Origin of the sequence: Nostoc sp. JL23 (genome assembly GCF_017115065.1) — a bacterium.
GTDB lineage: Bacteria > Cyanobacteriota > Cyanobacteriia > Cyanobacteriales > Nostocaceae > Nostoc > Nostoc punctiforme_A.
The window spans coordinates 1-230,686 of the sequence record NZ_JABXKN010000153.1 but is presented as its reverse complement, the minus strand read 5'-3'; the positions used below and the strand labels follow the sequence as shown (position 1 = coordinate 230,686).

Sequence of the window (230,686 nt, the reverse complement as noted above, 5' to 3'; positions counted from 1 at the left end):
GTTACATCAGGATTGCAACAGCTTTTAGAATATGGCTTCTTCCATGCTGACCCTCATCCCGGCAATTTGTTTGCTGTGCCCGATGGTCGTATGGCTTATATTGACTTCGGCATGATGGATCAGTTGGAAGAAAGCACCAAAGAAACACTGGTCGATGCGCTAGTGCATTTGGTGAATAAAGACTACACCGACTTAGCCGAAGACTTTGTAAAATTAGGGTTTCTGACTCCAGATACGAATATTTGCCCGATAGTGCCAGCATTAGAAGCGGTGCTAGGAAACGCTATTGGCAAAAATGTCAAAGATTTTAACTTCAAAACTATTACCGATGAATTTTCGGAACTGATGTATGAATATCCTTTCCGAGTTCCGGCAAAGTTTGCTTTGATTATTCGTTCTCTAGTTACCCAAGAAGGTATTGCCCTTAGCCTTAACCCCGATTTCAAAATTGTGGAAGTGGGTTATCCCTATATAGCGCGGCGGTTGCTGACAGGGGAATCGCCGGAATTACGGCGACGATTATTGAATGTGTTGTTCAAAGATGGTAAATTTCAGTGGCAACGGTTAGAGAATTTGATTGCTATCGCTCGTACTGATAACAACTTTGATGTATTGCCCACAGCTCAGATGGGGTTCCAATACTTAATGTCGGAAGAAGGCAAGTTTCTCCGGCGACAGTTAGTGCTTGCTCTTACCGAAGATGACCGCCTGCACACCGAAGATGTCCAACGCCTGTGGAACCTGGTTAAAGATGACTTAAAACCGGATCGTTTATTAAATGTAGCGATCGGTATTTTAACAGAGTTATCCAGAGAAGGGGCAGCCGCTATCTTGCCAAAAGCGACATTACTTGGGTCTTTTGCTGAGAACCAGTCAACAAATAAAAAGTAAAAAATCTTTAATATAAATTAGGAGTTTTCATGTATTATTTTCCTGAGCAACCGCCTTACTTTCTCCTACTTGTTGGCTTTTTGATAGCATTAACATCTGGTTTAGCATTATCTGGCACTTTGAAAGTAATTGTGCAGAAATGGCCAAGCGAACGAACAGAAAATACTCAGCCACGTTCTTCACTGAAACAATTACTTGTACCATTTATCGGCATAACAGGCGGTACTTGTCTATTTATGTCTTCAGGTTTAGAGATATTTGGCTTTCCCTCATCCTTGGCTTTAGGAGTCGGTCTACCAATTAGTCTTTTTACTTGTTTGCTAGTTTGGTTGCAGTTGGGAAGTATGATGACTTTTATAGAACGTGAAGGTATGCAATCTTTAGATTTAGATTCTTTTTCTTAGAAAAGAGTAGGAAATTAATAATTTAAAATTAAAGAGAGTTTCAGACTCTCTTTAATGTTTATTGAGCAATTCTATGCTTGAAGTTGCGATACTTTAGCTTAATATTGTTTATTCTTTGCTGAATAAAGCTACTAGTGGACTTTTGCAGAAGTGTTAGCTTGCTTGGGCGCTTAAAGCTTTGAGGACGTTTTTCAGGTGATTTTAAATAGCGATAATATAAGAAAACATCGCGGTAAGCAATATCAACATCTTCACCCCCACAAAGCCTCGTAAAAGCTGAAGAAGATACACTCATATAGTGTAAGTATGTCAATTTCTGCCCTTGATCGTAAAGAATATTATCTACAACATCAAATTTAGAAGTCCAATGGCAACCAGTCGCTTTACCGTGATAGGCGTAATTGTAGTAAGAAATTCCACTACGTAAAACTAAATAGTTGAGAACTGTTTGATCGGAATCTGCCCATGCTAGTGCATCAGCTTCACCTGCTTCTAAGTTTGCTAGTAAAGTTGCTAAATTAGCATCGTTAAAAACACCCTTTTTAGAAGCAAACCAACCAGAACAAAAAATTTGATTCCTAATATCTTCTATAGGAAAAATCTTTGCTAGCTTATCTTCTGTCCAGTTGAAAATATAATTCAAATCAGATCTATATTGAAAGTCATTCGTAATCCAATCATATTCATCCAACTTTTGATAAACATCATCGAGTGATTTCATCAATAATGTATCTCCATCAAAGAAGATAAACTTGTCAAATGGGCCATCTAGACAGCAGAGTTTTCGATGTCTTTCTATGCGATAATTCTCTGGCAAACCATACTCTCGCCATAGCTTTAACGCCCTTGGGTGAGCTTTCCAGATACGAGAGCCAAAGTCCTCCCAGTAGGCTATGGAATCAGAATTTTCAAATAAAGTAACATTATCTCTAGATGCAATTTCTGCCTTGACTTTCTCTAGCTGGTCATTATATGGAATTACACAAACAGGAATTTTTCTACCAGCATTAGCTTCTATGCTGTTGAGCAAAGCAACTAGTTGGTCATAGACAACATCATTCGCTAAGGTGTAAATACCATCAATCATTGGGATACTCCTAATATTAAGTACGCGCAGAAACAAAGGGAAATAAACGGCGAGTCAGTTTGGGAATGAAGGCAAATTTACCCTCATGGAGATAGCGATAGTGTTCCCACAATTGCCAATAGGGACTACCAGTTTTCATCCGCGTACCAGCCCAGTGGAGATATTTTAGTCGTTGTCCTCGGTCATAGAGGGCGTAATCTTGCTGTTGGAAATTTTGCGACCCTGCCCAACTACCAGGCCCTCCCCCAGGAATTTTGACGAGATTTCCACGTTTAGAAATTAGTTTGAGAACAAGATAATTTAAAATTGGTTGGTCTGTAACTCCTTCAGAAAAATCGAAATATTCACGATGTGCTGCACACTCGCGCAATGCTTGATCCATTTGTTGTTCGGTAATAACTCCTTTTCTCGAAGCCCAAAAACCGCTGTTGAAAACATCTTGAAGTTGGGTATCGGAAAAAATTTGCTGTTCTTTCACAAATGGGGAAAAAATATTTCGCAGCTTTTCATTAGCATGATGGTAATCACAGCAGAAGAAATCGACTTCTGAAAGTTTGTCCAAATTGTCGGCAATTTTTTCAAAAACGACAATATCCGTATCAATATAAATAAATTCATCTAAAGGCCCAAACCACGCCACCAATTTACGCATTTTGTTGGGTAAGGCGAGGAAATCTCGGTCAAAAATTTCTCCGATGCGTTTGGTAAAGGTATCAATAAGTTCTAAATCTGGGAAAATTTGGACGTTGTGTAAGGTAGCAAGCTGTTCTGCTACCTTGTGGTAATTGTCATTAAAAGGTATGAGATAAATAGTAACTTCTGGGTCATAGTAACGAATGCTATTCAGTAGAGCAATAGCATTATCGATAACGCGGTCATTGGCAACTATATAAATGCCCCTACTCATAAATTATCCTTGGTTAATTAACTTAAGTTTTTGCAAAGCTCTGGTAAGTAAATTTGGCGCTGGAGCGTCATTATAATTTTTCGGAGGATTGGTAAATACTGGACGCTTTTCTGATTCGTGTAAGTAACGATAATAGAGAAATAAATCTCGATAGGGAAACTGAATATTTTCTCCAGCACAGACTGCTTGATTGATATTAGGAGGAATCCCAATGTAATGGAGATAAGTTAGTCGATTACCGCGATCGTAAAGAAGATGTTCTCGTTCCTCGAAGTGTTTGGAGCTAGCAGAACATCCTGTTTTTTGATTATCTGGCAATTGGCGAGCAAAGTTATAAATAGAAAGATTAGACCTCATTACCATGTAGTTGATTAATGGTTGTTCGCCAGCACCACCATACAAAATTTCTGACTCACCATTTTGTAAATGTGATATTAGCCAATCTCTTTTTTCTGAGTCAAATAGCCCTTGTTTTGCGCCATAAAATCCTGAGCAAAATATTTCAGAATCAATGCGTTTTTGCTCAAAAACTTTTAATAATTTGGGAGAATTAACATTATATATTTTACTAACGTCTGTAAATTGGAAATCGTAGACAACAAAATCATAACTATCTAGCTTTTCAAACACTGCTGCAAGTGAGTTCATCACCAAGGTGTCTGCATCTAAATAGATAAACTTCTCGAATGGGCCATCAAAAGCGCAAAAACGACGGTGAGCGCCATAAAGACGGGATTTACTCCGATTCAATCGTTCTGGGGCTGCTGCCAGCATAAATTGATCCCAGCGGTTGATTGATTCTTGGTCATCGTAAAGAAATACATTAGGGCGTTTAGCTATTTCGTCAGCAATCCGTTGTGTCCGATCGTCGAAAGGATAGATACAAACAGGAGTTTCTGGCCCTAAGATAACATCAATACTGTTGAGCAAAGCCACCAGTTGATCGAAAACATAATCATTGCCAAGGGTACAAATACCATTCATAATTTATGAGTGTTGATCGACAAAGTTTGATAACCAGTTAAGCAAGTTTAATTTGTGTAAAATGATTTGACGTGCTTCTGCGATCGCATCTTTGGCAGCATACCAAGCATCAGGTGTAGCTGTCACTTCTTGGATGTAAGCAATGCCTTTTTCATCTAAACTGGGCAACCGCAAAAAACTACCTGGTGGCAATAATTTATCAGCAGCCGGGCCACCATAGTAAATTGGTAAACACCAAGCAAGTAAACTATCCCAAAGTTTCTCACTCACATACCAATTATTATCAGCATAGTTTTCAATTGCCAGATTGTAATAGTATGGTGCCATTCCATACCATTTGTTACCTAGTTCTCCCGAACTGTTCGCCCATTCTGGTAAGTTACGCCCATACAAATCAAATTTTATACCACTAGATTGCAAAGATTGTAAAAAATCTAAACGCTGGCGATGGTTGGCTGTGCGGCTAATTCCCGAAGTAATCCAACTACATGGAGCGACTTTTGGAGGCGGCGGCATTTCATTTAAATCTTGAAATGAATTTGAGTGATACCAAATAGCAGGCATATAGTCAGGAATGGGAGCAAAATCATCGGGACCAGAAACGTAGCCGCAATACTTTTGGGCTTCTTGATAATTATGATTAGTTATTTTTACAACCTCATCTAAAGGCGGTTCTCTGAGCAAATAAATAATCCGCTCTTTGTTAACACCACGCAGTAGAGATTCAACATTTACTACTGGTTTTTGCTGCTGTTTGCGAAAACTATCTAACCAAGATTTTTGCGGCGATGCTTGGGGAAAATCAAATTGATATAGCAACATAAAATCTGGCTTTTGTGCCATTTTCAACATTTGCATGTTCTTCCAAACACCAAAGTAGTGCGGAGTTTGTTGCCATAACCAATCTTTGTTTTTAGCAAGACCTGAATAGCTGCTAATCATGCCAACAGTTTTAATAGTCATAAATCGTATTTATTCGGTTATTTTTGTACCATTAACCCAGAATTGGTGGACGCTGATCTTCTTCTAGGTAGCTTAATATTTTGGTAATTCTATTCTCCCAAGAAAATTGCTGGGCAAAATCTATACTAGCTGCATAACCCTCTATTTTCCTGGGATAAGTTTCTAAAGTATGTTGAATAGATTGGGCAAGTTTATGCGGGTTATCTGGTGTACACCAACTGGCAATCAAAGGCGATGTTTTGAATTCCATTAAGGGTGGAATCTCAGTTGCAACTATAGGAGTGCCAGCAGCCATGTACTGAAAAAACTTAACTGGATTCGTGAAATCTGCTGATTTTCCAGCGCAGTGAGGATGAACCAAAATATCAGCTGCTTGAAATAAGCTGACTAATCGTTCTCGTGGAAGTATCCAGCCTAATAATTTAACGTTTTCGACATTTTTATCTCTGGCTATTTGTTGATATGCTTGTACTTGTGCTTCTGTTCCTCCTGTGATTACAAACTGAATTTCTGGCAATTCTTTAGCAGAATCAATTAAGAGATCGACTCCTTTGAAAGGGTACAAAGCACCTGAATAGACAACTAAATGCTTCCGTCCATTGATAAGTAATTCTTGCCGCCACCTTTCGGTTTCTTCGGGCTGTCTGATTAAAAATGATTGATTGAATCCGTTATGTAGCCAAACTACTTTTTCGGGTGGCATTCCATTTTCTATTAGGCTTTGCCGGATGGGTTCTGACTGAGTTATGGCTATTTTAAAATAGGGGCTGTGGATGATGTCCTGCTCAAATTTTCGGTCTTGAAAGTAGTGACGTTCATAGATTGTAGGAACTTTATTTTTGACTGCGGCTTTCACAAAGTTCCAATCTCGTGTATGGACAACTTTAGTATGAGGTAGGATATGAACTGGTAAATAATATTTGGTTACTACTGTACTGGAGTTAGTAAATTTACCACCTATTTGATCGATAGGCCAAGGCATTGGCAATGCCGCAATTTTGAGCTTTTCTTGAACATCGTAAAATTCGATAAATTCTCTGCCGGGTTTTTTGGGTTGATAAGGATAAATTAACGATAGTAAATTAACAGAAGAATTTTTTTTATCTTGATAAATTAAAATTGAGGAGTAGCCTAAGTTAGCTGCGGCATTGGCACAAAGAACATCATGAATTTCGTGTGCTGTGTCCGGCTTTAATGATAGCTCTCCTGTGTAAAAAATATATTGATTTTTCTTTGAAAAATTTATCATTTTTTTGGGGATGATAGGTTTTTAAAGATTGTGGTATAAGTACTTTTGTTCCTGACATTAACTAAAATTAAACTTTATTTTCAAAAACTTTTAATATATCTAATAGGTAAATAGCAGATTGATAAGATTCTGCAATTAATAGATTTTGTTTTTGGGGTTCGGATTCTAATTTATCGGCTAGCAAGCGCAGAGAGCTAATGAGAGGATAGAGACACGTGCGAAACTCATCCGAGATATGACTAAAGTTTTGATACTGGTTATGTTCATCCTGATTTTGGTCTATATCTGACGATAACTGCCAGTTAATTTTCAGGTTAACTACATCGCTGAAGAGATCGATGGCGTTGAGAACTCTTACAGATGAGTTGTATGATTGGTCAATTAATTCCTGCCGCTCTTGGGAATTGTCTACTAGATCGTCAACTAATAATCCCAGGAAACCAATCATTGAGTTAAGCCTTGTACGCAGTTCGTGAGAAATGCGGTTAAAGCTAGGATTAGTTTTGGTGGAAACTTCAGTCTGTCCGACAAATTGCATTGAGTAGAGGCGTGAGTAGTAGCCACCTTTTTGTAAAAGTGTTTCATGGGTTCCCACTTCTACCACCTGTCCTTGATCTAAAACGGCAATTTGATCGGCTTTTTGGACTGTGGAAAGGCGGTGAGCAATTACAAGGGTTGTGCGATCGCGACTTAGATCGTCGAGTGCAGCTTGTACTAAGCGTTCGGAAACGGTATCTAAAGCGCTGGTGGCTTCATCTAAAATCAAAATTTCTGGGTTTTGCAGGAGGGCGCGAGCGATCGCTAATCTTTGCCTTTGTCCACCAGACAACATGACGCCGCGATCGCCAATTTGGCTGTCTAACCCTTGAGGTAATTTATCAATAAATTCATAAGCATTGGCTCGTTTGGCTGCTGAGATAATTTCATCTTCTGTAGCTTCAGGTCTTCCATAAGCAATGTTATTTCGCACCGAGTCATTAAAGAGAAATGTATCTTGACTGACAATTCCCATCTGTGTTCTGAGAGATTTGATATCAAAATCACGCAGGTCTGTGCCATCGATAGAGATCCTGCCAGATGTCGGATCGTAAAATCTGGGTAAGAGGTCAGCCAAGGTTGACTTACCAGCACCAGAACCACCTACCAAAGCGAGAGTTGTAGCACGGGGTAAAAATAAATTTACATCTTTCAGTACTAACTTTTCATGACTAGGGTAGGCAAAGGAAAGTGAATTAAAACTTATTCCTTTTTTTAATTCTGTGTAGATAACATTACCGTTTTTCATAAACGGCTTGCGATCGCGACTTAAAAACTCAGTTACTATTTCTACGCTAGTAGCACTATTAGCAAAGCTACTACGAAGACTATTTAACTGAGATACCAAAGGCAGCAGTCGCAGTAATACTAATAAATATGTCAGTAGTACTGTAGAAATGAAAGAAACCTGGTTGGCAAAGAAAGCTTTACTCAAGAATACAATCATAAGTAAGGCTATAACTCCCATTACCTCACTTATCGGCCCGATCGCTTGTGAGTTTACTTGAGATTGAAAATCTGCTTTTTCGCGATCGCGGATTAATTTGGTAATCTTTTGATATTCTCTGTCTTCATTAGCAGTTGACTTTACCAAACGAATTCCATTCAATGTTTCTAAAACACTGATTGAATAAGAGGTAGACATTTCTGATAGTTGTTGACCAAATTGTTTCGCTCTACTAATTGTGTATTGATTGATTAATGTTATAAAACCCAACAAAATTGTTGCTGCGATTGTTAGCTGCCAAGAAATGGCTAATAATAAGGCAACGAAAACTAAAATTGTAATTATTAAAATAATTAAATTGATAATACTCCCGATAGCGCTAGAAGTGCGGGCAGTTTCCGAACCAAGCCGATTAATAATATCGCCTACTTTCGTTTTTGAATAATAGTCTATATCAATATCTAGCAATAACTCTAAACTAGCTTCGCGAATATCCGCATTTAATCTCCGAGTGAAAACACTCGATGTTAAAATACTAAAATAACTAGATAAGTTTTTTAATAAAATTATAAATATAATTGTTCCAGCCATTCCCAAATTACGATAATTTTCGGGAAGATTATCAAATGGGAACATCACAGCTTTGAGAATCGGAGGAAAACCAGTTAAATCTACTGGTTGTCCGACAATTCTCAAAATTACTGGCACAATCAAAGTCACACCGACACCATTAAATAAAGCACCAGAAAATCCCAACAGCATTGTTAGGATAATTAAACCTGGATAGGGTTTGGCGAATCTTAGTATTAGTTTTCTGGTAGACATTGGGTATTTTTATGCAAATTTAACTTAATTATTAATATTATTCACAACTGAGCAATTACTGACTTGAGCGTAGAAGCCATAGCCTCTATGCTATAGTGTTCGACACATCTTTCTCTTGCCTTGATAGCTTTCTGGTTTGCTGACTCTAAATTCTGAAAAATCAATTGAATTTGTTCAGCAATTTGCTCAGGACAACCAGGCTCCACTAAATAACCAGTATCACCTAAAATTTGGGGAATATCTCCAACACGCGTTGATAATACAGGTTTAGCCATTGCCATCCCATCTGTCAACTTCAAGGGAAATTGAGCGCGAGTTTCTGGAGTATCTCGCTGGGGAACAACTACAATGTGAGCAGCTGCTACCAAATCAGGCATAACGTCGGCTGGATACTTAGGTAATTTGATAATCCAACGTCCCCACTTTTGTTGAAGTTGTTTATCATAATCATCATAAGGACTACCACCTACAATTACTAGTCTCAAGTCTGGTTGATTAAGTTTATCGAGCGCGATGAGAACATCTTCTAAACCTTTATAAGGTCTTGGCGCACCGGGAAACATTAAAATGCGATATTCAGATAAACCATAACGATTCCTACTGGACTCAGCATCATATTGAGCCGGATCGAATAAGGAAACATCTTTGCCATTCGGAACCAATGTACCACCAAAACGCTGCTGCAAAAATTTAGTATGCACTGTCACAGCATCAGCGTGACTTACCAAACCTTCCATCCATTTCACATATAAAGTATGATGAGGATTTTTTAGTGCGCCCTGTGGTTTCAATAAGTCCCTAGCTAATTCTTTGGGTGTAGGATGATAATGCCAGTTATCACCGCCATGCCAGCTGAGTTCCCAATCATCTATGTCTAAAATTAATGGCTTTCTAGTGAATATTTTCCTTAATAGTCCAACTCCAAAACTTGCTATTTGTGGTTTGATAGCATAAATTATATCGCCATTTATTTTTGGTAAAATTTTTTGAATTTCTCCAAAAAAGTCTGGAAAGTCTTTGCCTGGTAAGTTATAAACGTTGAATTCGGATGGTAAATTTAAATAGAAGTTATTTCCAAATAAAAAACCCATAATTTCAACTTCATATCCTAACTGATTGAGAGCTTTTGCTATCAAGTATGCACGCAGAATCGCTGCACTTGATAAATCTGAAACCAACAAGGATATTTTAGAAAATTTTCTCACTATTTTTATACTGGTTATTATTTAATTTTTCAAGGATTTGTCAGCTGTTGCTAAATCTGCAAATATTAATTTAATTTGTTTTGTAGGAGCTGGAGCAACTAAATAAATTAGGTGTCAATCCATCAAGATACAAAGTTTTTCTGAGGGATTTTTAATATTTCATGGTAAAGTGTCAGCATCTCTGAAGCAACAGTATCCATTGTACGTACTGGCTGGATACCTTGACGTAATTTAGCTAGTAAATTGCCGTCTTTGGCTAAAGTTGCGATCGCTTCAGCCCATGCTTGGACATCCTTGGCTGGAACTAACCAACCATCGATCCCATGACGGACTAACTCAGCAATCCCTCCTAAATTTGAACCTAGTACGGGAATGCCCATAGCTTGCGCTTCTAAAGCAACTATGGGCCCAGTTTCTAACCACTGCGATGGTATTGCTAGTATATCGAAACCGGCTAATGCCTCTGGTACTGCTTCGCGTGAAAGTGGTTCAGCAATCCGAATCCGGCGATCGCGAGATGCGATCGCCATAACTTTTTCACGATTGGCAGCACCGTATTTTCCCGGATGAGTAGCATGAAGAATTAACTCTACAGGTACATCATTCGGTAGACTATGTACCGCTTCTACTAAAACTTGTACCCCCTTAGTTTCTTGCCAGCGGCCCAAAAAGCCGATTTTTAATGTAGAGTTTTGTAGTTTATTTGGTGTTACTTCACGTTTGAAAGTATTAGCAACACCTTGTCGAGAGACAGTAAGTTTTTCGGAAGGAACCTTGTTTGCAACAAAAGCATTGTATTGCCAATTACTCGTTACAACAATGCGATCGGCTAGTTTTGCTAGTTGCATCAAATTACGTCTATGTTGAGACACTAGGGTAGGAATACCAAGAGTTTTACCAAGTAGACGCAGCTTGAAATTTTTAGAGGTAAGTAATTTTGTTTCTGCTGCTATGCCAACATCCAAGGGAATTTGACCTAAAGCCTTGAGCATCCAAGGCGATACTTGTTTTGCTACTCCCAAACATTGACTACAATTAACAGAGTCAATCAACCCATTGCAAGGTTCTTCACCCCAGCGCATCATCGTACCACGCAGACATATAGGCTCAGGTATGTGGACGGTGACTATAGTAGCCATCCCTAATTGGCGGGCGAGAGCTAGATGATGTAAACCGCAGTCAAATCGCCATGAATGTTGATGGTAGACATCGGCTCGATTGTTTTCTAGCCAATTAGCAAAATTTTTAAAGCCGCCGTGGGGTAGCTGCTTGTGTACCTCTATCTTACTGGGGTTGGGAAAAACAGGATAACGATAAACTGAGATGCCATTGTATTCGTAGCTATCTTCTTCTGTACCTTGTTTAGGAGCAGCAACAATACTTTCTAGTCCATGTACTTGTAAGCCATGCAGTAGTGAATCTAAGTATACTTCAGCACCGGCTGATGTATCAGGAAAATACCAGCTAGTTGTATGGATTAGCTTCATTTATGAACCTGCAAAGAAAAAATTGGAAAGCTCATCTTTTTTTACCACGATTGATTGCTCTATTTAATCTTTATTAACATCTATCTTTTATAAATAACCCAAAGTGAATCTATAAAATTCCGTATTATCCGTATTAATAGTTAGTATGTACAAATAAAATTTTCGATGACTGATTTGGTGTTTTTGAGTAAAAAAGACAATTTAGGACAAAAAGAACAGAATAAATCTAACTTAGCTTTTACACTTCCTCCCAGAGAAATTTTACTGATATACCCAAATCATAATTTATAGTTACTTATCATATTTTTAAGTATTATTACGGTTGTGTACTATCATAGTATTTATGGACTTTCTCAACCTTTTCTCACTGAGATATTTAAGATTGCTGATAAATTCCAAAGTACTTATCTTGAAAGGGAGATATTAATGCAAGTAATCAGGCTTGAGGCACTCTCGGATAACTACATATTTTTGCTGGTGGATCGCCAGCAACAAATTGCTGCGGTTGTAGATCCAGCAGAGGCTGAACCAGTACTAAAGCAACTTGCACAGTTAAAAGTTGAGTTGGTAGCGATTTTCAACACACACCACCACAATGACCATGTAGGTGGCAATCAGCAATTAATAGAACACTTCCCGCAACTAACAGTCTACGGTGGCGTCGAAGATCGCGGGCGAATTCCCGGACAGCAGGTGTTTTTGCAACAAGGCGATCGCGTCCAGTTTGCAGATCGCATAGCTGAAGTTATTTTTGTCCCCGGACATACCCGCGCTCACATCGCTTACTACTTTCCCCCCGAAAAAGCTGGTGAGACAGGCGATTTATTCTGTGGTGATACCTTATTTTCTGGCGGTTGCGGTCGTTTGTTTGAAGGAACACCAACCCAAATGGTGGATTCTTTAACCAAACTGCGCTATCTACCAGATGATACGCGTATCTGGTGTGCCCACGAATACACTTTAGGAAATTTGCAATTTGCCCTAACTGTAGATGGCGACAATGCCGACTTACAAAAACGCTTCAATGAGGTGAAGGCTTACCGTAGTCGAGGAGAAGCTACTATACCCTCGCTGCTGGGAGTTGAGAAGCGAACCAATCCTTTTTTACGTTGGGATCAGCCATCCTTACAATCAACTGTTAAAGGTAGCGATGGAGTGCAAACCTTTGCGCGGATACGGGAAATGAAAAATAACTTTTAGGCATTGGGCATTGATTTTTCTCCCCTGCTCCCTCATCCCCCATTCCTCCAACTTTCTAGCGCTAATAGTTGCGATCGCACCCTTCCTTTCGCTAGGATCTGTAAGCTTTAAGGTATGGGCAAAGCTACTTGGGAAAATATACTCATTTCAGGAGTTCTAAGTTCTGAAAAAACACTAGTTATTCAGGACTCTTGACTCCGCACTGGCTCAACGCCCTGCTACCGCAACAGCACTGGCTCAAGGCCCCGCTACTGCTAACAGCATTGTTTTAGTGAGCTATGCTGCCCAAACCCACCCAAATTAATCAGATTTTACAGGAAAAACGAAAAACGATGGCGAAACGTGTGCAGTTAGTTTTAAATCAGGATATCAGCAAGCTAGGAAAATCTGGCGATTTAGTGGAAGTAGCTCCTGGCTACGCTCGTAACTATCTGATTCCCCAGAAATTGGCAACCAATGCCACTCCTGGTATTCTCAAGCAAGTAGAACGCCGTCGCGAGCAAGAGCGTCAACGGCAATTAGAACTCAGACAACAAGCTCTTGAGCAAAAAGAATCTTTAGAAAAAGTTGGCAGCTTGACAATTGCCAAGCCAGTTGGTGAAAACGAAGCAATTTTCGGTACTATCACCACCCAAGATGTTGTAGATGCAATTAAGGCAGCCACTGGTCAAGAAATCGATCGGCGTGGAATTACCATCCCCGATATTAACCACCTTGGTACTTATCAAGCCGAAATCAAGCTGCATTCGGAAGTAGCGGCGCAAGTCGATATTCAAGTCGTAGCTAGCTAGGAGACAGCAGTGGGAGCATAGAAAGCAGGGAAAATAGGGGTAAATACAAACTCCAAACTCCTGTACAGACGCGATTAATCGCGTCTCTCGCAAAATCTCAAAACTAAAATCGTTTATGGCTGAAGAATTGAGTTTTCAAGGCGATGGTAGCGATGCCTACGGCGGTAAACTAAGCCTCCCACCACAAAATATTGAGGCGGAAGAAGCGATTTTGGGGGGTATTTTGCTAGATCCAGAAGCGATTAGTCGAGTTAGCGATCGCCTTCTTCCCGAAGCTTTTTACATTAGCGCTCACAAAGATATTTATCAAGCTGCTGTGAGGCTCCATGCCCAAGGCAAAGCCACAGACTTGCTCTCAGTCACAAGTTGGCTGACCGATCATGATTTGCTTGCCCGAATTGGTGGGAGAAATAAATTAGCAACTCTGGTAGACCGCACAGTGTCAGCTGTGAACATCGATGCCTTAGCAGGGTTAGTCATGGACAAATACCTGCGGCGGCGCTTAATTAAAGCTGGCAATGAAATTGTACATCTTGGTTACGAGACAGAAACCGAGTTACCACAAGTTTTAGATCAGGCAGAACAGAAAGTTTTCGGTGTTACTCAAGAGCGTCCCCAATCGGGTTTAGTTCACATTTCTGATACTCTAATTAATAATTTCCAGGATATTGAAGATAGAAACCAAGGTATTGCCTTACCTGGAATTCCCTGCGGATTTTACGATTTAGATGCAATGACCAGCGGCTTTCAGCGTTCTGATTTGATTATTATCGCGGGCCGCCCATCAATGGGAAAAACAGCATTTTGCTTAAACCTTGCTCATAATATCGCGGCTTCTTATAAATTACCAGTTGCTTTTTTCAGCTTAGAAATGTCAAAAGAGCAACTGACGCAACGTTTATTAGCTAGCGAAGCGCAAATTGAAAGTAGTTATTTGCGAACTGGCCGCCTGAGTCAAACGCAGTGGGAACCTTTAAGCCGTGCTATTGGTATCCTTTCCGAGATGCCAATTTATATTGATGACACGCCGAATATTACAGTTACACAAATGCGTAGTCAATCAAGAAGACTGCAAGCTGAAATTGGAACTGAATTAGGATTAATTGTAATAGATTACTTGCAATTGATGGAAGGAGCAGGTGATAATCGCGTACAAGAATTATCAAAAATTACGCGACAACTCAAAGGTTTAGCGCGGGAATTATCTGTACCAGTTATTGCCTTATCTCAGTTAAGTCGAGGAGTGGAAGCGCGTACTAACAAGCGTCCCATGTTATCAGATTTAAGAGAATCCGGTTCGATCGAACAAGACGCGGATTTAGTAATCATGTTGTACCGCGATGAATATTACTCTCCCGATACTCCCGATCGCGGCATTGCAGAAGTAATTATAGCTAAACATCGCAACGGACCTACAGGAACTGCGAAACTTTTGTTTAATCCACAGTTTACAAAGTTTCAAAATTTAAAAATTTAGCCATTGAATTGGGGATTTGGGAGTGGGTACTGGGAAAAGCCAATGCCCCATGCCCCATGCCCAATGCCCCAATCTTTACTTAACTCCCAGCAATTCCACATCAAAAATTAGAGTTGCATTGGGTGGAATTACGCCACCAGCACCACGAGCGCCATAGCCTAACTCCGATGGGATGATTAACTGACGACGACCGCCTACTTTCATAGTGCTAAGTCCTTCATCCCAACCTTTGATTACCTGTCCAGCACCGATTTTAAAGCTGAAGGGTTGACCGCGATCGCGTGAACTATCAAACTGAGTACCATTTTCTAGAGTGCCGACATAGTGAACTTCAACCGTTTGTCCAGGTTTAGGAGTCGCCCCAGTCCCCTCTTTTAACTCCACATACTTTAATCCAGAGGGAGTGGTTACGGCATTAGCATCAGACATAGTATTACTCGCAATTAAGATATTGTTTTCAGTTACAGTTGTGGATACTGGCGGCGTTTGGGTTAACTCGGCAGCAATGGCAGTATTCTGTTTACTTCCTACTTGCCCCACAACCAAAAGCACAACACACACCAGCATGAACGCCACGCTGAGGAAAATTGGTTTCAAAATCAGTTCTCCTTACTTAGGTATCCTGGCAAAAAGATTACCAACAGGACACATTTAGTTTAAATCACAAAGGACATTCTAACGCCAAAGCTTATTTTCTAAATCGCGCAATTGCCGCTCTAAACGGTCAATTCTACCCCTCAACTCGTCCACTTCTGACTGGCGAGCCACCCCCAAATCCTGCATCATATTTCGCATTTGCCGTTGCATTTGCACATCGAAGTTCCCCTGTTCCGACTTTAACTGCTGGGCAATATCATCTATTACCGCCTTGGCTTGCTCAGGATTGAGTTTACCGTCTTTGACTAAATCATCGCTGACTTGCCGCAGTTTTTCTGCGACTATAGACGTTGTACCAAGGCCTACCATCATTAGCTGTTGCAACCAGTTGTTGTTATCCATATTCCCTTCCTTTTATCTTATTAACCAGCCGACTCTTGCTCCTGAGTTTAGGCAATCAAGCTTCTTAAAGCGTAGTTATTCTAGCCTACAGCTCTATTTTGGCAAATTGGCAAGCACAAGGATAAGGATCAAAGGGCGTGATTACACAACTCCTCAAGTTTAAGGTTGCCCAAATTTACCTATTTTGCGATGTCAGAGGCAATTCCCTATAAATTACAAAGCTCACACTCACCCCTGGCGGTGAATGTGAGTTGTTTATGGGAAGATTTTATCTAGAAGGAGGCACAAATTAGGATAATAGCGATCGCTGAATATCTAAGATTGATCGTTAAAGGAGAAGTTAAATTTGTGTACGCCATTTCTGAAAAGCGATCTCGTAATCCTCTGATTTACTCTGATAAACACTCCACCAATGAAAAAATAATCCTAACCCCCATCCTAATACTGGGAAAATAGCCCAAAAATAACTAGGACTAGTGATTAAATTTAAGAGAATGAGGAATAAATTCACTGCTAGGAAAGAAACAAAGTGTGTCCAAAAGGCTCTGCGTCGGAAAGTATTAAATTTGTGTCGTAAACGTTTCTCTTCTTGTTGAGCCAACCACTTTTGTTCAGTTGCTTCCAAAATATTAGAAGAAATACCTAACTCAGATGCCATTTCTAAAAGCTGTTCTCGTGAAAATTCACCTTTGTCTTTACGAGTGAGTGCTTTTTGCAGGATTTGTTCTACATCTTCTGAATCGTAAGTCATTTTAATTACCTTATAAGTTTGTGTGTAAATGCGCCTTTGATTTCCCGAAATTATCAATCCGCTTCGTTCAATTCAATTAGCAAATGCATCCACATTTTGCACCCAATACTTAGTGATATTCACAACACTATTATTTTCTCACAATTGATTTAGGGCTACTGTATTTGTCAATACCTCTATAATTGCTTTGATAAGAGCGATCGCTGTTACGGCATTAAGCCAAACATTGCCATTATGGAGTAAAGAAGGCTGTTAGCTGGATTCCAGGTAAAGAGATCCAACTACATATTGCTGCCTCAATCGAGTAAACATCGCTAAAATCACTCTTTTGAATTTCCGAAAATATTAAATTTAATGGAAGATTTAAAATATCAGCAGAGGTGTACGCTACCTAGTATTCTGTCAAGTTTGATTTGATAGGTTGTGCAATGTGCGACTTATTCTTGAAACCGCTCTCCAAACCTCTCCCCGTTGGCGTCAGCCTGCCGTTAGGCAAGCGGGGAGAGGGCTTTAAGTCTTGCTCTCCTTCCCTACAAGGGAAGGGGCGGGGGGTTAGGTTTGAGAGAAAGTTGCACACCGCGTTAGGTTCGTAGTTTGTGCTTTAACGCTAACTACAAACAATCCGCACCTCTCAATTATTTCTTGACAGACTAGTACATCACGGCGTAAATACACCACCCCTGACGCTCGATGACTCGCTAACGCTGCGCTAACGGGTGACGCTCTCTACGAGACGCTAAAAGCGAACGCAGGCTCGCTAACGTTGCGCTAACGGCAGTTCCTCATGGGGGGAACCCCCTTGGCGCTAGCCTCTCCCTTTGGGAGAAGACCGGACTGCCTCACCATTCCAAATCAACGAAACTCTTACGCTGTATTCATTTTGACTTTTGACCGTGCCAATTTTAGACTTTAGATTGAGAATTTTTTAATCCAAAATCCAAAATTTAAAATCCAAAATCAGTTGGCTTTTGACTTCCGCCTTGCGGTACTAGTGGGAATGCGTCAATAGAGGACTCAATCAATGGGATATGTAATTGCTACTGCCAATATGAAAGGTGGTGTTGGTAAAACCACCCTCACCGTCAACTTAGCTACCTGTTTAGCTAAAAATCATGGCAAGCGGGTGCTTGTACTTGATTTAGACAGCCAAATTAGTGCCACACTCAGCTTGATGTCGCCTTTAGATTTTGCCAAGCGTCGGAAACAAAGTAAGACATTTAGGTATCTGATAGACGAAGTTATCAATCCAGACCCACAAGCAAAACTTACAATTCAGGATATTATTCAATCCCAGGTTTGTAATCTTCCCGGACTAGATTTATTGCCAGGAGACATCGATTTATATGATGAATTTGTTGTTTCAGAAATGCTGCATCAGCAAGCAACTGCTTTGGGAGAACAGGACTTTGAAACGATTTGGAATCGCTTTGAAAGGGTCTTAATTAATAACATCTTAAAACCAGTACGTCAAGAATATGATTTTATCCTTCTCGATTGCGCCCCTGGCTATAATCTATTGACTCGTAGCGCTTTAGCCGCTAGTGATTTCTACATACTCCCTGCGAAACCAGAACCATTATCTGTAGTAGGTATTCAACTCCTAGAAAGACGGATTGCCCAATTAAAAGATAGTCACGGACATGAAACCAAGATAGATATAAAAATGTTGGGAATTGTATTTAGTATGTCTAGCGCTAACCTGCTCACTGGCAGATACTATAAACAAGTAATGCACCGCGTTGTAGAAGATTTTGGTGTCGAAAAAATTTGCAAAGTACAAATACCAGTTGATGTCAACGTTGCTAAGGCTGTTGATAGTTTTATGCCAGCTGTTTTAATTGCTCCTCAATCAGCAGGTTCAAAAGCTTTCTTGCAATTAACTCAGGAGTTGTTGCAAAAGCTATAGCCCTACTTAATCATTGATGAACAACATAATTTCTGATTTATTAAATTAGAGATATGAATTGTAAAGACGCAGCAATGCTACGTCTTTACAAGGGTTTCAGGCAATGAATAATTAATTTCTGGAGCTGTCTATTAAATTAAGTCGGAAATCTGAACCTTTCGATTTTCACAAAGGTCTAAAGAAAGAGAATTTATATTTACTCCGTGAGAAACAAGCTACGTGGAACAAATCTCAAATCCCAAAGTTAAAATTCTTTCTTGCAGAAAAAGGCTTTAGGTATGGGGTAAATCTAAAATCTAAAATCTAAAATTCACAATTCAGTGACAAATGAGTTATCCTTTTCTAAAGTTCAGCAGTTATACGGAAGCTATAATCGGTGAGATTCAGCTATTGAGTGAAAAGGTCAGTAAATCTCACTAAGAAACAATGGTTAGTAATGATTCTGCACGGGCGGAGAACAATCAACACTTGCTAATGCGCCTACCACGGACTCTAAGTTATCTCGAAACCTGGGGCTTCGGGTTAACTGGTCATGTTGGATGGATTGGTACTGCCCCCATCATTCATGCAGCGTTAGGCCCAAAAGCTATCTTAGTTTGGTTTTTTGGCACGATTATTTCCTTTTTGCTTAACTTGCAAGTACAAAGTCTAGGTAGACATTGGTTAGATGTTGCTGGAGGGACACCAAACTATACCACAAGGTTATTAAAGAAATTTCCTAGCTTAGGCCGTTACGTAGCATTAGGATACTTTTTTAGCTGGGCAGCAGCACCAGCACTGTATGCGATTATTCTCACTAACTTAATTAAAGTCAATTTTGAAACATTAGGTATTTATTGTCCAGAAACTTTCTTAAAAGTTTTATTTACAGCCATTCCATTCATTTTAGCGTTCAGTGGCACCCGTGCTTTGGCGCTCCTACATTTATTTTTTGTATTTCCAGCAATTTTATTACTGTTAGTGTTTTGTGTCCAAGGCGTATTATGGTTAACCTTCTCATCTGCTAATTTTAATTTTCTCCCAATTAGCACACATAACTTGAGCTTTCAAGAATGGGCAAAGTGGTTTTTTCTAGCTAGCTATTCAATTTATGCTTGTGAAACCACTTCTTCTTTTGTTGCTGATAGTCGCCACCCATATAAAACTTTAAAGTTTTTAACCGTAGCTGCTTGGTTAATTCCTCCGGTGTTTCTAGGTGGTTCTTGGGTATTAATGTGTTCTGCTCCCAATCCAACAATAGGTGACGATGTATTCTTAAATCTGGTAGCGGCTTCTAAACCTTTTTGGGGTGAATCTACCTCCTTTTTAGTAACACTTCTGATTACTATATCTTGCCTTCTAAGTTCTGCTACAGCAGTTTCTAATTCTCCTCGGATATTATATCAGCTTGCCTTAGATAGACAGCTTGCTCCTATATTTGCATTAGTTTCCCGTCAAGGTGTCCTTGTCCCTGCTATTTTAGTTACCTTTCTACTCAGTTTGCTTTGTCTAAATTTGGGAAATATATCTCAACTTGTCACAGTAGCAGGCACCTGTTATCTCATGTCTATTATGGGTCTACATCTGGGATTATGGATGTGCCGTGGTAAACCGCACGTTTTATGGCCTTGGTTGTCGCTTGGGTTTTTCTTGATAGAAGCAGTAGTTCTAATAGTGGGAGGTTTAGCTTGGAACTGGAGAGATTTCTTAGTGGGATTATTATTACCCATTATTTTGATGCTCGGAGATTTATTACTACGCCGCTTAAGATTTGCGCCATTACACCCAAATTGGTGGACACAGCGTTACGATACTAAGTCTAGTAGAAATAATCCAGATTTTGTAGTATTACAAGTGATTGTTTTAGTATCATTAATTTGTATTACTGCCACAATCAGTTGGGTTATTCGCGATTTTTTAGATAGACTTTCTAGTAATCCTCAACATTCTTTTTTAGCGATTTTATTAGTGACGCTTTCTTTTACAGGGGTTGCGATCGCTTGCTGGACAACTTTACCACAAATTATTGCTATTGATGAAGCACGCAAACAAGCAAGAAACCTATTTATCACTACTCTCGATACCGTTCCCGATACTGTTTTAGTATTAGATGAAGACGGGACAATTTCTCAGACAAATGCTGCTGCTGAAGAATTATTTCAGACAAGTGTTCAGCAGCTGCTTGGACAAAACTTGAGTCAACTTCTAATATGCTATCGCGGTAAACCTGAGCAATGGTCTACTCGGAGTGAGCAAAGCTTGAAAATTAACCAAGGTTTGCGAATTGTTGAATCGACGATTTCACAGCCATTTAATTCTCTGCTGCGAGAGTATATTGTGATTGTTCGTGATATCACTAAACGAAAGCTAGCAGAAGAAGAATTAGTCCAGTATCGTTATCAGCTTGAGCAGTTGGTGCTAGAACGCACTATTGAACTGATTAGAGTTAATCAACAACTTCAACAAGACATTGTTAAACGTCAAGAAGCACAAGAACAATTACTGCACAATAGTCTTCATGATGGGCTAACTGGATTACCTAATCAACGATTATTTATGGAGCGGGTGCAGCAGGCAATAGAACAGGGTAAACAGCAAAATAATTATTTATTTGCTGTACTCTTCTTAGACCTAGACCGCTTTAAAGTTGTTAATGACAGCCTTGGACATCTACTAGGAAATCAACTTTTGATTGCAATTTCTCATCGGCTAAAGTCAGTTCTGCGAGGCGGAGACATAGTTGCTCGTTTTGGCGGAGATGAGTTCACAATCTTAATTGACGAAATTGAGGATATTAACACCCCAATACAGGTGGCCGAGCGAATTAAAAAGGTGCTAGCTTTGCCATTTCAATTAAATGAGCATCGGGTGTTTACTAATGTTAGTATTGGCATTGCTTTAAGTAGAGCAGATTATGAGCAAGCAGCGCAAATTCTACGCGATGCTGATGTGGCAATGTATTGTGCCAAATCACTTGGTAAGGCACGTTATGAGGTTTTTGATCCAAAAATGCACGAGGGTGCAGCTTTACTCTTAGAGTTAGAAACTGCTCTGCGAAATGCGCTACTCAAGCAAGAAGAATTTCGCCTTGATTACCAACCAATTATTTCACTAGAAACTGGCAAAATTATTGGATTTGAGGCACTGATACGTTGGTATCATCCAGAACGAGGGCTTATTTCCCCTCAAGATTTTATTCCTTTGGCTGAGGAAACTGGCATGATTGTTAGTATCGGACAATGGGTGCTTTATGAAGCCTGTTACCAAATGCAGAAATGGCATAAACAATTTCCTACCTCACAACCTCTGACAATTAGCGTAAATTTTTCTGGTAAGCAAATCACACAACCTGATGTGTTTAAACAGGTTAAACATATTTTGCAGCAAACTGGACTTGAGCCATGCTATTTGAAATTGGAAATTACTGAAAGCTTGTTGATGGATAATTTTGAATTAGCTACCACCGTCCTTTCCCAGTTAACAGCGCTGAATGTCGAGATGCACATGGATGATTTTGGGACTGGCTATTCATCTTTGAGTTATCTACATCGCCTACCAATCAAAACCATTAAGATTGACCGCTCTTTTGTCACTAGTATAGGTAGTCGAGGAGAAAACTTAGAAATTATTCGCGCGATTGTGACATTAGCCCATAATTTAAATATGTCTGTAACAGCAGAAGGCATAGAAACTTTAGACCAATTAGCACAATTGAAGGCTTTACAATGTGATTATGGGCAAGGGTATTTCTTCTTACCACCTATGGAACAGGCAGAAGTAGAAATACTACTTGCTGCGAACTTGTGCGGAAAAAACTTTTTAAAAAGATAAAATCTTGGGAGCAAATTCTGTTTAGAGAAACACTTTTCAAACTGAGAAATAAATTTCACTTGCCAATCTATTTTTAGTGTAGCGCTGACTGTAGCTGGAAATTTTCTACGTTATCAACTAACCCTTCTTCTAACAAAAGCTCGTTAACAAAAGTATCAATTTTGTGCCGATCAATATTTTGCATGACTACGATGTGTACCCAATTTTCATAAATTGCTAACTGCCACTTTTTAATTAATTTTTGAGAAGGTTTTTGAAATACTACGGTATTGGAAAATTTATTGAGCATACATGGATATTCTCTGATTTTAAGTTGTTGGAAAAGATACTGGGCATTATCTATACAGGTTTTTGCTTCTTTGGCTAATCCATCGTAACCTCTTGTTTGTATTGCATACCAGAGAATCAGAGGGGTATGACCGTTTCTAGAACCCAGAATGGTTGTATCTGATGAACCAATATATTCAATTTCTGTTTCAACTTTTTCTACCCATTTTTTCTTGGTTAAAACTACACCGCAAGGTAAGGGTGAACCAATGAATTTAGCAGAAATCGCTATACTATCTATGGGTTTTTGAAAGTTAACTTGTGGAGCGCCATCTAGAAAGGGTAATATTAATCCTGAAAGTGCGGCATCACAATGAATGTAGTAATCTTTAATCTGATTACGTTCTAAGATTTCGATAACTTTGTCTAAGTTATCAATTGCACCTTTGACAGTAGTCCCAATATTCAAATTGACGATCGCAGGATAATTCCGATTTTCGCTAACAAGTTTTTCAAAATGTTCATAATTCATCTCTCCATTAATTTGTGAGTTAACAATATTATGTTTGATGCGGAATAGTTTTGCTGCTTTTGGTATGGAGTAATGAGAGTCTTGTGATGAGTAAAGAATGCCATCGGGATAGATTTCTCTTGCTAAGAATATTCCATATAAATTACCTTCAGTTCCGCCAGCAGTAACATAACCCCAAAACTGATTTTCTGGAATTTTATAGAGTTCGGCAAAAAAAGATAATACTTCTTGCTCAAATTTACGAGAATGGAGACCAAAATCTGGTTCAATATATGGATCTCCAGCATTATTTAACAGAAAATTGAAAAATTTGCCGATCGCACTATAATCACAACTTAAATTATATGGATAGCCTGCATGAAGCTGCGATCGCTGTTCTATTTGCATCAGAAAATCAGCCAATTCTTTAGCAACTTTATTTGACATATCTTTGTATCTGTTAAATTTTGATTGAGTTAATGGATGTTTTAAACTAAATTCTACGTATTAATCCATACCTTTAGATTTTCTTAACAATCTATTGGTTTGGCTCCTTAATTGAAAATAATACAGTGAAAATACTGACGAAGATTCAGTGATAATACCCAAATTTTTTATGTAAAAGTATATTACACTTAGAACTTCTACATAATACGAGATAACTATAATGCGTATTACATAAAATCTTTTTTCAGTCGCTGACTGCAACCTGATTTAATCACATATTTAACTTTGTGCAAGTTGCGTAATTTCTGGTAATGACTAGTACCGCAAGGAGGAAGTCAAAAGTCAAAAGTCAAAAGAATTGTATTCCGAGCTTCTTGCGCCATTTGAAATGGTATGTTTATTTAAGCCGTGCTGTACTAGTAGTCTGTCTCATTACATTTCAGGGATAAGAGAACGAACCGCATACTCCCACGGAGAAGCTACGCGTAGCGTCTCGCAGAGAAGGCGCGAAGTACACGAAGGAAGAAGGAAAGAAGAGAATTTGAAATTTGATTCACCCAACAAAATTAATGGGACAGAACACTAGGCTATACAAGCGAAGTCCGCATAAGCGGACTTCATCAAGCTAAAAAGATATTTCCAGAAATTAAATAGGCGTTATACAGAACCCTAATAGAGACTTAGCACTGCTCGTCTCTATATTCTTTTTCACTCCTACGTGGGATTTTTGCTTTTAGAATTCTCCAGCTAAGGCTGCAACGCATCGTTCGCAAATTAGGGGATGTTCTGCTGATTCTCCCACATGAATAGAGTAGTTCCAACAGCGATCGCACTTTTGCCCATCTGCTTTTACTACAGCAATTGTCCAGTCTTCTGTCTGTGCTGTATATTCTAATCCTTGCAAACCCTCAGCAGAATCTAATAATTCCACTTGGGAAGTCAGCAATAAATACCGCAGTTCGTCAATCCCGTTACCTTTAACCGGGTTAAAGGCTTTGATAGCATCGCCTAATTGTTTGTGAGGTATATGAATCAAAGCTTTGGCTTCCAAGGAAGAACCAATGAGTTTTTCTATCCTGGCTTGTTCTAACACCTTATTCACATCGGTGCGAAGTTGTCGCAGCGTTTCCCAAAATTCCGCTAACTCTGGATTACGCCATTTTTCTTCAACCTGTACCCAACCGGCTTCAAATACCGATTTGTAAGGTGTTTTGTAGGGGAAATATTGCCAGATATCTTCGGCAGTGTGAGATAACACTGGTGCGATCGCTCGTGCTAAATTTTCTAAAGCTATCTTCAGCACCGTTTGACAACTGCGACGGCGGAAAGCATCTTTTGCACTGATGTACAGCCTGTCTTTGGCAACATCTAAATAAAAGTTGGATAAATCCACCACGCAGAAATTCTGCACTGTTTGGAAAAAGCGGAAGAATTGGAAACTCTCAAAGGCTTCGGTTACTTCTTCAAATACTTCGGTGATGCGGTGCAGCATATAACGGTCAAGTTCTGGCAATTCTTCGAAGGGAACTGCATCTTTTTCCGGGTCAAAATCATCCAAGCTACCCAACAAAAACCGCGCCGTATTGCGAATTTTGCCTCTAACATCATTCATTTGCTTGATGATGTTTTTGCCAATGCGAACATCGCCGGAGTAGTCAACCGATGATACCCACAATCGCAATACATCTGCACCGTAAGGTGGTTCTACTTTTTGATTTTTTCCGCCTTCAATAATTGTATTTGGGTCAACCACATTTCCTTCTGACTTACTCATCTTTCGCCCTTGTTCATCCAAAGCGAAGCCGTGAGTTAGCACAGTTTTGTAAGGCGCAATGTCATTTACTGCTACGCTGGTGAGCAAACTGGATTGAAACCAACCGCGATGTTGGTCGGAACCTTCCAAATATATGTCAGCAGGGTAGCGTAACTCTGGACGCTGTTGAACGACAGCTGCCCAAGATGAGCCAGAATCAAACCATACATCCATTGTGTCTGTACCCCGGCGGTACGACTTACCATTATTACGATAAGATTCTGGTAATAATTCCTCAACCGAAAGTTCCCACCAAGCATCGGAACCTTTTTCAGCGATAATTGCTTGGACGTAGTTAATAGTTTCCTCATTCAGCAGTGGTTCTCCCGTGGCTTCATCGTAGAAAACGGGAATGGGTACACCCCAAGCGCGTTGACGAGAGATACACCAATCGGAACGTTCCGCCACCATTGGCGTGATGCGATTTTCACCTTGGGCTGGAATCCATTTTACCGTGGCGATCGCCTTTAATGCTTCTTCTCTAAATCCTTCCACCGAAGCAAACCATTGTTCCGTAGCGCGGAAAATCGTTGGCTTTTTCGTCCGCCAATCATAAGGATACTTGTGGGGGTATGGTTCTTCTTTCAACAAAGAACCAGCCGCATTTAATGCATCAATTACCGCTTGATTCCCATCACCCAGAACATTTAACCCCGCAAATTGTCCCGCTTCTTCGGTAAAATTGCCGTTGTCATCCACTGGTGCAAGGATGGGCAAACCGTAACGCTGACCTACGATGTAGTCTTCTTGACCATGACCGGGAGCAGTATGCACTAATCCCGTACCCGATTCAGTAGTAATGTAATCACCGCCGACGACAATCGGACTTTCGCGGTCATATAGAGGATGACGGTAAGTAGTATGTTCTAAATCATTCCCTTTGAACGTGGCTTTTACAGTTAACTCAACTCCCAAGGTTGAAGATAAACGTTCTACTAAATCAGCAGCAACGATTAGGTATTTGAAATTACTCTCCGCCTCCCCCTCTGGGCGGGAAACTTCCACCACTGCATAATTTAAATCTGCATTTACCGCCACAGCCAAATTCCCTGGAATTGTCCAAGGTGTAGTCGTCCAGATAGCCACGCCCAAATCTGACTGATATTCCGCCAACAGTGGTTTTACAGCTTCCGCCAAACTGGTAACTTGAAAAGCTGCATAGATACTGCGGGAAACGTGACCTTCTGGATATTCCAACTCAGCTTCAGCCAAAGCGGTTTTAGAACTGGGACTCCAGTGAACCGGCTTCAAACCGCGATAGATGTAGCCTTTTAAGAACATCTGACCAAACACGCCAATTTGAGCCGCTTCATATTCCGGCTTCAGAGTTAGATAAGGGTTTTCCCAATCCCCCCAAATACCGTAGCGTTTAAAATTTTGGCGCTGGTCGTTTACTGTAGCTAGACCAAATTCTTTTGCTTTCTGCCGCAGTTGTAAAGACGTTAAATTTTGCCGTTCTGCTGACTTCATGTTCTGCAAAACTTTTAACTCAATTGGCAATCCGTGACAATCCCAACCAGGAACGTAGCGAACTTTACGCCCTTGTAACATTTGGTAGCGGTTAATAATATCTTTGAGAATTTTATTTAAGGCATGACCAATATGGAGTGAGCCATTAGCGTAGGGAGGCCCATCGTGCAGTATAAATAATTCGCCGGGGTTATTTTCAAAGAGGCGATCGTAAATTTTATTTTCTTCCCAAAATTTTTGGATTTCAGGCTCGCGCTTGATGGCGTTTGCCCGCATATCAAAATTAGTCTTGGGTAGGTTTACAGTATCTTTGTAACTTCCTGATTCGGTCACAGTCTCATGCCTAGAATTAGGTGTGCAGGTTTTATTAATTATAGAAGATAGCCTGAAAACCAAAATTCACTATTTTAACCTGAGTTTGATAAGTATTATTTGACCTTCCCCCCAGCCCCTCTCCGCTTCGGCGTGTATACACAAGTCGAATTACCCCCCTTAATCCCCCCGATGCATTGGGGGGAAACAAGAAAATCTAGTTCCCTCCCCTTAGAAAGGGGAGGGTTAGGGTGGGGTAAAAGTGTCTCTCCGACGGGCGAGAGGGACGGTTTTGCATTGTAAAACCAGGGAGAGGTTTATAGACGATTAATCAGAAATTTTGCGGAGATTGAGAGTTAATCGACAGAAAGTAGTATACTTTTTTGGGTTCGCCTAAAGCTATCAACAAGTTTCGTCTAAAAACCAAAAATTTTGGGGTTGCTCTAATGCTAAGTCCTGTAATAACAGTCAGTATCTTTCAAAAACAACCCGATCCTAAAGTATTCTCAGCAGGTGAAGTCATCTTTGAAGAAGGACAGTCTGGTGATAATATGTACGGCATTCTGGAAGGAGAGGTAGATATAGTAGTCAATGGTAAGGTTGTAGAAACCATTGAAACAGGCGAAGTTTTTGGTGCTGGGATACTTGTAGGGCAAAAAAATAGAAATTACACAGCTATTGCTAAGGTGGATACTAAACTAGGTTTCCTTGATGAAGAGGGGTTTCTCTTTGCTGTTCAGGAAACACCTATGTTTGCGATACAGGTGATGAAAAGTTACTCAGAGCGTTTGAGTCGCTTGCAGCGTATGGTCTAAATCACCTCAGTCGGCATAAGTTCCAATAATCAGAATCTGCCACTAATTTTGCCTCCTTTTTTAGAAGGCCATAGATATAATTCTCTCGCTTGGGGAGTTAGAAGTCAGTATTCAAAGAATTCTAGATGCTGGCTTTTGACTCCTGATTTATATAAAGTCAAAGGTGCAAAATTTACCGGAGGTAGCTAATGGCGCGTAAACGATTGATTATTGAGATGGGGATGGGAATCGATCAGCATGGACAAGAACCAACAGTAGCAGCATCTAGGGCAGTACGAAATGCGATCGCTCACAATGCCTTACCTGGTGTTTGGGAAGTTGCAGGTTTAAGTCATCCCAATCAAATGATTATAGAAGTTCAGGTGGCAGTGCCATACCCAGAACAAGTTAGAGAAGAAGAAGTACTCGCTGTATTACCATTTGGGCGAAAAAGCCTCACCGTAGAATCTGGCGGGATGATCGTTCAGGGGCGGGCGATTCCCGAACTCAACGATAAAAATGACGAAATGTTGATTGCGATCGCTGCTGTTACAGTTCTAATCGAAGATGAGTAGCTGAGGCAATTCCTTCCTCTATAAACAAATCACTAATTGAAAGTTATAGAAAAGTTATTAAGTGATTTGAGCGTTTACTTTATTTGTACCGACGCTATTTTTAATCGTCAAGTATATTTGCTGATTACTTTATCAAAAAGCCTCATTTCTTTATAAAAATACCCGTTTACTTGCTAAAAATACTTAAATGCTTTCTCAAAATGACGTTTGACTTACTCAAAAGCTGTGTTTGCTTACTCATTTTGGTGTTTTCCGCAAGCAAAACGAACTTTGACTTATTCAAACCCCAGTTTGCTTACTCATTTTGGTGTTTTCCGCAAGCAAAACGAACTTTGACTTATTCAAACCCCAGTTTGCTTACTCATTTCAGTGTTTTCCGCAAGCAAAATGACCTTTGACTTGTTCAAAATGCTTGCCCATTAATAATTCGGCGAGAATAAATAAACTAGATTAATTAATGTAAAAGATATTGAGATTAGTTTGTAGTGTACCCCTTTGGGGAAGCAAGCTACGCGAAGCGTCTCGCAGAGAGGACTTTAGTCCTCATAATAGGGCTGAAGCTACAAACCTTGAATTATTTACACCGCTCTACTTTAGTGATTTTTTAATTTTTACCCTAGAAATGTTCTATCTATGGGACTAAAGATTTGCTAATCCAAAAGTATAAAATAATAGAAACCTGGAGAGAAATATGTCATCAGAAACAGAAACACTACAGGCGACACCACCAACTTCTACCTTTGAGAAACTAGAGGAAAAGCAAGAATTTAACTGGAGGGAATGCTGGTATCCTGTCACTTTTGTACAAGACTTACCTACCAATCGCCCTCATAGTTTTTCCCTGTACGATGAACCCTTGGTTTTGTTCAAAGACAAAGATGGACAATTGATTTGTTTAGCAGATCGTTGTCCTCACCGTACAGCCAAACTTTCTAAAGGACAAATTATTGATGGCAAAATTGAATGCTTATATCACGGCTGGCAATTTGGCAGTGATGGTCAATGTCTGCATATTCCCCAATTACCAACAGATGCAAAAATTCCAGTCAATGCTTGCGTACCATCCTTTAAAGTTGTGGAACGCCAAGGTATGATTTGGGTATGGGCTGGCGAAAAAGAAACTGCTGTTGATGAAATTATTCCAATTTTGCCAGATTTAGATAAGTCAGGATTTGTGTGTGCAGACTTTATATTGGATCTGCCTTATGACCAAACATATCTAGTCGAAAATGTTATCGATCCGGCTCATGTTGCTATTAGCCATAATGGCACTAGGGGTGGTGGTAATCGTAAAAATGCCCAACCGCTAGAAATGGAAGTGCTAGAGAATTCGGCTCAGGGGGTTAAAGGCAGGTGGCGGGGAGCTAACAAATCAAATGAAGCCTGGAAGTATGTTGATTTTGTTGCTCCAAGTCTTGTACTGAACACTGCTTATATTGAAAAAAAAGATTGGACATTTGGACTAGCTTTGTATTCAATTCCTTTAGGTAAAGGGCGATGCCGTCTTTTAGCTAGAGGTTATCGTAATTTCATGACTTGGGGAGTCAAGCTGAGGCCGCGCTGGCTCGATCACTTGAATACGAACAAAATATTGGAGCAGGATTTGCCTCTGATTGCGGGACAACAGGCAGAAATTGAGCGCTTGGGAAGAAGTCTCCAAGAATTATATTTGCCGCTGAAAACATCTGACACATTAGTGATTGAGTTCCGTAAGTGGCTAGATAAATTTGGGTCATCTTTGCCTTTTTATCAAGGTTATTCTACATGGAAAAATGTTGAGAATGACGAGTTGAATTCAAAGCCGATTTTGCTAGACAGATTTTCACGACACACACTTATTTGTAGTTCTTGCAATCGAGCTTATCAAGTGACAAATCGGGTCAAACAAGGTTGTATTGGGGTAGCGATCGCTCTAGCTGCTGTAGCGATACTTGCAGATGATTCTAGAATCAAAATCGCAGCAATATCGCTTTCCATAGCAGCAATTGTCATATCTGTTATGGCTCATACACTCAAAACTCGCTTTGAGCGTTCCTACACTCGCCACTAAAATAAGTGCTGAGAACATTTCTAGTAAGCACTTTAGTGCTTACTAGAAACTTTTCATTACTGGCTTAAACATTTTACTGATAGATGTGTGGTAAATTTGCTCACCTCAAACGATTCGCTCACACCCCAAGTCTTGTTAAGTCACGATCGAGTTAGTGGGTCTGCGCTAAAGTAAAAATATTGGGATAAAAATCTCTGGCAGTAAGTTCAACTGAATCACTAATCTTTACCACTGCGGCGATCATGTCTCAAGAGCATAACGAATTACTCCAACTTCAGGAAATCACCAAACTCAAACCGAAACACTTTGCTGATTTAGTCAGATCGGCACAATTGGTTTTCGACCCCACAGCCGGAGTTTCGGGAAGACATATAACAGTTGACTGGGAACAATTTGGAATTCCCCGTGATGTAGCGGACAATCTCAAATCACTTGGTCAGCAGTACCAGTATGCATCTCCTCACATCCCTGTTGAAGACATTTGGAGTAAATTAACTCCAGAAACTCGTGTTTGGTTCGTTGAAAATAAAGATCGGTTGTGGCAGCTTGAAGAAGCTTTCCCAGCCCTTGATGAAGATTGAAGAGGATATGAGGTAGTAGGTTTTCACCTTCTGCCTCTCTAGGCAAGGATAAGCAAAAACTGCGATGGCGTAACCGCCCGCTGGAAGCGATCGCAAGCAAATAACAAATATCGACACTTGCAAAGTCCTCGACTATGTAAATCAATGACTATCTAGCATTTGTCCAGGTTACGGTTATACTGCTATCATTGCTGACTCTACTGGTCAGCTAAATCTACTGAGTATTATTTTATTCAGATTAATAATGGTAGCAAATTAGTACAGATTAAATTGAGACATCCTTTAGCTGGAATGTTTCAAGGTATTTTATTGTTTTCTTTTTTCTTTCAGCAGTAGATATATTAATTACAACAGACTACGAGTAATATCAAGTCCGGGTAAAGGTATGGAAACATCAGGGAGAAACCAATCTCCAATAACTAATAACTAATATTTGAGGAGATTTAATGTGTCTAGTCGTAAATTATCTTTGTTACTAAAACTAATAATTATTACATTGGTTACTGGTGCTAGTAGTCTATGTATCAGCTTGCTTTTAACCACAAGCGGATTTGAGCATTTGTTTGGAATTATAAAACCAAAAAGCGAGAGTGCTAAAGCGAGTCATAACAAACTGATGAGTGCAGATGCACAGAATATCATTCCAGCAACAGACCAGATGAATGAAGTGCCAAAGGCATTTCAGGGAACAATCGTTTATCAAGGGAAACTAAAACCGAATGAAAAAGTTATTGCCCTAACTTTTGATGATGGCCCCGGCCCCAAAAATACGGCACAGATTTTAGAAATCTTGAAGAAAAATGATGTCAAAGCCACATTCTTCATGATCGGGCAAATGGTGAAATATTTTCCTCAAGTTGCCAAGCAAGTGGCTGCTGATGGTCACGTAATTGGTAATCACACATGGCATCATTGGTATCGTCACATGGACTTAGCTACTGCGGCCAGTGAAATCGATCGTACAGCAGAGATCATCTACAAGACTACCGGAAAGAAAACTAGTCTATTTCGTCCTCCTGGCGGTTTTCTGAATAATGGACTAGCCGAATATGCCAGAAACAAGAAGTACACTGTCATGATGTGGTCAGAACAATCGGGAGATGCTGAACGTCGTTCGCCTCCAGTTACGGGGCTGGTCAAAAATGTGCTGAAATATGCAAAACCTGGTGCAATTGTACTGTTGCACGATGGGGGCGGCAACCGTTCCAAATCTGTCAAAGCTTTACCAGAAATGATCGCAGGTTTAAAAGCCGAAGGCTATAGATTTGTGACGATTCCCCAACTACTGGAAATACAAGCCCAAGAAAAAAGTGTGGAGACAGAAGTATCACCTGTGGTAAAAAATCAAGAACATCCAAACCAACAACTTAATCATCAGTGATATCCCAATACGGTTCAGTTAAGGTTTTTTGATGAAAATTATTGCTCGTCAAAGACGCAATAAATCGCCGTCTCTACAAAGGACTGATTATTGTAGAGACGGCGATTCATCGCGTCTTGCCTTAACTGTCCAGGTAATTAGTTAGTTTATTGGCCAGCAATGCGATTGTGTTGGCTGACAATGCCAATGTAGCAATCTAAAATCGAGTTTCATACTCAACTTGAAGTTGATTGTCATCCCCCACATCAGTTGAGCCTCGCATCAGAATTTCGTCATTGACTCGATAGAGGACATTGAAACGGAAAGAGTCATCGCTAGAAAGAGCGCGTGATAAAGAGGCAGAGAAATTTTTATTAATATCAAACACACCTTCCGCTGATAAATTAAGAATTGAAGCTCTTGATGCTTTTGATTCTTCATTATTAATAGATGGAGTCGGAAATATCCGAAATTCACTGAAACCAACAGCCTGTCCGATCGCAGTGATAGTTCCTTGTAAACTACCTAAAATGGTAGAACTAGCGAAATTAGTCAGCCCTTGTCCTGCATCTGCTTGACCAAAAGAACCTAGAATTGAGCCACCCAGCAAAGCAACTATTTCTCCCTTACTACGGCTAGGTTCGCTCGTCAGTTCTAGATTGTCGCCCAATTTACTAGCTGGCCCGTTCACTCTAGCTTGAACGGTAACACTACGTAAAGTCCCAAAGTTATTGACAGAAACATCGCTGACTTCAGAAGACAAGGGTGATTCCAAAGTTTGAGTGTTCCTTGCTGATGCTTCCGGTACAATTGCGGTCAGTCGGACATCCAAAGTCGGGTCAAGTCCTTGACTTGGAGTAAACCGCGCAGTTTGTTCATAGCCCCGTGCCAAGGTAAACTCAGTGGAAAATAAACTCAGTCGTCCTCCTGTCAAACGAATGACTCCTTCAGGAAGTGGTTTGGCTAATGTACCATTAATAGTCAAGTCGCCTTTAGCGTCAAAGCTCAATAAAGGCTGACTTAATGCTGCTCCTCCTGGTACAAAGCTGAGTAGAGACTGAGTTGTAACCCGAATATCTTTGTCTAAAATCAACTTTAAATCTGCAAACTCTACAGGTAAATTGGGTGGAGTTGCGGCGCTAGTGCTTCCGTCTGCTGTCGCCACTGGCTTACTGCTTCCGTCTACTGTAGCTACTGGGTTAGCGCTATTCTCTGCTGTCGGTGTGACATTAGGGTTAACCTCTTGTCTATCTAAATTTATGACGTTAGTATTAGCCTCTGCTGTCGCTGCTGATTTTTTAGCAGTAGTAGTCGAGTTGCCAATAATTACCTGACCATCACTCAGTTTAATCTCTCCACCAATTACAGGTTTTAACGCTGTGCCGCGAATCACGACATCGCCACCAACACCGCCTTCATAAAGTCCTGCAAGCTTAAAATTGAGTTTATCTGCTATTGATACTGTCAGGGGATTGGCTGCGGCTTGTTGAGCATCAAAAATTGGCAAGATACCTGATGCAGTTACTTGCCCTTGATTGTAATTACCTTGGATATTTTCAACGCTTACCGTACTACCATTAAATTGCGCTGTTCCTGTGACATTGGTTAGAGGTTCAGATAAGGCTTCAGCGCGAAAGGTCGCATTATTAAGTGTGGCGTTGCCGTTGATAATTGGTTCGTTTAAAGTACCTCGAACATTTAAATCTACTTTTCCTTGACCGTCTACCCAAGCGACTTGATTGTTGGTCAACAGATTTAACAGTGCCAATCCTTCATTTTGCACATTGGCGTCGATGTTGATTTGATTGCTATCCGGCTGCACTTCGGCAAAAGGCAAAGGAGCAGGTACGCTACCTGTAATTGCGACTGGCTGTGTTCCTGTCACGAGTAAGGTACTATCAAAATTTAAGCGAGCTTTGTTGTAATCAAAGTTCACCTCTCCTGTTTGCACAGGTTGTTTGTTAAGAGTCGCATTTGCTAGCGTCACTTTGCCTTTCGCACTAGGGTCTTGCAAACTACCTGCTAAGGTGGCATCAGCATTTACATTACCAGTGATATCTACGGGGTATTTTTCGATAAAAGGCTCTAAAAGTGATAGAGGTAGACTGGCTACATTCAATTTTCCAGATAGTTGCTCAGTTCCTAACTGTCCCGAAAAGGCCACTAGTCCTTGATTAATCCCCACACTCAAGGGCGAAAGTGTGACGATACCATCGGCAAAAGTCCCTTGAGCAACGACTTGATTGATGGAATAATTACCCCATTGCCAATTAGCACCTTGAAAATTAAAGCCGACATTCAACCCAGATTTTAAGGAGCCATTGGCTGTAATTGCTCCGCTTAAAGCACCTGTTAATTCTGCAAGGCTGGGCAAAGATGGGGTTTGTTTTTTCTCTGCTTGCTGTTCTTTGGCTATCGCTGCTGTAATATTCGAGAAATATGCTAACTGTGTTTTCAAGTCTGCATTCGGCAAACTGATAGATTCAGTTGGCAGTGCTTCTGCACCAGCTAACGTCGGAGGCTGCAACCCGGTACTAAAGTCTTGAAAGTCGAAGATATTAAACGCTTGTAAAAGTCTTTGGATTTTGGCTTCGGCAAAATTAGCTTGGAATTGAAATTGCGGGTCATTCCCTGCTTGCACATTACCACTGAGAGCGATGTTGCTATCGCCAATCCGCAATAGACCATTAGCCAAGCTAGCAGTCCCATCAGCGTAATTGATGCTGCCACGAAATTCATCGGCTGCAATTCTGGCAACACGAGGCCCTGCGATCGCCACATCCCCCGCAATGGCATAATTATTCAGATTGACAACTAAATTACCCGATAATTGCCCCCCCAAAGGTTTCAATTGATTGTTAGGTAAAAAGCCGCCCACAAGTGCGATGGGAAACTGTTGGGCGTTGACAATCAAATTATCTCCCTCAGTTCTACCTGTGGTAACTGCCTCATCGCGTTTAACTAAAAATGAGGTGGGACGATAATCTGCACCTAAATTAAGGGCAATCCGATCTTGTTTCCCAGCTAATCGCAGACTTCCTCCTTGTCCGCCTTGAAAATTCACGTTTCCGGTTAAAAGTGGGTCAAACGCCAAGTTACTTACATTGAAATTCCGCAGTCGGATATTGCCATTAGCTTGCGGGACATCTGGAGTACCTGTAACTTTTCCATTAAAATCCAGTCGCCCTGCTATTGCTACATCCCCAGGAACTTTAAAGCCAGTATTTTGTAAGTTGAAATTCTGCGCCAGTACATTTAAATCAAATCCGGCAATTTGGGGTGCGCCAGTTGGGGGAGACTGAATAGCGATCGCACCATTAGCACTAAATCCTGCGGTACTTGCGTTTTCAACGATAATCTGCTGTCCATTCCACTTAAATTGTGCGGTGAGTGGTTTTGCCAGCTGCGCTACTCCTTGAGGAAGGCTGATTTGTCCGGCAGCGCGAATATCCGCAAGCTGGAAAGATTGTGTTGTGCCAGCTAGCTGAATATTGCTATTCAGCCGTCCTCGCAGTTGTGGTGAGAAACGGCTAAGTTGAATTTGAGAAGTTTTGACAACCCCTTGCCAGCGTTGTTGTGCAAGTTGACCTTGAGCGGTGATTGTCCCCCCTGCGACGTTCACAACCGCATCGGGAAAGACGATATTCTCTCCTTGTTTGGTAACAACAACTCGCCCGGTAGTAGGATAGGTGGCACTAGGCGCTTGCACCCGCGCTACTGTTTGCAGATTGCTCAGAGTGCCAGAAATATCGGCATTTGCCGAGACATTCCCAATGGTGATGGAGGGTGAGGAATTGTAGGCTTTGGCGATCGCATCCCCTGGTATATTTTTTGCTTGCACATTCAACGCCACTCGACCTTGAGGTGCAAGCTGAACTCGTCCGCTAGCTGTGACTTGCCCTCCCACATCTGGATTTGCTTGAACGCGAGAAACATTAACGTTTAACGGTGTACCCAGAGAACCAGAAATTTTCGCGTTCGCTGATATACCACCAATATTAATGGGAGTTGAAATGCCGTAACCTTGAGCGATCGCATTTCCTGGGATACCTTGAGCTTGAATATCTACGCCTACTTCACCTTGGGGAGCCAGTTGAATTTGACCATTAGCGGTGATTTTCCCTCCGGCTGGCGGCGTTACCTGAACATTAGAAACATCAAGCTTCAAGGGCTGTTTGCGAAGTGAGCCAGAAATTTGGGCTTTTGCTGAAACATTCCCCACTGCGATCGGTAGAGTAACGCCATAGCTGCGTGCTAGTATATCTCCTGATATCCCATAAGCTTGAGCATTAAATAATACCCCATCTTTGGCTCCTAGATTAGCTTGACCGCTGCCTGTAATTTGACCACCAGCTGCGGGGACTATTTTTAGATTGGAGACAGTAAGTTGAGATGCAGTTTGAGATGCATTCAAGCGGAAATCAGTATTGATGGTTTTAAATTGAACGCGGTCAACTTGAATTGGTTTGGTGTTACTTACCGTACCATTGATGACTGGTTGCCCAAGTGCGCCTAGTATTTTAATATTTGCTTGAATTTCGCCACTAGCTGGGACTGACGAATTTACTTTCAGGGTATCTAAGATATTTTTTGCAGTAACTGGTCTTATTTGAGCAGAAACATTAAAACCTGTTTGAGTATTAATTGTTCCATTTGCCAGAATGGGAACTTTGCCAAAGTTCGTACTCAGATTATCTAAAGTAACCGTCTGACCTTGAAATAGAAATTTCCCATTAAAATTAGAAATCGGCTGAGGAATATTTTGAATTTTAGCGGTGACTTGATTAGCTGTAGCTGTTCCCGTAATCGCGATATCTGAAAGTTTGGGTGGAATCTGCACCCCTAAGTCAGCATTTAAATACCCTGCTTGTAAAGCGATGGGTAACTGAATTAATCGAGTGATATCAGATGCTAGTAAATTTTGTGCTGAAAGCTGGAGGTTAGTTTGTTGAGCTTTGAGTTGGGTTTCGCCAACAATTTTAACAGCGCCTCCCCTAGTGAGTTGAGTATTGAAGTCATAACCAATCCTTTGATTTTGATCGGAAAATCGGGCAATACCACCAACTCGCTCTAATATTACTGAGCCATTGGGTTTAGTGAGTGCAGTGAATGGCATCAACTCTATATTGCCATCTTGGATTTGAAGTGACTGCAACTCAGTTTGAATAAAGCCTTGTCCCTCCCCAGCCTTAACTTGGGCTGTCACCCAACGACCATCTTTATCCTGTTGAACATAGACATTGGGTTGAACTAAGGTGACATTTAATGCCAGTTTTCGGCTAAGAAGGAGTTGCAACGGTGAGAACTGCACCTCCAAAGCTTTAGCTACCACCCGATCTTGATCGCTGGGAGTAACTGGTATCGATAGAGAGCTAAATCTCAGACTAGAAAGCGAAAAACGTTCAACGTTACCAACTTTTACTGGACGCCCCAGTAATTGCTCAAGATTTTGCTGTACTAACGGTGCCAAATCGTTGTATACATAGTTTCTAGCCCACCAAGCACCAACTATAATTCCAACTAGCAAAACCCCACCCAGAGCCAAACTGGTACGTCCTAAAAGCAGGAGCCACAGACGACGATTAGATGGTTCCTGATTGTTTTCTGAATTTGGCGATCGCTTCATGATTGTTACCAGTACCAGTACTTTTTTCTGGAGTGAGGCTAGAGACAAATTAGTTAGTTGTATCCGCAAGTTACAAAATATGGTTTCACAATATCAGGAATTACGCAAGAACTTTGCAGCAAGTTGCTTCTATTCATTAGACGAGACTGCACCAATAAGACGCATTTGCGGTGCGTCTATGTTATTTCATAATTTCGCGTAATTCCTGAATTTATTTCGATTAATAATTTATCACCAGACATTAGTTTTATTGGTCTTAAAATTTGGAAACTTCGCTGGTATTAGGAAGATTATTTAGAATTTTATCTGCGTCTTCAAAAGAATTGGTATGTATATTTCTTTCAGAAATTAGGTAACATTTTATGATTAAATTACTTTGCGATCGCACCTGTATATACGACTCTGGTTATAAAATTTAACTTTTGTAAAATCTAACTTAGTATAGATGACAAGAGTAAATAATCTTAAGTTAGAAGTAATGTAGAGTGGAAAGTCCCTTTCTAAAGCTGGATTTAGCGCCCCGAATAACACGATGCAAATACTAAATGAACGCACTTACAAAATATTCGTGAATAAAACTTAGGCTTACGTCAAGTTCTCAAAGAATTTTATTCAGTAATTCATCAACTAAAACTTGAGACTATGACTGTGCTATTAAATATCAACACGCTGGAAATATATCAAGAAGAATTAAATAACAAAATTCCCGACTTCTCTAAAAAGTTGGGAATCTGAGCTTTTCGATTCATCTTTTGCAAACCCAATCATTCATCAGTTGGATCGTCAATCATTTCCGGTACTAAAGCTGGGTTACTTTTACGTTCTTGTGGTGATTGCTCTCGAATAACATCGTCTATTCTGGCAGGGTGTTTAATTTTGTCCAATACCTCTGGACTTAATTTTGGCTCATCACCTTCTGGATTAGACTTTTCAGCCTGACTAGGAACTGTTTCCTTATTCATAATTATTTCCTTAAACCCTAAACTTATAGCCCAAGCTTAAGTTCTCCGATGGTCGGGTACACACTATCTTGGGACTTAATTTTACATAACGGTGGGAAGAAAGGCGATCCAACGAAACAGAATTTAGGAGTCAGTCGCCAGAATGGGCTAAACCTTAGCTATCCGCTAACAGAATGAATTTTGCAAGAAAGAGTGGATAGCGCAGCCTAAAGCCTTAAAGGGACTCATAGAGAGCATCTTGATTCTGACGCCTTGGCGGAGTGTCTCCGTCTCCCAATAATTGTGGTTTTTGGCTGACTCAGAGAGCAATGTCATGAAAGCTTGATATTGTTGCCATTGCTCAACACATAAACCAGCCCCAATGTTATGAAAGCATGACAATTAGATCCCAGAAGGGCTGATAAATTCGTGAAACAGCCAAAAAACCCACCTCTTACCCCTTGATCCCTAGATATGCTTAGTGGTTAATATTGACTTAACAAATAGAAATCCTCCGATCCCAAAGAAATGCTGATTTTGGCATCATAAGGAATTGAAAGGATATGCCTCAATTTAAAAACAGATTAAAAAACTTAAAAACTGGGCAAAACCAGGAGTCAGGATAAAAAATTCATCTGGAATGGATGAGATTTTACATAGCATTCTTTAACCAGGGGAAATCATTTACCGCTTAAACTACTGGAGGCCAAATTAATGGCAAAAGAACGCCCGCCACTAGAGGAGATGACCTTACGCCAACTACGCAAAGTTGCTAGCGAATATAGCATCTCTCGCTATAGCCGAATGCGTAAATCACAACTACTGGCATCAATACAAGAAGTTCAGCGTAGCAAAAACTTACTCAGTCCATCTCGTTCATTGGAGGCACAAGAAACCGTGGAAGCTGCAAAGTTTGAATTAGGTCAGGAAGATCGTACTGGTGGATCTTTAGCTGATGTTGATGAAGGACTGGCAGATTTGCCCTCTGGCTATGGTGAAAGCCGGATTGTACTCTTACCGCGCGATCCTCAATGGGCTTACACTTACTGGGATGTTCCCAATGAACACAAAGAGGAACTGCGTCGTCAAGGCGGACAACAACTGGCACTACGGATTTATGATGTCACCGACATCGATATCGAATACCAAAGCCCACATAGCATTCAAGAATATCCTGCTGATGAACTAGCTAGAGAATGGTATCTACCAGTTCCAGTTAGCGATCGCGATTATGTAATCGATATCGGCTATCGTGCTGCTGATGGTCGCTGGTTAGTACTAGCTCGTTCTACTAAAGTACATATTCCTCCCGTCTATCCTTCTGACTGGATTGAGGATGTCTTCATCACTGTAAATTTTGAAGAAGATTTACGTGGCAAAACTCAGTACGAACTAGTTCCCCCTGCCAAAAAGATTGCAGCTACTGCCAATGGCAATGTTGGTAATAATGCTGTGAATGGTAACCCCATCTACGACGAAATATTTGGTTTAGCAGAATCTGCCGAATCACTACGAGTTGCTGGTTCTATCTTCGGCTCCCAACAAGGTGCAGCGCGTCCTGAACAAGCCATTAGCTCCTACATTTTCCCATCGGGTGTGGGTCTGTGGGCAACTCCTACCGTGTCTGGCTTAACCGCTTCCGGTGCAGGTATGTCAGGTGTTGGCTTCTCGGCTTCCGCCGTACCAGTGCGTCCGCGCCAGTTCTGGTTAATTGCCGATGCTGAGTTGATAGTCTACGGTGCAACCGAACCCGATGCTACTGTAACCATTGGTGGCCGTCCAATTAAGCTAAATCCAGATGGAACATTCCGCTTCCAGATGTCCTTCCAGGATGGTTTAATTGACTACCCAATTTTGGCTGTAGCTGCTGACGGTGAGCAAACCCGCTCAATTCAGATGAAATTTAATCGTGAGACACCATCTCGGAATACTAACACCAAAGAAGAAGCTGTTGTAGAATGGTTCTCTTAAGTTTTGGCTCTGAGATTGACTCCAGACTGAAATTTTAAATTATTCCCCGCTATAGTGATTCTGTAGCGGTTTTTTTTGTATTATTATGTCCACAAAAAAATTATTTTTGTTATTTATCTTGATAATCAGTGCAAGCTTATTATCAGGTTGTCAAAAGATTGAAGCAAATTTAGTCCCAAAAGCATCTAAAAGTTGCCCTGGCAAAGATGCCAAGTTCAGTATTGATTTTTTTAAAACCAATAATCAAGGTAAAAAAAATCCTAAAGGTATTAACAATGTAATTATTTTTAATCCCAAATCAGCCGAATTAGATTTCAAAGTTAATGTTGGTCTATCTCATAAACTCTACGCCAAAGATAGTAGAGGTAAACTGCGTAAAGAATATGTAGCAAAACAGTTTCATGAACTCATCGCTGATGAGAATGCCAAGTTAAACGGACAGCTACCCATTGCCGCAATTAATGCCGACTATATAGATACTGAGGATAAACCCCAAGGCTTAAATATTTCTCGTGGCGTAGAGTATTCAGGAGCATTTAAAAATAAACGTTCTTCCTTTGGGATATCAGGAGGTACACCCCAGCAGCGACAGGCTACTATTCAAGCTGGTAGAAGAACGAACGATATTCTCAATTACAATTTAGTGGGCGGTAATGGCAGATTCTATCGTCAGGGTAAGTTTAAAGATATTTGTCAAGATTTGGGAGAATTTGCTTGTAAAAATGCAACTAATCGCTCTCTAGCAGCTATTACTAATCAAGGCTATGTAATCTTATTAGTTAATGACTTGAAAGCTAATTCCGAGATTGAATTATCTCAATTTAATCAAGAGTTACTACCAGATATGTTTGATAATGTCTTGGAAGGTATTGCTAGCAATAACTGTTTAGGTAAGATACAAGAAGGAATTTTATTTGATGGCGGCATGTCTCCAGGATTGTATTACAACCAGAAAACTTATGTAGAAAATCTTGGGCCGATTGGTTCAGTTTTTTTGATTTACAAAAAATAAAATAGTTATAATTCCCAGAGTTATTGCACCCCTCCCCGATGCTTTGACCTACGGTATACACACAAGTCAAATTACCCCCCTCAATCCCCCCTTGTAAAGGTGGGAAGCCGGAAATCTCTTCCCTCCCCTTTCCAAGGGGAGGGTTAGGGAGGGGTAAAACCGTGATTTCTCAGCTATTTCAGACTTGTGTATACACGGTAGGATGTTTTGGCAGGGTGGGGTGATTCGGGTTTAATAAGTCATTAAGCTGACTTGATATCATTCGTTATTTACAAATGACGAATAACTAATTCACTAGTTAATGCTTATTTACGACTTTGTGATTCATCTTGATTTTTAGTTTTTTGATGAGAAAAGCGAATTCCTACAAAGATGTCGTAAATAAACTCTAAAAAGTCTTTCTTTTGTAGCAACCCTGAAGTTTGATAACAGCCTTTTTCATCTAACAAAGGCTTCATCAGATAGTATGTAGACTGATATTTGTACCAAGGAATACAAGTCCATAAATGATGAATTAAATGGTAGTTCTGACCTAAAATTAGGATGTTAAGAATTGGGCTGGGGTATACACGAGCATTTTTCCAGCGATCGCGTTCAACAAAGGGACGATGGGGCAAATAATCAAAAAACAAGCCCACTATTAATCCCACGATACCAGAAGGTACAACCCAAAAATTGAGAACATACATTAAAAAATGATACTGAACTGAGATATAAACAATTGCAACAACAATTAAGCGGCTAATTAACCATTCCCATAGTTCATATTTGCGCCACAGTCGTCGTCGAAAGAAAAACACCTCGTGGGACAAGAATCGAAATGCAATCATCCACAGCGGGCCACCTGTAGAAACAAAATGATCTGGGTCATCTTTGGGATCGTTGACATGAGCATGATGCTGCAAATGTACTCGTGTAAACACTGGGAAAACGAACCCTAGCATCAGGGCGCTACCATGCCCTAGTATGGCATTAATTACTCGATTCCGGTGGGCAGATTGGTGACAAGCATCATGAATTACTGTTCCAGCACAATGCAAGGCAATAATGTTAGAAACAAAACACAGCCAGTCTGGCCATTGCCAAAGCCAGTAACCGCAATGAGATGACACCAGCACTGTCACAGATGCAAAAAACAGTAATAGTGTAGGATTGAAATCACCAGGAGGCGCTAACAATTCCTTCGGTGGAGCTTTCAGCAGTTTTTGTGCTTTTGAAGTTACCGTTCTTACTTCTGTATCTACTACGTCTTTAAAGATGACTTCCAAGTTGTTGCCATTTAGCTTTTTATAGTCATCAACGGCTGGGTCGATGATGATTAGGCTTTTGTCCGGGATGTCAAAAAAATTAGGATCTAAAGAGGCCATAATTTTCCTGGTCTTGATTCGTTGATAAAATGGGTTTGAAATCCCAAACTCAGCCAGCACAGAATAAATTTCTTGCCCCGATTAGAGAGATGAAAAGATTGGAAATTTAGCCAATACTCTTCTCTATTCAAATTAGGTATGGACTGTAAGAGATAGGGAATAGTAAAAATTTTGAATTCCTTGCTACACTACACACATAAACAAAATATTTGATTTTTCATTTCGGGAGTTGCTCCTGTTACTCATAATGCCAGCGACAACGGCATACATAGATTTTGGTTTGATATCGATATTTATCGATTTGCCCAGTCAATGTTTTTTGCGATGTGCTGAAATTGTGCTTTGTTATTGATTTTGTAAAAAACAATTTCCAACAATATAAAGAATACAGTTATTTGAACGATCAATGCAAGAGTTTTGTCAGAATTTGACGTATAATAAAAATATTTTCGACACAGATATCATACTTTTAACAAAAATGCATATTTTATTTGCTTAAATAAAAAAATCATCTTTTTTCCTAACTGATGCAATAAGTATATATACTTGCGATCGCTTATCTCCTTTCGATTCCATACAGTTGCTGTCTTCTTCTTTTAGCCAAAACTCCATCCCTGGAGTGTACTGGTAGCCAGAATGAAGCATGAGACTTGTTTGTGGAGCATACCACTTCCTACTCTGATTCTGAGTTCGAGGCTATCAAAAATATCAAATTTCTATACTTAACAACAAAAATTTTGCTATGCGTCAATTATTACTAGTTTTGTCAAGTATACTAACTCTCAGCAGTTTAAATCCCTCCGCCATGACAATAGCAGGCACAACGCCGGATTTATCTGAGATGCGCTTAGTTCAAAAGTTAAACTGCAATAATCCTCAAACGCAAGCTGGAATTAATGAATGTACCAAGTTGTCTTATCAGAATGCAGATAAAAAACTGAATCAGGTTTATCAACAATTGATATCTTCATTAGAAAGGCCTAGAAAACAAAAATTGATTGCTGCACAACTAGCATGGATCAAGTTTAGAGATACCAATTGTGAGTTTGAGAGAAGCAGATATGAGGGCGGAAGTATTGCCTCTACCATTTATTTTGGTTGTTTGGAAAATACCACAAAACTGCGTACCCAACAATTACAAGAATCTCTCAAAACCGATCCTTAAGCTGAAGCTGAAAGTCAATCTAGAAGAAGCTTTTAGAGATTAGACTTCTTGCATAGATCAAAAGCCCTCACCCTAAATTCCTCTCCCCAGCTTGGGAGAGGGACTTTGAAATTTTCATTTGTGCAAGAGGTATATTGAGTCATTCTTGAGTAAGCCACTCTCGAATTTGGCTCTAACTTTTAAATCCTTCAGGCTGATTTAGACGTTTGTGAAGTTGGTTCATCACTTGTCTCTTATAATTTAGTGCATCTTCATGGAGAATTGGTATCAGAGACTCAATAATCCATTCTCAGGCGGCAGCCTGGGAAGAAGGAAAGTTTTATTAAGCTAGGTTTTTATTAACTACTAGTTGTCACTGGGAACTAGACTAATTATCTTTTTCTGAGATTAACGTAAACCTAAAATTTCGGAAATCGCCGTTACAATATCCAAATAAAAGTTGCCTTTCACTGCCCGAAATAACTCAAATTTCGAGTCAGGGGCACCAAAAAACGGTCTGAGAAACCATCCTAACTGCATACCAACAAAAGCATAAAGCAATAACCAGGATCTTAAAATAGTGGTGCGGGTTTTTTTACCAACTTCATCTTGTTGAGAAAGTAATTGCATTCCTTCATACAGGAACTTCACGCCAAATACGCCTGTAATCCCAAAAATAAATACATTCAGCAGTTTAAAAAATTGATAAGAATCGGGTGTAGTGATTAGAAAAAATAGCGTAACTGGTGCCAAGCTAAATAAAAGTACACTAATTACTGATACAGATGTGAGTAATACAACGAAATGCTGTAGAATACTGCTCCGAGAACCAAACAAAACATTAAAAAAGAACAAAGTTGGGAAACAAATAATCAGTGTTAATAAATAAAATGCTGGAAGCTTAATAGCACCTGATAATGCTTGTCCCCAACTGTGGGATGCACCGATAATTGCTCCATAAAGGGCAAAGAAGATAGAACTAGATACGAATAGAGAACTGATTTTATTTTGTAACCGGACTCCCTGACGAATTTCTTCTAAGAATGACTGGCGATCGCGCAGTAAATTAACCAAAACCCCAAATTGTTGAATTCCGCGATTTTGCTTTTTCAGCATGATTTTATAGTTTGTATATTTTGTGGAATTGCTAATGACTAATTAACGGAATCCAAAGAGATAGCTAAGAGATTTAATGACGCTTAAATAGAAATTACCTTCTCTTTCGCGGAATAGTTCAAACACAGAACCAGGTGTGCCAAAAAACGGTCTGAGAGTCCATCCTAACTGACTGCCTACGAAAGCATAAAGAAATAGCCAAAATTGCAAAATTTTCTGGCGGGTTTTACTACCTTCATCATCTTGTTCTAAAACTAAACTCGTGGCTTGATACAAAGACGAAACACCAATAAATCCAGTCATGGCAAAGATAAAGACATTTAACAGAATTAAAAATTGGTAATTATTGGTGGTAATTAAGAAAAAGAGTGTGATTGGAGCAAAGCTAAATAAAAGTACGCTCGTGACTGAAACCGCAGTTAAGACTAATGCTAAATGCTGGGCAAAACTCCGTTTGGAACCAAAAATAATGTTCGCAAAGAACAACGTCGGTATACAAATCAAAAGTGTGATTAAATAAAGGGCTGGGAGTTTAATGGCGGAAGACAAAGCTTGCATCCAGCTATGGTATGCACCAATGATTCCGCCATAAGCAGCGATAAATAAGGAACTGCAAACCAGCAGCGAAATGATTTTATTTGGTAATCTCGTACCTTGGCGAATTTCCTCTAGAAAACCTTGGCGATCGCGCAGGAATCCAATCAGCACTGCAAAGTATTTGATTCCTGATGATTTCCGTTCCATCATGTTATCCTCACACCGATAAAATTCTAAGTTTCATCTGAGTAATCACCGCCAGAACCATACTTCCAAGCATCAATCAAACGATGCCAATAATATTGTTGTTCTTTTGGTTGATTCTTAATCCATGTTTCTAGCATTGGACTTAGCGAAAACAAGGCAGTGTATACACCTAAATTACTGTAATGTAACATCCAATCTAACAAACTTGCCAAACCTACTTGCGGAATTATCTTGGCAACTATCCCAGGATGATATAAACCAGTTTTTAACAGTGTTTGCGTCAGTGCCGAAAACTGCACGATATCTTGTAAAAATGGTTTTAGCACTGGTGTACCCAACTGTTGCATTTCCTGAAATACCGCTGAGAGTAATTGGTTAATTTGATCTGGGGCAATTTTCTGATTTACACCAACACTCATCGCCCTTTGAAATAACCAGGTAACAGTCAAACTCGGTTGATAAGGTTGCAGCAGTGTTAACGCATTTGCAGATAATTGTTCCGTTTCCAGCGCTTCGGAAATGCCATAAGTTAAACGCTTCAGGTGACGCACCATCGCTCCAAAACCACCAAAACTCAAGGGAGATTGATTACCACTGCTATCTCCGGCTGGTAGAATGCGATTCCAAGGAGTTTTTAGCGGACTTTGGCGATAGGTGGGAAAGAAACCAAATAGTGCCCGTTGAAATTTCAGGTTGCTCAACTCCACTCCCTGATATTCTGGAAGAAGACGCAGATATTCCTCAAACATAGCTTCTAAACTCAAACGTTGGGGTTCTGCATCCATGTAGGTAAACAAGTAAGTGGTTCTGCCATCCCTGGCTGGGAAGGCTTCCCAGAAGTACTGGCATTGATTCTGCAAAGATGTGAATGATAATAATAAGTCGCCTGAGTTATTTTCTGGAAAACCTTGAGCGCAACTTCCCACAACTAAGCACAGCGCATCTGGTTTTTTGCCTTGGCGTGCTTGTTGGCTGATGGGTGAAAAATGTCCCATAGCATCAATTAATAACCGAGTTTTAAATTGGTTATTTACCATCACCCCATCGGGATGAACCACTGCTTCGGTAAAAGGTGTGTTTTCTAATAACTTTCCATCGGCGGCGAGAAATCGGGTTTTCAAGGTAGCTAGTAGATAAACTGGATCTACGCCGATATTCAAGACATCCTCTACCCAAACTTCTGTACCGCCAGCAAAACTAACTCGCGCTGGGTTATATTGAGTGGCGATCGCACTTGCTAATTCTTCCTCAGTTAGCAAGTTCAATTCCACAAATACATCTAATTCTTTGCGAGAAATATTCCACTCTTGTTCCCTCCCCCGCAAAATTCCCCGTTCCAGCAACGCTACCCGCAACCCCTTCACCGCCAAGGCGCAACCGATTAAAATCCCTAAAGTGCCACCGCAGATAAGCACATCAAAGTCTACAACGCCTAAAGATTGTTGATTTTCTTTAACTAACTGTGGTGTGGGTGCAGTGTTTTCGCGCAGAGATGTGAGAATGCGATCGCCTTGGCGCAATCCTCCTAAAACATCGCCGGGTAATTGGGAAAGAATTTCTTCAGTTAAAGACATTTTGGAAAAATTTAACTCTACATTCCAAAACTACCTGAGAATGAAAAAAGTAGCTGAATCAAAAAACCTCTCTCTGGTTTTACTACCTAAAAACGTCCGTCTCCAAGTCGGCTTCGGTGTACAGACAAGTCTGAAGTAGTTTACGAATCTGGTTTTTACCCCACCCTAACCCTCCCCTTGTAAAGGGGAGGGAACTAGATTTCTTTTTTCCCCCCTTTCCAAGGGGGGATTAAGGGGGGTAATTCGACTTGTGTATACACCGTAGCCGAGTCGGAGAGAGAGAATTGAGCTTTAATTTAAGGCTGCGAGAGGTTTGTCTAACTCACGTTAAATTATCCCAAACCGAATAGTTTAGAAATCGCAGGCAATAATTTATTAGTCGCTTCCACCAGAGAAGCAACAGCAGGTAAGCCTGTAAATATCCCTTTCAACATGGTGATTGCAGTTTTTGCTGTCTTCTGCTTAGTGGATTCTTGAGGATTTTTACCCGCTTCTGCCAAAGTGTTTACCTGTTCTAGCGCTTCGGTTTTGTCTTCTTCTGATAAATATGTGGATTGGATGATTGCATCTTGCAACTGCGACAATAATTCTTTAATTCCTGGTTTCTCGGCATCGGTTGCATCAGGTAACTGATTGAGGGCAATACTCACATTACCGCTAATGGTTCCTAGATTAGCAATAGAATTATTGCCAGCGATACCGCTAACATTACTGCTACCTTCAATATTGATGCCGCTGATATCTGACATGTTGGTATTTCCTTGTGTATAAAATTTAGGCTGCTTGAGAGCAGTATCTACCATATTTTCTAAACTAATAATGCGCTGATCTTTTTCTACAAGTAATAATTGCTGACTCTGCGATAAAGCTTTGAGTTGATTATAATCATCAAAATATTCTGCACTGAGTTGAGATTTATCGATACCTGCGGCGGTTTTGGCTCTGAGCAAGATTTTATCATCGCCGCGTTTCTCCATTGCCACGATTTCTAACTCGGCTTCGGGATGGTTTTCGGCAAGATTTTTGAAAGCTATGGCAACAGCGCGGGGGTCAACGCCTTGATTATGGTAAAGGTCGAGGGTGTCAAAAATTGGCTTGATAAAGTTGGCAAAATCCCCGTCTGCAAATACCTCTTGTTTATTATCAGGTTTGCGGAGCGGGTCGGGGTCTTCTTTGGTGGGTAAGCGCATAAAGACATATTCACACCTTACCCCATGCAATTTAGTTGTATTTGTAATGCCCCAATCTTCGATGTACGCGCCGGTGAGGGTTGCACCTGTTAAATCGGTGCCGTCTAGTTGCGTTTGCTTTAGTTTTGCTCTTGACAAATTGGCATCTTGCAAATTGGCTTCACTGAGGTCAGCGCCAATAAAGCTGGCATCTGCTAAATTTGCTTTTTGTAAGTTGATACCCCGCAGGTTTTCACGGTAAAAATTCTTATCCTGTCCCTGTCCTGTAACCAGCAGTTGACGTACTTGTGAGTTTTGAAGATAAGTTGAGCCAGGACGAACACGGTCAAGCATTTTGGCTTGATACCAACGGCTACAGATAAGAATAGTGTTTCGGAAATCTGTACTTTTGAGTGTGGCTTGGGTGAAATCAGCATTGGTTAAATTAGCGCCACGAAAACTTGTACCTCCTGTTGCAGCAAAAGCGATCGCTATATTACGAACCAAAGACAAAGAGTGCTTTTGATCTCCTTTCATAGCTCGCCAACTGATGTAAATGCTAACTAATGTTCCGGCTACGGCTACGGCTGCGGCTCTAGCTCCGGTTCTGGCTGCGGCTACGGCTGCGGCTATGGCTGCGGCTATGGCTCCGGCTATGGCTATGGCTGCGGCTATAACTCCAGCTATGGCTGCGGCTCCGAGTATGACCCCGGTTACGGTTCCGGCTCCGGCTAGGGTTCCGGCTATGACTACGGCGAACACTACGGCGAGGGCTACGGCTAAGGCTCCTAAACCAGCTGCTACTCCTTGGCGAATTGTGATGAAGAAAAAGGCAATTAATACGATTAGGGCAGCCCAGCCGGCAATCTGAAACTCTAAGCCGGAAGTATCAAATATTCGTGATACCAAATAACCGTTGACAGCCCATAAAAATCCTGAAAGTCCCGACAACAGCCACGAGACAAGGACTAGGAGAATTGCCCAATGTAGTTGCAGTCCAGCTTTGGCATGGCTGAAGTTTGCACCTGTTAAATTAGCATTGGTGAAGTTTGCCCCTCGGATATCGGCATAGCTAAAGTTTGCACCCGCAAGGTCTTGTCTACCTTTGAAGTTGCGTCCTCGAAGATTTTGACCGGAGAAGTCTAAAGCCATGTTTCACTTTACGGAGGTGAGCAAATTTTACTACACGCTCACTCCTGTAAATTCAGGAATGGTTAGATATATTTGTTAGTTGAGGCTAAAAGGCGCAACTTCGAGGATAAAAGGTGCAACTTCGAGCCTCAGAAGGTCATCGTTGAGCCTCAGAAGGTCATCGTTGAGCCTCAGAAGGTCAACGTTGAGGTTAAAAGCCGCAACTTCGAGGATCAAAGGTGCAACTTCGAGGCTCAGAAGGTCAACGTCGAGCTTCAGAAGGTCAACGTCGAGCTTCAAAGGCTCATTTTTGCACTTACTTTTATATTAAAACTCGATGTGCGACTTAATATTTTGACCTCTCTCCAAACCTCTCTCCTAAAAGGAGAGAGGCTTTGATTTTTGCTCCCCTTCCCTACAAGGGAAGGGGTTGGGGGTTAGGTTTGCGTCTAAGTGGGCAGCTAGAGAACCGTGAGATACTGCGCCGATGAAATTTGCAAGGCGATCGCTGCTTTGGGTGTGTGGGTTAGATGCTGGTAATTTTTGGGTACGTGCAAGTTGTTGAACATACTGCAACACGTCTTTTAGGTGTTGCTCTGGCAGTTGTTCAATAGCGTCAAAGATAGCTTGTTTCGTTGTCATCGCAATAGCTCAATGTCGCTTTCAGGTTGTTAATATTTTATCTGCTAAACTGCGGTTCGCTCACGCCCAGAAGCTATAGCCGAGTCTATTATGTGGATATAGGCACTGCATAACAACTTGCATTACAGGAAATACTCATGGAACGTTCAAAATTAATTGCTATTCTTACAGGTGCGATTTCGATCATTTTAGCGATCGCTTACCTCATCGTAGTCCAACTCCTGGACTACCGAGACATGAAACCCGCCCCCATCAGCCAAGTTGACTCACCACCTGCCATTACTATCTCTCACTGGCAGGTTGACAAAATCACCCAAATATAAATTATCTTTAGTCGATTTGTAGAGACGCAATCAATCGCGTCTCTTGTCATTTATATGAATTGATAAAACTAATGATAACTATTGATTCATCCCTCATTCGATGCATAGATAAGAATAAATACCTATTATTCATTGTTGAAATAGTTGATTATATAAGAAATAATTAGAGTTATTATCCTAAATTTATTTAATTAACTAATTCCATTTTGACAGATATAACGGTAAGCTGTTTCTAACAAAATTAAATAAACATAAATTTGTATGTTCTGCGTAGGCGTCGTCCGTCGTAGACATCCCTGGGTTAACTGGGATCAACGCCAGTTGACTCAAAACCCATAATTTTTGATGACAAATTTAGAGGTAAGTTAATGGCTCAGTTTCTACTAGAGACTGTTTGGCTAGTTCCGTGCTATGCCTTAATAGGTGGTTTGTTAGCCGTCCCTTGGTCGCCAGGGATCATTCGGAAAACGGGGCCAAGACCGGCGGGTTATGTAAATTTGGTGATGACATTTTTGGCGTTTGTACATAGTGCGATCGCCTTACAAGCAACTTGGAATTATCCAGCCCAAGAAGTATTTATTCCGTGGTTATCTACGGCTGGTTTAGATTTAACCATTGCTTTGGATATATCCTCAGTCAGCGTCAGCGCTTTAGTTGTGATTACTGGCTTGAATTTGCTGGCGCAGATTTATGCGATCGGCTACATGGAAATGGATTGGGGTTGGGGACGCTTCTATTCTTTATTAGGATTATTTGAAGCGGGATTATGTGCCCTTGCTTTGTGTAATAACTTGTTCTTCAGCTATGTAATTTTGGAAGTCCTGACGCTGGGAACCTATCTACTAGTCGGCTTATGGTTTAGCCAGCCGTTGGTAGTTTCAGGTGCAAGAGATGCGTTTTTAACTAAACGGGTGGGAGACTTATTCTTGTTGATGGGCGTGTTGGCATTATGGCCTTTAGCTGGAACTTGGAATTATACAGAATTAGCTGAATGGGCGGCTACTGCTAACGTCAACCCGACAACTATGGCGCTGGTAAGTTTAGCTTTAATTGCTGGGCCGATGGGTAAATGTGCCCAATTTCCCCTGCATTTATGGCTAGATGAAGCGATGGAAGGCCCTGTTCCCAGTACGATTTTGCGGAACTCGGTAGTAGTAGCTAGTGGTGCATGGGTGCTGATTAAATTGCAACCTGTGTTAACCATCTCGCCTATCGCTTCCTCGGCGATGGTTGCGATTGGTGCGGTGACAGCCGTGGGTGCTTCGTTAATTGCGATCGCTCAAATCGATATGAAACGCTGTCAATCCTATTCTGTCAGCGCATACATGGGTTTAATATTCATCGCCGTGGGAGTGCGACAAGACGAAGCGGCGCTATTGTTAGTCCTCACCCACGCCATATCCGCAGCACTATTGGTGATGAGTACGGGCGGAATTATCTGGAATAGCATCACCCAAGACGTAACCCAAATGGGTGGACTGTGGAAGCGTCGCCCGATTTCTGCGATCGCCTTTATTGTCGGCAGTTTGGGGTTAATTGGTTTTCCACCACTGGGTAGCTTTTGGGCGCTGATGGAATTAGCAGATGGGTTGTGGGAAACTCAACCTTGGTTAGTGGGAGTAATAGTCGCGGTAAATGCTTTGACAGCCGTGAGTTTAACCAGAGAATTCGTTTTAGTTTTTGGCGGTAAAGCTACACAAATGACAGAGCGATCGCCTGAAGCTCACTGGCCGATGATTCTGCCGATGATGATTCTACTTGGCTTTAATCTACATCTTCCTTTCATCTTACAAAATTTATCACTTTTACCAGATTGGGCAAGCCTAAATAAAGATGTCGCACTACTTTTAAATTGGTCGAGTATTTTCGGTTGTAGCATCACTGGCATAATTTATTTAAGCAACATTCCTAAACCGATTCGCCTCCCTTGGAAAGGGTTACAAGACTTAATCGCATACGACTTTTATACCCCCAAACTCTATAAAATGACCATAATTTTTGGAGTTGCCAAAATTTCCCAACTTGCCGATATGATTGACCGCTTTGTAGTCGATGGCATCGTTAATTTCGTTGGTTTATTTTCGCTATTAGGTGGTGAAGGTCTCAAATACAGCAACTCTGGACAAACCCAGTTTTATGCACTCACTGTTCTTCTAGGAGTGAGTCTTTTAGGAATGTGGGTAACTTGGCCATTTTGGGGAATGCAATTTTTAAATATGGTTTTTCAAATCTCGACAATTGGATAGCAGTAACTATCCTACAAAAAGCTAACAGTTTAATATTGTGAGGAGAATTTCGTGAGCAGACAACATCCCCAAATCAATCTTTCCAGAAGAGGTTTATTGAAGTTTGGTGCAGGTGCGATCGGTACAGGTGTATTGACTGCCGGACTTACCTCAAACTTACTTGCAGCCGAAAAAAAAGCCCCAGCAGAAGATGAGATTACCCCCGACAAGGCATTGCAAGAATTATTAGATGGTAATGAAAGATTTGTTCAAGCAAAACGTCGCAATCCTAACCAAACTCATTCACGTTTAGTCGAAGTTGCCAAAGGTCAAAAGCCCTTTGCTTCTATTTTAGGCTGTGCAGATTCACGAGTACCTTCAGAGATTGTTTTTGACCAAGGACTTGGAGATTTATTTGTCTGCCGGATAGCTGGTAATATTGCCACAACACAGCAAATTGGTAGCTTAGAATTTGGCAGCTTAGTATTAGGTACTAAAGTCATCCTGGTAATGGGTCATGAAAGATGTGGTGCGGTAGAGGCCGCAATTAAAGGTGCTGAAGTGCCAGGGCGAATTGGAAGTTTACTTGAAGCAATTAAACCAAGTGTAGAAAGCTCAAAAGATAAAGAGGGAGATAAGTTAGAAAACGCTTGTAAAGCAAATATTTTAGCGCAAGTTAAAAAGTTGAAATCATCGACAGTTTTATCTGAATTAATCAAGGCAGAAAAACTGAAAATAGTCGGTGGTTATTACGATTTAGATACTGGAAAAATCAGTATAGTAAGTTAGCTTTTTTGTCCTTTGTGATTAGTCACTTGTACTGAGTTTCGACTGCGCTCAACTACCGCGCAGTCTTGGCGCAGCCTCTCAAAGAGTTGTATTGGTCATTGGCTAAGAATAAGTCATCAAGAACAAAAGACAAAAGACAAATAACAAAGAACAAAGGACAAAATTACTATGTTAAGTGTCTTGATTTGGCTCCCGATTTTTGCTGCTATTCTCGTAGCAATATTACCTGTAAGCATACCTAAGAATCGCATTCGTTTAATAGCATTAATCTTTTCAGGAATAGTTCTCTTCTGGAACCTGTTTATCCTGCTAAAATTTGATATCAGCAATCCAGGAATGCAATTTAAAGAGTATTTACCTTGGAATGAAACCCTTGGTTTGAGCTATCAAATAGGTGTTGATGGTCTTTCTATCTTGATGTTGGTGTTAAATAGCCTGCTCACCTGGATTGCTATTTACAGCAGTAGTAAAGAAACTGAACGTCCCCGGCTGTTCTACTCCATGATTTTATTAGTTAGTGGAGGAGTTGCAGGTGCTTTTCTAGCAGAGAATTTGCTGCTATTCTTCCTATTTTACGAACTAGAATTAATCCCCTTCTATTTGCTAATTTCCATTTGGGGAGGTGCAAAACGGGGTTATGCTGGAATGAAATTCCTGATTTATACTGCTGTTTCGGGAGCCTTAATTCTAGCGACATTCTTGGGTATGGTGTGGCTGAGTGGTTCTACCAATTTTGCTTTTGATGCCGTCTCTACAGAAAATCTGTCAACAGCAAAACAAATCCTTTTACTAGCAGGAATAGTTTTAGGTTTTGGCATTAAAATACCCTTAATTCCCTTCCATACTTGGCTACCCGATGCTTACGTTGAGGCTTCAGCACCAATCGCCATTCTTCTCGGTGGCGTGTTGGCAAAGCTGGGAACCTATGGACTGCTGCGATTTGGGTTAGGTATGTTTCCCCACGCTTGGAGCATTATTGCACCGACTTTAGCAATGTGGGGAGCAATCAGCGCCATCTATGGGGCAGTAATTGCGATCGCTCAAACAGATATCAAGCGCATGGTAGCATACAGTTCCGTTGGTCACATGGGCTATATCTTGCTAGCTGGTGCCGCTAGTACTCCCTTAGCACTCGTTGGTGCAGTCGCCCAAATGTTCAGCCACGGTATCATCCTGGCGATTCTCTTCCACTTGGTGGGAGTCGTGGAAGCCAAAGTCGGTACACGCGAGTTAGATAAACTCAATGGTTTAATGAGTCCTATACGCGGTATACCCTTAATTAGCGCTTTATTAGTTTTAAGTGGAATGGCTAGCGCAGGTATTCCCGGTTTAACAGGATTTATTGCCGAATTTCTCGTCTTTCAAGGTAGTTTCTCTGCCTTTCCCATCCCGACAATTTTGTGTGTAGTCGCTAGTGGATTAACCGCAGTTTATTTTGTCATCCTCCTCAACCGCACCTGTTTTGGCAGACTCGATAACTTCGCTTACTATCCCAAAGTTCTTTGGTCTGAGAAAATACCAGCTTTAATTTTGGCAGCTTTCATCATCTTTTTGGGAGTACAACCCACTTGGTTAGTGCGTTGGAGTGAATCCACAACTACAACAATGGTGGCTGCAATTCCCTCTTTAGAAAAAACCGTAATCTCTGAAGTAGCACTGAAATAGAAAATACATCAAAACACTTGTAGAGACGGCGATTTATCGCGTCTCAAAATCTATCCCCCCAAACGCGATAAATTGCGTTTCAAAACCTATCCCCCAGACGCGATAAATCGCGTCTCTACCAATTTACGATTACTATGACAGCAATTAAAACAGCAATTAAATTACCCCCTTCAAAACACGAATTTGCCGAAGTAATTCACCGCTTAGAAGCAGGCGGTGCAATGTTACCCGATACTCCAGAAAATTTGATGCAAATTATCGGTTTATATAAAGCTTATGCTGTACCGATGGATTTCTACTGGCGTGACCTACTTTATATTGCCGAACGCGAATTTTTAAACCCGCTTCCCTTCTTTAAATACTTCTTGCCCAAAGAGTATTTAGAACTGCATAATCATTACGCCGGCGATGATGCCGATTTACGAATTTGGCGTGGCGAAGCTACTGCACATCCAGAACTTTTGGCATTTATCGAAAAAGGTGAAACTTTCAAAATGCCGAAGTTATTGCATCACTTGTTCCACGATCGCATTAACATGGAATTTGCGGAAGCTTGTATGCGGGCGATGTTGTGGCACAGAGGGATGGGTGGACAATTTGACCCTTATCTAGATTCTGAAGAATACAAAGCCAACGCCGATAAGGCAATTAAAGCTTACTTCCAAGGGAACCCAGTCATGCTGGGACTTTACAAGCTGTTTCCCGATATGTTTTTGGAACAGTGCCGCCAGATGTCATACTACGCTAATCTGGGCTTATTCTGGGAAGTCATGGCCCCGGTATTCTTTGAAATGTCCGATCGCTATGACGAAGGTACCATTAGCAGCGTCCCAGAGGCAATGAGTTTTTTAGTTAATGGTATATTTGCGATCGCAGGTCGTCCCATTTACCATCACGTTTATATTCGTGGTGAATGCTACGAAATTGTGCCCAAATCCAAGGGTTTCATGTGGTTATATGAAGCTGCATTACCTTACGTAGAAGCAGTTTTCTACCGCACTGCACCCTTCCGAGGAACAAAATCTTATAATGCTCAAGCGCGTCAAGTACCAGAAGACCAGAAAGATTTTCACTATGGTATTCTTTACGCTGATGTGTTTCCAGTCGGTACTGCTGGCATTCCTCCCACATTATTAATGCAAGATATGTTGCATTTTTTGCCACCATATCTTATTGATTACTACAGCCAACATTGCCGGGGTGAAGAAGATATGTTGATTCAGTTGGGAGTTAGTTTTCAACGGTCAATGTATTGTGTTACTTCTGCGGTAATTCAAGCTTTACGAACTGCACTTTTATATCCTTTAGATGACCAAAATCCCAAGCATTTACAAGCTAATCGAGACTTTTTTGAAATGCAGCTAAATCGCTTTACTCGTGCTGACTACAATATTCGTGATGCTGCTCGTTTAGGAAGCATTCAAAGTCAAGATTATCGATAAGATATCTCCACCTAAAACCTTTGTAGAGACGTATCACTGCTACGTCTCTACATTTTTTTGCAAATGACTTGGAGATGCGATCGCTAATAAAGCAATACGGTTCAGTTAAGCCTAAAACTCTTTGTCAAAGTCAATTTTTTTTAACGAACCGCCAAGGACGCCAAGGACGCAAAGAGAAGAAAGAAATGCTTAACTGAACTGTATTGGCTAATAAAGAGATGCCAACACTTTATCAGCTGCTGCCCGGAATGCAGTTGCCGCACCAGCACTCATATCCCGTGGCGCACAGATGCGATTTCTCACATAGGCCAGTGTGATAGCACCAACCGCAGCCGCAGTGGGGTCGGCATTATCTTTACCACCCACACGTCCCCACGGTAATGCTGCACCATTGCCATTGATAAGATAGTCAGCCAGCAATCTGAGGTGAAAATCAACCGCTTCTTTAACGGCTGTTGTGTCGCCATTGACCGCCAATGCTTGCACCCCGGAGTTTTTCAGAATATCTCCTAAAGCAACTTCTCGGTTATCAGTCAACCTTTCAGCCGCTTCTGCCCGAAATTGGATTTCTTGGCTAATAGCCGGGTCAGGTGGCGAAGGATTGCCGATTGGTGTCACGCCCCACCGACGACGCAAAAGTAAATTGTTGGTGGTATCATCCGATTTGACGCGGTGATAAGCGGGACGCTGTTTGAGCGCTTCAAACCAAGCGTTAATCCGAGGATAGCGGGGATTTCCCTTGAGTTGATATCCCCGATAAACGGGTAAGTTAGCCGCCAATCTGTCTAAATGGGGACTATAGGTAATATCTACGACGCTAAATGTTGACAAAAAGTAGGGGCCAGGATACTTTCCGAGAAGTTGCTCTAGTTCGTCTAATTTCGCTTCAAAAGCTGCTTGTAAGCTTGCTAATTCATGCGGATCTTCTGGGGGTTGTCTGAGAAATTTGTAGGCGATATCTCTCACACCATTGGTTTCAGCATCCTCAAGCCACTGTCTTGCAACGGTGTTTTCCTCTGGGTCTTCAGGAAGCAAGGTTGGCCCAAATCTTTCTTCTAAGGCTAACAGAATATCTTTGGATTCATAAACTAACTTGTCTTCAATTTTTGCAGCAGGGACAAGGGTTGTAGGCACTAAATCGGTATACCATTTAGGCTTGTTAGTCAAGTCGATAAACTCTGTTGCAAAGGGAATTTCTTTTTCTTCGAGAGCAAACCAAACCCGTTCGCAAAATGGACACCAAGAGTTAGTATCGCGGTAGAGCAGTACTGGCGGTTCTGTGTCTGGTGGCAGTTTATGAAGACTGCTAGGAATGGGAGCGGTAGAAGGAGATTGCCCTGGTCTACGCACCCGTCGAGCCGGGGTATTTTTTTGGGCAATTTCTAACAGTTGTTCCCAATTAGATACTGTGTCTTGAATTGACATATTTCACCTTAATTTAAGTTAATTTTGTTTCCACAAATGAGTCAGAGTGATTTATAAAGTAAATATAAGTAGTGGCGTGGCAAGGCTAAATTGCTGCAAAAAAATTGTAGGTTGAGTTGAGGAACGAAACCCAATACTCCGATCAATGTTTGGTTGAGCAAAGCGAAACTCAACCTACATCTATTTTTAAATAGATAAAAAGCTAAATTTTTGAATTCCAATCATTAACTACTGTAAATAAGTGTATTTGCCGGAGTTAATAGTGATTATCACATGAAAATAGTTTGAAAGCAAGATTTAATATATCTGTTTTTTGACTTACTTAAGCCGTCAAAATCAGAAAAATCTCTATCAATTTGAGTCATAGACAGGATAGAAAGCTTAAATCAAAAAATACACTTATTCGTTTAAGTGTATAAAGTCAAGCTAATATCTGCTAGTAATCTAAAATACTTGCAATTTCATCGAGTGTAGCCCAAGAGTGAAGCACCCCATCCAATGAAAGCGCTACCAAAGACTAGCCATGCAGCATTGATGCGAAAGTGAATAGCTAAAATGGCTGAGACGATCGCGATCGCTAAACCGAGAAAATCTACAAATGGGGCTTGTGGTAATGTTAAAGTCGCTGTTCCCAGTTGCAGAGTAGTCACAACCATTAGGGCTACAGCACTAACATTCACAGCATCCAAAAATGCTCTAGTCCAAGAAGAGGCTCGTAAACGGGGGATTAGGGGATTTAGGGTAGCAACGAAAACAAAAGAAGGTAGAAAAATTCCAATGGTGGCAACAATTGCACCAGGTATGCCAGCAATGAGATAACCGATAAACGTAGCGGTGGAAAGTACTGGCCCAGGGGTAAATTGACCAATTGCGATCGCATCTAATAACTGCTGTTGTGTCAGCCAGCCGTATTCTTGAACTAATCCCCCTTGCAGAAAAGCCACCAACAGGTAGCCACCACCAAACAAGACACTACCAACTTTCAGAAAAAACCAACCCAACTGCCATAGAGAAACGTTGGCTACAGTCGATGCAGTAGCTACTGATGCCGCAAGTACAGCGGATGCTTTCAAGGTTGCACCTGTGCTGAGACTAGCAATCAGAAAGTTGGCTTTATCTCCTGGTTTGTCGTTTTTATCGCCAGAATGTAACCAAACCATACCCAGCAATCCCCCAATTAATAGGGCAATTACTTCATTTAATTTCAATAACAATGTTAGCAATGCCACAGCGAAAGCAATTACTAGTAATTGGCGAGTTTTCACAGCCTTTTTGGCCAAGCCCCACAGGGCATTGATGATGATTGCTAAAACAGCCGGTTTAATGCCATAAAGTAAGGGAGCAATTTGGGGTAGAGTACCGTAGGCAACATAAACCCAAGCAAACCCACCAGTAATTAGAACCGCAGGTAAGACGAAACAAACGCCTGACACAATCAGCCCCAGCCATCCTGCATAGATGTATCCTATGTGGATAGCCATTTCTGTGGAATTGGGCCCAGGAATTAGGTTAGTTGCGCCCAGCAAATCTAGAAAATGCTCCCTTGTCAACCATTGACGCCGCTTAACCACTTCATCTTCAATCATGGCAATATGGGCAACCGGGCCTCCAAAGCCGATGACACCCAATTTAAAAAACAAGTTGGCGAGTTCACCCAAACGACTTGGTGCTGAGTTAGTCATTTTTGCTTGGCAATATACTTTTCAAGTAGGAATTGCTTGAGGTGGGGTTGTTCTAAATTTAAACCAAGCTCTTGAGCTTTCTGACTAATTTCCTCATAAGTCAGACCTTCACTAATAGCATTGGCAATCAAGGCGATACCACCAGCCCTTGCTCCAGCAGCACAGTGAATTAAAATTGGTTTGGGTAAGTTCTCAATTTCCTGAATTGCTAAATCTGTTTGCTCTTGATTTGCTTCTGAAGGCTTTAATGGCACATTAGCATATTGCAGTCCAGCCGCTTGAGCTTGCTGCTGTTCGTCACTGAGAAAACCTGGTTCATCGGGAAAACGCAGGTTCAGCACTGACTTAAATCCCTCTTGGGCTGCCTGTTTTAACTCTTCAGAAGTTAGTTGTCCAGCAGCGCTCAAGTCGTCACTAACTTTTTTAGTGTTGCTCATAATCTTTAAAAACACTATTCCGATAGCTTTATAGTAGTTTATTCTGTAGACTATTTATTTATAGAGCAATTTTCGTAGGATGCTTTCGCCTAAAATGCAAATGCCTTGACCGAGGTAAAGAATACTGACGCAAAGCAGCTTCTATTTCTTGAATGACATGAAAATCACGGTTTTCTCGCAGCATCAATTTTCCCAGTCTTGCCATCAGTCTTTCAGCACTAGCACTACTGTATAAATAATTGATCGCTTCAACGAAATAATCAGACTCAAAAGGCTGCGATTGCTCGGCTTAAATTTAAAAAGCCCTGATAAAAGTTCAGGGCTTTGATTTATATGCGGTTTATTAAATGCCAGCCTAAAATTTTTGCTAGCGCTTTTCTATAGAATTAATCATCCCTGAATCGCTTGCAGAAAGATAGCGGAGAACTACCCCTTTTCTACCTGGGTATCTATTTAATAAAGTCTTTAGATTTGTATATATTTCTACTATGCGATGGCCTACCCGCCCGCCGTAGGCGATCGCTTCTTGGTAAAATTCCCCTATCCTTTGGTATTTGGTTACACCACGGTAAATATGAATAGGTTATTACCATGAAAATGATGCAATTTAAATGACGATTAGCTTACTGGACATTAGGGCTGAACTTCGCGCAGCCGACGCTCCAGAAAGCGGCGTTCGCTGTCATTTGTAACCAGCATGAGCGCGATCGCGTAGCTCTCTGCGGCTGACGCTGAGGCTCCGATGCGGCGCAGCATCTCGGCACGGGTGGCGTGAAATAGATGGTAGTCATTAAGTTGGGAAGCAAGCCTATCAATGAGTCCGAGAGCCGTCTGAGGACTCTCTATCATTGAGATCGCCACCGCCCGGTTCAGCGACACAATCGGCGAGGGCTGCAAGCGTTCGAGCAAATCATAGAGGCGGACAATTTGTAACCAGTCCGTTTCTTCTGCTTGTGCTGCTTGACAATGTAGTGCCGCGATCGCTGCTTGTACTCCAAACGGGCCAGTTCCACCCCGCAGTGACTCCTCAACAAGCGGTAGCGCCTCAGCAATCTGCTGTTGGTTCCAGCGACGACGATCCTGATCTTCAAGCAACACCAGATCGCCCACCTCATCCAAACGGGCATCGCGCCGGGAGTCGTGCAGCAACATCAGCGCCAAGAGTGCAGTCACTTCTGAGGGCGGTTGCGGTGCCATCAACGTCCTCACGAGGCGACCCAGCCGAATCGCCTCTGTGCAGAGGTCAGCCCTCACCATCGTCTCGCCCCTAGTCGTCGCGTAGCCCTCATTGAAAATCAGATAGATCGCCGTCAGCACTGCATCTACCCGCACAGACAGATCGGTTGTTTCCGGCACTTTATAGGGAATACCTGCATCCCGAATCTTGCGCTTGGCGCGTACCAACCGTTGCGCCATCGTTGCCGTGGGCACGAGAAACGCCCGCGCAATTTCATCTGTCTCAAGTCCGCCCAGCAGCCGCAGCGTTAAAGCAACCTGCGCCTCGATCGCCAGTGCTGGGTGGCAGCAAGTAAAGATCAGCCGCAGCCGATCGTCTGGAATTTCGTCTGTATCGTAAGTTGGCTCCTCACGGGTTGGGATTAACCCGGAGGCGGCGTACCATTCCAATTTTTCCGTTAGGCGTGTCCGCCGTCGGAGGCGATCAATGGCTTTGGATCGGGCTGTTTTGACGATCCACGCACGGGGAAGATCGGGCACGCCGCTGGACTGCCATTGATTCACGGCGGCTATAAAGGCTTCCTGTACCGCTTCTTCAGCCACATCGAAATCCCCCACCAACCGGATGAGGATGGCGACGATCCGCCCCCATTCAGCCCGGTAAAGGGAGGCGATCGCTTGTTTTACGTCTGTTTTTGCGTTTGGGATCATACCTGAATTGAAGGGGGCAGGGGGCAGGAGGCAATTTTTATCTTTTCCTCGATAAAAATTTTTGGCGAGGTGTCGAATTGAGGCAGCACCGTTCGACTTACGAAAGAAGGGAACAAGGGAGGTATACCCCGATCGTACTAAACGATAAAAATTTTTGGCGGAGTGTCGATTTGAGCCAGCACCGTTCGACTTACTGACAAAGGGAAGTAACAACGGGAAATAAAGGAGGCAACCCCATGAAATATTTGCTGCTGATTTACCTGGAGGAAAATGCCCTGAGCCAAACCGAACGGGAAGATTGTTATGTAGAATCCGCGCAACTGGCACAACAACTCAACTCGAAGGGGCAGTATCTCGCGACCGCCCCACTTCACTCTGTGGCCACTGCAACCAGCGTTCGGGTGCGCGACGGCAAACCGCTAGTAACTGACGGGCCGTTTGCAGAAACCCGCGAACAATTGGGCGGTTTTTTTCTGATTAATGCTCAGGATCTCGACGAAGCGATCGCGATCGCCGCGAGGATTCCAGGCGCGCGCGTTGGCACTGTTGAAATTCGACCTGTGATTGAAGTTGCAGGTTTGCCAGAGAATTCGTAACTGCACCAACATCAACCCAAAAGGAGAGATGACAATGACAACTAAAAGCACGATCGCAACTAACGAAGTTCAGATTCGCCAACTAATTGCCGAGCAACAATGTGCTATCTCCGCCAAGGATGTTGAGCAAATCATGTCCCACTACGCCACCGAGGTCATCGTCTTCGATGTTAAACCTCCTTTCCAAACCCAAGGAAAAGATGCTTGGGGTCAAGTGTGGAAAGAATGTTTGCCTTACTTCCCCGACACCTTTGAGATTGAAACACGAGACCTGAAGATTACCGTCAGTGAAGACTTAGCGGTTGCACATTGGCTATTTCGCTTCACAGGAACCCAAGACCATCCGGCAATGCAGACGTGGATGCGCGTCACCGCTGTCTGCCAGAAAAATCAAGGCGAATGGCAGATATTACACGAACACCTCTCGGTTCCATTTGATCCAGAGACCTCTCAAGCTGTATTCACGTTAAACCCATAGCCCAATCTACTGAGCCAAGGCAATGAAACTCAATCCTTATCTCATGTTCAACGGCAACTGTGAGGCAGCGTTCAAGTTCTATGAACACTGTCTTGGCGGCAAAATTGTCATGATGCTCACGCACGGAGATGCGCCCTCAGCCGAGCATATACCTGCCGGATGGCATGACAAAATCATGCACGTCTGCCTCGATCTGGGCGATCGCCTCTTGATGGGGTCTGACAGCCCGCCTGGGTATTTTGAAACACCCCAAGGCTTCTACGTGCAAATCAGCGTTGACGAGCCAGGGGAGGCAGAACGCATCTTTCATATCCTGGCAGAAAACGGAAAAGTGAAGATGCCGATCGATCAAACCTTTTGGTCTGTCCGCTTTGGGATGTTGGTCGATCAATTCGGCATTCCGTGGATGGTCAACTGCCAGAAAACTGCTTGATTTGTGGGGAGGCGCCCATAAGCGGCTCCCCTGTAAAACTTCAGCGCTTCGCCAATCCTTCACTGTGCAATAATTCAAAAGAAGAATCCATGAGTACTCAAATTTTTGTTAATCTGCCAGTTAAAAACCTCAATCAATCGATCGAATTCTTTACTCAACTCGGCTTTGAGTTTAATCCTCAATTCACTGACGAAACTGCCACCTGTATGATTGTGTCCGAAAACATTTTCGTCATGCTCTTGACGTATGAAAAGTTTAAGACGTTTACTCCCAAAGAAATTTGTGATGCCACAAAAAGCACAGAAGTGCTTGTGTGTTTATCTTCTGATAGCCGAGAACAAGTTGATGAAATAGTTCGCAAGGCTGTCGCCGCTGGTGGAACAACCTACAATGAACCGCAAGATCACGGTTTTATGTATGGACATGGATTTGCTGACTTAGATGGCCACATTTGGGAAATTATCTACATGGAGCCAAGTGCAATAAATCAAGGTTGATTGCAGACATTGAAATAATGCTGCAAAGCAAAATTCCAAATTACAGCTATTTACTTGAAAATAGCTGTAATACACAAATGCAAATACTCCTACCTGCTTCAAATCACTCTTTGCCGCAGATGTCGCCCACCAAAGCCTTGCTTAATCCAATTCAGACATTCATATTCAGATTTGAATAACTTTGGAGCTGCAATATTATTCAATAACTCTGGTGGGTAATGGTCATAAAAATATTTGTCTCCTTCTTGAAAGATGATAATCAAATTGTTTCGATAAACATAGCGAGACTTAAAACTATCCCCCCGATGAACAAACTCGGAATTTTGATCGATATGCTCTTTAGCAATATCAATAATGTTACTAACGTCACTTCCATAGATTTCTGCTGGATTTTCTGCTTTGTGAAATTTGCTTCTGTGCCCAATTTCAGATAGCATTTTATACGAATAAATTTCGTAATTATCCGCCTTGCCAAAAATAAATGGAATGATGAGATATCCTTTATATGAGACTGATTTTTCATAAAGAAGACGACTCATCTCAACCTCCTTTGGTGGAACTACTCTGAAAAATTTTTCTTTAACAGAAAAGTATTACAACACCAATTATCTACTAAATACGATCACCATAAACTGAGTTGATTAGGGGGATGCTCAAGGTTATTCCAAGGTAGGGGTGGAACTGGTGTACCACTCTGTTCCAATAGCTGTTGGAAGTGACGGGCTGTACTGGGCGATCGCGCTTCTATTGGACAATGGACAAAGAAATAAATTCGCACTCCCATCTGTAACCATTGCTGAATCTGCCTCACCCACTCTTCCATAAATGGCTGATTCACTGATAAATTCGGATGAGAAATAAACCGAATCAGAGTAAAAGGTGCTGTCACACTCAATTGCAGCGGCAATTTAGGTTTGCGCCGTTCCGATTGCAACTGGGGGTCATCATCTCCAGTGTAAATGGGACGTGAATCTAACAGTACCCGTCCGACACCTAACTTTTCTAAAAGCGCTGTCAAATTACTAGCATGGGGTTCCTTGAACCAGTCGGGATGCCGAACTTCCACTGCTAGAGATGTTTCTGTATGCGGCCAAGCTTCTAGAAAGTTGGTCAAATCATCAAGTAATGCAGGTGCATAACTAGGTGGTAACTGAGCAAAAATTGGGCCAAGATGCTTACCCAATGGGCGCATCCCCTCCAGAAATTTTAAAGCAGCTGGTATATAAGGTTTTAGCAACCCTTGATGGGTAATATCTCGCGGTAATTTTAGACAGAATTCAAACCCTGCTGGTGTTTCAGCAGCCCAACGGGTTACAGTTTCTTGGTTAGGCACGGCATAAAAGGTAGTGTTACCTTCTACAGTAGTGAAGCGACGACTGTAGAGATGGAGAAAATCAGCAGTGCGAGTACCTTGGGGATAGAGTTCGCCTACCCAACCTTTATATGCCCAAACAGCACAACCGATAAAAAAGTTCACAATGCCTAAAAGCCTTGATGTATCATATTCAATTGTACACGCAGGTTGTAGGGATGGATAAAGCTAGGTCAGATTCCCGACTTGTGAAAAAAAATCACAGATTTTTTATCAAAATGCTTGATTGCTTTCTCATTTCGGTAGATTCAGCAAGCAAAAAGGCATATTGCTTTCTGAAAATGCTTGATTGCTTTCGCATTTCGGTAGATTCAGCAAGCAAAAAGGCATATTGCTTTCTCTTTTCAGTAGATCACGTATTCATTTTAGTGTTTTAGGCAAGCAAACAGGCATATAGCAGTTTTCAATCGCATTGCATAGAAGTCATTTATGCACCAATACGTTTTACTTAAAGGTTATTGGTGTGGATATATTGGTCTTTTAAGACGCGATAAATCGCATCTTTACATGAGGCTTTTGGTGTTATGGCACAACTTAACTTATTGATAAATTGAACCATCAGGCATAATTGCCCCTGCTAAGTTAGTACCAACTAATTTAACCAGAAGCCGCTCACCAGAACGAATCCGCGCTCCCGTCAAGTCGGCTCCTCGCAAGTCGGCACCACTGAGATCCGCTCCAATCAAATTAGCAGCGCGTAAATTCGCCTCTCTAAGATCGGCTAAAAGTAGATTTGCCCGAAATAAATTTGCTTCAGATAAATTTGCACCTCTAAGGTTGACTTTGTGCATAAAGGTATCACTGAGATTAGCGCCGCTCAAATTGGCATAACTTAGATTTCTGCCAGATAAGTCTTTATTGCTCAAATTTGCCCGACTGTAGTCTTTGCCACTCAAGTCTGAGTTTTGCTTTGGTGGACGCTGGGTTGTTTGAGATGGTTTTTCCTGTTGAGGTGGCGGTGAGTTAAATGTGGCTTGAGGTTTGGTTTTTAAAGAGCGCAACTTTTCACGAGCTTCATTTATGGCTTTCAGCTTGTCTTGGGCTTTCTGCTGTAAACGGAGATTGTCTTTGGGAATGCGATCGGGATGCCAAACAAAGACTAAATCTTTGTAAGCCTGGTTCACTTCTTCAAGTGTTGCTCCAGGCTCTAATTCCAAAACTCTATAGTACCGCTCCAGATCGCTCATACGATATTTTGGTGGACAATCAACTTAATTATGAGGATGGAGTGATTTATACGCTGCATCATTTGTTATGGATTATGGGGCTTTGGGAAAGAGGAAGGCAGGGGCAGGGGGCAGGAGGCAGGGAGCAGGGGGCAGGGGGCAGAAGTTTTTTAATTTTTAATTTTTAATTTTTAATTGATTTCTCATCTACCCATCTCTCCATTTCTCCATCGAGCGATCGCTCGAAAATATGCTGCAACTGGAATTTGATAGACTTCAATATAAATCCAAACAATAATTGATAAATGTGATAAGAAGGTTAATATTGTCCAAATATATGGCATCCAGGTAATGGGTTCCTTCAGATTAGCAGGAAAATAGTAAGCTACTATGCCAATTAGAGTAGTGGGAAGAATTATAAAAACTGCTGCTGCTAATCCATAACCCCAACCTAATTCCACACCTTCTAACTGGCCTTCTGTCCAACTAAACCCATTCCAACGCCAAGTTAAAGGTGGTTGCCTAGAAGGCATCTTGATTTGCTGTTGTTCTAAGTTAACTGTAAAAATCTCTTGGCAAAAATCACAAGCCATAGCTTCCATCAATGGCATGTGATAAATCTTACCTATTCGACAGACTGGGCAGGGGTAAGCTCCATAATAGTCGAAAGATTGGGTTAAGATTTTGGAACTGGGCATAATGAGACTGATGATCCTAAAAAATTGATCTGGTCAATGAGGACTTGGGTAATAATGTATGGCGGTTGTCAATTCCCTGCAATAAGCTTTCGTAAGATGAAGTCACGAGAATTATATATTTTAACTTCTCAATCCTGGCTTTTTCTTCTGAGGTTATATAACTATTGTGATGTCTAATGACCAGCCGCTTTTTTCGTCTACGCAAATAAGCAACTAGTACAATCAGAACAGGGCGTGATTTTGAATTGTGCAAAGCGTTATTAGTCTTAATCCCCAGAGTTGTACTGAGTCTATCGCTTTTTTATAGTTTGTGCAGGTATTGACAAAGCATACTCTTGCTGCTAATGTTAATTTACACAGGTATATTTATTAAGCTTTCCAGCAAAAAACCCGCAAATGCTTAACACAAATTCCTACTTTTATTTTTGGTATAGGGTGGTTCACCGGGAGTGAATTAAGTTTCCTAATGGAAACCGCCCGGTGAACCGCAGAAGAAACTCTGCGGTTTTTGTTTTTTTAAGGAGAATTTCATTGTCATGACTTTTTTAATTAGCTGGTTTTATGGCTTTTATTTTTGGCCCAGAATAAATTCCGGGTAAATAGCGTCATGCCAATGAATCAGAACGCGCCCGGAACTTTTAAAGGTTTCGGGCTTTTTTGTTGTTATCGGAGACTGGGGGACTGGAAAACACTCTTATCCTAATACCCAATTCCCAATGCCCAATTCCCAATACTTAATTTTTCAGGAGAATAAAACCATGATTAATGCCAAACTTGCTGCACAAGCCCATCTCAACCACCAGACAATTGTTAAAATCTCGGAAGAAGTCGCTTTCGGTGGTGAAAAACTGGTAATTATCGGCGGACCTTGCACTGTTGAAAGCTTAGAACAAATGGAGATAGTCGCCCAAAAGCTATCTACTGCATCAGTACAGGGGTTGCGTGGCGGTGTCTACAAACCCCGCACATCTCCCTACGCTTTCCAGGGTATGGGAGAGTCAGGATTAGAGATTTTAGCCAGGGTGCGATCGCATTACAATATGCCAGTTGTTACGGAGGTAATGTCAATTTCTCAAATTGAAGTAGTTGCCGCCCACGCTGATATGCTGCAAGTTGGTAGCCGCAATATGCAAAACTTTGACTTGCTCAAAGCTTTAGGACAAGCTGGTAAACCAATACTGCTCAAACGTGGTTTAGCAGCAACTATTGAAGAATTTGTCATGGCTGCTGAATATATCCTTTGCCACGGGAATCCTGATGTGGTGTTATGCGAAAGAGGTATTCGCAGTTTCGATGATTACACTCGTAATGTCCTAGATTTAGGGGCAGTGGCAGCACTCAAGCAAATAACTCACTTGCCTGTAATTGTAGATCCTTCCCATGCTGTCGGGAAACGGGAGTTGGTAGCACCTGTGGCTAGGGCTGCGATCGCTTGCGGTGCAGATGGATTAATTATTGAATGTCACCCAGAACCAGAAAAGTCTGTTTCTGATGCCCGTCAAGCACTTTCTTTAGAAGATATGGTGCATTTAGTTAATAGTTTAAAGCCTGTAGCTACAGCCGTTGGGCGCAGTATATCAGATGTCGGGGCGGGTTTGAAACCTGCCCCGATTTTTTTGGCTGCTTAAATTTCACCAAAGGGCGATCGCTTCAATGTCTCAGCCAAAAGATTTATTTTGGGTTGGCGACAAACAGCGATCGCTTTCGTAAAATAAACTTGTTACTTCAGCTATTCCATTTGCTCTCAAACGTATTTTTGCAACACAATCTTCTATATATAAATTTAATTTATCGTTTTAACAAACAAGACTATTTGATTTTATTCTAAAAGTCGTTTTATCCTGACATTAGTTAGATATTTTAACTTTTACTCTATTGCCTAAAGAAGTTTTAGTAATACTGAACTTTTAACTTTGAGAACCCAAAGAAGGACAATAACTAAATGCTAGAGCAGCAGATTGATTCCCCCATCAGGCCTAAGACAAGTGCGATGATTATGAAACTTTTTCAAATCACTCTAGTGGTCTTAGTACTTTTGATCAACTTAGCAGTTGCTTTCCCCTCTTGGGCAGAAAGTACGCTTGCTTTAACTAGCAATCCTAACAACTTTCAAGTTGGGCAAAAAGTGATTTGGCTTTACAAGCCCCGCGCAGATTCTAGCGATGTCCAAAGAATTCCTGCCGAAATAGTCAAGTTAAGTTCCAAGCAAGTGCAAATCAAGGTGTACAAACATAACAACGAATTTGTCAATCGTTGGGTGAATCCAAACAAGCTTGAGAATTCGACAAAAATTAAATAGTCAGTAGTCATTTGTGATTACAAAGGACAAATGACTACTGACTAATGACAGCCAACAGAAAAATATTTCACAAATGATTTAGGACTGCTATAGTTAAAACTCACTTGTGTGGGTTTCGTTTTCATAATTAGGATCTTCAGTACCAAGCAGTTTGTCCCAGAACGTAAAATACAAACCGTAGTGTACTTTATACTTGCGATGATGTATGGAATGATGCATAGAACCAATAAGCCACCTTCCAATCCAGTAACTTTTAGATGAGGAAGGAAATAGCTCAAATCCGAGATGGGTAAACACTGCCCATACTGTCATAGTTATCAGTGCGGCAACTAAGGTGACGAAATGTAGCGGAACTATGAAGCTTACAACTACAAAGAAAAGTGCTTGTACCATCGCTTCTGGGAAGTCGAAGGCAGAGGAACTCCAGGGCGTTGGTTCACCTGAACGGTGATGTCCATAATGCATCCATCTAAAAATTAGAGGGTGGTGAAATATCCGATGGATAAAATAAAAGTAAGTATCCTGAAGAATTAGCACTGCAATAAAGCTAACTATTAAATACCACAGTCCGTATTTCCAGATGTCAGCGTATAGCAGGGTTGCTCCCAAGTTATACTCTGAGATCATAAACGCTCCAGAAATAGCAAAAACTACTGTGGAGATTACTGATAATTCAATATCCTTTTTAATGGAACAACTCATCAACGGTTTCAAACGCAAACTCTTGTTGGCGAGAGACTTCCCCAGAATTAAATAAAAGAGCAAGTATGCTCCACCAGCAATCAGAAAGTATCGGGCAAGAGTGATAGCGAAGAAGAAAAAGCAATAATACCAAAATGAGTGGTTCGTCAATTAGACCCATCCGTAATATTAATTCGGTGAAATGAAAATGCTGATTATGTCCAATTGTTTTGGTCTTCATTACCAAAAATAACCAAATTACGATTTAATTTGTTAATCGACAAAATCCACTGCTTATTTTACAACATCAAGTAGTTCAGCAAATATATATTAAATTTTATTAATAAAAGTTAGACTAATTCTATTGCATATATAAATATAAATTATTACTATTCATAAAAAAACATTATTGGTAAACTTAAATTGTAGTAAATAGCTAATTTTGCAACTAAGTTAAAATTTATTTAAGTCGTTCGTTTATATTATGTATTTCAACAACAATTGAATTGATTTTAACCCATTGTGTTCTTTAATACTTAAGAGGATGTCTGAAAAGTTTTTTTGTATACATCTAAACCTTGGAGATCCCCCTAAATCCCCCGATAAATTGGGGGACTTTAAGACTCTTGTTCCCCCTTTTTTAAGGCTACGGTGTATACACAAGTCTGAAATAGTTTACTCACCTGGTTTTTATCGTCAGTTTTACCCCACCCTAACCCTCCCCGATGCATTGGGGAGGGAACTAGATTTTCTTGTTTCCCCCCTTTGCAAGGGGGGATTAAGGGGGGTAATTTGACTTGTGTGTACACGGTAGCCTTATAAAGGGGAAGGGACTAGATTTCTTGTTTTCCCCCTTTCCAAGGGGGAAAATATCCGGTTCTCCCCCTTGGAAAGGGGGAGTTAGAGGGGGTGAAAATGACTTGTGTGTACACCGTAGCTTTTTTAAGGAGGTTAGGGGGAATCAAGAAATATTTGATACTTCTCAGACATCCTCTAAAAAAACCTTTAAATCATTTTTCTCTACGTCTACTTTTTATAAATTAATTTGCTATAGATTTTGTTCTACTTTTCTAAACTCCAGCCCAAGGCTACGGCTACTTCAGCAGCTAATTCTAGAGGATTGAATGGTTTAGCGATCGCACTAATCATTCCCATCTGATTATAGCGGCGGCGATCGGAAGCCTGGATTTTAGCAGTTAACAAAATTACTGGAATCGCTTTGGTTAATGGATTGGCTTGTAACTTTTCAAATGTAGTGATGCCATCCATCTCTGGCATCATTACATCTAGTAAAATTGCATCTGGTTGGTAAGTCTCAGCTTTAATTATGCCTTCTTGACCAGAACTCGCAGTCAGTACTTTCCAGCCTGCGACTGTTTCCAAGCAAATCTTGGCAACTTCTTGAATATATTGCTCGTTATCAACCACTAGAATTTGCTTTGTTGTCATCACTGCTATCCTCTTGTTGTTTCAGGGAAATTCCCTGAAGTAACTTCATCAACCGTTGTTCAAATTCCTTGGTAGTCACACGCCCTTTGCTCAACAATTCTGTATCTGGACTTAGTTGGCTATTTGTGGTTGGCTCATAAGTACTATGCATTAAGGAAATGTTGGAAGAGTCTTCTAAATCGGTATTTTGGAAAGCCCTAAATAATGGCAGAGTGACGTAAAAAGTGCTACCTTCACCCAATGCACTTTCAGCCCAGATGCGTCCGCCGTGTTGTTGCATAATACTCTTGCAAATTGCCAAACCTAAACCAGTCCCATCATGGTTGCGTGAATCTGAAGAGTCAACTTGTTGAAAGCGCTCAAAGATACTCTCAAGTTTGTCTGTTGGAATACCGCGTCCGGTATCTTTGACTGTCAACAAAACTTCATTCCCTTGTTGTTGCGCCTCCAACCAAACCGTAGATCCAGGAGAGGAGAATTTAATGGCGTTACTCACTAGATTAGTCAATGTTTGGACAATGCGATCGCAATCTGCCAATACTTGGCCAGATAGAGCAGAAACAGATACTTTCACACCTGCTTTGTCAGCCAGAGGCTGCATGACATTTACTGCTTGAACGATCAAATCAACGATATTGCAGATTTCTGGTTCCATCTTCGTCTTACCCGACTCAATCCGCTCAATGTCTAGGATGTCGTTGATTAAACGTACTAGGCGTTCGCTGCTATCAGTCGCAATTTGCAGTAGGCGTTTTCCCTGCTCTGAGTCTGTTGGTAACAAACCACTGGCTAACATTCCTAGAGAGCCGTGAATCGAAGTTAAAGGTGTGCGGAGTTCATGACTAACAACAGAGACAAATTCATCTTTCATGCGTTCAATTTGTTTCCGTTCTGTGATATCTCGTAAAATCACCGTATAAAATATTTCCTCAGACATCTCTATTTTGGAGATGGAAGCCTCCGCTGGAAATTCAGTACCATCCTTGCGGCGTCCATAGATTTCACGCCGTTCTCCCATCCGACGGGCAACATTGGGAGATTGGCCAAAGTCAACCACATGTTGACGATGCGCTTGAAAAAAGCGCTGCGGTAAGAGTAAATCAAGGCTATGTCCAATCACTTCCTGGGCAGAGTAGCCGAAAATTTTCTCTGCTCCTTGATTAAACAAAGTGATGCTTTGGAACCGGTTAATAGAAATAATTGCATCATCAGCAATATCTAAAATTCGTGCAAATCGGGCTTGAGAAAACCGTAATTCTCCCTGTGTCCGTTGACGTTCATCAAGTTGTGACTGCAATTGTTGATTCACCCGAATTAACTCAGCAGTACGCTCTGCTACTCTCAATTCCAGTTCGTTGATAGCTTGTAAATTGAGAGATAAGGGAGTCAAGGAAGAATTTACTTCCCTATCTCCCCCTGCTCCCCCTGCTTCCCCTGCCCCTCTGCTCCCCTGCGTCACACGCTGCCGCAATTTCATCCGTTCTAAGCGATTGACGATCCGGGTTACTAGTTCTGGCCCAACAATGGGCTTACTTACAAAATCATCAGCACCAACGCTAAAAACTCGATTTACCATTTCGGCATCGCTATGCACAGTGAGAAATAGAATGGGTAACTCACACCAGCGCGAATCGTTGCGTACTAATTGGCAAAGTTCTATACCATTTGTATAAGGTAATTCCACATCCAGAATCAGCATATCTGGCGTAACTACTTCCAAGGTTTCCCAGAACTGACGCGGATCTTCAAGAGCGATCGCTTTTAGTCCCCAAGGACTAAGTAAGGTTTGTAAAAATGCCTGAATTTGCGGATCGTCATCCACAACCAATATTTTAGTTTCTGTATGGAGGTCATTTTGCAGTGGTTGTGTGACTGTTTCTAAAACCTGTGGGGTTGGTGATGAAGATATTCCCACTGCTTCATTTCCGTCAATTTCCCGACGCAATAACTTTACCCAACTTTCGAGGTTGCTAATTTCAGATTGACTCAAGATTTGACCAGAACTCAGTAACAATTCGATGTTGCGTGCCAATTTTGAGCCAACAGGCAAGCCAAAAGTACCTAAATATCCCGCCAAGGTATGCGCCTCTTTGGCTGCAAGCGATCGCAAATCAAGATTTAAACTATTGTGATTTAAAGTTGCGATCGTCTCTTCCAGAAGCCTCACCTGCTCGTCTACTCGCCCTTGAAATCGTTGCCAAATTTCCGCAACTGCGATTAATGTTTGCTGCTGTGATTTAAGATTGGGAACCAAAGATTTTTCAGGCTCTAATTCCCCCCTGCCCCTCTGCTCCTCTGCCCCCCTGGCTTTCTCCTCCTCTGCCAATGGTTTCAGCCGATAGCCAATACCGTAAACTGTTTCAACCAAATCACTAGGCGCTCCTACAGCTTTGAGTTTGTGTCGTAACCCTTTGATATGGGTGCGAACAGCTTCTTCTTGTGGAGTGTCTTCATAACACCAAAGATGTTCTAAAATCATGCCGCAGCTAAACACCCGGCGAATATTTCGCAAGAATAGTTCTAACAGAGCATACTCTTTGGGAGTAAGTGGCAGCAGATTTCCAGCATAGATCGCTTCACAGCTACTAGGGTCTAGCCGCAACTTTCCATACTCCAGCACTGGTTGCGAGCTTACGCCTTTGCGACGCAACAGTGCCCTAACACGAGCAATTAACTCTTCTGCGTTAAAAGGTTTAACTACGTAGTCATCTGCACCTGCATCTAATCCGATCGCTTTCTCATGACTACTATCGCACCCTGTCAATAACAATATTGGCATTTGCAGACCACTAGACCGGATTTGACGACAAAGACTAATGCCATCCAGTTTGGGCAAGACTACATCTAGAAGGATTAAATCATAATCGTAAGTTTGAATAAAATTCCAAGCAGCATCTCCATCAGTGGCAACTTCAACCGCGTAGTTTTGATTAGTTAAAACGGTGGTAAGTGAGTATGCATTTAACTCATCATCTTCGACAACTAAAATTTTCATGTTAAAAGCTTTCCAAGTTAAAATGGATATCACAGATAACAAGCAATCAATTTAAATTATAAAATTGATATAATATCAATTCAATGCTGAGGTTTAAAGCTCCAAAAGGCTTATATTTGCGGTTCATACTCATTAATCAATATCAATATCGATTGATATTAATTGGATTTTTCTAGCTACCTTCTCAGGAGCAAATGCTATAGTGGAAAGAAACATTTTGCAGACGCTAGCTTTATACTACCTTACTTACAAGTTTTTCTAATACAGAGAGGCTCATCTCCCGAACTTTTTCAAGAAGCCGGGGATCTTTTTGTTCGTAACTCCTGTACTAATTGCTATAGTTTAACGCCATAACACGAAATCCCTGATCTTGTAGGGGTGTACAGCTGATTTATGTGTTGTAAAGATTTTTAGAAATGATGCTATGTATGTTGAGGTAGGAGCAGTGTTTTTCTCTTACGTTGCTCGTTCGTGCAACTTCCCATAAAAAAGGACTGATAAAACTCTCAATACGCTACAACAGAAAAAACCTTCTGCTAAATCTGTGAAAAAACGAGTAACACTCACCTTCCCGAAACGCGCCGTGCAAATGCCAGTCACTTACGTACTGGCTAAAGAGTTCAACGTCGCCGCCAATATTATCCGCGCCCAAGTTGCCCCAAATCAAATTGGCAAACTGGTAGTGGAATTATCGGGAGACATCGATCAATTAGATGCGGCGATCGAGTGGATGCGATCGCGTAATGTTAATGTTTCTTCGACATTAGGCGAAATTGCGATCGACGAGGATGTATGTGTACACTGTGGCTTGTGTACTGGGGTTTGTCCTACCGAAGCCCTCACCCTCCAGCCAGAGACGTACAAGTTGACATTCACGCGATCGCGCTGTATCGTCTGTGAACAGTGTATTCCCACCTGTCCCGTACAAGCAATCTCTACTAACATTTAACAATCTAAAATCCAAAATTGAAGTTAACCCAACTTAAACACATCCGCAAGTACACCACCATCACCCACCAGCCTACTTTTTGCTGGAGAGTCATAAACTACCAATAGCGAAGGTATACCAGCTACATCCTGAAACAGCGTCATTCCTTCAGCGTGTTCTTCCCGATTTCCATAAGGAATATCTTGGACAAAATCGGGATTGCTGAAGACGTTTTCTCGCAAATTTACACCATTTACCCAGCGATAAACTTGCACGGGTCCATCTAAATCCATCGTTGGCCCGGCTAAAATCAACAAATCCTTATCATCTACATACAAATCCCGAATTCCCAAACCATTCAACCAGATAAAATGCTTTTTATATAACTCCTGCAATTCTCCAATTTGCTTTAGTTTCATCAGTCCAGGGGTAGAATCTTCTAACTCTATTTCCAGCACCATAGCCCAACCCCGCAATACAGGCCCGCGCAAACCCAAAAAGACACGGTTTTGATAAATGCCTATTCCTTCAATATCAAAGCCATTATCCTTTCCGGGAATTGCTGCTTGAATAAATAAGCCTAAATGGTTGTCATTGGCTAAAGCTGTCATCAGCAAATTCCCCTGATTAGTCACCTCTAATTTAGCGGCATTCAATTGTACATCTGGCTTTTGGGGGTGTGGACAAGATGAGAACAGCTTCCCGTCTATTAGAGGAATCCGTCCTAAGACGTAACGGTTAGGTTCTGATTCAATTTTTCCGAGCCTTTTAAAGTTTTTGGCATCTGTATTTTCAGGTTTAAATTTTTTGCGTTTGTAGCTGTGAGAACCAACAAACCATAAGTAATGTTCACTGTAAGCCAGTCCTTCTATATCGATTTCTTTGTCTTCTGGTGCAGGTAAATCGATAAATTCTGCTACTCTAAATTGTTGATGCTCTGTAAAATTATCAGGATCAACCCAAGAGAGACGCTCAATAGTAGAGGTTTCATCTGACCCTAACCATAAATACTTCTGATGTGTTAGCAGCACTGCTCATAAGTCTTTTCTATGTTCTTTAAAAAAATCTATAAAAGTCAATAAAACTTGATTTAGCAAATGTAAACTTGTCATTTTAAATTATGTTTATATTTATAAAGATATTAGCTATCCTATCATAATATATGATTTTCTTATCGTAAAATCTTCATTTTAAAACTATCTATAGTTCATCTCAACTTGACGGATGAGATACTTATAAACCTTTGACAGATATAGCATATTTATAAAATAGGGTGCAACTATCAATAGTCATAAGCATACCTGACAATCTTGATGGCATAAAAAATATCAAAAGTATATGTAAATTTTTAAATAATATTGTTATTATGCAATAACCTCATGAGGTAATCATTCAGACCCATTATGAAATTAGCTACACAAACTACAGTAAAAACTCTCGGTGACTACGCCTACCAAGCGATTGAAAAACACTTTAAGAAAACCTTGAAGTGGGAAAAATCGGTGAAGAAAGATGAAGATCCAGAAGCGTTGCACCAAATGCGAGTGGGAATGCGCCGCCTACGCACAGCGGTAACTCGGTTTGGGCTAGCGGTGGATGTGCCGAAACCAGTCAGCGATAAAAATATTGGTAAAATAGCCCGTCGTCTTGGTAATCTGCGAGATTTAGACGTACTTAAAGAAAGTTTGGAAAACAATTACAAACCAAACTTACCCCGCAAAGAGCAGGAATCTCTGCAAACAGCTTTTACAGCTTTGGCGAAACAACGTGAAGATGTACAATCAAGTGTACAGAAAACATTAAACGATGAATCTTACAAGTCTTTAAAGGATGCATTAGATAAGTGGTTAGAGAAACCTAGTTATCAACCTTTGGCATCTGTTTCTATTCAGCAAGTGCTACCAGACTTACTTTTACCCGAAGTGAGTAACTTCTTATTGCATCCGGGTTGGCTCATTGGTACTGAGATTGTAGAATCAGAAGTGAAGATCCAGAAAAACTGGAAACCGAAAAAGATCGAAAAACAATTGACAACCGAAGGTGAAAGTCTTCATAGTTTGCGAAAAGAAGCTAAACGTATACGCTACCAGATGGAGTTGTTTACTGAGTTATATGGCGAATCTTACGCAGCTTATATTACAGAAGTGAAAAGTATCCAAGAAATTTTGGGTACGATGCAAGATAGTGCCGTTTTAACTGACTGGCTTGCAGATGTATACAAGTCAGAAATTCAGACAGAGTTGCCCACCTTTGCTAATTTGTTAACTGAAAATCGTTACCAGTCGTGGCAGCAATGGCAACCTTTGCAAGAACGGTATCTGAAAACTGAAATCAGACATAGTTTTCATTTAACAATACTGCACCCGCTTTCAGGAGTAATCAGTTAAAAGTTACTCTTGATTGAGAAAGGATTGGATTAACGAACAGATAAATAAAAAATAAACACTGCTCTGGGGACTTTGTACAATACAGGTCTTTTCGGCGGAACCCAAACCGGAAATTAGTCTAATAGTGCTTTCTAGTATTGCTCCCCGCTCAATTTGTCCGGGGAGCATCTTGGCTGAAAAAGCCCCACGTGCTTATAACCAATCCTGCTCTAACAGAGCCATAAAAAAACTGTAGGCAGATTTCCAGTACTTTATTCATCCTCCACTAAAAGCACTGACTCTGTATCGTATAAATGGAAATTAGCCGATTTTTGGCTCTTTTTGGGAATGTTTTGGTTTGAGGACAATACTAAAGTTGGATGCTGAAATCTCAAAACCCTTGTATTTGAGATTTTGCATTACAAAACTTTATAACGTGGGTATGCGTCAGATTTGCCGCTAGGATACGATTTAGGCAGAGAAATTTATAACCTTTTACCTAGTTATAAAAGTGGCACTTTAATTCGGATCGGTACAGAAGCTACTGTTTTTCTCAGAGGCGTATTGCTAGACGCAAACGGAGAACCTGTTGCATTGCAAGCGGCTGAAGTAAGGTCACTCTCCGATCCAAATTGGCAGCCGGTTACTTTGTTTACTAACAAAGTGGGTAAATTTGCCTTGCAAGGTTTTAAGCCTGGTAAGTACGAACTCCGCCTAAATAGCAATCAACAGAATGTCATCCACTTTGAGGTTCCTCCTAAACAAACTGGAATCTACGATATTGGCCCTCTTAAAATCCCTGTTCCTGTGAAATAGACTGATTTTTGATCATCTAACAAGAGAACATAGGGTATTGAATAAAGACTCTAATTTCATCAAATTTGTTCGCGTGTATTTTACGAGAACAAAAACAGCTAAAATTGATGGCAATGTCTTCGCCAGTTTTACCTCGTTTCCAGCCGGAGGCTGGGAATGCAGATTCGTGCAGGGTTACAATGAAAGAGCATTGTCAGTTCTACCCGGAAACAAGATTTAACAAGATTTTAAAATGATCCAAAGATAAAAAAGACGGGTTGCAGCCCGTCTAAATAGCTTGAAAGTGCAAATACACCTTGTATAGTATTGAAAATAACACGGTTAATTTTCTTAGAGTTGCCAATTTGCCAAGTCAGAAAAAGAACAGTAGGTGTTGGTGTAGCCTCTGCAAGAGTTGCCCGTCGTAGATATCGCACTCCTCACACTCATAAGCAATTTTCAGTTACTTTCTGATCTGAAAACAGTAATAATCGCCCTAACAAGATATTGCTTTGTCTAAATCAGTCATAGTAGAAGTTATAACTAGTGGATATAGAAGCTCCTCTAATGTGTCATCACGACTGGTTTAGTTTGACATGAATTCAATCAGCACCAACAATCAAGGTTTATAAACATCAAATATGAACGTTTTACTTCTATACCCCCGCTTTCCAAAAAGTTTTTGGTCTTTTGAAAAAACACTGGCTTTATTAGACCGTAAAGCAATGCTACCGCCTTTAGGCTTGGTAACTGTAGCAGCGATTTTACCGCAAGAATGGAATTTCAAGCTAGTAGATCGAAATGTTCGCGTCTGTACAGAAGCCGAATGGGCTTGGGCAGATTTGGTTATTATGTCGGCGATGATTGTGCAAAAAGAAGATTTGCTCTCTCAAATAATAGAAGCAAAACGGAGAGGTAAGCGGGTTGCTGTGGGTGGACCTTTCCCGACAGCGCTACCGAATGAAATGACATCTGCTGGAGCAGACTATTTGATATTAGACGAAGGGGAAATTACCCTACCCTTATTTGTAGCAGCGATCGCACGTGGCGATCGCACAGGCATTTTTCGTTCTGGTGGTGAAAAACCAGATGTCACCAACACTCCAACTCCTCGCTTTGACTTGCTAGAGTTTGAAGCTTATGCAGAGATGTCGGTGCAATTTTCCCGTGGATGCCCCTTTCAATGTGAATTTTGCGACATTATTGTGCTATACGGTCGCAAACCCCGCACCAAAAACCCAGAGCAACTTTTAGCAGAACTTGATTATCTCTACAAACTGGGTTGGCGACGCAGTATTTTTATGGTGGATGACAACTTCATCGGCAATAAGCGGAATGTCAAATTATTTCTGAAGTCCCTTCTCCCCTGGATGGTGGAACATAATTATCCCTTTTCCTTTGCCACAGAGGCTTCAGTTGATTTAGCCCAAGATCAAGAACTGATGGATTTGATGGTAGCGTGTAATTTCGGAGCCGTTTTTCTGGGAATTGAAACTCCAGACGAAGAAAGTCTTACTTTCACTCAGAAATACCAGAATACGCGAGACTCACTCAGTGACGCGGTGAATAAAATTACCCGCTCAGGGTTACGAGTCATGGCAGGGTTTATCATTGGGTTTGATGGCGAGAAAGTAGGAGCCGGCGCACGAATTGTCAAGTTTGTCGAGCAAACAGCAATTCCTACAGCCTTATTTAGTATGTTGCAAGCCCTGCCAGATACGGCCCTCTGGCATAGATTAGAAAAGGAAGGACGACTCCGTAATAAATCTGCCAACATCAATCAAACCACGTTGATGAACTTTGTCCCAACTCGACCTTTAGAAGACATCGCTCGTGAATATGTGCAGGCTTTCTGTGATTTGTATGAGCCAGAGCGATTTTTGGAGCGTACATACAAACACTTCCGGCTTTTGGGCGAAGCAACCTACCCGAAAAAGGGTAAAGCTGCCAAGAAACCATTGAACTGGAAAGTACTGCGAGCGTTTCTGATTATTTGCTGGCGGCAGGGTGTACGTCGTCAGACGCGCTGGCAATTCTGGCGCAACTTGTGGAGCATGTATCGGCATAATCCAGGTGGGGTAAGTAGCTATTTAGCTGTTTGTGCCCAAATTGAGCATTTCTTGGAATATCGCCAAATTGTCCGAGATGAAATTGAGGCGCAAGTGGCTGAATTTCTGGCAGCAGAAGCTAGGGTAAAATCGGAAGCACAAGTGATGGAAGTATTAACTCATAGTACTTAGAGCAAGGGTTTAAGACTTCCACTGAATGTCTCTTTCAGCCTTCCCAATCACACGAGGAGATAATCATTAGACATCTCCAGAAATTAAATATGCGTTAACCAGAACCCTTGTAGAGACGTAGCAGTGCTACGTCTCTACATTCTTTTTCGGAGATGTATATTATGTACATCCCAAATCAATACGGTTCAGTTAAGGCTAAAACTCTGTTATCCAAGTCAGTTTTTTAACGAACCGCTAAGGCGCAGAGGATGCAGAGAGAAGAAAGAGAAGGAAAAAATTGCTTAACTGAACTGTATTGCATCCCAAATGCTTTTCGAGAAGATGACATTGAAAAACTTGTTGCCTTCATGCGTGCAAACAGTTTTGCCACATTGGTGTCTATTCTCAATTGCCAGACTAAAAACCCGCAGTTTCTAGCCGTGGGGAGAGGTCAAGCGAACCTAGAGTATTGTCTAATCAGCTTTGGACATCATACATAACTATATACTTCGCAAACCAATAGTTTGCAATACTTAATATTAGTGAAGCTAATAATTAGTTTTTCATGAGATTGTGATTGCCAACACATCTTTTTTTGTAGCGATCGTGTAGGCTCATATCTGCTGGGTAAAATTACTAAATAAATTTATGGTAATTCGAGCGCCAAGCAGCAGCATCCTTAATTCTGCTGTGCTTTTAAACTTGCTTACAATTCGGTTATTTGATTTTTGAGCAATTATTAAATAACTGAACGATAAGCTTGGTTGCTAGAGAGCATTCCATGATTACATTCAGTGTGTAGCAAGGGGTGAATGCCTGAATGACTGACACGAATACCTCAAAGTTTTATGGGGAAAAGATTTTGTCGATATGCTATCCGAGTATTTTTGGGACTTATATCAGCGATTTAAACCCTAATGCTGTCATCTTGTCATCAGTCAATTGCCATGTAGGCATCTGGATTTGATCGAGATGTGTCAGGCATTTGAGCAATTAGGAATTAGCCAAACTATCGTAGCGGCAGTTAAATCATGACTGACGTAGCTATATACAAATCAGCGATACCAACCATAGAGCTACTGCTAAGGCAATTTTAAGAAAAGAAAAAAGCATGAGTACAACACGCAAAATTCGTTTAGGTGCATTCATTCAAGCTACCGGACACCATGTCTCTGCTTGGCGACATCCCGATACACAAGCAGATGCTGGACTGAATTTTGAGCATTATAAAGAAATTACCCAAACTGCTGAACGCGGCTTATTCGATGCAGTTTTCTTGGCAGATAGTCCAGGAGTCTGGGGCGGCGCTCCAGAAACTCAGCATCGCAATGGTAAAATTGCCCATTTTGAGCCTGTCACCCTCTTCTCGGCTTTATCCTCTGTAACCCAAAACATCGGCTTCATTTCCACCGCTTCGACCACTTATGAAGAACCCTACACCCTGGCACGTAAGTTTGCTTCCCTAGACTACTTGAGTAAAGGCCGGGCCGGGTGGAACGTAGTTACAACAGGCAATGAGAATGCTGCACTTAATTTCGGACTTGAGCATCACCCAGAACACAGCCAGCGTTATGAACGCGCTGAAGAGTTTGTGGAAGTGGTGAAAGGTCTATGGGATAGTTGGGAAGATGATGCTTTCATCCGTGACAAAGAATCTGGGATCTATTTCGACCCAGATAAAGTGCATACACTGAACCACAAGGGCAAATATTTCTCTGTAAAAGGCCCTTTAAACGTTGGTCGTCCGCCCCAAGGTTATCCGGTGATTGTTCAGGCTGGAGCCTCCGAATCAGGACGCGACTTGGCTGCACAGACTGCCGAAGTGATTTTCACCGCCAATCAAACCCTAGCTGATGCCCAAGAATTTTATGCTGATGTCAAAGGTAGGCTAGCACAATATGGGCGATCGCCAGACGATCTAAAAATTATGCCTGGTGCTTTCCCAATCATTGGCCGTACTGAATCAGAAGCTCAAGAGAAGTACGAATTCTTGCAATCGTTAATCCATCCCGATGTCGCTTGGGGGATTTTAAATAACTATTACAAGGGTGTGGATTTGTCGAAATATTCTTTAGATGATGTGGCTCCCGAACTACCCAGCGACACCAACACTAACAAAAGTCGTCTCAAACTAGTCAAAGATTTAGCGACTCGTGGCAGTCTTACGCTGCGTCAGTTGTATCTCTCTCTTGCTACTGCACGAGGTCATCGCACCATACTTGGTACTCCCGAAACCATTGCTGACCAACTAGAAGAATGGTTCAACAACGGTGCAGCAGATGGCTTTAATATCATGCCGCCAATCCTTCCCACAGGATTAGATGAATTCGTTAACCTAGTCGTTCCCGTCCTTCAAAAACGCGGACTGTTCCGTACTGAATACGAAGGCAGTACTTTGCGCGAAAACCTGGGATTGCGTCGTCCGATGAATCGTTTTGTCGCTAAACAACTAGATGAAAGATTGGTGTTGGCGTAAATGACTTTTCATATCTGCACTGTGTTTATAGTGCTGTAGGATAAATGAATTTTTCACGGATGCTTAAGCCATACCTTTTAAAGCGTACCTTCTGTAGATCGCCGCCTTACAGAAAATCGTAGGGAGACGCGATTGTGGAGAGACGCGATAAATCGCCGTCTCTACAAGAAATGTATTTGTCAATAGCAGCATTGGATGCTGAAAAACTCTGTAATTTTTGTGCCGTAGGTAAGGAAAAAAACATGACTGAATATAGCCGATTGAAGACCTCACGTTCTGCTGCAATCAGAGCAACCCTTGATTATCCAGTAATCGACACCGATGTTCATACCAATGATTTCACGCCAGCTTTTGAGGATTACATCGCTAAGTACGGCGGTGTGAAACTTGTAGATGAGTTACGTAAGACAGAAGCTTCCCGTCTCAACTCCAAGAGCAACGGTAAAGACTGGTATCAACAAACTCCTGAAGAACGTCAATATAACCGCACAATCCGATCGCCTTGGTGGGCTAGAGTTACTAAAAACACATTGGATCTCGCTACTTACACCCTTCCCGGATTGCTCTATGAGCGTCAGGCGGAACAAGGATCGGATTATTCGGTGCTGTTTCCCAACAATGTTTTAGCACCAGCTGGAGCGAGTGCAGAGAATCGTCAAGCACTGCAACGCGCGGTCAATCACTATCATGCTGATATCTACCGGAAATATAGCGATCGCCTGACACCGGTAGCTGGTATTCCCTTAACTACTCCCCAAGAAGGCATTGAGGAGCTAGAGTTTGCAGTAAAAACACTTGGTTTAAAAGTGATTAATATTACTGGCGGGGTGAAACGGCCGATTAAAGCGATCGCTGATAAATATCCAGCTGATAAATTCCCCGAAATCGCCAAGTATGCTTCTTATATCGACTTCTACGGACTAGATAGTGAATACGACTACGATCCCTTCTGGGCCAAAGTCGTGGAACTGGGCGTACCCGTCACCACCCATTACGGCAGTCAAGGCTGGACTGGACGCTCTTCCATCAGTAACTATATGAACAACCATATCGGTCACTTCGCCGATGGTTCGGAAGCATTTGCGAAAGCGCTGTTCTTCGGCGGTGTTACCAAACGTTTTCCACAGTTGCGCGTAGCGATGCTGGAAGGTGGTGCAGATTGGGGTGCGCGTGTCTACATCCATTTAGTAGATCGGTTCTCCAAGCGCAATATCAAGGCACTGGAAAACTACAATCCAGCGTTGACGAATTCTGATGAGTTGTTTGAAATATTTGAGCGCTACGGTGCAGAAGTTACTCAAGGGTATTCCCTCGATAAGGATGAATTGACCAAGACTGTACTGGGAGCTTCATTCAGCCGTCATAGCCGTGCGCCGATTGGTAGCGAATTGGACGATTTTGCAGCCGCAGGTATTGAAACAATTGAAGACATCCGCGATCGCTGGGTGAATAGTTTCTTCTTTGGTTCCGAGTCTGACGATCGCACGATCGCTACGGCATTCAATGACAAAGCCAATCCCTTGGGAGTCAAAATCAACGCCATCTATTCCTCAGATGTTGGTCACTGGGATGTGCCAGACTTAACTTCCCCCTTAGCTGAAAGCTGGGATCTCGTGCAAGAAGGCGTTATTTCCGAAGCCGACTTCAAATCCTATGTATTCGCTAATCCCTACAAGTTTTACACCCAAGCTAACCCCGATTTCTTCAAGGGTACAGCGATCGAATCCAAGGTAGGTAACACCGAATTTAAACAAGTGGACAAGAGTTTAGTGGTGGCGTAAAAGGCGAGGTGAATAAGCAAGGGAGGCAGGGAGCAGAAGGGGAAAGAGGTAAATTAATTACTCATTCTCCCCCTTGCACCCTGCCCCTCTGCCTCTTGTACCCAATCCCCAAATTATTATTAGGAGTCAATAATGCCTGTCGAACAACGCTCTCACGACACCAACAATGGTTCCTTGCCTTATCTTTTCTCGCCTGTTTCTGACAATGCCAACAAACCTGCACCCTTAATACTTTTTCTGCACGGAGGACGCGATCGCGGGACGGATTTGAATGTGCTACTGAAATGGGGTCTACCTCGTTTCGTGGATTTATCTGACTCGTTACCTTATGTCTTTGCTGCACCCCAAATTCCGGCTGAACAGACTTGGGCAGATCGAGCAGATGATGTGCTTACTTTGCTTCATGAACTGATTGTTTCTCAGCCTGTCGATCCAGCGCGAGTGATATTGGCTGGGTTCAGCTTAGGCTCGGCGGGTATCTGGCATATCGCTGCTTTACATCCTGATCGCTTCGCAGGTTTAGTACCTGTTTCTGGACGTGTACCAAAAACATTAGCAGAAAGCGAACTAGCTGCACTCAAAGACATTCCCGTTCAGATATTCCAAGGTGGACAGGACAAAAATCTGCCGATTGAGGATACAGAGAATTTTGTTGAGCGCTTACGCAAAGTCGGGGGGAAAGTTGATTTGACAGTGCTACCGGAAGGCGATCATTTTATTGCAGATGAAGTATACGGCGATCCGAAGTTACAACAATGGCTAATTTCCCAGAACCGTCGTGAAATTTCTGTAGTCGCTTGAAGTAAAATGTTCAAAAACTAACTTGCAATATTCTGTGAGGTAGGCAGCGTCCTGCCTGCCTAACATAACAATATATTAATATCTTCTAGAATCATGAACATAATGCTTCTTCTCAAGTCAAAACCGAACTTTTTCGGCAAAATTCAGTTGACTTATGTCAGATTCTCGCAAAGAAATCAGAATTTGTTTTATCGGTGAATCCTTTGTCAATGGCACAGGCGATCCAGAGTTTTTGGGTTGGACAGGTAGAGTGTGCCGCAATGCTGAGTTAAGAGGATACGCTATCACCCATTACAACTTGGGCGTGCGGGCAGAGACAAGTCGGTATCTCAAACAACGTTGGTACTCAGAAGTCTCCTATCGTCTCCCCAGAGAATCCGATGGTCGAGTAGTGTTTTCTTTTGGGGCAAACGATTCAGGATGGGCGGGTAAACAGCAAGGAATCGAACTTTCAGAGTCGATCGCAAATGCTCGCAGTATTTTAAGCCAAGCAAAGCAACTCTATCCGATCTTGATGGTTAGTCCGCCACCCTGTGGTGATGTTGATCAAGAAAAAAGAAATCAAATTCTTGCAAATCTCTCAGAGGAATTCGCGTTGGTTTGTAACGAACTAGATGTTCCGTATCTTGATGCGTTTTCCAGTTTGGTGAAGTCACCAATCTGGCTAGCAGAAGCAAAAGCTAATGATGGCGCTCACCCAAAAGCAGATGGTTATGCAGAATTTGCTGCGATCGTCCAAAACTGGGAAGGTTGGTTAAATTGGTTCACGCCTTAAAAATACCGACTATCCTATTGGCTAATTATGGCTTAGTCGATGTGTCAGGGTTTTAGTTTTGCGTTAGCGTACCCCTGCGGGGAAGCAAGCTACGCGTAGCGTCTCGTAGAGAAGCGGGGCGGAACACAGGTCGCATTCTATTTAAAAATTTCCACACTTTCTCAATCAACAACATTTTTATGACCTTATCAACTACTAATCTCGGTAAAACTGGATTGACCGTTTCGCGTCTTTGTCTCGGCACTATGACCTTTGGTTTGCAGACCGACGAAGAAACTTCCAGGCAGATCCTCGACACCGCCGCCGATGGTGGTATCAACTTTTTAGATACAGCCGACGTTTATCCCCTCGGTGGCGGGCTTGCTACTGCTGGACGCACTGAAGAAATCGTTGGGCGCTGGCTCAAAGGCAAACGCGAACATTTTATCTTAGCTACCAAGTGCGTTGGTCGAGTTGGTCCTGCACCTTGGGATCAAGGGGCTTCCCGGAAACATATTTTGGATGCGATCGATGCTTCTCTGCGGCGGCTGGGAACCGATTATATCGATCTGTACCAGTTGCACTCCGACGATGCTTCAACTCCCCTTGATGAAACTTTGGAAGCGCTCGATGCAGTGGTTCGTGCTGGCAAAGTGCGCTACATCGGGGTTTCCAACTTCTTAGCCTACCGACTCGCCCGTGCTTTGGGTCGTGCCGAGACGCGCAATTTAACCAAGTTCATCTCAATTCAGCCCCGCTACAACCTATTATTCCGCGAAATTGAGCGAGAACTATTGCCCCTGGCGAAAGAAGAAGGATTGGGTGTAATTTCCTACAATCCTTTGGCAGGTGGTCTACTTACAGGTAAACACAATTTTACTCAAGGCCCCACATCAGGTACGCGTTTTACGCTAGGTGCTGCTGCAGAACGTTATCAAGAACGCTACTGGCGCAATCGCGAGTTCAATACTGTCGAAGATTTACGCACAGTAGCGGATCTAGCTGGATTTTCTCTCACCACTCTAGCAGTGGCTTGGGTTTTGTCTAATCCCATTATCACTGCCCCCATCATTGGCGCTAGCCGTCCAGAACAACTTGCTGACAACCTCAAGGCGCTAGAACTAAAACTTGACGACAATTTGAAACAAAAGTTAGACGACCTAACCGCCGAATACCGGAGGGGAGATTCTCTTCGTTAGTTTCTATTGATAAAAAATGATTTTCATGATTATGAATTACGTTAGCGCAGCACTAGCGATGTAGGAGCATCATTACGAATTGGTATTAGAGGTTTGCAAACCGGAACTTTCATGACAAAAAAGACCAGACAATCCAAATCCTTTCAACGTGCTCCTGATGCACCAGATTTGCCATCAACTCCATTCAGGTTCATTTGCTATTTTGTTAACCAGTTTCGCTGGTGGTATGTGTTAATGGTGATCCTGGAGGTAATACACGCAACCTGTGGCATCATGCTGCCTTATGCTATTGGTGAGATCATTCGGGGCGTGACGCGATCGACGGGCGACAGTAAGCCCATTTTTGATGCCATGAAGCAACCCTTGATGTTGTTCATCGGCTTGAGTGTGGGTGAAGTGGTATTTGGGCGCTCGGCTGGACTCTTGCAGACAATCCTCCATCCAATCCACCGACAACATATTGTGCGATCGCTATATGCCTATTTACAACACCATTCACATCGCTACCTGAGCAGCAGTTTTTCCGGGGCATTGGCACATCGGATTAGCGAAACTTCTCTGGGTGTTACCCAGACGATGCAAATGATGATTACTGAATTTATGCCAGTAATTGTTGTGTATTCCGTCGCCACGACGATACTGTATCGCGCCTATCCTCCACTAGCTGCACTCGTGGGAATATGGGCAGTTCTCTTCATCAGTATTTCGTTCTGGCTGGCAACTCGCTGCCGATTTTACTCCCGGAAAGCCGCAGCCGCCAGAAGTGAGACAACTGGCATCATTGTAGATACAGTCACAAATCTCACTAGTAGCCGACTATTTGCTCGCTTTGGTTTTGAACGACGCTATTTGAATGAGCAATTAAGGCACGAACTCAAACATGTGAGAGAGTCCAACTGGTACTCGGAGCGCATTCGCTGGTTTCAGTTCATCTCAGCAGCTATTCTAAAAATTAGCACCCTGTATTACTCCCTCTCTCTCTGGAGTCAAGGAAAGATCGCTACTGCTGACTTTGTTGTAGCAACTAGCTTATCACTGTTGATTATTAGTGAAGCCCGGAATTTAAGCCGCCGCTTTCTGGAATTTTTTGAACATGTGGGGAATGTCGCCAATGGTGTTTTCACCATCGTTCAACCGCACGAGTTGGTTGATCGCGAGAAAGCGATCGCCCACTCAATCACTCAAGGTAAGATTGAGTTTCGGCGGGTGAATTTCAACTACACAGATGAAAAGAAAGTTTTCAACAACCTTTCTGTCACCATTCAAGCGGGACAGCGTGTCGGACTGGTGGGCTTATCTGGCTCTGGAAAATCCACCTTTGTCAATCTGATTCTGCGTTTGTTCGACCCACAATCTGGACAGATTATCATTGATGGGGTCGATATTCGAGATATGACTCAGGATGCGCTACACGCTCAGATCAGCTTAATTCCCCAAGATCCGTCTCTGTTTCATCGCACTTTGCTAGAAAATATTCGTTATGGACGCTTGGATGCAACCGATGAGGAAGTGATCGAGGCTTCACGAAAGGCTCATGCTCACGATTTCATTGTCCAAAGTAAAGATGGTTACAATTCTCTGGTGGGCGAACGTGGTGTCAAGTTATCTGGAGGACAGAGACAGCGCATTGTAATTGCGCGGGTAATCCTTAAAGATGCGCCGATTCTAATCTTAGATGAAGCCACCTCTAGCCTCGATTCAATCACCGAAAAAGCGATCCAGGATACCCTCGACTTAGCAATGAATGGGAAAACGGTCATCGTAGTAGCTCATCGACTTTCTACCATCGTCCATCTAGATAGGATTCTGGTGTTCGACAAAGGTCGGATTATCGAAGATGGTTCCCACGCCAAACTGCTGGCACTCGGCGGCGCTTACTACAGATTATGGAAAATGCAAGCAGGTGGATTTCTACCGGAAAATCTCGACGAGGTTCGTACTGGCACAGATAACATCGAAGAGGAAATGATCGCTTGACATTTGCCGCTACTTGAGGTTTATTTGCAAATTCAATTCAAGAATTGTCCGGCAAAGAGTCCAGAAAACTAAAGTAATGTAATTGAAGTAGGGTGTGTTATCGCATAGCGTAACGCACCCTACGTATATTTAAAAAATTAAATATGAGTTCTATATCATAAGTGCTGCATCGATCGCGACTATTGTTATTCTCTACATCCTCAAAATCAGCTTGAATGTCTATTGTAAGTCTACCGATGCAGGTGACAGGGGAACTTTTCCACCAGGGAAATAAAATACAGATGCGATCGCTTCCTTAAGAGGAGCAACGCGAAAAAGTGAGATTATCGTGAAATGAGCAGGGAAGCAAAGAGAAATTTTGAGTAAATTTTACGACTGGTATAGGCGTTAATACACTTATTTATTTCCTCTCCCCATCTCAAAACCCCAAAACGCGATCGCATTTATAATTGAATTACTGTCTTAGTTATAGCCTCAGTTGAGAGTAAGAAAGACAAATTATAAACATATATTTGCAATAAAAGAGGTCTAAAAATGAAAAGTGAACAGGAACGCGAACAATTAATTAAAGAGATTAACATCCTGTTAAATCAAGCTTATGATAGCACTTTAGATGAGATTTACGCACTACTTCAAACAATCGAAGAAGAAGAAGAGGAAGAAGATTTAAAAGCCTACGACAAAGCTAAAAAAGAAGCTAGTGTTGAGAATTCGTTGTCATGGGAAGAAGCTAAAAAAGAATTAAAAACAGGAATCAAAAAGGAAGTTGCGTGAGTTATAAAGTTGAAATATTGAGAGGTGCATTGAAGCAACTAAAAAAAATACCGTCAGAACTTCAAGAACGTATACAAATTAAAATTGATGATTTAGCTACAGAACCACGTCCGAATGGGGTCAAAAAGTTAAAAGGGAAAGAAAATGCTTACAGAATTAGAATAGGTGACTATCGCGTTATTTATGATATTTTCGACGATCTTCTAGTGGTGAACAAAACCAACTCAGTTTCCAACTTATCTCATTAAAGCTTGAAAACCTGCTTGTACAAAATGCCGATCAAAAGTTAAAGCTTGAGAGACTTCAGCTTGCTTCATAACTACAAACGAAATACAATCAACTAAACCCCATGCTTTATCTTGATGGGTTTTGTAAAGTGTGAATGCTTGTGCGAATAATTCTGGAGTGAGTCGCACAATTTCCACTTCATCTGAGCCAAAAAAATGCTCGATAATTTCAACAGCCTCATTTTTGTAGTTACGAGCTAGTGCATTACCAATTTCTAAAAGTACTGCATCAGTTGTGATTAAGAGTTGAGTTTCTAAGCTATCGGCTAATTCGGAGGCTCGCTGGTGATATTGGTCACGCTGATTAATTAGTGCTACCACAAATAACGTATCAACAAAGATTTTATTTCTCACCCTCATCCCCAGCTAGATAAGAATCAAGATTGCTAGCGAAATCCTCTGGGGCATTTATCTTGATTTGCTTCAATTTTGACATGAAACTCGGTTTTTTAAGATGTTGTTTAGATTGGGCAAAATCTTGGATTAAAAGATATAGTTCATCTAGATATTCTTCGTTAAGACTATCAATTTCAGCGTGAATTTTGTCTTTTGCGGTCATTTCTACTTTTCTTGTAAATACCATACTCATTGTAACTTTTTAGGATAACTGGAGAGCGATCGCACCTCCACAAACCAATCAAGCAAACGCGATCGCCCTTCCCCACAAAACCCAAACGCGTAGACACAATGCGGCTTGTCGTTAGACATCGCACATCGCCCAGATCCCTCTACTCCGGTAAACCCTCTAAATTCTCTCGCGTCACCGTAGCCATATATTCATCCTGATACTCAACATATATCTCCAACGCTGTCTGCAAATTAGCCCTAGCTTCCGCGTAATTCTCCTGCGCTTGTGCAAACAATCCTAATTGTCCGTAAGTGCTAGCACTCGAATAGCGATCGCTAAATTCGATTTTGATTTCCAGGGCTTGTTGATAATAATCTCGTGCCTGGTCATATTCTTGCAACTCTTGGGCAACGATTCCCAAATTTTGGTAAGTTTTAGCACTCGAATAGCGATCGCCAAATTCGATTTTGATTCCCAGGGCTTGTTGATAATAATCCCGTGCCTGGTCATATTCTTGCAACTCTTGGGCAACGATTCCCAAGTTGTGGTAAGTCCCAGCACTCGAATAGCGATCGCCAAATTCGATATAAATTTCCAGGGCTTGTTGATAATAATCCCGTGCCTGGTCGTATTCCCGCAACTCTTGGGCAACGATTCCCAAATTTTGGTAAGTTTTAGCACTCGAATAGCGATCGCCAAATTCGATTTTGATTCCCAGGGCTTGTTGATAATAATCCCGTGCCTGGTCATATTCTTGCAACTCTTGGGCAACGATTCCCAAGTTGTGGTAAGTCCCAGCACTCGAATAGCGATCGCCAAATTCGATATAAATTTCCAGGGCTTGTTGATAATAATCCCGTGCCTGGTCGTATTCCCGCAACTCTTGGGCAACGATTCCCAAATTTTGGTAAGTTTTAGCACTCGAATAGCGATCGCCAAATTCGATTTTGATTCCCAGGGCTTGTTGATAATAATCCCGTGCCTGGTCATATTCTTGCAACTCTTGGGCAACGATTCCCAAGTTGTGGTAAGTCCCAGCACTCGAATAGCGATCGCCAAATTCGATATAAATTTCCAGGGCTTGTTGATAATAATCCCGTGCCTGGTCGTATTCCCGCAACTCTTGGGCAACCCTCCCCAAGTTGTGGTAAGTCCCAGCACTCGAATAGCGATCGCCAAATTCGATAAATATTTCCAGAGCTTGTTGATAATAATCCCGTGCCTGGTTGTATTCCCGCAACTCTTGGGCAACGATTCCCAAGTTGTGGTAAGTCCTACCACTCGAATAGCGATTGCCAAATTCGATTTTGATTTCCAGGGCTTGTTGATAATAATCCTGTGCCTGGTGGAACTGTCGCATATCCAAAGAGACATTACCTAAATAAAACAAGGAATTGGCGACAGCAGGATGATTTTTCTGTTTTTTGGCAATATTTAAAGCTTGTTGATGATAGCTGTTTGCACTTTCAAACTGTCGTTGCTGCTGATAGCTTTTACCTAACTGATTGATAACTTCGATTTCTAAGGAATAATCAGGAAATTGCTTGGCAATTTTCCCAGCTTTTTCTAAATATTCTCTAGCTTTGATTGGTTTGTGCTGGCTTAAATACGCTTTGCCCAATTCATTTAAAATATTACAGCAATTGCGGAGATGTTTTGGGCTGGGTATTTCTCCAGTTGGGTGATATTCCATCAACAAGCGATGTAATAAATCGATGCGTTCTTGTTGTTCTGGTGTTGGTAAGCGATCTATATTTATGTCTGTATTCAGAGTATTGGCAATTGCTCTATCTCTAGTCAATTCTGTGGTTTTAAAGCGAAATAAACCTGATTTCCAAGCCCAAAAATCAGGTGCAAATTTTGCTAACCGCGAAATTGCATAATCTGGCAAGATAAATAAAAGCGGATGAGGTACAGTTTTTCGATAAGAATCGCGGACGAAGTTTAAATCCTGTAAAACTGGTGGATAATCTCCAAAAACACCAATCGATTTTTCTAAATTACGAATTAATAAAACAAGTTTTTTATTTGTTTCTTTAGTAATTTTGGCTAATTGCTCCACCAATTCATCCCGCAGAAATCGTAAATTCCCATCAGGAAAATCTAAAACCACAAATTGGATTTCTTGACATTGAGGGTTCTGTTGCAATCCAGCAATTAATAGGTCTATATCGGGTGTAAAGTTAATTTCAATAAAACCTAATGTAAATTTTTCTGCAAAATCGACAAATGTCAGTAATTCAGCAAATTCATCTTTATTATAGGCAATAAATTTACCTATTTCGGCTTGAAGTTCACTGTTTTTGTGCTGATTGGAGAGCTTCTTGGAAGAACTCATTTCGCTTCACCACTGGATTTGGATAATTCCATCGTTTATCGCCGTTATATTCCAACACGGAAGTATTAAATAACATTAATTGTCCAATTTCATCTTTACTGACATTTTTAGTTAAGCAAACCTGAGCCAAATGAGGGTAATGTTCTTCAGGAATAAACCGCTCAAAACTAAATTGTTGCTGTTTAACTGCATACTCTATATCTTCGGAGATAATTTTTGTGTGTTTTTTGGTACTCGCTGTTTGACATGCAGAGCGCATCATTTGCATTAACTGACGCACATGGCCACCACTAGCTTTTGCTAGTTCTAATAATTGATTACGGCTCTCGAAAATTGCATCAATATCAACCCGCTTTTCAATTACACTTGCCATCGCATCTAAGCCCGTCTGATCGTAATTTAAATCGCATTTATGCCGTTCAAATTCATAGATATTAATCATCGGCACAATATGAGGATTACCATCAAATTGATTTAAGGGATTTTTCGGCGAGCAAAGAATTGAAATTGGTACTGTATAAATGATTGTACAATTTAATTCTTGCATCTGCGCCGCATAATCAAAGAACAAATGTTCTGCTACGACAGGAGGAACCCGATCTAAATTATCGAAAATAATTAATAAACCTTTACACTGAGGAAATTTTTGCCGCAATTTTGCGTAAGCGTCGCTTAATAACAGATTAGTATCAGATTTGAGGCGAGATAAATCTTTTTCTAGAGTTTGCCGAATAGTTGTCTTTTGCTTGTCCGAGCCTTTAATTTGTGCCAGCAATTTGACCATTAGTTTGGCGATAAATGGCGCAGTAGGGCTGAGAGTGGCTTCTGCCTCGACGTTGACTGATTTTTCGACACTTTGCTCGTTTTCTTGAGTAATGTCTTTAAACCATGATTCAAAACTTTTTAATAAATCTTGATTAAAAGTCAAACCTAATTTTCGTAATTCAAATTCAACTTGTTTAATTACAATCAAATATAAATCTGTATATCGAGTATCATTAATATCTGTCTCTTCATTCGCTTCCAAATAAATAACCCGATAATTATTTTCCCAAAGGCTTTGAATTTTTTTTAACTCCGTACTTTTTCCACAACCGCGATGTCCGGTAAATAAAATTGTTGTAAAGTCACCTGCTTCTTGAAAATCCAAAATTGTACTGACATTATCAATAGCCGAAGTTTTCCGCACCAGCGACAGATCGACATAATACCGTTCCATTTCTGCTGGTTCAAGCGGCTCAACATTACAAGCCAAAAAAGCCGCTTTAAGAGTATTTGCACGCTGAAAACTTGAGTCAGGCATTCTTTTGAGCAGATAACAATTACCAACTTTTAAATTTTAAGCGATCGCCCATCAAATTTAGCAAATACAGCTATAGAACTCATAAAACTCCGCGCGCAAGGAAAGGAAATTAGTTATGATTCTTACACTCATTGCACCCCAAACAGCCAAAGCTATGCGTTGTCTCCCCTTTCCTTGGTATCAGCACTGGTAACTCGCTTAACCCTGAAAACTAGTTGCCAAAATTGAAGCGTTTGCAACAATTGCTTCTTCATGTATAAGAAAGGTTTAAGTATTTCCAAGAAATGTATAAGCAGTTGCTGCAAATGCTTCATACTTTGCAACAATTGCTTCTTCATGTATAAGAAAGGTTTAAGTATTTCCAAGAAAGGTATAAGCAGTTGCTGCAAAGGCTTCATGCTTTGCAACAATTACTTGTTAATGTATAAGAAACGTTTAAATCATTGCAACAATTGTTGTAATTAACTTATCAGTTGCTCTATAGTGCGTCACTTCGGCTGCGCCCTTCGGCTACGCTCAGGACAAGCTCAGTGACCGTCGTAGACATCGCAAACCGTCTCCATGAGGATAGCTTGGCGCGAACAGCAGCAATTCTCGCTAATTACTGCTGTAAGTTAACCTGGTAGAGAAACAGAAAGTGCGATCGCAATCAGCTGAGAAAGATTAAATTTACGTTAACAGTGCTGTTGTTTTTTGAAGAGTGACAACAGCAAACACACCATTCCCATTACTATCAACGACACTGAAGAAGCAGATTCTGGTACAGGCTGAGGGTTTTGCACAGGCTGATAATTGATGAAATTTTCTTGAATTGGGCTGAGTGATGCCAAAAGTTGCTCAATATCGCTAGATATACCAGTATCATTACCAACACTTTTAGAAGAGATGAGGCGGTTAAAGGTTTGGCTACTCGATTCATCAAAATCTCCTGTGAACCCAAGAAAATTTTGACCTATTTTACCTATAAGAGAGTCAATCAGATTGTTAACATCAGTTTTTATCCCTAGTGGGGATAACTTTAAACTGCTGAGATTATTGACGTTTCCAATCTTTGTGTTATCAGTATTCGCTAACCAATTACCATTACCAATAATTTCATTTCCACTGGTAAAAACCCAGTTACCATTACCAATAATTGTGTTATTAGTACCAAAATCCCAATTGCCGTTTCCAATGGTTGCGTTGTCACTGCCGAAGTGCCAATTTCCATTACCTAGTGTTGCATTATTACTGCCGTTGTCCCAATCCCAGTTGCCATTACCAAGGGTTGTGTTACTCTTTCCAAATAGCCAGTTGCCATTACCGATAGTTGCGTTGTCATTATTAAAGTTCCAGTTACCATTACCAATGGTTGCACTGTTACTGCCATAATCCGAGTTAAAATTACCAATAGTTGCGTTATTACTACCAAAGTTATTATTACCTTTCCCAACCGGTGCGTTGCTCTGATTAAAGGTTTGGCTACCTGAATTAGATGTATTGCCAGTGTTACTAAAGGGTATAGTGTTACCAAGAACTTCTTTCAACGGATCGAAAGGCGATTGTTGAAGCAGACTTCCAGCAGCTGCGATCGGATTACTGTTACCTGCAAACGGATTGGTAGCCCCACCTGCGATCGGATTACTGTTACCTGCAAACGGATTGGTAGCCCCACCTGGAATGGGATAACCACTGCCTGCAAACGGGTTACTACCTCCTGCTAATGTGTTATCAATACCCTTGAAATAGTTATCACCCAGAACTAACTTTAATCGCTCAAAGATTAATTTCTGAAGCCCACTGCCACCATCACCTGCAAACGGGTTAATACCGCCACCTGGAATCGGATTGCTACCGTTACCTAATAACAGATTGCTACCACCCATCAACAGGCTGTCCTTAGCAGCAGACAAACTGTTATTGGCAGCAAAGGAATTACCGTTATATAGATTGCTAGCGCCACCTGCATTTAAGTGATTAACTCCACCATTAATGGGATTGACAGCAGACGCTTCCATTGGCACTAATTCTCCTATTTTTAGTTAAAAAATTATGGAGTCTTCAGTACTTCTTATACCAATTATGAATTTGCTAAATCCAAAATATTTCTAAAATAAAGGCTTTAATAATCTTACCGTCAAACTAACAGAAGATATTGCCTAAACCTTTACCTGAGAAGAGTTTCGGGCGTAAAATAGCAAACTAGTACAATAAGGCAGAAGACACATCAGCGATAATACACGCTTTTCTGGTTTATCGAATAATATGTTTATTTGTGCCAAGCTGTACTAGCATACTATGTACTGAAGAACTCATCATTGTTCTCTTCTATTTATCTACTGATTTTCGCAAGGATTCTATTAAGCGAAGGGGTTTTGTCCACTAGTAGGAAATGGCGAGGTTTGTCCATCAGTTGGAAATGGCGAGGTTTGTCCATCAGTTGGAAATGCTGAAGTTTGTCCACCAGTAGGAAATGGCGAGGTTTGTCCACCAGTAGGAAATGGCGAGGTTTGTCCACCACCCACTTCCTTGTCAAGCTTTGAGTTAACTAGCTTGTCAATAGTAGCCCTCAAAGTGAACCCGTCCGGTATTTCAGTTGTGCTAATACCATAGGTCTGGCTGCTACTACCAGTCAAAGGGTCGTAGCCACTACCTTGGTTTCCGCCGCCTGTGGATGGGCTACCACCAACTGTAGATGGGATACCGCCGCCTGTGGATGGGCTACCACCAACTGTAGATGGGTTTACACCGCCTGCAAAGATATTCCAGAAGTTGTCGCCAGCGAAAGGATTACCACCATAGGCTAAATCAGGCTGACTGCCACCAGCAGCACCACCCCCAGCAGCAGCACCACCACCAAATGGGCTACCGCCACTTTCTCCATTACCAACACCACTAAATAGATTGGCGAGGTCTTTATCACTAAGAACTTCTGTCAAGCGACCAAAGGGTGATTGTCCAAGCGGATTGTTCCCACTAGTAGAGGAGTTACTGCTACTGCTATTACTCAAATCTTCTGCCATTAGGATTAATCCTCTTATTGTTTTGATGAAAGTTTTGCTAGTTCGCAACATAAAATAGACAAAAATTAAGTGCGCTTTATAACTTTATTGTTGTCTTTTTGTTAGCAGAACTAGTTAGTAGCTATTAGATTATTTGGTTATCTTTGGTTACGTGGAGATAATCTATTTTTAATCACTGCTACTCACAATTACAATGTATAGGATTTGATTTTGAAGTACAATGAAAAATATTTTGATAAATATATCAAAATTGTAGATATTTTTAGACATTGATTTCAGAAATAAACTGATATCTTTGTCTAATAAAATTAAATTTAGATTAAAGATTATATTGCAATGAACAATCTTTTGATAAATTTGCCAAATTTTTAGATATTTAATTAATTTGCATTTAACCGGGGTTCTATTACTTTTATCCGACGTAATACCGCAAAACTGATAACAATAAATAGCACGGTTCCTAGCACTCCGCCATACGTTGCATCGTATTAGCATCGTTACGAAGTGCAGCGAAAAAAGGTTCAGGTGCAGGGATTACTTCAGATAAATCAGCAAATTCAATCCCGGAATTGTACGCGAAAGTGTCCACAAAACCAGCGTAATGTAAATTAAACCCAAACTCCATTGATACCAAGCAAGTGCAGAGATAATACCGGGTAAATGTTCGTCTCGCAGGCGAATGTCGTTAAATCCTAATTTAACTAGGTTGTTGAGGCTAAAATCATAGTAGTTAAGCCAGTTCCAACGGCGATCGCACAACAAGGGCATATATCGTTCACGAAACGTCTGATTCCTTGGTATCACTGGCAAACGTCCAATCAATAATCGTAACTGGCGAAATGTGCCGTCTTCTGTAAAGTAAGAAACGTTCATTAAGTCATGATAACGACCTTGTTGGTAAAGTCGGATTAATAAAGCCATTGGGACGGGGACAATAATTATCAAAAGACATCCCAATGTCAGCCAAGGTTGTTCAGCATTCCGAAAGATCGCTAGTAAGCTGAAGAATTCTAAAACACTAAAACTGACTAATATCGAAATGGTTTCGTAGGATGTGGGAATAATTGGTACGGGATGCAGCCGACGATAGCGATCTACTAGCCAAAATAGTAAACCGAAATAAGCGATCGCTAATCCTCCCACACCAAAAACTAACCAAAAATTTGTCCCATAGCCACTCAACAATAACAATACACTCAACGCCAACCAACTCCAAGCTTGCAGTAACCATCCAACTATAGAAAGGGTTTCGCCAACAATTAAGCGATCGCTTAGTTGGGTATATTTTTCTAAATCGATGTCTGCTATGGTGAGTAACTCACTACTGTTACGAAAGGATTTTACCAGACGACGCTGGGCGATCGCTTGGGCTTGAGTTGCAGAAAAACCCAGGCTAATCAAACTTGCAACAGTTGCACTATTAATATTTGTAGCCGTCAAACGATGCCCAAACTCGATTAATCGCAGTCGTTGTTTTGTATATTCCAGTTCATTAGCATCCGCAACTTGCTGTTGCTGACGGAAATTTTGCCCCAAATTCCGCAAGACGTTTTGATTACCTTGCAATGTTGGGATGCAGAACATCTGACCAATCTGACCGGGATTACCTAAAATTTTCGCTTGGTTGGAGTTAAAAGTTAAACCAGATACGCTTAAACAAGCCTCTTTAGCAAACCTGGCATCACTAAAATCTGCTTGGTTAAGAATATTCGCACCTTGCAAATTTACTAATTGGTTAAACTCAGCTTCTCGGAAGCTTACACCTTGCTCAAAAGTCGCTTCTGTTAAAAGGAGAAACTGATTAAAACCTGCTTTAGTAAACTGGGCTTGATTGGCAAAATCCACTTCCGAAAAATCAGCATTTCCTTGCCATTGGACACTACTGAATTTAGCCAACTGTTTAAAAGTTGCTTGGTTAAAGTTGGCAGTTGTCTCAAAGATACTACCTTGAAAATCAGCCATTTCCCGAAATTTAATTTTTTTAAAGTTAGCTTTTTCAAAAAAAATACTGCCCTGAAAATTGCTTGGTTGCTGGAAGTTGGTACTGGTGAAACTAACGGGACGAGCAAATCTGGTTTCAGTCCAGTTAGTGGGTTGGAGAAAAGTTGCACCTTGGGCATCAACAGACTGAAGAAAAAATGTATTGGAGAACTTCACTTCGCCGTTGAAGCGAGTTTGCACCAGTGTTAAGACACCACGAAAGACGGCGATTTCACTGGCTGGGGTTGATTCTGTTCCCAGAAGCGATCGACAATCTTTAGAGTTGGGTAAAGCGATTGCCAGTGACTCTAGACAAACGAAGCGCAAACGTTCTAGTTTTTCTTGTTCGGTAGCGGTGAAAATAGGTGCGATCGCTTTTGCATACAGTGGTGTTCTTAAAGCCAAATCGCTGCCGACAAAATCTCCCAGAATCAGAGCATAGCTGAGGTCTAGACCCAGAGGTTTTGTTCCAAGTTCTTTTCGCAACAGTTGGTAAAAAGCATCACGAAAGGTGGCGTTTTCTGGGCGCAAATCGATTGCCATTTTCTGCAAATCGACAGTTAAATTTCCTTCGCGGAGTATTGGTGTGCGTAGTCGTTCTTGTAATAATTCTAGGGTTAAGGGTGTGCGTTCTGGTTGTGTTTGTGCTGCCGAAGCTGGTAGGGGGAGGAGGAGGAGAAGTAAAACGCAAAGGAACGCTAAGGGAAGCGCAGAGGTACGCAGAGAAACTCCTCTGTGTACCTTTGCGTTTAACCTCTGCGTGCCTACCCTGCGGGAAGGCGTTCGCGTAGCGTCTCGTAGAGAAGCGCCTATGCGTTTAAAAGATAAATTATGCAAATTGTTCGATCATTCGTCACTAATCAGCAGAACAATTTTACCTGCCACAGACCCACTTTCAATTAATTGGTGGGCTTTAGCTGCTTCTTTTAAGGGAAATTTGTGACTCACATGGATTTTTAATTTGCCTTCATCGATCCAGGTGGCAGATTGTTCGAGAATTTCTGCATGATGGTGGAGACTATCCTGTAATCCTAGCAATGCTGGTGCCAACATGAATTCTAAACCAATGCGGAGGTTGCGAGTTCTAGCAGTTTTCCAAACAGTATTGGCATCTGGTTCGAGAATTGTCACAATATCGCCATAGACTCGCACTGCGGGGAAGGTTTTGTGAAAGGTTTCGCCGCCTACAGTATCAAAAGCCAAGTCTACGCCTTCACCGCCAGTCCAATCTAATACCGCTTGTACAAAGTCTGTTTGTTTATAAAAAATTACACTATCGGCACCGAGTTCTTTGACGAAATTAGCTTTTTCCTCAGAACCCACTGTGGTGGAAACAGTAGCACCTTTGAGTTTCGCCAATTGAATTGCTACATGGCCAACACCACCAGCACCGGCATGAATCAAAACCCGATCTCCAGGTTCTAATCGTCCCCGTTCATATAAAGCTTCCCAGGCGGTGATTAATACTAAAGGCGCTGCTGCTGCTTCGGCAAAGGAAATGGAAGCGGGTTTACGTGCCACAAATCGCTCATCTACAACGGTATATTCAGCGTAATTCCCTTGGTGTGCGCCCAAGCCACCATAGCAAAAATATACTTCATCACCTGCGCGAAAACGCTGAACGCCAGCACCCACAGCTTCCACGATCCCTGCACCATCGCATCCTAAAATTGTCGGCGTGCGATCGGGGTAGAAACTGCCTCGACTCCGAAGTTTAGTGTCAATGGGGTTAATGCCAGCCGCCACCAAACGTACTAAAAGTTCAGTATTCCCTACAGGAACAGCAGGGTTTGGCACATCCTGTACTTGCAGAACTTCGGGACTGCCAGCTGCTGTCATCAAGACTGCTTTCACAATTCTTTCCTCCTGGCTTAGATGCACGTTCTTATGCAACTTTAACGTAAGAGGGCGGACACAAAGCTATGTTTGAGGGAAAAGTGCGATTTTTGGTGACAAGGTGCGATCGCCCTACATCTATATTCAACAAAAAACAAGCCACTGGAGCTTTGAAGATTATCCCTTGATTACTGCTAAATTAAATATATAATCTCACGTAAGTAATATTTATTTATTCTTCACTCATAATTGAGCCATTTTGTAAAGTCGCCAAACTCCTACTTCAGTAGGGCGACAGCGTGATCAACAGATCGGGTAAATTAAGATAAGTAAAGAAAACGCTTTGAACTAAATGGCAGCTCTAAGCTTACAAGAAATTTCTACTCAGTTAGAAAGTCCGAATTTACGCGATCGCATGGTAGCCCTTGCTAATCTGCGTCACGTTGCGGCTGAGGATGCAGTCCCTTTGATTAAAAAGGTACTAGACGACGAATCTTTGCAACTGCGATCGATGGCAATATTTGCTCTGGGAATCAAGCCAACGCCAGAATGTTATTCTATTTTGGTAAAAATTCTCGAAAATGACCCCGATTATGGTATACGCGCTGATGCCGCCGGTGCTTTAGGATATTTGGGTGATGCTAGAGCCTTTGAGGTACTGTCACGGGCATTTTATGAAGATACTGATTGGCTAGTACGTTTTAGTGCAGCCGTTTCTCTAGGTAATATTAAAGATCCTCGTGCCCGTCAAATTCTTCTTCAGGCATTGGATAGCAAAGAAGTCGTGTTACAACAAGCTGCAATCTCTGCACTGGGAGAAATTCAAGACATCGAGTCTGTAGATAAGATCCTGCGCTTTGCCGAATCAGATGATTGGTTAGTCAGGCAGCGTTTGGCAGAAGCCTTGGGAAATCTTCCCACTCCCAAGAGTGTCTCAGCTTTAAAATACCTGGAAAAAGACAATCATTTCAACGTTGCTGAGGCAGCCAGAATTGGCCTCAAGAAGCTTGAGGAAATAGGCAATCAAGCTTAATATTAAAGCCTCCTGTTACCTTTTAATAATAATTAAGTGGGAATTTTAGCATTTTGATGCAGGGTAATTTCATTCATGAATATTGAAGAGTTTTTTCAGTTAAGTACTGGTAAATGGTTTTCTCATCGTACTAGTCAACATTTGGCTTTTAACCAATCGGAACATAGTAAGTCAGATATCATCATTGAGGCGCTGGCATTAGATCATCCAGAAGTTATCAAGCTGTGTCAAAGTTACAACATTAATCCTAGTTCTGCTTCCTGTGCTACCAAAATTACCTGGAACGGCACAATGGATAAGGATCAAGCAAAACATAGTGGTTCAACTGTGTTAGTTTCAGTACCGGATGCGGATAATCCGGCCCAAGGCAGTTTACTGAGAGAAATAGTTGATGCCAATAAAACTCCAGTTCCCGGACGCTATAAATTTGACAGTGATGGTGCTTTGATCCTAACTACAGAGGATGAAACCATCTTTTCAGAGGAACGCCTGTGGTTTGCTAGCCCCAATTTGCGAATGCGGGTAAACGTCCTCAAAAGTTTTGGTGGATTTAGTATCACTTCCTTCACTTCTGAGATTCGTATGGGTGGCTTTCCCCCAGCCGAGAAGGCTTCTGAGGTGGCTAATTCAGTATCTAGTTAAATTCGATCGCAAAATAATTCCCCCCGTTTCTGGCTACGGTGTACACAACAAGTCAAATTACCCCCCTTATAAAGGCTACGGTGTATACACAAGTCCTAAAATCCTTGCCTGGTAAGATACAAGCCTTAGTAGGCAAGGTTTTGAACTGAGCAAGCTGATTATCAAGAGTGTCAGCTTATTGATAGAGGTTTAACGGAAAATCAAGGATTTTAAAAATAATTTTCCGTTCTTTTGTGTCCATTTGATTCCCAACTCAACTTGTGTATACACGGTAGCCTTATAAAGGGGGGAAAAAAGAAATCCAGTTCCCTCCCCTTTGCAAGGAGAGGGTTAGGGTGGGGTAAAACCCTAGTTAATCAGCTATTTCAGACTTGTGTGTACACCGTAGCCGTTTCTGGGGGGAATTAAGTAGAGATGGGTTAGGGTTAGGGAAAGTTTTTGTTAAGCCTGTAATACCTTAAACCATTTATTCAAAACTGTGCTGATGGTTTTCTTAATCTGATGGTTACGACTCCATTTTTGGAATGCCATTTCATACTCTTCACCTTTAATTTGAAAGGTATTCCAGACATCAAGCGCTACAGGCAATCCGCAGAATAGTAAAATGTACAGCGACCAAGAAATTCCGCCACCTGTGATTAAATCAAGCAGTATCAAAAAGCCATTGAAAATTGCATATTTGCTTAGGCGTTTTTGAAATCTTCTGATGCGGTAGGCGTCAAAAGCTTTTCGCTGTTGAACTTGACCCTGTTGTAATATCCAATCGCGTTCTGCTAATTTTAAAGACTCAGGTGAAATTTCTAACTCAGCAGCAATTTCTAATATATGCTCATAAGAAAATTCTGTGTCTTTATCATCTGCTTGACGAGCGATCGCTAAGTGCAGAATTTGTTGGACATCTTCTTGGCTATACGAGCGGATGCTTTGAGGTTCAAACGCCGTCATAATTCTTTCTCTTATATTACTTTTAATAGAAATTTGCTGCCCGATAGATTTTAAGCAGCTACGCCAGTACTATTTCCATTATTCTTAGATTAACAAATCTAGATGCTGTCCGGCATCGAAATGTATGGGATTTTTAACTTTGGGTATAGGGTAAAGAAGGCAGAGGAGCAGAGGGGCAGAGGGGCAGAGGGGAAAAATTTACTGCAACTTCTCCCTTGCTCCCTTGATCCCCACCAATATAAAGACTCTCCAAACATCCAAGATATTATCAAATGCAGCAGAGCATAATTAATAACGAAATAACAAGCATTAACAAGGATGTAAATCAATGGTTGAAGAAAATGGATCGATTCGTACCCTATCGGTTGATATTGGCGGTAGTGGCGTTAAGGCTATGGTTTTGGATATTACGGGGCATCCTGTAACCGAAAGAGTGCGTTTAGATACACCGCAACCTGCAACACCGGAGGTTGTAATTAATGCAATTGTAGTTTTAGCTGCCGCTCAAGGTGAATTTCATCGCGTTTCGGTCGGTTTTCCTGGTGTGGTGAGGTGTGGAGTCACGGAAACAGCGGTAAACTTACATCCAGATTGGATCGGATTTGATTTGGAAACAGCATTATTAAAACACTTAAACAAGCCTGTACGGGTGATTAATGATGCAGATATGCAGGGATTTGGTGCGATCGCAGGTAAGGGTGTCGAATTGGTGATTACTCTGGGTACGGGGTTTGGTTCGGCTTTATTTGTGGATGGTAAGCTGGTACCAAATATGGAAATGGGGCATCATCCGTTTCGCAAAGGAGAGACTTTTGAGCAGCAGTTGGGGCGTGCAGAGTTAGAAAAAATTGGTGAGAAAAGATGGAATAGGCGTTTAGAAAAAGCGATCGCATCTTTGCAACATCTGTTTAATTATGACTACCTTTATATTGGCGGTGGTGAAGCTGTGAGAGTGAATTTCCAGTTACCCTTAAATGTCAAACTCATCCCCAATATCACTGGTTTATTAGGCGGTATAGCTTTGTGGCGAGATGAAAAAAGATAAAAAGTTTTTCAATATCCACAACTGAGAGTACTAAGTACAGCTTTGCGTAAGTTCGTAACTTTTTTAAACGCAGAGGAACACAGAGGTAAACGCAAAGGTACGCAGAGTTTTGCCAAAGTTAATTCGCTATGAATTAATGAAATGTTGTACTAAGCGATATCTAAGAGCGACCTACGCCTACAAACTTTTTGAGTAAGGTGCATCCTTTCTCAAAATTTCAAAATGATATAAAATTTAACACAGATTAGACAAGAGAATTGCACAAACATTATGTTCAATGCCTCGGTGTAATTTTGTCATGTAGTATCTAAACTTTAACTCAAATTCCATACCGTGCAACAAGGTTGTGCGGTTTCATTCTTTTGATGTGAAAGTGTGCGCTTTCCGAGAATAGCTTGAAAGAGCGACATAAGTTGCAATACAGTTCAGAATGAGCAACAAAACCCTTATTGTAGAGACGCGATTTATCGCGTCTTCAAAAACCAATAATCCTTAACCCAAGCGTATTGACATAAGTTGTGATTGATAAAAAGTATTTCAAATTAAGAGCTTTTAATCAATAGTTAAAAAACTGCCTTGATGAATCCAGTAGTATTTTTACTGGCAGTATAAACATGATAAAAGCAACATCAGTATCCCAAGCACGAGCTAAATATAACTAGGTAAATATGTTTGATGGCATTCCCGCGATCGTATAGTATGTTATTGTCTAAACGATTGATTTAGATAGTATGTCTGATAACTTGATGGCTTGATTAATGATATTAATCTGATTAAATGGAATCGGGGGTGAGCAAATATGAACATAAAAATATTACCTGGAAAAATTAGTACATGACTTTTTTATTTGGTCAGTATGTACTATCCCGGACAGCAACTGTTGGTTAAAAGAAATATTGGTTGAAGTAAAATAAACGAAAATGAATGAAATTGGCCTGATGATGACGGGCGTGTTAACAATAAGACAAGCATCTGGGACTAATTTGTCACAGCAGCAATTATTTCAGATGGAAAATTACGTAAACCAGTCAAAACACAGTCAGTTAGAGATAGCTGCTAAAGTTACGCCACCTGAATTTATGCAGACAGATGAGATTTCCCAAGCTTCTCTCTCAGCGCTGAAATTAGAAAAAGAACACATACTTCAGAAAATTAGCAAAAAGAATCTGGGACTAGTTTCTTCTAACTTAGGTAAGCCTAAGAAGTCTTTTCAGTCTGAAGGTAAAGTCCGTACAAAGGCTACAGGAAGGTTCCAGAAGTTTAGTAGCCAACCTCTACCGACTCTTTATTTTGGTAGTTCTGGTATTGCTGTCAGAGCCTTACAACAGTTATTAGTGACTAACGGTTATGCTGTGAGAGTAGATGGGATTTTTGGCGCACTAACAGAGACTGCTGTCAAAGCCTTTCAAAACCAGCAAAATTTAGGTGTAGATGGAGTAGTTGGTCAACGAACTTGGAGTGCGCTAACAATTTAGTTAGAAGTTAGGAGTTATGAAACTTCGTATTATTCATAATTCCTGATTCATTTATGGAAATCTAAGAAAAAATCACTTTTGTAAATTAATAATAATGCTGAAAACTTTCTAAAATATGCAGAACACAAGTAACATTTTTACTGTCTTTTGAGGGCAATATATTTTCTTTAGCCATTACTGCCGCTGATCTTTTCAAGACGCGTTAACCATTGATTGAAATGCTGGCATTGCTGACGTATTGTATCCAACCCAATATCCATTGCAATCAAGGAGCCATGTAATGGCTTTTCATATCCAAGGCAACATCTGATAATTCGTTTGGATGGGGCTGTTGTTGGGCCTTCATTAATATGTTCAGGTGAAAGGAATAAATTACGCTCTGCATGTAGGCTATCTACTATATTTTGGTCAAACCAAGCGAGAAAAGCTTGTGGATTGCTGTACAGGAGTCCCTCAAACTCATGAACCAGTAAATTGGCGAGAAAATTTTTGTGTTTAATGTCTGCGCTCATTTGCTGCTCAAGATATTCAGTTTTCTGAAATGGGTCATTCGTACTAGGCAGAGAACTGCTTCCTGGAAAATCATTTGGCAATCGATATAAATCAAACATCGTAGTGACGAACGCCGAACCATCCTCAAGGCATTTACGATTTAATTGCGGCTTGATCTTTGCATAACTTACTACTCCGCCCTTAGTTGTTGAGCTAGTTCGCACAAGAATGGGGTTGAGGTATATGTCTTTTCGCTGAAGATGTTGGCAGAGTACTTCTTTTACAAAAGTTTCTTCCGTCTGTCCTTCTACAAAAACGTGTATTCGGATCATCGTGAAGGTCTCCCGCCAAGGATATTTTTCTTCCACAGTTCTCCTAAGCTGTAGTCTTCAAGCCACTCGTGTAAATCATCCTCATTCAATCTTCGGAGTGATGATTTACCACGATCGCGATCTACAACAATTACATCTTCCGCCCTAAATTCATTGAGCAGTTCAACCGACTGAGTTGAAACAATAACTTGTTTTTCTTTTGCAGCGGAGCGAATTAACGATGCAAGAACAGTGATTGCATACGGGTGAAGACCTAGCTCAGGTTCATCAACCAAAATGGTTTCGGGTTGAAGGGAAGCAGGTTGCAAAAAGACTGTAACCAGGCATATAAAACGAAGTGTTCCATCCGAAAGAAGATGAGCTTTAAACGGAATATCTTGACCTTGCTCGACCCATTCCAACTCGATAACCTCATTGTTTTGTGGAGAAGGACGTAGATATAAATCACCAAAGAAAGGAGCAACAAGTCGAATTGTTTTGACAATTCTCTGATAAGATTCCGAATAATTTTCACTTAACAAATATAGGAAAGCTGCAAGATTACGCGCATCAGAACGCAAGTAAACATTATCATTAATCCTGTGTGGTTGCTTCACATAAGCGCTGTCGCTTGTATCATGGAAATGATAAACCCGCCACTGCCGCATCGTGGGTAATATGTACTTGTCAATTCTTGTTCCGCTACCCCGTAAAGCATTAGTCTCAAAATGACCGCTGCCGAGTTCACGTTCACCGATCTTGTCCCACCAAAAAGACTCTTTGGAAAACATCAGACGGTTGTCTTGAGTTGGTTCAAGCGTAGCAAGATACCCATTCTTTCCAAAATAAAGCTCAATCTCTAATTGCTCAGTTGTTTTACGGCCAAAATGCAAGATCGCATCAGGACCACCCTGGCGGCTTACCAAAACTTGCAGATTCATCTCAATCATCTGCTGAACCATGTGAAAAAAGCCTATGAAGTTAGATTTACCCGCACCATTACATCCAATAAGTACGTTTAGTTTCAAAAGCTTAAGGTCACATTCAGCAATAGACTTAAAGCCCTTCAAAACAATCCTTGATAGTTGGCTGTCATTGGTCAGATCGCTCATGCAATGGTCTCCTGATTTTTAAGCTTTTGGGCTGCTTATTTCACAAATAGACCTTAATAATAATTGTGATTTAGCTGATCTAGCTACAGTCAGCACACTCTATCAAGAATTTCTGATATATTCACATTAAATCTTGCTTGTTGACAAATCTTTTATACAGGTGTAACTTATCGTAAACATAGGTTTCGGATCTGAAACACTAATAAAAAAGTAAATCTTTATTATTGAGTTAATACATAAATAAATCTTTTTGTCCAGAGTAATTTAGATATCCTTACCATACGGTTTAGTTAAGCCCGAAATCTTTTATAGAGACATTGCATTGCAATGTCTCCACATATCAAAAATTCTTAACCCAAGCGTATTGAGTTAAATATGGAACAGCTTATCCCTTCTAACTTATTATCGGTGCTTATGCTGCTCTAATAGCTGTTGCGCTCTTGGCTTGTAAATTAAATAGAACAAAGCCTCGATATAGCGCAATAAATCTTCTCGATTTTCCTTGGAAGTAAAGTTCCAGAAGCCATAAATTCGCGCTAATGATAAGAGCTTGCTAGTGTGAATTTTCCAAGTATATGTGCTGTAAACTCGGTCAATTCCTCGCTGGGCAATTTCATTCCAATAGTTAGGATTTTGCTCGCATTTAGTGATGAATTCCACAATTTTTGTGGCTGTTTCCTCTAAATTTGTTGGGTTAATCAAAAAGCCATTCACCTTATCTTGAATAATCTCTAATGGCCCACCAAACTGGGTGGCGAAAGTCGGTAATCCTGAAACCATCGCCTCTAAAATTGTCAAACCAAAAGCTTCAAATAAAGCTGGTTGTACAAAAATTCCCTGATGATCGGCAATGACTCGGTAAATTTCACCAGAATCAGTTTTAGTCAGGCGCACACCCAACCAACGAATCTTTCCGTGGAGATTGTACTGGTCAATTATTTGGTAGAGTTTGATAATTTCGTCACGTTCTTCGTTGTCACCTGATTCTTCGACGCGTAATTTACCCGCTACTAAAATTAAGTTGCAATGCTCTTGTAATTCTTTACTTTGACCATAACATTCAGCTAAACCTGTGAGGTTTTTGATGTGGTCAAGACGCGCCATTGAGAAGAGAGGGCGCTTGTTAGGATCGTCGAGTTTACCAAAGATTTGTGTGGGATCTTCCAGAGTAAAGAGTGTTTCTGCAAGGCGTTGGCGATCGCTCTCTACCCGATCTTTATTTCGGGTGTAGGGGAAGTAATTATTTTCATTTACTCCCGGCGGTACGACATTAAATTTGGGACTAAATAATTCAATGCCATTGGTAACATGGTACAACTCCGGCATAGTGAAGCACTTATAAGATTCGTACTGTCCCACACTATCTGGTGTTCCGACAATTTCTTGGTAGGTGCTGCTAATCACAAAATTGGCAGCATTCATGGCAATCAAATCAGCTGTGAATTGCAAGGAAAAATGATATTTCTCTTCTAATTCTTGCCAGTAGAGGTTACTGAACAAGTATTTAGATTTTTCTAAAGCATGGGCAACATTGCATTGAGTAACTTTCAGCCGTCGCGCCAGCAAGAATGCTATTAAATTCCCATCAGTATAGTTTCCAACTATTAAGTCAGGCGTGCCGTGAAATTCTGCCCGTAGTTCTCTTTCGGAATCAATGGCGAAAGTTTCTAGATAAGGCCAAAACTCAAACCGAGAAATCCAGTTTTGAGTCATGTTAGGGTTAAATTCCCGTAAAGGCACTCGCAAAATCCAGGCATTTTCGGTATCGTGGACTTTTTCTAGCCGTTGATTACAAAGAGTACCATCACTATTGGGAATCAAACGGGTGAGAATAATTACCTTTGGCTCGACATTCAATTTCTCTAAACCCGCAAGCAGAACATCTTCTTGTAGCTGCTTTTCTAGGCTCTTTGCCTGGTCAAGGACGTAAACTACCTGACCGCCGGTATCGGGACGCCCTAAAACTCCCTCTTGCCCAAACCAACCGTGAGCTGACACCAGGACGATTCTAAAAATCATCGGGACACGAGAAATGAATGCTTCTAGGGTCTGAGGATCGGCAGAATCAATCAATTCATCGAGAATATTTAAAGTTTCCCGCACTCGTGCTGCGGTGTTACCCCAACCCGGCTCAAAACCCATTGACTGCAATTGGAAGCGGAATTGTTCGTAGGGTTCATCTTCGGGGCGATTATTAACAAAACCGATAGCCTTCTTAACTTGCTCGGAAAGTTGCTGTTGTGATTGAATGCGATCGTTAAGCAGAAGTTGTACACCGTTGTAGTGGTGCAGGCGCAAGAAATTCAATAAGCTGTCCAGCAATTGCTTCGAGTCTTGAAATATTTTGCTGGATAGATAGCGGTTGAGAAATTGTACCCCTTTACCAATATTTTTGGGGTCGCGGATGATTGGGGTGTAGTCGTAAAATGGGCCGAAGTCCAATTCTAGCAGGTCGCCGTCGTTGGGATGATATTTGTTCACCAAGCGATCGCGCAGATCCAACAAATCTTGCACCGTCATCGGCTCAATGCTTAAGTCTGATGTCAACCAATAAACTTCTTGGCTGGCAATCTTAGAACGGATGATGAAACAGAAGTTTGAGTCCTCCTGAATTATTTCCTGAGTATAGTAAATGAGTTTGCCTAACTCCGAGGAAGTGTAAAAGCCTTCAGGTTTCTGGGATTTGGAGCAATACTCACTATATACATTGAGTATGTCGTTCCGTAGCAAGTACTTCTTTTCTTGTTGGCGTAATTCACTAATAAAGGAACGTAAATCACTTTTTTCTTCACTATCTAAGACTGCTTGAAGCAATTCAGACATAGCAACTCCACTAAATGATGATGTTTGCATTGTTAACTTTCTAGGCAAGACAAATAAGCCCCACCTTTTGTTAGACAGATATAAACACGAAACAACACAGATAAATTATATTTACCTGTGTACCTACAAGTATCAACTTTTCAGCAGGCACTTAAATCATGTTCTACTTTACTTAAAGTATCTATGACTCAGTATTTTTGGATCTCACTAAAGGAATACAATTTTTATTTCTTTTGATAGATGTTAGTAAATAACTGCATCATAAGATTTGGGGCACAAATTATCACGCCCTCAATTGCTTCATGCGATCTTTACTATATCATTTATTTGCGTATATCTTGATTATCAGCACATACAGCATAATTCAGAATTTATTAATCAGAATAGGCTGCGCTAAAAGAAGTACAAGAGGCTTTGATACTTAGCTTGTATGGTTCACTAACTTGAAATATGCTGTATGTAAGGTAAATAAATTTCAAAAATCAAATATTATTCCTATATTGTGTTAATTTGGGGAATAAATAATAATCTTGCCATAATCTCTTTTTAAACAATTGAAATAAAAGTTAATAATTTTGCTGAAGTTTAACTATTTAGTTCAACTTAAATGAATTAAAATCAATTTTTGTTTAAAAACAGACTAATATTGATTTGCCCTAGTTATATTTTAGGCAAAAGTTGTTTAAATTTGGTCAATTTATATGGCTACCAATACAGATAAGTTAACAGCTTCTGACCACAGTATAGGCAACATTCTGATTATGTCTTTACTTGCCCTCTGTGGGCTTACTTTGATCATTCTTCTAGGCATTTTTTAACAGTTAAATGTGCGTTCAAAAACTTCTGACACTCAAATTCCCGACTTCTCCAAGAAATCGGGAATCTTAATATCAATAGCTCATGCTCCTGAGAAGTATGAACATCTGCTTAGTTTGATAGCGTAGTAACAGGTACTCTATCCTTAGCCAGTCTCGTAGAGAAGTAGCTAAAAAGTAGATTTGCTTATATACATCAACTTTTGGATAAGATAAAGTAATGAATCATTATAGATTTTTAACCCTTCCAAGTCTATGAACTCGTAGACAAGAGATCATTGCTAAAGTAATGGTTATGAATGTTCAGAACCACAACCGATCTTTATATAGGAATATATACATCAATATGAGATTATATAGGGCGAACGATGGGAATCGAACCCACGAATGGTGGTACCACAAACCACTGCCTTAACCACTTGGCTACGCTCGCCATTCAACAATTTGAATTATAGCAATAATTTGGCAATCGATCAAGAGTTTTTGTTCAAGGAACGGACTTAGTTGATTTAGAGTCTCTGGAATCTAACGATTACAATGAATTTTACTTGGCAAATATGAAACCATTGACCATCATCGCGTATACTGGAGCAGCAGTAGGCCTCGCCGCCTTGGGTGTGACAATGGCGAAAACCAATCCCGGTCAAGTTGAATATGAAGAATATGCAGTTCAACGCCTGACAAAATACTTAAAAACCGATGTATGTAAAAAAACTACGAATATTATAGAAAATTTAATCCGTTTTAATTGTGATAAGTTGGTTGACTCAGCTAACCCGCAAATCCAAGAAATTATTGCCAGAACTACAGAAAGGCAAGATTTCCTTATTTTTAGTGTTTACCGTACAGATTTAAAAATAAATTCTTGGATACCTTCATATAAATTTGAAACAGTAGGAGCTTTTGATCAATTTTATACTTACACTGCCGAAGAACAATAAGGGAAGCAACAGGGGAAGAATATACAGCAGAATTCAGGAGTCAGAATCGGCTGCGCTAACAGAAGAAAAACAAGCTTTATACCTAGTTTTGGAACGATTAGTTGTGTCCTTTACAACTTCAAATGCGCTGTAAAAGTGATTAAGAATACTTCTGTTTAGTAATTGATAATAGTTTCAATAATTACCAGATTACTTATGAACCCCGGCTTAATCTTAAGTAAGATATAGTAACTGATAGTTCAAGCTTTGCCGATGTCATCTGCCTATCTGCTATTATCTCATGGAAGTCGCGATCGCCGCCCAGAAATTGCTATGCAGCAACTAGCTAGTCTGATATGTCAGAAATTGTCAAGCGAACATTTGGTTGGCATCGCTGCTTTAGAAATGAGTCCTCAACCTTTACACGAGCAGATTCAACAATTTGCTAAAAACGCTTTTGGCGATTGCCCACATTCTCAAAATGAGAATCGCCTCAAAATTGTGCCGCTATTTTTGCTGCCAGGAGTGCATGTGATGACAGACATTCCCGCCGAAGTAGCACTCGCACAACAGGCTACTGGTCAAGATACAATCGTTGAGTTGCAACCATATTTAGGTTCTCATCCTAATTTAGAGAAATTGTTAGCAAAGCAAATAGCTGCTATCAAAGCAGAAGTATGGATTCTCTTAGCTCATGGTAGCCGTCGCCCAGGTTCGCAAAAAACTGTGGAAGCAATGGCGGCGAGTTTAGGAGCCGTAACTGCTTATTGGGCTGGGCCTCCTAGTTTAGAATCACGGGTGAAAGAGTTAGTAATTGCTGGTTATCGGGAAATTGCAATCTTGCCATACTTTTTATTTGCTGGTGGAATAACCGATGCGATCGCCACCTCAATAGAGGATCTAAAATTACAATTTTCTGCGGTGAATTTCCAATTGGCGGAGCCACTGGGAGCAAGTGCAGAATTAGCCGAGCTAATTTGGGATTTAACACAGAGATGAACCGCACAGAAAAACAGGAGAACAAGTATTTGGGAAAGGTTTATTTAGTAGGTGCGGGGCCAGGAGATCCAGGATTAATTACCCTGAAGGCGAAAGGTTTGTTGGAATGTGCAGATGTAGTCATCTATGATGCCTTGGTGAGTCCGGCAATTCTGGCAATGATTAATCCTCAAGCCGAGCAAATTAATGCTGGTAAACGTGCGGGGAGACATTCGTTATTGCAGTCAGAAACAACTCAATTGCTGATTGATAAAGCGCAAGATCATGCAATTGTAGTGCGGCTCAAGGGTGGCGATCCGTTTATTTTTGGTCGCGGTGGCGAAGAGATGGAAGAATTAGTCAAAGTTGGAATATCAACGGAAGTAGTGCCAGGTATCACTTCGGGAATTGCAGCGGCAGCATACTCAGGTATTCCTTTGACGCATCGGCTCTATAGTTCATCAGTGACATTTGTAACTGGTCATGAAGCGGTGGGTAAGTATAGACCGGAAGTGAATTGGAGTGCGATCGCTCACGGTTCCGAAACCATTGTAATTTATATGGGAATTCACAATCTGCCTTATATTGTGGAAGAATTAAGTACTGCTGGGTTGAATTTAGAAACGCCGATTGCTTTAGTGCGCTGGGGTACGCGACCAGAACAAGAAGAATTGATAGGGACATTGGAAACAATTGTCGAGCAAGTAGAGGAAACTGGATTTAGTGCGCCTGCGATCGCAGTTATTGGACAAGTAGTGAAGATGCACAGTATTTTGTCTGGCTGCCGCCCAGTTTGATAGTTGGCGAAAAGCTTGTTGTTTCGTATTCTCCGATAACCCTAGTGTATGATCGATAAGGTTATTCGGTTCTGGTGGGAGTCAGCTACCAGAGGTAACGGGGAAAGTTCGGTGCAAATCCGGCGCTGTCCCGCAACTGTGAACCAATTTGAGATTCAGGAACTAAATCGAAAATCTCAAATTGAGTGAGTCAGGATGCCCGCCGAGATAGATTTATTAGTTTCACATATCTGCGAGGTACAGATGACTACGACTGTAAATATTTCCCCAACCAGTTCTTTGGATGTTGCTGAACATACTTTATTTGTTTGCAAAACCTGTGCCAGTGTTTGGCAAAATGGAAAACGCTTAGGTGAAAGTGGTGGTGAAAAACTTTTACACCAACTTCAGCAGCTGGCACAAGATTGGGAGTTACGAGATCGATTCCCGATTCAGGAAGTTGAATGCATGAGTGCTTGTAATCGTTCTTGTGTAGTCGCTTTTAGTGCCAAAGGCAAATTAACATATTTATTTGGTGATTTAGCCGTTGATGGCAGTGCCTCTGCGGTACTGGAATGTGCTAGCCAATACTATGCTAAAGCAGATGGTTTACTGCCTTGGTCAGAGCGTCCAGAAGCAATGAAGAAGGGCATTCTGGCAAAAATTCCACCGTTATCTATCTAAATAATGCGCGTTTTGATTTTGGGTGGGACGGGTGATGCAGCAGAACTAGCTGCCAAAGTGACGACTATCCAAGGATTAGAAGTAATCACCTCTCTAGCTGGACGCACCCGCGAACCGTCAGTACCACTGGGCGATTTGCGGGTTGGAGGCTTCGGCGGTGCGGCTGGATTGGCTAACTATCTGCGAGTCATGCAAATCGACTTGTTAATTGATGCAACCCATCCTTTTGCGACTCAAATTTCCTTCAATGCAGCAGATGCGGCAACGGAAGTTGGAGTCCCCCGTCTGATGTTAATCCGTCCGCCTTGGGAAAAAGAAAGTGGCGATCGCTGGATTGAAGTTGACAGCGTTGCAGCCGCAGCAAAAACCCTGCAAAATCAGGCACAGCGGGTATTTTTGACAGTTGGTAGGCAAGAACTCGCCGCTTTTGCTCGCCTAGAGAAAATTTGGTTTTTGATGCGGATGATTGACCCTCCTGGCGATGATGCTTTAGTACCGCCGGGGATGGTATTGTGCGATCGCGGGCCTTTTACCCTCAATAATGAGAGACAAATTCTGATTGAGAATAATATTGATACCATCGTCAGTAAAAATAGCGGTGGCGATGCCACAAAGCCCAAGATTATTGCCGCGCGAGAACTAGGCGTGAAAGTTGTGATGGTAAATCGTCCAGCCATACCGCCAGGAGAGCAGGTTAGCAATGTTGATGCTGTTTTGGTATGGCTATGCGTAGGCGTAGCCCGCCGTAGGCATCGCTGCTAAGTAATATATAGCGCTTCTCGAATGGAAGCAATACATTTTGACCTCTCTCCAAACCTCTCTCCTTTTAGGAGAGAGGCTTTGATGCTTCTCCCCAACGCTAGCAGGAAAGGGGCTGGGGGTTAGGTCTGTATTTCACGCAATTGAGAACCGCTATAGGCAAGATTGATAATACGATCTTTCCTAATTTCCGTATAATACACGGGAACGATCGCAGTAACGACTTCTATGAAAAATCTAGTTTTATCTGCAATAGCCCTCGCCACCACATCTGGATTAGTTTTCGGGACAATGCCAGCCGCTTCTGCTTTAAGTTGGAGTTGGAATTATTCTGGTACTGGCGTAGCCGCAAACGGTACTTTCACCACTAATGACACCCCGAACGATTTGGGTTTTTACTTAATTACTGGAATTACTGGTAAGCGAAATGGTGAAACAATTACTGGTTTGCAACCCGCCGGGACTCCGATACCAGGAAACGAACCTTTTAATGTTGATAATTTAATTAGTCTTAATACTCAGCAGTTAACAGGTGATGGTTTTGGGTATTCCACTTCGGCAGGAAACTATTCTAGTCCATTTTTCGCGAGTTTTTTGCCGACACCAAGCTATTTAGAGGTTTTTTCTGCGCCGCCAATCACACCAGGTTTTGAAAATTTGGGATTGGAAGATAGTGAGTTACCGATTAGTTTTTCTGCAACCATAATTACTGTTTCTGAACCTACTTCTATCCTTAGCCTACTCATTCTTGGTACTCTTGTTGGCGCACCTTCATTACTCAAACGCCACAATCTATCCAAATTGACTCAGAAGAAGCTCGAAAAAGTTTCCTAAAACCATCAATAACAATTCAAAATTGTACCCTTGCAGGAAAGCAAGCTACGCGTAGCGTCTTGTAAAAAAGAGAGTTTCAGATGGGAATTTAAAGCCCGATTGTAGCTTGCCTTTTGTAAAGTAACTTTAGCTAAGTACAGTTTTGCGGAAAAGCGTAGCGTTTTTAATGCAAGCCGATGCATTAACAATGCAAGCCGATGCATTAACAATGCAAGCCGACGTATTAACAATGCAAGCCGACGTATTAACAATACAAGCCGATGCATTAACAATACAAGCCGATGCATTGGCAATGCAAGCCAACGCATTGGCATTGTAGGGTATTGCCAAATTTAATTCGCTATGAATTTATAAAATGCTGTAAGTAGGTGGATCTAAATAAATATAAGATAGTTCGTCATTGCGAACCAAGTGAAGCAATCGCAAAGACTGAGATTGCCACGCTTCACTTCGTTCCGCTCGCAATGACATCTTATATTTAATTGCGTCTGCTTACTTACTAAATGTTGACGTTCGGTCTTAAACCCTTAAATTTATGAGAAAACTTGCGATCTCTCTAGAGGCTCTCTGAGACACACAGATTAAAGTAATATAGCAACGGTGGTATCATTGCATCAAAATGATCCCGTAATTTTGTCTAGATATATAATTCTATCGCCCTGCGGACGGTAGATTATTTCTAAAAGGAGTTTGCTGCAATGTCCACAAAACCAACTACTCGACTAATTTTAGAGACTTTACTCCCCCATCTCAAAGTAGCAGCAGCCTATGCCAATGTTCTTCAACCAAAAATTGCTGCACTTCCCGCCAAAGAACAAGGAAACAACTTTTTTAGTGCTGCACTTACTGATGCAGATGTGGCTATTCAAAATCTGGTAGAAGTAGTATTACTAGGAACTTTTCCAGATATTCGCTTTTATGGTGAAGAATATGAAAGTTCTAATAACACCAAGTATTTTCGTGCTACCGACATCGGTTCAAAAGGTGATTATTTAGTCACACTCGACCCGATTGATGGCACGAAGTTTTATATGGATGGACATTCTAATTACCAAATTATTCTCAGTATTTTAAATGCGGATGAGTTTGAAGCAGTAATTGCCATTTCTCCTGCCCAAAACATTTATTTTTACGCCCTTAGAGGTGAAGGTGCTTTTAAAGGCACGCTGGACATGAACTTAGAAGCCTGTGCCCCGTTAGATATAACATCCGCCAAACCTTCTATTTTATTGGGATGGGGAATGAATTCCATCGCACATTTATTAAAAGATCGATATAAAGTAATCGATATAGCAACTGATTACTCTAGTGATATTCAAATTCCCAATCTCAATGGTATTCTTAGTGGCGACTTGAGTGGAGCAGTCATTAAATCGGGCAAATTTCTTGATAGTGCTGCACTCGCTTTTATTGCAAAAGAGGCTGGCTGGACTGTAACTACTCTGGACGGTTCGACTTTACCACCACTGCATACTTGTCCAAACTATAGTCTGCCTGGATTGCTCGTAGCTGCTTCAAAATCTGTTCATCAAGACTTGTTAGAAGCGATGCAAAGCTTTAGGAGTGCTGAGTGCTGAGTATTGTGAATCTTCCCACTCTAAACTGCTACGGTAGGCAAACCGTGGATTTACCCCCCTTAATCCCCCGATGCATTGGGGGGAAATATCCGATTGCCGGTTCTCCCCCTTGCCAAGAGGGAGTTAGAGGGGGTGAGAAGGACTTGTATATACACCGTAGCTCTAAGTTGGAGAATTCACTACTGGGAACTGAATTGGATACCGTTTTCCACAAATCATATTTTTTGGCTAAATGAAAATCTGTATTGTTGGCGCGGGTGCGATTGGTGGATATTTAGGGGCGAAATTGGCACTGGCAGGTGAAGCAGTGACACTAATCGCGCGTGGTTCTCATTTGGAGGCAATTCAAAAAAAGGGGCTGAAGTTACTCATGGCAGACGGTTCCAGCCAAATTGCTACTCCGGCTTTGGCAACTAGCGATATTCAAGAAGCGGGGCCACAGGATGTAGTAATTTTAACTGTGAAGGCTCACAGTGTGCCCGCGATCGCACCCTTTCTCCCTGCACTCTACAATCCTCACACAATGGTGGTGACAGCCCAAAATGGCGTTCCTTGGTGGTACTTTCGTCAGCATGGCGGTGAGTATGAAGGTACGCGGATTCAATCTGTTGACCCAGATGGGATTATTGAAGCTAGTATCGGTGCTGAACGTGCTATTGGTTGTGTGGTTTACCCAGCAACAGAGATAATTGAACCAGGTGTAATTAAACATATTGAAGGCGATCGCTTTACTCTTGGTGAAATCGACGGCACTAAAACCGAACGCATCCAATTATTAGCACAGACTTTAAAACAGGCAGGATTTAAAGCACCAATCCGCAATCAAATTCGCACGGAAATTTGGATCAAGTTGTGGGGAAATGTGGCATTTAATCCCATCAGTGCCTTAACTGGTGCGACTCTAGAGGATATTTGCCGTTATCCCCTCACTCGTGAACTAGCGCGACAAATGATGACAGAAACTCAAGCGATCGCAGAAATTTTAGGTATCAAGTTTGGCATCACTTTAGAACAGCGAATTAATGGCGCAGAAAATGTCGGTGCCCATAAAACCTCAATGCTACAAGATATTGAAGCCGGACGCGCTACGGAGATAGATGCTATTGTTGGCGCGGTGGCAGAATTGGGACAACTTACTCAAATTCCCACGCCTTATATTGATGCTATTTATGCCAGCGTTAAGTTGCTGGAGGCGACTAAAGTAAGAATTTGACGAACCACAGAGACGCAGAGAACACAGAGTGAGGAGGAATAGAGAGGATTTTTGCGTCAGTTGTGGGATATTTCTTTATTTGGAATTCTCTTAAGGTGCGGAATGTAAATTATAGAATTATCAAGTCTATGAAGAAAAAAAAAGCATGGCAATTAACAATACTGGTTATAGCAGTAATAGGAATCAGCATTATCATCGGACATAGTAATTCTCTAAAGGCTGCTTCACCTTTAGGGAAAGACACGCTGACGATGATTACTTCTCCAGATTATCCTCCTTATGAGTTTTATGATACTAAAGGAGGCGATCGCCAAATTGTTGGCTTTGATATAGATATTGCCAAAACCCTTGCTGAAAAACTAGGGTTTAAACTTCAAATAATGGAATCTGATTTTAATGGGTTAATTCCTGCACTCCAAGCAAATCGTGCTGACTTTGTAATGGCTGGGATGACTCCGACTCCAGAACGTCAGAAAAATATTGATTTTTCAATTATCTATTACGAAGCTAAAGATACAATTGTCGCTCCTAAAGGTAGCAACCTGAAGCAGCCCCAAGACTTATCAGGAAAAAAGCTTGGGGTACAACTAGGAACCATACAAGAACAAAATGCTCAGAAAATTGCTAAAAAAGTTGCAGGTATTCAGCTAAAGCAACTCAACAAAGTGCCGGAAGTAGTTCAAGAAATCAAATCTGGGCGAATTGATGCAGCAATTGTTGAGGATACCGTCGCTAAGGGATTTGCCCAAGCTAACCCAGATTTAGAATTTAATACTATTCCGTCAGAGGAAGCAAGTGGATCTGCGATCGCTTTTCCCAAAGGTTCTTCTTTTGTAGAACCGTTTAACAAAGTCCTTCAACAAATGAAGGACGATGGCACATTGGCTAAACTAGTAACCAAGTGGTTTTCACAGAATACCGCCGCCAATCCTGCATCCTTAACTCCTGCTAAAGGCGGATTGAATCTCGACTTCACCAGAATTCTTCCAGATATTCCTTTTATTCTGCGGGGAATCCCTTTAACTTTGTTGTTCACGCTATTATCTGTAACCTTGGGGTTAATTTGGGGAACAATTCTGTCTCTATTAAAAATTCTTGGTATCAAACTGCTTACCTGGGTTGCTAACGCCTACACTTCTGTTTTTCGAGGCACACCTTTGCTATTACAGTTGGCATTGGTTTACTACGCAACACCTCAGCTTACAGGCTATGACATTTCCGCATTGGAGGCTGGGGTGCTAACTTTTACCCTGAATTCTGGCGCTTATATGTCGGAAACCATCAGGGGTGGGATTCAGGCGGTGGATAAAGGGCAAAGTGAAGCGGCGATGTCTATGGGTGTTCCTTATTGGTTGATGATGTGGGATGTGATTTTGCCCCAAGCATTGAAGAATATTCTTCCAGCATTGGTAAATGAAACTATCGGATTGCTTAAAGATTCCGCGCTGGTGTCAACGATTGGGGTGGTGGAAATATTACGCAGTGCCCAAATTGTTGGTGCAAACAAATATATTTATTTTGAACCACTGCTATTTGCAGGGTTAATCTACTATGTTTTGGTAATGGGTATGACCTTGGGTGCATCCGCTTTAGAAAGGAGGTTACGGGAAAGTGAATAATGTAGTAATTCGCACAGAATTCTTATGTAAATCCTTTGGCAAACTTGACGTACTCAAAGATATTTCCACTGAGTTTTACCAAGGGGAAGTGGTTGCCATATTAGGGCCTTCTGGTTCAGGTAAGTCTACCTTTTTGCGATGCATAAACTTGCTAGAACAACCCACCAAAGGAAGAATCTATTTTCACGACCAAGAAATTACCAATCCCAAGGCAAACATCGCTAAAGTACGGCAGCATTTGATGATGGTATTTCAACATTTTAATTTGTTTCCCCACATGAATGTGCTGCAAAATGTCACCTACGCACCCATCAAGGTGAAAGGAATAAACAAGCAAAAAGCAGAAGAACATGGCTTAGAATTGCTTGCTAAGGTAGGTTTAGAGTCAAAAGTGTCTGTGTACCCATCCAAATTATCTGGGGGACAGAAACAGCGAGTAGCGATCGCTCGGGCATTAGCAATGGAACCAGAGATGATTTTGTTTGATGAACCCACCTCTGCACTAGATCCCGAAATGGTCAAAGATGTGCTGGAAGTGATGAAAGCTTTAGCCCTATCTGGGATGACAATGGCGATCGTCACTCATGAAATGGGGTTTGCAAGAGTTGTTGCCAATCGAATTATGTTCCTCGACCAGGGAATTTTAGCAGAAGATGCTACTCCTAGCGAGTTTTTCCAAAATCCACAGTGCGATCGCGCCAAGCAGTTCTTAGAAAAAATGCTTTAGAACAATTGAAATTTGCCGCTTTTCTTGTATTCTTGAACTAGCCCTTTCAAGGTGAGTAAAAATTTTGCTCAAAAAATTCCTCTTTAATCTCTTAACTCTGTGTTCTCTGCGTCTCTGTGGTTAAATAAATTACTTTTAAACCGCAGAGGCACAGAGAGCGCAGAGAGAAAAACAGAGATTTTACGAGTCACCTTGAAAGGGCTGTTCTTGAACTTACGCATTGACAAAAAATACTAAATATACATAAGTTTAAAAACCACATCTTTTCGTAATGTTAATGCGTTGACTTGCATTGTTAATGCATCCCAATGCAATGCCAATACGTTCTTCTGAAAGGGGATTATCCCTACTTTCTCAAACGAAAACGCACCGGCATTCTATCAGGCGGATAAATCAAAAGGTTCTGCTGTAACTGTTCCAGCGATGATCGACCGTTGACCAACTCCCAGTCAAAGTAGTAAAGCAGTAGTGCCAGCATCATCGTTCCTTCCAGCATTGACAAATGCTCTCCCAAGCAACGATGAGAACCTGAGCCAAAGTCTATCATTGGAACTACACTACTTTCCTTACCCTTCTCTAACCAACGCTCTGGCAGAAATTCATCGGGATGAGAATAGACTTCAGGATCTCGTCCAGCAGCAAGCATTGACCAGAATATTTTCGTGCCACGAGGAATAACCGTACCCTCAATAACAGTGTCACGTTGAGCCTCCAATGAAGTCGAGCCTGAAGCGACGGAATAAAGGCGCAAAGTTTCCTTGAAAATAGCGCGGATGTAATTCAATTCCTTAAGGCTTTCTCCATTAATACTGCCTTGACTTTCCCAAGCTTTGTCAACAACGGCCTGGGCCTGCTGAAAAACTCTTGGATTTAAGGCCAACTCTCCTATTGCAAAAGATAAAGTATGAGCCGTGGTATCAGTACCAGCGATTAAAAGTTCAATAACTTCTGCTACTAGTGTTTCCCGATTGTATTTTGGTTCTTTGGCAGCTATTTTCACTAACATTGATTCCTGGAACAAAGGACTTACCTGTGGTAAATCGGTCTGATTTGGTTCTCTCATCTGTAAAGCTAAGTCTACACGGGGAGTAATAAACTCCTCTAAATATCGCCTTGCTGCCCAATAATCTCGTGAATTCTTAGTTGGCAGATATTTCATCCATATCTTCTCGCCAGTAGCTACCCGTAGGAACCGATAGCCAACAATAGACATCGCCTCGTACACCTTGAGGACATCAAGAGGTTGTCCTTCATGACTAGCAATGTTTCTATCCACAGGAATGCCCAGTACTAAACAGGAAATTACCCTCATTGTTAGTTCTACAAACAGAGGATCTACCTGAACTTCTGGTGAGGCAGTTGACTGAATTTTCTCAATTACTTGTTCGCAAGCTTGACTAATAATTTCCACATATTTGGAGAGACCGCTAGAACTGAATTCAGGGTTCCAAGCCTTACGTCTGTACTGCCACTCACTTCCATTTTGACCTAAAAGAATGGGCCCACTAATGTCGTTCCAAGCTTTGCTAGCTCGTTGTGACCTAACTAGGCTACCGTCTCTCATCCCATTGATAATAGTGTCTTCGATAACTTTTGGCTTACTCAAAACGAGAACTGGCTGGTCAGTCCAGCAAACATACATTGGCCCTAGTTGCTGGCTCCAATCAAACAATAATTGGAAGAATTTCTTCTCTTTTACTGCTGCTAATACTTGAGGAATATTTCCTAAGAGCCAGTGTCTCTTAGGAGAAGGAAGGAACTGTAGAGATTTGTAAGTGTTTTTTTGTTTCCACCACCGCCAACCTAATATTCCTGCTGTGCTAGTAATGCCTAAAGCTGTAATTAAATATGGAAATGAGTCAGAAAAAGCAATTTGAGCAGCAATATCTTGGAACATAAATCTGCCTTTGCCTAACAAAAACTTAGATTATTCAGATACTACCGTATTGTTTCCAGATTGGTTTACCGAGATTCTCAGTTGAGTGGTTTCTAAAGAAAATCTAAAGTTAGCAAATAGCGATCGCCTGAAAACAGGATAATGCAGCTGAACAGGTTAATCCTTCCCATTCAACCTAGAATTATGGCATCTACACCGAAAATCCTCGCCTTTGCCGGCAGCACCCGGATTGATTCTTACAACAAAAAATTGGTAAAAATCGCTGCGGCTGGCGCTAAGGCAGCAGGCGCAGAAGTAACTTATATAGACCTCCGCGATTTGCCTTTACCTCTGTATGATGAAGACTTGGAAGCTCAAGAAGGACTACCTGCCAACGCCCGTACTTTCAAGGATTTGCTGATTTCTCATCAAGGATTGCTGATTGCTTCGCCGGAATATAACAGTTCACTCACAGCAGTTTTAAAAAATGCCATTGACTGGGCATCCCGTCCATATCAAAATGAAGCACCGTTGGCTTTGACTGCTTTTGCAGGGAAGGTTGCTAGTATTATGAGCGCTTCCCCAGGCGCTCTTGGTGGTTTGCGGGGGTTAGTTCACCTGCGTTCCATTTTGGGAAACATCAAAGTTTTAGTACTTCCCGACCAGATAGCAGTATCCAAAGCTTATGAAGCCTTTAATGCTGATGGCACGTTAAAAGATCCGAAACAGCAACAATCTATTGAACGGTTAGGCGATGGCTTAACAAAGATATTGGTGAAGCTCAATTAAACTCTTCAGGTGTTCAGTAAATAACGAACACCTCTACAGCAGAATTCAGAATTCAGGAGTCAGAATTTAGAAGTAAAACAAGCTTTATACCTAATAGAGATTTTGATGAATTGCAATCTCTGATTCAAACCAGACGCGCCCATAGCTACCACCAAGAGGTTTCAATCCCTAATAGGGATTTTGATGAATTGCAATCCAATCCCTAGAAACAGTGGGGCGGATTGCTTTGGTTTCAATCCCTAATAGGGATTTTGATGAATTGCAATTGCGGGAGGCTGAAAGTCAAGCTGTATTTAGTTTTCAAGGTACGGTTGCGCGATTCAAGGGCAATCATAGCATTAGAGAATTCGTTTGGAAAGAGCGCCAGGAAAATTTAAAGCCTGAAATCGTATTTTGATAAGCATTTCAGAGATTGCGCGGATGAAGATTAGGCGACTAATGGCTTAAAAGGCTTACTGGAGTTGGGATATAAGCACTTTTTTATGGCTGTGAAATTTCTACACCTACCCTTCCGCGCATTTGAGATGCAGGAACCTAGCTAGAAGGAGACTCAGCAAAGAAAATTGTTTCGTCCCGTGGCTGTTCTCCGCCAATGCGTTCGACTTTTCGCTGACAACAGCCACAGAGAAAATAAAAACGAACGCTGTCTGTGTCGGGTTTAATCAATTTAGCTAAACGCGATCGCAGTTTAGCATACTGAGTGGAAGTGATATTGCACTCAAACACACTCAGTTGCATCCATTGTCCGTAAGACTTGAGAACCGAATGGATTTTAGTCCCGCGCTTATCTTCTGGAATGTCGTAGCTGACAACAATATAATACATGGGTTAGTGGGGAGTTATTTAAGAACTAAAGGGGGATATTTATCGATTTCGTTCATGAGGTACTTACTTAATAACCTCGCTTGAATTTCAAAGGATTCTTGGTAGGTACATTTGTTTCCCATCACTGGATGTTTGAAACTCGATAGTTTCTTTTGTTGATAGGCGCGAAGAAATGTATGCAATCCCTCTTTGGTTAAAGACACAGCACCACTGAGCGGTTCGGTGGTAAAGTCAGTTAAGGTTAGCGATCGCTTGTTAATCAGCGACAAAACTACAGCATCCACTATTAAAGGACGAAACTCTTCCATCAAGTCCAAGGCTAGGGAAGGTCTACCATAACGCTCGACATGTAAGTATCCTAGATAGGGATCAAAGCCAACAATATTTAAAGCACTTTGCACATCATGACGTAGTAATGAATACCCGAAACTCAGTAGGGCATTAACTGGATCGGTTGGTGGGCGGCGGCGTCTGGCTTCAAATTGAAATTCTGAGGTTTTGATTAGTTGTTGAAAGCAACCAAAATAGGCTGCACTACCAGCACCTTCTAAGCCTCTGAGGGAATCAATACTGTTCGTTTTTTCGATTGGTGCGATCGCGTTTTCCAATCGAGTAATGTTATTATTCAGGTCAGTATCAGGATGTTCTCGCTGAGTGCGAAGTAAGCTATGGCGGTAATTTTTCAATTTACCCCGTACAAATCCTCTGACTAAATGTATTGCTGGTTGTGATTCTCCCACAGCTTGCCATTGGGCTTTACGAACAAAGATATTTTTGGTAACTTCTGGTTCTAAACGCCCTAAATATCGTCCGTTTTGTGTGAGAAATGTTAAACAAATGTGACGTTCTAAAAGTTCACTGACGACGGCGGGAGAAATAGTAGCCCGTCCTAGTACTACAATTCCCTCTATTTTAATTAAAGGGATATCTAAGATTGTTTTTTGTTCGGCTTTAACGGTGAGGCGTTCGTCAACTTTACCGATAAAAGCATCGGCTTGTGTTACGTAAAGTGTTCCCATTTTTGATTATTCCTAGTAATAATTGGAGATTGAGTGAATAGATTTTTCGGGTATAATTAAATACGGGTTAGCAAGGGTTGTTGGTGTAGATAATTGGTCTTTTAAGACGCGATAAATCGCGTCTCTACATGATGGTTTTGGGGTATGATTTAATTTAATTCTTGGTAACTTTTGACTGTATCAGTTGCTTTGGGCAAACATTGCGAATAAAGACTACATCCTTGGCAGCGTTTGCTGTAAACTGGTTTTGGCATTGCTCCTGTTTCTAGGAGATTTGTGACACATTGAATAGTTGCGATCGCACTTTGTCGTAACTCTGCATTAATCTCTACTAATTGTCGTTGATGGGAGTGGGCATAATAGATATATCCAGTAGTAACAGGTTGTCCTGTCATCTCTTCTAAACATAAGGCTTGGGCACAAACTTGCAACTCATCGTTATCCCATTCGCCTTTGCGTCCCCGCTTGTATTCGACTGGATAAACTTGACCTGATTCTGCTTCAATTAAATCAGATTTTCCAATGAGTTTATATTGCTCCGACTTCAGCCAAATTGCCCGAATTTGCCAAGTTTCTCCTCGCTGTATATCGCTTGTAGTGTGGACGCGATCGTGTAAGGTTGTGCCTTCAATTGTGTATTGATTATCGGTAAATTCCCCTGCACAAAACATCCGCCAACAGCGATGCGGACAATAGGCATATTGATTCAATGCCGCAATTGAAATATATTCGGTTTGATTCATAATTGGGGTGGTTTTTAAATGATTATTAGAATTATGGAGAATATAGCCCAATATGCTTGCGTTAAGGGCTACTGGCAACAATTTTGGGTTTTCGAGACGCGATAAATCGCCGTCTCTACAAGTGTTTTAGGCTTATCTGAACTGTATTGGAATATAGCCGCCGTGTCATTCCCATTCCCATTGTTGTTTTGCGACCAATTCCTGCATACAAAGCAAAGTCAGCTAAAGCGTTAATTTGCTTAATTTGTATTGGTTCAATTTCTCCCAAAATCTTATAGGTAACTTCGCCAATAATGCCAATAAATTTGCTGCGGGAGTCGGCTAATATTTCTGTATGAATATTGACAAATGAGGGAAATATTGACTCAATGGCAATATGAGAAAATTCTATACCACTGTATTTATTCCACCGCGAAAGTAGGGAATTAAAAACCGATTCTCTGGTAGGAAGGGTACTGTCATACTGTCCTTGACGGAAGGCGGTAGGCGTAGAGAAGCTAAGGTTAATGGAAGAATTGCGCTCGCTAGCTTCTTCGTATAATTGGGCGTAAGTACTAGCATTTGCCCAAGGTTGAATAGATTGGGGTGTGCCTTGAATGCTCGTAATATACAAGTCAGCCGGGCCAAGATGCCAAGGGCGATTGGGATTAAGATTTAGCCAGAGTTGGGTAAGTTTGCCAAATAGAGTGTCATCTAATAAAGAGATGCGCCACCAACAAGGAGTTCCGGCGGGAATGGGTTGTTGATGTGAGTATTGCAATTTAGATCCCCCCTTACCCCCCTTCAAAAGGGGGGAATTAATTTGTAAGGGGGAGAGGGTGAAAGCTTTATCAGCAGTGGAATCGTGCAAGCGATCGCCTAATGTGCTATCTACAGAACTAACAAGGGTTAAAAATAGGGCGTGGAGATGTCTACCTGTAAGATACTGTGGTGGAATAGGCGATTGGGGTAGCAAATTCAACACTAAACTATGAGGCATACTTTCTCTTTTTGGTTGTAGACTGAGTGATTCTTGACTCTACAGTAAACTCAGGGATTTCCTGGAGTTCAGTTTCACTCAAACTATACTGTTCACAAACTAAACTTAAGCGATTTCCTGGGGTTTTGACAGCGTTAACCGAATGGGTTAAATCACCTTGAAAATAAACTAAAGTATTGAATTGAGGCTTAATTTGCCCAAGTTGGCGTTTGTGCGATCGCAATACCAGTTCTCCCCCTTCCATATCCGCAGGTACGCGCACATAAAGCACACTGACAACCGCAGGCGGTTCAATGGTTTTGGAGTAGGAACGCAGGGAGCGATCGATATGCGGATCGACGCGGGAGCCTTCTTTGAGTTGTAAAGGATTGAGGTAAAAAGCATTACAATTCGGCTGGAGAGCTAAATCTAGGTAAGGTTTGAAGTAGGGAAACTGTTGTTCTACTTTTGCTAATCCAGAACGTTGAAATACTACAGAAAATCCTTTAGTGGCGACAAAATCGCGGTTGAGGTTGTTAATAGCAAAGTAAGGACAAGCTTGGATTTCTCCCCACAAGTTGTTTAGGTAGTCGTTGGGGAAGGCGTTGGTTTGTTGTTGATAGTGTTTCACTGGAGATAGAGGAGCGATCGCTGAATGTGGTATCTAAAATTTTAAAGACTGTCGAGTGATGATAGTAGTATTCTTTTAAGTGAGAAAAACTACATAGCGAGAAAGACCAATGAGAATTGATGATTACAATGCAGCAAAGGCACTAACTGAAAAACTCAAAGAGAACTTACCCATTAAAGCACGAGCAGGCAAGGAGTTTTTGAAGACATTAAAGCAAAAAGGAGTAAACGCCGATCCAGACAGAGAATTTGAAATTGATTTCGTTGGCTATTCAGGAGATGAAGGCGGGATTATGTGCGGACTAAAAGAGCCAAATAATCCCGAAAGTGAAGAAAAATATGTTTCTTCTATTACTCATCTAAAAATTGACTCTAATCATCCTCTAGCTGCTGAAGTGCAGACTTACCAACGCCAGCGAATACGTAAGTTAATGTTGCAAGATTCCAGAGGTTTTAAAGCCGAGTTAATGACGATAGAGCCTCGAAAAAATAAAAACCGTAGTAAAGGCTTTGGTAAGTGATTAACTCCGAAAACGATATTCTATCCGAACTGGAATTTTTAAGTTTTGAATGCCATCAAATTGATAGTATTGACCTCGCATTTGGACATTCTGAATTAAGCTAACTGGAGGCATATTCACAACATCATAGCTAATTACTTGATTAGTGAACATCACATCTAAAGGATTTAATGGATGTGTACAAGTGAATATACCTTCATAAATTTTATGTTTCGGTAATTGTTCAACCGTCACTTCAGCCTTGCTCATCCATTTACCCAAGCGAATCCACTTTGGTAATTTGAGTTCTTTTTGGGAAATGACAAAAAACTCAAATCTACTTTCTGCTGCTATTTCCTTTGCTCTACCAAAACTGGGGATATTTTTCTGAGTTTTCTCCATTTCAACGTGGTAGTTATTGTTAGCATACTTCCAGGTGTTGAGGATAGAAGAATGATTGAGCGATCGCGCCGGAGTTACGTAAATACCCTGTTGATTGAGTGGCGTTAAATGCTCCTCATATTTTGGCACTTGTTCGGGGCAAAAATAGCGATAGGAATGTTCTTCAGCAACGGTAGTAGAGTATATTTGGCTATCAACTAAACCCAGTGCATAACAGAGGGCGTAGTTATGAATTATTGCCTCTGTTTCATACAATCGCCCGATTTCACGAGTTGCATAATAGAGACTGTCATGTAGTTCTATTTGACAACGGTAAATAAACACCATTACTCTTTCCCCGCTTTAGCAGTAGTTTTCTTCTTGCTAATATGCTTCTTGGCATAATCCTTCGCTTCTGCATCAGCTTTTTGTAAAATTGCCTGAATACCTTTCTCACTTCCTGTTAAAGTTTTGACTTCATTAATTAGGGATACAAAAGCATCACCAATGAAATCTGTGTGAACAATAAACTCATCAGCCATTAACGCCTCAATAGCGTTTTTCGCAGCAGTGATTACATCATCTTCATCTAGTGGATCGGGAGCAGTTAAAGTATTATTAGATTTCATTTGGTCATATATTGCCTGAGTCCAACGCAGGTTACTTGTGATTTCTCCGTCAGCAAATACAACACCAATCAACTCATTTCTGACACGACCTGTACGGGTAGTTTGCGCTCCATAATGACGAGTTCGCAAAATATTATTAAAAACGTAAAGAAAGCTAGCTTCAGTGGGGTCTTTCAAGGTGACAATACTAGGAAAGAAAACTTGCGGTCTAATATGGTCTTGTTGATTAATTCGACTGGTAACTTCACCAGGTTTAGAACCATTTTCACCCTTGGAAGCCATCGTGCCATTTTCATAAGGAGCGTTGAGGGTGAATGTTTCGTGTGATTCATCAAAAGCTGTAATTGAAAATGCCGTGTCTACTACAACTTTTGATTTTTCAGAGCCAGAGTCACCAATAGCAAAACCGTAAATAATGCAATCAGGATTATCCATTGCGAAATTCACGTTGTATTCGCATTCTTCAGCCGTCATCAAGCCATAGTTACGCAGCAGTTCCCGACCAACTAAACGCTCTGGAGTAGACTGTTTGCGCTTAAACATTGACAAACGGCTAATTGTGGTTTTGTCTTTAACTCCTGCTCTTACCCGTGCTTTATTCAGTTCTGCATCTGTCTGAAATAGAGGGTAAGATTCAGTAATGCGAATAGTTAAAAAATGAACATATTTACCCATTGGTTTGTAAGGAATCTCAGCTTGAAATAATTTGGATTCAACTGTTTTTAAAATTGCCATGATTTCTCTCCAAAAAATTATTTACTACTTGTTTATATCTAGAAGAAGAATTTATTCCGGTTCATTAACATCATCAATTACAGGAATATTTTCATTTCTTTCTGTATTTTCTTTGTCATCTTCAAGACGATAAAGAAATTCACAGGTATCTCGAATTAAGTTGAGTTGACGGCCTGCTAAACGAGCGCGATCGCCTGCAAATGCGTTATCAAATACCTCCACTACAAAATACTTGGCAAAATCTAGAACAGCTTGCCGTTCTTCTTCTCGTTTGCTCATGATCCAGCGTCCTTCAGCAGTAGAAGAATGAACACGATCCATGAGTTTAAAAACTTCTGCTGCAACAGCCACAACTAATGTTTCTCCCTGAAACACACTTGACTCAGCTTTGAGTATAGTTTCAGCCGCAATATCAACTGGTTTCAACACAGCATTAGACTTAGGATTATAACGCTTATTAGCTCGGTAAAATCTGCGGTATAAATCTGTTAATTTCTTAGGATGATTCAGACTTGATGCTTCTCCCACAATTAATTGCTCCATATTAGTGTCATATTTCACATAAGGGTCAAAACAAGGATAAAAATGATAAGCATAAAGCCGGATTTTTTCAATTCGTGCTGTTTCTGATCCTTGGTTACGCACCCAGCGATTGAGGTAAGAAAAGACGTACAACGGACTGGTTTCAAAATCTTTAGCCAATTCTGTAAATCTTCCCCAGTTGGCATCGTAACCAGACTTACCCTGTCGCGCATTCACATCTAAATGAATGGCGTAAGCGGCGGTAAGCACATTTAAAGGTGCTGGGTATTGAATACCGTTTTCATTCCAGCCTTCGAGGATGTAGTCAAGACGGAAGCGATCGCGCCTTACTAAAGAACGGAAAGCATGAGGCGCACTATCAAGGAAAACGCTTTCCTCAAATTCAGCCCCATCATTAAAAGGTGGAATCGGTGACTCTGAAACCACAGTTTTAACATCTAAAATCATCGGGAAAGCAAACGCTAACCAAGTTGGCATTACCCAAGATTCTGTATCGGTGCTGTCTCTTCCTGGCGGGAGCGCCATGAAGTAAAATGTTAAAGGCTGGTCTTCAGGATAGGAAAGCTTAAAGGTGCGATCTTTGTCACGCTGGAGGTTTTCATCAATTAAGAAACTATCTACACTTTGGTAGCGATCGCGCCCCAAGTCCGCCTGTAAATTCTTACTGATAAAATGATTGCGAACGCTGGTATCAAAGCGAGTTTGAGCAATACCGTTGTAAGCTTTCTGCAAAAATTTATTAGTCTCTGGAGTAAAGTAATAAGTAGGATAAAAATAGAGATAGCGATATTTACCATCTTCAAATCGCTTACCTACAGCTTGAGTTTGATTCATCAAGATTTGCCTTAACATCATCTCCACACCTGCAATACTGGAGATATTGCGTTTAGCGTTAGAACCTCCTAACATTTGCTTGTTTGTATAAACTTGTGGCGTAAATAAAACTGCTGATTCCATTTGCTCAGTAACCGTGTAAGCAGAATGAGAAATTGAGCAGATTAATTGTTTACCTCGCCCTGCTTTTTTTGCAGCATTGTAATTATCTAACTCATTTATAAATGTTTCAACTTGCGTTTTAACAGATGGCTCTTGATTAGTACCTGGTAACATCACAACTCGTTTTACCCAAAGCCTTAAATCATCCCAACCATCAGGCAATTCATACTGAGAAATTATCGGAGGAATTAAAGTTGTCAAATAGCCAATGACTTCCTGACAAGCTTCACGTACATCTTCAATTCCTGGATGATGTTCTAAATATTTAGCCGCCAGATAATACCATTCATAAGGTACTCCTCCAGTATTCCCTTTTAACTTATTTTCTTTGAGACTTTCGTTAATGCGTTGAATTTCTAGAATTTGAGGCAAATATTCTGCTAAATCCCAAAATTCTGCAACTTTGTGAGTTAAATCAAAATCGGGAACTGCTGGCAGCTTTTTATCTTTCTTACGAGCAGAATAAACGCGATTAACTGTCTCTTCCCAAATCTTCCGGCTAACTAAATCACCAAATTCTGCTATTTGGTCAATGCGGATATCATCTTCAAATTTGAAGTCATAATCAGCAGATAAAACATTTTGTTGCTGAAACTTATTCAGATTTTCGCTGCGACTTTTAGCAACAGAACCTTTATTAGGGTTTAAGATGCGTAATGTAGCATCTAAGGCTACTTTCATCAAGCCTATATCATCAAAAAATAAGTTGTAATATTCGGCATATTTCATACCTTTGCCATCTCTACCAAATCCTGTTTGTCTGAGGCGTAATTGACCTGCACAAAGCGATTTAATACTGTTAACTACACGGTCTGGTAAATCTGACGGCGAGATAGGTGGAGCATTGCGCGAAGCCAAGTAAATTACGCCTGTTGGCAGATATAACAAAGGTTCATAGTAAGTATGCTCATCAGTATTAAGACTAGTATGAGCCTGAATTAAAGCATTATTCACTACATTAGTTAAAACACCACGATTCTCAGCAATGCTGTGATAGGTAAATTTTAATTGCCCATCACTGAGGCTGTGGATGATTTCTTTGAGTCTAGGATGTTCTGCATCCTGGGGATGTTTAACAATTGAGGCGAGGGAATCAGCTAAACAAGTTAAATCAGATAGACTGCGAAGGGTACGGTCTTTAAGAAGAGGATTCAACCCAAATTCAGAAAAATTCCAGTTAGTATCCCAGCGACGTTGAGCATTATAAGCCATGCACAACAAATCATCTAGATATTCTCGATAAGCTTCAGGTTTTTCTGGATTTATAAAGTTATCTAGTCCTAACTGGTGAACTTTTTTATCAATAATTTTACGATGTTCTGTTAGCGATAGCTTGCGACAGTTTTCAGGTACATCAGGAAACTTTTCAAAATCATGTAAAATAAATCCAGTAATTACTAATCTACGTTCTCGCTCTTTCACCACTCGCTGCACTGTGGTATTGAGTTTTTCTAAACGTTTCTCAATTAAATTTGCTGGGAATAATCCATTGAGTAAGTGAGTATTAAGCGATTGATCAGCAGCGTTATCTCGTCTAACTCTAGTTTTACCTTCTGCTTCTCGCTGTTGGTCAATTTCATCAAAAAACTTACCGCCTTTCGCAGTTACACCAATTGCTACCCGCAACAGATTTGGTAAAACATACTCACCAAAGTCTGCCATTACCTTATCATCTGGATTTTGAGATTGAATTGCTTCTCGTAATAGCTTGAGTGTTAATAATTCGCCTTCGGTTTCAATTGTACGGTCTGAAGAATCACCATCAAAACCAAAATCACCTGATAACCAATCATCATTAGACATTTTCAAACTCCATTTTTTTACTCCACGCCTTCTAGCAACTTGGCAACTTGCTCTGGAGCCGGAAGCTGATTTTTTAATTCTTGAGGCAATGTAGAAAACAACTTATAAGTCGCTATACCAATTGGTTTATTCGATTCTCTCAGTGCATACTCAACAATAGTTTTATCCTTGGATTTGCAAAGAATAATTCCAATTGAGAGATTTTCGTCTGGGAATCGAGATAAATCATCTAAAGCCGCCAGATAAAATTGCATTTTTCCCACATACTCAGGTAGGAACTCTCCAGTTTTTAACTCAATCGCAACTAAACATTTTAATTGGCGGTGATACAGCAACAGGTCAATAAAAAATTCTTTATCGCCAACTTCTAAGCGATACTGACTGCCAACAAAAGTAAACCGCCCACCCATTTCTTGCAAGAATGGTTCAACTCTTACCAAAATCGCCTGTTCTAGCTGTCGTTCACTGTGTTCATCTGCTAGTTCCAAGAAATCAAAAGTATATTCGTCTTTGACAGCTAGTTTTAATTGGTTACGAATCTCTGCTGAAACAGTTTTATCAAAATTAGTTTGATTCAACAGAGTCTTTTCATAGGTTTGATTTTCAATTTGGTGAATCAAAACATTCTTTGTCCAGCCAAATTTACGAGTCATTCTGATATAGAATTCCCGTTCTAGGTCATCTTTGCACTTCTCTACAATGACCAGATTGTGACTCCATCCAATTTCTCGCACCAATGGTGCGAGTTTTTCATTGTTGACGTATGATTCATAAAAAAGCCTCATCCGCCAGAGGTTAGCAGCAGAAAATCCGCTAATTCCTGGAAACTCTGCTTGTAAGTCTTTTGCTAACTGTTCTACTACGGATTTTCCCCAAGTAGCGCCCTGCTGTTGAGTAACAATTATCTGTCCAATGTCCCAGTAGAGGTTAATCATTTCCCGATTAACTGCTTTTAGTGCTTCGTACTGGGCTGAACGAATACGCTGTTTTATTTCCATTAGCAAATCTCTGTAATTGTCTGAAATCGGGTTACTCATACTAAACTCCAATTTATAGAAGCTCCTAAATTATATTTTTATTAACTTGCTTGTAATCACATATAACCTGTAAAAAATAATCTACTGTCTATTAGGGCAGGCATTCTGCCCTAATAGATATTTATAAATTCTGAAATTGAGGAGGTTGGTAAACAAAGAAATTTTTATTTACAAACTCCTTAACTAACTAAGCAGCCAATTTTATAAACTCTAGAGGAGTAATACAGATTTGCTGCGGAAATAGATTAAGTTCAAGTTGCTCATACTTGCTTGATTGCTGAATCTCTTCAACCAATTCTGGTACATCCTCAGTTACAGAAGGTTGTTCTGAAGTGTAAGGTTGCAGGTCAAAGAGTTCCAACTGAACATAGTTGTCCATCAGTTAGAACCTCCACTTAATTTTTAGGAATGTTTTCTCAAGAAAATGAGATTTAAAAGGTCTTTTATTACGTCAGAACCTCCATTTAGATTTTGGGCTTCTGCTTGCTTCATAAAGAAGCGAAGCATTAGTTGGACGGCTGTGATTATCAGTTCAACTACGGGAGAAGCATAGCGTCGGACGGATGCAAGCATCGGTACAACGAATCTCCTTCTCTGTCCTTGTAGGCTGACACCAACAAGTAAAGAATAGCACATGAAAGTTTTCTGACAATAAATTCAAAGACCTTATAAAATTCTTGTGAATTCTCCTATATCATTGAGGGTGGAGAGCGATAAAGTATTGAGCAAACTAGAATCCCTATCAGGGATTGAAATCTCCTTTTCTGCACTTGAAGGCTTACGCCCTCCTACTGTAAATCAGTAACCAAAATCCCTATCAGGGATTGAAACTTCAAACAACTCATATCTCATCTCCTTTGCTTTTAAACGTGTAAGCAAGCGTATCCAGCAGCAGTGCAGAGTGACCAAAAGCGATCGCACACGGGGCAGTAGCATCATAAAAGCTATACTGATCGCTGATGCCATAAATCTGAAAATTCATCGGTAGCCTTAGCCGCATCCGCACTTCAGCAAGAGGACGGCGAATTACGTAACAAACCAAACCTTCCTTTTTTAAGCGTTTGTTAATTTCCCCAACCCAATAGTTGTCAGGTTGCCAAATTTCCACACCAGTCAAAACCTGAACTTTCCAAGCGTCAGCAATTGGCTGTAAGTCGCCAGAGTAGGTAAACTTCCAGTTCAGCCGTTCCTCTCGGTAGGAACGCAACTTCATAAATGCCAGACAATGAGCAAATCTACCTTTAGCAATGGGTTGTCCCGTGCGTTCTGCGGTTTCTTTGAGTGTCCGTATAAATGCCGCTTCCGTCCACATTTCAATTTCTAAATTGCCCAAAATACCCGGTAAATCGTAGGTTTTAAACCTATCTGCCTCATTTTCTTCCGTTAAGTCGTATAAACCACATTGCAAAGGACTTGAACCTCGAAAACTAGCAGCATCCTCAGCAATAGGATTTCCTGATTTACCAGAAAGAGCTTGCCAATCTTTCGCCCATCCTTGAATACGTCCGGCTTGTGACTTCAGACTTGTTTCAAATACTTGTTCACAGGCTTCTTGAAACTTGTCTCGGCTTTGGGCATACTGTTGTTTAATTGTGCGATCGCTCAACTGATAACACAACCGAAATGATTGCACAGCCCCCCAACGACGATAATAACCACGAAAATCGTTTATTTGTCGATAATTCTCGGTAATTGTATTGTGAAAAGAGGGGCGATCGCAAATACTATTCACTTTTAATGGTGGAGTATCACTCTTAAACAATCGCTCTACCAAAAAGTTAGGAACTAGAGAAAAAGCTGTAAAATTCTCAAACTTAACTATCTGACCATCTTTTTCATATTCGTCATGCCTTCCTAAGCGTCCTAAACGTTGGATAAAGTTACCTGCATCGGATGATTCAAAAATTAGGAAATTGATTTTAAAATCAACTCCAACATCAATTGTGCTAGTACCAATAACCAAGTCAGCAGAAAGACTTCGCTCCTTTTCTCCTTTTCCCGATAGCCCTGTATTTTCTCCAACTTTCAATCCGTAAGGCTGTAAAATTTCCCGAAAAAATTGAGTTAGGCGTTTGACTGCCGCGATTGAGTTAAGGATGATTGCGCCTTTACTTCCTGGATACTGCTGAAACTGAGCCAAAATCAAATCACTATTTTCTTTTAGCCAAGTTTCCGAAGCTTTAAACGATGGTTCCAAAGGAATAAAATTCAATATAATTGTTCGTGCTACCTGTCGCCATCTCTGTGTTTGGAGTTGCTGTCCTTCTTCTGGTGTATCGGGAAATTGATATTTATTTTGTTTTAAAGGATCAATTTCTTTACAACGAAATCCTGCTTTTTCTAATCGCCCAATTAAGTTTGTATCTGGTGTGGCTGAGAGAAACAGAAATTTCTTGCGGCGATTTGTGCAGCGAATCAACAACATTGTGTTAATCACGCTAGCAATTTGGTGAGCTGCGAAAACGTGAAATTCATCAAAAATGAATAAGTCAAAATCTTTATCAATTCTGCCCCATAGCTTATCTGGGCTATCGCCGTGAATTATATAAGCACCTCGATGTAGGTAGTGAAAAATATCAGGGTTAGTTAATAATGCTTCTCTCTGGTTAGTCAGAGTTGCGATCGCAGCCCCTTTTTTCAATCCTTCATTTTCTGCATAAATTTCTAAATCAGCCCCACTTAGTCGCACCACACGCGGCTGATTTTCTGGCTGAAATTTCTCAACATATCCTCTAATTTGCGTTTCTTGATCGCGGGCGAGTTCATTGGTTGGGTAAAGTCCGATCGCAGAAAATTCGCCCTGAAGCACTTCTAGGTAAGCCGCTAGACTTTTACCATCGCCAGTCATCGCAGTGTTGAACACGACATCAATATTTGGATCGCGCAACGCTTCTAAAGTTGCGGCTTGATGCCAAGAAAGCAACCAATCTTTAGGTAATTTCACGCCGTCAGGTGTTGGGACGGTTTGAGAATAAACAGGCTTGAGAGTAATTTTGTATGCTTCCGTCATTTGTCTTTTCTCTCCACCTCAATATCCTGATATTCTTGAATACTTCCTTGTCGAATTATCCATAATTTACCAGTTACATCTGCTGCTTCTAGCCCAGCAATTAGAGTTTCTGTAACTGTACGGTAATCTTCAAAACTAGGACGAGATGGTAAACGAATGACTATAATTCCTGTATAGTGAGAAGGATTATATTTAAGACGATTTCCGAATCCTCTATCTATCGTTACTAAACATCTATTCTCGCTACGACAAATATCAATTAATTCCTCATCATGAGTTGAAATTAAACCTTGTTCTCGAACAGTGGCAACATCATGTCCTGCAAGACGCAATAATGTAGCTACTCGCAGACTACCAAGATTTTCATCAAGTTTAATATTCACTTTTTTGATTCCTTTTGCAATCCTAAAGGAATTTCTACATAGCTATCTCTTGTCATCTCCGCAGCGTATGCAATACAGGCTAGGATATCTTCTCGTTCCAAACCGGGATATTCTTCCAAAATTGTCTCTATTTTTTCTCCACTTGCAAGAAGATCAAGAATTAGAGAAACCCAAATACGATGACCTTTAATACAAGGTTTACCGAAACAAATATTTGGATCAATGGAAATTCGAGATAGTAAATCGTTCTTAGTCATTGAAACTTCTCCAAATTTGTTGTAATTCTTTTCAATGAATCCTCTTCTCCTAATTCTATATTCGGATATACACTTAAATAGTGTCCGTAACTGGTTGTTAAAAACTATATTGGCACGCAAAATAGAAGTTGACAAGAGAGTATACATATAAAGTACACGGACATTTTTAATGAGTCGAAAAGGTCAATCTATTACACTGTCGATATCAGAACATGATAAAGCCGAGCTAGAAGTGATCGCTCGTGAATTCGGTATGATGTGGGGAGAAGAGCAGCCTAACATCTCTAAATTAATTAAAGCGATCGCTCAACGTAAGTTACTCATCGGTAACAATAACGATTGGAAAGAACCACGCATCAGGGCATTACATAGATGTATCAATGCGTTGACAGACATTGGGCAAATTGAACAAGCCCAAATCATTGCAAACTTACTTCTCGAACGCAGCGAACTATCATTACCGTTGCGGGGCGAAATCGAACGTTTCTTAGAGAATTTGCCCCCACCTTGGCGCTTAGAGATAGACCGCTATATCTTGCGCGAACAGCCCTTTCAGCTTTCCTATCAAGATGCAACTGGACATTTATTAAACTTTACGGTTCGCCACGCCAAAGTAGCACCCCACGAAAAGCGACAATATCTTGATTGCTGGTGTGAGGAAACAGAAGGAAACTTTGATATCCCAGAACTGGTTCACAACTGGAGTTTGCGATTAGACCGAATTACGGATGCGGCGGTGACTTCACTTACTGGTGAATGGCGTACTAATTTGGATGAGATAAAAGTAGAAATGCACTTATTAGCAAATTTGGCTTTTGCTTATCAAGCTAAACCAGAAGATGATATCCATGAATGGCTACCAGATAAACCAAAAGTTCGACGAGTGATTAGGCGAGTATCTAGTACATTTTGGTTTATGCGGGAAGTTATGCAGTATGCGCCAGATTGTGTAGTGATATTACCAGAGAATGTGCGCGATCGCCTCAAACAAAAACTCCTCACTCTATGCAATTTATATGATATTGAAACCACAGAGTAAATTATACTAAAGGATATAGTTGCATTAAGGGCAAGAGACAAATATTAACTACTATTAACTACACATCTCCTTTAAGACAGGATAGAAGCAATAGTTGATGGTAGTTGATATTTAGTAGGGTTATAAAAAAAATCTTGTCTTTTCGCACTGCCTACTCCCTATCTTAACTAAGGTTTATAAAGCTTAAAATTGCTATAACTTAAGTTTGCTGACTCATAAGTTTTACTTTTACAATACTTCTGAGTAAGTTTTGAGCAACGATCACCTTTTCGTATGCTTAAAAATTACAAAGTGGCACAAGAATCATTATCTGATACCTTTTTATTCACAAAGCGCAATTATTTATTTTGATGAAATCCCAATGATGCAAGCAGCAACATTTTGCCAAATTGGTTGAGTATATGGTAGATTATTGATTATTTGTTCTAGCTTTTCAGGGTTCAGTAAAATCTTGTGAAATTCTTTATCTTCTTTTAAGTCGTTTAAACTAACTATTTGTCTTTTGTATTTTATGTCTTGGCGTTTCTCAAATAAATAAGGATTAAGTATATCAAGCCATTGCTGTGAAAAAAGATAATAATTGATACTATACTCTGAGTCTATTGAAGTTGGTTTAAATAGCTCAAGTACTTCTTCATATAGACTCTTTTTAGAGGCATTTTTATTTATCTGTAATTGTCTTTCAATTATAAACTGTACAACTTCTAATGCTCTTCTTCTCTTATTTGGTAAGAGTTTAATTTCATTATTTTTAAGAAGCTGAAGATATCGACTTAGAACTTGAGTTGTTGTGTCAGTCCACTTCTCTGGTTTAATTGATGTGTTCAATTTTGCTCTTAGTTCTCTACATATCTCTGGTAGCTCTGAATAGATACAATCTTTTGAATCAATAAAATACCATCTGGGTGGTGATGATTTCCCTGCTCTCGTTGCTATAAATAACCAACTTTCTTTAGATTCTAATATACTTATTTTGACTTTTACGCTTGCATTCACATCTTTAAAATATAAATAATCCTTTCTTTTGATAAGTGAATTTTCTCCTTCATATAAATCATGAACTGGTTTAAAGGCATCTTGTATCCCTTCCCAAATATAGTCTTCTTGCTCAAGTTCTTCCAAAGCCTCTACAAAGTCTTCAGGACGTACAATTTCATCCATGTGTTTATCTAAAATTTGAGGAGGAATGTCAAAGTTTAATCCAATTAAACTCTCTGCGTCTAAAGAAGTTTTAATTAATTTTTTATCTGTTTTCAACGCAAATTCATCAGAGTCAGATGGCCAAAAAACTTGGATTTTTTTATGAGGACTGTCTAATCTATCAATTCTACCAATACGTTGTTCAGCTATTCGGAGAACAGTTGGCATATCTAAAAATAATACAGCAGATGCCTGCTGTAAATTAACACCTTCTGACATACAGTCAGAAAGCAATCCCAAAATATTATTCTCTTTTGAACCTAGTTCAAATTTTTTTAATGCTGTATCTTTTGTTGTTGTCCCAGTCACTATACAAGTTTCGATATTTGTGTGATTGTCTGTAATCAGCTTTTTCAAATAATCTAGAGTTATTATAGTACTATCAAATGCAATAACTAAATTATGTTTTTCAAAAAGTTTAACGAGTTTATTGACTTTTGAATTTTCGCGTGCAGATGATATTTTTCTTACTAATTGTGCTATTTGTTTGTATATTTTAATTTCTTCATCACAAACTTTTTTATATTCTACTAAATTTGTTAGCCAGGATGGTAGCAAATCATCAGAAAGTTTATTGTCAGGAAGTTTTCTATTATAGGTTTCTAATTTTTCAATAATGTTTCCAGAGTGTGTTTTAGAAGTTGTAAATTTAAATTCATCTAGAACTACCTTTGTTCCTTCTATAAGTTCTATTAAAGCTACTCTCGAAGACCTCAATCTTGCTTGTACAGCAAATATTGCTAGCGCATTTGCTGTATTTAACCTCATCTTAATATAAGCTTCCTCTCCAATTTCAAAATAATAGTCAGTCTTTTCTAACTTTTGTAAATATACAATTCCCTTTAACTGTTGAGCAAGATTATTAATTTCTAAAGCTATTGATTTGTCCTTTGTTGTTTCTTTAGTAGCATAAGTGTGACTCTCAGTTTTGGGATATCGACATAATCTTCCAAATTTATCTTTATACTTCTCTGGTTCTTGTTTAATTAAATTTTTAAATTGTTTTTTAGTTCTACGGACAATAAATTTTTTAATATAATTTCTTAAATTCTCTGTTTCTCTAGCATTCTTCAACAATCCACCTTTTTTCAGTCTTTTTAACTGATTTAGTTCATCATCATCTAAGTTATCGACATCAAGCATTTCTATCAAGCGTAATAAATCTCTGACTTGCTTGCTAATAGGCGTGGCGGTAGAAAGAATAATATAGTCAGCTTTATGCTTTGAAATATTATCACTTCGCTGAGATTTTGAATTTAAATAATTATGAGCTTCATCTATTGTTAAGATATTAGCTATTTGAATTTCTTTCAAAATATTTTTATGTCTAGAGTTATGAGAATGGCTTAATAATCCCATTGAAACCTGTGAACTCTGAGCAAAGCCTATATCAACAAATTCTTGATGCCAATTGTTTTGTACTATTGGCGGACATATTGTCAATATATATGATTTATTCATTCTGTCAGATTCCCACAACCAGTAGAATAGTAATAATTGAAGTGTACTGATGAGCTTAGTCTTACCAGAACCAGTCGGATCGGCAATCAAGACACAACCTTGAGTTTGTAATATATATAATGCTTGTCCTAAACCATATCTCTGTGCAGGCCACAAGCTAATATTATTTAATTTTTCATATAGTTGAGGAAATTCTTTGAACCAATTGCATTCTAGGATTTCTGCGAGCGCTCTCGCCAACGCTTCTTCCCAAGATGTTATTGACATTAGTTTTTCCAATAAATCTATGATTTCATCTTTGTAGTCTTGCCCCAATTTATAATAATTTTCTGCAATCTGCTCCATTCCTTCATACTGTTGTTTTTCAAACAGTATAATAGAATTCTTATGAACCCTGGCATTAGCTTCTAATTGTTGAGATAAACCATTTTTGCTAAAGTTAGAGGAACCTGAAATTGCATGACTTTCGCCAATATAAAGTTTGGCATGAAAATTATCCGAAATTTTAAAATGAAGTTTACCAGTTCTAATATACTCAATAGTTTTAATAATATTTCCGCCCTTCAATAAAGAATATCCACGTTCTAACCAGTAGTCTTTTATTTCTTTTTGTAAATCAACTATTTTCCAAAACTTTCTGGGGCGGTTATCAGGCTCCGAACCAAGAAGAATACGGACAGAATTAATTGTGGACATATCAACCTCAGTATTAAAAATATCTATGATATTTCCCAGCGAGCTAAATCCTGTGTTTATTAAATAATTTTCACTTGAATTAATATCTTTAATCACTTCTTGCTTAACATTTCTCTTTTCACTAGGAAGATTAAGAGGAAATAATGCATTAGGAGGCCATTTCATGTTAAAGTTTTCCTTCTCTAAATTAGGCTGTGATTCAGATTCATTACCGTTTGATTTTTGAGCCATTTTTATTTGCTATTAATATTCGTGACAAAATTACAGGTCAATGGAGTAGTGCCAAGCCCAAAAATCAATTTCTATTAATTATGAATCTTGGCTCTCTGACCCTTAAATACTTTCAAAATCAGTAAACAAAATACTGTTTTGGTACAATAGTACTACAAAAGTTGCATTATACAAAAAAATTAAAAAAATTAGTCACTCGCACATAAGATTAGTGTGAATGACCATCGCGCTCTCTAGAATTCTAATTTTTTAGAATGTCATGCTAGGTTATACGTACTCTATATACTGCTGGGCATTGACGCCAGCATTCCACCACAAGCAATTGCTTTTCTACATGCTTATGTTTTATTGTGGAGGAGCGATTCAGACTATTGGAACTTTGTAAAAAGATGAAGTTCAACGCAAAATCTGGTCAATCATTCGGTTGGCTTGGGAAGCATAACCGCCGCCAAATAAATTGAAGTGATTCAAAATGTGATACAGGTTATAGAGCGTTTTTCTGCGTTCATAGCCTGTATCTAACGCAAATACCTCGTTGTAACCCTTATAAAACGCTGCGGGGAAACCACCAAACAATTCTGTCATGGCGATATCAACTTCTCTATCTGCAAAATGAGTTGCTGGATCGAATATCACTGGTTCTCCCGACGCTGTACACCCAGCATTTCCGCCCCATAAATCGCCATGTACTAAAGAAGGTTGTACCTGATGATCCGCCAATAGTTCAGGGATAGCAGCCAGTAACTTGTCTTGCTGGGGAAAATTACCTCCCCGTCGCCTTGCCAACTGAAATTGATAACCCAAGCGATGTTTAATATAAAATTCCGTCCAGTCTGCTGTCCAAGTATTGATTTGCGGCGTGGAACCAATGGTATTGTTAATTTTCCAACCAAAATCTTGACTGCTGCTAGCTTTATGCATCGCTGCTAACTTGCGCCCCATTTCTTCCCATGAATTGCTGTTACCGCTACCAAGTTCCAACCATTCCAGAACGATGTAGCTAGAATTATCAGCAGTACCCCAGCAAATTGGTTTAGGGATGCGAATACTAGCTGTTGCTAGCATTTCCTTTAAACCCAATGCCTCAGCTTCAAACATCGCAACTTGGGATGCCAGGTTTTGCTTGACGAAGTAGGTTATCTTACCATTAGAGACAGCATAACCTTGGTTGATGCACCCGCCACCAACCGATCGCCGTTGCTGACTCTGAAATTTTTCGCCAGTCACCTGACTAATATGGGTGTCGATTTGAGTCCACATGATTAAATTGGGGAGTGGGGGATGAGGGAGCAGGGGGAGCAGGGGAGGCAGGGGAGGAATAATTAATTGTTGATTGATTAATTACCAATGCCCAATGCCCTATTCCCAATTTTTAATTTTTAATTTACGGCTTAACAAAAACTACACCATAAGCATCTGGAGATAGATACTCTTTGGCTGCTTGCATCAAGTCTGTTGCATCTTGGCTCTGAATTATCGCCGGGTAGTTAAAGGCGGGTTCCAAATCTCCCACCAAAGACTGATAATAACCATACAACCCAGAGCGATCGCTTGGTGTTTCGTTGCCAAAAACATATCTGTTAGCTACTCGCCGCCGCACACGGGCAATTTCGGATTCTGTTACCAACTCTGTTTGTAGTTTGCCAATGTGTTGAGCGATCGCATTCTCTACAACTGGTAAATTTTCTACTGCACATTTGGCTGAAATATAAAATATCCCTTGTAGCTCGTTGCTCATGTTGCTCACAGAAATTGAAGAAACTAATCCCCGTTCTTCCCGTAAATCTCTCACCAGTCTTGATGTCAGTCCGTGTCCCAAAATTCCTGCTAAAATATCCAATCCATAGGTACGATCTAACTGAGTCATTCCTGGAACTCGCCAAACCATTACTAGCCTTGCTTGTTGCAGACTTTCATCGATAAATTCTCGACGGACAATTTCTGTAAATGGTGATTCAGGATTCAGTGGCGAGTCGGCAGAAACGCGATTAATGGCATCTCTACTGGGCTGGGGAATAGCTTTTGTAAATCCTTCTGCAACAGTTGCAATTAATTCTTCTACTGGCAAATTGCCCACAGCCACAGCTGTAATTGACTGGGGTTGATACCAATTAGCATGAAAATCTCGCATCTGCTGGGGTTTTAGTCCGGCAATCACCGATTCTGGCCCCAATACTGCACGGCGATAGGGCAGATAATCAAAGGCTGTCTCCATCGCCCGTCTATATGTACGCCGCTGAGGATTATCCTCTGAACGCCTAATTTCTTCTAAAACTACCAATCGCTCACGTTCAAAGGCATCATCAGGAATACTCGCATTCGATACTACATCTATTTGTAGTGGCGCAAGCTCGGCAAAATCTCTAGGGGCAGTAGTTATATAGTAATGAGTATAGTCTTGGCTAGTAGCGGCATTCGTAACAGCACCCCGTTCTTCAATTCGACGTTCAAATTCGCCGCTAGCAAGTCGTTCTGTTCCTTTAAAAATCATGTGTTCTAAAAAGTGAGCCATGCCGTTAATAGCATCAGGTTCTACAGCAGAGCCAACTTTTATCCACAAGTTGAGGTTTACGGCTTCAACTGGCATTTGCTCGGCAATGATTGTCAAACCATTGGGCAACTTGTGCAGCGTCGGAGCATTGAGACGGGGAAATTTCCGCAGGGTTGTGGTCATTGCTACTTGTGTGTGAGGAGCGATATTACTTCTTTATCTTATCTGTGACTATAAAATAAGCACTGCGATCGCTTCTCCTATCAAAGACGCTTCTCTATGAGAGGCTCCGCCAGCGCGATCGCAAATGGCTTGCCATTAGGATGCCCGTTCGCCTAGCGTCTGTCGGAGAAGGGCTGTAGAGCGATCGCATTAGCAAGAGACACAAAGAAGACTTGACATTTGGGCATCTGCCTTAATTTGACGCTAATGGCGAGAAGCCCACCTCACAAGAAGTAGTTGAGTATTTTTTTATTTGTCAATCCCAAAAGAATCTTAGAAAAGTTAAAATACAGCAGAATTCAGGAGTCAGAATGGGCTGCGCCCCGCTGCGCTAACAGAATTCAGAAGTAAGTTGTTTAATTTCTGCTTAACTATTCTGCTTAACTATATTAATGCAATACCCAGTCTCCTATCTGTCATATCTGTCGTTTCTATTATCTCTGTCATATCTGTCATATCTATCGTTCCTATTATCTCTGTCATATCTGTCGTTTCTGCGATCGCCAACTGAAAACTCAGCTCGGCAACCATTTTTCACCCAAATACGATTTCTCCGATAGCCCCAATTTCCTCTACAACTGGCGTTAGACAATTGTCTGACAAACCTCACTCTACCTCTTGCATTTACCGAACAAGTATTCCTTCGATTATTCTGGCTTGAACAAGTTATTATCTCTTGAGCCGAAGCTGGGGCGGCAATACTCAAAAGAGTACCTATGCTAAGACTAGCAACCAGGAAGGTCGCAGAAATTGTGGGAAGGCGCATAATCATAATAAAATGCTAGATTTCTTCCAAATCTTAGAAACAAAAACTATAGTAATTCTAGCAAACTGCATTTAGAGCCAATGAATAAATTAGATTAAATGCAAATATTCTTTGCACTCCGAACTTCATCAAAGACAACAGGTTCTATCAAGCAGTTAAGTGTTAACATTGTTACTGAGTTTTGAATATTAAAATAATCAAAATTGCTGTTGGATTATAGAAGTAGTATTCCAACCCAAAGAGCGCAAAGGGTTTGTTTTGCTTCCAAAACACTGGGTGATAGAGCGCACCTTGGGTTGGCTTGTTTGGTATTGGCAATGAAACTAAACGATGTTGCTGTTTATGCCGCCTAATTGGATAAAGTCGAGTTAAGACTTTGGTTTATAAGTCGAAGCAACGTGTAATTCTTTCAACTGTTTAGCATCTACACTCGAAGGCGCATCTGTTAACAAACAACGTGCTTGTTGTGTCTTGGGAAAAGCAATGACATCCCGAATCGATTCTTCTCCAGCTAACAACATTACCAAACGATCTAAACCGTAAGCAATGCCACCATGCGGCGGTGTACCATATTCAAATGCTTCTAAGAGAAAGCCAAATTTATTTTGTGCTTCTTCAGGAGATAAACCGATCGCTTCAAATACTTGCTGTTGAATTTCTCGCTGATAAATCCGCAGACTTCCGCCGCCAACTTCTACGCCGTTGAGTACCAAGTCGTAAGCTTGGGCGCGTGCAGTCTTTAAATCGCTCAAATCATCAGGATGTGGTGCTGTAAATGGGTGGTGTAGTGCTTCTAGACGTTTTTCGTCAGCGTTCCACTCGAACATCGGGAAGTCTGTAATCCACAACAAGTTGATTTTGTCTGGAGCAATTAAGTTAAATTCTCTAGCGATCGCTTGTCTTAATCTATCTAAAGTTTTATTAACTGTAGCAGCATCACCAGCCCCAAACAACAGCAAATGTCCAGCTTTAGCACCTGTGCGGCGTAAAATTTCTTGTTTTTGTTCTTCGCTTAAGTTGTCTTTAATCGCGCCAATGGTGTCAATTTCGCCATCATCTCTAACGCGGATAAAAGCTAAACCTTTAGCGCCGGCTTCGCTGGCTTCTTTAAATAAATCGCCACCTGGTTTAATGCGGACATTAGAAATTACATCGTTACCGTTGGGAATGGGGAGGATTTTGACGATACCACCATTGGTAACAGTGTCCCGAAAGACTTTGAAACCAGAGTCTTTCACGATATCTGAGACATCAACTAATTCCAAACCATAGCGTGTATCTGGTTTATCACTACCGTAGCGTTCCATCCCTTCAGCATAAGTAAGACGGGGGAAAGGACGCTGTAACTCAATGCCTTTAACTGTTTTGAAGATATGGCAAACTAAGTTTTCATTCAGTTCGATAATTTCTTCTTGGGACATGAAGCTCATTTCCATGTCCAACTGGGTGAATTCTGGTTGTCTATCGGCGCGTAAGTCTTCGTCACGAAAACAACGGGCAATCTGATAATATCTATCTAAGCCGGATACCATCAGCAATTGTTTAAATAGCTGGGGTGATTGGGGCAAAGCGTACCACTCACCAGGATTGACGCGACTGGGTAGAACGTAATCCCGCGCCCCTTCTGGAGTAGAACGGGTAAGAATTGGGGTTTCGACTTCGATAAAACCTTCCAAATCTTCTAAATAACGACGCATGGCTTTGACAATTTGATGACGCAGTTGCAAATTTTGCGCCATCCGTTCGCGTCGCAAATCCAAATAACGATATTTCAGCCGTAAGTCTTCCCGCACTGTCTCGGTGTCAGCTACAGAAACTTGGAAAGGTAACTGTTTACGGACAGCATTGAGTAGTTCAATTTTATCGGCGTAAATTTCCACCTCGCCTGTGGGGATGCGGGTATTCAACGATTCTTCGGGACGTTGTGTTACCCTACCAGTGATTTTGACAACATATTCATTTCGCAGGGCGTTCGCCTGTTCGTAAGAATCTGGGGTGCGTTGCGGATCGCTGACGATTTGGACAATTCCAGAGCGATCGCGTAAATCTAAAAATATCACACCACCATGATCGCGGCGACGGTCTACCCATCCGTAAAAGGTAACAGTTTCTCCAATATGTTCTTTTCGGAGTTCGCCGCAATAGTGAGTTCGCATAAGTCTTAGTTATTGTTTCCGGGCTAGATTGGCAAGAAAATGTCAAAGCCTTCCCATTATCTAGCATCAATAGTAATTGTAGTAGTTCTGGTGAAAGAAAAAATCAAATAATCTCACACTATATATATACAGCAGTTTTCTTTTGGAGGCAGGAGGCAGGAGGTAGGGGGCAGAAATTCTTTACATCTGACTTGGATGTACTGTGGCGCAGATATCTAGCTTTGTTTCAGGGGACAGTGATGTTGTTGGTGATGTCTCTTTTACTAGCGATCACAGGGTTTACAGCAGTTTTCATCTATTTGAACCACACCTGTCGTAGGGGCGCAAGTTCTTGCGCCCCTAGCACGTGGTCTATTTACTATTTTGGTTGATTTGGGGAAAGGCTCCACCATCGCCAGGAGGATGAGGTGGAACACCTAGCGCGTCGATCAACTGTTGTTCGGTGACACCCAGCTTTGCGGCTGCGGCTTTCAAATCAGGTCTGTGTGGGCGTTGACTGCGATCGCCTGGATTTGGCGGATTGGCAGGAACTCCTAATGCTGTTTTTAACTGGGCTTCTGTAACTCCTAACTTTGTTGCTGCGGCTTTCAAATCAGGTCTGTGTGGGTGCTGACTGCGATCGCCTGGATTTGGCGGATTGGCAGGAACTCCTAACGCTGTTTTTAACTGGGCTTCTGTAACTCCTAACTTTGTTGCCGCAGCTTTCAAATCAGGTCTGTGTGGGCGTTGACTGCGATCGCCTGGATTTGGCGGATTGGCAGGAACTCCTAATGCTGTTTTTAACTGGGCTTCTGTAACTCCTAACTTTGTTGCTGCGGCTTTCAAATCAGGTCTGTGTGGGTGCTGACTGCGATCGCCTGGATTTGGCGGATTGGCAGGAACTCCTAACGCTGTTTTTAACTGGGCTTCTGTAACTCCTAACTTTGTTGCCGCAGCTTTCAAATCAGGTCTGTGTGGGCGTTGACTGCGATCGCCTGGATTTGGCGGATTGGCAGGAACTCCTAATGCTGCTTTTAACTGGGCTTCTGTAACTCCTAACTTTGTTGCCGCAGCGGCAAAATCAGGTCTGGGTGGACGCAGCTGTTCGTTTGATGGTTGGTTGGGCGGTTGTTGCGCCTGTGCAATTTGATCGAATTGATTAGTGGCATTTGCTTGATTGAGTGAAATCAAACCAAATGTGCCAACCAGAACAGGAATCGCTGCTACTACTAGTACTCTACGAATATTCATGATTAAATCTCCAAAGGTTTATATTTCTAATTAAGTCTTCTCAAAATAACAGTCTGCCCTGTTTCTAAATTACAGTTTTGTAATTTAGAAACAACAATACTCTGACGATATCGCCGCTGAGGGGGAGGTGAAATGCAAGGGTGCATCGATTAACGGTTATTGCGTTCTACCCGGTTTTGACCTGCTTCTTGATTATGAGCTTGGGGACGTTGGGGAGTACGCTTTTTCTGATGTGGACGGGGTTTAGAATGTCTGATTTGTGGTTTTTTCTCAGATATTTGCCGTTTGTTGGGCTGTTGTGAAATCTCGGCGTTCCGATGAGGTGGATTAGCGGCATTTGCCTGATTGGGTGCAACAAAACCGAATGTACCAATCAAAAAAGGAATCGCTGCTACGGCTAAGACTCGACGAATATTCATAAAAATCAACCTTCAAAAGCTACGGTGTTCATATTTCTAATTGAGCCACCTCAAAATTACAGCTTTCCTATTTTCTAAATTACAGTTTTGTAATTTGAATAAAAAATAATGAATTTAGAATAGAAGAATATATGAATTAATAAATGCTGTGAACATTCTGTTTGTTGAAGATGAAGCGAAAATTGCTAACTTTGTCCGGGCTGGATTAAAGGAGCAGGGATTTGTTGTAGACTACTGCGATAACGGTGATGACGGATATCTGCGGGCATTAGACAACGAATATGATGCGATTATACTCGACATTATGATGCCGGGAAAAGATGGACTATCGATTCTAAAACTATTACGGCGGCAAGGTCGGAACGCTCCGGTGATTTTGTTGACGGCTCGGAATGAACTAGACGATCGCTTGCAAGGGCTAAATTTGGGAGCGGATGACTATATCGCTAAACCGTTTTTTGTGGAAGAGTTAGCGGCTAGAATTCATGCGGTTGTGCGCCGGAGTGTGAGCGAGCGCCAAAATCTACTTTGCGTTGGGCCGATCAAACTCGATCGCATCACTAGGGAAGTAACTTGCAATCAGCAGGCGATAGAACTTACCAGCCGCGAGTTTAATCTTCTAGAATATCTCATGCGTTCTCCCGGACGGGTTTTCACTCGTACCCAAATCTTAGAACACGTTTGGGGCTACGATTTTAACCCCAACACCAACGTTGTGGATGTTTGTATCCAGCGAATTCGTAAAAAAATTGACCCCCTTGATGAAGCAGTCTGGATTGAAAGCATTCGAGGGGTTGGATATCGATTTCGCAAACCAGATTCTTCATCATGAAACTTCCTTCGTTTCGACTCCGCATTGCTCTGTTGTCTACGGCTCTAGCTGGAAGCACATTAGTCGGATTTGGCGCGGTTTCCTGGTTTCAGATTTACAATGCTAAGATTAGCCGCCTGGATGCAGAACTATTAAATCACTTGATGCGGGCAACTCCGAACTTCCCTCCACGAGATGAACCTCCCGTTGGTGCAGCGTCTCCCAGAAGAGAAAACTCACGCGAGCGATCGCGATGGCAGTTTTATGAAGATTCATTATCATATACTTTTGGAACCAATACAAAAACCCCCGTCGCCCTGGTGGTGCTGGACGCAAATAACAACATACTTTATCAATCAAACTCCCTACCTGCTGACCTTGAGGTGAATCGTCTGTTGCTTAAGCGTCTACAATTAACACCTCTACCACCGCCCCCGAAGAGAGAACCACCACCTTTACCCTCCAATACAAATCCATCTTTCGAGCGGCCACCACTGATTCGGCCACGCCCACCTCAATTTGTCACAGAGAAGACGGCAATAACAGCCTGGCGGATTGGCGCAACTAAATTACCCAATGCTCAGGTTGCCATTGCTGTTAGCTTGCAAGCCGTAGATCAAGAAATGGCTACCATTCGCAATATCTTCCTGGTTTCAATTCCGGGAGCGCTGCTGCTGGTTGCGGTGGGAGCATGGTTAGTTTCTGGTGGTGCTTTGCGTCCCATTCGTCAATTAACAGGTGTAATTCAACAGGTAACTGTCAAAGGGCTAGATCAGCGGATTCCCATTGGGACAACTGATGTCGAATTTGTCGAACTGATTCAGGTGTTTAACCTGATGTTGTCACGCTTGGAACGTAGTTTTACCCAAGCTTCCCGCTTTAGTGGTGACGCGGCTCATGAACTGAAAACCCCACTAACTATTTTGCAAGGCGAACTAGAACGAACACTCCAACAGGTCGATCCCGGTAGTGAAGTACAACAGCGCTTAAGCAACCTGTTAGATGAGGTGCGCCGCCTGAGTGGAATTATGCGAAAACTCTTGTTGCTATCTCTGGCAGATGCCGGAAAAATGAGCTTGTATCTGGTTGAAGTGGATATGTCTGAGTTGCTGATGGAGATGCTAGAAGATATAGAAATGCTAGCTCCCCAGTTGACTGTGGAAACTGACTTTATTGATGGGTTGCGAGTGAAAGGCGATCGCGATCTTTTAATTCAAGTTTTGCAAAACCTATTTAGCAATGCGATTAAATACAATCTCGCCAACGGCTGGATACAAATTCGCACTCATCAAACTCCAACAACTCTTCACATTACCATTGTCAATGCATCAAAAGATATTCCACTAAGCGATCGCGATCGCATTTTTGACCGATTTTATCGCGGCGATCCCTCACGTAACCGCAATGTAGAAGGAATCGGACTAGGACTGAGCCTAGCCCGAGAAATTGCCAGGGCACATCGTGGCAACCTTACTCTTGACTTAACATCTTCTGGTCAAACAGCATTCACCCTTACCTTACCGATGAAGTAATACCAATTAAAAAAAAGAATGCAACACATAGATATCGTAAACATTTTTTGAATTGGTATTAGATTGAGCGATCGCTCGGTACTGATATTAATTAAGTGGACGCAGAAGTGTAATTTTGCCCATGCCCGTCTCTTGGCTGAGTTGCGCCACGTAGAGATTTCCATTCATGGGATTCTCAACCAAATCCAATGGACTTGGATTAAAACCAGTGAAGCCACTAATAGCCGTTTGGGAATTTACAATATCCAAGTTTGCGCCACCTGGTGTTAGCACAATGATGTCTTTCCCTAAACTGAAGCGTGTTACCAGCAGTTTGCCTTGCAGCTGACCACCTAAAGCATTACTACGATATTCAATGATGCCATTAGGTGAAAAATGCTCTCCGAAATCGAAGGCAATACCCTTCCAATTCCGGTCAGGTAGAGTACCAATGGGATATTCATTTATCTGAACTGGGTCTGTACCAGCTGTGGGATTTCCTCCACCCAACACCCACTCACAATGCTTCGGATTGGGATGACCATAATAACCATTTTTAACAATGCGAAACAGAAAGTCTCGCTGCGTGCCTAGACTGCTAAGTCCAGGTACAGATGGAGTAGTATAAGCCCCATTAGTAGCCTTATCAATCCGATTTTGACAGGCAAGAGGTAGAGGGATAGGTGTATTTGGCGTATTGCCACCAGCCGCCGAACCATTCGTTGGCACATACAACTGACCATTGGTATGCCAAACCAGATCGTAGCCATTACGTATACCACTAGCAAAGATAGTTACAGGCGCTCCCGGATTAAAGGGGTTATAAGTACCTCCATCCTCCGTCTTAACGCTTAAAGGAGGTGAGATGATTTTGGACAGGTCAACTCGTAATACAGCAGCAGTTAACAACTGCTCAAGACGATTACTCCAGGCAGTGTTTGGTGCGCCTGTACTATTATTACTACCCTGCAACACATACAGCACGTTTGGCTCGTTGGCCTTGAACTCAATGCTATTGGTTAGATGATCCCGACTCGATCGCGGTAAATCAACTACATAGTCTTTTACTATCTCTAGATTGGTGCCGCTTAAACGAGTAATTTTACCACTCCACTCTGGTGCATCAATAGTTCCATTCCAGTAGTAGTTATTTGTTACCCAGAGAATTAGGTTGCTGGCATTGGTTGATGAGGGATCAAAGTGCATACCAATGATCGTTCGATTACCACCATTTGCAGTCTGCAACGAGGAAATCGTTTGTGGTATACCCAGAGTACCATCAGCATTAATCGGGAAACGCAAAATCTCACCTAGTAGGGTGGCAGCATAGAGTTTATTATCAGGCCCAATCAATACTGTGGTGTAAGATTTGGCTGGTACATTCGCTAGTGAGATTTGCTCGAAAGTAATATTGCTTACTGGGTTCACAAAGGTACCTGTTGTGAAACTGATGCTATATGGTAAGAATGCAGCACCATTGCTATCTTGAACCCCGTCGGTGATTTGTAACAAATATTTGGTATTGTTCTTGAGACGATTTATCGGAGACACTACAATCACATCTCCGCCACCAGAAGTATTGTAAGTAGCATTGACTTGCGTGTTAGTACTGCAATCAATCAGCTTGATAGTGGAGGCAGAAATAGTATTAACCGCAATCCCACTATTGGGAAGATTTAGGTCTGCTGTAATCGAGATATCTGGCGAGAGATTTGTCTGACCATCATTGGGATTGGTCGTTCTGATCGAGGGACGATTACCTGGTGCGATCGCAATATAGTTGAGTTTGGTATTTTTACCACCTCTAGCATCAATGGTGAGCTTGCCGTCGATAACATTAACAATTCGGGTAACTGCGGCAAACTTTCTAGTTGCCGTTGGTACAAAGCCAGAAATAGCAGCCGTCCCTTCTATATTGATCTGGTGCTTACTATTTACAGTATTACTAGCATCACCGACGCTAACAGTCACATTGTAAGAACCTTTGGATAGGGCATATTCCCAAGCAGCAGGTATCTTAACTGCGGTCCCCGAACTACTAAGAGGATATTGCAGATGAATCAGTCTATTGAGTCGTCCATCGATGCCACTTTGGTTGCGATCGCGTGTATTGAGTTGGATATCAAGGGGAGTGGGTGTACTATTGCCTAAGCTATCTTCACGCACCCAACCAAAGCCTCTAGTATCATTGTAGGCTTGACCGATATCTTTAATATACCCAGATGGTACAGGAGTGTCATTTGGTTGAAAAGCAATCCCTTGAACAATTGCTAATACCAGTATTTGGGGTTTGATCTTGTAAATCATAGTATGCCTTGCCGTTGTGTTCGTAGTTGATACGTGAGTAGTCCATTAACATTGGCCAAGTATCTGCAATGATGATTTCTGGCAATCCTTCACTGGCTAAGAAACGAACGTAATGACCGCAAGTCTCAGGGAACCATTTCTCCAGACTGTATAAAAAATATTTAGTAAATACTTGAAATTACATAAAGACTGAACTTCTTTTTAAAAGAATTATAAAGGAACTTTCTAATTCCTCAAGTTGCCACAGTATGATTACGTAAAAAGCAATAAATCTTCAAAATTATTACCGTAAACCAATCTTTAATTGGTACTGACAGAGTTAATTTTTTAGTGTGCTGTTAATATACAGTTAATATAATGTTTTAATAATTAGCTATAATTTCCGATCGCATAACGATCACATAATATTTAATGGGTCTACATCAATAGTTAAACTTACAGACGAAGGACAAAGCGATCGCACTTCTTCCCAATCTGGTAATCGCGGTAAAGCATCGGGGGCAAATTTAATTAATATCTGCCAACGATAACGATTAGCTACTCGTAAAATACTCGCTGGTGCTGGGCCCAATATCTCGAATTCTTCTTCTGTACTCAAAGCTGTAGCAATAACTTGCGCTGTATTTTGTACTTGAATCGGGTCGAGACTACTTAAACGCAACAAAATTAACCGCCCATAAGGAGGATAATTGAGTGCTTGGCGTTGTTCTAATTCAGCTTGAGAAAAAGACTGATAATCGTGCGATCGCACTGCTGCAATTACCTGATGCTCTGTCGTATAAGTCTGTACAATTACTCTACCGGGATCTTCACCTCTACCAGCACGTCCAGCGACTTGCGTCAAGGTTTGAAATGCCCGTTCGCTGGCACGATAATCTGATAAATTTAGCAATCCATCGGCGGCGACAACGCCCACAAGTGTCACCTGTGGTAAATCCAAACCTTTGGTGAGCATTTGCGTACCGACTAATAAATCTGCTTCGCCGTTGGCAAACTGAGTGAGTAGGGTACGATGGGAGCCTTTATTGCGGGTGGTATCGCTATCAAAACGAATCAAGCGCAACTCTGGGAATTGTCGCGCTAGTTCCTGCGTTACCCGTTGAGTACCGCTACCGAAAAATTTCAGGTAAGGGGAACTACAATCAGGGCAGAATTTGGGGTGCGATCGCGCATAATTACAATAATGACACCGCAATAATTCCGGCGCTTTTTCTTCAGTGTGGTGATATGCCAATGACACATCACAGTGCGGACATTCCAACACATATCCACAACTGCGGCAAGAAACAAAAGTACTGTGTCCCCGGCGATGGATAAATAAAATTCCCTGTTGTTTTCTTTCTTGCAACTCTTGCAAAGCTGCTTGCAGCGATCTACTAAATATAGAACGATTTCCCTGTTGCAACTCTTGCCGCATATCGACAATTTCCACAGGCGGTAAAGGGCGAGAGTTGATGCGCTCAGGCAAACTTAAATAATGAGTGCTGTTAGCGGTAGCGGGGCGTTTAGCCCGTGAAGAGTTAGGAGTTAGGAGTGAGGAGTGAGGAGTTATGAATTCTCCCCCTGCCCCCTGCCTCCTGACACTTACCCAAGTTTCCAACGAAGGCGTTGCAGAACCCAATACCAAGGGGCAATTTTCTAATTCGGCTCGCCACTGGGCAACGGTGCGGGCGTGGTAGGTGGGTATAGGGGAATCTTGTTTAAAGCTGCTATCGTGTTCTTCATCTAAAATAATTAAACCCAAGTTGGGTAAAGGGGCGAAAACGGCGCTGCGAGTACCAATGACAACTTGGGGTTCTCCCGTGAGCATTTGCCGCCAAGTGTCGTAACGTTCACCATCTGAGAGGGCACTGTGATAAACGCTGACTTTATTACCAAAACGGGCGCGAAAACGATCGGTTAACTGCGGTGTGAGTCCAATTTCTGGGACTAAAACCAGGGCAGATTTACCTTGATTGAGGAGAGGTGCGATCGCTTGCAAATATACTTCGGTTTTTCCTGAACCTGTCACCCCATGCAATAAAACGTGAGCAAATCCATCTAATGTCTGGATTGTTTCTAAGGCGCTAGCTTGAGCTGTAGTTAAAGATTTAGCACCATCCCCTACTAAAGTTAGGCCTTGTTCCGTTCGCAATACTTCCCGTTCTTCAACAACGATGTAACCCTTTTGTGTCAACGTCTTGAGAATAGAAGAACTAGCATTGCAAATTTGCAGTAATTCATTTTGCCACAACTCCCCACCCTGTCGCCGCAGCACTTCTAAAATCTCTCGTTGACGAGTAGTTAACTCTTGGTCAATTGTACCTGTGAGCGTAACTGCTTTTTGTAACTTTGGTCGAGTTAGTCGCGGCGGTTCTAAATAACTTTCTACTAAACCAAATCGCAATAACTCCCGAATTCCCCGATAAGCAGATTTGACTTTTTGTTGAAGGTAGACAAAACTATAGTCCCCCGCCGGCTGCCCTTGCAAAAGTTCCCAAACTTGCCGCGCAGTCGGAGTCAAAAAAGCCAAAGAAGCGGCAGATCCCAGTAAATAACTACTTCCCCCTGCCCCTCTGCCCCCCTGCCTCTCTGCCCCCCTGCCTCCAACCAGGCGGATACGACGCTGCGATCTCCCCAGTAACCCTGGCGGTAGAGCAACCCGGATCACTTGAATCAGCGGCGTATAGTAATATGCAGCAACTCGGTTGAGTAATTCCCAATAAGCACTTGGGAAAAATCCAACGCTGACTATATCTTCTACTTGCCGAATTTTTTCTGGTGGTAAATCGATATTTGGTTGTGCCAGTAATCGAATCGCGATCGCTCCTAATTGTTGCGCCCCAAATGGCACGCTTAAAATATCCCCTGGTTTTATTTCTAACTGGGCTGGCAATCGATAAGTAAATAGTCCTGTACTTCCTGGACAGTCTACCAATACTTCAACCCACCGATTAACAGTTTCACTTGACTGGTATGACTCACTCGGTTCACTCACCACTAAAGGAGATAAATTTATGTCATTAATATACATACTTGCGGATTTTATAATTAAATATTTTCCTCACATAGCTGGTCAAAATCAACCTAGCTAGCTAAATTTTAGTTTTTCGCTTTCTTAAATTTAAATGGTATTTCTCAATACTGTTATTCTTCATAATACTTGATAATTTTCCTCTTATGTAATCTACTAGACAAATTCGTATCAACTATATATGCAATAAATATTTGGTGCCCACTATACAAATAAAAGCATGTCGGCTATTGCTGCAACAGTTGCTCTATCTACTAAATATGGAGTAGCCTTTTTCCGCCTATCGGTAGATATTCAACCCTTTCTGTATATGAGATGCTTTTATACAAAGTAAGATCGGATCAAAATTAAGCTGCTACTCTTGTAATTTGTATCATATAGGTAACTTGAAATCAAATCAGGAATGCGTAAAGCCATTAGTAGGTCTTCCTTTTATAGATTGGTCTCCAGCGCCTCAAGCATTATAAGTATTTAGAAAAATATATGAAAGTTTAAGAAATTTGGATGATTAGCTGGAATTTTTATATTTGTTAAGGTTGAGAAAGTTTGAGGGGGGTTTGACATATTTGATAATTCAGAAAAAAATGAAGAATATATCTGTTGGGAATCTAAGAAAAAAGTTTTGCTGGGTGCTAAGGTAAGTTTCGTTATAGGTTGTATATAACTGTAACCTATAGATACTAGGTAGATGCCGATTTTTATTTCTATAGACAAATTGCATCAGCCTATATTTCGCTATTCTTTACGGGTGCATCGTCCATTAGGGAAAACTACCAAGCCTCAAACGAGTAGGTGTAAATAAATGATGTACCAAACAAAGCAACAATCCCTAAAGGAAAATATGAATATTGTTGAATTGGGAAAAATGGAAAGACTGGAGAATGCTGCTGATATCGAAGAACCATCGCTCGATAGTTTAAATGCAGTGGCAGAAGAAGAATCTCCAATTGTAGTAGAAAATCTGGAATCAGACGAACGCGATGGCGATGACATGGCGGCGGCTCGTCCTTCGGGATACAACAAAACCGAACATGATGATGCTGTCGGCGCATTTTTTAAAGAAATGGCGCGTTATCCGCTTTTAAAAGCTGATGAAGAAGTAGAGTTAGCGCGGCGAGTCAGGTTTCTAGAGGAATTTAGAGAAATACAAGCGGCTTTAGGGTTAAAACTGGAACATGAAGCCAGCAAATTAGAAGTGGCTTCCGAGTTAGGAATGACGGAAAAGCAACTAGAAAGTCGCTTGTATCAAGGGAGAGTAGCGAAACGCAAAATGATTCGCTCGAACTTGAGATTGGTAGTTTCTATTGCTAAACGATACTTGAATCGGGGAGTGCCTTTTCTGGATTTAATTCAGGAAGGAGCGATGGGTTTAAATCGCGCTACAGAAAAGTTTGATCCCGATAAAGGATATAAGTTTTCTACTTACGCCTATTGGTGGATTAGACAAGCGATTACTAGAGCGATAGCTAACGATGCGCGCACAATTCGGCTACCGATTCATATTGTTGAAAAGCTGAACAAGCTAAAAAAAGCTCAACGGGAACTCAAACAAAAACTCTGTCGTAATCCTACCGAAGGAGAAATGGCAGAATATTTAGAGATTAGTGTGCAACAACTACGCCAGCTACAACAGCTACGGCGACAAGCACTTTCTCTCAACCACCGCGTCGGTAAAGAAGAAGACACGGAATTGATGGATTTGCTAGAAGATGAAGATAACTTGTCTCCAGAAGCAAAAATGAATGAAAACATGATGCGTCAGGAGATTTGGGAAGTCTTGGGTGATGTGTTAACTCCACGAGAGAAAGATGTGATTTCTCTGCGTTATGGTTTGACAAGCAGCGAACCATGTACCTTAGAAGAGGTTGGCAATATGTTCAATCTTTCTCGTGAGCGAGTGCGTCAAATTCAAAGCAAAGCCATGCGGAAATTGCGTCGTCCTCACATAGCCAAACGCTTAAAAGGTTGGTTAATTTAACTACATTGCTCAAGATAGAGATGCAATCTGGAACTTAATTAGCTTTGCAATTCGCAAAAATCGGGCGTTTTGTAGCGTTTTTCGGCTCTTGTTTCGTTGATACTCAAAAAAAATTGCCCAGTTGCCTATAGACTATGGACTATAAACTATGGACTATAGACTAATGACTTCGGGTAGCAATTTGATTGTGCGTTTTGCCCAAGCAGACGATTGCAGCGTTCTGTTTAAATTAATTGAGGGACTTGCAGAATATGAAAAATTATCTCACGCGATCGCTGGCAATGCTCTAGCACTTCAGGAGCATTTATTTGGTTCGCGGAGGTATGTAGAGGCAATATTAGCAGAATCTGCGGGTGAATCTGTCGGTTTTGCGCTATTTTTTCATAATTATTCAACATTTCTGACTAAGCCAGGAATTTATCTGGAAGATTTATTTGTTTTACCAGAATATCGCAGGCAAGGTATTGGTAAGGCTCTCTTAACTAAAGTCGCTCAGATAGCTGTAGAACGTGATTGTGGGCGATTAGAGTGGAGCGTCTTAGATTGGAATGAGTCAGCCCAAGCATTCTACCGTAGTATGGGAGCATCTATATTAGATGATTGGCGAATTTGTCGCGTCACAGAAGATGTGCTTACTCAATTAGGTTCCGTAAAATAAAAAACACAGGATGAAGTATAAAGAATGAATCAAGAAAATTTTCATCTTTAATATTTCATCCTTAAATTTTAATCATTTTTTTTATAAAATATTCAGAATTATATAAATTGGGATTTTAATCATCAGCATAAATGCACATTTTTGCAAATAAGTAAGTTAGGGTATTTTGAAGAGAAGCATATTCTTGTTACATATTGCTTTGTGCTAATAAACCTAAATCTAAAATCACCAAGATTCAAAATCCAAAAACTTTATTTAATAAAGCAAAGTTTGACAGCTTGTCATTTGACTATGGCAACGGGTCAACTCACAATTATGGAGGATATTGCACCGAATATAGCCGTTATTGCAGAGAGAACACGAAATGAAAAAAATGATTACAGTCATGCTGTTAGGCATAGCAATCTTCACTTTTGCCTTCAGTCGTCCAGCATTGGCAGCAGATGCTGCTAGTGGAGCTAAAGTATTTAGTGCCAATTGTGCCTCTTGTCACGCAGGAGGAAAGAATCTGGTTAAAGCTGAAAAAAGCCTGAAGAAGGAAGCTTTAGAAAAGTATGGTTTGTATTCAGCAGAGGCTATTGTTGCCCAGGTTACAAAAGGTAAAGGTGCTATGCCTGCCTTCGGCGCTCGTTTAAAAGCTGACCAAATTGAAAATGTAGCTGCTTATGTTCTTTCACAAGCAGATAATGCGTGGAAGTAGACTAAAATCTAACTTCAAAAATTAATAATTCGCGGGGCTTTGTGTCCCGCTAATTTTGTTGCTACTGAAATTATCAAATAGGATGCTTATACCAATTTTGGATTAGAGTCTTTACAAAAAGACTGTTCCAAAAATATCAAACAATACTACCTATCCTAATTTGATATTATGAGTGATTTCTGGCGATTATTTTTCAGTATAATTATTGCTTTATCCCTCACTTTTTTGACTTTACCTGCACATTCCTCACCCATTTTAATTACCCAAATAACAGCAGGTGATTTCTTAGAGTTGGGTGTAGATAAGATGCGGCGAGGTGATTATCAGGAAGCAATAGAGAATTTCAACCAGGCGATTGCACTTGAGAAAAATTTGGCTATAGCTTATAGCGATCGCTGTCTTGCTCATCTCCAATTACAAGATTACCATCAAGCGATCGCAGATTGTACTCAAGCGATAAATTTTGCACCGGATAACTTTGAGGCTTATCTAAACCGGGGAGTAGCATACTACAGACAAGGAGATTATTCTGCCGCTATTGTCGATCATAATCGAGCCGTTACACTTAAACCCTCCGATTTTCGAGCTTACTATAACCGAGGGCTAGCCCGTGCCGGCGATGGGAAAGACTCGGAGGCAATTCTTGACTTTAATTTAGCCCTAACTCAAATTCCTCGAATCAGTAGCTTATTGCTTGCAGATATCTATAATGACCGAGGTTTAGCGCATTTTGTCTTGCAAGATATCCAAGCTGCGATGCTCGACTTTAATCTAGCAATTCGTCTCAATGCTAACGATTATAGAGCTTACTTTAATCGAGCTTGTGCTTGCGGACGAAATGGAAATGACTTTGGTGCAGTGCGTGATTTTTCTCAAGTCATCAGACTGAACCCCAGTAATGCCCAGGCTTATGTTAATCGGGGAGTAGCTCAGTATCGCTTAGGATATCATTTAGGAGCGATCGCTGATTTACAAAAAGCATCTGAGTACTATGGACAGCAAGGAAAAAAAGTTGCTTACGAAAAAACTCTAGATTTACTGAAGAATCTGCGACAACAAATTTCGTCTGTAACGGAAGTCGCTCTTTTTTAACAGTGTAATAACTATACAGGGTATCCACCAGCTTGAAAAATCTGTTCGGCGGTTAAGTTTAATTCGGGGAAAAGAGGTGAGATAATGCAATCGCTACCTCGAAACTGGCTAACTTGGTATTCTCCCTCAATTAAAGTGTAGAGAGAGACAGTTGGTTGTTTAGGGTTGCCAATAAATCGCCTACCGCCTAAAGCCGCATAGTCTACAATCCAGTATTCTGGTATGCCTATAGCCTCATAGTCAGCAGCTTTTTTTAAATAATCATCACGCCAATTGCTAGTCACTACCTCAACTACTAAAGGTATTGATTCCGCTTGGCTTATAGTAGATTCTTTTTTCCACAGAGGTTCGTTTACTAAATTAGGGCGATTTAATATCAGCACATCTGGTGAGTAAACAGATTCATTTTCAGGCGGTTTGACTAATGCTGTTTTAGGTATGAAATAGGGGAGATTTAAACGAATACACTCTCTAGTAACTTCAAAGGCTAAAAATCCAACTACCTCTTCATGATCGCCTGTGGGTTGCGACATCTCAACTATTACTCCATCATGCAATTCATAACGTTTTCCTGTGTTGTCAGGATATTTAGCAACGAATTCATCGAACGTAACTAGTTTGCGTAAGGCTTGAATCATAAATTATTGTCTTCTATTGTGTTTGCAAAGTATTCATTTTTCTCAATCCTAACGTAATTCGTAATTGCTATATATAGCGGTTCTCGACAAGCACCAATGCATCGAGGGGACTAAGGGGGGTAATTCGACTTGTGTGTTCAAAGGTCAGCAGTTTTTGAGTTTTCGTTTTTTGGGTCATTAGCTTTGCCTTCTTACCCTACATAGACTACCACTAAATGATAGTGTGGTGAAGAAGTACATCATAATGACTGAAAAAAGAAACTCCACCACAAGTCAAAGTACCTCATTTTCTATGCAGTTTTCCCATTTTTATCTGATGCTTGTTCTGCAATATTTTTTAAGCGGCTCGATCTCATTTTACGGATGCGATCGCTATTACGAACACCACCCGCCATTTCATATTCAGCGCTGTCTTTGCCGTACTTGATAGCAACCACCATTAACATTTTCTCAGAAAGCTGCTTCAAGTTTCTTTCCATCTCTTCAACTTCTGTTAAAGTAGAGTCAACTATAGCCAGAGCGCTATTATGAACATCAATTTTGTTGCGTAACTGTTCGATTGAATCAATCAGTTTTTCTAAAGTATAATCCTCTTCAAATTTAATGCTTGGAAGAATCGATTTCATCCCAGATGCTCTTAATTCAGCTTTTTCTAAAACGCGGGATGTACGTTTTTGACGAGACATAATATTTGCTCTTTTAAGATACTTCTAGAGCTAGTTTGCCTCAATTAAACCCGATTCCGGTTCAGCATAAATCGCAAATTGCGATCGCCATTTAATCCTAATAGTCAATAGAGCGCAAATCGTTACGCATTTACACAAGTATTACCGAAAGCTGGGTTAAGTAGACCAATGACATTGACAGTATTGCCACAAACGTTAATCGGTATATGAACGGGTACTTGAACAACGTTTCCCGAAAGAACTCCAGGAGAACCAATAGCAGCACCTTGAGCACCAGCATCTCCACCAATTACAGTCAATAAATCAGCATCATCTAGTTCTTCAAACAATTCTAGTTCTTCAAACAATTCCCTATCTTTTTGAGTAACTGTAGGTGCTTGTTTTGTTGCTTGTTTCTTTGTTGAAAATATTTTTAACATATTATTTGACTCTTTTTGGTTGTTTTCAAACTGTGTAATTGATTGTGCTATGGCTCTCTTGCATGAATTATCAAAAAAGAGATAATTCTTATTTGATAAGGCATAAGCCGTTAATTTTTAAATTTATTGTGCTTGAGAGTAACTTGAAACCTAACAAGTTATTTGACACATTGTCAACAGTTTTTACTCAATATCCTACTTTTCCTACTTTTCCTACTTCACCCAAGATAGAGGTTGGGTTTTGTTCCTAAACCCAACCTTCTACTTATTTTTATTTCCTCAGAGTGATAGAAGAGGCACAAGCTCGAATTGATCTGTAAATGAGCCAAACTGCTTTAGAAGATTTGTGGACAAAAGCTATAATCCAATACAGTTAAGTTAAGCATTTCTTTCTTCTCTTTGCGTCCTTGGCGTCCTTCTCCCAAGGGGAGACGCTAACGCGAAGGCGGTTCGTTAAAAAAATGAAATTGACTTTTACAAAGAGTTTTAGGCTTAACTGAACCGTATTGAGCTATAATCGCCCTGGTTGTAGTTGAAATCGTTACAGATTCAGAAGCATGTTAAAACTGCTTGCTGATGAAAACTTTGATAATCTATTTGTTAAGGGTATGTCGTTGCCCAAGTGTTGAATAATTCCATATTGTAAATTTGCTGTGCTATTTTGCATCAGCTTGGCAACACTTTATCAAAGGTTGTTTAGCTAAATTCTCTAAATCTACCGATTGAAGCAAATTCATCCACTCCACCCCTAGAGTTGGATCTTCAGGTTTGCTAAGACGTAATTCAGCCAAAGTAGTCAAGGCATCGTACCAAATACCATTCTCGGCATAAAGGTTTACCCGTTGCTGAGGAGTTGCTTGCTTCAAGCTATCTACTAATTGAGGATTTGGATTGACCCGTTGCACCCATCCTTCTACATACTCTCGTTCTGGAGGTTGTTGGGGATTGCAAATGACTTTTATCTTGAAAAACCAGTGATACATCTTGTCTACTTGCAATGGGGAAGTATTTGCGTTTAAGCGAATGCTAATAATTCCTGGTACTTCTGGTATTGTTACTACTGTTCGGTAAAGTGTTTGACTTTGTTTACCTGACTCATCTTTGACAACAAACTCAATGGAATCAATTAGAGACTTTTGATAGGGGACAAAAAACCAAAAAGTTGGATATTCCTCATTCGTCAAGCCCCAAACTTTAGTAACAGCAACAGCTTCTGTTTTCCCTTGATTTAATGTCTGTTTGTATATAGGTACAAATGCAACAACAGACTGATTCCCAACACCACAACCACGACTTGCAGCCCCTCCGCGATCGCCTGCTGCCCCTCTATCAGGAGGAGGCGGAGGAGGCGAAAATTTCTTAGGAGTGGCCGCAACTGGTGTCATCCCAATCATTGGAGAATAGCCGATAATTCCCCATAAAGTCATTCCGAATGCCGCGATTAATTGTATTTTTTGCCAATAGCTTTTCATAAAAATTTCTAACTCTTACTAAACGGCGATTTTCATGCTTCCAATTGGCGTTATTATTAATTTTTAAATTTCATGTTTAAGTAAGTTGTAGCTATTAAACTATTACCTACTAAAGCCAACATAGCAGGAATCAGGGGAACCCAACAACTATATACAATTAAAAATATAAAACAGCTAACGTATAAACTGATAATGGCGATTCCTCCTGCCAAGCTTAAGTAAATGAATCGGTGCAGATAAGCAGTAAATAAACCGCCTAAAAAAGACCAACCCCAAACCCAAATTACCTCACCCCAAAGCGGCCAAGTCCACAATAGAGGTTGTCCGTCCAAAGCAGCCCTGAGCAGTTGACTGACCATTTGGGCTTGTAAAAATACTCCTGGTATTGCCTGTAATTTTCCTTGAGGAGTGATGTAGGGAGTTAACCAGTAATCACCAAAAGTTTCTGCTGTTGTGCCAATAATGACTATTTTGCCTTTGACTGCATTGGCATTGAGCTTACCTGTTAGCACTTGTTGCAAGGTCATACTTGGTGCGATCGCTTCTGGTTCACCAGAGAAACGATAATTTAATAAAGTTTGGTGTCCAAAAGCGTCAACGCCTTGATAACCCCCGGTATGAGCTTCTATTGGTTTAAATGCCACCTTCCCTAATTGCCATGCGCCATCAGGAGTAAATTGCAACCGAATTCCCTTTGCGTACAGGTAACGCAGCGCCAGTTGAACATTCAAGGCATAGTGCGCAGTACAAGGAGATGAGGGCGAAGGAGTTAACGCTAACAGATGGCGACGCACAACATTATCTGAATCGATGGCAATATCGCTAAAACCGAGATTCTGTAAAGAAAGTTCTGGGGGTGGTTTTACACCTGGTTTTCCGGCTTGAGAATCACTGAGTTGACACACACCCACAAAGCGATCGCTTTTTCGCATTCTTGCTGCCAATGCTGGATAATCCTTATCCACTGGATAATCTCGGTATATATCCAAACCAATAACTTGTGCTTGATATGCCTCTAATTTTTCTAACAGTTTGGCAAGTGATTTGTCTGACAGCGAACCTTGAGGTTTTTCCGGTTTTTGCGCTTGCACATCTTCTTCAGTCACAGTGACAACCAGTAGGCGTGAGTCTGGTTTTTCAGGAGGGCGCAAGCGTACCAGTTGGTCAAATGCACTTAACTCTAATGTTTGCAGCACGCCCAAATATCTTACCCCAATTAATATTCCAGTTACTACCATGCTCGCCAGTAAGATCGATGAAAAGCCAAGCCGATTTGTGGTTCCTCTAACAGGCGTAGTTTGAGACAAAGATGCAGGAAGATTGGGTGGATTTCTAAACAATTCCCCCCAATTCAACGGCATCTCAGCCGGATTTTGAAAGATCACAGGCAACCATGTAGCGCAGGGAAATTGGTTTTCTAGTCCCTGTAACCTTTCTCGTGCTTCCCTGACGGCTAAATACAATGAGCCTCCCCGCGCAAAGGCTTCTAAAAAATACTTTAAAAACTGTTGCGCCACGCGATCGGGTACAGGCTCTCGCATCACGATAATTTGGGGAATATGTAAATCTGCAAACTCCCATGCCAATCCCAAGCCATCACAGGAATTGAAAATCGCTAGTTTTAGACCTCGCTCTACTGCCTTTTTTAAGGCATACTTTAACTGGCTAATTGTTAGACTTTCAGTTTGATTGATGTAGATTTTTCCTGTTTGATTCGTTTCCTGAGTAGAACTATGTCCGGCGAAAAATAGAATCTGCCAATTCTGCTCCCATAGCTGGTCAGTCAGGTCAAGGCATTGTGGTTCAACTAAAAAAGTGATATCTGTATTGGGTAACAAATTAAGCAGCGCTTGGTCTGCTTTGGTATCAATACCTTGACTGTTACCCAAAATCGCTAAGATTTTTACTTTGTCAGATGTAGTTGCTATGCGGTTAGGGTTGACTTGTTCGTAGGCAGGAGCGCTCAGGGCTATTTCCGCCTGGGGATAGCGTTCTATCAAATCCCAAAGATGCCAGGGAAATTTCTGTAATCGCAGGTCTTTGGTTTGTAAAAGCATCCGAATATTATCCGCAAGCACGAGTTTTTCTAACAATTTCTCGCGGATGGAACGAAAGGAATCGGAAGCAAGCCAAGTATTAAAACTTACTTTAAATTCCTCACTCACCTGCTGGCAGTATTCTAGGCTGGGGGCTTGGTTAAGTTCTTTAGCTAAACCAATCGGACGAGATGGCAGCCTTAAATTACGATAAATAGATTGCCAACGGTGATAATCGCGGAGAATTTCCGGGTTGGGGGGAAGCTCACCTGTGATTTCCACAGTCGGGCGGACATTTTCATCGCCAATCTGTAGAGTCACGGTAAACCCTTGTTCAAAGTTTCCCTCCCCTAACTTTAAGATGATTAACTTGTCCACAGCTAGTTCTCCCTAGATGTTGAGTTGTATTTATGTAAGGTACATCCGTCGGGTTAGGGCACTAAACTTAACCTCAAACGCTTGTCCCACATACGCTTTACCCCACCCTAACCCTCCCCTTGCAAAGGGGAGGGAACTGGATTTCCGGCTTCTCCTCTTTGCAAGGTTAGTTAGTGGACGACAATTCTCCAGCCCCTTTAAGAGGGAACTGGATTTCCGGCTTCCCCCCTTTACAAGGGGGGATTGAGGGGGGTAATTCAACTTGTATGTACACCGTAGCCTTGGTAAAGGGAAAGGCGGTTTTGGGTTTAGACAAAACCGGGGTGAGGTGACGCTGTGAGTAACCATAAGTAAATGAACTCAATATCATGTCCTGACAAAGGTTTCAAGTTAAATTGACACCAATAGGCACTGCCGTGCCCTTACACCCTGCTATATATATCTTGGTTACTAAATAGGTTGTTGTGTGTTGTGAAATTCAGTTTAAGAGCAAATAATAAAGGCTAAACGTGAAGATTTCTGAAGGTAATATTTAAAACCGCAAAATCTCTCGGTCATAGTCTTCAGGTGTAGGTTCTATTTCCCAAACCAATCCTTCTCCTAGTTCCAAAATTACTTCCAAATACAACATATCTACAGGAGTTGTTGCTGTATCTTGATTATTTTCAAAAGCTTGTAAGTCTTCTGTTAGTAGTCGAAGCTTAAACCCAGCTGGAATTTGACCATCAAGAGTTGTACTTCGCAATTCAAAACGCCAAACATAATCCTCAGAAGCGCTTTTTGGGAAAATGCGTAACTCGTATGTTTGCTCTGCAATTATTATTTGCCGAGACAAGCCGAGAACTGCTTCTGCACTCCGCATTCCCGCAGGTACGACAACGAATTCTCTTTTTTCCCATCCCCACTGTTGAGCTAAATTGGCTACTCCTGTCTGCAACCATTGCGGAATTGACCGCTGTATGAGTAAACCCTGACGCAGTTCATACAACTTTTTTCGCCAACCGCTATGTGCCAAGAGCGCACCCCAGAGTGAAAATGGAACTGCTAAACGTGGAAATTTTACATCGCGATCGCCCAATCTTTCTAAAAGATTTTCTGCCTGGGTTTTGCCAATAGAATCTAAAGGTGCAATCTCGGCACGTAAGGTTTCTGACCGATTTAGTTGGCGTGTAACCCACAGCACATTAATATCTGGAATTAAATCTTCACTTTCCAAGCTGTAAGTGCGATCGCCAGCATCATAAACCCCTCTTGTTTTCAGAATTTGATGGGTTGTGTAGCCAAAAATCTTCATCCAGCTATCATCGGGATTAACTTGTACTGCTATGTAATAGTCAGCAACCCACTCTGGTATATCTACCCATTCCTGCGGTACGCGTAACTCATCGTCATCCATCGCCAGGGTGGGAATTAATACCAGGCGATCGCGATCGAAAGTAATAGCTGTGCCATTGACTACTTCCCAAAAACTCGGCAATGCCGCACTGTGAGGATAAACCTTGGCGGTGGGAGCAATTTCCTCCTGGAACCAAGGCAAAAATGCTTGCAAGCATTTTTGATTTATCCACCCACGTTGACAAGCACCAGCTGTTGAGTATGGTTGTTCTTGCACTTCTGGAAATTGGGTAATTTCCAAGTATAAATGCTGTGAGTCAATAGTGAATGGGGCAGGTGGGTTCAACATAAAAATTCTAGAATGGCTCCATATAAAGACCAATATTGGGGAGAGGGGAGAGACAAAATTATTTCTTGTCTGCTGATTGAATTTGGGCATGGCTATATTGGACTTTGAGCCATTCCTCTAAACTTGTGTTTATGGCATCTACTACGTCGGATTTCGGGGAAATATGCAAGGTGTTTTGACTCCATTGCGTAAGAGTCAGGAGCAATGACTTTTTAATGCTGCTCAGGCGACGAGAAACAGTATATTGCTTAATTTCTAGCTGTGCAGCAATTTCTTGTTGAGTCAGTTGTTGAACGTAGTAAGCTTGTAGTACTTTTTGGGACTCAGCATCGAGTGCAGCGATCGCTTGGGACAAAACTTGGTTTAACTGAGCTTGCTGCGATCGCATATTCACCGCTTCTTCCTGCTCAATAATTTCGGTTAGTAAAGATGTTTGCAAATCTACAGGCAATATATCTAATAAATTACCCTCATCTTCTTTGAGGGGAGCGTCTGTGGAAACAAACTTAGGATAAAAGAAATTACGGGCAGCTTTCGCAGCAGATAATACCCAAGTTTCTATAGTTTGCTGATTGACTGCAGCAGTGGGTGAACTCAATCGGCTTAAACGTTCTGCATTATAAAGATTACTAATAGCCTCCCAAGTCTGAGCATCTGGCTTGGCAAGCTGACGAATTTTTGTATTATCGCCTGTGTAGAGTTCCTTAAAGCATTCCCAGGCTAAAACATAACTCTCGATGCTTTGGGCGTTAAATCCGGCATTTTGTAATGACTGCACTAGTCGTTTGCGGCTAAGTTTATGCAATAATGCCCAGTCTGAGCAAATGTCTGCTTCCCGGTGTAAGCGCAGTGCATCTTTGATAATCGATTCAAAAGTTAATTGTGCATAGGCTTTTAAATGCGAACTGTATTGAGGGTTGAAATTTTTGAGGATTTTGTTACTATGAGCGATCGCCATCTGAAAACAATCGGCTACAGACGACTGCGTGTGAAAGTTGAGAGCGAATTTTCTGGCAGTCCAATAGCAAACCTCTTGTAGATAAGCAGAAATATGTGCAAGTGCCACAGCACTAGATTGAGTTTGCCAAGCTTTATACCAGTAAAGCGCCCAAAAGGTATCTGATTTCTCAGTTGACGACTCCAGGCAAACTTTCATACTGCGTCGCAGTTTGGCATCTGTTGCCCAACCACTAAATTGGTCTACATCAAATTGCACAAAGGTAGAAAAGATTTCAACAATGCCCTGTCGGGGTTGCATGGAATACTTGCCGCTGTTTGAAACATAGCTGATTTCAATTATACAACAATATAGCCAACAGCTAATTCCTTACTGCGTAAGGATTTTACAGATTTTTCAAAAATTTTCCGATCTGAGTGCATAAAGACTAAAAGTCATCGTAGAGAGTGATATGCAGAGAAGTTCATTTAAAAAGATGCTTTCTTTGGGGACTAGCGGAATCATTGAATAAGTTCGTTAAATACAGAACAAAATTTCGATAGTTACAGCCGCAAATTTATCCCACAAATATGCAACTTCTTAAAAGTTACCTAATTATCTCTGCATCACCTAATTAACAAAGAGAGAAAAACCATGTTAACTAATCAAAGCTGCCTAGAATCTTTTGGTTTAATTGAAGAACTTGACGAACAAGCTGCTGAAACAATTAGTGGCGGAGCTACCGAGGTGTTTACGGTTAAAAACAAAACGCCATACAATGTCTCCTACACTCTCGATGGTACAACAGCACCACAGTATGCCGCAAATCCTAATGATGGTTATGCTGTATGGACTGCCACTAGTGGAGGAATCATTAGATATGACAAAGACAGTCGAAATGACTATGAGGATTACGTAACGTACAATTTGGCCGATGGAGGAGTATATGAGTTTCAAGACAACACAAGCACTGTTGGCAATCCATACGATATACAACTTTATACTGTTGCGTAAATTTGAAGCAGATTTACTGATTTGAATTTTCGAGGTTAGATTGTCCTATCTCGGTTCAGATTAAAGATGCAACCACTCAAAAATCTGGGCTAAAAAACTAAATACAATATAATGTCGGGGCACTGAGTGCCCCGATTTTTTCATGCATAAGGATTTGCCCGATTTATCAAAATAGTTCTGCTCCAAGTGCATAAAAACTCAAAGTAGTCGTAAAGAGTGATATGCAGAGAAGTTCATTTAGAAAGATACTTTCTCTGGGGGCTAGCGGAATAATTGGATAACTTTGTCAAATATAGAACAAAATTTCAATGGTTACAGCCGCAAATTAATCCCACCAATATGCAACTTTTTAAAAGCTACTCTAATTAACAAAGTAGCCTAATCTGCAATTCTCAAGTGTACTTAGTAAATTACAATCAAGGATAAAATCCATGTCAAAAATCATTTCTACTAACGCTGCTGTTGTTGCTCAAGAACAACTTTTCACTAACCTAACGCCAGAAGAAGCGGCTATCATTGAAGGAGGATATAACCTCTATGTAAGTAGTATAGTTTGCCTGAAAGATGGTGCAGATACTTTTAGCCAAGACGATGTTTATGCTAACGTCACTGTTGACGAGATAACCAGTAGACTCAATGTAGGTGGTATGAGTGCAGGAGATGGTAAAAATCTAGGTTGGGAATTTAACTTTTTTGAAAATGCAGAAATCAGCTTTTTCGATAGTGATTGGCCAGACTCTGACGACGCTCTAGGCGGTTTTTCCGTCTCCGGCCCAACAAACGGTATACAAAGAACTACTATCGCTGGGGGCGGTTCTAGGTATAGAGTATCTTACTCAGTCAGTTGAAAAGGTTACAAACCCACCTGAGTATTACCATTTGGGATTTTAGATTTTGGATTGTAAAAAGTTAGTGATTAATGGGAACTCCAAGAAATAAATTATCCAATATTGTGGGGTGGGCAACATGAGCGCCCAATAAATAAAGGCGGGCGAGACTCCCACCCCACAATAAATAATTGAATATTTTTTTATTTGGAAGTCCCTAAGCTTTTGGGCAATCCATATATTGCAATCATTTTACAAATTGGTAGAACTTTGCAGAAATAGCCCAGTACTCAGATGTTTAGGTTTAACAAACTAAATATCATCTCTAGTCGGGGTTTTCTCCCCGACTTCTCTTTTTCCATCACCATTCGTCTTGACAATGAAATACCAAATAGTCCTCCAACACAGTGAAGAAGACTGCGGGGCTGCGAGTCTTGCCACCATTGCCAAACACTACGGACGCACATTTACCCTCAACCGCGTCCGAGAAGCCGTAGGTACAGGTTCTAGAGGAACATCCTTGCTGGGATTGAAGCGGGGTGCAGAAGTACTAGGATTCAATGCCCGCCAAGTTAAAGCCAGTCCCCAATTAATTGACCAATTAGATCAAGCTCCTTTACCAGCAGTTATCCACTGGAAAGGCTACCACTGGGTGGTATTATACGGACAAAAAGGCAAAAAATACGTTATCGCCGACCCTGGCGTTGGTATTCGTCATCTTACCCGTCAAGAATTAATGGCAGGTTGGAATAATGGCGTAATGTTACTACTGACTCCAGACGACAGTCGTTTTTATCAACAAGAATCAGATAAAATTGGCGGTCTGGGAAGATATCTGCAACGGGTTTGGCCTTATCGTTCTATTCTCGCTCAAGCGATCGCCATTAACATCGCCATTGGACTGCTTTCTTTGGCATCTCCTTTTATGATGCAACTCCTCACCGATGATGTCTTAGTACGAGGTGATACCCAACTACTAACGACTGTGGCCATTGGCGTTATCGCCATGAACTTAATTAGAAGCGCCATTAGTTTAGTCCAATCTCACCTTATCGGTCACTTCGGTCAAAGATTGCAATTAGGACTAATTCTAGAATACGGACGCAAACTCTTACATTTACCCCTATCCTACTTTGAAGGACGACGCAGTGGAGAAGTTGTCAGCCGCATTGCCGATGTCAAAGCCATCAATAACTTAGTTTCCCAAATTGTCCTGGGATTACCCAGTCAATTCTTTATTGCTGTAATTTCCTTGGGTTTTATGCTCTTTTACAGTTGGGAACTAACTCTCGCTTCCATAGTTGCATTTATGGTTGTCACAGGTGTTAACCTGCTTTTCTTACCCGCGATGCGGCAGAAAACCCGAAATTTAATTGTTTCTGGTACAGAAAACCAAGGCTTTCTGGTAGAAACATTTCGCGGCATCCAAGTATTAAAAACTACCCAAGCCACTCCCCAAGCTTGGTCAGAATACCAAGGGAATTATGGTCGCCTTGCCAACTTGGGCTGGAGTATGATGAAACTGGGACTCTATAGCAGTACAGTTACTGGCATTCTTTCCACCTTCATTAGTATTGGCATTCTTTGGATGGGTAGCTATTTGGTCATTAATCGCACCTTAACAATTGGTCAATTAATGGCATATAACGGCATGAGTGGCAACTTTCTCGGCTTCTTAGGTGCTGCGATCGGCTTAGTAGATGAGTTTATCACAGCCCAGATAGTCCTGCAACGGATGACAGAAGTTATTGATGCTACCCCAGAGTCCGAAAATGACTTTAAAAAGCCTTGGGCACAAATTCCTAGAAATGCAGATATTACTTGCACTGAACTTAACTTTCATCACGCAGGTAGAGTTGACCTCTTACAAGATTTTTCCTTAACTATTCCTGGCGGTAAAGTTATTGCTTTAATTGGCAAATCTGGCTGTGGTAAAAGTACCCTGGCAAAATTGCTAACTGGCTTATATAAAGTCGAGTCTGGCAATATTCGTTATGGTTTATATAATCAGCAAGATTTATCCTTAGAATGTTTGCGTCAACAAGTGGTATTAGTTCCTCAAGAACCCCACTTTTGGAGTCGTTCTATTATTGATAACTTCAACTTTAGCTATCCCCATATTAGTTTTGAAGAAATTGTCAAAGCTTGTCAAATTGCAGGTGCAGATGAATTTATTAGCAAACTCCCTGATAAATATCAAACTGTTTTAGGAGAATTTGGGGCAAATCTTTCTGGTGGACAACGCCAAAGATTAGCCATAGCCAGAGCCATAGTTACTCAGCCAGCAGTCTTAATTTTAGATGAATCCACAGGCGCACTCGACCCAGTAAGCGAAAGACAAGTATTAGATAGACTTTTATCCCATCGTCACAATCAAACGACTATTTTAATTAGTCACCGTCCCAAGGTAATACAGAGAGCAGATTTAATTGTATTTTTAGAACAAGGACGCTTAAAAATTCAAGGGACACCAGAAGAATTGCGCTCTTTACCTGGCGAACATTTAGATTTCTTAGATGATATTTTTCCCTCTCATAATGGGTTGGCGCTGATATCTTCCCCGGCTCATCATAACGGCAAGACTGCCACTATTAATTAAGATAGCAATTCGTTTAGCAGTTGTAAAAATCTCTGTTTTCTCTTTCTCTGTGTTCTCTGTGCCTCTGCGGTTTATTCATATTACATCATGGTTAGCAACACAAATTTTCTCCCCCCAATTCAAACAAACGAATTTCTCCCACCAATTACTCGTTGGACAACATGGGGCGGAATGTTTATTCTCTGCGTTCTCGGACTAGCTGTGCCACTTGCTGCTATTAGTAAATATAAGGTTACAGTCCAAGCACAGGCGGTTGTGCGTCCGGCGGGTGAATTGCGAATTGTGCAAGCGGCAACTGAAGGTCAGGTTATGCACATTTATGTCAAAGAAAATCAGCTTATCAAAAAAGGAGATGCGATCGCAACTATCGATGACTCCCGTCTGCAAACCAAAAAAAGCCAATTGCAAACTAGTATTCAACAATCTCAGTTACAACTAGTGCAAATCAATGCCCAGATTAGTTCCCTTAATAGCCAGATTCAAGCCGAAACTGACCGCCTTAACCGGATTATTACTGGCGCACAAGCGGAATTGAGCGGTCGCCGTCGCGAATATCAAGATAAAAATCTCACCACTGTTTCCGAACTCCAAGAAGCTGATGCCAACGTCAAAATTGCTGAAAAAGAATTGCTGGCTGGGGAAGCACAGTTAAAAACAACACAAGCAAATCTCCATGCTGCTGAAGCCGCTTTGGGTGTAGCCCAGTCAAAACAGAAGCGATATGAAAGTGTAGCCAACCAAGGGGCGCTATCTCAGGATCAATTGGAAGAAGCACAATTATCTGCCAGACAGCAAGAGCAAGCGGTAAAGGCGCAACAAGCGGCAGTGGAGGCGCAAAAACAGACAATTGAACGATTACAACAAGCGGTATCTGCGGTGATTGCCAGAAGACAACGCGCCCAAGTTGCCGTAAATCCAAGTAATGCAGCAGTAACTGTTGCTACTGAGCGAATTGCTCAAGAAAAAGCCGGAGGGGAAAGCAACAAAGCAACAATAGAAAAGGAACGCCAAGCCTTAGTTAAGCAACGGATTGAAATTGAAAAGCAGTTAGAGCGTGATACTAGCGAACTCAAACAAGCCAAAATAGATTTAGCTCAAACTGCGATCGCAGCTACTGCCGATGGTATCATTTCCCAACTCAATCTGCGAAACCCAGGTCAAACTGTGCGTCCTGGCGAGGAAGTATTGCAAATTGTCCCCACTGATGCACCTCAAGTTTTGAAAGCTGCCGTGGCATCTGAAGATCAAAGTAAGTTAAAAATTGGTCAAAAAGTCCAAATGCGAGTCAGCGCTTGTCCTTACCCAGATTATGGTACTCTAAATGGTCAAGTGCAGACCATTTCTCCAGATGCGAGCGCTCCTCAAAAGAATGGCACAAATACATCGATGAATGGGACTACTAGCCCAAAAGCTACTGCGCCTGGTGCTTTCTATGAAGTCACAATTGAACCGGAAACTCTGGTTTTAGGTAAAGGGAAAAACCAGTGTCACATTCAATTGGGTATGGAGGGTAGGGTTGATATTATTTCCCGTGAAGAAACTGTGCTGCAATTCTTTCTCCGTAAGGCGAGGTTGATTAGTAATTTGTAACTTTTTCTTTAATGTAACTATTACTGCCTGCGATCGCATATATTTTTTACCCTACCCTAACCCTCACACCACTTGCTTCTCCGTAGGAGTACAAGTCGGCAGAGTCGACAACAGTCGTCTCAAGTCGGGAAACCCGCCCCTACTAATTGTCTCCCCTTGGGAGAAGACTGCGACTCCCTCACCGATGCAGCATCTACGCTTTGTATCAGTTGAACTGTTGCGTTTTCGCCCTTGGCGTTGGCAAAGCCATCGCTTTTGTGTTTAATAAAAGCAAGTTTGCTAAATTCCTATATTGAATTCGGACAGTCGTTGATTGAATTCGGACAGTCGTTAATTGAATTCGGGCAGTCGTTAATTGAATTCGGGCAGTCGTTAATTGAATTCGGACAGTCGTTAATTGAATTCGGACAGTCGTTAATTGAATTCGGGCAGTCGTTAATTGAATTCGGGCAGTCGTTGATTGAATTCGGGCAGTCGTTGATTGAATTCGGGCAACCAATGTGTAACGGAATGTAACATATTCACAGATAAAAATGAGCAAGCGAGGCTGATTCTGATATGACTACCTGTAAAAATAGAAATTGGCACTCAGATTTATTAGGAGTTTTTAGTATTATTGGAGTGCTTGCTCATGTCATATTTTGTTGTGAAAATCACGCCTTAGCCCAGATTACCCCTGATGGGACATTGGGTAATAACTCTTCAAAAGTCACTCGCAATGTCAATATTAAAGGTAGTACTGCTGACCGGATTGATGGTGGAGCAACTCGCGGTGCAAACCTGTTCCATAGTTTTCGTGAATTCAATGTCGAAAAATCTCAGCGTGTTTATTTTGCCAATCCCACAGGAATTAAAAATATTCTCACAAGGGTAACGGGAAGTAACGTCTCGAATATTCTCGGCACACTGGGGGTAGATGGTGGCGCAAATTTATTTTTTATCAATCCCAATGGCATTTTATTTGGGAAGAATGCACGGCTGGATGTGGCGGGTTCGTTTGTAGCGAGTACGGCAAATTCTTTTGTGTTTGGCAATGGGTTGGAATTTAGTGCAACTAATCCTCAGACTCCTTCCCCATTACTAACAGTTAATCCTTCCGCTTTGTTATTCAATCAAATTACTGCTGCACCGATTCAAAACAACTCAGTCGCACCAGTAGGAATAGATCCCGCAGGTTTTAATGCATTTGGTTTACGAGTAGGAGATGGTAAAAGTTTGCTGCTAGTGGGCGGTAATATCAGCATGGATGGCGGCCAGTTAAATGCTTATGGTGGGAGAGTTGAATTAGGGGGGTTAGCAGCACCTGGAAATGTCAAACTTGTTTTTAGTGGGGATAATCTCAGCTTGAAATTTCCTGATAATGTGACTCGTGCTTCGGTATCGCTTACCAATCAAGCAGTTATATATGTCGAAGGGGCTGGTGACGGTGATATTGCAATCAATGCCCGCAATTTAGAGATTTTAGGAGGAAGTGGGCTATCTGCTGGTATTGGGGTAGGTTTGGGTACACCTGAAATTGTTGCTGGGGATATTACGCTAAATGCTACCGGGGAAATCAAAATTGCAGGTTCTAAAAGCGGAATTCGCAATTTTGTGCCCTTGGGATCAAAAGGCAATGGAGGTAACATAACCATCGATTCTGGTGACTTCTCTCTAAGTGATGGCGCTAAACTTTCTGCCTCAACTTATGGACAGGGGAATGCAGGGAATGTGACAGTAAATGCAAAAAATGCTGTTTCCCTCGCCAATGGTGACATCCTTAGCACAGTGGAAGCCGGAGGTGTGGGTAAGGGTGGCAATATCGACATCAATGCTACTTCACTCTCACTAATTGATGGCGCTCAACTGCTAACCAGTACTCGTAAAGCATCTGATACCCAACCAGCAGGAAGAGGGGATGCAGGCAACGTCAATGTTAAGGTAACAGGTGCTGTTGATATTGCTGGAGATAAAACCGGTTTTCCCAGTGGGATTGGCAGCAGTATGGAAACGGGGACAGTTGGCAATGGGGGTAACATTACCATCGATTCTGGTTCATTCTCATTACGAGATGGCGCTCAACTTGTTGCCTCAACTTTTGGAGTGGGGAATGCGGGGAATGTGACAGTGGGTGCAAAAAATGCTGTTCACCTTGCAGATGCTGCTTACATCTTCAGCACGGTGGAAGCCGGAGGTGTGGGTAAGGGTGGCAATATCGACATCAATGCAGCAAACTTGTCACTCACTAATAGCACTCTGCTAACCATTACTCGTGGTGCATCTGATACCCAACCAGCAGGAAGAGGGGATGCAGGCAATGTCAATCTTAAGGTAACAGGTGCTGTTGATATTGCTGGGGAGAAAAACGGTTTTCGCAGTGGGATTTTCAGCAGTGTGTCCACAGGAACAGTTGGCAATGGGGGTAACATTACCATCGATTCTGGTGACTTCTCATTACGAGATGGCGCTCAACTTTCCGCCTCAACTGCTGGAAAGGGGAATGGAGGGAGTATAAGTGTTAACGCCAGTGAAAACGTCTCTTTTAATGGTTCTTTCACTGGCATCATAAATGCTGTCTTACAAAATGCAAAAGGACAAGGTGGTGATATTCGTATTAAAAGTGACTCTCTCTCAGTTACCAATGGCGCTCAACTGATAGCTACCACTTTTGGAGAAGGAAATGCTGGTAGCGTAATTATTAATACTAGCAAAAACGTCTCTTTTGATGGAGGCGATGATTTTGGATTTGTCAGTGGAGTATTCAACGATGTGAACCAAACCGGTATGGGAAGAGGTGGAGATATTCGTATCAGTGCAAACTCACTTTCTGTAACCAACGGTGCTGAACTTACTTCCAGCACCTACGGTAAAGGAGATGCCGGTGATGTCATTATTGATGTAAATACCGTTTCTTTCAAGGGTTTAAGAATCACTAATGAGAGAAAACTTTCCAGTGGTGTTTTCAGTAATGTCCAACAAGGTGCTGAGGGCAATGGTGGGAAGATTCAAATCACTACTGATTCACTCTCAATTGCTGATAATGCAGAACTTGATGTGGGTACTTTTGGACGAGGAAACAGCGGGAATGTGATTATTGATGCCAGGGGTGATATTTATTTTGATAATGGTAATATTTTTAGTAGTGTAGAAAAAGGAGCAGATGGACGGGGTGGAGATATCCGCATTAGCTCAAAAAACATCTCATTTACCAACTCTGCCGAAATACAGACTGGTACAAAAGGGCAAGGAGATGCAGGGAATGTAACTATTACCGCCCGCGATCGCATATCCTTTGATGGGGTTGGTAGATATGCATTTCAAACTGGCTTTTCTCCCAGTGGTATTTTTAGTGCAGTGAGTGAAATCGCTAAGGGAAGAGGAGGAAATATTTTCCTGGATACTCGGTCACTGTCCATGACAAATGGCGCTCAACTTTTTGCCTCAACTTATGGACAGGGGAATGCAGGGAATATTCGCATCAATGCAAAAGATGTGATAACTATTTCTGGAACTAGTCAAGAAAGCGGATTTTCTAGTGCTTTATTGACATTTACTAATTCCACTTCCACTGGCATTGGTGGCGATATCACCGTCAACACTAATATCTTTCGCCTCTGGAACGGGGCTTTATTATCTGCAAGCACTGCAAATAATAGAAATGGTGGCGATATTACGGTGAATGCAAGTATTTTTGAAGCACTCAATGGTGGACAACTCGCCACCACTACCTCAAGCAATGGAAGTGCAGGTAAAATTACACTCAGGGCTACTGACAGAGTGATTGTTAGCGGTAGTGACCGTAATTACAATGACAGGATTGCTAAATTTCCTCTTGAATTTATCGACAATATTAGCGCTAACAGTGGCTTATTTGTAAGTTCTACTAGTTCAGGAATTACAGGCGACATCGAAATTAACTCACCCAAAATTACTTTAGACAACCAAGGCAAACTCAACGCCGAATCTGCATCCGGTAACGGTGGTAACATCAACGTCAACAGTAATTTACTCTTACTCCGTCGCAACAGTCAAATCTCCACCAACGCAGGTACAGAAAAATTAGGTGGCAATGGCGGTAATATCAATATCAACTCAAGATTTATCGTTGCAGTTCCTAACGAAAATAGTGATATCAGCGCTAACGCCTTCACAGGGATAGGTGGTAGAGTTGACATTACAACAAACGGTATTTACGGTATTCTTCCGCAAAAAAGCCCAACTGAAAACAGTGACATTACAGCGAGTTCAGAATTGGGGGTGAGTGGGCAAGTAACTATCAACAGTCCTGATACTGACCCTAGTCGCGGCTTAATTCAATTACCCTCTAACCTCGTGGATGCATCGCAACAAATCGCTCAAGGTTGCACTCCTAGAAGAGGACAAAACGCCAGTCGTTTTATCGCTACAGGACGCGGTGGATTACCCCAAAGTCCTAATGAACCTCTGCGAGGACGAGCAGTGATTACTAGTTGGGTAGATTTGCCCGCACAAGCAACAGCCATCACCGATAAATTATCTACTGCATCTATGACCAAATCTGACGATCGCATTGTGGAGGCTCAAGGATGGATTGTCGATACTAATGGTAATATTATGCTCGTGGCTCAATCTCCTCAAAGTTTTTCTATTCCCTCTGCCATGTCTTGTAGTCAATAATTCGTTACTCCAAGAGTTGGGGGAGGAATTACGATGAAACCCAAGAGCGATCAAAACAATCAGATGCATTACCTAATTTTAAGTTTTAAAAAGTTTACTCCGATCTAGTTACAATATCTGCTGAAATTAATTGTAGAAAAATTGATCGGGACGGCTAGCTGAAAACCCTTGAAGATGTGGCTCAAAGCTGTGGCGTAAGAAAATTGCATATTCACAGGTAGGAAATGAGCAAGCGAGGCTGGTTCTGATATGACAACCTGTAAAGATAGGAATTGGCACTCAGATTTATTAGAAGTTTTTGGCATTATTGGAGTGCTTGCTCACGGCATATTTTGTTCTGAAAATCACGCCTTAGCCCAGATTACGCCTGATGGAACATTGGATAATAACTCTTCAATAATCACTCCCAATGTCAATATTAAAGGACTTCCGGCTGACCGCATTGATGGTGGAGCAACTCGCGGTGCAAACCTGTTCCATAGTTTCCAGGAATTCAATGTGGGTGAGTTGCAGCGTGTTTATTTTGCCAATCCCACGGGAATCTCCAATATTCTCACACGGGTGACGGGAAGTAATATCTCCAATATTCTCGGCACATTGGGGGTAGATGGTGGCGCAAATTTGTTTTTGATCAATCCTAATGGAATTTTATTTGGGAACAATGCACGGTTGGATTTAGCAGGTTCCTTTGTAGCGAGTACGGCGAATTCTTTTGTATTTGGCAATGGGTTGGAATTTAGTGCAACTAATCCTCAGACTCCTTCTTCATTACTAACAGTTAATCCTTCCGCTTTGCTATTCAATCAACTTCAGGCTGGCAGAATTGAAAACAGGTCAATTGCACCAACAGGAGATAATATCTTTGGTCTACGAGTACCAGATGGTCAGAGTTTGCTATTAGTGGGTGGAGAAATTGCCATCAACGAAGGTAAATTGAATGCTCCGGGTGGGCGAGTGGAATTGGCAGGAGTTGCAGGTGAGGGGACAGTTGGACTGAATGTGGATGGTAATAATTTGAGTTTGATTGTTCCTGATAATGTAGCTAAAGCCGATATCTCACTCAGTAATCAAGCCTTGGTCAGTACCAGTGGCGAAGGTGGCGGCGCTATTCAGGTGTGGGGTAAAGGAGTTACAGTCAGTGGAGGTTCCCAGATTGAAGCCAGCACTTTAGGAGCATTACCTGGAAAAGGATTGAGTGTAAATGCTTCCGAATCAGTGCAAGTCGTTGGAGAATCACCTACTGGAATTCGTAGCGGTTTATTTGCTGAAACTTTTAGGACAGGAAGCGCAGGAAACCTGACAATTAACACCAGACAGTTACAAATCTTAGCAGGAGGAAAGATTTCATCTAGTACAACAAATGCAGGTTTGGCAGGAAATTTGATCGTGAATGCCTCAGAATCAGTGCAACTAATTGGTATTCCAGATAATCCCAATTTAGGTTCTAGTGGTATGTTTGCTGCATCTAATGGAGTGGGAGACGCCGGAGACATCACGATTAACACTAGACAGTTACTCATCCAAAATGGAGCCGGAATCATAACCGATAACGAAGGTAAAGGGATTGGAGGGAGTATAACAGTAAATGCCGAATCAGTGCAGCTAGTCGGTACTGCTATTCTTCCCCAGTTTCCTAATAGATGGTATCCTAGCAAAATAAGTTCTAACGCTTATAGCACAGGGACCGCAGGAAAGATTACGATTAATACCAATCAGTTGTTAATCCAAGATGGAGCAGCGATTTCAGCTCGAACTAGCGGTAGTGGGGCTGGAGGAAGTTTGACGATAAATGCCTCCCAATCAGTTAAACTGATAGGATCTGCTACTAATAGTAATAGTCTATTTCCCTTTCCCAGCAGCTTGGTGACTCAAACATTGAGTACAGGAACAGCAGGAGATTTGGTAATTAACACCAATCAGTTGATTGTCCGAGAAGGACAACTATCTGCCAGTACTTTTGGACAAGGGAATGCTGGCAATATAAACATTGAAACTGTCACCATGAATATCATTGATAGTCAAGTGGGAAGCAGTGTTTACCGTAAAGGGTTTGCAGGAAATTTGACTATTCACGCTGCCGAGTCAGTGGAAATCAGTGGAAAAATCAAATCGTTTACATCTAATATTGAAAATCCTGCTGGCTTATTTGCTCAGGTAAACCCTAGAGGTGAGGGTCGCGGTGGCAACTTGACCATTGAGACAAAACGCTTGAGTGTCAGTCATGGAGGCAAAGTGCAAGTCGCTACTTTTGGTCAAGGCGACGCTGGTAATCTCACAATTCGGGCTTCTGAAGTAGAAGTATTTGATACACCTGTTGATAACCTCTATGCTACAGGAATCAATGCAGGTATTGAACTAGACGCAGATGAAACAGTTATTCCACCTAGAGGCAATGGTGGCGATTTAATAATTGAAACCGATCGCTTGAGTGTGAGAGGTGGTGCAATAATATCGGTTGGCACTGCTGGAGTGGGCAATGCAGGTAGATTGCGAATTCATGCGTCGAAATCTGTGGAAGTCGTTGGGAAATCACCAAATGGTAACTTTAACAGCCAAATCACCGCTGCGGTGACGCCAGAAGGTACTGGTAGTGGGGGAAGTTTAAAGATTGAAACTGAGCAGATGAGTGTTCGGGATGGAGGTGAAGTCACTGTCAGTAGTACCGGAGCGGGGACGGCAGGCGACCTTGAGATCCAAGCTCGTTCTCTGAGTCTGGATAATCAAGGAGCGATCGCCGCCATAACCAGATCGGGGAATGGTGGTAATATTACCCTGAAGTTGCAAGACTTATTATTACTACGCAATCATAGTCAAATTTCTACCACTGCCGGCAGTAGCGAATTCGGTGGCAATGGCGGTAGTCTCATCATTAATAGCCCTTTCATTGTCGCTGTTCCCAAAGAAAATAGCGATATCAGCGCTAATGCCTTCACAGGGATTGGTGGTAAAGTTGACATTACAACAAACGGTATTTTTGGTCTTGTTCCCCAAAAACGCCCAACCGAAAACAGTGACATTACAGCGAGTTCGGAATTAGGGGTGAGCGGGGAAGTAACTATCAACAGTCCTGATACTGACCCTAGTCGCGGATTAACTCAACTACCCTCCAACCTCGTGGATGCATCCCGACAAATTGCTCAAGGTTGCACTCCCAGAAGACAACAAACCGCTAATCGTTTTATCGCTACCGGACGCGGTGGATTACCCCTTAATCCTAATGAACCGTTGCGAGGACGAGCAGTGATTACTGGTTGGGTAGATTTGCCCGCACAAGTAACAGCCATCACGGATAAATCATCTACTGCATCTATGACTAAATCTACCGATCCGATTGTGGAGGCTCAAGGATGGATCGTTGATGGTAACGGTAATATTATGCTTGTGGCTCAATCTGTGCAAAGTTCTTTTATTCCCTCTGCCATGTCTTGTAGTCAATAATTCATTACTCCAAGATTCCAGGGAGGAATTCCGAACTCAGGAATACTCTTAAACGAGCGCTCATATATTTTAGTTACCTCGGCAGATTTATTCTCCGTATTTACTTGTCTTCACATAGTTCAGTTTTTTATGCCTACCTACTTACACCTGTCAAGGGAGGCAGAGACAATACTGGCATCACCGTGCCAACGTGGTGGTTTGGGGAAAGGGGAAAAGAAAAGCTTTTAACCCAAACCCAGTAACCTTTTCCCAAAGCCCAATTTCAAGTTAAAAATGCTTAACCGAACAGTATTGGTATTAGCCCTTTTCCCTACTTCTGCAAGAAGTCTATCGACCGATAATACAAAATTTCTGCTTGGGGTGCATAAAAAATAAAACTCATCGTATATGAGTTCAGCAGGGAGATTCACTTAGCTCAACTTTATTCAGCAAAAACCCTGGCTCTTGGGCAAATGCTTTTTAAGTCAAACTACCTCCCCTTAAAGGTTTCAGGGATAGTGTAGACCTTATTTAGCGTTTTATTGCAGATATCTTGTTACCAACAAAACCGATAAAGTCGAGCTAAAACCGGACTTCCAATTGCGTCTCTATGTGATGAAATATCACCCTAGATAGACCTTGCTGAAACCAAAAAACTAAAACCTTTTACTTTTACTACTCAGAGGAATAACTAAAATGCCAACCTATAGTGGAACTAACGGAAATGACAATATTATCGGTAGTATTTTTACTGATAGTATCTTTGGGTTTGGAGGAAACGATACCCTTAATCCTGGGTCTGGACTTAATGATTATATAGATGGCGGCACGGGGATCGATTTACTCGTAGCCGACTACTCCAATGTCAGCAGTCCCTACAGCTTTTCCTTCAATAATATCGAAAAAATTTCCTTCAAAGGCGGTAACGGAGTTGATAATTTTACCTTCAACAACACCACTGATACCCTATACGGTAATGGTGGCAACGATATCTTGGATGCTGGGGCTTTCGATGATTATCTTAATGGCGGCAGTGGAAGTGACTCTATCTACGGAGGCGATGGTAACGATACCCTTAATCCTGGATCTGGAGTTAATGATTATATAGATGGCGGCACGGGGATTGATTTACTCGTAGTCGACTACTTTAATGTCAGCGATCCGTACAGCTTTTCCTTCAATAACATCGAAAAAGTTTCCTTCAATGGCAGTAACGGAGTTGATAATTTTACCTTCAACAATACCACTGACACCCTATACGGTAATGGTGGCAATGATGTCTTGGATGCCGGGGCATTTGATGACTATCTTAATGGCGGCAGTGGTAATGACTCTCTCTACGGAGGCGACGGCAATGATATTTTAAATGGTCGTACAGACAACGATTACCTTTTGGGAGGAAGTGGAGCCGATAAATTTGTCTTCGACTCTCTGTTTGATGGAATTGATTACATTGCAGACTTTAAGTACTTTGAAGGAGATAAAATTCAGATTTCTAAATTTGGATTTGGTGCGAGTTCTACCAGTCAGTTTAGTTATAACAACAGCACAGGTGCTTTGTCTTTTGATAAATCTCCGTTTGATGCGATCGCATCGGTTCAATTTGCCTCTCTCCAAACCAACTTAGGGAGCGGATTTCTTCCTAGTGTTGACATCGTTTTGGTTTAAAACAGGACTAATGTTAACAGGAGTAAGAGTTACATTTAAGAGTTGACCAAGTTCATTGATGATAAAACGCTTTACAGAAATCATCTAGATGACAAAACATAGGACAGGTTACTGGATTTGTTGTTATTTTCAGCTACCTGTCCTTTTCCTGATCCCGAACTCAGGTTAATTAGATTGTGGAGGCTCAAGGATGGATTGTTGATGGTAAGGGTGATATTATGCTTGTGGCTCCATTTGTGCAAAGTTCTTTTATTCCCTCTGCCATGTCTTGTGGTCAATAATTTGTTACTCCAAGATTCAAGGGAGGAATTCTGATGAAACCCAAGATTCATAAAAACAATCAGTGGCAACGGATATGTGACGGATTTAATATATGGTTGATTCATCCCTTTAAAATCCATAAGTTGCCTGTTTTCATGCTCTTGGTTCTGGTGACAGCTTTTTTGTGCGTTATTGCTTTTCCTGTTGCTGCAACTATAGAGACACAAAATATCGCAACTCTTGGAGTGTCAATCCAAAATCCTCCTGCACAAACACAAGACTTGCTGCAACAGGGTAAAGTGCTGTATGAGGCAGGACAATTTGCAGAAGCAGTTAGAGTTTTGCAACAAGCAGTTAAAAGTTTTGGCAGCCAAGGCAATGAATTACAGCAAGCTGTGGCATTAAGTAATTTGGCGTTGGCATATCAAAAAATGGGTAATTTGCCACCAGCGCAACAGGCAATTACGGATAGCTTGAAGTTGCTCGAAAAATCCTCTCCTGCCGAAAATCTTCAGGTTTTGGCTCCAATTCTAGATATTCAAGGTAGTATTCAACTAGACTTGGGACAAGCTGAACAGGCACTTAATACCTGGCAACGTGCGGAAGCCAGCTATAAGCAATTAGGCGATCGCAATGGCATTATCCGCGATCGCATCAATCAAGCTCAAGCATGGCAAGTTTTGGGATTTTACCGTCGGGGTTTGACAATCTTGACTCAATTGCAGCAACAGTTACAATCAAAACCTAATTCAGTTAGTAAAGCAGTAGAATTACGGTCTTTCGGGGATGCTTTGCAATTAGCAGGAGATTTGGATCAATCCCGTCGGATATTACAGCAAAGTTTGTCAATTGCCCAAAAATTGGATTCTCCCCAGGATGTGAGCGCGGCTTTGTTCAGTTTAGGCAACACGGCACAAGGACAGCAAGATTTTAAGGGTGCAATAGAGTTCTATCAGCAAGCTGCTGCGATCGCTCCTAACCCGATTAGCAAAGTTCAGGCTCAAGTTAATCAGTTGAATTTACTAGTGAACACGGGACAAACAACCGCCGTGCAGACACTATTGCCGCAAATTCAAACTCAATTGACACAACTACCTGCTTCTGTAACAACTATTTATGCCCAGATTAATCTAGCTCAAAGCTTGATGAAATTCGGGACTACACCCCAAGCGATCGCTCAAATCTGCGCGAGAGCCTTGCAACAAGCTCAAAATTTGGCAGATAAACGAGCCGAGAGCTTTGCCCTTGGGACTCTGGGCAGTGTATACGAGCAAACTAAACAATGGTCAATAGCCCAGAACCTCACCCAACAGGCACTTAACATAGCCGAAACAATCAACGCCCCAGATATCGCTTATCGTTGGCATTGGCAGTTAGGACGCTTGTTAAAACAGCAAAGAGAGATTGAGGGCGCTATTGCCAGCTATGATACTGCGATCAGTGAGTTGCAGACTCTCCGTAGTGACTTAGTAGTTGTGAATCGAGATGTCCAGTTTTCCTTTAAAGAAAGTGTAGAACCTGTATATCGAGAGTCCGTAGAATTATTGTTGCAGTTCCAGCAAACTCATCCGAGCGAACCAATCCTAGACAAAGCTAGACAGAGGATTGAAGCACTGCAACTAGCGGAATTAGACGACTTTTTCCGGGAAGCTTGCATTAATGCCAAAACTGTTTTGCTTGACACAGTGGTAGATAAAGATAATCCCACAGCCGCAATCATTTATCCAATTATTCTGCCTGATCAACTGCAAGTGATTGTCAAAATTCCTAACCAACCACTGCGTAATTATACAGTAAATAAGTCCCAGAATGAGGTAGAAGGTACTATTAAAAAACTCAGAGAGTATATATTAGAACCCGATCGGACTGAGGAAGTGCAAGCGTTATCACAGGAAGTCTATGGGTGGTTAATCAAGGAAATTGAGTCAGATTTAAAAGATGGTGGAGTCAAAACCCTTGTATTTGTACTGGATGGCATATTGCGAAATGTGCCAATGGCTATATTGTATGACGGTCAGCAATATCTGGTAGAAAAATACGCTGTAGCACTCAGCTTAGGACTTCAGTTACTCGCACTCAAACCCTTGACACAAACAAAACTCAATGTACTAGCTGCCGGGTTAGTGCAACCACCACAAGGCTTTCAACAGCAATTTCCACCGCTACCAGAAATTAAATCAGAATTCGACTCTATTTCCCAAGCGATCGCATCTACCACCCAGTTACTAGATCGAGACTTCAACAGCAAAAACCTAGAGAGTAAGGTAAATACTGTGCCATTTAATGTATTACATCTGGCAACCCACGGTCAATTTAGTTCTAATGTTGAGAATACTTTTATACTTGCAGATGATGGGCCGATCAACGTTACGCAATTTGATAGCCTACTGCGTCGTCGAGATCAAACTCGCTCAGAAGCCTTGGAAATGCTGGTGTTAAGTGCTTGCCAAACCGCTACTGGTGACAATCGCGCCACGCTAGGGCTAGCAGGAGCATCTGTGAAAGCCGGCGCTCGTAGTACCTTGGCTTCACTATGGCATATCAGTGATAAATCTACTGCTATTTTAATTGGTGAATTTTATCGTGAGTTAGTTAAAACTAAGGTGACAAAGGCTGAAGCCTTGCGTCGTGCCCAAGTAAAGTTGTTAAAAGATTATCCCAATTACAGTCGTCCTGGTTACTGGGCACCTTATGTTTTAGTTGGTAACTGGCTTTGACGAATATCCACTTATTGAAGTTTCTAGAAATTGCCCTTTTGAAGTGTAGTACAAGAGGGCTATGGAATGTAGTGAACTAATTTTAAATATTTTTAATTTAGAACTAAAACTTATGTCATTCAATCAAAAAGTTAACTTACCAAAGGTAAGGCTTCCTAATAGTAGTGAGATTCTTTGTCTGCAGAAAAATGAAGAAATATTTTTAATGTACGAGCAAGTACAAGAGTATTTTAGATATGGAATTGAACTAAATGAAGGTGATACAGTGTTTGATGTAGGAGCTAATATTGGTATGTTCTCTTTATGGGTATACAAATTGTGTAATAAAAATATAAATATTTATGCCTTTGAGCCTATTCCTCAAACATATCAAGTGTTGGAACAGAATGTTAAAAGCCTCGATCCAGAAAAAATAAAGACAATAGCTTGCGGTATTTCACAAACATCAAAGGTTGAGACATTTGCTTACTATCCTAATACTACATCTATATCCACTGCATACCCAGATGGTTCAAAAAAGGAAATAGATAAATTTAAAAAAGCTGCTTTTCAAAAAATCGATGCTATTCGCGATCGTAAAGATTTATCTTCGCCTTTATATTGGTATACTAAAATACCTCGTTTCTTGCTTTCGTTGATACTTGACTATAAATTCAAGAAAGCTTTCATCGTAGAACAAGTTACCTGTCAGTTAAAAACTTTATCCGAAGTTATACAAGAGTACAAAATTCATAAAATTGACTTACTAAAAATAGATGTAGAAAAAAGTGAATTAGATGTACTTTTGGGAATCAAAGAACAAGATTGGTCAAAGATTAAACAGATTGTTCTTGAAGTACACGATCTAGAAAATAGAGTAGAGAAAATTTCAAGATTATTGAGAGATAAGGGATTTAATAAAGTTATAGTAGAGCAAGAAAAATATCTCAAAGGTACTGATATCTGCAATATATATGCTTTGCGAGAGTTCGGTACGCCGATCTGAAAAAACAACGATAGCTTTTTACAATGGACGTATACATAGAACTTTAGTATCCAGGCATTGGAATTTATATTATATCGGGACAAGCGATCGCAGAAATCGACAAAGAAGAATTAGAGGTTTTCCCAGGAAATTTTATGGCATAGTAAAACACGGTAAGGTTTAGGAGTAATATCTTTGATGAAAAATATTTTCATCTGTGCAGTTGTAATCTGCACAACTTGTATTTACCCGATTAAGACATCAGCAGGAGAAAAACCTTCTGCGATTTTTCATGCATTTAATCAGCAGTACACTGATATTGAAAAGTTTGTCTGTGAAATAGGGAAGCAAGGATATTCTCACATTCAAATTTCTCCAGCCCAAAAATCTAATCCTGCTCCAGAATGGTGGGCACGCTATCAACCTGTAGACTACAGCATTATCGAAGGTAGAGGTTCACTCTTCAATTTAAAAAAACTTATTAGTCAAGCCCACAATTGTAATGTCAAAGTGATTGCTGATGTTGTTTTCAATCACATGGCTAATTTAGATGGCAATGATGATTTTGAAGATTTAACTAAATTTCCAGGCCTTTCTATCAATGACTTTAATTCGGACTCAAACCGTCCAGGAAAAAAATCTTGTAACATTAATTATAGTGATAACAACAGAGATTCAGAAATTAACTGTTGGTTAGGTGGACTTCCTGAATTGAGATTTACCAATAATGTTAAAAAAATTCAAAAAGCTCATCTAAAAAAATTGCTAGATTTAGGGATTGATGGATTTCGGTTTGATGCTGCCAAGCATATCCCAGCAGATGTTGTCAAAGAGTACATCAGCTATGTGGATCAACAAAGTCAAGGAAAAGCATGGAATTATCTTGAGGTAATCACAGATAGCGACACCAGTGCAGAAAATTATAACTGGATTGCTGCTGTCACAGATTTTGTTCTCTACAATTCAATGAAAAATGCCTTCAGCTTTGGTGGAGATTTGCGTTCTCTGCGAGTTCCCACAGCCATAAACGATCCGCGTAGTGTCACTTTTGGCAGAAATCACGATACTATCCGCGAGATTAATTCCAATGCCATTAACCCCTATAGCGATCCTTCTGACTCTTTCCTCGCAACAGCATATATCCTGGCGAGAGAAAGTGGCACTCCTTTAATACTGAACTGGGATAATAGAGATGCTGCTTTTATCAAATATGGTGTCAAATTCCGCCAAATTATGCATCAACGAGGAACTCAAGGAAAAAATACCAAAGAAAATGTTTTAGCAGCAATTGATAGTCCGACTGTATTACTAATGGAGCGAGGCAGTGAAGGATTCTTTGTTGTCAATAAAGGGGAGAATAAATTTAATATCCCAGCACTAGATTTGACCTTGACGAATTTGGATGGATGTTATCGAGAACTCCGTAATAATTTTACTGTTGCTATTGAACGTCGCGATCGCCAGAAAAAATTTATAACTCGTTGGGGAAGCTGGAATAGAGGCGGTATGGAAGTTCAAAAACGCGATGCACTCTATTTTATTCGAGAACCTTTTAATCAATGTCAAATGTAGATGCTCCCTCCTGCTCTTAGGCAAGGCAAGAGACGCGATGAATCGCCGTCTCTACAATAATTAGTCTTTCGTCTTGACGGCGATTTATTGCGTTTTGGTGATGATAAATCATTATTGCAAGCGTACAGATACACTACCTGCATGGGCTGGCAAACCTTCTGCTTCTGCTAAGGTGACAGCTGCTTTGCCTATTGTGTGTAATGATTGTTTGTCACATTCTAAAAAAGTAATTCGTTTGAGAAAGTCGTAAACACTCAAACCAGAGGCAAAGCGGGCAGAACGGGCAGTTGGCAGTACATGGTTGGGGCCTCCTAAATAATCGCCAATCGCTTCTGGAGTATAGCGTCCTAAAAACACGCTGCCGGCACACTTAATTTGATTGGCAAGGAGTTGCGGGTTATCTACACACAATTCCACATGTTCTGGAGCTAGTTGATTGAGCAGTGGTATACTCTCGGCTAAATCACTGACCAGAATCACGGCTGCATAATTTTGCCAACTTGCACTGGCGACTTCTCTGGTGGGTAAATCGGCAAGAATTTTTTCAACAGCCTTGATTACTTGTTGCGCGAAGATTTCGGAATCAGTAATTAAAATTGACTGGGCACTAGGATCGTGTTCTGCTTGCGAAAGTAAATCCCAGGCAATCCAATCTGGGTTGTTCTGGCTGTCGGCTACCACTAAAATTTCTGAAGGACCAGCGATGCTATCAATGCCAACAGTGCCAAAGACTTGACGCTTGGCTTCAGCAACATAAGCATTACCAGGGCCAACAATTTTATCCACTGGGGCAATGCTTTCTGTACCATAAGCTAATGCTGCGATCGCTTGCGCCCCACCAATGCCATATATTTCTGTAACACCAGCAACTTGAGCAGCAGCCAATACGACAGGATTAATCTCACCGCCAGGCATCGGTACTGTCATGACAATTCTTTCAACACCAGCAATTTTGGCTGGTAAGGCATTCATCAACAAAGAACTCGGATAGCTAGCCCGTCCCCCTGGTACATAAATTCCCACTTGCGACAGCGCTACCCAATTCAATCCCAGTTTCACCCCCACTGCATCGGTGTAGCCAATATCTTGCGGTAGTTGTTTTTGATGGAAAGCCACAATTCTCTCAGCAGCAAATTCCAGCGCCGCCAAGACATCGGCAGGACATTGGGCGGCGTGTTCGGCAATAAAGGTTTCGCTAAGATGCAAAGACTGGAGATTATTGCGATCGAAGCGGCTAGTATAGTCCTTGACTGCGGCATCACCACGCACTTTGACATCAGCTAGAATCTCGCGTACTGTCCCACTAACATCAACTGTAACTTCCCGGCGATCGCTTACAAGGGTTTTGAATTTGACAGAAAAATCTTTGTCGGTAGTTTGAAGTAGCTGCATGGACAGTAGCTTAAAAGCAGTGAGGTCAATAATTAGTTTAACTCCTGATTAACTTGCTAGATATGACTGTGGTTTATATCCATCACTCTTTTTCAGATGTAAGCTAAAAGCACAAAAGATTATGAGTTAACATCCTATGCAGCAGTCTACAAGAGGCAATTACCGGGATCTTTGGCGGCAGCTTGTTACTTTGGCTGCAATCTTTGGTGCTTTCTTTATCAACGTAGTATCGAATATTTTTCCACTCAATGGACTTAGCATCGGGGAAATTTCCAATACTTTGTTTAAAAATGTCCTGATTATCCCTGCCAATTACGCCTTCGCTATCTGGGGGCTGATTTACCTGGGGTTGTTTGCTTTTGGGGTATACCAAGCTCTACCTAATCAACGACATGAGCCTGATTTACGTAAGACAGGTTATCTGTTGGCGATCGCCTGTATTGCTCAAAGCATCTGGGTATATCTATTTTTGTCTCGGCTTTTTGCTCTTTCTATCATTGCAATGCTCTTGATTCTGTTGCCCCTGATTGCTATCTATGTGCAGTTAGAAATTGGCAAATCGCGTGTACCTCGGCTAAAAAAATGGTGTATTCACTTTCCGATTAGTATTTATCTAGGCTGGATTAGCGTGGCGACCATTGTCAATGTAGCGTGTGCCTTGGATTTTCACGGGTGGAACGGTTGGGGAATTTCTGCTGTAATCTGGACTCTCATCATGGTATTGATAGCAACAGCAGTTGCAGCAGTTATGGTCATCCAGCGTCGAGACATCGCTTATACAGGAGTAACAGTCTGGGCATTAATAGCGATCGCACTTAAACACTTTGATAACTCAATGCTCAGAAATACCGTATTGGTTTTGGCAATTATCCTAGTTTTAACCGCTACGATTAACCGCTTACGCACCCAACAAGAACATATTTAAGTGTGATAACTTACTCGCCCAGCGTCGGTCAAGAGAGAACTTTCAGCAAGCGTTCGTTAAGCACGCATAATAATGGTCGGTTGTTACACACACCATTCTGATTGTTATTAGCCAGAATAGATAGTTAGAGCCGTAATCGTCTGAAAAGGCCAAAATTTATAGAAATGAAAAATATTCTCTCGATTGGTTGGAATAACTGGTTAAAACGGCATAAAGAATCTGTTTTACTATTTGACTCACTTGCTGCCGCTAATGAGATTGCCCTGATGCTTAACGGTCAATGGGATGGCTGCAATGGTGTAATTGTGACTTCTAGTGATGAGGTAGCTGTTAACACTGCTGCCAAACTACTACAAGCTACATGGTGTTATCAAGGTGCATCAAAAGCTGTTTTAGACAGAGTAACAACTGATGCAATTTTACGCCGTTATGCAATCGGAGAAAGGAATTTTGTTAATGCTAATTTGAGGTGTGCAGTACTTGCATCAGCGAAGCTGAGTGAAATTAACTTAAGTTATGGCTCATTGAGTTGGGCGGACTTAAGTCAAGCCAATTTAAGTAAAGCTGATTTAACAGCAGCAGACCTGAGTCAAGCTAATTTAAGTGGAGCCGACTTGAGTAAAGCATACCTGATGAGGGCAAACCTAAGCGAGGCAAACCTGCAACAAGCTTCACTTCAGGGGGCTAACCTAAGTAGTGCTAACTTAAGTGAAGTCAACCTCACTGGTGCAGATTTAACAGGAGCTAATCTGTCACTAGCAGACCTAAGAGGGGCAAATTTTCACTTGTGCAATTTGAGTGGGGCTAACCTAACAAATGCCAAGTTAATTGAAAGTGACTTGGCTTTTGCTCAACAATAATCGCCGGACTCCGGTATTACCTCTAGTCAGTTCCACCCCAAGTCCAAGTAGGATTGCCATTCTTTAAACTATTTTTTAGCACAACTAGGGGATAATCATTAGCATCAGAGCCACCAGCCAAATCTAAGATAAAGTAAACTTTACCTTTAACAAAGTGCATCCGTAAATAATTAATCTTTCCAGAATAGTCTTGCCCATCAACCTTAGTCATTCCAGCAGAAGCAAAGCATCTAGCATATTTTGGTTTGAGTGTCCCAACCCATGTAACGCTAAAGCTATTACTGACTTGAACAGAGATATTACTGGCATAGGCACTCAGGTTAATAGAGCCATCTGTTGCAAAACTGCCTTCTTGATAAGGACGGGGTTTTTCAGTGACAATAACCTTGCTTGGAGGGAAACCGGAAAATCTAGTTTCCTCCCCCAATACATACGGGGAGGGTTAGGGAGGGGTAATTCAATGACTGGTAGTGATTCCATAACTTGTGTGTACACTGTAGCCATTTACGAGCATCGAACAGCGTCTTTGTCAAACAATAGCCTCTTGCTTAGGCTTTCGCACCGGACGTTTGCGTTCGCTTCGACGAACGCCCCCCGCCATTTTGTACTCATCGCTATTCTTGCCATACTTCGCAGCTACACTGAGTAACATGTGTTCTGTTAGTTCCATCAGCGACTTTTCGGCAACTTCTAAGGCTCCCTGAGTCAGATCCACGGTGGAGAGGCTTGAGTTATAAGCTTCCAACTTGTCTTGCGTTGTTTTGATGACGGTTGCAAAGGAGTCAATTGTTACCCCATTGCCTAAGTCTAAGGTGGGACTGATCGATTTCAAAGCCGCAATCCGACGCTGTGCTTTATCAATTACTTTAGACCCGCGTTTTGGACGTGACATAAATCACTTTCTTGTTATTAATAATGCGTCAGGATAAAAACTGACTTCTACCCTGAACTGTACAGCACTAGGATAAACAGATTTAGGGTTATTTGACACCCGCATAATTCAGTATGTGTTGATTTATTTATGACAAATATATTGAATGGATTTATGTAAATTACCGGGGGTTGTCTAAATTCAATCAACGGCTACCCGAATTCAATAAACAACTGCCCGAATTCAATCAACGGCTACCCGAATTCAATCAACGGCTACCCGAATTCAATAAACGACTGCCCGAATTCAATAAACGGCTACCCGAATTCAATCAACGGCTACCCGAATTCAATAAACGACTGCCCGAATTCAATAAACGGCTACCCGAATTCAATCAACGGCTACCCTGCGGGATCTTGCTACATCCCCCAACCCCTTCTCCCAATTTTGGGAGAAGGGGAGCCAAATTTAAAGTCCCTCTCCCAAGCTTGGGAGAGGGATTTAGGGTGAGGGCAAGGGATTCATGCAAGAAGTCTAATGTGAAGAATATGCTTTAGATGTGTTTTTAAGCAAACACATCTAAGTAAATACGGTAGTATATGGTTAGTGTTAGGTTATTTAGGTATTCTGTATTTTCAAGGTAGATATGCACACAGAATTTCTCAGAAGGAGGGTATAAAAATCTCATTATTTCTCAGTAGTTAACTATTGACTTGAATTTACACCCTGATTAATTTGTACAGTGCCATTCGACTTAGATAGGTTGAGAAAAAATCAGTACTACTGAAAAGCCTTTTCATAGGGTAAATCTTTGATAAATATTACTGCTCCTAATTCTTAAGGTATACGTCAACTTCGGTAAGTATTTTGTGCCCAAAAACAGCACCAAATTCAAGGTTAAGAACTGATAATTACTGAAAAAATGGAATCAGGTAGGTAAAAATTATGGCAAATATCATTGGAACCAGCGGCTACGACATACTACAGGGTGGTACTGGGAATGATACTCTCATTGGTGGTACTGGGAATGATTATTTAACTGGTGGCGGTGGCAAGGATAAATTTGTTTACAACTTGGGTGACGGCACTGATACAATCACTGATTTTGGTGGCATAGGTAAAGGAACTAACCCGACAGCAGCAGTTATTGCTGAAGTAGACACCATCAAATTCCAGGGTACAGGATTAACTGCTCAAAATTTACTGCTGCTTCAGAATGGCAACAATCTGGAAATCTCCTTTGAAGGGAATGCTAATACCCTAGTTATCCTGGAAAACTTCAAACTAGAAAACTTGGAGAATCTGAAAGCTTCTGGAGGTAAACCAGCACTTGGTAATATCCTGTTTGACGGGCAAAATAGCATCACTGACAGCTTTAATGTCCTCGATTCCAACTCTACTGATACTAGCCTGGGCATTAAGAACACAGTAACTTTCCTCAATGATCTCAACAATAACATTACGGGGTTAGAGGACTCAAATGATGTAGTTAATGGTCAAGGCGGTAATGACAAAATCGATGGCTTGAGTGGAAACGATTTGCTGCGAGGTGGTGCGGGTAATGATACCCTCATTGGTGGTACGGGTAATGACTCCCTTATTGGTGGTACGGCTAATGACTCCCTTGTTGGCAATAATCTGCTTTCTGGAGGCTATGGCAATGATTATCTCTCCATCTCTGGCTACCGGAGCTTTAGCTACCCAGACTACGATTACAACTCTCGGTTGTCTGGTAAGAACACCCTCAACGGTGGCGCAGGTGACGATAACTTAAGTGCTAGCGGTTCAACAGGCAATAATTTGCTCTCTGGGGATGATGGCAATGATAATCTCTCCATCTCTGGCTACTACGAAGGAAGTAACTACGGCAACTACGACTCTCGCTCGTCTGGTAAGAACACCCTCAACGGTGGTGCAGGTAAGGATACCTTGAGTGCTGGCGGTTCAACAGGCGATAATTTGCTCTCTGGGGGTGATAGCAATGATTATCTCTCTATTTCTGGCTACTTCAAATACACTCCTAGCAACGACCCGTACTCACCCCGCGACACCTCCATCACATACGATTCTCGCTCGTCTGGAAAAAACACTCTTAATGGTGGCACTGGGGACGATAACTTGGATGCTACTAATTCAAAAGGTAATAACTTACTCGATGGTGGCGCGGGCAATGATTATATCTCTGCCTCTAGCGCCTCTGGCAAAAACACAATCTATGGTGGTAGTGGGAATGATACCCTTATAGGTGGCTTTGGTAATGACATCCTCTATGGAGGCACTGATAGAGATACCTTTGTTTTCAATACTTACAATAAAGGTGTTGACAGTATTTATGACTTCAACGCGACTAATGAACTGATTCAGATATCGGCTGCTGGCTTTGGCGGGGGGTTATCGCTAGGTTCACTTAAGACAAATCAGTTTACCCTCGGAACATCTGCAACGACAAGCAATCAACGATTTATCTATAACGGTGCTACAGGTGGACTGTTCTTTGACCTTGATGGCAGTGCGTCTGGGTTTACTCAGGTAAAATTTGCCCAACTATCTACTGGTTTGTCAGTCAGCGTAAACAATTTTGTGGTTGTTTAATCAGAATTAGCGCTCTTTGATTGCCAAGCGGTAAGGTTTGCGAGGTGATAGTTTTAGCGTCTCGCATTCGATTATTTAATGCAAGCCATTTTGTTAAGCGATCGCGATTATTGCAGAGATAATGCGATGTGCGACTCATTCTTGGAACCCCACTTCCATTCCTCTCCCCGAAAGGTTGAGAGGCTTTGATTCTTGCTCCCCTTCCCTTGTAGGGAAGGGGTTGGGGGTTAGGTTTGAGATAAAGTTTTACACGGCGTGAGATAATACAGCAGAATTCAGAATTCACAATTAAACTTGTTCTTGCTCGACTTGTGTCAGATCATTGGGTGCGCCGCAGGCAGAAATATTGCCTGTAAAATTTATATCCGCCACCAGTTCTGGATGTTCTTGCTTTTGTTGCGTGATTTGTTCGCGGGTGAAAATCTTCGATTCATCAAAACCTAGCTCAATTTCGGTGTGTAAACCTTTGTACTTAACTCGTTTAAGGTTGTAGAAACGTTTGTTGAGAGTGGTTTTTACGAAAGCCTTCAAGCAACCTAAAAGATACTTGCGTTTAAAGGGGTCTTTAACAAACCAATACTCAATGGTTTTGCGGAGGTAAAAACGGGCATAGTTTCGCAGTACTCCTTTGAGAACATCCTCCCGTTCCATTGCATCTGGTTTCATTATTGGGGTGACAAAGTTATATTGGGAATAATCCCGAACTTCTACGCGATCGCCTAATTCTTCAAATAACTCGGAAAATGGCCAAGGAGTAAACATATTCCAGTTAGCCATGTCTGTTTGCCAATCCAAAGCCATCTGATAGGTTTGCTCAATCGTCTCTGGGGTTTCGTTCTCCAAACCCATAATAAATTGAGCCTCAGCAACCATGCCGTTTTGCTTTAACAGTTGAATTGCCCGCTTGTTTTGTTCAATAGTCGTTTCTTTACGGAACAAATTCAACTTCAACTGTGCAGCTGCTTCTGTACCCAAGGAAACATGAACCAATCCCGCTTTCCGGTAAAGAGGTAATTCTTGCTCATCCCGCAATATATCTGTTACCCGTGTATTGATTCCCCAATAAACACCCAGATTGCGTTCGATCAACTCGTTACATAGGTCAATAAATTTAGGTTTATTAATGGTTGGTTCCTCATCGGCAAGAATGAAAAAACCAACTTTGTGCTGTTTCACCAAGATTTCTATTTGATCGACAAATTTCTTGGGAGTGCCAGAACGGTATTTGCGCCAGAATTTCCACTGGGAACAGAAACGGCAGGTGAAGGGACATCCTCTCGCATAGTTGGGAACCGCCACTCGCACGTTGAGGGGAGTATAGATATATTTATTCCAATCTAATAGGCTCCAATCTGGGGTAAGGGTATCCAAATCAGCGATCGGGGGATGGGCTGGTGTAGCGATAACTTGCCCATCTTCTAAGAAGGCAATGCCTAAGATATTGCGGCGCTCTGTACGATCTGTACCATTAGCGATCGCATTCAGCAAATTAACTGTAATCTCTTCTCCTTCTCCGCGAATAATGTAATCTACCCAAGGAGCTTCATTGAGAACTTCATTGTACATATAGGTAGGATGAACCCCACCCATAATTGTCTTGGCTTGAGGGCAAACTTCTTTAACTATCTTCAGGGTTTTTTCAGATTGGTAAATCATCGGCGTGATTGCTGTTGCCAATACGACATCCGGCTGATGTTTGGCGATCGTTTTTGCTAAAGCATCATCTGGAATATCATCAGTCATGGCATCAATAAAGCAAATATCGCTCAAGCCAGCCGTCTTTAATGCCCCACCAACATAAGGAACCCAAGAAGGTGGCCAATTACCAGCAATTTCTGCACCACCAGAATGATAATTGGGTTGAATCATCATAATCCGCATAATCTACCTCCTAATTCTTACTAGACTAGTACCGCAAGGCGGAATTAAAAATTAAACATTAAAAATGAATACAGCATAAGGATTTCGTTGATTTGGAATGATTGGTTTATTTCTGCCGTGTTGTACTAGAGGAATCAACAATTGAAAATATCTTGCCTTAAACAACACAAAAATCAAAATAAAAACAAAGAAAGACTGATGGATAAATTCTTGCTAATCGAGATGAAATAAATATGCAAAAACCTACCAATTGAATTGCTGGTAAAAATTTGTTATTTTACGATTATTATTTTTACCATTTAAATTAATTCACTACATAACTATACAGCTATGCAACCTTGATGACAAAGAAATTTTCTCAAAACTTAATCTTCATAAACCTTCTACTGAGTTGCATTTGCAATCAGGTATCATAAGGGATTAATCAGACTTCTAATGAACTGCGGTTAATTATTTCTTAATAAAGGAATCGCCAGTTAGAGACTTGATATCAAAACTAAACAATTAAAAATTCTTTTATGCTAAAAATTTCTAACCTCAACGTTTATTACGGCGAAAGCCATATTCTCCGCAACGTAGATTTGAGCGTACCATCGGGGCAAATGGTTTGCCTAATTGGACGCAATGGTGTCGGAAAAACGACCTTACTCAAAACTATCATGGGTTTACTCAAACCCCGCAGCGGTACTATTAATTTAGCTGAAGAATTAATCAACTCCAAATCCCCAGACCAAAGGGCAAAGTTGGGAATTGGTTATGTTCCCCAAGGGCGAGAAATTATACCTCGGTTGACAGTTAAAGAAAATTTACTGCTGGGGTTGGAAGCTAGACGCAAACCAGTAAAAAAAGCAGAAATTTCAGAGGAAGTTTTTAGCTTATTTCCGGTGTTAAAAACCATGCTTTCGCGGATGGGTGGTGATTTAAGTGGAGGACAGCAGCAACAATTAGCGATCGCACGTGCTTTAATGGGAGAACCTCAATTACTCGTCTTAGATGAACCCACCGAAGGTATTCAACCCTCCATCATCCTAGAAATTGAAGCCGCAGTCCGTCGCATCGTCGAAACTACAGGTATTTCGGTATTATTAGTAGAGCAACATTTACACTTTGTCCGTCAGGCTGATTACTATTACGCCATGCAAAAAGGTGGTATTGTCGCCTCCGGTTCCACCACCGAACTTAGCCAAGATGTGATTCAGCGCTTTTTAGCTGTTTAATTTTGGAGATATCTATATCAATAGTATCAGAAGCAATCAAGTCTGCTGCTTCTTGTAAAAGCTCATGCTGTTCCTTTTGAATTGCTTCCAAGCGATGAGAAATTTCTGCTAATCGCTGTTGTTTCTTTGGTTGAAAATTTTCAGGTAGTAAAGCTGGTAGATTATCAGTTTTTTTTGAGTCTGTGATTTGTTGAACAGCAAAACTGCCAACTTTAGTTAAGGATTGAAAACTAACTTTAATCAAAGCCTGAAGCAATTTGAACGGAACTTTGAGTATTGACCAACTAGCGGTTTCAATTAAGCGGACAATTGCTTTGATGATGCTCCAAAGTAGAGCAAGTGCAAACAGCAAAATTACTACACTAATAATTGGGTGATTAGTCGCCCAACCTAGTATTTGAACTAACCTAAAAAATATTGGATGTTGTGTCAACCAATCACTTGCAGAAGATGCGATCGCATTTTTAACTGCGCCCGATGTTGTACTCTTAAATTTATCAGCAGTTTGCCAAGTTTGTTCTAAGCTTGTCGTAACTGTATCAATTGCTTTATCAGTTGTTGTAGTGGCTGTTGTCTTCAAAGACTCACCAGCTTGTTGTGCTGAGTTACTTAGAGAGTTAACACTTCCACCCACAAAATCTTTCACACTTTGCAAGCGTTGTAAAACTCCGTTAGTCAAATGTATGTTTATTTGGGATGTCATAAAACATTTTACCGAGGTTGAAATCTAACTCGCAACCCATCTTTAGGGCGATTAGTGGGAACCACAACTTCCTCTAAACTTTGATTGGGTAATATCTCCCAATGATAATTGCGTAGAAGATGAGCAGCAACAATCTTCATTTCCATTTTGGCAAAGGCTAGGCCAATACAGATGCGTGGCCCACCGCCAAAACCAACTAAACTAAAAGGATACTTTTTATGTTCTTGGCGCTGGGGACTGAAACGGTCTGGCTCAAACAGGTCTGGTTCAGAATAAATTTCTGCAATTCGGTGAGTAACTCCAATTGAATAGTATAACTGCCAACCAGCAGGAACTTGATAACCTTTAAACTCAAAGTCTTTAATTACGCCACGAAACCCGCCTCCAACAGGTTGATGCAATCTTTCAACTTCCCATAAAACCTGCTCTAAATAGGGCATTTTCCCCAATTGTTCTAAATCCAAGTCACCTTTACTTGCAAGTTGCAATTGTTCAACTCTTGCTTTTTCGAGTACTTCTGGATGACGGGCTAACTCTACACACAACCAAGTCAGCATCGAAGTAGTAGTTTCATGTCCAGCAAAGAGTAACAGCACCGCTTGGGCAATGAGTTCTTTTTCGCTGAGGCTATTACCATCTTCATCTCTAGCTTGGATTAACAAGCTGATGGTATCTTTTGTTGGGTTTTGCTGGCGTTCTCTGACAACTTGAGTTAGATGTTCTAAAATCTGATTACGAGCGGCTATAGCTTTACCAAATGTAGTAAATGGTAAGGGCAACGGGTTAATAGCAAACAGCCCATTGGTCAAGGTTGTAAACAACTCGCTCAGGCGCACGCATTCAGGCCCAGGACGCGTACCCAACAGCAATTGACTAGCAATATCAAATGTCAGCTGTTTAAATTCTGGAAACCAAGTAAACTCCTGTTTTTTCTGCCACTTTTGCAGATAACTACGTGTAATATCTTCCATTGTGGAGACATAATTCGCCAATGCTGGGCCATGCAATGCCGGCATCATCAAGCGGCGGTTTCTGCGGTGTTCTTCTCCATCTTGCAGAAAAAGTGATTCACCCAGTAATGTCTTGAAATTATCAGGCCATCCCTCGCGCCAAGAAAAATTCTCCATTTGGCTTGACAAAACCAACTCTAATGCTTCCGGCCCGACCATCACTACAGTCGGTCTGCCAAGAAGATGAGTTTTGAAGATGGGCCCATACTGGCGATAGCGCTTTTTAGCGAAATCGCGGTCGAAAAGAAAGGAGAGTGTTTCACCTAATACAGGTATACCAAAGCTTCCAGGAGGAATTTGATGACTTTTCATATCTCTAAGGGTAGCTATGAAAAAGTTAACACGATATTCCAACTCTGCTGCGTTAGCAAAGCTCGCCGTAGGCATCGCAGCACCCCAAAATATTCTTAGTACTTTCAAATATCTTTATCTCTTGTACCAATAACCCAAAACCTGTCATCTGTCATTACATTTATTAAGATTACATAATAAATTTACAGAAATTTAATATTACTTTTTATTCAATAAAATTGCTGAACGTTAAGATGTTGTGGATCTATTGTTGAAAAGTAAAAATTCTATGCATTTGGATTTACCACAACTGATTAAATCACTCGGCTATTTTGGGGTCTGGGCGATTGTATTTGCTGAATCTGGCTTGTTAATTGGTTTTTTTCTGCCTGGGGATAGCTTATTGTTCACCGCTGGATTTGTTGCATCTCAGAATTTATTGAACATTTGGGTTCTAATAATTGGTGCTTTTATTTGTGCAGTCTTAGGTGACAATGTTGGCTATGTGACTGGGCATAAATTTGGCAGAAGACTATTTAATAAGGAAGATTCATGGCTGTTTCATAAAAAACATCTTGTGAAAACTCAAAACTTTTATCACCAGCACGGTAAAAAAACGATTGTTTTAGCACGCTTTTTACCCATTGTACGGACTTTCGCGCCCATCGTGGCTGGGATTGGTGCAATGCATTATCGCACATTTATGTCTTACAACTTAATTGGTGGCTTTCTTTGGACATTTGGCATTACCCTATTAGGGTTTTTCTTAGGAAAATCTCTGCCACCTGAACAGGTAGATAAGTATTTGTTACCGATTATTGGATTAATTATAGTTATTTCTTTAGTACCATCGATTATTCATTTGGTACAAGAAAATAGAGCAAACAAAAGTTGAAATATTTTTTGTAGCTCTTTAGTAGATGTTTTATTGTAGAGACAAGTATATTGATTTACTGAAGCCATAAACATCAGAGCTTGATGATACCCTCATGAGCGACAAACAAAAGGATACAGAGCAACTAAATTTATTTATGGGAATTTTGAATTTTGAATTTTGAATTCGGAGTGTTCGCCCTTGCCGTCTCGAAGAGAAGCGACGTGACTTCCTTAAACATCAACCTCTATCTGTTCCTAGAAAATCTCCTCTTTTTCCTAATTGCTACACTTTTTATTGTGGTTGTGAACTGGGGGTGGAAAAACACCAAGCCTTATACTCTACCTTTACCATTTCCCGGTTGGTATAAAATCTGGTTTGGCTCAGTGATACTGCTAGGAGTAGTGCCGCCATTAGTGGTTATCCTATTGTGGGGTGTATGGTGGGGCGATCGCACGGTCCTAACTGTGCTTGGTTGGTATTTTATCGTATTCGGGTTGCAAATCATCTCTGAAAGCGTGGCACTCAGGCAGTTGCAAAATGTCGTCTGGGTGATGGTTCCTTATATATATCTCCCTTACCGCTTCTGGCAGTTGTATGAGGGTTTGACACTTTTGGATTCTACAAGCGAGTTGCAGTGGGTACGATATTTATTGATTTTTGAATTAGTGCTGTGGATTGTTAACTACGCTATAGATGTATCTCAATTGCCACGGCTGTTTCGCTGGGAAGTACAATCAAATGACGCTAGCTAGGGATTAATCGCAGAATTAGCCATTTTTACTAAAAAAGTGCGATCGCCTGCTTTTAATCCAAAAACATATTGCACACCCTGTTGTCTCCAAGTCAAGGTAGCATCTGAGCAACCAGCACCACAAGTAAAATCTACAAAATAACCAGTAATGCCCTTAGCTAAGGATACACGTTTCCCAGTCAGGCTCGGTGTTTTACGGGTTATGGCTTCAGCAGAAACAACGCCTAAACGACAGGCAGAAGCACCATTACAGTCTGGACTATAACCCAGTAAAATATCATACTTTTTTTGCGTAGCAGCTTCTATAGTTGCGTAAATTGGATTTTCCCCATCCGACTCAGGAATGAACTTTGGTAAAAGAATCCGAATTTGAGTTTTTTGCTTTAATTTAGGCAGAATAGATTTAAAAACTGGGTGTGACTGAGTTTTACTCTGCTGTGCTATCAATTGGGACTGGTTGTTTATATTGGCTATGGCTGACTTGTGAAAGCTGCTGACACTGATTAATAAAAATACGGCACACACAGCACTAGTATTTCTAAAGCTTAAAATCATCTTTGAAAACCTATTTGATCAAAAGTACTTATTTGTAATACCCAGATTTAGTATAAAAATACGCATTTAACAGATGAAGCGATCGCTGGGAATAATAAAGACAAAATTAATCAGCCAATACCAATATACAATTTAACAACTCTTATCCGCCCACGGTCTAAATTACAACAATATTAAGTTTTGTTGAAGTCGAGTTTTTCCATCTATTGTTGGTGCGATTTAGCATACACAAGTACTAAAAACCTCGATCGCTTAAGGTAATCTAACCGTTTTTATACCCAGATGAATATACTCTCTGCGTATTTTTTATGAAAAAAAGATTCATCCCAATATATATTTCTGCATTCTTTTGGGAATCATAAATCGAGGAAGAATTATACACCATAAGGTATTACTTCCTGAAATATCACGTAACTTTTAGAGGATAATTATGTCTAAACGCAAGTTGCCCAAAGGTCGTAGTGTTAGTTCAGTTGCTCTAGAACCAGAAGTTGCGATCGCAATTCTGGGGTTGTTTTCCGCTGCGGCTGATGGTGAAGGTATTTCTTCCACAGAAGAATATGCTTTGAGTGAATTTCTCGGTCGGGTTGACTTATTTGAAGATTACTCTGAAGAAGACTTTGAAGAATTGACCGAAAAAGTCGTCAGCTTGATTGAAGAAGAAGAACCAGAAGATTTAATCGCCCAGTCTATCGAATCCTTACCCAATAGAGGTTATCGTGAAGCTGCATACATCACAGCTATTTTAGTAGTAGGGATTGACGAAGAAGTACCCGAAAACGAACAAGATTATATCTCTGAACTTCAAGAAGCCTTAAATATTTCAGACGAACGCGCACAAGAACTTATAGACGAAGTGTTCGGAGAAGAAGAAGAAGAAGAGGAAGAAGAGGAGTAATATTTTTTGACTTGCAACCTCATACCATTTTGGATTTTAGATTTTGGATTGTGAAACATCCATTGGATAAGTGTTTCAGTTTTCCATCTATCGCAATCATTTTTCAAATTGGTATCAGTCATCTACCATCTTTAATTTGGGGTTGCTAAATTTAGAAGATGAAATAATTTTGTTTGAGTTAAGTTGTTCAGATTCCCGACTTCATGAAGAAGTTGGGAATTTTGCATTGTATCAAAATTAACATTTTTCCCATAAAAGTAAAATATCCTTGAGCGATCGCCATTCAACTTTCACATCACGTTATCATCAGATATTGTGGAATTTCCGTGCGTAACTCGATAGCATCTATGACCGCCTCTCACTCCGAAACTCCATCTACCAAACCCGACGCAAGTACTTTTATTTCTGACCATCTACAGGTGGATCGCAGTAAGCTAAGTCAAATGTACTTGCATTATGTCGAGACGAAGGATAAATATCCTCACGCGGTATTGCTGTATCGGGTAGGAGATTTCTTTGAATGCTATTTCCAAGATGCTGTAAAACTAGCGCAAGAATTGGAATTAGTTCTCACTAGTAAGCAAGCTGGGGAACAAGGACGGGTGGCGATGTCTGGTGTTCCGCATCACGCTTGGGAACGCTACGCGACGATGTTAGTAGAAAAAGGCTACGCAGTAGTAATTTGTGACCAAGTGGAAGATGCTTCTGAAGCTGCTGGGAGATTGGTGCGGCGGGAAGTAACGCGCATTCTTACACCCGGCACTTTGCTAGAAGAAGGAATGCTCAAATCCAGTCGCAATAATTACTTAGCAGCAGTAGTAATTGCCGCAAATCATTGGGGTTTAGCCTATGCAGACATCTCTACAGGGGAATTTCTCACCACTCAAGGTAGCGATTTAGAACATTTGACCCAAGAATTAATGCGCTTACAACCTTCAGAGGTGTTAGTTCCGACAAATGCGCCCGATTTAGGTAGTTTGCTGCGTCCGGGAGAAACTTCGCCACATCTTCCTGAGTGTTTGCCACCATCATTTTGTTATAGTTTGCGATCGCAACTTCCCTTTTCTCAAGGTGAAGCTAGACCTAGATTATTGCAGAAATTTAAGGTGCGATCGCTCGAAGGACTCGGTTGCGATCATCTTCCCCTCGCCGTTCGTGCGGCCGGCGGTCTTCTGGAATACCTGGAAGATACTCAAAAAGAAAACCCAGTCACTCTTCAAAGACTCCGCAGCTATACTGTCACTGACTACTTAATTGTTGACAATCAAACCCGCCGTAATCTGGAAATTACCCAAACCGTTCGGGATGGCACTTTTCACGGTTCCCTACTTTGGGCGTTAGATAAAACTAGTACAGCGATGGGTGGGCGGGCTTTGCGGCGGTGGTTGTTGCAACCGCTACTCGATATTAAAGGCATTCGGGCGCGGCAAGATACCATTCAAGAATTGATGGAAAATACGCCCCTGCGTCAAGATTTACGGCATTTATTACGCCAAATTTATGATTTGGAACGTCTTACAGGAAGGGCGGGTTCTGGTACAGCGAATGCTAGAGATTTAGTAGCTTTGGCAGATTCCCTCTCACGTTTACCGGAATTATCCAACTTAGTAGTTGAGACACGTTCTCCCTTCCTGAAAGCTTTGCAGAAAGTACCAAGTGTGTTGGAAGAATTGGCACAAAAGTTACACGCACATCTTGTAGAGTCGCCACCCATATTAATTAAAGAAGGCGGATTAATTCGCCCTAGTGTAAATCCCCTGTTGGATGAAAGAAAGGCGACTGTAGAAGCAGACCAGCAATGGATTGCCAACTTGGAAGTTGATGAAAGAGCTAAAACAGGAATTTCCACACTGAAGGTAGGATTTAACAAAACCTTTGGTTACTATATCAGTATTTCCCGCAGCAAAGCTGACCAAGTACCCGCTAACTATATCCGCAAGCAAACTCTGACGAATGAGGAACGTTATATCACCCCAGATTTAAAGGAACGAGAAGCGCGGATTCTGACGGCGCGGGATGATTTAAATCAGTTGGAATATGAGATTTTTACGGCGTTGCGAGAAGAGGTAGCGCAAGAGGCGGAAGTAATTCGCAATTTATCTCGTGCAGTGGCGGCGGCAGATGTGTTGTGTGGTTTAGCGGAGTTGGCGGTGCATCAAGGTTACTGTCGTCCCGAAATGTTGCCAGGAAGGGAGGTTAACATTGTTGATGGTCGTCATCCTGTGGTGGAACAGTCTTTACCTGCGGGTTTCTTTGTGCCGAATTCGACGCAATTGGGAAGTGAGGAAACGAACCACAGAGGCGCGGAGGACGCGGAGGAGAAGGAGGAGAGTTTTCCCGCACCTGACTTAATTATTCTGACTGGGCCAAACGCGAGTGGCAAAAGTTGTTATTTGCGTCAGGTGGGATTGATTCAGTTAATGGCGCAGATTGGTAGTTTTGTACCAGCGAGGTTTGCTAGATTGGGAATATGCGATCGCATTTTCACCCGTGTCGGTGCAGTAGATGATTTAGCGACTGGTCAATCTACCTTCATGGTGGAAATGAATGAAACCGCAAATATTCTCAACCATGCCACATCTAGGTCGCTGGTATTGTTAGATGAAATTGGTCGCGGGACAGCCACATTTGATGGTCTTTCCATAGCTTGGGCGGTGGCAGAATATATAGCAGTTGATATTCGGTCACGGACAATTTTTGCCACGCATTATCATGAATTAAATGAACTGGCTAGCATTATACCGAATGTGGCTAACTATCAGGTGACAGTGAAAGAATTACCCGACCAAATTATCTTTTTGCACCAAGTTCAACCAGGAGGTGCTGATAAGTCTTATGGAATTGAAGCGGGAAGATTGGCAGGTTTACCAGCCGTAGTTATTCAACGCGCAAAACAAGTGATGGGGCAAATTGAAAAACACAGTAAGATTGCGATGGGGCTGCAAAATCTCGATGGGTAATACCAAATTTAATGTGAAGCTGCACTAAATGAGTAACTCGCTATTCTTGGCGCTCTTTTCTAACGAGACGCTACGCGATGGCGTACTTGGCGGTTCGTTTAATATTCTGTGCATCTTCATACAGAATTGGTATAAGCAAGTTCGTAGTAAGGACTTTAGTCCTTATTTTCTAAACACTAAAGTGCTTACTACAAACCGAGGTGTTAATTACTGCCGAAAAATTTCTACTTTTTGTAACACCACTTCTTGATTCGGACGATCTCTAGTTGTAGGCACATTAGCAATCTTGCTAACTATATCTAGACCTTGGACAACTTCACCAAAAACACTATGTTTGTTGTCAAGATGAGGCGTTGGTGCTTCTGTAATGAACCATTGCGAACCATTAGTACCGCGTCCGGCATTAGCCATCGACAGGATACCTGCACCAGTGTGTCTCAATTCTGGATGAAACTCATCCTCAAATTGATATCCTGGGCCACCAGTACCCCATCGATTGGCTGTATCTAGATAACGACTCAGAGGATCGCCACACTGAATCATAAAATCAGGGATGACCCGGTGAAAGCGAACCCCATCGTAAGCTGGAGTTCCTTTACCAGATTGACCAGTTTTAGGGTCTTTCCAGTCGATTGTTCCAGTTGCTAGACCGACAAAATTTTTGACAGTGTTGGGGGTTCGCTCTTCTTCCAAACGAACTACAATTTCACCCAAGGAAGTAATTAAACGAGCGTGCAGTGTTCCATCACCGGGAATATTAATTTCTGGAAAATTCATGAGCTATCCTATGAATGAAAACTAGCCAGTATTTGACCTACGATAAGCTTATCAGCATTCAAGTTATCTCATATCCACATAATTAGTTATGATTTCCACAGCCATTGCAACCCACCTCCAGCCTTGGTAAGGGGAGGGGAGACAAAGCGTAGCTTTAGCGGGGTGGGGTGATTCGGGTTTAATAAGTAATCAAGCGGACATAATATTACAGGTTTAGAGATTACGAAAAAACTGAACCAAGGAAACTTTAGAAAACGAATATTTTACTCTGGCAAATTTATCGCTGGATTCCGGCTAAAGAATCCTCTAGGGACTAGCTTAAAGCCAACTCGGTGAACAGGCATTACCGGCCAATCTTCCGATCGCGGAATATGAGTTACGCCCATTGTGTACCACAGTACGATATCTTCACCCAGCAAGGACTCATCGTCTGAGATATATTTTGGTAAACCCTGTCCGGGTTGAGTTTGGTTGGGATAATCGCCCCCAGCATAAAGTTCAGTAGGTTTATATTTTGTTACCCAGATGTGATGAGTCGCAAATTCTGCCCGTTGACGGATTTTCGAGCCTTCTACAGGGAAAAATATAGAATTTTCTCCAGGCATCAGCATATATCCAGGTGCAGTTCCTAAAGCATTCTTTTTGTCTGCATTAACAATCATCCACTCCCGACTGCTTTTCATATCCAAATCACGCACCGCAGCAGTTTCTTTGGCTAGTGAGGTTTCTGAAAGTGCGATCGCATTTCCTAAAGGATTTTTCTCATCCATCGCCAAAGCTTTCACATTCATTTCCATTACAGAATTCGCCTGACCATCGACATCGAAATCTAGGCGATAGTTGAAAAAGTGCTGATGATTTACTCCAAAGATATTCTTAGCAATTAACCGACCATAAGAATCATCGTCAGATTGCTTTTGAGCAGCCGTTCCCTGCGCCAGTACGATACCTGTTAATTCATTTTGGACTTCCAAAGTCCCATCCTGGTGAAAGATCCAATTGATGCTGTAATCATAGTTGTCAATGGCTACCGTCATCTTCATCACTAATTCTCGACTGCGACGGACATCATTACGCTGAGTATTATACTCAGAGTGTTTCCACAGCATTCCGTTATCGCGTTCGTAGATACCGATAACCCCTGGTATTTGATAAGGTTCTCCCTGCTCATTAGCAAATACAGCATTTAGCAACAAGCCATTTTCGGGAATTTCTTTACTTAATTCCATCGTATTTGCTAGTAGACCTAAGTTGTATTCTCCAACATCAAAGGCATTTCTAAATGACCAAGTAGGCTTAGGATCGCCATAAGGTACTACCATTTCTGAGAGGCTAGCACGGTATAAAACTGGTCGAATATTTTCCCCGTCATTATGCGTCACTTGATACAGCATTAATCCATTACGAGGATGCATTGAATAGCGAAACTTCCAACCTTGCCAGCTAATTTCATTGTCTTTGATCTGGAAACTTGTACCATCAGGTTGGAGGATTTTCAATGCTTTGAGTGGTGACAGTAATTTGCCCAAGGACTTGACATCATAATTCCAATTTTCTTTAGAGAAAGGGACGTTTTCTCTATCAATAAAACTGGCAACTTTACCTGTGTTCAAATTGACTGTTGCTAAGACTCCTTCGATGGGACTACCGTAATAGTTCCAGCCTTTGCCTTTGTAGTAAGATAAGCCGCGACAAAGACGATTACCTGTTGCTTCTTCCTGTTCGCTGAGAATTCCTGGTGCCCACCAACTAATTTTGACTCGATCGAAATCGGTAATTCCCCGCCTTTGCATTGCTCTTTGCCATCGGGGATCGGCTTTAACTACCTGAGTTGCTAGTTCATATTCTGAATTAACGATCGCAGGTTGAACTGACGGTATTTCTTTCCAAGAACTTAAGGTTTTGCTTCTCAAATCAACAATACCTTCAAAAGTTTTGTTTTGCGATCGCTCATAGATTACCAAAAACACTTTTCGCTGGAAAACTTTACCAGGTGTAAAATTTATAACTTCTTCTTTATCTGGTTCTTGTAAGGCAATAAGTGGAAAAGCTGCCATTTCGCTCAAAGTTTTTTCTCTTTGGATAACCGAAACAGCGGTGCTAATTTCTACCTCAGTTAGCGAAGTGAGAGGATGAGAAATCGAAGGCTGTTGAGCCATCAATGTTTCCATTAATCCGATTGAGATAGAAATGACGGAAATGATCGCAATAGATAGCCACAAAAAACGCTTTAGCCGCTTAATCATCTTTTACATTTTTACAAAAGACTTATAGTTACCTATTTCCAAACCTAAGATTGAAAACCGATAAATTAAGAGGCTAAAGCGAAATTAATTATAATAAAATAACCCCACCCCGCTAAAGCACAGCTATTACGGGGTGGGGTTCCGGGTATTATGCTTAATTACCTGGACATTATCTTACGCAGAAACTAAACGGCGTAAAGATTCAGCACGACGTTTAGCAATAGAGTTATTTGGAGCTAATTTGAGTGCTTCTTCGTAAGCTTGTAACGCCTGAGTAGTTAATTTTTTCTTCTCGTAGGCGTGACCGAGATTATTAAATCCTGTCACGTAGTCTGGTTTAGATTTGAGAGCTTCTTTGTACTGACGAATTGCTAAGTCATATTGCTCTTGGGTAAAATAAATATAGCCGAGTCCGTTGTAAATGGGGGCGATATCTTCTTCTCCCTCTTCTTCGGCAGCTTTGAGAGCTTTTTGAAGTAGCGCGATCGCTTGAGAGTACATTTTTTTTTCTGAATAAATACTGCCTAACTCATAATATTCTTGAGTCGTACCCTTTTCTTTCTCTAATTTCTTTCGCAATCTTGCAAAAGAGCCTTCAACCTTGCGAGTTTTGAAAATCTGGCGAAAAACACCCACGGCTGCAATTGTGAGTATCACCACCAAAATTGAGAGATAAACAACGGCTAGACTGTTATCCATTACTGCAAATACAAATATTATAAAGTTTGTTATTTGTCATTTATCATTTGTCCTTGGTTATTTGTTAATGACCAATGACGAATGACTAATGACCAATGACCAATTTACGGTAAACCCCAATATTGAGAGCGTTGTTGGAGCCAACCTTTTTCTAAATAACGAGCGATCGCTTGATTCACATTTCGTCTAAACTCATCGTACTGCAATCCCTTGGGCATTACTACACATAAGGGTTCAGTTGATAATTTTGTTGGCAGTAGCCGATATTGAGGATATTGTTGCACCCAACCGCTGAGAACACTAGCATCTGCGGCAAAAGCTACGGCGGTATTATTTTCTATTCTCTCTCGCGCTTCTTTATAGGAATCTACTCCTACTAACTCGGCGTTTGGCAGATAGTACCGCACTTGAGCAATGGTACTGGAGTTGTTGAGTACGGCAATCTTTTGTTTTGACAAATCGCTCAACTGCTGTACGGAGGCATCTTTTGTAACTAATACAGTGCCATCCAAATAGTAGGGAACACTGAAACTAACTATGCGGGCGCGTGACTCGGTTGCTGTGACTCTAGCGATCGCAAAATCAACTTTCTTGTCTAAAACTACAGACAGGCGATCGCGATTCGCTACAGGTTGAAATTTTACAGCTTCGGCTTTACCAACCAAGTCAACTGCCAAATGCTTGGCTAAGTCAATTTCTAAGCCTTGCAAATTTCCGTTGGCATCTTTAAATCCCAAGGGACGCAAGTTATCTTTAACGGCAACATTTAAATAGCCCCGCTGCTGAATTTCTGACATTTCGGCAGCAGATGCAGTTAATCCCGTTCCCACTAGAGAAAAGCAAAAAATCCAAAAGATAGTGGCGGATAATACCAGATGTAACCGAGTAATTGTTTGCCGTCTGTTACATCTGTTATACATCCCTCACCACCTTTATCCTTTAGCTTGAAGTGCCAATTCAGCAACTTTGCCGAAACTAGCTGGATCGAGGACTGCCAATTGCGCCAACATCTTGCGATTTAGTTGGATATCAGCTTTTTTCAAGTTACCGATCAACTGGCTGTAACTCAAGCCGTGTTGCCTGGAAGCAGCGTTGATGCGGGTGATCCAAAGGCGACGAAAATCGCGCTTCTTCTTTTTGCGATCGCGGTAGGCACTCCGTAGTGCCTTCATCACTTGTTGGTTGGCAGTTCTAAACAGAGTTGAATGGGAACCGCGAAAACCTTTAGCTAGTTTGAGAATTTTATTGCGGCGTTTGCGAGCTACATTACCGCGTTTTACCCGAGTCATAACTTATTTCCTAAATATACTTACAAATATGGGAGCATCAAGCGAACGTTAAGTTCATCGCGTTCATGTACAAGCGTACTCTGACGCAGACCACGTTTTTTGTTAGAAGATTTGTGTTCTAAAAGGTGGCTTTTGAACGCTTTGCGACGGACAATTTTACCGCTACCGGTGGCACGGAATCGTTTTGCCGCGGCTTTACGAGTCTTTAGTTTAGGCATGGTCTAGCTTTGATTCGACACGATCCATTATTATATACTATTAAAATTGCTATAACTGCAATTAAATAAAGGATTTAGCCAACGGCGATCGCTGTAGATAAACTTAGCTTCACTTATGGATGAGGTCAATATAGTTGAATATGACCCACGTTGGGCGACTTTGTTTACAGAAGAAGCCCAGCGGATTTGGCACGCACTAGGCAATGACTTAGTTGTAGAAATTGAACATATTGGTAGTACCGCAGTGCCAGGAATGTCAGCCAAACCAGTTATTGACATCATGGTGGGAGTGCGTTCCTTGGTAGATGCAAAATCTGCTATTTTGGCTTTAGAATCTTTGGGATACGCTTATTGGCGTGAAGACCCGCGTCCTGGACGAATGTTTTTTGTCAAAGGAATGCCACCATACGGAAAGCAACGTACTCATCATGTTCACATAGTCGAGATTGACAGCGAATTTTGGAAGCGTAAGTTATTTTGCGACTATCTAAGAAAGCATCCTCAAGAAGCGAGACGTTACGAAGCTCTAAAACGCAACTTAGCGGCAAGTTTTCGGAGCGATCGCGAAGCTTATACCAATGGTAAAAATGACTATATCCGTGCTTTGATGGTCAAAGCACGGAATCAGGATATGGGAAAAAGCCAAAGTCATTGATTTATTTAACTTTTTTCAGTGGCGTTGGCTTTGGGATCTAAAATTATTTGCGAAGTGGATTTATTCACATGGTAAGTCCAAGATTGCTCTTTAACCTTGACAATCACTTCCCATCCTTCTACGGGGTCGTACTGCTGGGTGCAGACTTCGCCAAAGTTGAATTGGCAAAGATTTCCAAAGGTTTTTGGTGTAGTTTGAGTAATTTTTAAATCAGTAATTCCCACCCCAGAACGGCTTGAGGCATCGCTCAAAATTGCATCTGCGATCGCCTTCGGCAATGTTTGTGAAGTACTTACTTTGGGATCTAAAATTATTTGCTTTCCAGATTTATCTACATGGTAAGTCCACGAATCTTGGCGGACTTTGACAACTACTTCCCAGCCTTCAATGGGGTTGTATTCCCTAGTACAAACTTCTCCAAATTTGAACACACAGGGATTACTAAAGGTTTTCGATGTGACTTGGGTAATCTCTAATTCCCGTTTACGTAGACCGGAATTATTGGACGCATTTCGTAAAATCTTATTAGCGATCGCTTTCGGTAACTCGTTTGCTTGGGATTGGGATACTTGAGTGCCGTCTGGGTAAGGAATAGCACCAGCAGAATTGTTTTCAATGAGTCCAAATCCACAAGATAGCAAGCTTGTCAACACCAGCGTCAAGAAAATTCCTCTGGGTGACTGGAAGGTACTTTTAATTACGGTAGATGCTTGGGTGATTGATTTCATATATATGTAATGTATTGATTGTTAAAAATTGAACAGATAATATTGCAATTGCAATCATAGTTTGTTTGACGTTGCACTCTTAATTCAGTTTCTTTATTAAAGCAGTGGGGGAGGAGGGGAGAAGTTGCAGTAAGTCTTTCCCCTCTGCCCCTCCGCACCTCTGCCTCTTGTGCCCAATGTCCCATCTCTTATACTTGTTTGCTCATTGCCGCTAAATTCACCACACATTCAGGAAATTGGCGTTTTAATGCTGGAAACACCGGACAAGGCGCTTGTTCTTGTAAATTGTCCGGTTTACTCCAAGTAAAGGGGGCTTTCTGCGCCGCAGACATCCATAACAGAAGCTTTGCTCGTGTCATGGCAACATAGAGTAAACGATACTCTTCAGATGTTTTCAAATTCTTTGCCACCTCCCATGCCTGACTAACATCCGGTATGACAGATTCTTCGTGGAGAGTCGCGCGAATTTGGGCGCGTGCTACTTCTGATAAGGTAAAGTCGCCTAAAAATTGGCTTTGGGGAGGAACCCAAAATCTGCCAGGAATCAAGTTTTCGTGGAGAAAAGGAAGAAACACATAGTCCCAATCTAGCCCTTTAGCTTTATGCATAGTGATAATCGTCAGTTGACCACGACGGGTATAACGTTCTTCCGAATCTTCGGTTTCCACTGGTTCAAAGCGTTCGGAACTAACGATTTCACTTAAAGCTGAAAGCATTCCCCCCATCGAACTATTGCCAGCTATCTGCTGGTTTACCCGTTCTGCGAGTTTATCAGCAGTTGCCAATTCTGCCTGGTCATAATTTAAAGTCAAGGCGAGAAAGGAAATTAGCTGGTAAAGAGGCAGTTCTAAACGAGCGCGGAGTAAGCTGCGACACAAGCGGGCAGCTTTTTGTACTGTTTCTGGCTGGGGTGCTGCTAGGGGGCCAGGATACAAAAACTCTTCTGGAAGACTAGCAAGGGCGTTGAGGTCTTGGGTAGGAATTAATTGGCGCTGTACTAATGCTTCTAGAGCAGCTTTGAGGTAATCGGGGGAGTGAGGGCGATCGCAAAATTGCAATAATGCCAAAATTTCTTGAGGAACATGGGAACGGCGATCGCGTTCTCCCACATCGTAAAGTGTAATTTTATGCTCTTTGCACAGAGGTGTCAGAGCTTCTGCTAACCATCGTCCTTGACGATTTTCTCGGACTAAAATCGCTGCACTATTTTTTGTTGGGTCTTCACCCAATAACTCAATCACCCTTTGAGATAACAATTCAACGGTGTGATGAATGTCACGCGGTGTATAAAGTTCTAAACCTTGTCCTACGGGTGCGGGGTTGGCGTTAGCTTGCGGATCGCCAACTTCCACAGGGCGAATTGTCTGCAAGCGAAACGGTACTTGTCGGTTGTCAGGAGTCTGTTGTTTGTTGTTGGTTTTGGTTGTTGCTAACCACTGATTATTGATCCATTTGAGGGCAAAGTTAGCAGCTTCAATGATAATTCTAGTACTGCGACCAGCTCGATCCATCGTTGCCAATCGTTCGATGCGATCGCACTCTTCGCAAAATTGCCGGAAATAAATCGGATCGGCTGGAGTAAAGGTAGAGTTAATCGCCTGGTTAGGGTCGCCAACTCTGACTAAATTGAGTGGGGAGTGCTTAGAGAAGCGATTCATCCCGTCTGTATTCATCCCCTCATATTCCCGATTACTCGCCAAAATTTCTAATAACTGCGTCTGAAGAGGGCTAGAATCTTGGGCTTCGTCTTCAAAGACGGCGAATATTTGGTTTTGCTCAATGTGGCGGGCACTGTCGTTTTCTAAAACGCGCAGTGCGGCTAAAATCATATCGTCGTAATCTATAAAATCACGCGATCGCATCAAGTTTTGATATTGCTCGTACAATCCTGCTGCTACGCTCAAAATTGCATATTCGTCTGTGGTTTGTTTACTCCACTCCCGCAACAATTCTGGCGATATCCCAGAACTTTTTGCTTCATGAATTACTGTATTAGCCAATTCCGGTAATACTTCTGTTCGCAGCACCGATTGACGACGCAACCTTTCTGTCTCTTCTCCATCAAATTGATGACCTTCCAATAACCGCAAATATACATCTGGATTATTTGTAATCCATTGTTCTACAGCAGTTCTGATAAAGCGGTGACTTTGGGTTGGTGTAATTAATATGACATTTTCTAACTGCAAACCCGACAAATCAGAATGACGGTTGGCAATGTTCAACGCTAGACCATGTAGGGTATAGACAAAAAATCCTGTCTGAGGTAGAGATAAATCATCTCGTAAAAATTTACGAATCTTCGCTTTAATATTGGCAGCAGCGGAGCGAGTAAAAGTAACGACTACCAACTGACGGCGGGAGGATGAACGCTCATATTGACGGGCGATTGCGATCGCTGCTGCCGCCGCCATCCCAGTAGATTTGCCTGCACCAGGAACGGCTGAAATAGCCAAAGGCCCAGATTGCCAATCAGCCATTTGCTGCTGTCCAGGGCGTAGACTGTTGCGGATTGCGAGAATCTTCTCCTGTAAAGAAGGAATAGGCGATCGTTCAGACAATTCTGAGTCAAGTAATTCTTGAACAACAGGAGTAGTAAATTTAGAGTCGGACATTATCAAATTATATATTTTAAATAGATATTGAATTTAATTCCCAAACCACAGAGTATGAATAATCTTTGGTGATTCTTAATCCCAAATTATTAAATAAATTACTCCCCTGTTCTTGCCCTAATTATTCTAGGACACAAGCTATATCAAAAATATTATGTCAATCCCCTGACTGAAGATATAACGCTTGGTTGATTTGTTCAGTTAGGGGATTTTATAACAAAGTTAGACTAGTTCTTTGATACTTTGCCGTTCATCCACAGTTGATTCACTAAAGATCGCTACATACAACCATCCTGCTAAAATAGCCCCAAAGATCGGAGCTATCCAGAACAGCCAGACTTGTGAAAACAGTTGTACACCTGCAAATAGAGCAACTCCAGTACTACGGGCAGGATTAACCGAGGTATTGGTTACAGGAATGCTAATCAGGTGAATTAAAGTGAGTCCAAAACCAATTGCCAGCGGTGCAAATCCTTTAGGAACACGGCTATCAGTCACACCCAGAATAATCAGCAGAAACATGAAAGTCATCACAACTTCAGTAATGAAGCAAGCAAACAGTGTGTAACCACCTGGAGAATGAGTACCGTAACCGTTGGTAGCCAGTGGATTGGAGCCAGTCAGGGTAAATCCAGTTTTGCCGCTAGCAATCAGGTAGATAATGCCCGCACCAACAACTGCACCGATTACTTGAGAGGCGATATAAGGTAGTAAGTCAGATCCCGGAAAGCGCTTACCTGCCCACAGTCCAAAGGAAACAGCTGGATTGAAATGACCACCAGAAATATGACCAAAAGCATAAGCCCCTGTGAGGACAGTAAGCCCGAATGCCAAAGATACACCTACTAATCCAATACCCAATGGAAAAGAAGTATTCTCGCTGATTTTTGCAGCATCTGCTGTGTAGGCTGCGGCTAAAACAGCACTACCACAGCCACCTAAAACAAGCCAAAATGTGCCGATCAATTCTGCCAAACAACGTTTTGTGAGAGACATTTTTAGAAAATTCCTTGTTCCGCTACAAATGAGTAATAGTTACGTTACACAATGTTTAAGTCATTGCTGTCAACAGAAAATCTATTGCCTTTTTTTTGTAATGAAACTAAATTGAAAAAAATCCGAATTTTTTTCTCAATAGTTAATTGTGGTGATAAGATATGAAAATACAGGAAAAGTTTAAATAACAGAAAAAACACTTAATTTCTTAATAATTTTGCTCTCATATTGAAGAAGAAGTCAGGAGTCAGAATCAAGACGCGACGCTCGTGACGCTCGGTCGCCCTTGGCGTCTCCCCTTGGGAGAAGACTCGCGAGTGCGTCTCGCAGAGACGTACTCGCGTTCGTTTGTGTAGCCGCGATTTCTAATCGCCTGGTATATTTGCTTAAATTGCGTAACTTGCTTATTTAGTAATCGTATCAAGGCAAACCCAACAAATCACCAAAAAGGTTGGGTTTAGTTGTTCAACCCAACCTATGATTTTCCTTAACTCAACCGTATTGAGATTTTTGCTCCAGTTAGTTTAATTTTCAACACTCCCATACCTAAAAGTGTGGGAGTGTTACGCAGTTAGCTCATCTAAAATTGAATTTATTCATCAATCTGCCATGAATCTTTAGTTAATTCTTCATCCAGAATTTTCTTAGGACGCACAATGATAATAATTTGTCCTAGTAGAGGAATTTCTGGCTCAGTTTCAAACCATTGAAAATCTAATTCACCACCATTTTCAACAACAAAATAGCTGGAGGCATCCCATTCTCGTTGGGCACGATCTATGACAACTACGACTGGCCCTATTTGGCTTTGGGTTTGAATGGGGAAGCGATCGCTATTCGCTAAAATTACTACTGGATCTTCTGCCGCCAATAGCACTTGCCAACCTGGTAAGGGTATCCAAGCTTGTTCTCCAGAAAACTTGACCATCCGAAATGGTTCGATTTCTGTCAGTATGGGCACAGCTTGCAAGTCTTGGCGTGATAATGGCAACTCGCCTACTACGGGCAAAATTCGGGGTAACTGTTCTTCAAATTCCAGGCGGTAAAACGGTAAGATTGGCGCTGGACGCTGGGGAACGGTAGTAAAATCAGTTAGTAACTGTTCGATTTTTTGCCTTGCACCTGGCGTATGAGCAAAACGCAAACCTTTGGCGATTAGGCGCGATCGCTGTTGTAAATCTGCATTTTGGCGTGCCAGTTTCCAAACTTGGTGAGCAACAGCATCCCCAGGATGGGCAGAAAACCCTTCTGGTAAAGTGCGGAAATAGGAGAACTCTTTAAGTGCTTTTGCTATATCCCGTGCCTCATCAGCATCAACATTGTGGACGAAGATTAGTTCGGCGGCAGCGGCGCGTTCTTCTTGAGTAAGTAAACGTAGCTCGTACAAAACATCGCTGCCGCGTGTAGTATAGTGCGATTGCGTTTCTGCCGATACTCCAAACTTTTCCAAAGAATTGTAAACTTGAGAACCAACAACCACCTGGTTTTGTTGAATCGGCTCAAATCCAGTCGCCTCAAAAATTTCTTGGGGGTTATAACCGATTTTTAGCAACGAGGCGATCGCGGTTCCCCATTCCACCCAGTTGCCTTGTTTTTGCCTCAGTCTTCGCAGTAACTCTTGTGCTACATCATTGTTAGCATTATCTTCGGGATTCTGAGTGTTGGGTGGTAGATCAGTCATAATCGGAGTGCAAGCTTCAACTTGAGAGGTTAATTAACACCTCATGAGCAAGTATTATTCTAATCTATACCCAGACCTACACCTCATCCACGATCAAAACTGCCATAGTTTTGCTGATTTAGTTAGTTTTTCTGGTGGAACATTTTTTAATTCAGATATTTGGGCAGATAAATTTCCTCTGTAGCGCTCACTATTCGCGTTCTAAAATATGCAAAATAACTCCGTATAAACCCTTGGCGATTTTCGGCTATTCTCAACTAAACTTGGTATGGAATATAACAAGAGAGTAAATATTTAAAGGAAAATCTTATGGATAAACCTAATCTCGAAATTGATAAAGTCCAATCTCAAGTTATGACTCTCGAACGACCAAAAAAGCTGAAAATACTGGTAGTTGACGATGAGCCAGATAATCTCGATTTACTTTATCGCACATTTCGACGCGACTTTAATGTTCTGAAAGCTGATAGTGGGGTGAATGCTCTACAAGTTTTGGCAACAGAAGGGGAGGTAGCGGTGATTATCTCCGATCAACGGATGCCAGAAATGAAAGGGACTGAATTTCTCAGCAAAACTGTACCTCAGTTTCCCGACACAGTAAGAATAATTCTCACTGGATTTACTGATATAGAAGACTTGGTAGAAGCAATTAATGCCGGACAAGTCTACAAATATATCACCAAGCCTTGGGACCCAGGGGAACTAAAGGCAGTGGTGCAAAGAGCAGCCGAAACCTACGACTTGCTGAAGCAACGTACAGAAGAATTACGCCGTGCTCATGCTCAAATGGCGCTGCTGAGTGTTTTGGTACAGGTAACTCAAGCCGCTTCTAGCTTAGAAGAAACCCTCGCTCCCATTGCTAGAGCTGTGAGTGAAACTTTTGGGGCAGACGGCTGTATTTTACAACTTACAGATGGAAATACTCTGGTTGCAACTCAAGGAACTTACAGCGACACAGGTACAATAGAAAATTGGCTATCTCTTGACCCACTAACCAGGGAAGCGATCGCCACGGGAGAAATGCAACTTTCCTTAAATGTACTTAAAGACACTAAATTAGTTGATGCGATTCACTACCCAAATACTGGTGTGCAAGCACATTTAGTGATCCCAATTAGCTACCGTAATCAACTTTTGGGTGTATTGTCGCTACAGTGGAAACAACCTTGCACTTTGCGAGAAGATGAATTGGTGCTAATTAATTTATCAGCACAACTGGTGGCGATCGCTCTGACTAGTAGTCACTCTCATTAAGGTATTGTGTAGTTGTCTGTCATTAGTCATTTGTCCTTTATCCTTGGCAAATGACGAATGACTAATGACCAATGACTTATTGACCAATGACTAACGAAATTCAATCCATTTTTAACCGTATTGCTCCAGTTTATGACCAGTTAAACGATTGGTTGAGTCTGGGACAGCATCGAATCTGGAAGGAAATGACAGTAAAATGGAGTGCAGCTAAACCAGGAGATACTGCATTAGATTTGTGTTGCGGTAGTGGTGATTTAGCTTTACGTTTGGCACGGCGTATCGGAGCAACAGGACAGGTGTATGGAGTGGATTTTTCCCAAAACCTTCTAGAAAAAGCTCAAGAACGCTCACATTGGCAGTACCCCCAACCTGCTATTAGCTGGGTTGAAGCTGATGTCCTCAATTTACCCTTTGAAGATAACCAATTTGATGCTGCAACAATGGGCTATGGTTTAAGAAATGTTAAAGATATTCCCCGCAGTCTCCAAGAGCTATATCGTGTTTTGAAGCCGGGAGCTAAAGCCGCAATTTTAGACTTTCATCGACCGAGTAATCCTCAGCTACGTGCCTTTCAGCAGTTGTATCTGGACAGTTTTGTAGTGCCGGTTGCCAGTTATTTAGGCTTAAAAGAAGAATATGCTTATATCAGTCCCAGCTTAGATCGCTTTCCCATCGGCAAAGAGCAAATAGAGTTAGCTCATCAAGTTGGTTTTGCAGTTGCCACACACTACCCCATTGCGAACGGTATGATGGGAGTGCTAGTGCTTAGTAAGTTAGGAGTTATTAGTTAAAAGTTATGAATTATGAGTAGTGATAAATTCTCATTTAAAATTTATCATTCCTAACTCCTAACTCTTGTACAGACGCGATTAATCGCGTCTCTACTGTTAACTCCTAACTCTAAGCTCTAACCTCCTAACTTTTTTAATTCTTCCCTTGGACTGGTCTCATCTTTGGCTTTATGTGTCTCCCCCGGTACTGGGTGGAATTATTGGCTATTTCACAAATGATATAGCCATCAAAATGTTGTTCCGTCCTTACCGAGCAATTTATATCGCTGGACGAAGAGTACCCTTCACCCCTGGATTGATCCCCCGCAATCAAGAACGTCTAGCTAAGAACATTTCTAATACAATCATGGGGTCACTATTGACACCACAAGAATTGCAAAATCTGGCACGGCGTTTGTTGCAAACAGAACGCGTGCAATCAGCAATTCTCTGGTTGTTGCGGTTGGCAATTGAACAAATCAAGACAGATAAAAATGAGAAAAGTGCCAAAATTGTAGCGGGAATTTTGCGGGATTTACTAGGGGAGTCCTTGCCACGATTGCTCAAGGTTTTAGCGCGGCGTGAAGATTTTTTAGAAGCGCAGATAAATCAAATTTTTGACCAGATATTGCTGGAATTTCAACTTAGTGAAGAACAATCTACGCGGCTTGCTGATTGGTTGTTGCAAGTAGTTTTACCGCCGGATATTTTACGCCAAACGATAGTTGATTTTTTGACCGATCGCACCATTCAAATTATCGATGAAGGCTTCCGCGAAAAAACCAGTGGGACTTATTGGGTAGTAGCAAATTTGTTTGGCTTACGTAATACTCTTACACGCCTACGAACTTTTTGCTTGGATGAAAAAGAGGCTGCTAATAGTCGTTTACAGGAATTGACTCAAGATTTGCAGATCCGCGATCGCATTCGGAAATTGCTGCAAAATTTATCATTACAAAACTTGCCAATGGGTACGGTGCGTCAACTCCGAAAAACCACCCGCGAAAGTGTCCGCCACTACCTGCAAAATAGTGGCAGCGATTTTTTACAAGGATTAACTGATTCTGTTGATTGGGAAAATATTGCTGTCGTACTGCTGAATCGTGTTAGTGCTTCACCAGTTGTCAGTACTTCTTTAGAAGTAATGAGTCAAGAGTTGGCTCTAATTTTAGAGAAATATTTGGAAAAAGATTTAGAAGCAATTGTGGCACAGGCGATTCCAATTTTATCGATAGATGAAGTGATCGTTGACCGGGTAAAATCAACTTCACCGGCTGATTTGGAAGCTGCCATTGAAGGAATTGTGAAAAATGAATTGCAAGCAATTGTGACTTTAGGTGGTGTTTTAGGTTTTGTTATCGGGTTATTGCAGACGGTATTTTTAATACTAAGTCAATATTAATTGTTTCTTTGTAACTGTAAATTTTTGTCAAATTATAGTTGCAATTTCGTCAAATTATGAAGTGAGGAGAATTGAGCGATGTCTACGACGGGCTACGCCAACGGCTGCGCTCAGGAACCACCCATCGTAGACATCGCTCTTGTTTATATTCAGAGTCACTCAGATTCATCCACAGGGTAATAATTACAAATTATGTTGACCTACCTTCTAGGTGATTTACAAGATAAATTACCACTTGACGCATCTGCTTTTGGGGAAAGCGGCGATACACTCGCAAGCGATAATCAATCATACGAAATGGGATATTAGAATCGGGTTGAGTCTGAAACTCTAGGTGAAGCACTACCTCTGTTGATTCCAATAAAATTAGTGCATCGGCTCGAATGGGTTCTAGCGAGAGTTCAGAAGGACTTAATTCAGTCAGGGAAATGGGTTCTCCTAGCAGCCAGGTAGCAAAATCTATGGAAAAGTTTTCGGCGAGGAATTTGCAGATGTTATCAAACATCCAAAAATGCTACCACTCCAAAACTTCAAACTGAGTCATAGTTACGAAAAAACCATCTTTAATGACACGAAAATTGAAATTTTGAAACAGCGATCGCTTAACTCAATATCTGTGCTAAATTCAGCACAAATCCTGGTAATACATCTTCTCCTGATAAGCTAGTAGGCGATTGCAGAATCTCAACATCCTGTCCTGGGCGATAAATTTCCACCTGTTGATTTTGCGGATCAATCAACCATCCTAAACGCACACCGTTATCAATGTACTCCTGCATTTTTTGTTGCACAGTCTTTAAGCTGTCTGAAGCAGAGCGTAATTCTACCGCAAAATCGGGAGCAAGCGGTAGGAATTTAGCAGGGTCTGGATTAAGGGCTTCTAATCGCTCTCGGCTGACCCAGGATGCATCTGGAGAGCGATTTGCACCATTGGGGAGTTTAAAACCCGTTGAAGAGTCAAAAGCCAAACCTGTGCCATCAGCGTCAGCCCAAAATTCTAACTGGGCTGTTAGTTTTGAATTTCGATTTCCGCTTTCCCATCCAGTTGGTGGCATAATAATTAATTCTCCCTCTGCCGTGCGCTCAAGTCGCAAATCTCGATTATTCTGACACAGTTGGAAGAACTGCTCATCTGTTAATTCAATGGTAGGGCTGAGGTTCAGAATCAGGGCAGTCATAATTGCCTCTCAAGCTTTCTAACTGTAGCGTAGCATTGGGTTAACCTAGTATGTTAACCATATAACAATTACCATGCTTACTAGAAAGCTATTTCTAATCATGTAAAAATTTGTTTCACTGTTATCTGTCTGATAAGAGCAGATGAGAGTTGATGTTTTTTCTCTCAGCTTCTACTCACAATTTGCCAAAAGCCTGAAAAGTGGCAGTCTGATTTTCTAAATACCTATGACTTCATGCTAGATGCGGAAAATCGGTTTGTTTCATCAAAAATTTTATGTTTGACTCTTCAAGGGATGCTTTATCATCAAAGGCTCAATATATGCTTGTAGAGTATCTTTAACTTTAGAAGGTTGACGAACTGGAGCGATCGCAGAATAATCCGGTTTTACTGTCCAGTCGTAATGGCGAAGTAGTGCGGAAAGCACGATTTTCATTTCCATCTGGGCAAATTCCATACCTAAACAACTGTGCGAACCATGACCAAAACCCACTAATGCTAAAGGATGCTTCTTATCTTCTTCACGAGGTGGTGCAAAGCGATCGGGGTCGAAGCGATCGGGATCGGTGTACAGTTCTGGTAAACGGTGAGTCAGCATCGGCGAGATAGTCACAAACCAACCAGCAGGGATACGATAACCTCCATACTCAATATCCTTGAGGACACCACGATTATAGGCATACACTGGTGGATAGAGCCTTTCTGCTTCTTTTAGGACGTTGGTTAACTGTGGAAGTTGTTTGAGATGAGACAGGTTAAGGGAATTATTTCCCACAACTGCTAATTGTTCTTTACGCAGTCGCTCTCGCCATTCTGGGTGATTACCTAATTCAAAGATTACCCAAGTCAGTAATGAGGCTGTTGTCTCATGTCCAGCAAATAGTAATAATAATGCCTCGTTGATTACCTGTACTTCGCTCAACTTATTGCCGTCTTCATCAACAGCCGCTAGCAGCAATCCCAAAACATCTTTTGATTCTTCTAAGTTACCTTGCTCAATACGTTGGGCGATTTCTTGACGCAAGAAAGCCACTAATTTACCCCTAGCATTTTGACCGCGACCATATAAGGTAAAAGGGACATTCCATTTTAATATCGCCATACTGCTATCTAGCAGTTGTGTAAACCACTGACTGGTTTGCTCAACTTCGCTCTTATTCTGACTTCCCAAAAACAAGCGAGTAGCAACCATCAGGGTAAGCTGACGGAAACTAGAATTTAAGGAAATCGTTCCTCGCTCTCCCCAATCTTTGAGGAAGTCTTGCACAATATTTTGAATGGTATCGAAGTATGTAGCGATCGCTTTTCCGTGAAATGCTGGATACATCAAGCGACGGGTTAGGCGATGTTCTTCCCCATCTTGTAATAAAATATTGTTGCCAAATGTTGATTCTAAGAAATACCAACCGATCCGCGACGACATATTTTCAGCTTGTTCTACCAGCACCAGCCGATTAGCATCAGGGCCAATTAAATAAGCACGTTTGTATCCCATGACGCTCGTCTTAAAAACTGAACCATGCTGCTGGAATCGTCGCCATAGATACAGTTCTAAATCCCGAAATATTTCTAAAGTCTCCCCCAAGATGGGCAAGCCATAACTACCAGGCATTTCCTCGGCTGATTTTAGCTGCCGCATATTTGAGTACCTCCAGCAGTAATTAGCTACAGTTTAATTGTAAAGGGCAGTTAGGCTTTGCAAATCAAAATTACCAATTGTGGTAGAGTTTTTCTGCGTAGAACATAATCTCTTCATTTGGCAATCTAATTTTTGGTTTTTGTCGAGGATATAAACTTTCGACAGCACTTGTATCTTGCTCAATAACAGTGGCTGCGGCTTGTAAAACTGAATTTTTAAACAGAAATTTCATCACAGGATTGACGATTTTGGCATACATCAAAATAAACGTCTTGGTAATTTTTTCTGTTTCCGGGTAGAGAATATGAATTTGAGCAATATCACCAATAGGGGTTTCAGCCAACAAAGCTGTAGTGGGAGCATCCAGTTTTGGAAGATTTATCATTTATGGGAAAATGTAAAGGGAAAT

General features: G+C 41.3%; 182 protein-coding genes, 1 tRNA gene, 5 pseudogenes and 1 riboswitch (1 of these 189 cut by a window edge). Of the genes and pseudogenes, 86 read left to right on the top strand and 102 right to left on the bottom strand.

Features of this window, described 5'->3' with window-relative positions; genetic code table 11:
- Positions 1–891, top strand: the 3' portion of a protein-coding gene (locus HWQ42_RS33780) for an AarF/ABC1/UbiB kinase family protein (protein WP_292820090.1). It extends 834 nt beyond the left edge of the window; the window shows 891 of its 1,725 coding nt (coding positions 835–1,725); its start codon lies beyond the left edge, outside the window; its stop codon occupies positions 889–891.
- A 29-nt stretch (positions 892–920) separates the two neighbouring features.
- Complete coding sequence (locus HWQ42_RS33775; RefSeq protein WP_292738399.1) at positions 921–1,295, top strand: hypothetical protein; 375 nt, start codon at positions 921–923, stop codon at positions 1,293–1,295.
- Positions 1,296–1,353: 58 nt separating this feature from the next.
- Here HWQ42_RS33775 and HWQ42_RS33770 read toward each other — a convergent pair whose 3' ends face one another.
- The 8 genes from HWQ42_RS33770 to HWQ42_RS33735 form a co-directional block, all read right to left on the bottom strand.
- Positions 1,354–2,382: an Npun_R2821/Npun_R2822 family protein gene (locus HWQ42_RS33770; protein WP_292820088.1), complete on the bottom strand. Its 1,029-nt coding sequence runs from the start codon at positions 2,380–2,382 to the stop codon at positions 1,354–1,356.
- A 16-nt stretch (positions 2,383–2,398) separates the two neighbouring features.
- Positions 2,399–3,289 (bottom strand): Npun_R2821/Npun_R2822 family protein, encoded by an 891-nt coding sequence (locus tag HWQ42_RS33765; protein ID WP_292820086.1) that lies wholly within the window; start codon positions 3,287–3,289, stop codon positions 2,399–2,401.
- 3 nt (positions 3,290–3,292) lie between these two features.
- Positions 3,293–4,273, bottom strand: coding sequence for an Npun_R2821/Npun_R2822 family protein (locus HWQ42_RS33760; RefSeq protein WP_292820084.1), 981 nt, complete (start codon positions 4,271–4,273; stop codon positions 3,293–3,295).
- 3 nt (positions 4,274–4,276) lie between these two features.
- Positions 4,277–5,236, bottom strand: a complete 960-nt coding sequence (locus HWQ42_RS33755; RefSeq protein WP_292820082.1) for a glycosyltransferase family 10 — start codon at positions 5,234–5,236, stop codon at positions 4,277–4,279.
- A gap of 31 nt (positions 5,237–5,267) precedes the next feature.
- The gene (locus HWQ42_RS33750) at positions 5,268–6,485 is read right to left on the bottom strand and encodes a glycosyltransferase (RefSeq protein ID WP_292820081.1); all 1,218 of its coding nucleotides are present in this window, start codon (positions 6,483–6,485) and stop codon (positions 5,268–5,270) included.
- 67 nt (positions 6,486–6,552) lie between these two features.
- The gene (locus HWQ42_RS33745) at positions 6,553–8,793 is read right to left on the bottom strand and encodes an ATP-binding cassette domain-containing protein (RefSeq protein WP_292820079.1); all 2,241 of its coding nucleotides are present in this window, start codon (positions 8,791–8,793) and stop codon (positions 6,553–6,555) included.
- Between the two features lie 41 nt (positions 8,794–8,834).
- Positions 8,835–9,998, bottom strand: a complete 1,164-nt coding sequence (locus HWQ42_RS33740) for a glycosyltransferase family 4 protein (protein WP_292820077.1) — start codon at positions 9,996–9,998, stop codon at positions 8,835–8,837.
- A 122-nt stretch (positions 9,999–10,120) separates the two neighbouring features.
- Positions 10,121–11,485, bottom strand: coding sequence for a glycosyltransferase (locus tag HWQ42_RS33735; RefSeq protein ID WP_292820075.1), 1,365 nt, complete (start codon positions 11,483–11,485; stop codon positions 10,121–10,123).
- A gap of 426 nt (positions 11,486–11,911) precedes the next feature.
- Between HWQ42_RS33735 and gloB the strand changes: the two genes are divergently transcribed.
- From gloB to dnaB, 3 genes are all read left to right on the top strand, one after another.
- Positions 11,912–12,685, top strand: coding sequence for a hydroxyacylglutathione hydrolase (gene gloB, locus HWQ42_RS33730; protein WP_292738407.1), 774 nt, complete (start codon positions 11,912–11,914; stop codon positions 12,683–12,685).
- Between the two features lie 332 nt (positions 12,686–13,017).
- Positions 13,018–13,476: a 50S ribosomal protein L9 gene (gene rplI / locus HWQ42_RS33725; protein WP_094352304.1), complete on the top strand. Its 459-nt coding sequence runs from the start codon at positions 13,018–13,020 to the stop codon at positions 13,474–13,476.
- 115 nt (positions 13,477–13,591) lie between these two features.
- Positions 13,592–14,953, top strand: coding sequence for a replicative DNA helicase (dnaB, locus tag HWQ42_RS33720; RefSeq protein WP_292820073.1), 1,362 nt, complete (start codon positions 13,592–13,594; stop codon positions 14,951–14,953).
- 75 nt (positions 14,954–15,028) lie between these two features.
- On the opposite strand, the gene HWQ42_RS33715 is transcribed toward dnaB, so the two are convergent.
- From HWQ42_RS33715 to HWQ42_RS33705, 3 genes are all read right to left on the bottom strand, one after another.
- Positions 15,029–15,550 (bottom strand): FKBP-type peptidyl-prolyl cis-trans isomerase, encoded by a 522-nt coding sequence (locus tag HWQ42_RS33715; RefSeq protein WP_292738409.1) that lies wholly within the window; start codon positions 15,548–15,550, stop codon positions 15,029–15,031.
- Positions 15,551–15,628: 78 nt separating this feature from the next.
- Positions 15,629–15,952 carry a phasin family protein gene (locus HWQ42_RS33710; protein WP_094352173.1) on the bottom strand — a complete coding sequence of 108 codons (324 nt, stop codon included), beginning with the start codon at positions 15,950–15,952 and terminating at the stop codon, positions 15,629–15,631.
- A gap of 340 nt (positions 15,953–16,292) precedes the next feature.
- On the bottom strand, positions 16,293–16,703 hold the full coding sequence (locus tag HWQ42_RS33705) for a 2TM domain-containing protein (protein ID WP_292738410.1): 411 nt from the start codon (positions 16,701–16,703) through the stop codon (positions 16,293–16,295).
- 1,021 nt (positions 16,704–17,724) lie between these two features.
- Between HWQ42_RS33705 and HWQ42_RS33700 the strand changes: the two genes are divergently transcribed.
- Positions 17,725–18,609, top strand: coding sequence for a ParA family protein (locus HWQ42_RS33700; protein WP_292738411.1), 885 nt, complete (start codon positions 17,725–17,727; stop codon positions 18,607–18,609).
- A gap of 426 nt (positions 18,610–19,035) precedes the next feature.
- Positions 19,036–22,419, top strand: a complete 3,384-nt coding sequence (locus HWQ42_RS33695; RefSeq protein ID WP_292820071.1) for an amino acid permease — start codon at positions 19,036–19,038, stop codon at positions 22,417–22,419.
- A gap of 73 nt (positions 22,420–22,492) precedes the next feature.
- On the opposite strand, the gene HWQ42_RS33690 is transcribed toward HWQ42_RS33695, so the two are convergent.
- Positions 22,493–23,644, bottom strand: a complete 1,152-nt coding sequence (locus HWQ42_RS33690; RefSeq protein WP_292820060.1) for a histidine decarboxylase — start codon at positions 23,642–23,644, stop codon at positions 22,493–22,495.
- A gap of 733 nt (positions 23,645–24,377) precedes the next feature.
- Positions 24,378–27,260: an isoleucine--tRNA ligase gene (gene ileS / locus HWQ42_RS33685; RefSeq protein ID WP_292820058.1), complete on the bottom strand. Its 2,883-nt coding sequence runs from the start codon at positions 27,258–27,260 to the stop codon at positions 24,378–24,380.
- Between the two features lie 425 nt (positions 27,261–27,685).
- Here ileS and HWQ42_RS33680 point away from each other — a divergent pair, with 425 nt between their 5' ends.
- From HWQ42_RS33680 to HWQ42_RS33660, 5 genes are all read left to right on the top strand, one after another.
- Positions 27,686–28,054 (top strand): Crp/Fnr family transcriptional regulator, encoded by a 369-nt coding sequence (locus HWQ42_RS33680; RefSeq protein WP_292738415.1) that lies wholly within the window; start codon positions 27,686–27,688, stop codon positions 28,052–28,054.
- Positions 28,055–28,242: 188 nt separating this feature from the next.
- Positions 28,243–28,608, top strand: coding sequence for a Lin0512 family protein (locus HWQ42_RS33675; RefSeq protein ID WP_292820056.1), 366 nt, complete (start codon positions 28,243–28,245; stop codon positions 28,606–28,608).
- 691 nt (positions 28,609–29,299) lie between these two features.
- On the top strand, positions 29,300–30,658 hold the full coding sequence (locus HWQ42_RS33670; protein WP_292820054.1) for a Rieske 2Fe-2S domain-containing protein: 1,359 nt from the start codon (positions 29,300–29,302) through the stop codon (positions 30,656–30,658).
- A 242-nt stretch (positions 30,659–30,900) separates the two neighbouring features.
- Entirely contained in the window at positions 30,901–31,239 is a 339-nt protein-coding gene (locus HWQ42_RS33665; RefSeq protein ID WP_292820014.1) for a hypothetical protein, read from the top strand.
- 448 nt (positions 31,240–31,687) lie between these two features.
- The gene (locus HWQ42_RS33660; protein ID WP_292820011.1) at positions 31,688–32,620 is read left to right on the top strand and encodes a polysaccharide deacetylase family protein; all 933 of its coding nucleotides are present in this window, start codon (positions 31,688–31,690) and stop codon (positions 32,618–32,620) included.
- 196 nt (positions 32,621–32,816) lie between these two features.
- On the opposite strand, the gene HWQ42_RS33655 is transcribed toward HWQ42_RS33660, so the two are convergent.
- Entirely contained in the window at positions 32,817–38,273 is a 5,457-nt protein-coding gene (locus HWQ42_RS33655; protein ID WP_334813867.1) for a translocation/assembly module TamB domain-containing protein, read from the bottom strand.
- A gap of 716 nt (positions 38,274–38,989) precedes the next feature.
- Positions 38,990–39,187: a hypothetical protein gene (locus HWQ42_RS33650; RefSeq protein ID WP_292738420.1), complete on the bottom strand. Its 198-nt coding sequence runs from the start codon at positions 39,185–39,187 to the stop codon at positions 38,990–38,992.
- A gap of 693 nt (positions 39,188–39,880) precedes the next feature.
- On the opposite strand from HWQ42_RS33650, the gene HWQ42_RS33645 reads away from it, so the two are divergent.
- Positions 39,881–41,137 carry a DUF4912 domain-containing protein gene (locus tag HWQ42_RS33645; protein WP_292820008.1) on the top strand — a complete coding sequence of 419 codons (1,257 nt, stop codon included), beginning with the start codon at positions 39,881–39,883 and terminating at the stop codon, positions 41,135–41,137.
- 85 nt (positions 41,138–41,222) lie between these two features.
- A complete protein-coding gene (locus HWQ42_RS33640; RefSeq protein ID WP_292738422.1) occupies positions 41,223–42,149 on the top strand; it encodes a phosphodiester glycosidase family protein in 927 nt (308 codons plus the stop codon).
- Positions 42,150–42,454: 305 nt separating this feature from the next.
- Here the strand turns inward: HWQ42_RS33640 and crtR are convergent, their stop codons facing one another.
- Positions 42,455–43,516 carry a beta-carotene hydroxylase gene (gene crtR, locus HWQ42_RS33635; RefSeq protein WP_292738423.1) on the bottom strand — a complete coding sequence of 354 codons (1,062 nt, stop codon included), beginning with the start codon at positions 43,514–43,516 and terminating at the stop codon, positions 42,455–42,457.
- A 742-nt stretch (positions 43,517–44,258) separates the two neighbouring features.
- On the opposite strand from crtR, the gene HWQ42_RS33630 reads away from it, so the two are divergent.
- A complete protein-coding gene (locus HWQ42_RS33630) occupies positions 44,259–44,681 on the top strand; it encodes a lysozyme inhibitor LprI family protein (RefSeq protein WP_292820005.1) in 423 nt (140 codons plus the stop codon).
- Positions 44,682–45,068: 387 nt separating this feature from the next.
- On the opposite strand, the gene HWQ42_RS33625 is transcribed toward HWQ42_RS33630, so the two are convergent.
- From HWQ42_RS33625 to HWQ42_RS33600, 6 genes are all read right to left on the bottom strand, one after another.
- The gene (locus HWQ42_RS33625) at positions 45,069–45,776 is read right to left on the bottom strand and encodes an actin-binding WH2 domain-containing protein (protein ID WP_292820001.1); all 708 of its coding nucleotides are present in this window, start codon (positions 45,774–45,776) and stop codon (positions 45,069–45,071) included.
- Positions 45,777–45,818: 42 nt separating this feature from the next.
- On the bottom strand, positions 45,819–46,523 hold the full coding sequence (locus HWQ42_RS33620; RefSeq protein WP_292819998.1) for an actin-binding WH2 domain-containing protein: 705 nt from the start codon (positions 46,521–46,523) through the stop codon (positions 45,819–45,821).
- A 23-nt stretch (positions 46,524–46,546) separates the two neighbouring features.
- On the bottom strand, positions 46,547–48,094 hold the full coding sequence (locus HWQ42_RS33615; protein ID WP_292819995.1) for an FAD-binding oxidoreductase: 1,548 nt from the start codon (positions 48,092–48,094) through the stop codon (positions 46,547–46,549).
- A 332-nt stretch (positions 48,095–48,426) separates the two neighbouring features.
- Positions 48,427–50,415 (bottom strand): pentapeptide repeat-containing protein, encoded by a 1,989-nt coding sequence (locus HWQ42_RS33610; RefSeq protein WP_292819992.1) that lies wholly within the window; start codon positions 50,413–50,415, stop codon positions 48,427–48,429.
- A gap of 75 nt (positions 50,416–50,490) precedes the next feature.
- Positions 50,491–50,694, bottom strand: coding sequence for a hypothetical protein (locus tag HWQ42_RS33605; RefSeq protein ID WP_292819989.1), 204 nt, complete (start codon positions 50,692–50,694; stop codon positions 50,491–50,493).
- A gap of 78 nt (positions 50,695–50,772) precedes the next feature.
- The gene (locus HWQ42_RS33600; protein ID WP_292819986.1) at positions 50,773–51,036 is read right to left on the bottom strand and encodes a hypothetical protein; all 264 of its coding nucleotides are present in this window, start codon (positions 51,034–51,036) and stop codon (positions 50,773–50,775) included.
- A 137-nt stretch (positions 51,037–51,173) separates the two neighbouring features.
- Here HWQ42_RS33600 and HWQ42_RS33595 point away from each other — a divergent pair, with 137 nt between their 5' ends.
- The 5 genes from HWQ42_RS33595 to HWQ42_RS33575 all read left to right on the top strand — a co-directional run bounded on the left by HWQ42_RS33595 (position 51,174) and on the right by HWQ42_RS33575 (position 57,480).
- The gene (locus tag HWQ42_RS33595) at positions 51,174–51,359 is read left to right on the top strand and encodes a hypothetical protein (protein ID WP_292740378.1); all 186 of its coding nucleotides are present in this window, start codon (positions 51,174–51,176) and stop codon (positions 51,357–51,359) included.
- A 368-nt stretch (positions 51,360–51,727) separates the two neighbouring features.
- A complete protein-coding gene (locus tag HWQ42_RS33590) occupies positions 51,728–53,605 on the top strand; it encodes an NAD(P)H-quinone oxidoreductase subunit F (protein ID WP_292819983.1) in 1,878 nt (625 codons plus the stop codon).
- Positions 53,606–53,656: 51 nt separating this feature from the next.
- Complete coding sequence (locus HWQ42_RS33585) at positions 53,657–54,373, top strand: carbonic anhydrase (protein WP_292819980.1); 717 nt, start codon at positions 53,657–53,659, stop codon at positions 54,371–54,373.
- Between the two features lie 168 nt (positions 54,374–54,541).
- On the top strand, positions 54,542–56,038 hold the full coding sequence (locus tag HWQ42_RS33580) for an NADH-quinone oxidoreductase subunit M (protein WP_292819977.1): 1,497 nt from the start codon (positions 54,542–54,544) through the stop codon (positions 56,036–56,038).
- 134 nt (positions 56,039–56,172) lie between these two features.
- The gene (locus HWQ42_RS33575) at positions 56,173–57,480 is read left to right on the top strand and encodes a CO2 hydration protein (protein ID WP_292740386.1); all 1,308 of its coding nucleotides are present in this window, start codon (positions 56,173–56,175) and stop codon (positions 57,478–57,480) included.
- A gap of 207 nt (positions 57,481–57,687) precedes the next feature.
- On the opposite strand, the gene HWQ42_RS33570 is transcribed toward HWQ42_RS33575, so the two are convergent.
- The 4 genes from HWQ42_RS33570 to HWQ42_RS33555 all read right to left on the bottom strand — a co-directional run bounded on the left by HWQ42_RS33570 (position 57,688) and on the right by HWQ42_RS33555 (position 63,238).
- Entirely contained in the window at positions 57,688–58,905 is a 1,218-nt protein-coding gene (locus HWQ42_RS33570; RefSeq protein WP_292819974.1) for a glutathione S-transferase family protein, read from the bottom strand.
- 461 nt (positions 58,906–59,366) lie between these two features.
- Complete coding sequence (gene chrA / locus HWQ42_RS33565; RefSeq protein ID WP_292819971.1) at positions 59,367–60,587, bottom strand: chromate efflux transporter; 1,221 nt, start codon at positions 60,585–60,587, stop codon at positions 59,367–59,369.
- Complete coding sequence (locus HWQ42_RS33560) at positions 60,584–61,024, bottom strand: sulfur transferase domain-containing protein (RefSeq protein ID WP_292819968.1); 441 nt, start codon at positions 61,022–61,024, stop codon at positions 60,584–60,586. Before HWQ42_RS33560 ends, chrA begins: the two co-directional genes overlap by 4 nt.
- Positions 61,025–61,657: 633 nt before the next feature.
- The gene (locus tag HWQ42_RS33555; RefSeq protein WP_292819965.1) at positions 61,658–63,238 is read right to left on the bottom strand and encodes an RNA polymerase sigma factor; all 1,581 of its coding nucleotides are present in this window, start codon (positions 63,236–63,238) and stop codon (positions 61,658–61,660) included.
- Between HWQ42_RS33555 and HWQ42_RS33550 the strand changes: the two genes are divergently transcribed.
- The 4 genes from HWQ42_RS33550 to HWQ42_RS33535 all read left to right on the top strand — a co-directional run bounded on the left by HWQ42_RS33550 (position 63,148) and on the right by HWQ42_RS33535 (position 64,915).
- Positions 63,148–63,507, top strand: coding sequence for a YciI family protein (locus HWQ42_RS33550; RefSeq protein WP_292819962.1), 360 nt, complete (start codon positions 63,148–63,150; stop codon positions 63,505–63,507). The genes HWQ42_RS33555 and HWQ42_RS33550 overlap by 91 nt on opposite strands.
- Before the next feature lie 34 nt (positions 63,508–63,541).
- The gene (locus HWQ42_RS33545) at positions 63,542–63,985 is read left to right on the top strand and encodes a nuclear transport factor 2 family protein (RefSeq protein ID WP_292819959.1); all 444 of its coding nucleotides are present in this window, start codon (positions 63,542–63,544) and stop codon (positions 63,983–63,985) included.
- A gap of 22 nt (positions 63,986–64,007) precedes the next feature.
- Positions 64,008–64,418, top strand: coding sequence for a VOC family protein (locus HWQ42_RS33540; protein WP_292819956.1), 411 nt, complete (start codon positions 64,008–64,010; stop codon positions 64,416–64,418).
- Between the two features lie 89 nt (positions 64,419–64,507).
- On the top strand, positions 64,508–64,915 hold the full coding sequence (locus HWQ42_RS33535; protein ID WP_292819953.1) for a VOC family protein: 408 nt from the start codon (positions 64,508–64,510) through the stop codon (positions 64,913–64,915).
- Positions 64,916–65,013: 98 nt separating this feature from the next.
- Here the strand turns inward: HWQ42_RS33535 and HWQ42_RS33530 are convergent, their stop codons facing one another.
- The 4 genes from HWQ42_RS33530 to HWQ42_RS33515 form a co-directional block, all read right to left on the bottom strand.
- The gene (locus HWQ42_RS33530) at positions 65,014–65,454 is read right to left on the bottom strand and encodes a hypothetical protein (protein ID WP_292740407.1); all 441 of its coding nucleotides are present in this window, start codon (positions 65,452–65,454) and stop codon (positions 65,014–65,016) included.
- A gap of 83 nt (positions 65,455–65,537) precedes the next feature.
- Positions 65,538–66,392, bottom strand: a complete 855-nt coding sequence (locus HWQ42_RS33525) for a DUF72 domain-containing protein (protein ID WP_292819950.1) — start codon at positions 66,390–66,392, stop codon at positions 65,538–65,540.
- A gap of 434 nt (positions 66,393–66,826) precedes the next feature.
- Positions 66,827–67,474, bottom strand: coding sequence for a pentapeptide repeat-containing protein (locus HWQ42_RS33520; RefSeq protein WP_292819947.1), 648 nt, complete (start codon positions 67,472–67,474; stop codon positions 66,827–66,829).
- A gap of 182 nt (positions 67,475–67,656) precedes the next feature.
- Positions 67,657–68,151 carry a hypothetical protein gene (locus HWQ42_RS33515; RefSeq protein ID WP_292819943.1) on the bottom strand — a complete coding sequence of 165 codons (495 nt, stop codon included), beginning with the start codon at positions 68,149–68,151 and terminating at the stop codon, positions 67,657–67,659.
- Positions 68,152–68,909: 758 nt separating this feature from the next.
- On the opposite strand from HWQ42_RS33515, the gene aroF reads away from it, so the two are divergent.
- On the top strand, positions 68,910–69,779 hold the full coding sequence (aroF, locus tag HWQ42_RS33510; RefSeq protein WP_292740415.1) for a 3-deoxy-7-phosphoheptulonate synthase: 870 nt from the start codon (positions 68,910–68,912) through the stop codon (positions 69,777–69,779).
- A gap of 368 nt (positions 69,780–70,147) precedes the next feature.
- Positions 70,148–70,450, top strand: a complete 303-nt coding sequence (locus tag HWQ42_RS33505; RefSeq protein ID WP_292740417.1) for a hypothetical protein — start codon at positions 70,148–70,150, stop codon at positions 70,448–70,450.
- Between the two features lie 93 nt (positions 70,451–70,543).
- On the opposite strand, the gene HWQ42_RS33500 is transcribed toward HWQ42_RS33505, so the two are convergent.
- From HWQ42_RS33500 to HWQ42_RS33490, 3 genes and pseudogenes are all read right to left on the bottom strand, one after another.
- Entirely contained in the window at positions 70,544–71,152 is a 609-nt protein-coding gene (locus tag HWQ42_RS33500) for a sterol desaturase family protein (protein ID WP_367119074.1), read from the bottom strand.
- Positions 71,153–72,193: 1,041 nt separating this feature from the next.
- Entirely contained in the window at positions 72,194–72,580 is a 387-nt protein-coding gene (locus tag HWQ42_RS33495) for a response regulator (RefSeq protein ID WP_292819937.1), read from the bottom strand.
- 193 nt (positions 72,581–72,773) lie between these two features.
- A pseudogene (locus HWQ42_RS33490) lies at positions 72,774–75,575 on the bottom strand (response regulator); the annotation flags it as partial.
- A gap of 544 nt (positions 75,576–76,119) precedes the next feature.
- Between HWQ42_RS33490 and HWQ42_RS33485 the strand changes: the two are divergent.
- The gene (locus HWQ42_RS33485; protein ID WP_094347724.1) at positions 76,120–76,524 is read left to right on the top strand and encodes an NIL domain-containing protein; all 405 of its coding nucleotides are present in this window, start codon (positions 76,120–76,122) and stop codon (positions 76,522–76,524) included.
- 23 nt (positions 76,525–76,547) lie between these two features.
- Here the strand turns inward: HWQ42_RS33485 and HWQ42_RS33480 are convergent.
- Positions 76,548–77,615 (bottom strand): annotated as a pseudogene (locus HWQ42_RS33480) (DUF3616 domain-containing protein).
- Between the two features lie 291 nt (positions 77,616–77,906).
- Between HWQ42_RS33480 and HWQ42_RS33475 the strand changes: the two are divergent.
- From HWQ42_RS33475 to HWQ42_RS33425, 11 genes are all read left to right on the top strand, one after another.
- Positions 77,907–78,890: a CHAD domain-containing protein gene (locus HWQ42_RS33475; protein ID WP_292819933.1), complete on the top strand. Its 984-nt coding sequence runs from the start codon at positions 77,907–77,909 to the stop codon at positions 78,888–78,890.
- 432 nt (positions 78,891–79,322) lie between these two features.
- Positions 79,323–79,685, top strand: a complete 363-nt coding sequence (locus HWQ42_RS33470; protein WP_292819930.1) for a carboxypeptidase-like regulatory domain-containing protein — start codon at positions 79,323–79,325, stop codon at positions 79,683–79,685.
- A gap of 620 nt (positions 79,686–80,305) precedes the next feature.
- A complete protein-coding gene (locus tag HWQ42_RS33465) occupies positions 80,306–81,904 on the top strand; it encodes a B12-binding domain-containing radical SAM protein (RefSeq protein WP_292819927.1) in 1,599 nt (532 codons plus the stop codon).
- A 1,090-nt stretch (positions 81,905–82,994) separates the two neighbouring features.
- A complete protein-coding gene (locus tag HWQ42_RS33460; protein ID WP_292819924.1) occupies positions 82,995–84,359 on the top strand; it encodes an LLM class flavin-dependent oxidoreductase in 1,365 nt (454 codons plus the stop codon).
- Positions 84,360–84,601: 242 nt separating this feature from the next.
- Positions 84,602–86,140, top strand: coding sequence for an amidohydrolase family protein (locus tag HWQ42_RS33455; protein ID WP_292820281.1), 1,539 nt, complete (start codon positions 84,602–84,604; stop codon positions 86,138–86,140).
- A gap of 132 nt (positions 86,141–86,272) precedes the next feature.
- Positions 86,273–86,941 carry a dienelactone hydrolase family protein gene (locus HWQ42_RS33450; RefSeq protein ID WP_292819921.1) on the top strand — a complete coding sequence of 223 codons (669 nt, stop codon included), beginning with the start codon at positions 86,273–86,275 and terminating at the stop codon, positions 86,939–86,941.
- A gap of 154 nt (positions 86,942–87,095) precedes the next feature.
- Positions 87,096–87,716: a GDSL-type esterase/lipase family protein gene (locus HWQ42_RS33445; protein WP_292819918.1), complete on the top strand. Its 621-nt coding sequence runs from the start codon at positions 87,096–87,098 to the stop codon at positions 87,714–87,716.
- Positions 87,717–87,895: 179 nt separating this feature from the next.
- Positions 87,896–88,894: an aldo/keto reductase gene (locus HWQ42_RS33440; RefSeq protein WP_292819915.1), complete on the top strand. Its 999-nt coding sequence runs from the start codon at positions 87,896–87,898 to the stop codon at positions 88,892–88,894.
- A gap of 111 nt (positions 88,895–89,005) precedes the next feature.
- Positions 89,006–90,871, top strand: coding sequence for an ABC transporter ATP-binding protein (locus HWQ42_RS33435; RefSeq protein WP_292819913.1), 1,866 nt, complete (start codon positions 89,006–89,008; stop codon positions 90,869–90,871).
- Positions 90,872–91,405: 534 nt separating this feature from the next.
- Positions 91,406–91,645 carry a hypothetical protein gene (locus HWQ42_RS33430; RefSeq protein ID WP_292819910.1) on the top strand — a complete coding sequence of 80 codons (240 nt, stop codon included), beginning with the start codon at positions 91,406–91,408 and terminating at the stop codon, positions 91,643–91,645.
- Complete coding sequence (locus tag HWQ42_RS33425; protein WP_292819907.1) at positions 91,642–91,893, top strand: type II toxin-antitoxin system RelE/ParE family toxin; 252 nt, start codon at positions 91,642–91,644, stop codon at positions 91,891–91,893. The genes HWQ42_RS33430 and HWQ42_RS33425 overlap by 4 nt, the downstream gene beginning before the upstream one ends.
- Here the strand turns inward: HWQ42_RS33425 and HWQ42_RS33420 are convergent.
- From HWQ42_RS33420 to HWQ42_RS33380, 9 genes are all read right to left on the bottom strand, one after another.
- Complete coding sequence (locus HWQ42_RS33420; protein ID WP_292819904.1) at positions 91,882–92,292, bottom strand: PIN domain-containing protein; 411 nt, start codon at positions 92,290–92,292, stop codon at positions 91,882–91,884. The two genes, HWQ42_RS33425 and HWQ42_RS33420, sit on opposite strands and share 12 nt — an antisense overlap.
- On the bottom strand, positions 92,276–92,491 hold the full coding sequence (locus HWQ42_RS33415; RefSeq protein ID WP_292819901.1) for a hypothetical protein: 216 nt from the start codon (positions 92,489–92,491) through the stop codon (positions 92,276–92,278). The genes HWQ42_RS33420 and HWQ42_RS33415 overlap by 17 nt, the downstream gene beginning before the upstream one ends.
- A 26-nt stretch (positions 92,492–92,517) precedes the next feature.
- Complete coding sequence (locus HWQ42_RS33410; protein ID WP_292819898.1) at positions 92,518–92,640, bottom strand: hypothetical protein; 123 nt, start codon at positions 92,638–92,640, stop codon at positions 92,518–92,520.
- Between the two features lie 20 nt (positions 92,641–92,660).
- Positions 92,661–94,838 (bottom strand): tetratricopeptide repeat protein, encoded by a 2,178-nt coding sequence (locus tag HWQ42_RS33405; protein ID WP_292819895.1) that lies wholly within the window; start codon positions 94,836–94,838, stop codon positions 92,661–92,663.
- Positions 94,795–96,141 carry a P-loop NTPase fold protein gene (locus tag HWQ42_RS33400; protein ID WP_292819892.1) on the bottom strand — a complete coding sequence of 449 codons (1,347 nt, stop codon included), beginning with the start codon at positions 96,139–96,141 and terminating at the stop codon, positions 94,795–94,797. The genes HWQ42_RS33405 and HWQ42_RS33400 overlap by 44 nt, the downstream gene beginning before the upstream one ends.
- A gap of 674 nt (positions 96,142–96,815) precedes the next feature.
- Positions 96,816–98,138, bottom strand: a complete 1,323-nt coding sequence (locus HWQ42_RS33395; RefSeq protein WP_292819889.1) for a hypothetical protein — start codon at positions 98,136–98,138, stop codon at positions 96,816–96,818.
- Positions 98,139–98,480: 342 nt separating this feature from the next.
- Positions 98,481–99,143 carry a hypothetical protein gene (locus HWQ42_RS33390; RefSeq protein WP_292819886.1) on the bottom strand — a complete coding sequence of 221 codons (663 nt, stop codon included), beginning with the start codon at positions 99,141–99,143 and terminating at the stop codon, positions 98,481–98,483.
- 534 nt (positions 99,144–99,677) lie between these two features.
- Positions 99,678–101,666 (bottom strand): pentapeptide repeat-containing protein, encoded by a 1,989-nt coding sequence (locus HWQ42_RS33385; RefSeq protein WP_292820278.1) that lies wholly within the window; start codon positions 101,664–101,666, stop codon positions 99,678–99,680.
- Positions 101,667–101,969: 303 nt separating this feature from the next.
- Positions 101,970–102,977 carry a zinc-dependent alcohol dehydrogenase family protein gene (locus HWQ42_RS33380; RefSeq protein WP_292819883.1) on the bottom strand — a complete coding sequence of 336 codons (1,008 nt, stop codon included), beginning with the start codon at positions 102,975–102,977 and terminating at the stop codon, positions 101,970–101,972.
- 334 nt (positions 102,978–103,311) lie between these two features.
- On the opposite strand from HWQ42_RS33380, the gene HWQ42_RS33375 reads away from it, so the two are divergent.
- Entirely contained in the window at positions 103,312–103,992 is a 681-nt protein-coding gene (locus tag HWQ42_RS33375; RefSeq protein WP_099104155.1) for a HEAT repeat domain-containing protein, read from the top strand.
- 75 nt (positions 103,993–104,067) lie between these two features.
- Complete coding sequence (locus HWQ42_RS33370) at positions 104,068–104,634, top strand: phycobiliprotein lyase (protein ID WP_292819880.1); 567 nt, start codon at positions 104,068–104,070, stop codon at positions 104,632–104,634.
- Between the two features lie 441 nt (positions 104,635–105,075).
- Here HWQ42_RS33370 and HWQ42_RS33365 read toward each other — a convergent pair whose 3' ends face one another.
- Positions 105,076–105,579 carry a 2TM domain-containing protein gene (locus tag HWQ42_RS33365; protein WP_292819876.1) on the bottom strand — a complete coding sequence of 168 codons (504 nt, stop codon included), beginning with the start codon at positions 105,577–105,579 and terminating at the stop codon, positions 105,076–105,078.
- Between the two features lie 328 nt (positions 105,580–105,907).
- Between HWQ42_RS33365 and HWQ42_RS33360 the strand changes: the two genes are divergently transcribed.
- The gene (locus HWQ42_RS33360) at positions 105,908–106,624 is read left to right on the top strand and encodes an ROK family protein (protein ID WP_292819873.1); all 717 of its coding nucleotides are present in this window, start codon (positions 105,908–105,910) and stop codon (positions 106,622–106,624) included.
- Between the two features lie 920 nt (positions 106,625–107,544).
- Positions 107,545–108,099, top strand: coding sequence for a peptidoglycan-binding domain-containing protein (locus tag HWQ42_RS33355; RefSeq protein ID WP_292819870.1), 555 nt, complete (start codon positions 107,545–107,547; stop codon positions 108,097–108,099).
- 167 nt (positions 108,100–108,266) lie between these two features.
- Here the strand turns inward: HWQ42_RS33355 and HWQ42_RS33350 are convergent, their stop codons facing one another.
- The 4 genes from HWQ42_RS33350 to HWQ42_RS33335 form a co-directional block, all read right to left on the bottom strand.
- Positions 108,267–108,959, bottom strand: a complete 693-nt coding sequence (locus tag HWQ42_RS33350) for a DUF4276 family protein (protein WP_292819867.1) — start codon at positions 108,957–108,959, stop codon at positions 108,267–108,269.
- Positions 108,920–110,014, bottom strand: a complete 1,095-nt coding sequence (locus tag HWQ42_RS33345; protein WP_292819864.1) for an AAA family ATPase — start codon at positions 110,012–110,014, stop codon at positions 108,920–108,922. The genes HWQ42_RS33350 and HWQ42_RS33345 overlap by 40 nt, the downstream gene beginning before the upstream one ends.
- Before the next feature lie 402 nt (positions 110,015–110,416).
- On the bottom strand, positions 110,417–112,837 hold the full coding sequence (locus tag HWQ42_RS33340; protein WP_292820275.1) for a sucrose synthase: 2,421 nt from the start codon (positions 112,835–112,837) through the stop codon (positions 110,417–110,419).
- 1,175 nt (positions 112,838–114,012) lie between these two features.
- A tRNA-His gene (locus HWQ42_RS33335) sits at positions 114,013–114,085 on the bottom strand.
- Positions 114,086–114,209: 124 nt separating this feature from the next.
- Here HWQ42_RS33335 and HWQ42_RS33330 point away from each other — a divergent pair.
- From HWQ42_RS33330 to HWQ42_RS33280, 11 genes are all read left to right on the top strand, one after another.
- Positions 114,210–114,593, top strand: a complete 384-nt coding sequence (locus HWQ42_RS33330; protein ID WP_292731125.1) for a DUF4359 domain-containing protein — start codon at positions 114,210–114,212, stop codon at positions 114,591–114,593.
- 252 nt (positions 114,594–114,845) lie between these two features.
- On the top strand, positions 114,846–115,571 hold the full coding sequence (locus HWQ42_RS33325) for a sirohydrochlorin chelatase (RefSeq protein WP_292819861.1): 726 nt from the start codon (positions 114,846–114,848) through the stop codon (positions 115,569–115,571).
- Complete coding sequence (gene cobA, locus HWQ42_RS33320) at positions 115,568–116,347, top strand: uroporphyrinogen-III C-methyltransferase (protein ID WP_292819858.1); 780 nt, start codon at positions 115,568–115,570, stop codon at positions 116,345–116,347. The genes HWQ42_RS33325 and cobA overlap by 4 nt, the downstream gene beginning before the upstream one ends.
- A gap of 49 nt (positions 116,348–116,396) precedes the next feature.
- A riboswitch (cobalamin riboswitch) is annotated at positions 116,397–116,569 on the top strand.
- 21 nt (positions 116,570–116,590) lie between these two features.
- Entirely contained in the window at positions 116,591–117,010 is a 420-nt protein-coding gene (locus tag HWQ42_RS33315; RefSeq protein WP_292819855.1) for a DUF1636 family protein, read from the top strand.
- A 3-nt stretch (positions 117,011–117,013) separates the two neighbouring features.
- A complete protein-coding gene (locus HWQ42_RS33310; protein WP_292819852.1) occupies positions 117,014–117,772 on the top strand; it encodes a cobalt-precorrin-6A reductase in 759 nt (252 codons plus the stop codon).
- 225 nt (positions 117,773–117,997) lie between these two features.
- On the top strand, positions 117,998–118,603 hold the full coding sequence (locus tag HWQ42_RS33305) for a PEP-CTERM sorting domain-containing protein (RefSeq protein ID WP_292819849.1): 606 nt from the start codon (positions 117,998–118,000) through the stop codon (positions 118,601–118,603).
- Between the two features lie 166 nt (positions 118,604–118,769).
- A complete protein-coding gene (locus tag HWQ42_RS33300; protein ID WP_292819846.1) occupies positions 118,770–118,922 on the top strand; it encodes a hypothetical protein in 153 nt (50 codons plus the stop codon).
- Positions 118,923–119,301: 379 nt separating this feature from the next.
- Positions 119,302–120,180: an inositol monophosphatase family protein gene (locus tag HWQ42_RS33295; protein WP_292819843.1), complete on the top strand. Its 879-nt coding sequence runs from the start codon at positions 119,302–119,304 to the stop codon at positions 120,178–120,180.
- Between the two features lie 232 nt (positions 120,181–120,412).
- Positions 120,413–121,393: a 2-dehydropantoate 2-reductase gene (locus tag HWQ42_RS33290; protein ID WP_292819840.1), complete on the top strand. Its 981-nt coding sequence runs from the start codon at positions 120,413–120,415 to the stop codon at positions 121,391–121,393.
- Between the two features lie 128 nt (positions 121,394–121,521).
- Positions 121,522–123,012 (top strand): ABC transporter permease subunit, encoded by a 1,491-nt coding sequence (locus HWQ42_RS33285; RefSeq protein ID WP_292819837.1) that lies wholly within the window; start codon positions 121,522–121,524, stop codon positions 123,010–123,012.
- Positions 123,005–123,739, top strand: a complete 735-nt coding sequence (locus tag HWQ42_RS33280; protein ID WP_292819833.1) for an amino acid ABC transporter ATP-binding protein — start codon at positions 123,005–123,007, stop codon at positions 123,737–123,739. Before HWQ42_RS33285 ends, HWQ42_RS33280 begins: the two co-directional genes overlap by 8 nt.
- A 346-nt stretch (positions 123,740–124,085) precedes the next feature.
- Here HWQ42_RS33280 and HWQ42_RS33275 read toward each other — a convergent pair whose 3' ends face one another.
- On the bottom strand, positions 124,086–125,636 hold the full coding sequence (locus tag HWQ42_RS33275) for a cytochrome P450 (protein WP_292819829.1): 1,551 nt from the start codon (positions 125,634–125,636) through the stop codon (positions 124,086–124,088).
- A 141-nt stretch (positions 125,637–125,777) separates the two neighbouring features.
- Between HWQ42_RS33275 and HWQ42_RS33270 the strand changes: the two genes are divergently transcribed.
- Together HWQ42_RS33270 and HWQ42_RS33265 are read left to right on the top strand one after the other, a co-directional pair.
- Entirely contained in the window at positions 125,778–126,404 is a 627-nt protein-coding gene (locus HWQ42_RS33270) for an NADPH-dependent FMN reductase (protein ID WP_292819826.1), read from the top strand.
- 211 nt (positions 126,405–126,615) lie between these two features.
- Positions 126,616–126,801 (top strand): hypothetical protein, encoded by a 186-nt coding sequence (locus HWQ42_RS33265; RefSeq protein ID WP_292819823.1) that lies wholly within the window; start codon positions 126,616–126,618, stop codon positions 126,799–126,801.
- A 137-nt stretch (positions 126,802–126,938) separates the two neighbouring features.
- Here the strand turns inward: HWQ42_RS33265 and cas2 are convergent, their stop codons facing one another.
- The 5 genes from cas2 to HWQ42_RS33240 all read right to left on the bottom strand — a co-directional run bounded on the left by cas2 (position 126,939) and on the right by HWQ42_RS33240 (position 130,580).
- Positions 126,939–127,229 carry a CRISPR-associated endonuclease Cas2 gene (gene cas2, locus HWQ42_RS33260; RefSeq protein ID WP_292819820.1) on the bottom strand — a complete coding sequence of 97 codons (291 nt, stop codon included), beginning with the start codon at positions 127,227–127,229 and terminating at the stop codon, positions 126,939–126,941.
- A 14-nt stretch (positions 127,230–127,243) separates the two neighbouring features.
- Complete coding sequence (cas1d, locus tag HWQ42_RS33255) at positions 127,244–128,248, bottom strand: type I-D CRISPR-associated endonuclease Cas1d (RefSeq protein ID WP_292819817.1); 1,005 nt, start codon at positions 128,246–128,248, stop codon at positions 127,244–127,246.
- Positions 128,249–128,397: 149 nt separating this feature from the next.
- Complete coding sequence (gene cas4, locus HWQ42_RS33250; RefSeq protein WP_292819814.1) at positions 128,398–128,991, bottom strand: CRISPR-associated protein Cas4; 594 nt, start codon at positions 128,989–128,991, stop codon at positions 128,398–128,400.
- A gap of 115 nt (positions 128,992–129,106) precedes the next feature.
- Entirely contained in the window at positions 129,107–129,970 is an 864-nt protein-coding gene (gene cas6 / locus HWQ42_RS33245; RefSeq protein ID WP_292819811.1) for a CRISPR-associated endoribonuclease Cas6, read from the bottom strand.
- Positions 129,960–130,580: a 2OG-Fe(II) oxygenase gene (locus HWQ42_RS33240; RefSeq protein ID WP_292819808.1), complete on the bottom strand. Its 621-nt coding sequence runs from the start codon at positions 130,578–130,580 to the stop codon at positions 129,960–129,962. Before HWQ42_RS33240 ends, cas6 begins: the two co-directional genes overlap by 11 nt.
- Before the next feature lie 109 nt (positions 130,581–130,689).
- On the opposite strand from HWQ42_RS33240, the gene HWQ42_RS33235 reads away from it, so the two are divergent.
- Positions 130,690–131,100, top strand: a complete 411-nt coding sequence (locus tag HWQ42_RS33235; protein ID WP_292819804.1) for a hypothetical protein — start codon at positions 130,690–130,692, stop codon at positions 131,098–131,100.
- On the opposite strand, the gene cas5d is transcribed toward HWQ42_RS33235, so the two are convergent.
- From cas5d to HWQ42_RS33190, 9 genes are all read right to left on the bottom strand, one after another.
- Complete coding sequence (gene cas5d, locus HWQ42_RS33230) at positions 131,101–131,808, bottom strand: type I-D CRISPR-associated protein Cas5/Csc1 (RefSeq protein WP_292819800.1); 708 nt, start codon at positions 131,806–131,808, stop codon at positions 131,101–131,103.
- Complete coding sequence (cas7d, locus tag HWQ42_RS33225) at positions 131,808–132,824, bottom strand: type I-D CRISPR-associated protein Cas7/Csc2 (protein ID WP_292819797.1); 1,017 nt, start codon at positions 132,822–132,824, stop codon at positions 131,808–131,810. Before cas7d ends, cas5d begins: the two co-directional genes overlap by 1 nt.
- A gap of 51 nt (positions 132,825–132,875) precedes the next feature.
- The gene (gene cas10d / locus HWQ42_RS33220; RefSeq protein WP_292819795.1) at positions 132,876–136,166 is read right to left on the bottom strand and encodes a type I-D CRISPR-associated protein Cas10d/Csc3; all 3,291 of its coding nucleotides are present in this window, start codon (positions 136,164–136,166) and stop codon (positions 132,876–132,878) included.
- A 17-nt stretch (positions 136,167–136,183) separates the two neighbouring features.
- Complete coding sequence (locus tag HWQ42_RS33215) at positions 136,184–137,203, bottom strand: PDDEXK nuclease domain-containing protein (protein ID WP_292819792.1); 1,020 nt, start codon at positions 137,201–137,203, stop codon at positions 136,184–136,186.
- Positions 137,204–137,390: 187 nt separating this feature from the next.
- Complete coding sequence (locus HWQ42_RS33210) at positions 137,391–137,582, bottom strand: hypothetical protein (RefSeq protein WP_292819790.1); 192 nt, start codon at positions 137,580–137,582, stop codon at positions 137,391–137,393.
- Positions 137,583–137,605: 23 nt separating this feature from the next.
- Complete coding sequence (locus HWQ42_RS33205; RefSeq protein WP_292819787.1) at positions 137,606–137,839, bottom strand: hypothetical protein; 234 nt, start codon at positions 137,837–137,839, stop codon at positions 137,606–137,608.
- A 205-nt stretch (positions 137,840–138,044) separates the two neighbouring features.
- Positions 138,045–140,213, bottom strand: coding sequence for a type I-D CRISPR-associated helicase Cas3' (gene cas3, locus HWQ42_RS33200; protein WP_292819784.1), 2,169 nt, complete (start codon positions 140,211–140,213; stop codon positions 138,045–138,047).
- Positions 140,210–140,596, bottom strand: coding sequence for a DUF5615 family PIN-like protein (locus HWQ42_RS33195; RefSeq protein ID WP_292819781.1), 387 nt, complete (start codon positions 140,594–140,596; stop codon positions 140,210–140,212). The genes cas3 and HWQ42_RS33195 overlap by 4 nt, the downstream gene beginning before the upstream one ends.
- Complete coding sequence (locus HWQ42_RS33190; protein WP_194000298.1) at positions 140,593–140,853, bottom strand: DUF433 domain-containing protein; 261 nt, start codon at positions 140,851–140,853, stop codon at positions 140,593–140,595. The genes HWQ42_RS33195 and HWQ42_RS33190 overlap by 4 nt, the downstream gene beginning before the upstream one ends.
- Positions 140,854–141,022: 169 nt before the next feature.
- On the opposite strand from HWQ42_RS33190, the gene HWQ42_RS33185 reads away from it, so the two are divergent.
- Complete coding sequence (locus HWQ42_RS33185; protein WP_292819775.1) at positions 141,023–141,892, top strand: WYL domain-containing protein; 870 nt, start codon at positions 141,023–141,025, stop codon at positions 141,890–141,892.
- Positions 141,893–142,234: 342 nt separating this feature from the next.
- Here the strand turns inward: HWQ42_RS33185 and HWQ42_RS33180 are convergent, their stop codons facing one another.
- The 5 genes and pseudogenes from HWQ42_RS33180 to HWQ42_RS35680 form a co-directional block, all read right to left on the bottom strand.
- Entirely contained in the window at positions 142,235–145,480 is a 3,246-nt protein-coding gene (locus HWQ42_RS33180) for an SNF2-related protein (protein ID WP_292819772.1), read from the bottom strand.
- A 396-nt stretch (positions 145,481–145,876) separates the two neighbouring features.
- A complete protein-coding gene (locus tag HWQ42_RS33175; protein ID WP_292819769.1) occupies positions 145,877–146,740 on the bottom strand; it encodes a fructosamine kinase family protein in 864 nt (287 codons plus the stop codon).
- Positions 146,741–146,864: 124 nt separating this feature from the next.
- Positions 146,865–148,154, bottom strand: a complete 1,290-nt coding sequence (locus HWQ42_RS33170; protein ID WP_292819766.1) for a pitrilysin family protein — start codon at positions 148,152–148,154, stop codon at positions 146,865–146,867.
- 423 nt (positions 148,155–148,577) lie between these two features.
- Positions 148,578–148,724, bottom strand: coding sequence for a hypothetical protein (locus tag HWQ42_RS33165; protein WP_292819763.1), 147 nt, complete (start codon positions 148,722–148,724; stop codon positions 148,578–148,580).
- A 1-nt stretch (position 148,725) separates the two neighbouring features.
- Positions 148,726–148,959, bottom strand: a pseudogene (locus tag HWQ42_RS35680) (DUF3011 domain-containing protein); the annotation flags it as partial.
- A gap of 210 nt (positions 148,960–149,169) precedes the next feature.
- Here HWQ42_RS35680 and HWQ42_RS33160 point away from each other — a divergent pair.
- Positions 149,170–149,271 (top strand): annotated as a pseudogene (locus HWQ42_RS33160) (IS5/IS1182 family transposase); the annotation flags it as partial.
- Positions 149,272–149,327: 56 nt separating this feature from the next.
- On the opposite strand, the gene aspS reads toward HWQ42_RS33160, so the two are convergent.
- The 3 genes from aspS to HWQ42_RS33145 form a co-directional block, all read right to left on the bottom strand.
- Positions 149,328–151,115, bottom strand: coding sequence for an aspartate--tRNA ligase (gene aspS, locus HWQ42_RS33155; protein ID WP_292819760.1), 1,788 nt, complete (start codon positions 151,113–151,115; stop codon positions 149,328–149,330).
- A 351-nt stretch (positions 151,116–151,466) separates the two neighbouring features.
- Positions 151,467–152,345 carry a hypothetical protein gene (locus HWQ42_RS33150; protein ID WP_292819757.1) on the bottom strand — a complete coding sequence of 293 codons (879 nt, stop codon included), beginning with the start codon at positions 152,343–152,345 and terminating at the stop codon, positions 151,467–151,469.
- 149 nt (positions 152,346–152,494) lie between these two features.
- Positions 152,495–152,764 (bottom strand): hypothetical protein, encoded by a 270-nt coding sequence (locus HWQ42_RS33145; RefSeq protein ID WP_292819754.1) that lies wholly within the window; start codon positions 152,762–152,764, stop codon positions 152,495–152,497.
- 148 nt (positions 152,765–152,912) lie between these two features.
- Here HWQ42_RS33145 and HWQ42_RS33140 point away from each other — a divergent pair, with 148 nt between their 5' ends.
- Positions 152,913–153,596 (top strand): response regulator transcription factor, encoded by a 684-nt coding sequence (locus HWQ42_RS33140; RefSeq protein WP_292819751.1) that lies wholly within the window; start codon positions 152,913–152,915, stop codon positions 153,594–153,596.
- Positions 153,593–155,107, top strand: a complete 1,515-nt coding sequence (locus HWQ42_RS33135) for an ATP-binding protein (protein ID WP_292819748.1) — start codon at positions 153,593–153,595, stop codon at positions 155,105–155,107. The genes HWQ42_RS33140 and HWQ42_RS33135 overlap by 4 nt, the downstream gene beginning before the upstream one ends.
- An 87-nt stretch (positions 155,108–155,194) precedes the next feature.
- On the opposite strand, the gene HWQ42_RS33130 is transcribed toward HWQ42_RS33135, so the two are convergent.
- Both HWQ42_RS33130 and priA read right to left on the bottom strand, forming a co-directional pair.
- On the bottom strand, positions 155,195–157,393 hold the full coding sequence (locus tag HWQ42_RS33130) for an Ig-like domain-containing protein (protein ID WP_292819745.1): 2,199 nt from the start codon (positions 157,391–157,393) through the stop codon (positions 155,195–155,197).
- 397 nt (positions 157,394–157,790) lie between these two features.
- Entirely contained in the window at positions 157,791–160,406 is a 2,616-nt protein-coding gene (priA, locus tag HWQ42_RS33125) for a primosomal protein N' (RefSeq protein ID WP_292819742.1), read from the bottom strand.
- Positions 160,407–161,211: 805 nt separating this feature from the next.
- Here priA and HWQ42_RS33120 point away from each other — a divergent pair.
- From HWQ42_RS33120 to HWQ42_RS33105, 4 genes are all read left to right on the top strand, one after another.
- A complete protein-coding gene (locus HWQ42_RS33120; RefSeq protein ID WP_292820272.1) occupies positions 161,212–162,384 on the top strand; it encodes an RpoD/SigA family RNA polymerase sigma factor in 1,173 nt (390 codons plus the stop codon).
- 163 nt (positions 162,385–162,547) lie between these two features.
- Positions 162,548–163,042, top strand: a complete 495-nt coding sequence (locus HWQ42_RS33115; protein WP_292734476.1) for a GNAT family N-acetyltransferase — start codon at positions 162,548–162,550, stop codon at positions 163,040–163,042.
- Positions 163,043–163,406: 364 nt separating this feature from the next.
- Positions 163,407–163,742, top strand: a complete 336-nt coding sequence (gene petJ, locus HWQ42_RS33110; RefSeq protein ID WP_292734530.1) for a cytochrome c6 PetJ — start codon at positions 163,407–163,409, stop codon at positions 163,740–163,742.
- A gap of 168 nt (positions 163,743–163,910) precedes the next feature.
- The gene (locus HWQ42_RS33105; RefSeq protein WP_292819739.1) at positions 163,911–164,834 is read left to right on the top strand and encodes a tetratricopeptide repeat protein; all 924 of its coding nucleotides are present in this window, start codon (positions 163,911–163,913) and stop codon (positions 164,832–164,834) included.
- 11 nt (positions 164,835–164,845) lie between these two features.
- On the opposite strand, the gene HWQ42_RS33100 is transcribed toward HWQ42_RS33105, so the two are convergent.
- The 7 genes from HWQ42_RS33100 to HWQ42_RS33070 all read right to left on the bottom strand — a co-directional run bounded on the left by HWQ42_RS33100 (position 164,846) and on the right by HWQ42_RS33070 (position 173,405).
- Positions 164,846–165,472 (bottom strand): Uma2 family endonuclease, encoded by a 627-nt coding sequence (locus HWQ42_RS33100; RefSeq protein WP_292819736.1) that lies wholly within the window; start codon positions 165,470–165,472, stop codon positions 164,846–164,848.
- Between the two features lie 290 nt (positions 165,473–165,762).
- Positions 165,763–166,158 (bottom strand): hypothetical protein, encoded by a 396-nt coding sequence (locus HWQ42_RS33095; protein ID WP_292819733.1) that lies wholly within the window; start codon positions 166,156–166,158, stop codon positions 165,763–165,765.
- 122 nt (positions 166,159–166,280) lie between these two features.
- The gene (locus HWQ42_RS35675; RefSeq protein ID WP_334813382.1) at positions 166,281–166,577 is read right to left on the bottom strand and encodes a chaplin; all 297 of its coding nucleotides are present in this window, start codon (positions 166,575–166,577) and stop codon (positions 166,281–166,283) included.
- Between the two features lie 656 nt (positions 166,578–167,233).
- Positions 167,234–168,049 (bottom strand): DUF928 domain-containing protein, encoded by an 816-nt coding sequence (locus tag HWQ42_RS33085; RefSeq protein ID WP_292819730.1) that lies wholly within the window; start codon positions 168,047–168,049, stop codon positions 167,234–167,236.
- 56 nt (positions 168,050–168,105) lie between these two features.
- A complete protein-coding gene (locus HWQ42_RS33080; protein ID WP_292819727.1) occupies positions 168,106–170,463 on the bottom strand; it encodes a CHASE2 domain-containing protein in 2,358 nt (785 codons plus the stop codon).
- A gap of 532 nt (positions 170,464–170,995) precedes the next feature.
- Entirely contained in the window at positions 170,996–172,147 is a 1,152-nt protein-coding gene (locus tag HWQ42_RS33075) for a DUF1822 family protein (protein ID WP_292819724.1), read from the bottom strand.
- Positions 172,148–172,205: 58 nt separating this feature from the next.
- On the bottom strand, positions 172,206–173,405 hold the full coding sequence (locus tag HWQ42_RS33070) for a sigma-70 family RNA polymerase sigma factor (RefSeq protein WP_292819721.1): 1,200 nt from the start codon (positions 173,403–173,405) through the stop codon (positions 172,206–172,208).
- Positions 173,406–173,738: 333 nt separating this feature from the next.
- Here HWQ42_RS33070 and HWQ42_RS33065 point away from each other — a divergent pair, with 333 nt between their 5' ends.
- The 10 genes from HWQ42_RS33065 (at position 173,739) to HWQ42_RS33020 (ending at position 194,348) form a co-directional block, all read left to right on the top strand.
- Positions 173,739–174,098: a hypothetical protein gene (locus tag HWQ42_RS33065; protein WP_292819718.1), complete on the top strand. Its 360-nt coding sequence runs from the start codon at positions 173,739–173,741 to the stop codon at positions 174,096–174,098.
- 431 nt (positions 174,099–174,529) lie between these two features.
- Entirely contained in the window at positions 174,530–174,946 is a 417-nt protein-coding gene (locus tag HWQ42_RS33060) for a hypothetical protein (protein WP_292819715.1), read from the top strand.
- A 358-nt stretch (positions 174,947–175,304) separates the two neighbouring features.
- On the top strand, positions 175,305–177,524 hold the full coding sequence (locus HWQ42_RS33055; protein WP_292819712.1) for a peptidase domain-containing ABC transporter: 2,220 nt from the start codon (positions 175,305–175,307) through the stop codon (positions 177,522–177,524).
- 87 nt (positions 177,525–177,611) lie between these two features.
- The gene (locus tag HWQ42_RS33050) at positions 177,612–179,114 is read left to right on the top strand and encodes an HlyD family efflux transporter periplasmic adaptor subunit (protein ID WP_292819709.1); all 1,503 of its coding nucleotides are present in this window, start codon (positions 177,612–177,614) and stop codon (positions 179,112–179,114) included.
- A 558-nt stretch (positions 179,115–179,672) separates the two neighbouring features.
- Positions 179,673–183,749, top strand: a complete 4,077-nt coding sequence (locus HWQ42_RS33045) for a filamentous hemagglutinin N-terminal domain-containing protein (RefSeq protein ID WP_292819706.1) — start codon at positions 179,673–179,675, stop codon at positions 183,747–183,749.
- A gap of 249 nt (positions 183,750–183,998) precedes the next feature.
- Positions 183,999–187,187 (top strand): S-layer family protein, encoded by a 3,189-nt coding sequence (locus tag HWQ42_RS33040; RefSeq protein WP_292819703.1) that lies wholly within the window; start codon positions 183,999–184,001, stop codon positions 187,185–187,187.
- Between the two features lie 675 nt (positions 187,188–187,862).
- The gene (locus HWQ42_RS33035; protein WP_292819700.1) at positions 187,863–188,834 is read left to right on the top strand and encodes a calcium-binding protein; all 972 of its coding nucleotides are present in this window, start codon (positions 187,863–187,865) and stop codon (positions 188,832–188,834) included.
- A gap of 416 nt (positions 188,835–189,250) precedes the next feature.
- Positions 189,251–191,812 carry a CHAT domain-containing protein gene (locus HWQ42_RS33030; protein ID WP_292820269.1) on the top strand — a complete coding sequence of 854 codons (2,562 nt, stop codon included), beginning with the start codon at positions 189,251–189,253 and terminating at the stop codon, positions 191,810–191,812.
- 112 nt (positions 191,813–191,924) lie between these two features.
- Complete coding sequence (locus HWQ42_RS33025; protein WP_292819697.1) at positions 191,925–192,797, top strand: FkbM family methyltransferase; 873 nt, start codon at positions 191,925–191,927, stop codon at positions 192,795–192,797.
- A gap of 177 nt (positions 192,798–192,974) precedes the next feature.
- Positions 192,975–194,348, top strand: a complete 1,374-nt coding sequence (locus HWQ42_RS33020; protein ID WP_292819694.1) for an alpha-amylase family glycosyl hydrolase — start codon at positions 192,975–192,977, stop codon at positions 194,346–194,348.
- Between the two features lie 111 nt (positions 194,349–194,459).
- Here HWQ42_RS33020 and hisD read toward each other — a convergent pair whose 3' ends face one another.
- Positions 194,460–195,740, bottom strand: a complete 1,281-nt coding sequence (gene hisD / locus HWQ42_RS33015; RefSeq protein ID WP_292819691.1) for a histidinol dehydrogenase — start codon at positions 195,738–195,740, stop codon at positions 194,460–194,462.
- Between the two features lie 136 nt (positions 195,741–195,876).
- Between hisD and HWQ42_RS33010 the strand changes: the two genes are divergently transcribed.
- Complete coding sequence (locus HWQ42_RS33010) at positions 195,877–196,665, top strand: tryptophan-rich sensory protein (RefSeq protein WP_292819688.1); 789 nt, start codon at positions 195,877–195,879, stop codon at positions 196,663–196,665.
- 164 nt (positions 196,666–196,829) lie between these two features.
- Positions 196,830–197,525, top strand: coding sequence for a pentapeptide repeat-containing protein (locus HWQ42_RS33005; protein ID WP_292819685.1), 696 nt, complete (start codon positions 196,830–196,832; stop codon positions 197,523–197,525).
- A 22-nt stretch (positions 197,526–197,547) separates the two neighbouring features.
- Here HWQ42_RS33005 and HWQ42_RS33000 read toward each other — a convergent pair whose 3' ends face one another.
- A complete protein-coding gene (locus HWQ42_RS33000) occupies positions 197,548–197,952 on the bottom strand; it encodes a hypothetical protein (protein ID WP_292819682.1) in 405 nt (134 codons plus the stop codon).
- Positions 197,953–198,054: 102 nt separating this feature from the next.
- Positions 198,055–198,417 (bottom strand): hypothetical protein, encoded by a 363-nt coding sequence (locus HWQ42_RS32995; protein WP_292819679.1) that lies wholly within the window; start codon positions 198,415–198,417, stop codon positions 198,055–198,057.
- Positions 198,418–199,341: 924 nt separating this feature from the next.
- On the opposite strand from HWQ42_RS32995, the gene HWQ42_RS32990 reads away from it, so the two are divergent.
- Positions 199,342–200,988 carry a calcium-binding protein gene (locus HWQ42_RS32990; RefSeq protein ID WP_334813387.1) on the top strand — a complete coding sequence of 549 codons (1,647 nt, stop codon included), beginning with the start codon at positions 199,342–199,344 and terminating at the stop codon, positions 200,986–200,988.
- Here the strand turns inward: HWQ42_RS32990 and HWQ42_RS32985 are convergent.
- Complete coding sequence (locus tag HWQ42_RS32985) at positions 200,960–201,127, bottom strand: hypothetical protein (RefSeq protein WP_292738588.1); 168 nt, start codon at positions 201,125–201,127, stop codon at positions 200,960–200,962. The genes HWQ42_RS32990 and HWQ42_RS32985 overlap by 29 nt on opposite strands.
- A gap of 149 nt (positions 201,128–201,276) precedes the next feature.
- Positions 201,277–202,869 (bottom strand): magnesium-protoporphyrin IX monomethyl ester anaerobic oxidative cyclase, encoded by a 1,593-nt coding sequence (bchE, locus tag HWQ42_RS32980; protein WP_292819676.1) that lies wholly within the window; start codon positions 202,867–202,869, stop codon positions 201,277–201,279.
- A 518-nt stretch (positions 202,870–203,387) separates the two neighbouring features.
- Between bchE and urtE the strand changes: the two genes are divergently transcribed.
- On the top strand, positions 203,388–204,086 hold the full coding sequence (gene urtE, locus HWQ42_RS32975) for an urea ABC transporter ATP-binding subunit UrtE (protein WP_099101646.1): 699 nt from the start codon (positions 203,388–203,390) through the stop codon (positions 204,084–204,086).
- Here the strand turns inward: urtE and HWQ42_RS32970 are convergent.
- Positions 204,049–204,789 (bottom strand): hypothetical protein, encoded by a 741-nt coding sequence (locus tag HWQ42_RS32970; RefSeq protein ID WP_292819673.1) that lies wholly within the window; start codon positions 204,787–204,789, stop codon positions 204,049–204,051. The two genes, urtE and HWQ42_RS32970, sit on opposite strands and share 38 nt — an antisense overlap.
- A gap of 8 nt (positions 204,790–204,797) precedes the next feature.
- Positions 204,798–206,111, bottom strand: coding sequence for a cytochrome P450 (locus HWQ42_RS32965; protein WP_292820266.1), 1,314 nt, complete (start codon positions 206,109–206,111; stop codon positions 204,798–204,800).
- A 268-nt stretch (positions 206,112–206,379) separates the two neighbouring features.
- Here HWQ42_RS32965 and HWQ42_RS32960 point away from each other — a divergent pair, with 268 nt between their 5' ends.
- Positions 206,380–206,985 carry a VTT domain-containing protein gene (locus tag HWQ42_RS32960; RefSeq protein WP_094349357.1) on the top strand — a complete coding sequence of 202 codons (606 nt, stop codon included), beginning with the start codon at positions 206,380–206,382 and terminating at the stop codon, positions 206,983–206,985.
- Between the two features lie 203 nt (positions 206,986–207,188).
- A complete protein-coding gene (locus HWQ42_RS32955; RefSeq protein ID WP_292819668.1) occupies positions 207,189–207,719 on the top strand; it encodes a hypothetical protein in 531 nt (176 codons plus the stop codon).
- Here HWQ42_RS32955 and HWQ42_RS32950 read toward each other — a convergent pair.
- Complete coding sequence (locus HWQ42_RS32950; RefSeq protein ID WP_292819664.1) at positions 207,716–208,273, bottom strand: hypothetical protein; 558 nt, start codon at positions 208,271–208,273, stop codon at positions 207,716–207,718. The two genes, HWQ42_RS32955 and HWQ42_RS32950, sit on opposite strands and share 4 nt — an antisense overlap.
- 430 nt (positions 208,274–208,703) lie before the next feature.
- Between HWQ42_RS32950 and HWQ42_RS32945 the strand changes: the two genes are divergently transcribed.
- Positions 208,704–209,171 carry a tellurite resistance TerB family protein gene (locus HWQ42_RS32945; RefSeq protein WP_292819661.1) on the top strand — a complete coding sequence of 156 codons (468 nt, stop codon included), beginning with the start codon at positions 208,704–208,706 and terminating at the stop codon, positions 209,169–209,171.
- 347 nt (positions 209,172–209,518) lie between these two features.
- Positions 209,519–212,131 (top strand): DNA mismatch repair protein MutS, encoded by a 2,613-nt coding sequence (gene mutS, locus HWQ42_RS32940; RefSeq protein ID WP_292820263.1) that lies wholly within the window; start codon positions 209,519–209,521, stop codon positions 212,129–212,131.
- A gap of 207 nt (positions 212,132–212,338) precedes the next feature.
- Here the strand turns inward: mutS and HWQ42_RS32935 are convergent, their stop codons facing one another.
- From HWQ42_RS32935 to rpmI, 6 genes are all read right to left on the bottom strand, one after another.
- Positions 212,339–212,908 carry a peptidylprolyl isomerase gene (locus HWQ42_RS32935; RefSeq protein ID WP_292819658.1) on the bottom strand — a complete coding sequence of 190 codons (570 nt, stop codon included), beginning with the start codon at positions 212,906–212,908 and terminating at the stop codon, positions 212,339–212,341.
- Positions 212,909–213,171: 263 nt separating this feature from the next.
- Positions 213,172–215,154 (bottom strand): primary-amine oxidase, encoded by a 1,983-nt coding sequence (locus tag HWQ42_RS32930; protein ID WP_292819655.1) that lies wholly within the window; start codon positions 215,152–215,154, stop codon positions 213,172–213,174.
- 174 nt (positions 215,155–215,328) lie between these two features.
- On the bottom strand, positions 215,329–215,853 hold the full coding sequence (locus HWQ42_RS32925; protein ID WP_292738598.1) for a tetratricopeptide repeat protein: 525 nt from the start codon (positions 215,851–215,853) through the stop codon (positions 215,329–215,331).
- 104 nt (positions 215,854–215,957) lie between these two features.
- Entirely contained in the window at positions 215,958–216,773 is an 816-nt protein-coding gene (locus HWQ42_RS32920; protein ID WP_292819652.1) for a transporter substrate-binding domain-containing protein, read from the bottom strand.
- Between the two features lie 12 nt (positions 216,774–216,785).
- Positions 216,786–217,142, bottom strand: a complete 357-nt coding sequence (gene rplT / locus HWQ42_RS32915) for a 50S ribosomal protein L20 (RefSeq protein ID WP_289795542.1) — start codon at positions 217,140–217,142, stop codon at positions 216,786–216,788.
- 20 nt (positions 217,143–217,162) lie between these two features.
- The gene (gene rpmI, locus HWQ42_RS32910) at positions 217,163–217,360 is read right to left on the bottom strand and encodes a 50S ribosomal protein L35 (RefSeq protein ID WP_292819649.1); all 198 of its coding nucleotides are present in this window, start codon (positions 217,358–217,360) and stop codon (positions 217,163–217,165) included.
- 115 nt (positions 217,361–217,475) lie between these two features.
- On the opposite strand from rpmI, the gene HWQ42_RS32905 reads away from it, so the two are divergent.
- Positions 217,476–218,015 (top strand): GrpB family protein, encoded by a 540-nt coding sequence (locus tag HWQ42_RS32905; protein WP_292819646.1) that lies wholly within the window; start codon positions 217,476–217,478, stop codon positions 218,013–218,015.
- A gap of 5 nt (positions 218,016–218,020) precedes the next feature.
- Here HWQ42_RS32905 and HWQ42_RS32900 read toward each other — a convergent pair whose 3' ends face one another.
- The 4 genes from HWQ42_RS32900 to HWQ42_RS32885 form a co-directional block, all read right to left on the bottom strand.
- A complete protein-coding gene (locus tag HWQ42_RS32900; RefSeq protein WP_292819643.1) occupies positions 218,021–218,743 on the bottom strand; it encodes a hypothetical protein in 723 nt (240 codons plus the stop codon).
- A gap of 188 nt (positions 218,744–218,931) precedes the next feature.
- Positions 218,932–221,358: an ATP-dependent helicase gene (locus HWQ42_RS32895; RefSeq protein WP_292819640.1), complete on the bottom strand. Its 2,427-nt coding sequence runs from the start codon at positions 221,356–221,358 to the stop codon at positions 218,932–218,934.
- Positions 221,359–221,580: 222 nt separating this feature from the next.
- Positions 221,581–222,354, bottom strand: a complete 774-nt coding sequence (gene aqpZ, locus HWQ42_RS32890; RefSeq protein ID WP_292738603.1) for an aquaporin Z — start codon at positions 222,352–222,354, stop codon at positions 221,581–221,583.
- Between the two features lie 592 nt (positions 222,355–222,946).
- Positions 222,947–224,035 carry a RuBisCO accumulation factor 1 gene (locus HWQ42_RS32885; protein WP_292819637.1) on the bottom strand — a complete coding sequence of 363 codons (1,089 nt, stop codon included), beginning with the start codon at positions 224,033–224,035 and terminating at the stop codon, positions 222,947–222,949.
- 309 nt (positions 224,036–224,344) lie between these two features.
- Here HWQ42_RS32885 and HWQ42_RS32880 point away from each other — a divergent pair, with 309 nt between their 5' ends.
- From HWQ42_RS32880 to HWQ42_RS32870, 3 genes are all read left to right on the top strand, one after another.
- Positions 224,345–225,289, top strand: a complete 945-nt coding sequence (locus HWQ42_RS32880; protein WP_292819634.1) for a response regulator — start codon at positions 224,345–224,347, stop codon at positions 225,287–225,289.
- 86 nt (positions 225,290–225,375) lie between these two features.
- Complete coding sequence (ubiE, locus tag HWQ42_RS32875; protein ID WP_292819631.1) at positions 225,376–226,080, top strand: bifunctional demethylmenaquinone methyltransferase/2-methoxy-6-polyprenyl-1,4-benzoquinol methylase UbiE; 705 nt, start codon at positions 225,376–225,378, stop codon at positions 226,078–226,080.
- Between the two features lie 145 nt (positions 226,081–226,225).
- The gene (locus HWQ42_RS32870) at positions 226,226–227,461 is read left to right on the top strand and encodes a DUF445 domain-containing protein (protein ID WP_292819628.1); all 1,236 of its coding nucleotides are present in this window, start codon (positions 226,226–226,228) and stop codon (positions 227,459–227,461) included.
- A gap of 220 nt (positions 227,462–227,681) precedes the next feature.
- On the opposite strand, the pseudogene HWQ42_RS32865 reads toward HWQ42_RS32870, so the two are convergent.
- The 4 genes and pseudogenes from HWQ42_RS32865 to HWQ42_RS32850 form a co-directional block, all read right to left on the bottom strand.
- Positions 227,682–227,966: pseudogene (locus tag HWQ42_RS32865) on the bottom strand (Rpn family recombination-promoting nuclease/putative transposase); the annotation flags it as partial.
- A 97-nt stretch (positions 227,967–228,063) separates the two neighbouring features.
- Positions 228,064–228,639, bottom strand: a complete 576-nt coding sequence (locus HWQ42_RS32860; RefSeq protein ID WP_292819625.1) for a Uma2 family endonuclease — start codon at positions 228,637–228,639, stop codon at positions 228,064–228,066.
- A gap of 273 nt (positions 228,640–228,912) precedes the next feature.
- The gene (locus HWQ42_RS32855; RefSeq protein ID WP_292819622.1) at positions 228,913–230,277 is read right to left on the bottom strand and encodes a cytochrome P450; all 1,365 of its coding nucleotides are present in this window, start codon (positions 230,275–230,277) and stop codon (positions 228,913–228,915) included.
- 70 nt (positions 230,278–230,347) lie between these two features.
- Positions 230,348–230,662, bottom strand: coding sequence for a hypothetical protein (locus HWQ42_RS32850; RefSeq protein ID WP_292819619.1), 315 nt, complete (start codon positions 230,660–230,662; stop codon positions 230,348–230,350).
- Between the last annotated feature and the right edge of the window lie 24 nt (positions 230,663–230,686).

Coding starts and splice junctions, on each gene's coding strand:
- HWQ42_RS33475 (WP_292819933.1), top strand. CDS start 77,907: ATGAAATTAGCTACACAAACTACAGTAAAAACTCTCGGTGACTACGCC.
- aroF (WP_292740415.1), top strand. CDS start 68,910: ATGATTAATGCCAAACTTGCTGCACAAGCCCATCTCAACCACCAGACA.
- HWQ42_RS33670 (WP_292820054.1), top strand. CDS start 29,300: ATGTCATCAGAAACAGAAACACTACAGGCGACACCACCAACTTCTACC.
- HWQ42_RS33345 (WP_292819864.1), bottom strand. CDS start 110,014: ATGAGCGATCTGACCAATGACAGCCAACTATCAAGGATTGTTTTGAAG.
- cas2 (WP_292819820.1), bottom strand. CDS start 127,229: ATGTATTATATTGTTGTCAGCTACGACATTCCAGAAGATAAGCGCGGG.
- cas10d (WP_292819795.1), bottom strand. CDS start 136,166: ATGTCTAATGATGATTGGTTATCAGGTGATTTTGGTTTTGATGGTGAT.
- HWQ42_RS33520 (WP_292819947.1), bottom strand. CDS start 67,474: ATGAGCGATCTGGAGCGGTACTATAGAGTTTTGGAATTAGAGCCTGGA.
- HWQ42_RS33085 (WP_292819730.1), bottom strand. CDS start 168,049: ATGAAAAGCTATTGGCAAAAAATACAATTAATCGCGGCATTCGGAATG.
- HWQ42_RS33100 (WP_292819736.1), bottom strand. CDS start 165,472: ATGATTCAAGCCTTACGCAAACTAGTTACGTTCGATGAATTCGTTGCT.
- HWQ42_RS33465 (WP_292819927.1), top strand. CDS start 80,306: ATGAACGTTTTACTTCTATACCCCCGCTTTCCAAAAAGTTTTTGGTCT.
- HWQ42_RS32995 (WP_292819679.1), bottom strand. CDS start 198,417: ATGTCACGTCCAAAACGCGGGTCTAAAGTAATTGATAAAGCACAGCGT.
- HWQ42_RS32925 (WP_292738598.1), bottom strand. CDS start 215,853: ATGGATAACAGTCTAGCCGTTGTTTATCTCTCAATTTTGGTGGTGATA.
- HWQ42_RS33445 (WP_292819918.1), top strand. CDS start 87,096: ATGTCAGATTCTCGCAAAGAAATCAGAATTTGTTTTATCGGTGAATCC.
- HWQ42_RS33165 (WP_292819763.1), bottom strand. CDS start 148,724: ATGGTTGCCGAGCTGAGTTTTCAGTTGGCGATCGCAGAAACGACAGAT.
- rplI (WP_094352304.1), top strand. CDS start 13,018: ATGGCGAAACGTGTGCAGTTAGTTTTAAATCAGGATATCAGCAAGCTA.
- HWQ42_RS33615 (WP_292819995.1), bottom strand. CDS start 48,094: ATGTCTTTAACTGAAGAAATTCTTTCCCAATTACCCGGCGATGTTTTA.
- HWQ42_RS32945 (WP_292819661.1), top strand. CDS start 208,704: ATGTCTAAACGCAAGTTGCCCAAAGGTCGTAGTGTTAGTTCAGTTGCT.
- HWQ42_RS32895 (WP_292819640.1), bottom strand. CDS start 221,358: ATGTCCGACTCTAAATTTACTACTCCTGTTGTTCAAGAATTACTTGAC.
- HWQ42_RS33180 (WP_292819772.1), bottom strand. CDS start 145,480: ATGGCTCAAAAATCAAACGGTAATGAATCTGAATCACAGCCTAATTTA.
- HWQ42_RS33495 (WP_292819937.1), bottom strand. CDS start 72,580: ATGACAACAAAGCAAATTCTAGTGGTTGATAACGAGCAATATATTCAA.
- HWQ42_RS32850 (WP_292819619.1), bottom strand. CDS start 230,662: ATGATAAATCTTCCAAAACTGGATGCTCCCACTACAGCTTTGTTGGCT.
- HWQ42_RS33460 (WP_292819924.1), top strand. CDS start 82,995: ATGAGTACAACACGCAAAATTCGTTTAGGTGCATTCATTCAAGCTACC.
- HWQ42_RS33400 (WP_292819892.1), bottom strand. CDS start 96,141: ATGCCTGACTCAAGTTTTCAGCGTGCAAATACTCTTAAAGCGGCTTTT.
- rplT (WP_289795542.1), bottom strand. CDS start 217,142: ATGACTCGGGTAAAACGCGGTAATGTAGCTCGCAAACGCCGCAATAAA.
- HWQ42_RS33600 (WP_292819986.1), bottom strand. CDS start 51,036: ATGACAACGAAACAAGCTATCTTTGACGCTATTGAACAACTGCCAGAG.
- HWQ42_RS32905 (WP_292819646.1), top strand. CDS start 217,476: ATGGATGAGGTCAATATAGTTGAATATGACCCACGTTGGGCGACTTTG.
- hisD (WP_292819691.1), bottom strand. CDS start 195,740: ATGCAGCTACTTCAAACTACCGACAAAGATTTTTCTGTCAAATTCAAA.
- aqpZ (WP_292738603.1), bottom strand. CDS start 222,354: ATGTCTCTCACAAAACGTTGTTTGGCAGAATTGATCGGCACATTTTGG.
- HWQ42_RS33695 (WP_292820071.1), top strand. CDS start 19,036: ATGGTTAGTAATGATTCTGCACGGGCGGAGAACAATCAACACTTGCTA.
- HWQ42_RS33620 (WP_292819998.1), bottom strand. CDS start 46,523: ATGATGGAACGGAAATCATCAGGAATCAAATACTTTGCAGTGCTGATT.
- HWQ42_RS33375 (WP_099104155.1), top strand. CDS start 103,312: ATGGCAGCTCTAAGCTTACAAGAAATTTCTACTCAGTTAGAAAGTCCG.
- HWQ42_RS33215 (WP_292819792.1), bottom strand. CDS start 137,203: ATGAGTAACCCGATTTCAGACAATTACAGAGATTTGCTAATGGAAATA.
- HWQ42_RS33500 (WP_367119074.1), bottom strand. CDS start 71,152: ATGAGTTGTTCCATTAAAAAGGATATTGAATTATCAGTAATCTCCACA.
- petJ (WP_292734530.1), top strand. CDS start 163,407: ATGAAAAAAATGATTACAGTCATGCTGTTAGGCATAGCAATCTTCACT.
- chrA (WP_292819971.1), bottom strand. CDS start 60,587: ATGACTAACTCAGCACCAAGTCGTTTGGGTGAACTCGCCAACTTGTTT.
- HWQ42_RS33275 (WP_292819829.1), bottom strand. CDS start 125,636: ATGTTCCAAGATATTGCTGCTCAAATTGCTTTTTCTGACTCATTTCCA.
- HWQ42_RS33735 (WP_292820075.1), bottom strand. CDS start 11,485: ATGAAGCTAATCCATACAACTAGCTGGTATTTTCCTGATACATCAGCC.
- HWQ42_RS33285 (WP_292819837.1), top strand. CDS start 121,522: ATGAAGAAAAAAAAAGCATGGCAATTAACAATACTGGTTATAGCAGTA.
- HWQ42_RS33170 (WP_292819766.1), bottom strand. CDS start 148,154: ATGACCACAACCCTGCGGAAATTTCCCCGTCTCAATGCTCCGACGCTG.
- ubiE (WP_292819631.1), top strand. CDS start 225,376: ATGACTAACGAAATTCAATCCATTTTTAACCGTATTGCTCCAGTTTAT.
- HWQ42_RS33395 (WP_292819889.1), bottom strand. CDS start 98,138: ATGGAAGCGTCTGCTGTCAATCCCATTAATGGTGGAGTTAATCACTTA.
- HWQ42_RS32965 (WP_292820266.1), bottom strand. CDS start 206,111: ATGAAAAGTCATCAAATTCCTCCTGGAAGCTTTGGTATACCTGTATTA.
- HWQ42_RS33040 (WP_292819703.1), top strand. CDS start 183,999: ATGACAACCTGTAAAGATAGGAATTGGCACTCAGATTTATTAGAAGTT.
- HWQ42_RS33675 (WP_292820056.1), top strand. CDS start 28,243: ATGGCGCGTAAACGATTGATTATTGAGATGGGGATGGGAATCGATCAG.
- HWQ42_RS33405 (WP_292819895.1), bottom strand. CDS start 94,838: ATGAGTTCTTCCAAGAAGCTCTCCAATCAGCACAAAAACAGTGAACTT.
- HWQ42_RS32880 (WP_292819634.1), top strand. CDS start 224,345: ATGGATAAACCTAATCTCGAAATTGATAAAGTCCAATCTCAAGTTATG.
- priA (WP_292819742.1), bottom strand. CDS start 160,406: ATGTATATTAATGACATAAATTTATCTCCTTTAGTGGTGAGTGAACCG.
- HWQ42_RS32860 (WP_292819625.1), bottom strand. CDS start 228,639: ATGACTGCCCTGATTCTGAACCTCAGCCCTACCATTGAATTAACAGAT.
- crtR (WP_292738423.1), bottom strand. CDS start 43,516: ATGGCCTCTTTAGATCCTAATTTTTTTGACATCCCGGACAAAAGCCTA.
- HWQ42_RS33755 (WP_292820082.1), bottom strand. CDS start 5,236: ATGACTATTAAAACTGTTGGCATGATTAGCAGCTATTCAGGTCTTGCT.
- HWQ42_RS33765 (WP_292820086.1), bottom strand. CDS start 3,289: ATGAGTAGGGGCATTTATATAGTTGCCAATGACCGCGTTATCGATAAT.
- HWQ42_RS33610 (WP_292819992.1), bottom strand. CDS start 50,415: ATGGCTTTAGACTTCTCCGGTCAAAATCTTCGAGGACGCAACTTCAAA.
- HWQ42_RS32950 (WP_292819664.1), bottom strand. CDS start 208,273: ATGATTTTAAGCTTTAGAAATACTAGTGCTGTGTGTGCCGTATTTTTA.
- HWQ42_RS33330 (WP_292731125.1), top strand. CDS start 114,210: ATGAAACCATTGACCATCATCGCGTATACTGGAGCAGCAGTAGGCCTC.
- HWQ42_RS33150 (WP_292819757.1), bottom strand. CDS start 152,345: ATGAATATTCGTAGAGTACTAGTAGTAGCAGCGATTCCTGTTCTGGTT.
- cas4 (WP_292819814.1), bottom strand. CDS start 128,991: ATGAATCAAACCGAATATATTTCAATTGCGGCATTGAATCAATATGCC.
- HWQ42_RS33050 (WP_292819709.1), top strand. CDS start 177,612: ATGGTTAGCAACACAAATTTTCTCCCCCCAATTCAAACAAACGAATTT.
- HWQ42_RS33535 (WP_292819953.1), top strand. CDS start 64,508: ATGAGTACTCAAATTTTTGTTAATCTGCCAGTTAAAAACCTCAATCAA.
- HWQ42_RS33340 (WP_292820275.1), bottom strand. CDS start 112,837: ATGTCTGAATTGCTTCAAGCAGTCTTAGATAGTGAAGAAAAAAGTGAT.
- HWQ42_RS32970 (WP_292819673.1), bottom strand. CDS start 204,789: ATGACATCCCAAATAAACATACATTTGACTAACGGAGTTTTACAACGC.
- HWQ42_RS32920 (WP_292819652.1), bottom strand. CDS start 216,773: ATGTATAACAGATGTAACAGACGGCAAACAATTACTCGGTTACATCTG.
- HWQ42_RS33505 (WP_292740417.1), top strand. CDS start 70,148: ATGAAACTTTTTCAAATCACTCTAGTGGTCTTAGTACTTTTGATCAAC.
- HWQ42_RS33295 (WP_292819843.1), top strand. CDS start 119,302: ATGTCCACAAAACCAACTACTCGACTAATTTTAGAGACTTTACTCCCC.
- cas6 (WP_292819811.1), bottom strand. CDS start 129,970: ATGCCTCATAGTTTAGTGTTGAATTTGCTACCCCAATCGCCTATTCCA.
- HWQ42_RS35675 (WP_334813382.1), bottom strand. CDS start 166,577: ATGTTAAAAATATTTTCAACAAAGAAACAAGCAACAAAACAAGCACCT.
- HWQ42_RS33560 (WP_292819968.1), bottom strand. CDS start 61,024: ATGAGCAACACTAAAAAAGTTAGTGACGACTTGAGCGCTGCTGGACAA.
- HWQ42_RS33035 (WP_292819700.1), top strand. CDS start 187,863: ATGCCAACCTATAGTGGAACTAACGGAAATGACAATATTATCGGTAGT.
- HWQ42_RS33355 (WP_292819870.1), top strand. CDS start 107,545: ATGAATGAAATTGGCCTGATGATGACGGGCGTGTTAACAATAAGACAA.
- bchE (WP_292819676.1), bottom strand. CDS start 202,869: ATGCGGATTATGATGATTCAACCCAATTATCATTCTGGTGGTGCAGAA.
- HWQ42_RS33540 (WP_292819956.1), top strand. CDS start 64,008: ATGAAACTCAATCCTTATCTCATGTTCAACGGCAACTGTGAGGCAGCG.
- HWQ42_RS33775 (WP_292738399.1), top strand. CDS start 921: ATGTATTATTTTCCTGAGCAACCGCCTTACTTTCTCCTACTTGTTGGC.
- HWQ42_RS33690 (WP_292820060.1), bottom strand. CDS start 23,644: ATGTCAAATAAAGTTGCTAAAGAATTGGCTGATTTTCTGATGCAAATA.
- HWQ42_RS33300 (WP_292819846.1), top strand. CDS start 118,770: ATGCAAGCCGATGCATTAACAATGCAAGCCGATGCATTAACAATGCAA.
- HWQ42_RS33070 (WP_292819721.1), bottom strand. CDS start 173,405: ATGCAACCCCGACAGGGCATTGTTGAAATCTTTTCTACCTTTGTGCAA.
- HWQ42_RS33550 (WP_292819962.1), top strand. CDS start 63,148: ATGAAATATTTGCTGCTGATTTACCTGGAGGAAAATGCCCTGAGCCAA.
- HWQ42_RS33440 (WP_292819915.1), top strand. CDS start 87,896: ATGACCTTATCAACTACTAATCTCGGTAAAACTGGATTGACCGTTTCG.
- HWQ42_RS33630 (WP_292820005.1), top strand. CDS start 44,259: ATGCGTCAATTATTACTAGTTTTGTCAAGTATACTAACTCTCAGCAGT.
- HWQ42_RS33745 (WP_292820079.1), bottom strand. CDS start 8,793: ATGTCTACCAGAAAACTAATACTAAGATTCGCCAAACCCTATCCAGGT.
- HWQ42_RS33290 (WP_292819840.1), top strand. CDS start 120,413: ATGAAAATCTGTATTGTTGGCGCGGGTGCGATTGGTGGATATTTAGGG.
- HWQ42_RS33315 (WP_292819855.1), top strand. CDS start 116,591: ATGACTACGACTGTAAATATTTCCCCAACCAGTTCTTTGGATGTTGCT.
- HWQ42_RS33410 (WP_292819898.1), bottom strand. CDS start 92,640: ATGTCTAACGACAAGCCGCATTGTGTCTACGCGTTTGGGTTTTGTGGG.
- HWQ42_RS33115 (WP_292734476.1), top strand. CDS start 162,548: ATGACTTCGGGTAGCAATTTGATTGTGCGTTTTGCCCAAGCAGACGAT.
- HWQ42_RS32855 (WP_292819622.1), bottom strand. CDS start 230,277: ATGCGGCAGCTAAAATCAGCCGAGGAAATGCCTGGTAGTTATGGCTTG.
- HWQ42_RS33575 (WP_292740386.1), top strand. CDS start 56,173: ATGACAGCAATTAAAACAGCAATTAAATTACCCCCTTCAAAACACGAA.
- rpmI (WP_292819649.1), bottom strand. CDS start 217,360: ATGCCTAAACTAAAGACTCGTAAAGCCGCGGCAAAACGATTCCGTGCC.
- HWQ42_RS33175 (WP_292819769.1), bottom strand. CDS start 146,740: ATGTGGACTCAAATCGACACCCATATTAGTCAGGTGACTGGCGAAAAA.
- HWQ42_RS33420 (WP_292819904.1), bottom strand. CDS start 92,292: ATGAGGGTGAGAAATAAAATCTTTGTTGATACGTTATTTGTGGTAGCA.
- HWQ42_RS33450 (WP_292819921.1), top strand. CDS start 86,273: ATGCCTGTCGAACAACGCTCTCACGACACCAACAATGGTTCCTTGCCT.
- cobA (WP_292819858.1), top strand. CDS start 115,568: ATGAACCGCACAGAAAAACAGGAGAACAAGTATTTGGGAAAGGTTTAT.
- cas5d (WP_292819800.1), bottom strand. CDS start 131,808: ATGGTGTTTATTTACCGTTGTCAAATAGAACTACATGACAGTCTCTAT.
- HWQ42_RS33305 (WP_292819849.1), top strand. CDS start 117,998: ATGAAAAATCTAGTTTTATCTGCAATAGCCCTCGCCACCACATCTGGA.
- HWQ42_RS33130 (WP_292819745.1), bottom strand. CDS start 157,393: ATGATTTACAAGATCAAACCCCAAATACTGGTATTAGCAATTGTTCAA.
- HWQ42_RS33210 (WP_292819790.1), bottom strand. CDS start 137,582: ATGGACAACTATGTTCAGTTGGAACTCTTTGACCTGCAACCTTACACT.
- HWQ42_RS33105 (WP_292819739.1), top strand. CDS start 163,911: ATGAGTGATTTCTGGCGATTATTTTTCAGTATAATTATTGCTTTATCC.
- HWQ42_RS33455 (WP_292820281.1), top strand. CDS start 84,602: ATGACTGAATATAGCCGATTGAAGACCTCACGTTCTGCTGCAATCAGA.
- HWQ42_RS32990 (WP_334813387.1), top strand. CDS start 199,342: ATGGCAAATATCATTGGAACCAGCGGCTACGACATACTACAGGGTGGT.
- HWQ42_RS33270 (WP_292819826.1), top strand. CDS start 125,778: ATGCAGCTGAACAGGTTAATCCTTCCCATTCAACCTAGAATTATGGCA.
- HWQ42_RS33020 (WP_292819694.1), top strand. CDS start 192,975: ATGAAAAATATTTTCATCTGTGCAGTTGTAATCTGCACAACTTGTATT.
- HWQ42_RS33750 (WP_292820081.1), bottom strand. CDS start 6,485: ATGATAAATTTTTCAAAGAAAAATCAATATATTTTTTACACAGGAGAG.
- HWQ42_RS33365 (WP_292819876.1), bottom strand. CDS start 105,579: ATGACGGCGTTTGAACCTCAAAGCATCCGCTCGTATAGCCAAGAAGAT.
- HWQ42_RS33700 (WP_292738411.1), top strand. CDS start 17,725: ATGGGATATGTAATTGCTACTGCCAATATGAAAGGTGGTGTTGGTAAA.
- HWQ42_RS32935 (WP_292819658.1), bottom strand. CDS start 212,908: ATGAATTTTCCAGAAATTAATATTCCCGGTGATGGAACACTGCACGCT.
- mutS (WP_292820263.1), top strand. CDS start 209,519: ATGACCGCCTCTCACTCCGAAACTCCATCTACCAAACCCGACGCAAGT.
- HWQ42_RS33415 (WP_292819901.1), bottom strand. CDS start 92,491: ATGACCGCAAAAGACAAAATTCACGCTGAAATTGATAGTCTTAACGAA.
- HWQ42_RS33060 (WP_292819715.1), top strand. CDS start 174,530: ATGTCAAAAATCATTTCTACTAACGCTGCTGTTGTTGCTCAAGAACAA.
- HWQ42_RS33515 (WP_292819943.1), bottom strand. CDS start 68,151: ATGCCCAGTTCCAAAATCTTAACCCAATCTTTCGACTATTATGGAGCT.
- HWQ42_RS33235 (WP_292819804.1), top strand. CDS start 130,690: ATGAGAATTGATGATTACAATGCAGCAAAGGCACTAACTGAAAAACTC.
- dnaB (WP_292820073.1), top strand. CDS start 13,592: ATGGCTGAAGAATTGAGTTTTCAAGGCGATGGTAGCGATGCCTACGGC.
- HWQ42_RS33055 (WP_292819712.1), top strand. CDS start 175,305: ATGAAATACCAAATAGTCCTCCAACACAGTGAAGAAGACTGCGGGGCT.
- HWQ42_RS32985 (WP_292738588.1), bottom strand. CDS start 201,127: ATGAGTCGCACATCGCATTATCTCTGCAATAATCGCGATCGCTTAACA.
- aspS (WP_292819760.1), bottom strand. CDS start 151,115: ATGCGAACTCACTATTGCGGCGAACTCCGAAAAGAACATATTGGAGAA.
- HWQ42_RS33205 (WP_292819787.1), bottom strand. CDS start 137,839: ATGTGCTATTCTTTACTTGTTGGTGTCAGCCTACAAGGACAGAGAAGG.
- HWQ42_RS33385 (WP_292820278.1), bottom strand. CDS start 101,666: ATGGCAATCGATTTGCGCCCAGAAAACGCCACCTTTCGTGATGCTTTT.
- HWQ42_RS33075 (WP_292819724.1), bottom strand. CDS start 172,147: ATGTTGAACCCACCTGCCCCATTCACTATTGACTCACAGCATTTATAC.
- HWQ42_RS33665 (WP_292820014.1), top strand. CDS start 30,901: ATGTCTCAAGAGCATAACGAATTACTCCAACTTCAGGAAATCACCAAA.
- HWQ42_RS33710 (WP_094352173.1), bottom strand. CDS start 15,952: ATGGATAACAACAACTGGTTGCAACAGCTAATGATGGTAGGCCTTGGT.
- HWQ42_RS33005 (WP_292819685.1), top strand. CDS start 196,830: ATGAAAAATATTCTCTCGATTGGTTGGAATAACTGGTTAAAACGGCAT.
- HWQ42_RS33590 (WP_292819983.1), top strand. CDS start 51,728: ATGGCTCAGTTTCTACTAGAGACTGTTTGGCTAGTTCCGTGCTATGCC.
- HWQ42_RS33645 (WP_292820008.1), top strand. CDS start 39,881: ATGGCAAAAGAACGCCCGCCACTAGAGGAGATGACCTTACGCCAACTA.
- HWQ42_RS33190 (WP_194000298.1), bottom strand. CDS start 140,853: ATGACTAAGAACGATTTACTATCTCGAATTTCCATTGATCCAAATATT.
- HWQ42_RS33120 (WP_292820272.1), top strand. CDS start 161,212: ATGTACCAAACAAAGCAACAATCCCTAAAGGAAAATATGAATATTGTT.
- HWQ42_RS33625 (WP_292820001.1), bottom strand. CDS start 45,776: ATGCTGAAAAAGCAAAATCGCGGAATTCAACAATTTGGGGTTTTGGTT.
- HWQ42_RS33030 (WP_292820269.1), top strand. CDS start 189,251: ATGCTCTTGGTTCTGGTGACAGCTTTTTTGTGCGTTATTGCTTTTCCT.
- HWQ42_RS33595 (WP_292740378.1), top strand. CDS start 51,174: ATGGAACGTTCAAAATTAATTGCTATTCTTACAGGTGCGATTTCGATC.
- HWQ42_RS33370 (WP_292819880.1), top strand. CDS start 104,068: ATGAATATTGAAGAGTTTTTTCAGTTAAGTACTGGTAAATGGTTTTCT.
- HWQ42_RS33545 (WP_292819959.1), top strand. CDS start 63,542: ATGACAACTAAAAGCACGATCGCAACTAACGAAGTTCAGATTCGCCAA.
- HWQ42_RS33310 (WP_292819852.1), top strand. CDS start 117,014: ATGCGCGTTTTGATTTTGGGTGGGACGGGTGATGCAGCAGAACTAGCT.
- HWQ42_RS32900 (WP_292819643.1), bottom strand. CDS start 218,743: ATGAAATCAATCACCCAAGCATCTACCGTAATTAAAAGTACCTTCCAG.
- HWQ42_RS33025 (WP_292819697.1), top strand. CDS start 191,925: ATGTCATTCAATCAAAAAGTTAACTTACCAAAGGTAAGGCTTCCTAAT.
- HWQ42_RS32960 (WP_094349357.1), top strand. CDS start 206,380: ATGCATTTGGATTTACCACAACTGATTAAATCACTCGGCTATTTTGGG.
- HWQ42_RS33760 (WP_292820084.1), bottom strand. CDS start 4,273: ATGAATGGTATTTGTACCCTTGGCAATGATTATGTTTTCGATCAACTG.
- HWQ42_RS32885 (WP_292819637.1), bottom strand. CDS start 224,035: ATGACTGATCTACCACCCAACACTCAGAATCCCGAAGATAATGCTAAC.
- gloB (WP_292738407.1), top strand. CDS start 11,912: ATGCAAGTAATCAGGCTTGAGGCACTCTCGGATAACTACATATTTTTG.
- HWQ42_RS33325 (WP_292819861.1), top strand. CDS start 114,846: ATGTCATCTGCCTATCTGCTATTATCTCATGGAAGTCGCGATCGCCGC.
- HWQ42_RS33095 (WP_292819733.1), bottom strand. CDS start 166,158: ATGTCTCGTCAAAAACGTACATCCCGCGTTTTAGAAAAAGCTGAATTA.
- urtE (WP_099101646.1), top strand. CDS start 203,388: ATGCTAAAAATTTCTAACCTCAACGTTTATTACGGCGAAAGCCATATT.
- HWQ42_RS33135 (WP_292819748.1), top strand. CDS start 153,593: ATGAAACTTCCTTCGTTTCGACTCCGCATTGCTCTGTTGTCTACGGCT.
- HWQ42_RS33650 (WP_292738420.1), bottom strand. CDS start 39,187: ATGAATAAGGAAACAGTTCCTAGTCAGGCTGAAAAGTCTAATCCAGAA.
- HWQ42_RS33680 (WP_292738415.1), top strand. CDS start 27,686: ATGCTAAGTCCTGTAATAACAGTCAGTATCTTTCAAAAACAACCCGAT.
- HWQ42_RS33770 (WP_292820088.1), bottom strand. CDS start 2,382: ATGATTGATGGTATTTACACCTTAGCGAATGATGTTGTCTATGACCAA.
- HWQ42_RS33435 (WP_292819913.1), top strand. CDS start 89,006: ATGACAAAAAAGACCAGACAATCCAAATCCTTTCAACGTGCTCCTGAT.
- cas1d (WP_292819817.1), bottom strand. CDS start 128,248: ATGGGAACACTTTACGTAACACAAGCCGATGCTTTTATCGGTAAAGTT.
- cas3 (WP_292819784.1), bottom strand. CDS start 140,213: ATGACGGAAGCATACAAAATTACTCTCAAGCCTGTTTATTCTCAAACC.
- HWQ42_RS33145 (WP_292819754.1), bottom strand. CDS start 152,764: ATGAATATTCGTCGAGTCTTAGCCGTAGCAGCGATTCCTTTTTTGATT.
- HWQ42_RS33580 (WP_292819977.1), top strand. CDS start 54,542: ATGTTAAGTGTCTTGATTTGGCTCCCGATTTTTGCTGCTATTCTCGTA.
- HWQ42_RS33360 (WP_292819873.1), top strand. CDS start 105,908: ATGGTTGAAGAAAATGGATCGATTCGTACCCTATCGGTTGATATTGGC.
- cas7d (WP_292819797.1), bottom strand. CDS start 132,824: ATGGCAATTTTAAAAACAGTTGAATCCAAATTATTTCAAGCTGAGATT.
- HWQ42_RS33185 (WP_292819775.1), top strand. CDS start 141,023: ATGAGTCGAAAAGGTCAATCTATTACACTGTCGATATCAGAACATGAT.
- HWQ42_RS33065 (WP_292819718.1), top strand. CDS start 173,739: ATGTTAACTAATCAAAGCTGCCTAGAATCTTTTGGTTTAATTGAAGAA.
- HWQ42_RS33640 (WP_292738422.1), top strand. CDS start 41,223: ATGTCCACAAAAAAATTATTTTTGTTATTTATCTTGATAATCAGTGCA.
- HWQ42_RS33390 (WP_292819886.1), bottom strand. CDS start 99,143: ATGGCAGAAGATTTGAGTAATAGCAGTAGCAGTAACTCCTCTACTAGT.
- HWQ42_RS33010 (WP_292819688.1), top strand. CDS start 195,877: ATGCAGCAGTCTACAAGAGGCAATTACCGGGATCTTTGGCGGCAGCTT.
- HWQ42_RS33570 (WP_292819974.1), bottom strand. CDS start 58,905: ATGTCAATTCAAGACACAGTATCTAATTGGGAACAACTGTTAGAAATT.
- HWQ42_RS33705 (WP_292738410.1), bottom strand. CDS start 16,703: ATGACTTACGATTCAGAAGATGTAGAACAAATCCTGCAAAAAGCACTC.
- HWQ42_RS33430 (WP_292819910.1), top strand. CDS start 91,406: ATGAAAAGTGAACAGGAACGCGAACAATTAATTAAAGAGATTAACATC.
- HWQ42_RS33530 (WP_292740407.1), bottom strand. CDS start 65,454: ATGAGTCGTCTTCTTTATGAAAAATCAGTCTCATATAAAGGATATCTC.
- HWQ42_RS33045 (WP_292819706.1), top strand. CDS start 179,673: ATGACTACCTGTAAAAATAGAAATTGGCACTCAGATTTATTAGGAGTT.
- HWQ42_RS32930 (WP_292819655.1), bottom strand. CDS start 215,154: ATGATTAAGCGGCTAAAGCGTTTTTTGTGGCTATCTATTGCGATCATT.